The sequence below is a fragment of the Streptococcus pseudoporcinus LQ 940-04 genome, assembly GCF_000188035.1.
In the GTDB taxonomy this organism is placed as follows: domain Bacteria; phylum Bacillota; class Bacilli; order Lactobacillales; family Streptococcaceae; genus Streptococcus; species Streptococcus pseudoporcinus.
This window is the reverse complement of the sequence record NZ_AEUY02000005.1, coordinates 115,343-346,028: the sequence shown is the minus strand read 5'-3', so window position 1 is coordinate 346,028 and position 230,686 is coordinate 115,343. Positions and strand designations below refer to the sequence as shown.

The following is a 230,686-nucleotide window of genomic DNA, read 5'->3' as shown; positions in this document are numbered from 1 at the left end:
TCGTTATAGATGTCCATAAAGAACCAAAGCGAACGTCCAAAATGTCAATAACACCACGCACGATATCCTCACTGATTACAGTGCTGACAACTGGAACTTCAACGATAGCATCAACGGATAACTCTGGTCCAACTTCTTCAAAAGCAATATGTCCAGAGGCAAGTTTAGCCCCTGTATAAGCATAGACATCTCTACCATGGAAAGTATAGGAAAATTCAGTATTTTTACGTCTGTTTTTAACTTCCGAAATTTCCCTAATGGCTTCAATGCCAATATGTTTTTTTATGTAAGAAAGAGTGCCATTATCAGGTGTAACAATATATTGATTATTTTTGGTTAAAGCGACAACGCTTTTACGTTTTGATCCTACCCCAGGGTCAACCACGGAAACAAAAGTAGTGCCTTCAGGCCAGTAATTAATAGTTTGAAAGAGACGATAAGAAGCTTCAAAAATATTATAGGGTGAAATATCATGAGTTAGGTGATGAACTTGGAGACCCTGGTCTTCTTGTAAGGCTACACCAACCATGGCAGACACAGCCCCGTCAACTAAGCCAAAGTCAGATTGTAAAACCAGTAAAGTATTAGACATGGTTAATCACACCTCCGTTATCATAATACCTCTATTCTATCATAAAGACTTGCTTAAAAGAATAAGAAATTGCAGTATGGTCTTATAGCTAAGAACTATAAAAAAGTTCTACAATGAAACCAACACACAAGCAGCTCTAATAGTATAGAGGAGTGCTGTAAAGGCCTCGCAATTAAAAAACTTTTTAAAATTGAAATAATCATCTTGACAAAGATGAAAAAGGTAGTTATACTAATAAAGTTGCTAAAAGGGCAACAAGGATCCCAACGAGGCCGAAATAAAAGAAAAAGTTATTGACAAAGGCAGAAATAGTTGGTAGAATGAAATAGTTGTCTCGTAAGAGACAAAGACCTTTGAGAACTGAATAAGACAAGAATAACCAAACGTGAGGGTGATATGTTAGCGCATATTACCCGTCAAAGCAAAAGACAATTAAATCTGTTCAGCGACAGAAAAGAACGAGTGAGTTCAAACTAAAAAGAGAGTTTGATCCTGGCTCAGGACGAACGCTGGCGGCGTGCCTAATACATGCAAGTAGAACGCTGAGGTCTGGTGCTTGCACTAGACCAAGGAGTTGCGAACGGGTGAGTAACGCGTAGGTAACCTACCTCATAGCGGGGGATAACTATTGGAAACGATAGCTAATACCGCATGAGACTGGGGTTCACATGAACCCGAGTTAAAAGGAGCAAAAGCTTCACTATGAGATGGACCTGCGTTGTATTAGCTAGTTGGTGAGGTAAAGGCTCACCAAGGCGACGATACATAGCCGACCTGAGAGGGTGATCGGCCACACTGGGACTGAGACACGGCCCAGACTCCTACGGGAGGCAGCAGTAGGGAATCTTCGGCAATGGGGGGAACCCTGACCGAGCAACGCCGCGTGAGTGAAGAAGGTTTTCGGATCGTAAAGCTCTGTTGTTAGAGAAGAACGGTAATGGGAGTGGAAAATCCATTATGTGACGGTAACTAACCAGAAAGGGACGGCTAACTACGTGCCAGCAGCCGCGGTAATACGTAGGTCCCGAGCGTTGTCCGGATTTATTGGGCGTAAAGCGAGCGCAGGCGGTTTGATAAGTCTGAAGTTAAAGGCTGTGGCTTAACCATAGTATGCTTTGGAAACTGTCAAACTTGAGTGCAGAAGGGGAGAGTGGAATTCCATGTGTAGCGGTGAAATGCGTAGATATATGGAGGAACACCGGTGGCGAAAGCGGCTCTCTGGTCTGTAACTGACGCTGAGGCTCGAAAGCGTGGGGAGCAAACAGGATTAGATACCCTGGTAGTCCACGCCGTAAACGATGAGTGCTAGGTGTTAGGCCCTTTCCGGGGCTTAGTGCCGGAGCTAACGCATTAAGCACTCCGCCTGGGGAGTACGACCGCAAGGTTGAAACTCAAAGGAATTGACGGGGGCCCGCACAAGCGGTGGAGCATGTGGTTTAATTCGAAGCAACGCGAAGAACCTTACCAGGTCTTGGACATCCTTCTGACCGGCCTAGAGATAGGCTTTCTCTTAGGAGCAGAAGAGACAGGTGGTGCATGGTTGTCGTCAGCTCGTGTCGTGAGATGTTGGGTTAAGTCCCGCAACGAGCGCAACCCCTATTGTTAGTTGCCATCATTAAGTTGGGCACTCTAGCGAGACTGCCGGTAATAAACCGGAGGAAGGTGGGGATGACGTCAAATCATCATGCCCCTTATGACCTGGGCTACACACGTGCTACAATGGTTGGTACAACGAGTCGCAAGCCGGTGACGGCAAGCTAATCTCTTAAAGCCAATCTCAGTTCGGATTGTAGGCTGCAACTCGCCTACATGAAGTCGGAATCGCTAGTAATCGCGGATCAGCACGCCGCGGTGAATACGTTCCCGGGCCTTGTACACACCGCCCGTCACACCACGAGAGTTTGTAACACCCGAAGTCGGTGAGGTAACCTTTTAGGAGCCAGCCGCCTAAGGTGGGATAGATGATTGGGGTGAAGTCGTAACAAGGTAGCCGTATCGGAAGGTGCGGCTGGATCACCTCCTTTCTAAGGAAATGGAAGACGTTTGTCTTGTCTTATTTAGTTTTGAGAGGTCTTATATAAGCTTCATGATAAGATAGCACACCACTAATAATGCAAAACCAGTTTATTAGTCGGGGCCTTAGCTCAGCTGGGAGAGCGCCTGCTTTGCACGCAGGAGGTCAGCGGTTCGATCCCGCTAGGCTCCATAGGATATAAGTCCACCTAAACTTAATAATAAGTGAAGTTGAACACGCAACTAACTTCCTAGGAAAATAGATAATCTTCCTTGTGTGCAAGCACACTGTGTCAGATTCCTAATTTTCTACAGAAGTTTCGCTAAAGCGACCGTTGCTTTGTATCCTAGTATAGTCCATTGAAAATTGAATAACTATATCAAATTCCACGATCATGAAAATGATTGTAGAAAAGTAACAAGAAATAAACCGAAAAAAGATAAACGCGAACATATTAAAAAAATCAAGAAGGTCGCAAGACTGGAAATAAGGTTAAGTTAATAAGGGCGCACGGTGGATGCCTTGGCACTAGAAGCCGAAGAAGGACGTGACTAACGACGAAATGCTTTGGGGAGCTGTAAGTAAGCGCTGATCCAGAGATGTCCGAATGGGGGAACCCACTAACTAATGGTTAGTATCCATGACTGTAAAGGTTGTGAGAAGGAAGACGCAGTGAACTGAAACATCTAAGTAGCTGCAGGAAGAGAAAGCAAACGCGATTGCCTTAGTAGCGGCGAGCGAAACGGCAGGAGGGCAAACCGAGGAGTTTACTCCTCGGGGTTGTAGGACTGCGATGTGGGACTTAAATTTAATAGAAGAATTACCTGGGAAGGTAAGCCAAAGAGAGTAACAGCCTCGTATTTAAAATTGAATTAAGCCCTAGCAGAATCCTGAGTACGGCGAGACACGCGAAATCTCGTCGGAATCTGGGAGGACCATCTCCCAACCCTAAATACTCTCTAGTGACCGATAGTGAACCAGTACCGTGAGGGAAAGGTGAAAAGCACCCCGGGAGGGGAGTGAAATAGAACCTGAAACCGTGTGCCTACAACAAGTTCGAGCCCGTTAATGGGTGAGAGCGTGCCTTTTGTAGAATGAACCGGCGAGTTACGTTATGATGCGAGGTTAAGTTGAAGAGACGGAGCCGTAGGGAAACCGAGTCTTAAAAGGGCGCTTTAGTATCATGATGTAGACCCGAAACCATGTGACCTACCCATGAGCAGGTTGAAGGTGCGGTAAAACGCACTGGAGGACCGAACCAGGGCACGTTGAAAAGTGCTTGGATGACTTGTGGGTAGCGGAGAAATTCCAAACGAACTTGGAGATAGCTGGTTCTCTCCGAAATAGCTTTAGGGCTAGCGTCGATGTTAAGTCTCTTGGAGGTAGAGCACTGTTTGGGTGAGGGGTCCATCCCGGATTACCAATCTCAGATAAACTCCGAATGCCAAGTAGATATAATCGGCAGTCAGACTGCGAGTGCTAAGATCCGTAGTCGAAAGGGAAACAGCCCAGACCACCAGCTAAGGTCCCCAAATAATTGTTAAGTGGAAAAGGATGTGGGGTTGCACAGACAACTAGGATGTTAGCTTAGAAGCAGCTATTCATTCAAAGAGTGCGTAATAGCTCACTAGTCGAGTGACCCTGCGCCGAAAATGTACCGGGGCTAAAACAATTTACCGAAGCTGTGGATTACTAGTAATAGTAATGGTAGGAGAGCGTTCTATGTGTGAAGAAGGTATACCGTGAGGAGTGCTGGAACGCATAGAAGTGAGAATGCCGGTATGAGTAGCGCAAGACAGGTGAGAATCCTGTCCACCGTAAGACTAAGGTTTCCAGGGGAAGGCTCGTCCGCCCTGGGTTAGTCGGGACCTAAGGAGAGACCGAAAGGTGTATTCGATGGGCAACAGGTTGATATTCCTGTACTAGAGTATGAAGTGATGGAGGGACGCAGTAGGCTAACTAAAGCGGGCGATTGGAAGAGCCCGTCTAAGCAGTGAGGTGTGATATGAGTCAAATGCTTATATCTCTAACATTGAGCTGTGATGGGGAGCGAAGTTTAGTAGCGAAGTTAGTGATGTCACACTGCCAAGAAAATCTTCTAGCGTAGTATCATACTCTACCCGTACCGCAAACCGACACAGGTAGTCGAGGCGAGTAGCCTCAGGTGATCGAGAGAACTCTCGTTAAGGAACTCGGCAAAATGACCCCGTAACTTAGGGAGAAGGGGTGCTGTCAGCGATGACAGCCGCAGTGAATAGGCCCAAGCAACTGTTTATCAAAAACACAGCTCTCTGCTAAATCGTAAGATGATGTATAGGGGGTGACGCCTGCCCGGTGCTGGAAGGTTAAGAGGAGGGTTTAGCGCAAGCGAAGATCTGAATTGAAGCCCCAGTAAACGGCGGCCGTAACTATAACGGTCCTAAGGTAGCGAAATTCCTTGTCGGGTAAGTTCCGACCCGCACGAAAGGCGTAATGATTTGGGCACTGTCTCAACGAGAGACTCGGTGAAATTTTAGTACCTGTGAAGATGCAGGTTACCCGCGACAGGACGGAAAGACCCCATGGAGCTTTACTGCAGTTTGATATTGAGTATCTGTACCACATGTACAGGATAGGTAGGAGCCATAGAGAACGGGACGCCAGTTTCGTTAGAGGCGCTGTTGGGATACTACCCTTGTGTTATGGCTACTCTAACCCAGATAGGAAATCCCTATCGGAGACAGTGTCTGACGGGCAGTTTGACTGGGGCGGTCGCCTCCTAAAAGGTAACGGAGGCGCCCAAAGGTTCCCTCAGATTGGTTGGAAATCAATCGCAGAGTGTAAAGGTATAAGGGAGCTTGACTGCGAGAGCAACAACTCGAGCAGGGACGAAAGTCGGGCTTAGTGATCCGGTGGTTCCGCATGGAAGGGCCATCGCTCAACGGATAAAAGCTACCCTGGGGATAACAGGCTTATCTCCCCCAAGAGTTCACATCGACGGGGAGGTTTGGCACCTCGATGTCGGCTCGTCGCATCCTGGGGCTGTAGTCGGTCCCAAGGGTTGGGCTGTTCGCCCATTAAAGCGGCACGCGAGCTGGGTTCAGAACGTCGTGAGACAGTTCGGTCCCTATCCGTCGCGGGCGTAGGAAATTTGAGAGGATCTGCTCCTAGTACGAGAGGACCAGAGTGGACTTACCGCTGGTGTACCAGTTGTCTTGCCAAAGGCATCGCTGGGTAGCTATGTAGGGAAGGGATAAGCGCTGAAAGCATCTAAGTGCGAAGCCCCCCTCAAGATGAGATTTCCCATGATTAGATATCAGTAAGAGCCCTGAGAGATGATCAGGTAGATAGGTTAGAAGTGGAAGTAGTGTGAGCTATGAAGCGGACTAATACTAATAGCTCGAGGACTTATCCAAAGATAAAAAAGTTTATTGACAATGAGGTAGAGTTCTTGGTAAGATATAGTTATTCAATTTTGAGTGGACTAAATGAAGTAATGAGAACGTAAAAAAATCTGTATGAAAATAGGAAAGTGACGCTGTGTGCTTGCACAAGGAAGTTTATCTTTTTGACTAAGATTTTAGTTCGACTACAATTCATTCATAAGTTAAGTGACGATAGCCTAGGAGATACACCTGTACCCATGCCGAACACAGCAGTTAAGCCCTAGAACGCCTGAAGTAGTTGGGGGTTGCCCCCTGTTAGATAAGGAAGTCGCTTAGCCTTGATCCGCCATAGCTCAGTTGGTAGTAGCGCATGACTGTTAATCATGATGTCGTAGGTTCGAGTCCTACTGGCGGAGTCTTTAGAGATAGGAAATTCCTATCTTTTTTGGTTTAAAGTTATCAAAAAAGTGGATACTGTTTTTAAGAGGTAAAGTATAGCACCCTTAGCTCAACTGGATAGAGTACCTGACTACGAATCAGGCGGTTAGAGGTTCGACTCCTCTAGGGTGCATTATGAAATAAAAAACAAAAGAACATGGGTGCTTTTCTATGATACCCATGTTCTTTTTATTATGTGTTTTAGTTAAAAAAGGCCTGATAGAGAGCTTTGATAGCCTTTTTTTCATCTTTAGAGTCAACTACAAACATAACAGAAACCTCACTTGATCCCTGAGAAATCATGGTGATATTGATTTTATTTTCTGATAGTGCTTTAGTTGCCGCGGCAGTTACACCGACATGACTCTTCATGTTTTCACCTACAATCATGATGATAGAAAGGTTTTTGGTCACAGATACCTCGTCAACTTCTAAATTATGAGTTAAATAGGTTAAAATTTCTTTTTCCTTGATTGGGGTCATTTCCCTTTCTCGGATGACGATAGAGAGGTCATCAATGCCAGTTGGCATGTGCTCCCACCGGATATGCAAGTCTTCTAGAATTTGCAAGACTTTGCGACCAAAACCGACTTCTCTATTCATGAGATATTTGGACATGTTAATACTGATAAATCGGTCATCACCTGAAATGCCCACTACTGGATTTTTGTCGGTGCTGCGATCAAGAACAATTTTTGTTCCGGGGTGGTCTGGGTTGTTGGTATTCTTAATAACAAGTGGAACTCGTCCTCTGTAAGCTGGTATTAGGGCTTCGTCATGGAGAACGGTAAATCCTGCATAGGCGAGCTCTCGCATTTCCTTATAGGTCAATTTTTTGATGGAGTGAGGTTTTTTGACAACTCCTGGGTGTGCAGCAAATATACCATCAACATCTGTAAAGTTCTCATAGAGGTCTGCGCTAATGGCTGCAGCAATTAAGGAACCGGTAATATCTGATCCGCCCCGTGAAAAGGTACAAATTTGGCCATCTTTGGTAATTCCAAAAAAACCAGGGATAACTAAGATACCATCATACTCTTTTAGTTTTTCCATCTTATCATAGCTTGCTGGAAGGATACGAGCATTTTGGGGTTCGCTAGAAACCATTAAACCAGCGACTCCTGGGTTAAGGTACCTTGCTTTTATACCATTATTACGAAAATACTCAGCAATTAGTTTGGCATTATTATCTTCACCACTAGCTAAGAATGCATCATATAAGAAGGGATTGTTTTCAATGGGTAAGTGTGCTAATCCCTTGATATTATTTATAATAGTATCAAGGAGTTTCTGACTGAGCTCTAATGACTCAATAATCGTTTTAAAACGGTTGATGATACTGTCTTGGATATCATTGAGTGGAGCTCCAGTAACGTAAGCGTCATGATAGGCAATCAAGATATCTGTTAGCTTTTGATCATCTGAATGTTCTTTACCGGGTGCAGAGACGACAATAAATTTTCTGTTGGCATCAGTTTTTACAATGTTTAATACTTTTTTTAATTGCTCTGCATTGGCTAGAGAACTTCCGCCAAATTTTGTGACCTTCATCAATATTTCCCCTTTGGTACTTGAATATTAGCACTAATTATATCAGAATTGATGGTATTTGTCAGTATACCTATCAAGAGTAAGGCTTGCTAAAACAAGGTGAAACTGTATGGGTACAGATTAAGGATAAAATTATCTGATTGATAAAAAAAATGCTAGAATAGTATCATGATAAGATATAAAGCTATTATTTCCTACGATGGAAGCCAATTTTCTGGTTTTCAACGTCAAACTAATGCTAGAACAATCCAAGAAGAGATTGAAAAAACATTAATGCGTTTAAATAAAGGAAAAACTATAACTATTCAAGGTGCAGGTCGTACTGATGCTGGTGTACATGCTTATGGACAAGTTATCCATTTTGATTTAGCTGAAAGACGTGATCTTGAAAAATTAAGATTTGCCTTAGATACCCAGACACCTGAAGATATTGATGTCATAAGCGTTGAAGAAGTTTCTAATGATTTCCACGCGAGGTATTCGAAACACCTTAAAACCTATGAATTTATCGTTGATATCGGACGCCCTAAAAATCCTATGATGCGCCAATACGCCACTCATTACCCTTATCCACTAGACTTCTCATTGATCAAGCTAGCTATTAAAGATTTGGTTGGAACTCATGATTTTACTGGATTTACTGCAGCTGGAACAAGTGTTGAAAATAAGGTTCGCACACTCTATCAAGCGGATTGTAACTTTGATTCTCATCGGCAATTCCTCATTTTTACCTTTACTGGAAATGGTTTCCTCTATAAGCAAGTTCGCAATATGGTTGGTACCCTATTGAAGATTGGAAACCAAAGGATGCCAGTTGAGCAGGTCAGAATTATCCTTGAGCAAAAAAATAGGCAGTTAGCAGGTCCCACAATAGCTGGGAACGGACTCTATTTAAAGGAGATTATATATGAAAACTAACTATATTTTAGCTATTTCTGGAAATGATATTTTTAGCGGTGGTGGTCTCTATGCTGATTTAGCAACCTTTAACTATCATCAGCTTCATGGTTTTTTAGCGGTAACCTGTCTTACTGCTATGACGGAATCTGGGTTTGAAGTCTATGGAACAGAAGAAACTATATTTGAAAAACAATTACAAAGTCTTGATGCAGTTCCTTTTTCAGCCATTAAACTAGGACTTTTACCAAATCCTAACATTGCTGAGCTGGCTCTTAGCTTTGTCAAAGCCCATTCTGACATCCCAATTATTCTTGATCCGGTCTTGGTTTGTAAGGAAAACCATGATGTAGAGGTCTCTGCCTTAAGAGAAGAAATGTTAAAATTCTTCCCTTATGCGACTATCGTTACGCCAAACTTGGTAGAAGCTGAGCTATTGGCACAAAGGCCTATAAAAACTCTAAATGATATGAAAGCTGTAGCTGAACTGTTGCATCAATTAGGGGCCGAAAATGTAGTGATCAAAGGCGGAAACCGTTTTAGTCAAGAAATGGCTTTCGATCTTTTTTATGACGGGGAAGAGTTTCATATTTTAGAATTTCCTATTTTAAGTCAAAATAACACCGGTGCTGGCTGTACTTTTGCCTCTAGTATTGCTAGTTATTTGATGAAAGGTCAAAGTCCACTCGAAGCCGTTCAAAAGGCTAAGAGCTTTGTTTATGAGGCTATTAAACATGCAGATGATTATGGAGTAAAACAAAATTATGACTAATAGGAAACTTAAAATGATGGTTCTATTATCCATCCTAACAGCTCTAACTACTATACTGGGTAAATTCGTTAGCATTGCTACTCCATCAGGCTTTCTAACGTTGCTTGATGCGGGTATTTATTTCACGGCTTTTTATCTAGGAAAGCGTGAAGGCATGATTGTTGGCGCCCTCTCAGGTTTTTTAATTGATTTAATTTCTGGTTATCCCAACTGGATGTTCTTTAGCTTAATTGCCCATGGCTCTCAAGGTTATTTTGCAGGTCTAACAGGTCGAAGTCGCATTTTAGGACTTGTCTTAGCATCGCTAGCGATGGTTGGTATCTATTTCCTAGCGACTATCCCTATGTATGGATTGGGAGCTGCTGCCGCAGGAATAATTGGCAATATTGGTCAAAACTTTTTGGGAATGTTAGTTGGTTATCTGGTTTATCTGAGTTTTTCTAGAGTTAGGAAAGTAGCTTAGGAGGGGACTTACTGATGATTGATTATAAGGAATTGGCTAAGGAAACCCTAGAAATATTGAATGATGTTTTAGATAAAAGTAAGATTAAAGCAGGGCAGGTCTTTGTTTTAGGCTTATCGTCAAGTGAGGTTAAAGGTGGCTTGATTGGTAAGGAGTCAAGTCTTGAAATTGGAGAGGTTATCGTCAAAACCCTATTAGATGAACTCTCGGCTAGAGGAATTTATCTAGCCGTCCAAGGATGTGAACACTTGAATCGTGCTCTGGTTGTTGAAGAGAGTCTTGCTGAAGCTAAAGATTATGAAATTGTAAATGTTTTGCCTAGCCTTCATGCTGGGGGTAGCGGTCAGTTGGCTGCTTTTAAATACATGTCCCGTCCTGTTGAAGTTGAAGCTATTGTAGCTCATGCTGGACTTGATATCGGCGATACCTCAATAGGTATGCATGTCAAAAGGGTTCAAGTTCCAATTGTTCCAATCAGGAGGGAATTAGGTGGAGCTCATGTAACAGCTTTAGCTAGTAGACCTAAATTGATTGGGGGGGCACGTGCACTCTACAAAACAGATGTCATTCGAAAAAATTAAAAACCTGATGAACAGGGAGCGCTAAAATTGAGAAAAGAATCAATCTAGCCTAACTGTTCATTAGGTTTTTATTTGGTAGGTATTTGAAGTGTGTTAGAGGTTGGTAAAATAATACCTTCTTTTAGAAGAGCTGCTTGATATTTTTGATAAAAAGTATGATAAATAAGGTATTGTTGCCCATTTTCTGTGAAGATTGCCACCTTAAATGAAAATTGACCGTTAGCAGTAATCTGAGGTCCTAAAATAGTTGGTTTATCAACAATTTGCGGATAGTTTACTAATTCTTTTTGATTCACAGCTTCAATAATTGTGGTCACCTGATTTAAATCTGTTGTTGAATATAAGGGGATTTCAATTAATGCCCGCATATTGCCACGAGATTTGTTGCTCACAACTGTTATATTGCGATTGGGGATGAAATGGAGTGTTCCATCAAATCCCCTCACTTGTGTTGTCCGAATCCCTACACTCGAAATATTACCATCAATACCAGCGATTGAAACAGTATCCCCTACTTCAAATTGATTTTCAAATAGGATAAAGAAACCATTGACAACATCTGATAGAAAGCCTTGAGCACCTAAACCAATTGCTACCCCAGCAATTCCAGCCCCTGCAAGTAAACTGGAGACAGGAATGTTTAAGAGGCTGAGACACCAATATAGTAGCAGAAAATAGAGGAGGTAATTGATTAAGTTATGCATTAATTTGGTTAAGGTCCGTTTGCGAGCTTGGCTTTGTCTAGATAGACTTAAAGATTTAAAAATAGCTTTTTCTAAAAAAGAGTTAGCTAATTGTTTAGCGAGAGCAAAAAAGAGCAATAGCAGGCTTAATGATATCAATTTTGAAATTAAGGAAAATAAGAGTCCTTCAAGATTAAGATGATTAATATAATTGATTAAAAAAGTCATAGACAATCCTTTCTCATGTTGTTAGTTTATCAAAAATCAGGTTAAATGAAAATGTCTAGCTTTAAAAAGTAGAAGTAAAAGGGGATAGCTCTACTTTCATATATAAAAAAACTTTAAAACAGCGTTAATTTATGATAAAATGAAGAGTATCTAAATTATTTTAAGGAGAAATGACTTAATGTCTACATCATTTGAAAACAAAGCTACTAACCGTGGCGTAATTACTTTTACAATTAATCAAGAAAAAATCAAACCAGCTCTTGATCAGGCTTTTAATAAAATAAAAAAAGATTTAAATGTACCAGGTTTTCGTAAAGGTCATGTGCCTCGCCCTATTTTTAATAAAAAATTTGGTGAAGAGGTTCTTTACGAAGATGCTTTAAATATCATCTTGCCAGGTGCTTATCAAGAAGCCTTATCAGAACTTGATTTAGACGTTGTAGCACAACCTAAAATTGATGTTGTTTCAATGGAAAAAGGACAAGACTGGGAGATTTCTGCTGAGGTTGTTACAAAACCAGAAGTAAAACTTGGTGATTATAAAGATTTAACCGTTGAAGTTGAGCTTTCAAAAGAAGTTACAGATGAAGAAGTAGACGAAAAGATTGAACGTGAACGCAAAAACCTAGCAGAGCTTATTGTTAAAGAAGACGCTGCTGTAGAAGGTGATACTGTTGTTATTGACTTTGTTGGCTCTGTTGACGGAGTTGAGTTTGACGGTGGAAAAGGTGACAACTTCTCACTTGAACTTGGTTCAGGTCAATTTATTCCTGGCTTTGAAGAACAATTGGTTGGTGCTAAAGCCGGTGAAACAAAAGATGTAAATGTTACTTTCCCTGAAAATTACCAAGCAGAAGATCTTGCAGGTAAAGATGCAAAATTCGTGACAACTATTCATGAAGTGAAAGCTAAAGAAGTTCCTGAACTTGATGATGAATTAGCTAAAGATATTGATGAAGAAGTTGAAACACTTGATGAATTAAAAGCAAAATACCGTAAAGAGCTTGAAGTAGCTAAAGAAATCGCTTATGATGACGCTGTTGAAGGCGCAGCAATTGAGTTAGCTGTTGACAATGCTGAAATTGTTGAATTACCAGAAGAAATGATTCACGACGAAGTTCACCGTTCTATGAACGAATTCATGGGCAATATGCAACGTCAAGGAATCTCTCCAGAAATGTACTTCCAATTAACAGGTACATCTGAAGACGATTTGCATAAGCAATACGAAGCAGAAGCAGATAAACGCGTTAAAACAAATCTTGTTATTGAAGCTATTGCTAAAGCAGAAGGTTTTGAAGCTACAGACGAAGAGATTGAAAAAGAAATCAAGGAGCTTGCAACAGAATACAATATGCCAGTTGAACAAGTTCGCTCCCTTCTTTCTGCTGATATGTTGAAGCATGATATCGCAATGAAAAAAGCAGTTGAAGTCATTACTGAGTCTGCTAAAGTAAAATAAAAGCTACCTAAAGAGGTAATTGACAAGAGAGTCTGAAATACTTATTTCAGGCTTTTTCTTAATTGAAAGGAGAGATATGAGATATGTTAGAAGCTATCATTTTTGACATGGATGGCGTCATTGTAGATACAGAATATCTGGATTTTCAGTTACAAAGTGACTATATTAGGTCAATTTCCGTTGCACCTCATTCTTTAAATCATGAGAATTTTTCAGAACTGGTAGGGCGCTCTGGCCAAGATCTCTTAAGGCGTATTCGCCATTTGAGTCAAACTCAAGCTACAGATCAAGATATATCGATTGCTTTAGAGAAGATTTCAGAAGAAAAATATAAAGCAGAAACTGCTAAGGGTTTATTCCGAAAGGATGTTCTTAAAATTATCCTATTTGCAAAAGAAAACCAAATGAAGTTAGCTGTCGCTTCTTCAAGTTCTAAAAAGCATATTAAGAAAGTGCTAGAAGCTTGTGGTATCCTGAAAGACTTTGATCTCATTGTCTCTGGAGAAGATTTTCAGGAAAGTAAGCCAAATCCGGCCATTTATCATTATGTTCTGAAAGAATTAGAGTTAGAAGCAGAAAAGGCTATTGTGATTGAAGATTCCCCATCTGGGATAATCGCAGCAAAAGCCGCCGGTATGCAAGTCATAGCTTTTGAAGAGAAACGTCTACAGATTGATCAAAGGGTAGCAGACTATGTGCTTAAAGATATGGATGCTATCTTTAAGCACATAGTCAATCTAACTAAATCTAGTCCTTAAATAACCAATAAAAGCTTTGACGAATGACTAAATTTAGCGTAGAATAGTAAGGAATGATAAAATAAGGAGAATTGCCTTGAAATTAGACATATTTGCGGGACAAGAAAAAAGTGAATTATCAATGATTGAAGTAGCCCGTGCTATTTTAGAAGAACGTGGTCGCGACAATGAAGTGTATTTTAGTGATTTAGTCAATGATATTCAAACTTTTTTAGGAAAATCTGATGCCGATATTCGTCATGCGTTGCCATTTTTCTACACGGATTTAAATACAGACGGATCATTCATTCCGCTTGGGGACAACAAATGGGGTCTACGCTCATGGTATGCCATTGATGAGATTGATGAAGAAATTATCACGCTAGAAGATGAAGAAGATGGTTCACCAAAACGTAAGAAAAAACGTGTTAATGCCTTTATGGATGGTGATGAAGATGCGATTGATTATAGCGATGATGACCCAGAAGATGAGGACTTTACAGAAGAAACTGAAGACGTTGAATATGATGAAGAAGATCCAGATGATGAAAAATCAGAAGTGGAATCTTATGATTCAGAATTAAATGAAATTATCCCAGAAGATGATATCGAAGAAGTCGAAATCAATGAAGAGGTTGATGAAGAAGAGGACGATGAAGAGGAAGACGACGAAGAAGAGTAAACTTCTAGTCGCTTAGGACAGTTTATCTTTTTGCTCTCATTAAATTGAGATTTTATTTGACAAATATGACGATATAGTTTATATTATTACTCGGGCACCTCTTTAAGAGGTCGATTAAGGCTCCCTATCATTAGGGGGCTATTTTTGTTTTTTCATCATGAAAAATTCAGGCTTTTGACCATTCTCAATTAAGAGTGCTATTCCCCTTGTCAAGGGCCTTGGAAATGAACATGATTCAAAAAATTTTATAAGGAGTATTAATGACGAAGTATATTTTTGTAACTGGTGGTGTGGTTTCATCAATTGGTAAAGGGATTGTGGCAGCAAGTTTAGGACGTTTATTAAAGAACCGCGGGTTAAAAGTAACCATTCAGAAATTCGATCCTTACATCAATATTGATCCAGGGACAATGAGCCCATATCAACATGGGGAAGTTTATGTAACGGATGATGGTGCTGAGACGGACCTTGATTTAGGACACTATGAACGTTTTATCGATATTAATTTAAATAAATATTCGAATGTTACAACAGGTAAAATATACAGTGAAGTATTACGTAAAGAACGAAAAGGCGAGTACCTAGGCGCAACAGTTCAAGTTATCCCACATATCACAGATGCCTTAAAAGAAAAAATTAAAAGAGCAGCTACAACAACCGACTCCGATGTTATTATCACAGAAGTTGGTGGAACAGTTGGTGACATTGAAAGTTTGCCATTCTTAGAAGCTCTTCGTCAAATGAAAGCTGATGTAGGTTCTGATAACGTTATGTATATCCACACGACCTTGTTACCTTATCTCAAGGCTGCTGGCGAGATGAAAACAAAACCAACACAACACTCAGTAAAAGAGTTACGCGGCTTAGGTATCCAGCCTAACATGCTTGTCATTCGTACGGAAGAAGAAGTAGAAGATGGTATTAAAAATAAATTAGCACAGTTTTGTGATGTTGAACCAGAAGCTGTTATTGAATCACGTGACGTTGAACACCTCTATCAAATTCCCCTGAATTTACAAGCTCAGGGTATGGATCAAATTGTTTGTGATCACTTGAAGTTGGATGTTCCAAAAGCAGACATGACTGAGTGGACTGCTATGGTTAATAAGGTTATGAATCTTAAAAAAACAACTAAGATTGCACTTGTTGGAAAATACGTTGAGTTACCGGATGCTTATCTATCTGTTGTTGAAGCTTTGAAGCACTCAGGTTACGAAAATGATACAGCTATTGATCTAAAATGGGTAAATGCTAACGACCTAACAGCTGATAATGTAGCATCTTTACTTGAAGATGCTGATGGTATAATTGTACCTGGCGGCTTTGGTCAACGTGGTACAGAAGGCAAAATTCAAGCTATTCGTTATGCTCGTGAACAGGACGTTCCAATGTTAGGTATTTGTTTAGGCATGCAACTAACTTGTGTTGAATATGCTCGAAATGTTTTACATTTAGAAAATGCTAATTCTGCCGAACTTGATCCAGAAACACCTTACCCAATCATTGATATTATGCGTGATCAAGTTAATATTGAGGATATGGGTGGAACCCTACGTTTAGGTTTATACCCATGTAAGTTGAAATCTGGTTCAAAAGCTGCAGCTGCCTATCATAACCAAGAAGTTGTTCAACGACGTCACCGTCACCGTTATGAGTTTAACACCAAATTCCGTTCCGAGTTTGAAGCAGCAGGTTTTGTTTTCTCAGGTGTTTCACCAGATAACCGCTTGATGGAGATTGTCGAGTTGCCAGAGAAAAAATTCTTTGTAGCAGCCCAGTATCACCCAGAACTTCAGAGTCGTCCAAACCATGCTGAAGAACTCTATACAGCCTTTATTACCGCAGCTGTCGAAAACAGCAAGTAAGGAGAGACCATTATAAACTTGAAAGTCATTTCAAAACAGTGTTATAATAACCCAAAGAGGTTATGCTATGATTACACTATTTTTACCCCTGCTTGAAAGAGTTGGGCTGATCATTCTACTGGCTAATCTGTTAATGATTAGCCCTTTTTATAAGCGCATGATGTATCACCGTGATTCTTTACGGGTACGTTGGCTCCTGATTATGACCTTTAGCGTTTTTGCCATCATTAGTAATTTTACCGGGGTTCTTGTTAATGCTCCTTATGATATTGGGAATGGTGGCTTGGTCAGTCTGTCCTCTCATACTTCCATTGCTAATACAAGGACTTTAACTATTGGGATGTCGGGGTTAATTGGCGGTCCCTTTGTCGGATTTTTTGTTGGCTTGATCTCAGGAAGTGTTCGCTGGCTCCAGGGAGGAAATGCACCTCAGACATACTTTGTTTCTTCGGTTTTAATTGGGATTTTTTCTGGTTTACTAGGGCGTATGAGCTTACGCAGAAAAAGCTATCCAGCTGTCTGGCAAGGAAGTTTGTGTGGCGCACTAATGGAAGTTATCCAGATGCTTTGTATCTATCTTTTCTCACCTGACAAGTCACAAGCGGTAGAATTAATTCAAATTATAGCTATTCCGATGGTCTTTGTTAATGCTTTAGGAACAGGTCTTTTCTTATCAATCATTCTTGGAACATTGAGGCAAGAAGAGAGCATGAAAGCTATTCAAACACATGATGTTTTAGCTTTGACCAATACAACCTTACCCTATTTTCGTCAAGGACTTACCCCAGAATCAGCCCAAAAAGCAGCCTTAGAAATTAAAAAGTTTATGCGGGTTTCTGCCGTAAGTGTCACCAATAAAACCTCTATTTTAGCTCATGTGGGTGCTGCTAGTGACCACCATATCCCAGCTAAGAAAATTATTACTGATTTATCTAAAGAGGTTATTGAAACAGGACAGATCCATGTAGCTAAGCATAAGTCAGAAATAGGTTGTCATGTGCCAGACTGTCCCTTGGCTGCCGCTATCGTTGTTCCCTTATATGTGAGAGGGCAAGTTGCGGGAACCTTTAAACTCTACTTTACTGATGCAGATCGTCTCACCTACGTTGAAGAAGAATTAGCTGAGGGTTTAGGAAATATTTTCTCTTCACAGTTAGAACTGGGACAAATGGCTATAGAACAAGGCTTGCTTAAGGATGCAGAAATTAAATCCTTGCAAGCTCAAGTTAACCCTCATTTTCTTTTCAATGCTATCAATACCATATCTGCTTTGATGCGCATTGATGGGGAGAAGGCACGTCACTTGCTTCTTCAGTTGGGGAATTATTTCCGTGCTAACATCACTAGCACACGTCATAATCTTATTTCTGTGGCGGAAGAATTAAAACACTTAAAGGCCTATCTCGCTATAGAACAGGCCCGATTTCCAGATCGTTTTGACATTCAGATGCTAATCCCTGAAAGTTTGCATCAAGCAGCTATTCCGCCATTTGTTATTCAAATTCTCGTTGAAAATGCCTTAAAGCATGCTTTTGCAGGACGAAAAAAAGATAATCATGTTGGTATAAAGATTTCTACTGATGACCAAGCATTACACTTACAAGTTAAGGATAATGGGAAAGGGATTGCTAAGGATCTGCTTCCTAAGCTAGGAAAAGAAGTTATCCCATCATCGCAAGGGACAGGGTCCGCGCTTGAAAATCTCAACCGTCGACTTATTAATCTATATGGTGATGCTTCACAATTAGTTATCAGCTCCAATGAACAAGGTTCTTGTTTTGACATTTATTTACCATTGCAATGGATTGAAGGAGATAAAGTATGAAAGTTGCCCTTATTGATGATGAGCCATTAGCACGCATGGAACTGTCTTATCTACTGCAACAGACCCAAGAGGTAGAGGCTATTTTTGAAGGGGAATCTATCGAAGATGCTTTTCAGATTATTCTGACAGACCAACCAGATTTACTTTTTTTAGATATTCATTTGACGGATGAAAGTGGCCTAGATTTGGCCAAACGCTTAAGTAAGGTTCCTCAGGCACCGCTTATTATTTTCGCGACAGCTTATGATAATCATGCTGTGGAGGCTTTTGAAGTCAATGCATTGGATTATATTCTAAAACCTTTTGAGGAAACACGAATCAAGAAAGCTATTGAGAAAGCAAAGTCGGCCTTAGAAGTTCAAAATACTAATTATTTGACTCAGGCTAAAACGGATAAAACGATTGAACGTTTAACAATTGAAACAGACGAGCGCATTTACTTGCTCCCATTCACCGATATTATCTATTGTGAGGTTCAAGGAAAAGAAACGACAATTCATACAAAAAAAGGATCTTATACGAGTCATACGAGTTTATCAGCTCTTGAAAAAAATTTGACATCAGATCGTTTTTTAAAGGTTCATCGTGCTTACATTATTAATCAAGAAGAAATCAAAGAAATTCAGCCTTGGTTTAATCAGACCTATCAAGTCACCATGTCTAATAGGGGGAAAGTTCCAGTTTCACGTTCTTATATTAAGTCTTTTAAACAACAGCTAGGTCTCTAGTCTGTAACTTAAGCCGACGCAGATGTATTTCATACCAAGGTGGAAGCCTTCTATTCTTAAAAGAGCTCGTAGGGCTCTTTTTTTGTCTATAATAAAGACAATCAAACAAGTTAGTTCAAGAGTGAAAAGGAGTCATATCATGAAAAAAACATATTCAGTGATTTATCAAAGTGTATTAATTGGAACAATCGTTTTAATCTCCAAATTTATTGAAAGTCTCCTTCCAATGCCGATGCCTGCTTCTGTTATAGGTCTGGTCCTGATGTTTTTGGCTCTAAACTTTAATGTTATCAAGTTAGAACAGGTAGAAACAGTAGGAGATGCTTTGGTTAATAATATCGGCCTCTTCTTTGTTCCAGCAGGTATCTCGGTGATTAAGTCACTTGGTTTATTGCAAGCTCACTTTGTTTTAGATATGATCTTGATCTTTGCTTCAACCCTAATCTTACTAGTAGCAACAGGCTGGATGACCCAACTAATCCTCCAACTTAATACAGGTTCGGTATTCAAAAAGAGCCCTACTTTTACACAAACACAGGAAAGACAGAGTAAGGTTTTGGCAGATAATAAGGTATTTGCAAAATAAGGAAAAGGAGTTGGGAAAATGGAAGCATTTATTCAGTTATTAAAAGTGTCGCCAATCTTTGGTGTGCTATTATCAGTAGGAACATTTTTCATTGGTCAGATATTGTTTAAGAAGACTAAAGGATTCTTCCTATTTGCCCCACTCTTTGTGGCCATGATTCTGGGAATTGCTACTTTGAAAGCCACTGGCATTAGCTTTGACCAATACAATAAAGGTGGGCAGATCATTGCTTTCTTCCTTGAGCCTGCTACAATCTGCTTTGCTATTCCCCTCTACCGTAAAAGAGATGTTTTAAAAAAATATTGGGTTCAAATTTTAGGGGGTATCACTTTGGGAAGTATCGTTGCTGTCTATGGGATTTATGTCATTTCAACTCTTCTCCAATTAGGTAGACTTGTTACAGCTTCAATGTTACCTCAAGCGGCAACGACAGCCATTGCGATGCCGACTTCAATAGCTATAGGGGGATCAGCAGAGTTGACATCATTAGCTTGTATTTTAAATGGTGTTATTATTTATGCATTGGCGAAGCCCTTAATTAGGCTATTCAAAATTGATGATCCGATTGCGCGTGGACTAGCTTTAGGCACAGCAGGGCATGCACTTGGTGTTTCAGCAGCAAAAGATTTTGGACAGGTGGAAGAATCAATGGGGTCCATTGCCCTAGTCATTGTGGGAGTTATTGTGACTGTAGTTGTTCCTATCCTAAGTAGTGTACTTCTCTAAATGTTAAAAAAGAAAGTTAGCCCCTTTCTTTTTTGACTAAAATGAGGTAAACTATTTGGTATGAAAGTAATTCGATTATCAAAGTATTTAATGATTATCCTCCTACTATTAACAATGATTAGTGTAGGAGCTAGTTCCTATTTTTTCCATGTTGCCCAAATTCGGGAGGAAAAATCCTTTATTAGTAAAGCTAAACGTGGTAAGGAAAATCCTTTGTATGCCAGCGAGCAGGTCTTTGATACTCTAAAAGTTGAAAGGCGTTATTTAACTAATAGAGGAAAAAAACAAGTTGCTTGGTATCTACCTGCAGAAAAACCGTCTCAGAAAACAGCTATAGTGGTTCATGGCTTTTTAAGTAGCAAAGCAGGGATGAAGCCCTATGCGATGTTGTTTCATGATTTAGGCTATAATGTCTTAGTTCCTGATAATGAAGCACATGGTGAAAGTGAGGGTCATATCATAGGATATGGTTGGAATGACCGCCATAATCTCATTGCGTGGACTAAGCAGTTAGTCAAGGTAGATCCAAAAAGCCAAATTACTTACTTCGGTTTATCTATGGGGGCTGCTACAGTGATGATGGCTAGTGGTGAGGAATTACCAAAACAAGTTGTCAATATTATTGAAGATTGTGGCTACAACAGTGTTTGGGATGAATTAAAGTTCCAAGCTAAAAAAATGTATAAGCTCCCAGCATTTCCTCTCCTATATGAAGTTTCTGCTATTTCAAAGATTAGGGCTGGTTTTACTTATGGAGAAGCAAGTGCTCAAGAACAACTGAAAAAAAATCACTTACCAATTCTATTTATTCATGGGGACAAAGATGACTTTGTGCCTACATCTATGGTTTATAGTAATTATAAGGCGACAGCAGGACCAAAAGAAATATACATTGCCAAGGGTGCTAAACATGCACGGGCATATGAAACTAATAAAAAGCAATATGAAAAGGAAATTACAAACTTTTTGAAAAAATATCAAAAGTAAGGATTGACAGAAAAGCTCCCAGCTGATATAATAATTGATGTTGCTGATGAGTAGCGGGGATGGCGGAATTGGCAGACGCGCAGGACTAAGGATCCTGTGACCGCTTTAGGTCGTGAGGGTTCAAGTCCCTCTCTCCGCATCATTTTGAGTGAGTCTATGACTCACTTTTTTTGTTTTTGAAAAAGTTAGAATTATAGAAAATTGAGGAGGGAAAACGTTTTACCCTTTAGCAAGTACTAGAAATTTAATGTTAATTATGCTAGAATGGACAATGTAAACGGGATAACCCGAAAAATTAGAGGAGGCCTAACAAATGGCAATCGTTTCAGCAGAAAAATTTGTACAAGCAGCTCGTGAAAACGGATATGCTGTTGGTGGATTCAACACTAACAACTTAGAATGGACACAAGCAATTTTGCGTGCAGCAGAAGCTAAAAAAGCTCCAGTTCTTATCCAAACTTCAATGGGTGCTGCTAAATACATGGGTGGTTATAAAGTATGTCAATCACTTATTTCTAACCTTGTAGAATCAATGGGTATTACAGTTCCTGTAGCTATTCACCTTGACCATGGTCATTATGAAGATGCTTTGGAATGTATCGAAGTTGGTTACTCTTCAATCATGTTTGATGGTTCTCATCTTCCTGTTGAAGAAAACCTTGCTAAAACTAAAGAAGTTGTTGAGTTAGCACACGCTAAAGGTGTTTCTGTAGAAGCTGAAGTTGGAACAATCGGTGGTGAAGAAGATGGTATCATCGGTAAAGGTGAACTTGCACCAATCGAAGATGCTAAAGCAATGGTTGAAACTGGAATTGATTTCCTTGCTGCAGGTATCGGTAACATTCATGGTCCATACCCAGCTAACTGGGAAGGTCTTGCTCTTGACCACTTAGAAAAATTAGCGGCGGCTGTACCAGGCTTCCCAATCGTTTTACACGGTGGTTCAGGTATTCCTGACGATCAAATCAAAGCAGCTATCAAACTTGGTGTTGCTAAAATTAACGTTAATACTGAAAGCCAAATTGCATTCTCTAACGCAACTCGCGAATTTGCTCGTAACTACGATGCAAACGAAGCAGAATACGATGGTAAAAAATTATTTGACCCACGTAAATTCTTGGCTCCAGGTATGAAAGCTGTCCAAGCAGCCGTTGAAGAACGTATTGACGTTTTCGGATCAGCAAACAAAGCATAAGTTTAACTAAAGCATAACTAACAAGTTTTTGTGAAACAATCTTTGATTATGAACAAACAAAGCATAAGTTTGAGTCATAAAACTGTTAAAAGCCCTTGTGGGCTTTTTTATAACCCCGGCCTGATAGCATAATTTTAGTTATTGCCAGCAAGCTATGATTGAAAGGGACTCATACTGTCTAGACCTCCAGCGAGAGGTCTTTTTTTTTATAAAATCATTTCAGTTCAGTTCAGTTTTTTTACGAGAGATAAGTTGTTGGTTAAAGAGAAAACCTTCTTCACTAAGAATAACTTAAGGGGATCATAACTTGAACTATTACTTATAGCACTATAAGAAATAGGAAGTTTACTCCCGATAAAGAAAGCGCTATCATTTATTTGAAAGGAAGGAAGACAACATGAAGATTAGTGAACTCAATTTTACGGAACTTGTGTCATCTTATGACGAGAAATTTCCAATTTATCATATCCTAAATGAAGAAGGAAAAGTGGATGATCAAGAAGCAATGGATCAACTTAGTAATGAGGAATTGCTTGCATTAATGGAGGCAATTACTTGGGGACGTGCCATTGATGAGCGTGTTATTCTTTTAAATAGGCAAGGAGCGCTAAGTAATTATGCACCTGGCGGTGGCCAAGAAGCTAGTCAATATGGCGCTGTTTTAGCCTTAGATAAGAAGGATGTTTTTGCGCCAACTTATCGTGATGTTTTTGCAGGTGTTAAATTTGGTTTGAAGCTCTCACAAGCTTTCTTGTGGTATAAAGGGCACTATGTTGCAAATCAATACCCTAAAGACTTAAATATGTATTCTCCCAATGTTATCGTTGGTGGAACCACTATTCAGGCATTAGGGAATGGTATCGCAAAACGGATGAAAGGTGAGAAACAAGTTGCCTTGTCATTATGTGGAGATTCTGCTACATCACAAGGTGATTTCTATGAAGCCTTAAATTTTGCAGGTGTTTTTAAAGCTAATCTCATAGCAGTGGTTCAAAATAATGGTTATGGTATCTCGGTTCCGACCTCACATCAAACCAAGGCAGCTACTCTTGCCCAAAAAGCAGTCGCAGCAGGAATTCCTGCCATAAGGATTGATGGTATGGATCCTGTAGCAGTATATTACACTGTAAAAAAAGCGCGTGAATATGCTATCGAAAACGGTCCAGTACTTATTGAGAATATGACTTATCGTTTTGGTCCGCATACCATGTCTGATGATCCTAAACGTTATCGTGCTGATGAAGAAGTTGAAGAATGGCGTCAAAAAGATCCTCTTATCCGGCTTGGAAATTATCTGACTGAAAAAGGCTTATGGAGTCAGGAAAAAGCGGACGCTATTTATGAAGAAGTAAAGGTAGAAGCGAAAAATGCCTTAGCAGAAATGGCGAAAACAGAGTCCCAACATATTACAGAGTTTTTAGAATTTATGTATAAAGATAAGCCACAGAATATTAGAGAACAAATTGCTTATTATCAAGCAAAGGAGGAAAACTAAGATGCCAGTTTTAACATTAGCACAAGCCGTTACAGAGGGATTGCGTGAAGTGATGAAAAAACATGACAATGCCTTAATTTTTGGTGAAGATGTCGGCAAAAATGGTGGAGTTTTCCGTATAACTGCGGGAATGCAAGAAGAATTTGGTGAAAATCGTGTTTTTGATACCCCTCTAGCTGAATCTGGAATTCTTCAAATGTCTGTGGGGCTTGCTCAAGAAGGTTTCTTACCTATTCCGGAAATGCAGTTTTCAGGTTTCATTGTAGAAGCTATGGATGCTTTAATTGCGCAAATCCCTCGTCAACGCTACCGTTCCGGTGGTACTCGTAGTGCTCAAATTACGATCCGTGCCCCTTACGGCGGTGGTGTTCATACGCCGGAATTGCATTCTGATAGTTTAGAAGGCTTTTTATCTCAAATTCCGGGATTACGTGTAGTTATCCCTTCCTCAGCCTATGATGCCAAAGGTTTAATCATTTCTGCAATTGAATCTGAAGACCCAGTCTTTTTCCTAGAACATTTACGTCTTTACCGTACAGTTAAAGATGACGTTCCAGAAGGTTACTATACTGTTCCTCTTGATAAAGCAAATGTTGTTCGTGAGGGATCAGACGTGACATTAATTGGTTATGGATTAATGGTTCAATTAGCTCTTCAAGCAGCTGAAGAACTAGAAAAAGAAGGCATCAGTGCAGAAGTCGTGGATCTCAGAACAGTTTCGCCAGTTGATTATGAAACACTTTGTGCTTCGGTTGCTAAGACGCATCGAGCTATTATTCTTCAAGAGGCGCAACGCCAAGCTGGTACTGCAGGTCAAATCATGTCTGAACTAAGTGAACGTAATTTTATGGATTTGGATGCGCCACTGGCACGTGTAACTGCTCCAGATACCATTTTCCCATTTGGTTTAGCTGAAGAGGATTGGATGCCAAGTGTCGAAGATATCATCGTAAAAGCTAAAGAAACTGTAGAATTCTAGGGAGGAGACAGAATGTATCAATATATATTACCTGATGCTGGTGAAGGCACTCATGAAAGTGTCATCATGGCATGGACTGCAAATGTAGGTGATAAGGTTACTGAAGATGAGACATTATTAGAAATTGAGAGTGATAAGGCTGTTGTTGAATTACCTAGTCCAATATCTGGTTACTTAGCAAAAATCTACGTTGAAGCAGGAGATACTGGAATCGTTGGCGAACCAATTGCTGACATCGTTGAAACGGAAGCTGAATTAAAAGAGTATTTAGCTACTAATAATGGTGAAGCAAGCAATAAAGTTCCAGTTGAAACGTCATCATCAAAAGAAACGCCACAAGTTGAAGAAAAAGCAGCTACTACAAGTCAGACTGTGGTCGCTCAAGTAGATTCCTCAACAGATATTCGTCTATTAGCAGTACCACGTGTTCGTAAATATGCACGCTCAAAACATGTTGATTTGCATGCTGTGAACGGCACTGGCAATAATGGCAAAATCACTATGGAAGATATTGATAATTTCTTGGCAAATGGCGGAGCAAGACAGGTAGCTCAAGCCAAAGAAGAAATATCAGAAAGGCATGAAGAGGTTCCTGAAGAAAAAGCAGTAGCTGCATCAGTAGCGACAAAAGAAGAATTTGCAGAAGTGGTAGAAAAAATACCGGCAATCCGTCGCACTATTGCTGACGCTTTGGCAAAAAGCTCCAGTGAAGTCGCTCAAGTTACGGTCTTTGATCAAGCAGAAGTTGATGCCCTTGTTGCTCACCGCAACAAGATGAAAGTCATCGCGGCTGAAAAAGGTATTAAATTAACGTTCACACCATACCTGGTTAAAGCATTAGTTGCGATGTTGAAACACTTCCCAGATTTAAACGTTTCTATCAATATGGCTAAAAACGAAATCAGTCATCATCAATATTACAACATTGGTGTGGCAACTGACACACCTCGTGGCTTAATGGTACCAATGATTCGTAATGCTGAGCGTAAGAGTCTCTTTGATATTGCGAAAGAAATTACTGAAATTTCACAAAAAGCGCGTGATGGCAAGCTTGGAACAGCAGATATGGGCAAAGGGTCAATATCAGTAACCAATGTAGGTGCTGCAGCAACTGCGGGTGTTTGGTCAACACCAATCATTAACTTACCAGAGATTGCTATCTTAAATGTAGGTCGTATTGATAAAGTTTTTATGCCTGATGAAGAAGGCAATCCAGTATTGAAGAATGTCATGAAAATATCATTCGCTTTCGACCATCGTGCCATTGACGGTGTTTATGCACAAGAAGCTATCAATTTGCTTAAGTCTTATCTAAGCGATCCAGATTTGTTGTTGGCAGAGGGGTAATAGCATGGTAGTAGGTGGATATACAAATGAAGTAGAAACTATTGTAATTGGCTCAGGACCTGGTGGCTATGTAGCAGCTATTCGTGCTGCTCAACTAGGTCAAAAAGTTGTTATCGTCGAGAAAGACAATATTGGAGGTGCCTGTCTAAACGTTGGTTGTATTCCTTCGAAAGCCTTAATCCAGGTGGGACATGATTATGCCCATAGCAAAATGGTATCTCCATATGGCTTAAGTTTTGGTGAAACCAGTCTAGATTTTGCCAAAGCGCAAGCTTGGAAAGACAGTCAAGTTGTTTCTAAATTAACAATGGGTGTTGAAACCTTATTGAAAAAGAATAAGGTGACCATTGTTAAAGGTGAAGCGCACTTTGTTTCCAAAGATACCATTTTTGTAACACCAGAAGATGGTCTAGGTGAAGGCTACCGCTTTAAAAACGTGATTCTGGCTTTAGGCAGTCGTCCCATTGAATTAAAAGCTTTCCCATTTGGAGGAGATATTCTTGATTCAACTGGTCTTCTAAACTTGCAAGAAGTCCCTAAAGAATTAGCCATCATCGGTGGTGGTTATATTGGTATGGAATTAGCTATGGCTTATGCTAACCTTGGAAGTCATGTGACTATTCTGGAAGGTATGGATCGTGTATTAGGTGGGTTCGAGCCAGACTTGGTGAAACCAGTTCTTGATCAAGCAGCACAGCTTGGAATGACCATTATTACGGGTGCTAAAGCCTCTCGTTATGAAAAAACAGCTCAAGGGATTGATCTATTCTACCAAAATGGGGAAAAAGAGGAGAAAATCCAAGCTGATAAAGTTGCTGTCCTTGTTGGCCGTCGTCCAAATACTGACAATGTTTCCATTGAACTTGCTGGACTTGATTTAGATGAGAAGGGTCTTATTCCTGTTAATGACCAAATGCAAACAAAAGTGGAACATATTTATGCTATTGGTGACATTACAGCTGGTCCAGCTTTGGCTCATAAAGCTTCTTTTGAAGCTAAGGTAGCTGCTGAGGCTATTGCTCAAGTTGAAGGTGTCGCAGCTGATTATCTTGTCATTCCAACCGTTGCTTATACGGAGCCTGAGATTGCTACTGTTGGTTTAACCAAAGCGGCTGCTAAAGAAGCGGGTATTGATGCAAAAGTAGCAAGCTTTAGATTTGCTAGCAACGGCCGTGCCCTTTCAATGGGCAATTCAGAAGGTTTTGTTCGTTTAATTTCAGATAAAAAAGACAATAGAATGATTGGTGCCCAATTAGTAGGACCTGGTGTGAGTGAGTTAATCGCTGAAATAACTTTAGCCATTGAAAATTTATTAACAGCTGAAGATGTGACATTAACTATTCATAATCACCCAAGTTTAGCTGAAACCATTATGGACGCAAGTGAAATCCTACTAGGACATGGAATTCACCAGTAGAGGGATAGAAAATGGAAAATAAATTAACAGCAAAAGCATTCACTATGAATGTTTTAAACGGTATTGCACTTGGAGCCGTGGTCGTGCTCATTCCTGGAGCCTTACTGTCCGAATTAGTGAAATCACTAGTAACTTCATTACCCTTTTTAAAGCCTTTAGTCTGGGGACTGGGGATGTCAAACTCAGTCATGGGCTTGGTTTGTGGTGTCATGGTTGGTATGAATTTCAAATTCAACCCAATACAATCAGCATCTCTTGGTTTGGCAACGCTTTTTGCCTCAGGTGCTATTTCGGCCAAAAACGGCATGATTATGATGCAGGGTACTGGAGATATCATTAATATGATGATTACTGCTGCTATTGGAGCGGGTTTGATTTTGTTAGTAGGAAATAGTTTGAAAGCTTATACTATTCTAGTTATTCCGCCCCTCATGATGCTAGTGGTCGGATTGATTGGACGCTTTCTCCTTCCTTATGTCTCTATGATTACGAAGCTGATTGGTATAGGAGTTGCTCAGTTGCTCACCTTACAACCACTTATGATGTGTATTTTGTTGGCAATTGTTTTTGGTCTCTTAATTGTTTCTCCCATCACAACAGTGGGGATTGCCCTTGCTATATCGCTAACTGGAATAGGTTCAGGAGCTGCAAATGTGGGTATTTGTGCAACAGGATTTGGTTTTGCTATTCTTGGTTGGAGTGTTAATACCCACGGCACAGCAATTGCCCATTTCATTGGCTCTCCAAAGATTTCAATGCCTGTTTGGGTTAAGAATCCTAAAACTTTGTTGCCTATTGTATGTTCGGCAGCTGCTTGTGGAATGCTAGCTTATTTCTTTAATATCCAAGGTACCCCGATGAGTGCTGGTTTTGGTTTTAGTGGTTTAGTAGGCCCAATTAACCATTTAAATCTTGTAAAGGGTGGCTGGTCAGCGATGAATCTTTTGAGTACCTTATTAGTCTTTATTGGTGGACCAGTAGCATTTGGTTTTTTCTTTAAGCATCTCTTTATGAATGTCTTACATCTAATAAAACCGGAAGACTATAAACTTGATATTTAGTAGTCAATTGGGATGCTAGCGTTTACCCCCTATCACCTAAATGTGAACATCCCATTTTTAGTTAGGAGAATAACATGTCATTATTAATTGAGAAACTATTTGAAGCTAGACCTGAAATAAAAAAGGTTGATAAACCTATTAATCTTGTGGCAATTAAGGCAGCCGATGAAGAAGTGTTAGCTTGTATTGAACGCGCCGTTAGCGAAAAAAGAATTTTTGCGTATTTAATTGATGATCACGTTAAATTAGAAGAAAAATTACAAGGTTTCGCTATTCCAAAAGAGGCCTACGAGATTATTGCTGTCAACGACGATCAAGAAGCAGCTTTCAAAGGTGTTGAGCTCGTTAGAAATGGTAAAGGGGATGCTATTTTAAAGGGCCACATTTCAACAGGTAAGGTTCTAAAAGAAGTTGTTAACAAGGAGACAGGTATTCGTAAAGCGGCCACCTTGTCACATGTTGCTGTGTTATCAATGCCTACTTTGAACAGATTGATTGCGATAACAGATGGGGGACTTGTTTTACAGCCCGATAAAGAAACAGCTAAAACGGTTATTGAAAATGCTGTTGAAGTTATGACTTCGCTTAAGCTTCCTCATGTGAAAGTTGCACTCTTATCAGCAGCTGAAAATCTGATTCCTAAATTACCTTCCTCACTATTGGAGTCTGAATTAGCCAAGGAGTATAGTAGACAAACAGATTTTACAGTAGAAGGGCCACTCTCGATTGATTTATCACTTTCACCAGAAAGTGTAAAGGAAAAAAATTATTCAGGTAAGATCCAAGGAGATGCTGATATTTTATTTGCACCAGACATTGTGACAGGGAATATTGCGTCTAAATCCCTAACACTTTTCGGTGGATCTGAGATGGCAGGTTTAATTATAGGGGCTAAGGTACCCGTAATCATAACCTCTCGTAGTTCTAGCTTTGAGGAAAAATATGCATCGCTTTTATTATCACAAATCATGATGACGATGAATGGAGAGTAGAGGAAGTTTATGACAAAAATAATTGCTATTAACCCAGGGGCAACATCAACCAAGGTGGCCATGTATGAAGATAAAGAGCTCATATGGAAAGAAGAAGTGACCTATAATAGTCAGGAGCTAGAAGCTTTTAACAAAGTATTTGATCAGTTTGAGATGCGCTTGCAAGATATCGAAGAATTACTTGATAAGCATGGTGTGACTGAGATTGACGTAGCTGTTGGCCGTGGTGGTTTAATTGGACCGGTTAAGCCAGGTGCCATTCTTGTCAATGATGCTCTGGTTAATCATTTAGAACATCATCCTATTCTAGAACATCCATCAAATATGGGAGCAAAATTGGCTAAAGCATTAATGGAAAAATATGGTCAACATAAACCTGCCTATATCTATGACCCAGTAACGGTAGATTCTATGCGAGACGTTGCTCGTATAACAGGACTGAAAGGCGTTGAGAGGACATCAACTGGCCATCATTTAAATATGAGAGCTGTGGCTCGGAAAGTAGCGGAGGATTTAGGAAAATCCTATGAAGAGCTTAATCTCGTGATTGCTCATGTTGGGGGGTGGTGCCAGTGCAAGTGGGCATGAACATGGGCAGATTGTTGACTTTATCTCTGATGATGAAATGATGTTTTCGGCAGAACGTTCAGGAGGTTTGCCAATTAAAGCTATGGTTGAAGTGATTAAAAAGACTGGGCTTGATCAATTTAACCATTTAGTTAGAAAAAAGGCTGGCTTACAATCATTATGTCATACAACTGATTTAAGGGAAGTTGAAGAACGAATTGAAGCAGGAGACAGCGAAGCAGCACTAGTCTTTGATGCTTTAGCGCTAGGGATTGCTAAAACCTTAGCTGCTTTAGCGGTGAGTGTTGATGGACCGATTGATAGGGTCTGTCTAACGGGAGGTATGGCTTATTCAAAAGCCTTATGTCAAAAAGTTGCCGATAAAACGGCCTTTATTGGTCCTTTTAAGGCTTATCCTGGTGAATTCGAGCTTGAAGCTTTAGCCCTAGGCGGCCTTCGCGTTGTTAATAAGGAAGAAGACTATCATGTGTTAGAATTTACCGCTGAAGGTTAGTGTCTAATAGCCTCAATAAATTTACTAATAACATCCGTATTAGTTGACATATTTTTACGATATGCCAATCCTTGTTTATATAAACTATTGACGTCATGGATTGGAATCCAAACAAGATCTTCAACAGGGCTGAGATCTTCTAATTCCCTAGGTAGTATAGTAATGGCATCTAGTTTATCTAAGCTGTGTAACAGAATTTCAAAATCATCATGTGTGAGAATGACCTGATTACTAAAACCAAATTCGCGACAACGTTTTTTGGTAAATTCACCTAATGCAAAATGATCACTTAAACTTGCGATATTAAAACCTTGTAAATCTTTGAAAGTAACTTTTTCTCTATTAGCTAAAGGATGCTCTTTTGGGACAACCAAGCATGCTGAATAGGAAGAGTGGTTAACAGCAACAGGATCAATGATAATATCATGTTCGATTTGGGGGAACGATAAGATGCCAATGTCAATTTTTTCTTGAACAAGTAGTTCTTGTAATTTCATGGATCCCTCTTGGATAATCCTTAGATCAATGTTAGGGTTTTTCCTGATGAAACGGGAAATTTGATCCATATATTGCAACATGGTTAAAAATGTGACTCCCACCCTAATTTCTTGACGCTTAGGCTCGTTAGCATTTTGTAAATCAAAAATCAGTTCGTTAAAAGCTTTGACAATGGGTTCACCACGTTCAACTAAAAGGCGACCTGTATCTGTTAAATTCAACCTGTGATTCTTATAAACGAATAAGGGTGTATTAAATTCCTCCTCTATTTTAGAGACAGACTGTTTTAAAGCTGGTTGTGATACAAACAAGATTTTTGATGCATGTGAGTAATTTTGTGTTTTAGCAATTGTCAAAAAATAGGAAAGTTGTCTAATGTCCATAAGGTGTCCTTTATTTATATAGTGATTAGTTTATGACTTGTCTTGAGAGGAGTTATCAGTGAATACCGAAAATTTAAAGCATCTTTTTCAAAATTTTGTTGTAAGGCATAAATTACCAAGAGCTATTATATTACTTCAAAAAGGGAGTGGCGAAGAAATCGTTCAATGTCAACATGGAGACATGACTAAAGATAGTATGTTTCTATTGGCTAGTGTTACCAAGCTTTGGGTAACGACGCTAGTTTTACAACTCATTGATTCTAAGAAACTAGATTATGACAATATTGTAACCGATCTCATATCAAAAGAAAAGCTTGTTAATCTTCACCACATCTTAGGGACCGACCAGACTGAATTTATTACTATCAAAGATCTTCTCTTTCAACGAAGTGGTTTAGCTAATATATTTTATGAGGAACCAATTTCACTTAGAAAACGGATTGCAACTGAGGATTTCTCTTACGATTTCCAAGATATGATAACTTGGGTAGGAGAATTGGAGGCTCATTTTGTACCGGGAAGCCAGCAAGCCTACTATGCAGATATTAATTTTATGTTGTTAGGTGCCATTATTGAATCTATTTACAAGCTCTCTTTAGATGACTGTGTGGACCGTTATATTATGGAACCCTTAGGATTAAATCGTAGTTATATTGTGAGTAGTGAATATGGAAAGATTCCTCCCCTTTTTACAGGAAAAGAATACATAGAAAGGCCCAAAATTGTAGCAAGTGGACAGGGTGCTGGGGGAGGTGTTTCAACTACAGCAGACTTGATGGTTTTTATTAGAGCCTTTATAGAAGGAAAATTATTTAGCAAAAAGCATTGGCAAGACATTCAAAACTATTTCCCACTTCAGGGTGATTACGCACCCGTTGAATATGGTGGCGGTCACATGAAACTATCTATGGGACAATTCAATAAAGAAAATCGCTTGAGTTTCATAGGGCATTCAGGTATTTCCGGAGCTTTCGCATTTTATTGCCCTCAATTGGATATTTATTTAACTGGGACAACGGATAATGTCGGAAAATCAGAGTTATGTATTCAATTAATCTATTTAATGTTGTTTGAGCTAGAAAAAACATATAGGAAGCTAAGGTGATGGAGGTGTGGTTTGAGTGAGCAAGAATTAGAAGAATTGGCAGAGCGCTTCTTTCAATTAGGTTATTTAATTGGTAAAGTTAGCCAGCGTGATATGATGTTTAAATATACGGTTCCCATTGATGTTGAAAGAACATTATCATTTTCTGTAACCCATCCGCAAACGGAGAATAAACGTATTGGTGTCGTTAATCCTAGTGGTGTAGCTTATACTTATGAGTTTAGAGAGGGGATAGAGGATAAAATATCTGAAGTATTATATGATGGCTCTATCAACGGCCTCTTTCATTCTTTAGTTAAAGCTCTTTCTGACTAATCTCAAACTTTCAGACACAGACACTAGAGAAAAAAGTCTTGCTAATTGATGACTCGTATGATAGAATAGTTTGGTATGTGGTGCTAGCACATCGTAAACATATTCTACCTAGGAGGAGACTGATAAAATGGCAAAAGTATGTTATTTCACAGGTCGTAAGACTGTATCTGGTAATAACCGTTCACACGCTATGAATCAAACAAAACGTACAGTTAAACCAAATCTTCAAAAAGTTACTATTATGGTTAATGGTAAACCTAAAAAAGTTTGGGCTTCAGCTCGTGCGCTTAAGTCAGGTCAAGTTGAACGTGTATAGTTGAAATAAGCCTTAGGGCTTTTTTCATTTTCATCGTCTAATAGCATTGTTATACTTAAATTTTTTTACATTAGGGCTAATATGTGATAAAATAAACTGATAAAAACTTTTTGAGGTAGTAAATATGACTGTAAAAATTAATACAAATGATGGTCTGATTGAACTATCTGACGATGTTATTGCAACTGTCGTTGGTGGTTCTGCAACGGAAATTTTTGGCGTTGTAGGTATGGCAAGTAAAAGTGCTATAAAAGACAATTTTCAATCACTACTTCGCAAGGAAAACTATGCTAAAGGCGTAGTTGTAAAATCTACAGATTTGGGTATTTCTGTTGATGTCTACACTGTGATGAGTTACGGTGTAAAGATTAGTGAAGTTTCTAAGAATATCCAAGAACGCGTTAAATTTAATCTTGAAAGCCAACTTGGTTTAACAGCCGATATGGTTAACGTGTACGTGCAGAATATTAAGGTTGTAGGAGAAAACTAGTGTCAAATATTACAGCAAGCTTGTTCCAAGAAATGGTTCAAGCAGCGGCAACGCGTCTAGGCAAACAAGCAGAATATGTTAATTCTTTAAATGTCTTTCCTGTTCCAGATGGAGATACCGGAACAAACATGGGAATGACCATGGATAATGGGGCAAAAGAAGTTGCTAGCAAGCCAGCAGAAACTGTAGGTGAAGTTGGCCAGATTCTTTCCAAAGGTTTATTAATGGGAGCTCGTGGTAATTCTGGGGTTATTACATCGCAAATTTTCCGTGGTTTTGGTCAGAACATTAAAGGCAAGGTTGAATTGGATGGGCAAGATTTAGCACAGGCTTTTCAAGCGGGTGTTGAAGTAGCATATAAGGCGGTGATGAAGCCAGTTGAAGGAACAATTTTGACTGTTTCACGGGGTGCTGCAAGTGCTGCTTTGAAAAAAGCTGAATCTACTAACGATGCCATTGAAGTTATGAGCTCTGCTCTTAAAGGAGCTAAAAAAGCATTAGCAAAGACACCTGACCTACTGCCAGTTTTAAAAGAAGTTGGTGTTGTCGATTCGGGTGGTCAAGGCTTAGTTTTCATATATGAAGGTTTCTTGTCTGCCTTAAATGGTGATTATATAGCTTCTGAGGACTTTAAAGCAACACCAGCAAACATGTCTGAAATGATTAATGCTGAGCACCATAAGGCAGTTGTTGGCCATGTTGCCACAGAAGATATTACTTATGGCTATTGTACTGAAATCATGGTTGCTTTACGACAAGGGCCAACTTACGTTAAAGAATTCAATTATGAAGAATTCCAAGGCTACTTAAGCAATCTTGGTGATTCTTTGATGGTTGTTAATGATGATGAGATTGTTAAAGTTCACGTCCATACTGAAGATCCAGGGCTTGTGATGCAAGAAGGACTAAAATATGGCTCTTTAATCAAAATTAAAGTCGACAATATGCGTAATCAGCATGATGCTCAAGTTGAGAAAACCAATACAGTACAACCCAAAGCTGAGATGAAAGAGTTTGGTTTGATTGCTGTTGTGGCGGGACAAGGCTTGGCAGATATCTTTACTGCACAGGGAGTTGATTATATTATTTCCGGTGGACAAACGATGAATCCATCCACTGAGGATATTGTGAAAGCTATTGAAGCGGTCAATGCCAAACAAGTTATTCTTTTACCAAACAACAAGAATATCTTTATGGCTGCTCAATCTGCGGCAGATGTGGTTGACATTCCAGCAGTAGTCATTGAAAGCAAGACAGTTCCACAAGGCTTAACGAGCTTACTAGCCTTTGACGCTTCTAAATCATTAGATGAGAATTTTGCAGCAATGTCAGCTAGCTTAAGTGATGTGACAAGCGGAAGCTTGACCTTAGCCGTCAGAGATACAAGGATTGATGGCTTAGAGATTCATGAAAACGATTATCTAGGTATGGTTAATGGTAAGATTGTAGTATCTGATGCTAACCTTGAGTCAGCCATGAAGTTAACCTTTGATCAGATGATTGAAGAAGATAGTGAGATTGTGACCATCTTCGTTGGTGAAGAAGGTAATAGGGCGCTTGCCGAAGGTTTAGCAGATTATTTAGAAGAGAAATATGACGATATTGAAGTTGAAATCCACCAAGGTGATCAGCCAGTTTATCCTTATATAATGAGTGTTGAATAATGATTAAGTAAGGTTTATGACCTTACTTTTTTGTATAATACCTTTTTATTGATGTTTCATTTGACAAAAATAAGAAAAGCATTATAATTATATATTAATAATAAGTCAAGATGCAGCAACCACATTAAGATGTGCCCATAGCTAGCTCTACTTAAAAAGGAGTATTTATGTTAGTTTCAGTTGTGTTTATAATTATCTGTATTGTTGTCATTCTATCTATTCTTGCCAGCACCTTGTACGTTGTCAAACAACAGACAGTAGCCATTATTGAACGTTTTGGGAAATATCAAACCACTTCACAAAGTGGTATTCATCTTAGAATGCCTTTTGGTATTGATAAGATTGCTGCACGTATCCAGTTAAGGTTATTACAAACTGAGATTATAGTTGAAACCAAAACAAAAGATAATGTTTTCGTTACATTGAATATTGCTACACAATATCGTGTTAATGAAAATAATGTCACTGATGCTTACTACAAATTGATGAGACCTGAAGCACAAATTAAATCATATATTGAGGATGCTTTGCGTTCATCTGTTCCTAAATTAACCCTTGATGAACTATTTGAGAAAAAGGATGAAATTGCACTTGAGGTTCAACACCAAGTAGCAGAAGAAATGTCAACTTATGGTTATATTATTGTTAAAACTTTAATTACTAAAGTGGAACCTGATGCTGAAGTTAAACAATCAATGAATGAGATTAACGCAGCCCAACGGAAACGCGTTGCTGCTCAAGAATTAGCAGAAGCTGATAAGATTAAGATTGTTACAGCAGCATCTGCAGAAGCTGAGAAAGATCGCTTACACGGTGTGGGTATCGCACAACAACGAAAAGCAATCGTAGATGGTTTAGCAGAATCTATTCAGGAACTAAAAGAAGCCAATATTAGTTTAAATGAGGAACAAATTATGTCAATTTTACTGACAAATCAATACCTTGATACCCTAAATACCTTTGCTTCTAGAGGCAATCAAACCTTATTTTTACCTAATACCCCTAACGGAGTTGATGATATCCGAGCACAAATTTTATCAGCTCTAAAAGTTAAATAATATTAAAAAGCAACTAAGACGGAGGGATGTGTCTTAGTTGCTTTTTTGTCTGACTTTATTTTAGAGATCCTTATTATTTTTTACCAGATCTCTTGTACTCATGAATAATTTTCAAAGCACGTTTTTTTGTTTTAATATTAGGACTTTTTAGTCTGCGGTAAGCTGACGCCAAGTCAGTTTTTTCGGCCATAGTTACCTCCTATTGCAAGATTATTAACGTTAACAAGGATAGTATATCATAAAAAACTTAACTGGTAAAGTATATTTTTAAAAATAGTAGTCTTTTGATTGATTCTGAAATAAAGGCACTGCTCGGAATCACTAATCGCTGTTCTTCATTGGTTTTTTCTCAATCTCCATCTTTGCTTTCGAAACTTAAGGTTATGTTTTCCGATAGAATATCTTATTAAAAGATTAGAGCTTTAGTCTGGTTAATACTTATTAAAAATTGTTTGAAGGACCATAAGATAACTGTCATTTATTTTACCTTTCCCACCGGACAACTATCTTGTAAAAAGGTTCTATAAGCTTTGTCGTGACTTTGCTGACTACAAAAATTATGGAGCTATGAAAAAGACCTCAAGAGTTAGCATGATTTCTAACTTTCGAGGTATTATTTTATTTTAGGAAACGTTGTAAGAATTCTTTTGTACGATCCTGTTTAGGATTTTCAAAAATATCTTGAGGGGTTCCTTCTTCAGCGATGACACCTTTGTCCATAAAAATAACGCGGTTTGAAACTTCTTGCGCAAAATCCATTTCATGGGTTACGATGATCATTGTAAGACCTGATTTTGCAAGATCTTGCATAGTTTTTAAAACTTCACCGACCATTTCTGGATCTAAGGCAGAAGTAGGTTCGTCAAATAGCATAGCTTCAGGATTTACTGAGAGGGCACGAGCGATAGCGACACGTTGCTTTTGACCCCCAGAAAGTTGTTTTGGTTTTGCCTTCCAGTATTGCTCCGTCATGCCGACTGAATTAAGGTTTTCTTTCGCTATCTTTTCAGCCTCTGACCGACTTCTTTTAAGGACGGTGGTTTGAGCAACAATAGCATTTTCTAGGACATTAAGGTTTTCAAAAAGGTTAAAAGATTGGAAGACCATACCCAGTTTTTCACGATAATGAGTCAAATTATAATTATCAGCTAGGACATTTTTTCCATGGAATAAGACTTCCCCATCAGTTGGTTCTTCAAGGAGATTTATTGATCGTAATAAAGTTGATTTACCTGAGCCTGATGAGCCAATAATTGAGATGACCTCGCCTTTGTTTACAGAAAGAGAGATATCTTTTAAGACTTGGTGATTCCCGTATGATTTTTTTAAATGTTTGATTTCAATAATAGGATTAGACATTAGTAGACTCCTCCAATGGCAGTTCTCTTGCTACAGTTGTATAGGTATCATCATCCAATCGGCGTTCTACATAGCGAAGGATTCTTGTTACAGTGAAAGTTAAGATAAAGTAAATCAATGCGATAACTGAGAAGGTTTGGAAATATTGATAATTTTGAGTAGCAACCGTATTACCTGAGAAGTAAAGCTCAACAACAGAGATAACGTTCAGTACAGATGTATCCTTAATGTTGATAACGAACTCATTACCTGTTGCGGGTAGAATGTTACGAATAACCTGAGGTAAAACAATTTTTCGCATGGTTTGTCCGTGTGAAAATCCAAGGGCGGTTGCCGCTTCAAATTGTCCTTGATCAACGGCAAATATCCCGCCACGGACAATTTCTGTCATGTAGGCACCCGTATTAATAGATACGATGAAAATGGCAGCTAAAGTCCGATCTATTGAAATACCAAATGCTTGAGCAGTACCATAATAAATAACCATGGATTGAACAATCATCGGTGTTCCTCGGAAAATCTCAATATAAATGTTTAAGAACCATCCAAAAAGTTTTTGGAATAAAGCGACCACTGTATTCTTTGATTTAGTTGCAGTTCTATAGATACCAATCAATAAGCCAATGATCAAACCAACAAGAGTACCGATTGTTGAGATAAGTAACGTAAGTCCTGTACCGCGTAAAAATTGTTTCCAGTTGCTTCTTAAAATAGTCCACATTTGGTTAAAGAAAGAAGGTTTGGTCGTATTTGATGATTGCTCTTCTTTAGGTTGCAAGGTCACCATTTTATCCATTAAACTTAGGCGGTCATTAGGAGATAGTTCAGTGAGGACTTGGTTAATCTGATTAATACGGCTGTCACCTTTGCGCATTCCCACCGCGATAGCAGCATCGGAGGAATTGACAGTGAAACCATTTGTTAGGGTTACCATTTTGAAAGTGCTATTAGCTTGTTGAGCAGTCATAGCTTCGGGCCGCTCTGAAATATAACCATCAATGACACCAGAAGATAAGGCTTGACGCATTTGTGAAAAGTCGCCCATAGGTGTCTGCGCTTTAACTCCTTTAATTTGAGGAATGAGGTTGACATGCCAAACACCTTGTTGAGCAGTGATTTTAGCACCTGCAAAATCGGCTAAGCTTTTTGCTTTGGCAAATTTACTATCAGCTTTCACAACAATAACCGGTTCGCTAGTATAGTAGCTATCAGAAAAAGTAATTTCCTTTTTACGTTCTTCTGTGGGACTCATACCAGCAGCAATCATATCTATTTTTTTAGAGGTTAGTGCTGGGATCAGGCCAGTCCATGATGTTTTAACAACTAATAATTTCTTATCAAGTGATTTAGCAACTTTTTTAGCAATTTGAACATCGTAGCCGTTAGCATATTGATCAGTCCCTTCAATGGGAACAGCACCATTTGCATTGGTATCTTGTGTCCAGTTGAAAGGAGCGTAGGCAGCTTCCATACCAACGCGTAAATAATTATCAGCTTGTGCTAGATTACTTCCTCCAAAGAGGAAAAGTAGAGCAAAAAAGCAGGTCAGTAATAGCTTTTTCATAGAAAAACTCCATCTATTATAATATATCCAACTATTTTACAGCAAATAAGCTTTGATTTCAATCATTTTTATTTTAAAAATGGAAAAATATACAATTGTTTGTTTAAAAATAAATAGATTAGCTCTTCCTCTTTATTTTATTAGGATCGCTTTTATGGTAAAATATGAGTTGGAAAGTAGGGGAGGTTTATGGTTTTGAAACGACTTTTGATTAGTTTTATAGTTATTCTGAGTTTCTTTGGAACTTCAGTTTTTGCGAGTGAGGTTGAGTATCGGATTCCTCTCTACGAGGGTCATCTCCATATTAATGATGATAATAGCGCTCAATTTACCCAAGAAATAACCTATTTGTTTAGTACTAGTTACCAAGGGCAGTACGTTAGTCTGGGAAAAGCAGGTAAAATGCCGGGGAATTTTGATATCGACTCGGATCCCCAAATTGAAGCCTATCGAAATGGGGAAAAGGTTAAGGTTTCTAGATATATTGAGGACCTTGGTGATGGTTACCGTTTGAAAATTTATAATGCCGGTCATGCAAAAGATAAAGTTAAAATTATTGTGAAATGGAAGCTTTCAAATATCCTCTACAAATATAAGGATATTGCTGTATTAAATTGGAAGCCCATATCAGACTGGGATAAAACCCTTGAAAGAGTACATTTCACTATCGACACTAAAGTACCTAGTAAAAAGCAGGAGCTCTATTTACATCGAGGTTATTTTAAGCCAAATGCTAACACAGATCGTCTAGGTCAGTTGGAAACATGGGCAAATGATGTTGATGGTGTTAGTGAATTTCATGCCTATTGGGATAGTCAGATTATCTCTGGTCAGGCGATTTCACGTAACTATCTGCCAACTTTTAAGGCAACCGAAAGACGGATAGCTGAGCGGGTAAGATGGGTTCGTCAGTTTGTCGATTATTATGTTTATGTTATTATCGCTGCCTTTTTTGCAGGTGCGATTCTTTGCTGGTTAACTTTTAAGAAAACTGTTTTTCAATTTAAGAATAGAGGTAAAGGCCAATTATATGCATTACCAGATGATTTACCTCCGTTAGTGATAGCAGAAAAAATATTTCATTTAAATTTACAGAAGTTGAATCCTGCTCAAACACATTTGAAAGATGACAATATTTCCTTTGAAAATCTTGTTCAGGCAACTCTTTTAGACCTCATTGACCGTAAAGTCATTGAGATTGAAAAGGAAGCTGATGGCTACTTTTTAACCCTTAAGGATAAGAGCAAGTTGGCTGATTTTGAAGTCTCCTTTGTACATATGGCCTTTGGAGATGCTGAGAAGTTAAAGACGGAACAACTGTTTGCGGATTATTTCTTTGACTCCAATATTTCCAAGAAATTGGAAGCGCAATATTCTGGTAAAGAGTTACAACGTCAAGTAAATGCGTGTGGGAAAAAACATTTGAATAAATTAAATCAAGCTCTTAAGGATTTATCCGTCAAGGTTACTCGAAGTATCGGTAGTGAATCAGACTCCTTCTATCGTCCAATGAGTGCTAGAGAGAGAGTCTTGTTTGGTTTTGCTAACTTCTTGCTAGTTATCCCTATTCTGATACTTATTGCACATGGTGTCTACACGATTTTTGTTGCGGATAGTAGTCGTCTAATGCTTGATATTATCTTAGTTTTTATAGCTATTTTGATAATGATTTATATATCTAAAAAGGTTTCGGTTGATCGTCTCCAAGGTGTCTTAACCCAAGAAGGACAACAAGCTCGGCAGCCTTGGGATAGTTTTATTCTGATGCTAAAAGATATTAAGCACTTTGAGCGGGCTGAGATTGAAAGTTTGATTGTTTGGAATAGGGTTTTAGTATATGCTAGTCTGTTTGGTTTTGCTGATCAAGTGGAAAAATATATGGCATTACATGGGATTGAGTTGGCAGATCAAGACTTGGTACACACTTATTCGACCATTTCACCCATTATGTATGGAATGACAACTCATTTCATGGATTCTGCTCAAGCGGCAACTCAAGCTAGCCACTTTAGCGTCTCATCTGGAAGTAGTGGTGGATTTTCAGGGGGAGGTTTCTCTGGTGGCGGCGGAGGTGGCGGAGGCGGAGCTTTCTAAAATAGCTTCGCTACTCCTATAAATTGTATAAATATTCTATTTTAAAAACGCATTTATCTGATTCTTAGCTTATCATTTTTGCCAAATTCTGATACAATGGTTTTATCTAAAACGAGGAGTTAATATGTTATTTTTTGAGATTTTAAAAGCCATCTTTTTTGGTATTATTGAGGGAATTACGGAATGGTTACCCATTTCTAGTACCGGTCATTTGATTTTAGTGGAAGAATTTGTTAAATTACGTGAAAATGCCGCCTTTTTGGAAATGTTTAACGTAGTTATCCAGTTAGGAGCGATTATTGCTGTCGTTGTCATTTATTTCAAACGCCTAAATCCATTTCAACCTGGGAAAAGTGCTACGGAAATTCGCTTAACATGGCAACTTTGGTTGAAAGTAGTGATTGCTATTTTACCAGTAGTAATTATTGGAATGCCTCTTGATAATTGGTTTAATAAACATTTTTATAATTTTATTACTGTGGCCCTTATGCTCATTATTTACGGTATTGCCTTTATATGGATTGAAAAACGTCATAAGACAGTTGAACCACAAGTGACAAGTTTGGCCAGAATGTCTTACAAAACAGCTCTATTTATTGGACTTTTCCAAGTATTAAGCATTATTCCTGGGACAAGCCGTTCAGGAGCAACTATTTTAGGTGGTATTTTAATGGGGACAAGCCGTACAGTTGCTACCGAATTTACCTTTTTCTTAGGGATTCCTGTTATGTTTGGTGCCAGCTTATTAAAAGTTGTAAAGTTCTTTTTAAAAGGAAATGTACTTGGCTTTGGCCAGTTATTAATTTTACTGGTAGCTAGTTTAACTGCTTTTGTGGTGAGTTTATATGTCATTAAATTTTTAACAGACTACGTTAAGAAACATGATTTTACTGTCTTTGGTAAGTATCGGATTATTTTGGGAAGTTTGTTAATAGTCTATTTCTTTGTGAGTCTTTTTATTTAAAAATCTGTCCCGATAGGGATGGTTTTTTAGTAAAACCTCTGAGTCGACCGCAAAATTGCGAAAAAGACTATTTTCGAGTATAATAAAATGACTACGCGTGCGAGGTATATACTATGGAAATGAAACAAATTAGTGAAACGACACTAAAGATAACAATCAGTATGGATGATTTGGAAGAAAGAGGCATGGAATTAAAGGATTTTTTAATTCCTCAGGAAAAAACAGAAGAATTTTTCTATACTGTTATGGATGAACTGGATTTACCTGAAAACTTTAAAGATAGTGGGATGTTAAGTTTTAGGGTTACCCCACGTAAAGATCGTTTAGATGTTTTTGTTACGAAGTCAGAGTTATCTAAAGAGATTGATTTTGAGGACTTGACTGATCTAGGAGATGTTTCTCAGATGACGCCCGAAGATTTTTTTAAAACAATTGAAAAAAATATGATCGAAAAAGGCGATGTCAACGCTCATGAAAAATTAGAAAAAATTGAAGAAATGTTAGAAGAGGCAGTTGAGGCAAATCAAACTCAAACGACAGTGAGTGATGAAACTACCCAGACTGTTGAACCGATGGACTACGTCCATTATGTTTTTGATTTTTTAACTATAGAAGAAGTCATTAGCTTTTCTAAAATAGTCAACTTTCCAATTGAAGCTTCAGAGCTTTACAAGGAAACGAATCGTTATCACCTGACAATCTTACTTGATATTCAAAATCAGCCAGCCTACTTTGCTAATATTATGTACGCCCGTCTAATTGAACATGCATTACCTGGTTCAAGGACACGTGCATATTTGCAGGAGCATGCAACCTTACTGATCGAAGATCAAGCAGTAGAACAGCTGAAAAAGATTGAATTGGTGTGATAAACTATGTTCCCATTTACCTTTGATTATGTCTTAATCCTGATTGCGGCCTTGTTAATTTCTTTGTTCTTAACTCCTATTGTGCGATTGTTAGCGTTTAAAACAGGGACTGTTGATGAACCTAATGCAAGACGAGTGAATAAAGTTACCATGCCCAGTAGCGGTGGACTAGCCATCTTTATATCCTTTTTTGTAACGACATTAATTCTGATGCCTAAGGTATCTGAAAGCATCTTGATTGACAAGCAAAGTTACTTTTCCTATATCTTTCCTGTCGTCATGGGAGCTTTAATCGTAACAGTTACGGGTTATATTGATGATCTTTTTGAAATTAGTCCAAAGTTGAAAATGTTTGGTATCTTTTTGGGAGCCTATGTTATCTGGGCTTTTACAGAATTTAGATTTAATAGTTTCAAAGTGCCTTTTGGTGGACCACTCTTGCATTTTGGTCCTTTGGTAACCTTTGTTTTAACCGTTTTATGGATTGTTTCTATTACCAATGCTATTAATCTCATTGATGGTTTAGATGGCTTAGTTAGTGGCGTCTCCATCATTAGTCTAGTAACAATGGCTATTGTTTCTTATTTCTTTTTACCGCAACTAGATTTTTTCTTGACAGTCACAATTTTGATTTTGATTGCTTCAATTGCAGGATTTTTCCCTTATAATTATCATCCAGCTATCATTTATATGGGAGATACAGGAGCACTTTTTATTGGATTTATGATTGGTGTCCTATCCTTGCAAGGACTTAAGAATGCAACGGCAGTTGTGGTTGTGACACCGGTTATTATACTTGGAGTCCCTATCATGGATACCGCGGTAGCTATTATCCGTAGAAGCTTATCAGGTAAGAAATTTTATGAACCGGATAAAATGCATCTGCATCATCGCCTTTTATCAATGGGCTTCACACATCGAGGAGCTGTTTTAGTGGTTTATGGTATCGCAATGCTCTTCTCTTTGATTTCTCTGCTCTTGAATGTATCAAGTAGAATCGGGGGACTCTTGCTGATGTTTGGTCTTCTTTTTGGTTTGGAAGTTTTGATTGAAAGCTTAGAAATATGGGGAGAGAAACGAACGCCACTCTTCAAACTTTTGAAGTTTATTGGTAATAGTGACTTTCGTCATCGTCAAATGGAAAAGTGGAAGAAGCATTAGACTCTTCCAAACACAAAGAAGGCCTTAACCGCCTTTTTTTGTTATAATTTAATTGATTATTAAAAAGTATTCTTGAGTCTGCTGATTATCGTCTGACAGATGAGAAATAGAAAAAGAGGTATGCGATGTCTGTGTTAGAAATTAAAAATCTACACGTCTCAATCGAAGATAAGGAGATTTTAAAGGGTGTCAATTTGACCCTCAAAACTGGTGAAATTGCCGCTATTATGGGACCAAACGGAACAGGTAAATCGACACTGTCTGCTGCTATTATGGGGAATCCTAACTATGAAGTAACTGAAGGTCAGATTCTTTTTGATGGGGTTAACATTTTAGAGTTAGAAGTTGATGAACGAGCACGGATGGGCTTGTTTCTAGCAATGCAATACCCATCTGAAATTCCAGGAATTACAAATGCCGAATTTATGCGAGCTGCAATGAACGCTGGAAAAGAAGATGATCAAAAAATATCAGTTCGTGATTTCATTACTAAGTTAGATCAAAAAATGGAATTATTAGGCATGAAAGAAGAGATGGCTGAACGCTACCTAAATGAAGGCTTCTCAGGCGGTGAAAAAAAACGTAACGAAATTCTTCAACTCTTAATGTTGGAACCTAAATTTGCTCTTTTGGATGAAATTGATTCTGGTTTAGATATTGACGCTTTAAAAGTCGTGTCAAAAGGAGTTAATGAGATGCGGCAAAAAGATTTTGGGGCAATGATTATTACGCACTATCAACGTCTTTTAAATTATATTACACCGGATTTAGTCCATGTTATGATGGATGGACGAATTGTTCTTTCTGGAGATGCTGCTTTAGCAGCTAGACTGGAAAAAGAAGGCTATGCTGGCATTGCAGAAGAACTAGGCATTGACTATAAAGAAGAAGTTTAATGATGAATCTTAAAAGTCTTGACTTCTGCTGTGTAGACATTTTCTTGTTTCACAGCTTTGTCTTATCACTATTAGAGAAAGAGGAAACATCATTATGACTTTAGAAAATATTATGGCTTTTTCTCAAGGAAAAGCGGAGCCGGTATGGTTACAGGAACGACGTCAAAAAGCATTCCATCTTATTGATCATTTAGAACTACCAATAATCGAACGGGTTAAATTTCATCGATGGAACTTGGGAGATGGCCGCATTGAAGATAGTCCGTTTGAAGCAACAGTTCCGGATTTTATAGCACTTGGTGATAATCCTATTTTAGTACAAAATGGAACACGCACCGTTATGGAACAGTTACCAATGGAACTTCATGAGCAAGGTGTCCTTTTTACAGATTTTTATTCTGCCTTAGAAGAAATTCCTGATATTATCCATGCTTATTTTGGGACTGCTATTGAGGATAATCAAGATAAGCTAAGTGCTTATCATACGGCTTATTTTAACAGTGCTGCGGTTTTGTATGTGCCAGATTTTGTTGAAATTAAACAACCACTTGAGGCTATTTTCTTACAAAATAGTGACAGTGAGGTGCCATTTAATAAACATGTCTTGATTATTGCAGGTAGAGAAAGTCAGTTTTCTTACTTGGAACGATTTGAAAGTTATGGTCAGAATTCAGCTAAAGCGAGCGCTAATATTAGTGTCGAGGTTATTGCACAGGCAGGGAGCAGAATTAAGTTTTCAGCAATTGATCGTTTAGGGAAATCTGTAACGACTTATATTAGTAGACGGGGTCGCCTAGCTGAGAATGCGACTATTGATTGGTCACTAAGCATCATGAATGAAGGGAATGTTATCGCTGATTTTGACAGTGATTTGCTTGGTGATGGTAGTCACGCCGATTTGAAAGTGGTTGCAGCTTCAAGTGGCCGTCAAATTCAAGGAATTGATACACGTGTAACCAATTATGGCAAAAATTCTATCGGGCATATTTTGCAACACGGTGTGATTTTGGAAAAAGGAACACTAACCTTTAATGGTATTGGACATATTATTAAAGGGGCTAAGGGTGCCGATGCCCAGCAAGAAAGCCGTGTTTTGATGCTTTCAGATAAAGCAAGAAGTGATGCTAACCCTATTTTATTAATTGATGAAAATGAAGTTACAGCGGGACATGCAGCCTCTATTGGTCAAGTTGATCCGGAAGATATGTACTATTTAATGAGCCGTGGGTTAGATAAAGATACGGCTGAACGGCTAGTTATTCGCGGATTTTTAGGAGCTGTTATTACAGAGATTCCTGTTAAGGAAGTGAGAGATAACATCATTGCGGTGCTTGATCAAAAGTTGGCATCACGCGCCTAAGGCAAGGAGATTGGTATGTTAGATAGTATTGAAATCAAGAAAGCATTTCCCATTTTAAGCCAAAGGGTTAATGATGAACAATTGATCTATCTGGATAATGCGGCAACTACGCAAAAACCTCAAATTGTCTTAGATTGTCTGATGCATTACTACCATGAAGATAATGCCAATGTTCATCGTGGTGTTCATACATTGGCGGAAAGGGCGACACGAGAATATGAAGCGAGTCGCGAATTAGTCAGACAGTTTATTAATGCAAAAAGTACCAAAGAAGTACTTTTTACAAGAGGAACGACCACTGGTTTGAATTGGATAGCGCAATTTGCCAAGACTATTCTCCAGAAAGGAGATCAAGTCCTTATTTCAGTTATGGAACATCATGCTAATTTAGTCCCTTGGCAAGAAGTTTGTCGTAAGACGGGAGCAGAATTGGTTTATGTCTATCTAAAAGATGGTCAAATTGATAGGGATGACTTGCAGGCCAAATTATCATCTAAAACAAAATTTGTTAGTTTGGCGCATGTTTCAAATGTCCTAGGCTCTATTACACCTATTAAAGAGATCACTGCGTTAGCTCATGAACAAGGAGCTTATATGGTTGTTGATGGAGCTCAGGCTGTTCCACATATGTCGGTAGATGTCCAAGAGTTGGATTGTGATTTTTATGTTTTTTCTGGCCATAAAATGATGGGTCCGACAGGTATTGGTGTCTTGTATGGCAAAGAAGCTGTACTCAAGCAAATGGAACCAATTGAATTTGGTGGTGAAATGATTGATTTTGTCTATGAGCAAGATGCTTCTTGGAAGGAGCTTCCTTGGAAATTTGAAGCAGGGACTCCAAATATTGCTGGAGCTATCGGACTTGGGCAAGCCATTCGTTATCTTGAAGGTTTGGGTATGGATCATGTTCATCAACACGCGCAAGCTCTTGTTGATTATACCTTACCGAAATTGCTTGCGATTGATGGTTTAACCCTATATGGTCCGCACCAGCCAAACGCACATACTGCGGTCTTTACATTTAATTTAGAGGGCTTACATCCACACGACGTTGCAACAGCTTTAGATTATGAAGGTATAGCTGTAAGGGCGGGTCACCATTGTGCTCAACCTTTGTTGAGGTATTTAGGAATTTCATCTGCTGTTAGAGCTAGTTTTTATATTTACAATTCGGAAGAGGATTGCGATCGTTTGGTTGAGGCAATTCTGAAAACAAAGGAGTTTTTTAATGGCACTCTCTAAGCTCAGCAGTCTCTATATGGCTGTCGTTGCCGATCATTCAAAAAATCCTCATCACAGAGGTCGTATAGATGGAGTCGAAGCGGTAGTGCTTAATAATCCAACTTGTGGTGATGTTATTTCTTTAAGCGTTAAATTTGAGGATGATCGGATTGCTGATATTGCTTTTGTGGGAGATGGTTGCACTATTTCAATTGCTTCTTCAAGTATGATGACGGATGCTGTTAAGGGTAAGACTAAAGCTGAAGCTTTGGAACTGATTCAGGTTTTTTCTGAGATGGTACAAGGTCAAGAAAATCCAAAGCAGAAAGAGCTGGGCGAAGCGGAGCTTCTAGCGGGTGTTGCCAAATTTCCACAACGTATTAAATGTTCCACTCTAGCTTGGCATGCCTTAGAAAAAGCTATTTTACGTAGTCAAGCAGATAGTGAGTGAAATAGAAAGAAAAGGAAAAGATATGTCTGAAACAAATGATATGGTCGAACCAAACCCAATTGATTTGGGAGATTATCAGTTTGGTTTCCATGATGACGTTCAACCATTATATTCAACTGGTAAAGGATTAAGTGAGGCCGTTGTTCGGGAGCTCTCCGCTGCTAAAGGAGAACCGCAATGGATGCTTGATTTTCGCCTGAAGTCACTTGAGACTTTTAATAAGATGCCTATGCAAACATGGGGTGCTGATTTATCAGATATTAATTTTGATGATATTATTTATTATCAAAAAGCGTCCGATAAGCCTGCTCGTTCCTGGGATGATGTTCCAGAAAAAATTAAAGAGACCTTTGAAAGAATTGGAATCCCTCAGGCTGAACGTGCCTATTTAGCTGGCGCGTCTGCTCAATATGAATCAGAAGTGGTTTACCACAACATGAAAGATGAATTTGAAAAACTAGGCATTATCTTTACAGATACTGATTCTGCCTTAAAAGAATATCCAGATTTGTTCAAACGTTATTTTGCAAAATTAGTGCCTCCCACAGATAATAAATTGGCTGCCTTAAATTCAGCTGTGTGGTCAGGGGGAACCTTTATTTATGTTCCTAAAGGGGTTAAGGTAGATATTCCTTTGCAAACTTATTTCCGCATCAACAATGAAAATACTGGTCAATTTGAAAGAACGTTAATTATTGTTGATGAGGGCGCAAGTGTTCACTATGTTGAGGGATGTACGGCGCCTACTTATTCTAGTAACAGCCTGCATGCAGCGATTGTCGAGATTTTTGCTTTAGATGGCGCTTATATGCGTTACACAACCATTCAAAATTGGTCAGATAATGTTTATAATTTAGTAACAAAACGGGCTCGTGCTTTGCAAGATGCGACAGTTGAGTGGATTGATGGTAACCTTGGTGCTAAAACGACCATGAAATACCCATCTGTTTACTTGGATGGTCCCGGTGCGCGTGGAACAATGTTATCAATCGCCTTTGCTAATGCTGGCCAACACCAAGATACCGGCGCTAAGATGATCCATAATGCGCCACATACTTCATCATCAATCGTTTCAAAATCTATTGCTAAAGGTGGAGGAAAAGTGGATTATCGGGGTCAGGTAACCTTTAATTCTAATTCAAAAAAATCCGTTTCCCATATTGAGTGTGATACTATCTTAATGGATGATATTTCAAAATCAGATACCATTCCTTTTAATGAAATCCATAATTCTCAAGTTGCTTTAGAACATGAAGCAAAGGTTTCTAAAATTTCAGAAGAGCAACTTTATTATCTAATGAGTCGCGGTCTGACCGAAAATGAAGCAACAGAAATGATTGTTATGGGATTCGTTGAACCCTTTACGAAAGAATTACCAATGGAATACGCTGTTGAGTTGAATCGATTGATTGCTTACGAAATGGAAGGCTCTGTAGGATAGGTAGAAACTAAGCTTAGGTAGTTATGTCGTCAATTGTGACGGCTTTTTTTGATGAAAAAATGCTAGAAAATGAGATGGTGACTTTTAGCAAAAAATCTGATTCAAAAAGTGATTTCTGGTTAAAAAGATCAAACAATGTTGTCGCTTTATGCTACAATAGAGGCGTAAATATAAAAAATCAAAAAATTAGAATTGGGGTTCTAATATGCAGGCCAATCGGCAAATGGTTAAGTCACCTTTGAAGAAAAAGGCGATAGCAAGCTTACTTATCATATTAGTTTATTTAATCGGGAGACATATTCCGCTTCCCTTGGTTGATGTTGATGCATCAGCTTTTGGCGGCTTAAATGGTGATTTAATGACTATTGCAAGTCTGGTATCCGGAGGTGATTTTTCTCAGGTTTCATTATTCACCTTAGGTTTAGGTCCTTGGATGTCCACAATGATTCTTTGGGGATTTCTCAGTACAAGTAAAAAATTGAATGTACAGAAAATGTCCTTAGTTGTTGCAGACAGATGGCGTAAAACCATTATGATTATAATCAGTGTCATTCAATCACTAGGTCTTTTGAGTTTCATGGCCTTTCAAACCTGGTTGCTCCCTTTTGATCGTCTTGGTTTTCTAATTATTGTAGCATTTCTATCAATTGCTGGTTGCTTTGTTATCATGTGGCTAGCTCATTTAAATATGATATTTGGTTTGGGAAGCTCTAGTCTTCTTATTTTAGTAGGATTAATATCAAGCATGCCTGCTCGTTTGTCTCAGGCTTTTGCCAAAGATTCTCATTTTAATGCTCATATATGGGTTTACGGGCTAATCCTCACCTTTGCTATGATTGCCTTAGTCGTCACCATCTTTTTAGAGAGGGCTGAGTATCGCATTCCTCTCGAACGTGTCATGATTCATAATGATTTTGTTCATAAATCTTACATTCCTATAAAAATGAATGTAGCAGGTGGTATGGCGATTATGTATGGGATGACCTTGCTAGTTTTACCACAATACCTTTTATCTGGACTTCAAATGATAGCCCCTCATAATCAAACCATAGCCTATGTCATTTCTAATTTAACATTATCAAAATCATTTGGTTTAACTGTTTATTTAATAATACTTTTCTTACTAACCGTTGGCTTTGCTCTGGTAAATGTTAAGCCAGATAAGGTAACGGAGGGTTTGCAGGAGATGGGTGATTATATCCATGGCGTTAAACCGGGTCATCCAACTTTTACATTTTTAAACAGGCTTGTGAAACAAGTTGGCTTCTTGGGGGGAGCTTATACCTGTTTTATTATTGGTTTTCCACTCGTTTTAGGACATTATTATAAGATTGATACAACCATATCAACATTTCCAGGAACTATTTTGATTTTAGCAACCTTACTTTTTGCGATTTTTGATCAAGTTGAGATGCTTCAACTGAATAAACAATACCGCAGCATTTTATAATTGAGAGAGAAATTATGTACCATTTTATTCCAGCTTGGTATCAAAAAGATCGACTTTGGTACGATGATACCAATGAATGGACACATATCAATCACTATTTACAATTTGATGATAGTGTCAATCACATTAAGGTCTTTCATGAGAACCAAGAAAAGGTTCGGATCATGATCCTGAACTATTCCCCTCATTTGAGGTCTTTTTTACACCAAAAAGGTTTACTTGAGGTTGAAACATGGTCTTTATTTGATCACCTGCAAAACTGTCAAGAGAGTAAGTTCTCTCCATTAGATTGGCGCAGCCTAAATTGGCCAGCAGAAGCAACCTTTTTATATTCTCCGTTCACAGTCAGTGTTCTTGTTCATGATTGTCTCTACGCGCGCTTGCAGTTTGTAACTAACGGCAACCTTTTTCAAATCATTCGTTTCGAAAAGGATGGTAAAAGAGTAAAAGAGCAACTAGTTTTTGATGATCGAGGCTTTCTTTCTAGTATTCTTTATTTTAAAAATGGCCAAGCTAACTATCAAGATTATGTGAATCAGGCAGGCTTATGGTGCCTTAGAGAATATTTAGATCAAGCTGTCGCTGATAGAATTGTCATCAATCCTAAACGAGTCCCATTTCTGAAGCAAAAAAGCTATAAGAATTGGGAAAATTTGATTAGCGAGATGCTTGAAGAGGAAATAGCAACAACACATCCTACCGATGTCTTTGTTATTGCTAGTCATCAGCAACATAATACTTTCTTCAAAAGTATTGCTAGACCAACTGTCTTTTCCTTTTACCAAAACCGGCAAAAGTTAGATTCTTTAAGCTCTGCTGAGAAGGAGGCTTTTGCAGATGCCCAATTTTTAGTATCTGATACTGAAAAAAATGTAGCTGCTCTGCAATCTTTGGCAAAAGAGAAAAGCTTACCACCTATTATTCAACTCTCCCCTTTTGACAGTCGCTTTGACTTAGGCCTAAGTATCCGCCAAAAAGTATTGGAAATCTATTTTTTGGTAGATACCGTTGGGGAAGAAGATATGAAAGCTATCTTGACCTTGCTTTTTAAAGAGATGGCTAAAAATGAACTCCTTACCTTAAAGCTTGCTACCTATCAACGTTATGGTGAACGGGTTACAAAGCTACAGGATTTGCTCGAGACTTATCTCGAGAATTATATTCCAAACCAATTGTCAACTAAAGAGGACAGCTTGCCTGACAAAAATGCAGAAGAAGCAGCTTCAAGGGCTGATATTCTAATGATTACAGAAGAGAATGATATTATTTCTGCTTTTAAAAGAAGTCGTATTGTACTTGATTTTGGACTGGAACCTGATTTGTACCATCAAATAGCTGCCATTAGTTCGGGGATCCCTCAAATTAATAACGTGCAAACAGCCTATGTGAGCCATAAGGAAAATGGATACATAGCTAGTCAAATAGATGAGATTAGCAAAGGTTTGGACTATTATTTAAAGGGCTTGTCACATTGGAATCAGTCCTTGGTCTATTCCATTGAGAAAATTGCTGAAAATACAGGCCAAGCCTTAATGACTAAATGGAAAGCTCAATTGGAGGACAAAAATGACTAAAGAAAAAATGAGAGTCCTTCAGATAGGTCATCACAATTGGAGTGACTTGTTCACTATACCTGAGGCTATTGATTGGTCATATGGTTTACCAACCGACTATCAGCTATCACTCATTGACCAAAAAGGGAAACCTGTTGCTCCTTTCTCGCTGATTTTATTTACTGACCCAGTCAATTATCAGCAAAGTTATGAAGACTTGCTTGACTTCGCTATCCCTTATTCTGTCTTTTACAATAATCAGATTACTGATACTAAACCACAAGTGCATTTATTTAGATCAAAACTAGCTGAGGCGATGGATATGACTGCACCAGAAGAATTGGTGAAGCAATTATCACAAAACTTTTTCCCTGGTCAAGAGGGATCCAAAGCTGACATGCGCTATATTGATGTCTCACAAAACTTTTCTGGACAAGTCTCTTATGAGGGTAATGCCTTTACCGTTTTTGAAGGTGACTTTGGCCAAGAATTTCAGTCCTTACTAACATGGCGTTATAATAGTTTACAACTTTCGGGGCAAGCCTTAAATTTTTGGTTGGAATATGTTAAAGAAGGCGATCTTACTCTTAATTTGAAGGTTTATAGCTTGGCAGAAAGCACTTCTAATATTGTTGAGGTCAATAGTTTTTCAGAATCAGATTTAATGGAACAAGTTACTCTTGGAGCAAGAGCTAAAAATCACTATTTATCCTTTGTTTTACATGTTAAAGGGCGAGGTAAGTTAAAGATTGGGTCTTTACACCAAAGAAGAAGTCGGGAACGATTTGGGCAGTTTATAGCTGGGGGACAACGACTAGTTGATGATCATCGTCAAGAGCTAATTGCTTACTTTAGTCCTGGTGATTTGAAACCTCCGCTTAATGTTTATTTTTCAGGTTACCGATCTGCGGAAGGATTTGAAGGCTACTGGATGATGTCCCAATTAAAAGCACCTTTTATCTTGATAGGAGATCCAAGACTAGAAGGTGGCTCTTTCTATCTAGCTAGTGACCAACTGGAGAAACAGGTAACAGATTTCATCACAGAGAAATTAGACTATCTAGGATTTAATCCTCAGGAAATGATTATGTCTGGCTTATCCATGGGAACTTTAGGAGCTGCTTATTATGCTAGTCAGTTACAACCACATGCTGTTATTCTAGGGAAACCCTTATTTTCACTAGGGAATGTTGCTTACAATGGTTATCAGATTCGTCCTGATGATTTTGGAACAGCTTTTGATATTCTTCACTTCCTAACAGGAGCTCTAAATCAGGAAACTATAGAGCGACTTAACCTGAGATTTTGGCAAGCTATTGATCAAGCTGATTTAAGCAAAACCCTTTTTGCCATAGCTTATATGAAAGATGATGACTATGACCCGACAGCTTATCTAGATTTTCTGGACAGGGTTCAAGGGAAAAATGTTAAGGTTATTTCTAAAGGGATTGAAGGTCGCCACAATGACAATAGTGCATCCATTAACCAATGGTTTTTGAATCAATACGTAAGGATTATGACTTTAGATTTCGGGAGGAAACCTTAATGCAGACTCAAGAATTAGAGGTATTTTTGATTAACTGGGGACTTTTGCATCAAGGCACTTATATGTATGGTGTGGACCTATCTTATTTAAGGGATGGTCGCATTTCCTATCGCCAAGATTATTTGCCAATTGGTACAGTTATTCATTCCTGGTATTCACAAACCAATTTTCAAGCCAACCGTGATGTTCCTAGATTACCAATTTTAAAACGTGGTATCGACTATCGTCTGAAGTTAAACATTGAAACAAATAAAGGCCATGTCCCTTATCTTAGATTAACTTTCTTTAATCGTCGTAAAGAAATCGTTGCTTATAAAATTATCAAGGAAGATAGTGCTGACTTTTCCTTGCCAGAAGAGACTTTTTCTTACCAAATTGATCTGATTAATGCGGGTTGTCAAGACTTCATTTTTGACAGTATCTTGCTTTATAATAAGGCTTCACAAGCCTTTATGGCTGATGCTTATGTGGCTATCAATGCTTTGAATCACGAAAGTCTGGCAGTGGCTTCAGAATTAATTGTTTTCTTATTAGAAAATAAAGATGGGCAACTAATGCCGCAGTCCTTAAAGTCCCTTAACCAATTAGGAAATGTCTTAGTTATGGGAGTAACCCAGCTCAATCATTTGTCCTATTTAGGGGATAAGTTTGTGAATTTTGTAGCGCAAACTATTTACAAAGAGGCACCTGACTTTTTGGATAAGGGGATTCATTTTATTGGAACGGGACCTAAGTCTGATTGTGTCGTAATCCTCATGGAAGATGCTTTTGAACAAGGGAAGGCCACGTGTAGTGGTTACCCTGACTTTGATAAGGAATTAATGAGCGATATTGAAAGCCTGTCGAATGACTTAGAACGTGTGAAAGAATTGCTTGAAGTTAACAATCATTTTAAGGCTAAGCCTTTTATAAAATCAGAACAACAAGATGATAGCTTTGCCTTGGTTGAAGGCTTGTTACGGCCTCATCATTATTTAGCAAAATTATCAGAAAAAAATTAAAAGGAGCTTACTTTGGGGAGCTTAAGCGAGAAACTTAGTATTAATAGCTTACGTTTAAGGGCTATTAAAAAAATGTTAAACAGGGTCAATAGCTATCAAGACAGTATGGCTAAACTCAATGACAGTGATTTACAGGCCAAAACGCAAGAATTTAAAAATCGTCTGATGGCTGGAGAGACTTTAGATGATTTATTGCCTGAGGCTTTTGCTGCGGTTAGAGAAGCAGATCGACGTGTCCTTGGCATGTTTCCTTATGATGTTCAGGTCATGGGAGCTATTGCTCTCCACGGTGGCAACATTGCAGAGATGCGAACGGGTGAAGGGAAGACCTTAACGGCAACGATGCCTCTTTACTTAAATGCTTTGACTGGTAAGGGGGTCATGCTTGTGACAACGAATGCTTACCTTTCGAGACGCGATGGAACAGAGATGGGAGCAGTTTACCGTTGGATGGGCTTAACAGTCGCCTTGGCTGTTCCAGAAAGTCCTTCTAAACAATTATCAGTTCCAGAAAAAAGAGCAATCTACGGAGCTGATATCGTCTATACCACTCACTCTACCTTGGGCTTTGACTATTTAATTCAGAATTTAGCAGACTCGGTAGACAATCAATTTTTACGAGGTTTCTATTATGCTATTGTTGACGAAGTAGATTCCGTTTTGCTAGACAGTGCACAGACACCCTTAATCATATCAGGTTCGCCACGTGTTCAATCCAACTATTACCAAGTTGCTAATACATTTGTGACAACCTTGGAAGAAGAGAAAGACTATAAATTTAATGATGAACGGACAAATGTTTGGTTAACCAGCAAAGGAATCACCGAAGCAGAGACTTTTTTTGGGCTCACTAATCTCTTTGATGCTAAACATACTGAAATTGTTAGACATATTATTCTAGCTCTGAAAGCGCATCACCTCTACGAGCGTGAGGAAGAATATATCGTTGACAAAGATGAAATAGTGCTTTTAGATGCTATAAGTGGCCGCGTTTTGGAAGGTACTAAATTACAAGCGGGACAACATCAAGCTCTTGAAACGAAAGAATCTGTTGAAAAAACACCCGAAACACGGGCGATGGCAAGTGTGACCTATCAAAATCTTTTTAAACTCTTTGAACGACTAAGTGGAATGACAGGGACTGGTCGAGTTGCTGATGATGAATTCATTACAACCTATAACATGCCTGTTATTACCATTCCGACAAACCGTCCTATTCAGCGTATTGATTATCCTGATATGATCTATATGAGTCTTCCGGAAAAGATCCTTGCTTCGATGACTTTCTTGAAGAAAATCCACGCTACTGGCCAACCCGTCTTACTGGTAACAGCAAGCGTAGAAATGTCAGAGATTTATTCCCATTTGCTCTTAAAAGAGGGTATTGCTCATAGTGTTTTAAATGCTTATAATACAGCCAAAGAAGCTGAGATGATTGCTGAAGCAGGACAATTGGGAAATGTAACAGTTGTTACGGCTATTGCTGGTCGCGGAACTGATATTAAATTGGGTAAAGGGGTTGCTGAACTGGGAGGGTTGGCAGTGATTGGTACTGAAAGAATGCCTTCAAAACGGATTGATTTACAGATGCGAGGACGTTCAGGTCGGCAAGGAGATCCTGGCATGAGCCAATTTTTCGCATCACTTGAAGACTCATTGCTTATTAAATGGGGACCAGCATGGCTTTTAGATTATTTGCGTAAGCAATTACCCAAAACAAACCCCCAGCAACCAAAATTATTAAGTTCAAATCGTTATCAGCGGCTTTTGAATCAGGCCCAAGAATCTAGTGATAGTCAGGGTAGACAAGCGCGACAGAGTGCGGTCGAGATGGACGAAAGCATACAAGTTCAACGTGAAATGATTTATAACTTACGCAACCAATTGATTGCCCAAGAAAAGCTGGAATCAGTAGATTTCTTGTCAATACTAGAAGATGTATTAAGCAGCTATCTAGAGAGTCAAGATGACATTACGGAAGAAAGCTTAAGTCGCTATGTTTTTGATAATCTATCTTATCAATTTTCAGGTCAAGGTGTTGACTACACTAGTCATAGCTCTATCAAAAAAACTTTACAAGAAATCTTTTTAAAGGAAATGGAAACTAAAAAAGCTCAGTTCCACAATGAAAAAGATTATATTAATTTTCAGAGAACTGCTATTCTAAAAGCTATTGATCAGGCTTGGATTGAACAAGTAGACTATCTCCAACAATTTAGGGTTCTAGTTGCCAGCAGACAGTCAGCACAAAGAAATACCATTTATGAATTTCATCGCGAAGCCCTGTCTAGTTTTAAAGAGTTGGAACATCGGGTTAAGCAAAGTATCATCAGAAACCTTGCTTTAAGCATGCTAGCTTACAATCCAAAGGGGGAATTGGTAGCTTATTTTGCATAGTAAGGTTGATCAATAGGAGAGAAAAATGACACTTTATAATATTAATATGGGGATTGGTTGGGCTAGCAGTGGTGTGGAGTATGCTCAAAGTTATCGTGCTAAACTCCTACGCATGATTGGTGCAAAAGGGATTTTTATTTTTACAGATTTAATCTTAAATGAAAATGTCCAACACTTAACTAAAAACATTGGTTTTGAAGATGATGAAGTGATATGGATGTACCATTATTTTACAGATATTAAATTGGCACCGACAACCTATACCCTCAAAGATGTTCTCGAATCAATTCCCTTTCATATTGAAAAAGAAGAAGCAAGTGGCAAAATTCGCCGTTATTTTTATGACAACAACCAGCAATTTGTGACCTGTTATTTAAGCAAGGAAACCGCTGATTTTGTTGATCGTGCCGAGTTTGTGTCTAAAGGCTGCCTGATTCGTAAGGATTATTATAATTATACCCGCTACTGCAGTGAATATTTCACGCCAAAAAACAACAAGGCGCATCTTTATCAACGTCGCTTCTTTAACGAAGATGGGAGCACAGCTTTTGATGAAATCTTAGATGAAGAGAGTCATCTCTATCGTTTCAAAGATCATATGTTTTTATCCACTCGAGAATTATTGACTTATTTTATCAACTCGTTACAATTGACAGAAAAAGACATTGTGATTTTAGACCGCTCTAGTGAGATTGGCCAGGCTGTTATGGAGGGAAAAGGCAGAGCAAAAACTGGATGTGTCGTCCATGCTGAGCATTATAGTAAAAATGCAAAGGATAATGATTATATCCTCTGGAATAATTATTATGAGTATGAGTTCACACATGCAGACCAAGTTGATTTTTTCATTTGTTCGACAGAAGCCCAGTCGGAAACGCTAAGATATCACTTTAAAAAGTATCAAGGCATCTCACCACGAGTAGTGACAATTCCTGTTGGTTCTTTAGAACAACTGAAAAGACCAGCTCAAGAACGAAACCCCTTCTCGCTAGTAACAGCTTCAAGACTGGCTAGTGAAAAACATATTGATTGGTTAATTCTAGCTGTTATTGAGGCTAAAAAAGTTTTGCCAGAATTAACCTTTGATATTTATGGTAAAGGTAGCGAAGAGAATAAGTTACAGGAATTAATTAAGGAACATGCAGCTCAAGATTATATTCGCTTAATGGGACATGTGGACTTGGAAACTATTTATCCTGAATACGAAGCCTACTTAGCAGGGTCAACCAGTGAGGGCTTCGGTTTAACTTTGATGGAAGCTGTCGGCTCAGGCTTACCAATTATTGGCTTTGACGTACCATACGGTAATGTGACTTTTGTTGAGCATGAAAAAAATGGCTTACTGATTCCAAAGGAGGAATCAGATCAGCTTGATTTAATTGTTAGTCAATTTAGCGAAGCAATCATTGCTATGTATCAAGACTATCAGATTGAAGAATGGCAAGAACACTCTTATACCATTGCTGAAAAATTCTTAAGCCAAACTGTTGCTAATGACTGGAAAGAATTTTTAAAGGAGTTTGATAATGCTTAATATATTTGAAAACTATGACCAAGCTGCTCAAGATTTACATTATTCTTTAGTGATGTCGGGTTACAAACATTCCACTGTTATTCTAAATGAGACAGGTTTTTTACCCACTTCAGTAACCACTCCTTATGCCTTTTTTATGGGTGAAGAGCAAGTGGTTGAAGGAAAAGCGCGCTATTTCAATCAAATCAAAACTCCAAATTTTTGGGAAATTCAGTCTAACAACAATAATGGTGAAATTCTCGACCACGATATTAAGAAAGCAAATATTTTTTATGCCGAGCCAACCCATAAACGTTTAGTCCGAGCTGTTGAATGGCTGGATCGTGAAGGCAAGGTGCGTTTGGTTGAACATTATAACAAAAATGGACGCCTCTATGCACAGAGTGTTTACAACAAGGAACAGTCGGAGGTCCTGAAAACTTACTATGACCAAGAAGGAAAGGAAAAAATTGTTGAAAACTTTGTGACCAATGACCTTATTTTAAATGATCGAGATAAGATTAAGATTTTCAAAAGTAAATTGGAATTTATGATTTATTATCTTCAGAAAGCATCTTTTGACCTCGATCAGATTATTTATAATTCCTTGGCTTTGCCATTTCAAATCAGTATTCATTTACCTGAACCCGGTCATGATATTTTGGTTTGGCAAGAAGAATTTAGAGGAGCTATTCCTGGCAATATGCAAGCTATTTTAAATGGAACTGTTGCTAGAAGTTGCCAAGTTATTATTCCTGACCCGTTGACTTACCAAACTTTTGTTCAATTGCATCAGGGGGAAAATGAAAAGGTTAATTCTTTGGGATATTTGTATCCTTTGGCTCAGGAAAAAAACTGGTCAGCGAATGCTCTAATTTTTACCAATAGTGATCAACTTGAACAAATTGAATCGTTAGTCACTGGCTTACCTGATCTTCAATTCCATATAGGAGCTTTGACAGAGATGTCACCTAAATTACAAGCTTTGGGACAAAAGGACAATGTTTTCTTATATCCTAATCTTTCACCAAAAACAATTACTGCTTTATGGACCTTGTGCTCTGTTTATTTAGATATCAACCATGGTAATGAGATACTCAATGCTAATCGGGTGGCTTTTGAGCAGAGGATGCCGATCTATGCTTTTGACAATACCCAGCATACCCGTCACTACATTTTACCGAAAAATACCTTTAGACCCAATCGAGTTGACGATATGATAAAAGCTATAGCTTTGCTAGCTCATCCTAGTAGGTTTAAAGAAGTTATTGAACAACAGTTAGTCTTTGCTAACCATACCTCGCAAGAAGCTTATCGGGAGGTGCTTGGATAATGCCTGAAAAAAAGAAGTTGTCATTTCTAGACGAAGCCATCGAAGAAAGATTAGAGAAAAATAGGCAAAAGTTACCCCCAAAGAAGAAGTCTGGTGCTAGCAACGTTACTTACGTTTTATTAGGCTCTATTATTGTCATCAGTGTTATTATGGGCCTACTCAATACTATTTACAGATTATTTTAAGAAGAAAGAGATTGCAGAAATAGGGCAATCTTTTTTTATAGGGATTCAACCTGACTTTCCTTGACAATTAGCCTTTAGAGGTATCTGTAGTAATCTCTGAAAATAATGCAAAGGATAGGTAGTTATAATCGTCGTTTTTTACTTATCCGGGCTTAAGAGAATAGGGAAAATTACTCTAATCTAAAGTTGTAATATTATGTTAATTTAATTAAAAACTAATTTATTGAGAGGGATAGTTGTTGTTATATCTGTTCTTGTTTTTTGGAAAAAGGAGTTAATAAAGCATAAAATAAGGTTTTTGAAAAGTGTCTATCAGATTTAAGAAGAAACAATAAAATTTTCTGAAAGTTTCTATTGCTTTTTTGAAAAATAAAATGTAGAATAGAGTGTCCGTTTTTAAAAAATGGGGAATTACAAATTGTGAGTTTTTAAGATTGGAGACTTGAAAACTTGCTCTATTCTCTACTTGGCAAGGAATTGTTAGTGGGGAATTTAAAAAAAGAGAGAGAGAAACACATGTTACAAAAATTGAATAAGAGTAGTTTTGTGGAGACTGAGTCAAAGTCTCGTGTAAAACTGCACAAGTCGGGTAAGAGCTGGGTAAAAACGACCTTGGCTTCTTTTGGGTTGATCCAATTATTTAAAGGCAGCCAGGCAGAGGAACGCATTTCTGAAGGGGATGTGAATTTTGTTGTGTCTAAAAACCAATTGTTAAAAGGGGCGTTGGGAATTGGAGCAGTTCTTGGTGGTACAAGTTTAGCTACTACTGCATTTGCAGCAGAAACGACAAGTACCTTACCTGTGACTTCTGAAACGGGAGTGACTTCAGCAGGGACTGATTCGACTGTCCTTGTGGCGTCAACAACAACTTCAAATACCACTAGCGTATTGGATCAAAGCTCCGCTTCACAAAGCGTAAGTTCCTCAGTATCAATGAGTCAGTCGCTTTTAAATAGTCAGGCAGCACAAAGCACTTCAGAACAAGAGTCGCTATCCTTATCACAATCAACCAGTCAGTCAAGTGCTTCTCAAACGACAAACTCTGCAAATGTGACGCCGACTGCTTCAGATAGCACACCAGTATCAGTTACAACAGCTGTTTCTGCATCTACAGCATCATCAACCAGTCTAGCTCCAAAAGTTAACATGTTATCAAGTCGTACAAGTTTAGCAGCTACTGGAAAGGTCAATAATGATCTTGTAACAGTTACCTCGTCTTATCTTAAGGATGAAGTGAATAATGATGGTATTGTATATCCTTTACGCGGTGAAACGATTGAATATTATTCAAAATTCACAGTAGATAATGCGGCAACCGCTGGTGATCAATTTACAATGACCTATAGTCCCTATGCAACACCATCAGATTTTGATATGGCCAACTGGGCACCGATTGATATCACAGATAATTCAGGCGAAGTTATTGCAACTGGCGTCTATGATGCTACAACTAAGACAGTAACCTATACCTTCACGTCTTATGTCGATAAATACCAAAATGTTGTGGCTTCATTAGATGCTTACTCATATATTGATCGCTCTAAGGTACCTAATGCTGCTACCTTAACCATGACCTATTCTATGGGTGGTGAAACAACTTCAAAAGTGGAGGCTGTTAAATACGAGTCCCCTTATGTTCAAGGAACGTCAAGTATTGAATCGGTGATAAATGAACTTGATACCACCAAACATACGGTTGAACAGATTTTCTATGTAAATCCCAAGCAGTACAATGCCTACTCAACGATCTTTTCAGTCTTTGGTTATATTGTTGATCCAAATACTGGCGCTATAAGGCAACAAGGTAGTAATATCATTGATAAATCTACAGTTATTGATGTTTATAAGGCTGGGACTAGATCAATGCTACCAGACAGTATGAATATTACTGACTTTAGTGGCTTAACTAAAGTTACTCCAACGATTACTTATGGTTCGGACACTGCGAATATTTATTTAAATAATATTTCAGATGTCTATGTTATAAAAGTCGTTTCAAGTTATGATCCTAATTCTAAGGATGACATTGTCCAAAGTGGGACAATGAGTTCTTATGACTCCTCCCTTAGATATTATTCAATCGTTGAATCTGATAATAATATCGTGGTCAACAGTGACGTCTCAGGTGGTACAGGGACAGAAGTAACTTATAGCGTTGGCGATTACGTATGGTTTGATACGAATAAGGACGGTTTGCAAACGAATGGTGAAAAGCCGGCTGCAAATGTTTTGGTAACCTTGACTTATTCAGACGGAACAACAAAATCAGTCTATACCGATGCAAGTGGACACTATCAGTTTAATGGACTATTTGATAAGGAAACCTATACCATTTCATTTACGCCACCTGCTGGTTACGTATTAACAACCTCTAACACTGGTAGTAACGATGCTATTGACTCAGATGGTTCATCTGTTACTGTTACCATTAAAGCTGCTAACGACATGACAATTGATGCTGGTTTAATCCCAGATCCTGTTAGTCAAAGTACTTCAACAAGTCTATCAGACTCAGTGCGTAACTCAACGTCAGTATCAACTTCAACAAGTCTATCAAACTCAGTAAGTCACTCGACATCGGTATCAACTTCAACAAGCTTGTCAGACTCAGTAAGTCACTCGACATCGGTATCAGCATCAACAAGCTTGTCAGACTCAGTGCGTAACTCAACGTCAGTATCAACTTCAACAAGTCTATCAGACTCAGTAAGTCACTCGACATCGGTATCAGCATCAACAAGTCTATCAAACTCAGTAAGTCACTCGACATCGGTATCAGCATCAGCATCAACAAGTCTATCAAACTCAGTGCGTAACTCAACGTCAGTATCAGCATCAACAAATCTGTCAGACTCAGTAAGTCACTCGGCATCGGTATCAGCATCAACAAGTCTATCAAACTCAGTAAGTCACTCGACATCGGTATCAGCATCAACAAGTCTATCAGACTCAGTAAGTCACTCGACATCAGTATCAACTTCAACAAGCTTGTCAAACTCAGTAAGTCACTCGACATCAGAAAGTTTAAGCACATCTGAGAGTCAGTCGGCATCACATGCTGGTTCAGAAGTTGCTAAAGTACATACTATTGGTGACACAGTTTGGGAAGACACTAACCATAATGGGATTCAAGATCCAGGAGAGCCTGGTATTTCAGGTGTTACGGTTACCCTAACAAATCCAGATGGTTCAACTAAAACGACAAGTACAGACAGCAATGGTCACTATGGCTTCACTGATTTAGTCGATGGAGATTATACTGTAACTTTCGAAACACCAAAAGGCTACAAGCCAACAGTAGCCAATACAGGTGATGATACCAAAGATTCAGATGGTCAAGTTGTTAAAGTAACAGTTGCAGGGAACGATAATCCAACAATTGATAGTGGCTTTGTTAAAGAAGAGACACCAGAGTCACCTCAAACACCTAATTCTGAAACTACAAGCCATTCGGAATCGCAATCAACAACTACAAGTCAGTCAGCGTCAGCTACTCCAAAATCAAGTACAAGTAACGAAGTGCTTCCACATACAGGTACAGAAGAAAGTACAGGTTTATACGGATCTGCAGCTTTAGCGATACTTGGAGCAATGGGACTTGTTAAAAGAAACTCTAAAGAACAAGAATAATCTTTTATAAGACTAAGATTATTTACATCAAAATAAAAGACCGAAGGGAAACTTAGCCCTTTGGTCTTTTGTACTTTTCTAAGTTAGTACTGATTTTCTGATACTAGTATTCAAGATCATACGATCGCAATGACAGCAAGCAATATAACGATAAAGATGAAGAGCCCTAGGCAAAGGAATAAAATACTGTGATGATGATCAACAAATGATTCAAATTGATCAATAAGAGTAGCAACTTTTTTATTTTCTTTATAAGAGTAAGAGCTTCCTTTAGTATGTATCTTATTATTCGGGAAAAGGTTAGCTTGTTTCTGGGTTTTGCCGTTTTTTAGGATTTTGAAGCCTTCTTCAGTTAGAGCATTAGCAAAAGGATGTCTATAAAATTCTCCATCTTGGTCAGTCCAGTCCCCAACTCCCATAACGATTGTAATTACTCTAGCTTTCCCTCTTTTGGCGGTGACCATTGCATTAAAAGCTGCGCTTGGACTTGATCCTGTTTTCAAACCGTCTACGCCTTTTAGCCCATACTTATCACCAGGCAAGGAATAATTGTAACTGTGGAATGTTTCTTCGTATGGTGTCCCAACCATTGTTTTGACGATGGATTTGTTGGTATATGTTACGATATCTGGGTACTTTTTAAGGAAATGGTAGACTAAAATAGCTAAATCATGGGCGCTGGTTAGATTTGGAGCACTTTTATCATAATTTTTAGGGTTATAATAACCATTGAAAGCTTCAGCAACAGCACCACCAGCATTATTAAAGTGAGTATCTAACATACCTAGTCTTTTAGCGGTATTGTTGATACGATCTAGAAATGCAGACGAATTATTTTGGGAAAGGTAGTTAGCAACCATGACAGTAGCGGCATTAGAAGAAGGAACTGCAATCATTGTGATTAAATCTCTAATGGGGTAGTCCACTCCAGCAACAATTTTATTATTGCTAATCTCATAGATTTTACTGATAGATTGATCAGTGTCAGAAGCTGTAATTTTAGTATCAAGTGTTATTTTTCCTTTAGCCAGATCTTCAAAAAGTAGGTAAAGTGTAAATACTTTAGACATACTTGCGGGATCTCGCACAGTTAAAGCGTTATCTTGCCAAAGGATATCTCCGTTTGAAGCGTCAACAACGATGGAAGATTTAGGTTTATTAATAGGATTAACTTGATATCCGGCTTCTCGCGTAATGTTCAAAATATCATTGTGCTCGTCAGCTTGTACGAGATGTGATACAAAAAAAGTAAAAATCAGAAATACAGAAAATACATATTTTTTTAACACAAAAAGCTCCTTGTAAAAAAGATAAGCTTATTATACCATTAAGCTAATACAAAACAAAGAGCTTTTTTAATAATATTATTTAATTTTTAATTTGAATGAGTAAAAAAGGACTTAAATTTTTCCCAAATGCTCAGAGCTTTTATAGATTTTGTGGCAAATATTGGACTACTAGGTTTTTCCCATAAATAGCTTGATTGATCATTTAGGGTAATCTTACCGAGTTGTTCGCCCTTTGTAATAGGAGCTGTAGTATGCTCCTTATTAGGAACAATTTTATAATGGATAGTCTGAACATTAATAGGTTGAATAACTGTAAAATCACGGTTACTTTTGAATGTGATCATTTTTTGTTTGGCATTAGAAATGCTTAATTTTGTTGAGAATGGCTTCCCTTTAGGAATTGTTATTTTTTGATAATTTTGGAAGCTATAATCAAATAATTTATTAGCTTCAACAAAGCGTGCATTGCTATCTTTTGGAGCATCAGTTGCATTAAGAATGACAACGATGACTCGCATCTTATCTTGGACAGCGGTTCCAATATAGGTTTGTCCAGCTTTGGTAGTAGTACCCGTTTTTAAACCATCTACACCATTTCTAGCCATGGTATTACCAGGTAAGAGATGATTGGAGTTGGTCAAGATATCATTCCCCCAGTAAATCTGATTCTGAGAAGAAATGGTTAGAATTTCTGGGAAATCCTTGATTAAGTGTCGCGACACAATAGCAAGACTCTTAGCACTTAATCTATTTTCAGATGTTTTACTTGAACCAGGATAGATATGGCCATTCAGCATACTATTGTTTAAGCCTGATGCATTAACTAATTGATAATCTGTGATACCCCATGTTTTTAATTGATCTTTCATTTTATCAACAAACTTAGCTTCGGAACCAGAGATTTTTTCAGCTAGGGCAATAGCAGAGCTATTTGAGCTGACAACCATACTGGAGTCAACAAGTTCCTTAACAGAGTAAGAATTTTTATAGAGAGGAGGATTACTGATATCAGGGTTATTGGCTAAGTCAGTTGCATATTTAGACATTTCAACTGAATCATCCCATTTTAACCTGCCAGAATTAATTTCTTTCAAGGTCAAATAAATAGTCATAATCTTTGTGAGTGAAGCGATTGGGACTTTACGATCGCTGTTTTTTTGATAAAGAATCTTACCGGTGCTGTATTCAACAGCAATAGCCTCTTTTGCCCGGAGATTTAATGCCTGATCTGCGAAAACAGGATGACTTAAAGGAAATAAAGTAAGGATGCAGATTAGCATTAAATAGATTTGTTTTTTCATAATTATTATTTTAACAATCTACTGAACAAAGGTCAAAGAGAGGCCATCATAAATTTTCGTTGACATAAGTAACCAGGTGATTCCACCAAACTTTTAAAAAGAAGCTTCTAGGAGCGCGCTGTTGAGCACTTAGAGAGACCTGAGGACTATCACCTAAATAGCCTATCCCGATCCTATCGGAATCCTTATAACTTGCAGTAGCAAGCTTTTGATTTTGTTTAATTGGTGCTCGAAATTCTTTTTGAAGTGGTCTGATAACTAAATCGGTAGTCGTAGTCGTTCCACGCTTTTGAATGATGGTTAAGGTTTTATCTGAAATTAGAGAAATGTGTTTCATGGGGCTATCGGTTACAGGGAAATCCTTATTTTTCAGGTGTTGCCCTTTTTCAAGAAGAGTAACTGGCTCATATTTTTGGGCAATATTATCTAGGAGGGTATTGGCAGTAGTGAAATGCGCTAGCTTGTCGTCCTTGCTCTTTTCAGTATTTATAATGATAGAAACAACCGACATCTTATTTTCGGTAGAACTTGTAATAAGAGAGGCTCCATTATTTTCTGAAAAAGCAACGAACAGTCCATTAGCGCCCTTCCTATGGTTTGGCATACCTTCTAGTAAAAAATTGTAGGAGAAGATTTGATCGCCTCGAAAAGTTGCAGCAGGTTTTTTGGTGAGTTCTAAGACTTGGGGATAGTCTAGGAGCAGGTGTCTTGTAACGATAGCTAGATCAAGGGCGCTCATTTTATTCTCGGCATCTTTTTGAGAGTTAGGGTAGATATGATTTCCCAGTTGCTCATTAGATAAACCACTAGCATTGACTAGGTCAGCCTTATGAATTTTCCACTCCTGTAATTGCTTCTTCATTTTATCGACAAAGAGCGGCTCAGTTCCCGCTATTTTTTCAGCTAAAGCAATAGCAGGACTATTTGCATTTGTGACTAGCATGGCTGTTAATAACTCTTCAACGGTGTACTGGCGAGCATCAAGCGGAACATTACTTATAGAATAATTAGTAGTCAGTTCATAAGGATAGTTGGAAATTTTAACAGGAGTGTCCCAGCTCAGATTTCCAGATTGGACTTCCTTATAGACAAGATAAGTAGTTAGGATCTTACTTAAAGAAGCGATAGGAAGTGTTTTTTTTGCATTTTTCTCATAGAGAATTTTACCAGTAGATACCTCAAAGGCAATACCGCTTTTGGCTGGTAACTTATAATCATCAGCTAGAATAGTTTTGGGTAAAAAACAGAAAAGAAGAGGCAGAATCAAAAATACTAGTTTTTTCATAAGAGATAGTTTTCCTTATTAGGAGGTTTTTCTTTTTGATTATACCATAAAATTCAGTTTTTTTGAGTTGTTTCGAGGATTTACTAAAGCGCTAGCATGAGAAATGGCAGGGGTTTCATTAAAATTTTAGAAGGTTGACAGGATTGTTAAAATACCTAAATGACAGCATTTCTAATGATTTTTCCGAATAAGCTAATAAAAATGATTTGAAATAGTCAGATAATTTTGCAGGAAATATTTTGATAGCGAAAAAATTATGATATAATGTTTTTAATTAGCACAATCTTTTGACCAAGATTGGAGAAAAAATTAGGAGTGAATCTTATGAAAAATGGCAAGTGGTTGGCTGCTATTGGGATAGCGATTTTATCAGTCTCTACCTTAGCAGCTTGTAGCAATGGATCAGGCAAAGACAGTAAGTCAAAAAACTATAGTTACGTCTATGCAACAGATCCAGATACTTTAGATTATTTAGTTTCAGGTCGTTCAACAACAAGTGAAATCATTCAAAATAGTGTCGATGGCTTAATGGAATATGATAACATGGGGAATTTGGTTCCCTCAGTTGCTAAAAGCTGGACAGTATCTAAAGATGGCTTAACATACACCTATAAAATTCGTAAGGATTCAAAATGGTACACTGCTGATGGTGAAGAGTATGCAAACGTTACAGCAAATGATTTTGTAACTGGTTTGAAACATGCTGCTGACAAGGGTTCAGATGCTCTTTACCTTGTACAAGATTCTATAAAAGGTTTGGGAGATTACGTTGAAGGAAAAACCAAAGACTTCTCGACTGTAGGCGTGAAAGCTATTGACAAAAATACTCTTCAATATACGCTTAATAAACCTGAAAGCTTCTGGAATTCAAAATTAACATATGGGATTCTATCTCCTGTTAATGCTGACTTCTTAAAATCTAAAGGTAAGGATTTTGGTAAAGCATCAGATCCATCTTCTATCTTATATAATGGGCCATTCTTGATTTCATCATTGACAAGCAAGTCATCTATTGAATTTGTCAAAAATGAAAATTATTGGGATAAAAAAGATGTGCATGTTGATGGTGTACAGTTAACCTATTATGATGGTCAAGATCAAGAATCACTATTTAGAAATTTTGATAAAGGTGCCTATTCTGCAGCACGTCTTTTCCCGACAACACCTTCTTATAAAAAAGTTAAGAAAAACTATGGCGACAATATTATCTATGCGCCACAAAAATCAAATACCTATTATGCTACATTTAATTTGAATCGCACAGCTTATGACCATACTAAAAAAACAAGTGATAAACAAAAAGATGATACCCGTAAGGCTGTTTTAAATAAAGATTTCCGTCAAGCATTAACATTTGGATTTAATAGAAAATCATATACTGCTCAGACTGCTGGTGAAGATGGAGCAGGTAAATCTCTTCGGAATACTCTAGTTCCACCTGCATTTGTTCAAATTGATGGTCACGATTTTGGCAAAACGGTTGAAAAAGAGCTAGCTAATTATGGGGAACAGTGGAAAGATGTTAATCTTGCTGATGCGCAAGATGGCCTCTATAATCCAGAGAAAGCTAAAAAGCAAATGGACAAAGCTAAAAAAGCTTTGGAAGCTCAAGGAGTACAATTCCCAATCCACCTTGATATGCCACAAGATCAAACTGCATCTGGCTTAATGCAACAAGCTCAATCAATGAAACAATCTATTGAAAAGTCTCTTGGGAAAGAAAACGTTGTGATTGATATTATTGAGCTCAATACTGATACATATAACAATATCACTTATATGGCTGAAACAACAAATCAACAAGACTGGGATCTCTCAACTGCCTCAGGTTGGAGCCCAGACTATGCAGATCCGTCTTCTTATCTTGATATATTCAACCCAACAATGGCAAGTGCTCAAACAAAATTCATTGGCCTTAATCCAATCAAAGACGTGGCTATTGCTAATGAGGCAGGTCTAGAAGAATTTACAAGACTAGATGGTGACGCAGGTCACATTACGGATAATCAGGATGAACGATTTAAAAAATATGCCCAAGCCCAAGCTGCTTTAACGGATTCAGCCGTTTATATTCCAACTTACTCACTAGGTGGAACCCCTTCAATCACTAAAGTGGTACCATTTACAGGAGCATTTGGCTGGTCTGGTAATAAATCTGATGCATCTACATTTTATAAATATATGAAACTTCAAGATAAACCCGTAACGTCAAAAGATTATAATAAAGCTTTGAAAAAATGGAAAAAAGATAAAGAAAAATCTAATGAAAAATATGCTGAGTCGCTAGAAAAGCATATTGAAAAATAAAAGTTTGTTCAAAGTAAGAACTTTCTCTTAGAGTGAGGAAGTTCTTTTGAACTTATTATGAGGAATGGAATGAAAAAGTATATTATTGAGCGCATCTTGAGGTCCTTAATATCAATTTTGTTGGTAACTACACTGACTTATGTCATCGTTTTTACACTTGTTCCAACAAATTTGATTTTTAAACAAGATCCTAATTATAACAAGATGGTGACGACACCAGATAAAAAAGAAAATTATCGAAATACGATTTTCGAGCGTATGGGCTATATTTCTTACTACAATAGTAAAGAATTAGAAGCTAAGGCTGAGAAAATAGATAAATCTGTTAGCGTTGAACCATCAAAGGCTAATCAAAAAATTTATCAGGCCTATATCAAATCCATCGGAAATGGTTGGAAATTGAAACGTTTTGAAGAAAGTAAAAAATTCTATGCAGTCCGTAACATACCAATTTATGAGCGAGTGTGGAATTTTTTCAGTCACTTGATAGTAATTGATCACCCGTGGGTAATTAAAGATAAATCAAATCCGAACCTTGCTCGCTATATTCGCCCAGAAATAGATCCAGCAGTAGGCCCAGCTTTGGTTGGTTCAGGGACTAAACATAAGTATATGTTATACTTCAATAAACAATTTCCCTTTGTTCACCAAAACTTTATTGGCTTTAATTTGGGGATTTCCTATCCAACTTACGCTAATATTCCTGTTATTCAAGTTATTACACAAGAACAAGGGCGCACGTTATCTAAAGAAGTAACCTTCCCAAATGGGACTAAGAAGTTTTCACCAATTAATATCTACTCTCGCACTTACAAGTCACCTAGTAAGGCAGATGTCAGGGATCGAATGAACTTTGGAAAAGATGACCCATACACTGCAACTGAAAACAACCATGCAGAGCCATCTATGATAAGTAATTCATTCATTATTGGTATGATTGGTGTTTTACTATCGTATATCTTTGGCCTTCCGATTGGTATGTTGATGGCTTATTATAAAGACGGCATATTTGATCGTTTCTCTACTGGTGCCACAACATTTATGTTAGCTCTTCCAAGCATTGCCTTGATATATATTGTTCGTTTCATAGGCTCAATGGTTGGCCTTCCTGATACGTTTCCATTGTTAGGTGCAAGCGATCCTAAATCTTACGTCTTGCCAGCTCTAATTTTGGGAATTCTAGGAACACCAGGAAATGTCGTCTGGTTCCGTCGCTACTTGGTAGACTTACAAGGTAGTGATTTTGTTCGATTTGCGCGTGCTAAAGGATTAACGGAAGCTGAAATATCAAAAAATCACTTATTTAAACAAGCTATGGTTCCCATTGTCAATGGAATTCCACAGGCAGTAGTTGCAACTATCGCAGGAGCTACCTTAACTGAAACTGTTTTTGCTTTTCCAGGAATGGGTAAAATGCTGATTGATGCTATTAAAGTAGCTAATAATGCAATGGTTGTTGGCCTTGTCTTTATCTTCGCAGTTCTTTCCATTTTAGCATTGCTAGCTGGTGACATCCTAATGACCATACTTGATCCACGTATCAAATTATCTAGTAAAGGAGGAAAGTAATGGCAACAATTGACAAAAGTAAATTTGAGTTTGTTGAACTCGACAGTTATGCATCAGAAGTCATTGATGCCCCAGCTTACTCATACTGGAAATCGGTTTTTCGTCAGTTCTTTTCACGTAAATCAACGGTGTTTATGTTGATTATTCTTATTGCGATTATTTTAATGAGTTTTATCTACCCTATATTTGCAAATTATGATTTTGGTGATGTGAGTAACATTAATGATTTTTCAAAACGTTATATCTCACCAAGTGCTGAATATTGGTTTGGAACTGATCAAAATGGACAATCATTATTTGATGGTGTTTGGTATGGTGCCAGAAATTCTATTTTGATTTCTGTCATTGCGACTGTGATTAATATGCTTTTGGGTGTGGTTATTGGTGCTTTGTGGGGTGTTTCCAAGGCAGTTGATAAAGTGATGATTGAAGTCTATAACGTTATTTCGAATTTGCCTCAAATGTTGATTATTATCGTTTTAACCTACTCTATTGGAGCAGGATTTTGGAATTTGATATTCGCCTTCTGTGTGACAGGCTGGATTGGAATTGCCTACTCTGTGAGGGTTCAAGTACTCCGCTACCGCGATTTAGAATATAACCTGGCAAGCCAAACATTAGGAACGCCAACACATAAAATTGCAACTAAGAACTTATTGCCACAGTTGGTTTCTGTTATCGTATCAATGGTATCCTTGTTGCTTCCGGCCTATATTTCTTCAGAAGCCTTCCTTTCTTTCTTTGGTTTAGGTTTACCACTTTCAGAACCAAGTCTTGGACGTTTAATTTCTAATTATTCTTCAAATTTAACAACTAATGCATATTTATTCTGGATTCCTCTAACCACTCTTATTTTGGTGTCTTTACCTCTTTATATTGTAGGGCAAAACTTAGCTGATGCTAGTGATCCAAGAACGCATAGATAGGAGTTGTTATGGAAGAAAATAAAGAAATAATATTAAGTGCAAAAAATGTCGTTGTTGAATTTGATGTTCGTGATCGCACCTTAACTGCTATTCGTGATATTTCAATTGATCTGTATGAAGGCGATGTCCTAGCAGTTGTTGGGGAATCTGGAAGTGGAAAGTCAGTTTTGACAAAAACATTTACGGGAATGTTAGAATCTAATGGTAGAGTGGCCTCTGGAAGTATTGATTACCGTGGGCAAGAGCTAACGAAACTCAAAAATCATAAAGACTGGGAAGGTATCCGCGGAGCAAAAATAGCGACAATTTTCCAAGATCCTATGACAAGTCTTGACCCGATTCAAACAATCGGAAGTCAAATCACTGAAGTGATTATCAAACATCAGAAGAAATCTCATTCTGAAGCTAAAAAAATGGCTATTGATTATATGACTAAGGTTGGTATTCCTAATCCTGATAAACGTTTTAAAGAGTACCCATTTCAATATTCTGGAGGTATGAGGCAACGGATTGTTATAGCAATTGCGTTAGCCTGTCGCCCAGATATTCTGATTTGTGATGAGCCAACTACAGCTTTAGATGTTACTATTCAAGCTCAGATTATTGAATTGTTAAAGTCACTTCAAAAGGAATATCAATTTACCATTATTTTTATTACTCACGATCTTGGTGTCGTTGCAAGTATAGCGACTAATGTGGCGGTCATGTATGCAGGAGAAATCATTGAGTATGGAAGGGTAGAAGATATCTTCTATGACCCAAGGCACCCTTATACATGGAGTCTCCTATCAAGCTTGCCACAATTAGCTGATGATAAAGGTGTTTTATTCTCTATTCCAGGGACACCACCGTCACTGTACAAGCCGATTGTTGGCGACGCTTTTGCGCCTCGTTCACGCTATGCCATGAAAATTGATTTTGAAGAAAGCTCTCCGCGTTTTAACGTGAGTGAAACGCATTGGGCCAAAACATGGTTACTCCACCCGGATGCACCGAAGGTTCAAAAACCTGAGGTCATTCAAGACATTCATGGAAAAATTTTAAAGAAGCAAATCTATCGGGAGGAAGGAAATGTCTGAGAAATTAGTTGAAGTCAAAGACTTAGAAATTTCCTTCGGTGAAGGAAAGAAAAAATTTGTAGCCGTCAAAAATGCTAACTTCTTTATTAACAAAGGAGAGACTTTTTCACTTGTTGGAGAATCAGGATCTGGTAAAACCACAATTGGGCGTGCTATCATTGGTTTGAATGAGACAAGCAAAGGGGATATTCTTTATGACGGAAAAATTATAAATGGAAAAAAATCAAAATCTGAAGCCAACGCATTAATTCGTAAGATTCAGATGATTTTCCAAGACCCAGCTGCTAGTTTAAATGAGCGAGCAACAGTTGATTATATCATTTCAGAAGGTCTTTATAACTTTAATCTCTTTAAAACTGAAGAGGAACGACAAGAAAAGATAAAAAATATGATGTCAGAAGTCGGTCTGTTATCGGAACATCTGACGCGGTATCCCCATGAATTTTCTGGTGGGCAACGCCAGCGTATTGGGATCGCACGTGCCTTAGTTATGGACCCTGAGTTTGTCATTGCAGATGAACCTATATCGGCTCTTGATGTCTCTGTTCGGGCTCAAGTTTTAAACCTTTTGAAAAAGATGCAAAAAGAAAAAGGACTAACCTATCTCTTTATTGCTCATGACTTATCCGTTGTACGTTTTATATCTGACCGAATAGCAGTTATTCATAAAGGGGTCATTGTGGAAGTTGCTGAAACAGAAGAACTCTTCATTAATCCGATTCACCCTTATACCAAGTCTCTTTTATCAGCGGTACCAATCCCTGATCCGATATTGGAGAGAAAGAAAAAATTAATTGTCTACTCAGTTGACCAGCACGACTATTCAGTTGACAAACCTAAGATGGTTGAAATAAAACCAGGGCATTTTGTATGGGCTAATAAAGCTGAAGTTGCTGAATATCAAAAAGAACTATAAGAAGGATATACCTTCTTATTTTTTTGTCAGAAAAGTAAGGGACTTTTAGTGACTTACTGAGTCAGCAGAGGTAAGCCAAGAGCTGTAAAAACCTAATTGAAAATAAAAAGAAAAAAGTTATTGACAAAGGCAGAAATAGTTGGTAGAATGAAATAGTTGTCTCGTAAGAGACAAAGACCTTTGAGAACTGAATAAGACAAGAATAACCAAACGTGAGGGTGATATGTTAGCGCATATTACCCGTCAAAGCAAAAGACAATAAATCTGTCAGCGACAGAAAAGAACGAGTGAGTTCAAACTAAAAAGAGAGTTTGATCCTGGCTCAGGACGAACGCTGGCGGCGTGCCTAATACATGCAAGTAGAACGCTGAGGTCTGGTGCTTGCACTAGACCAAGGAGTTGCGAACGGGTGAGTAACGCGTAGGTAACCTACCTCATAGCGGGGGATAACTATTGGAAACGATAGCTAATACCGCATGAGACTGGGGTTCACATGAACCCGAGTTAAAAGGAGCAAAAGCTTCACTATGAGATGGACCTGCGTTGTATTAGCTAGTTGGTGAGGTAAAGGCTCACCAAGGCGACGATACATAGCCGACCTGAGAGGGTGATCGGCCACACTGGGACTGAGACACGGCCCAGACTCCTACGGGAGGCAGCAGTAGGGAATCTTCGGCAATGGGGGGAACCCTGACCGAGCAACGCCGCGTGAGTGAAGAAGGTTTTCGGATCGTAAAGCTCTGTTGTTAGAGAAGAACGGTAATGGGAGTGGAAAATCCATTATGTGACGGTAACTAACCAGAAAGGGACGGCTAACTACGTGCCAGCAGCCGCGGTAATACGTAGGTCCCGAGCGTTGTCCGGATTTATTGGGCGTAAAGCGAGCGCAGGCGGTTTGATAAGTCTGAAGTTAAAGGCTGTGGCTTAACCATAGTATGCTTTGGAAACTGTCAAACTTGAGTGCAGAAGGGGAGAGTGGAATTCCATGTGTAGCGGTGAAATGCGTAGATATATGGAGGAACACCGGTGGCGAAAGCGGCTCTCTGGTCTGTAACTGACGCTGAGGCTCGAAAGCGTGGGGAGCAAACAGGATTAGATACCCTGGTAGTCCACGCCGTAAACGATGAGTGCTAGGTGTTAGGCCCTTTCCGGGGCTTAGTGCCGGAGCTAACGCATTAAGCACTCCGCCTGGGGAGTACGACCGCAAGGTTGAAACTCAAAGGAATTGACGGGGGCCCGCACAAGCGGTGGAGCATGTGGTTTAATTCGAAGCAACGCGAAGAACCTTACCAGGTCTTGACATCCTTCTGACCGGCCTAGAGATAGGCTTTCTCTTAGGAGCAGAAGAGACAGGTGGTGCATGGTTGTCGTCAGCTCGTGTCGTGAGATGTTGGGTTAAGTCCCGCAACGAGCGCAACCCCTATTGTTAGTTGCCATCATTAAGTTGGGCACTCTAGCGAGACTGCCGGTAATAAACCGGAGGAAGGTGGGGATGACGTCAAATCATCATGCCCCTTATGACCTGGGCTACACACGTGCTACAATGGTTGGTACAACGAGTCGCAAGCCGGTGACGGCAAGCTAATCTCTTAAAGCCAATCTCAGTTCGGATTGTAGGCTGCAACTCGCCTACATGAAGTCGGAATCGCTAGTAATCGCGGATCAGCACGCCGCGGTGAATACGTTCCCGGGCCTTGTACACACCGCCCGTCACACCACGAGAGTTTGTAACACCCGAAGTCGGTGAGGTAACCTTTTAGGAGCCAGCCGCCTAAGGTGGGATAGATGATTGGGGTGAAGTCGTAACAAGGTAGCCGTATCGGAAGGTGCGGCTGGATCACCTCCTTTCTAAGGAAATGGAAGACGTTTGTCTTGTCTTATTTAGTTTTGAGAGGTCTTATATAAGCTTCATGATAAGATAGCACACCACTAATAATGCAAAACCAGTTTATTAGTCGGGGCCTTAGCTCAGCTGGGAGAGCGCCTGCTTTGCACGCAGGAGGTCAGCGGTTCGATCCCGCTAGGCTCCATAGGATATAAGTCCACCTAAACTTAATAATAAGTGAAGTTGAACACGCAACTAACTTCCTAGGAAAATAGATAATCTTCCTTGTGTGCAAGCACACTGTGTCAGATTCCTAATTTTCTACAGAAGTTTCGCTAAAGCGACCGTTGCTTTGTATCCTAGTATAGTCCATTGAAAATTGAATAACTATATCAAATTCCACGATCATGAAAATGATTGTAGAAAAGTAACAAGAAATAAACCGAAAAAAAGATAAACGCGAACATATTAAAAAAATCAAGAAGGTCGCAAGACTGGAAATAAGGTTAAGTTAATAAGGGCGCACGGTGGATGCCTTGGCACTAGAAGCCGAAGAAGGACGTGACTAACGACGAAATGCTTTGGGGAGCTGTAAGTAAGCGCTGATCCAGAGATGTCCGAATGGGGGAACCCACTAACTAATGGTTAGTATCCATGACTGTAAAGGTTGTGAGAAGGAAGACGCAGTGAACTGAAACATCTAAGTAGCTGCAGGAAGAGAAAGCAAACGCGATTGCCTTAGTAGCGGCGAGCGAAACGGCAGGAGGGCAAACCGAGGAGTTTACTCCTCGGGGTTGTAGGACTGCGATGTGGGACTTAAATTTAATAGAAGAATTACCTGGGAAGGTAAGCCAAAGAGAGTAACAGCCTCGTATTTAAAATTGAATTAAGCCCTAGCAGAATCCTGAGTACGGCGAGACACGCGAAATCTCGTCGGAATCTGGGAGGACCATCTCCCAACCCTAAATACTCTCTAGTGACCGATAGTGAACCAGTACCGTGAGGGAAAGGTGAAAAGCACCCCGGGAGGGGAGTGAAATAGAACCTGAAACCGTGTGCCTACAACAAGTTCGAGCCCGTTAATGGGTGAGAGTCGTGCCTTTTGTAGAATGAACCGGCGAGTTACGTTATGATGCGAGGTTAAGTTGAAGAGACGGAGCCGTAGGGAAACCGAGTCTTAAAAGGGCGCTTTAGTATCATGATGTAGACCCGAAACCATGTGACCTACCCATGAGCAGGTTGAAGGTGCGGTAAAACGCACTGGAGGACCGAACCAGGGCACGTTGAAAAGTGCTTGGATGACTTGTGGGTAGCGGAGAAATTCCAAACGAACTTGGAGATAGCTGGTTCTCTCCGAAATAGCTTTAGGGCTAGCGTCGATGTTAAGTCTCTTGGAGGTAGAGCACTGTTTGGGTGAGGGGTCCATCCCGGATTACCAATCTCAGATAAACTCCGAATGCCAAGTAGATATAATCGGCAGTCAGACTGCGAGTGCTAAGATCCGTAGTCGAAAGGGAAACAGCCCAGACCACCAGCTAAGGTCCCCAAATAATTGTTAAGTGGAAAAGGATGTGGGGTTGCACAGACAACTAGGATGTTAGCTTAGAAGCAGCTATTCATTCAAAGAGTGCGTAATAGCTCACTAGTCGAGTGACCCTGCGCCGAAAATGTACCGGGGCTAAAACAATTTACCGAAGCTGTGGATTACTAGTAATAGTAATGGTAGGAGAGCGTTCTATGTGTGAAGAAGGTATACCGTGAGGAGTGCTGGAACGCATAGAAGTGAGAATGCCGGTATGAGTAGCGCAAGACAGGTGAGAATCCTGTCCACCGTAAGACTAAGGTTTCCAGGGGAAGGCTCGTCCGCCCTGGGTTAGTCGGGACCTAAGGAGAGACCGAAAGGTGTATTCGATGGGCAACAGGTTGATATTCCTGTACTAGAGTATGAAGTGATGGAGGGACGCAGTAGGCTAACTAAAGCGGGCGATTGGAAGAGCCCGTCTAAGCAGTGAGGTGTGATATGAGTCAAATGCTTATATCTCTAACATTGAGCTGTGATGGGGAGCGAAGTTTAGTAGCGAAGTTAGTGATGTCACACTGCCAAGAAAATCTTCTAGCGTAGTATCATACTCTACCCGTACCGCAAACCGACACAGGTAGTCGAGGCGAGTAGCCTCAGGTGATCGAGAGAACTCTCGTTAAGGAACTCGGCAAAATGACCCCGTAACTTAGGGAGAAGGGGTGCTGTCAGCGATGACAGCCGCAGTGAATAGGCCCAAGCAACTGTTTATCAAAAACACAGCTCTCTGCTAAATCGTAAGATGATGTATAGGGGGTGACGCCTGCCCGGTGCTGGAAGGTTAAGAGGAGGGTTTAGCGCAAGCGAAGATCTGAATTGAAGCCCCAGTAAACGGCGGCCGTAACTATAACGGTCCTAAGGTAGCGAAATTCCTTGTCGGGTAAGTTCCGACCCGCACGAAAGGCGTAATGATTTGGGCACTGTCTCAACGAGAGACTCGGTGAAATTTTAGTACCTGTGAAGATGCAGGTTACCCGCGACAGGACGGAAAGACCCCATGGAGCTTTACTGCAGTTTGATATTGAGTATCTGTACCACATGTACAGGATAGGTAGGAGCCATAGAGAACGGGACGCCAGTTTCGTTAGAGGCGCTGTTGGGATACTACCCTTGTGTTATGGCTACTCTAACCCAGATAGGAAATCCCTATCGGAGACAGTGTCTGACGGGCAGTTTGACTGGGGCGGTCGCCTCCTAAAAGGTAACGGAGGCGCCCAAAGGTTCCCTCAGATTGGTTGGAAATCAATCGCAGAGTGTAAAGGTATAAGGGAGCTTGACTGCGAGAGCAACAACTCGAGCAGGGACGAAAGTCGGGCTTAGTGATCCGGTGGTTCCGCATGGAAGGGCCATCGCTCAACGGATAAAAGCTACCCTGGGGATAACAGGCTTATCTCCCCCAAGAGTTCACATCGACGGGGAGGTTTGGCACCTCGATGTCGGCTCGTCGCATCCTGGGGCTGTAGTCGGTCCCAAGGGTTGGGCTGTTCGCCCATTAAAGCGGCACGCGAGCTGGGTTCAGAACGTCGTGAGACAGTTCGGTCCCTATCCGTCGCGGGCGTAGGAAATTTGAGAGGATCTGCTCCTAGTACGAGAGGACCAGAGTGGACTTACCGCTGGTGTACCAGTTGTCTTGCCAAAGGCATCGCTGGGTAGCTATGTAGGGAAGGGATAAGCGCTGAAAGCATCTAAGTGCGAAGCCCCCCTCAAGATGAGATTTCCCATGATTAGATATCAGTAAGAGCCCTGAGAGATGATCAGGTAGATAGGTTAGAAGTGGAAGTAGTGTGAGCTATGAAGCGGACTAATACTAATAGCTCGAGGACTTATCCAAAGATAAAAAAGTTTATTGACAATGAGGTAGAGTTCTTGGTAAGATATAGTTATTCAATTTCGAGTGGACTAAATGAAGTAATGAGAACGTAAAAAAATCTGTATGAAAATAGGAAAGTGACGCTGTGTGCTTGCACAAGGAAGTTTATCTTTTTGACTAAGATTTTAGTTCGACTACAATTCATTCATAAGTTAAGTGACGATAGCCTAGGAGATACACCTGTACCCATGCCGAACACAGCAGTTAAGCCCTAGAACGCCTGAAGTAGTTGGGGGTTGCCCCCTGTTAGATAAGGAAGTCGCTTAGCTTAGGAACACTCAAAGGGAGTTTAGCTCAGCTGGGAGAGCATCTGCCTTACAAGCAGAGGGTCAGCGGTTCGAACCCGTTAACTCCCATAGTATTAAAAAAGATACGAGGTCCCGTAGTGTAGCGGTTATCACGTCGCCCTGTCACGGCGAAGATCGCGGGTTCGATTCCCGTCGGGACCGTTTAAGAAGTCTAGTAGACTTTTTAAAGTTGCGGATAAATTAAGCGAAGCTTATGTCATTCGTTACTAAATGATAAAAAAGATGATATGAGACTCGTTAGCTCAGTTGGTAGAGCAATTGACTTTTAATCAATGGGTCACTGGTTCGAGCCCAGTACGGGTCATCAAGCGGGTTTGGCGGAATTGGCAGACGCACCAGATTTAGGATCTGGCGCTTAACGGCGTGGGGGTTCAAGTCCCTTAACCCGCATAACCTTTAGGCCGGCTTAGCTCAGTTGGTAGAGCATCTGATTTGTAATCAGAGGGTCGCGTGTTCAAATCATGTAGCCGGCATTGTTTTTTTAAAACATATTTTACCCAAGCTTATGCTTGGGCGCGTAGCTCAGGTGGTTAGAGCGCACGCCTGATAAGCGTGAGGTCGGTGGTTCGAGTCCACTCGTGCCCATTAAAGATATGGTCCGTTGGTCAAGGGGTTAAGACACCGCCTTTTCACGGCGGTAACACGGGTTCGAATCCCGTACGGACTATAGGTTAAACTCTTCGGTATGAAGAGTTTTTTTATATTATTGAGGTAACTACTAAAACTGAGTAGCCTAGACTACTCAGTTTATCTTCTCGTAGCAAACTTAGATGTAAGATTGTTACTTAGTCTTATGTTGTTATGTTTATTAGTGGTTGAGATGGGCTGTGGGACTTATTCTCAACTGATTTCATGTTTTAAGAGGATTGTTTCAATACCATCATTGTCAATAGCATAGACATACTGTGGTAGAAAAGGATCAAAAGGATAAGCATAGTCAAAAACGATGAGTAAGTTTTTCTTTTTATCATGGTATTCAATAGAAAGGTTGTTCTTGTTATTTTTGACTAATGCAAAAAGCAGGATATCTTCTAAGGAGAAGACCCCTTTTAAATTTTCGTCAATAATTTGCCAGAATGTATCAATAATTTCTGGAGGTATTGAGGTGGCTACGCCAAAGCTTGCATATCTTTCTCGAGTGTTTTGAAATGCCATAGCTATTTCCTTTCTAAATGATAAGCAAAGCACTCCGGTGGGAGTGCCTGACTTTTATTAACGATTCTTCAGTTCAAGATAACGTTTGTACCAAATTTTAATATATGCTTTCGAGAAAGGTCCTTTTTCTTGATTAATCCAATCAACTAGGACTTTTACATTTTCTTTCAAAATGAAGTCAATATCAGGAGAATACTGCATTTTTTCTTTATGCAGTTCATATTCATCCACATCTAATAATCTTTTCTCACCATCTGCAAATACTTTAACATCTAGGTCATAGTCAATATATTTTAATGCTTCACCATCTAAAATAAAAGGACTAGCTAGATTACAATAATAAGAAATCCCATTATCTCTAATCATTGCAACAATGTTAAACCAGTATTTCTTATGAAAGTAAACAATGGCTGGTTCTCTAGTGACCCAGCGTCGACCATCGCTTTCTGTGACAAGTGTATGATCATTTACCCCAATCAGAGCATTTTCAGTTGTCTTTAGTACCATAGTATCCCGCCAGGTGCGGTGCAAACTACCATCATGCTTATAACTTTGAATTGTAATAAAGTCGCCTTCCTTAGGTAATTTCATGCCTTACCAACTTTCTACAATTAAACTTATCTGCTATATTTTATCACAAAAAAAGAATAAAATCACTCATTTTGAGTGACTTATAGGTATTCTCTTAAGGCTTGATTAATCGCATCAGCCTCAAAGCCTTTTCGATAAAGTGCTTGAAAAAGCCTTTGTTGAAGTTCATAACCGTCACACTTTTTGCTGAATTTACGGTGCTGTTTAGCCAATTCTTTTGTTAATAGGTGGTTATTTAGCTCTTGATCTTGTTCCAGCTGGAGCTCTCCTACGACAGATTTGGCCAAATCATAAGAGAATCCCTTAGTAAGAATGGACTGAATGATTTTATCTTTCAAAGCTTTTTCCGGTAGTTTCCCTTGGTATTTAGAAAGCAATTTTGTGGCTAACTTTTCCACAAGAGGAGAGTAATCATAATGGGTGAGATGCCGGTCAATTAGAGATGGTGAGATGCCTTTTTGTAAAAGTTTTTGCTTCAGAACATGGGGACCTTTATCTCCAGATAAAATATTTTGTCTGAGATAAGTCTCGATATACTTAGTATCGTCAATCCAGTGATTGGCTTCTAAATCATTAACAATATGGTCGATTGTGGTTTTATCGATGTCATTTTTGTGGAGGTAATCAATGACCTGCTTTTTAGTTCTAACTTGGAAGGAAATGTAATAAAGAGCAAGGTTTTTACCATGTGAAAACTGAGCGAATACTTTTATCTCATTGAGTAGTTCTGGGCTGATCTCCATATCTTTGGACAGCATAAATGTAACGATAGTATCTTCAGTAACATATAGTTTTTCAGTATAATCTAATTCAAGCAGATAGAGTCGTTTTTTCTTTTCAATTTTGCTTATTTTCATATTAATCATTATAACAAATAAATGGTAAAATAGTAGAAAAGGTTTTGTACGAACATGTTGAGAATTTCTAAGCAGATGAGAAAAGGGTTTATATGCAGGGTATCAGAAACAAACAAGAAATTAAACTAAAAATAAAGAGGATGGGGATTAACGGTGAAGGTATCGGCTTTTATAAAAAGACCTTAGTTTTTATACCAGGTGCTTTAAAGGGAGAGGAAGTTCTTTGCCAAGTGACCTCAGTCAATAAGCGATTTCTTTATGCTAGGCTAGTAACGATTCTTAAAGCCTCCAAAGATAGGGTCCAACCTCAATGTCCTATTTATGAAGACTGTGGAGGCTGTCAGATTATGCATTTAGCCTATCCTAAGCAGTTAGACTTTAAAGATGATCTTATTCGTCAGAGCCTTAAAAAATTTCAGCCTCAAGGATTTGAAAACTTTCCCATCAAGCATACTATTGGTATGGTAGAACCATGGCGTTACCGTGCTAAATTGCAGTTTCAGACCAGGTCATTTGGTGGGAAGGTGCATGCAGGTTTATTTGCTGAAGGCAGCCATCACTTGATTAGCATCGAAAACTGTTTGGTACAGGATAGTACCACTCAAACAATCATTAATGGTATTGTGAGCCTGTTAGAAGGGCATAAGATCCCCATTTATAATGAACGTCGCATTGCTGGTTTACGCACTGTCATGATTCGAAAAGGTCAATCAAGTGGCCAAGTTCAAGTGATTTTTGTGACAAGTAAAGAATTGCATCTTGCTCCCTTGGTTAAAGAGTTAGTAACTAACTTTGAAGAGATAAAGACAGTAGCTGTTAATTATAACAGATCAAAAACAAGTAGTCTCTATGGTGAACAAACAGAAATTATTTGGGGCAAAGATACAATCGATGAAGATGTTTTAGACTATAGCTTTGCTTTATCACCAAGAGCCTTTTATCAATTAAATCCTCAACAAACAGAAACCTTATATTCAGAAGTTGTAAAAGCTTTGGAAGTGTCTGAAGAGGATCAAATAATAGATGCTTACTGTGGTGTTGGTACAATTGGTTTTGCTTTTGCTAAGCATGTTAAAGGTATCCGTGGAATGGACATTATTCCAGAAGCAATTGCTGATGCGAAAAAGAATGCTAAAGCAATGGGATTTACGAATACCTACTATGAAACTGGGAAAGCAGAAGACTTGATTCCAAAATGGTACCAGGAAGGCTATCGGGCTGATGCTATTATTGTCGATCCACCAAGGACAGGTTTGGATGAAAAATTACTAGAAACCATCATAAAATTTCAGCCTGCAAAAATGGTGTATGTCTCGTGTAATACGTCAACTTTGGCACGTGATTTGGTTACTTTAGCCAAGGTTTATCAGATAGAATATATTCAATCAGTGGATATGTTCCCTCATACGGCAAGGACTGAAGCAGTCGTAAAACTACGAAAGAAATAAGTAAGGTAATCTAGAGCACAATTGTGCTCTTTTTCGAATTCTTATTAAGAATAACTATTCTTAAGTAGGAATAATATTTCAAGGAAATAAGCAAATATAAACAATGACATTATTAAAAAAAGAGATGCTTAATAGATAATTATCCATAATTAGCTAAAAAGATCTCATAAATATTAGGAACTAAATAAAATATAAGTTATTATCAATACACTTGTAAATTGATAGTATTGTGATTAACATAAAATGATAATAGTATCACTCTTTAGAATAGTTAAAACAAAATGGAAGCGCTTGCAAAAAATGTTTTAAAATGATAAAATGATGGCAAAATAAGAACAATGCGTAACGATTCTAATTTAGGAGGCCTATATGACTAAAATTAATTCTAGTCATTCAACTGCTGCTAATCGAGTTATTAAGGGTTTGTCAGCATCATGCTTAATACTTTGTAGTCTTGCCTTAGCTCAGCAAGCTAAAGCAAGTGATATTTCCTTGAAGGAAACCATTGCCCCAACAAGTAGTCAAATTACTCCTGTAAATACAGTTGTAGCTGCCCCCTCGTCGGAAAGTAAATCAGTAGGAACAGAGATAGTAGCTCCGGCACCTTCGACAGCTATAGAAGATGAGGCTTTGGTAAATTCTGAGGTTACTACTGAATCAAGAGCAGCAGAAGCTAGCACAAGCCAGACAACTGAGGCTACTGCCAAGGCTCAAGTTCCCCCGACTCCAACTACTCAAGTTGAAGAACCTCAGACTATCTATATGGATAAGTCTAATCAGCTTGCGATTAATGTGGCAACGGAGAGTCCCATGGCTTGGACAATTCCCAATTTACCTGCTAATACCTATGATATCAAAACGGGTCAATTTTCTGGTCAACCAACAGTAACCGTGCAAAGCACAATGACAGCAGGTGGAACTACTTACCAAATTAAAATTGAACCGCTCTTTGGCCCAGATCTCAGCCTTCGTTGGCCTAATAATATTCGACGGACTTACCGTGATTATATGGGAACTTATAGCCTTCAAGGTATTAGTCAAGACGGCTTAACAATTGTTACAAAAGAACTAAGGTTACGGCCTTATGAAAGTTACCAAACACATGAAGAGTTACTTAATACACTCAAGGACATTCAAACGAATCATGCTGCTAATCGTCTAGTGAAAGTAGATACTATTGGTAAAAGTGCTCTTGGTAATGATATTAAGATGGGAATCGTTGCGAAAGATCAAGCCACTCTTGATAAGTATCTTAACCGGACAAGCCCAGTGATGCTCATGCAACCTAATCAAGCCTTAGCATTATTAGCTCAAGGTAAATATGATTACCAATTGCCTATTCTTATCAATAATACTCACGCAGATGAACAACCAGGGATTGATATTGTTAGAGGTCTTTTTGAAGCTTTTGCAAGACAAACAAGTATCCATTATCAAACGCTTGATGCGGATAAAAATCCCATATCAGTTAACATTGATATCCCAGCACTATTAGAAAAAGTTATTTTATTATTTGATTTTACGGAAAATCCGGACGGTGATATTGCCAATACCCGCGCCCTTAATAATGGTTTGGATCCTAACCGAGATACAGGTTATCAGACAAATCCTGAAACACGCGCCATTGTTGAACAGATCAACAAATGGAATCCCATTGCTATTTTTGATCTGCATGGCTTTGTTAAGGAATTCTTAATAGAACCATGTACCCCACCGCATGATCCTAACTTTGAATATGATTTATTTGATCATAGCTTAGTTGAGGGAGCACGTGCCATGGGAAATGCAGGCATTACAAATTCCAACTATGCTAGTTATATTATTCCTAAATTTGATTATGGCTCAGGATGGGATGATTCTTTCTCTGGATATACAGCAGTATATGGTCTCTATCATGGTATTTTAGGTCACACCATAGAAGTTCCTGAAACTAATGAAGAATCCTATAAAGCAGGCTACTATGCTGTTCTGGCAGGTATTCATTATGATTTGCAAAATAGTGACCAGTTGATGAAGAATCGTTTAGTCTTTTACTCACGTGGCATTCATAAAGCAGAGGTGGCTGCTGCTAACGATGCATTAGTTACAGTTGATGGTAGCGTTAAAGGGAGAATTAAAGATGGACATACTAACTTTTTCCCAGATTACTACGTTATCCCAATGGGACTTTCAAGGGAAAGTGATACCGATCAAGCCTTTAAGATGATTGACTATTTCCGCCGTAATGGAGTGATCTTGAGTCAATTAAATCAAGATGTAGCTGGTTACCATAAAGGGGATCTAGTGATTGATATGGCGCAAGCCAAGAGAGGCTATGCTAACCATGTCATGTATAAAGGGGCAAACGAATCCGAGTGGCCAGCAATGTATGCTGAACTCGTTATGAATTTCCCAGCAATGCGCGGCTTTAAAGCAGATGCTATTTACCAAGCAGGGCTATTTGCTGGTAAAATAGGGCACGTGACCTTAACAAGTGCCCCTAGAACCGTTCCAACTGAGAAAGACTATTACATTGTTTCTAATAATTCCTTAGCAGCTGTTCAGGCCGTTAATGCAGCATTAAAAGCTGGTAAAAAAGTTTATCTAACAGATGACGGCTACGTCATGGATAAACTGACTTATGAAAGTGTTATTGCGACCTATCCATTATATGCTCAACCAAGCTGCTTGAAGCCAATTGGTCAAAGTTTAAAAGCCTTAAGTGTCTATGCACCAGGCAATCCCAACGCTTCCTTAGGCTTCACATCACCTTCAGAAGTCAGCTTGGCCTTAAGCCAGATGGGCTTCAATGTTGTTAACTCAGCAGACCAAGCAGATGTTATCGTTCTAGACAATGATCAGTTTGATGCTAGTATTCTAGGTAAGAAACCAATCATTGTACTTGGCGGTGTGGCAATGGCTAAGTTGGAAAGTTTAGGTATTTTGCCCGGATTTGATGCAGCTATGACCGATGAAAAAAATGGGGGCAGTTATGAAGGCTTAATGAAGATTAACCTTGATGCAAGTAGTCCTTATACAAGTGGTTATGGAGCACAGTCACTTTATTATGCTAATTCTGGTTCTTGGATTCAAGGGATTCCTGCCGGTTTTATAAGCTTAGCAAAGATTTCATCAAGTGATTTTTATGTTTCAGGTTGGTGGCCACAACACGAAGGCCTGGCCAATAAAACGGTAGCCGTAAGTGGTATATTCCAAGGGCAACCAATGTTTATCTTTGCAGGTAATCCTGTCAATAAAACGCACACGATCAATTTTTACCGTTGGGTAAGTAATGCCATCTTTGGAACAAACCTAACAGCATTTGTTGAGGGTGACTGTCATAGACTAGCTACAGATAATAATGTGGTAGTTCCTGTTGACCATAAAAGTCACACAGTTCTTATTTACCAAGGGTCACAAACAGCTTTAGCAATAGATGCTAAGCTAGCAAGTTCTACTGCAAAAACCTTACCAAGCTTAGCTGATAGTACTAGTAGTAAAAAAGAAAGTCAGCTTTTTTGGATTACTGGTTTACTAGTCGCCAGTGGTGGGTTATTTGCAGCAGTCAAACGTCGTCATGACGATGAGTAAAATCAGAAAAAAAGAAGGGTAATCATAAAAAAACAAAGTCTATCCATTTTCAAATAGGCTTTGTTTTTTTATATACCTCTAAAGAAGCTACAAGAGTAAGAGGACTAAGCCTCGGTTAACTGTATCTGTTGCTTCAAAAAATTGGAAAATTGCTCTGCTTTTAATCTGGCAATAGTATCTTGTAATTGCCTAGTATTTGTTTCAAGATTATTATGCGAAAAATCAAGTATTGGGATTCCTGAGATGATTTCGTGTTCAATAAAAGGGATAAGTTGATGACTGGTCACCATTAAATGAGGCTTAATATCAGCAATCTGATAAATATCATCTGTTAGAAGATAATAGGAATGGAACTGAACATAATCTGACGAAAAACGATTGGCGATAAAATCAGTAAGTGTCATGGAACTGGTAAAATCGGTAGACAAAAAAACAAGCTGTAGGGGAGGTTGGTAACTCTTTAAAAAAAGTTCCAAATGGTTACAAAAGAGGTTGAGATGACGGGCATTCACTTGCGCAGATTGTTTAATCTCTTTTTTCCATTTCTTGACAATCTTAAAAATAGCTTCCTTTAGAAGACTATTCTCTGAGCAATAATTTGAAAGGAAATAATTCTTTTCGGGAATAAATGGCTCTAATTGATAAATATGATCTTTAGCGAAAGCTAAAACGATTCTGACAAACTCTTTTTCTTTTTGTTGAGGAATATCAAATAGTTTTTTTAAGGGGTTAAGTAGCAGTTGGAAATGATAGTTCTTTTCAAAAATAGAGATATAAAAATCTACTTCTTCTACTGTCCAATCTTGACTGGCAAAGGAATTATTAGCAAGAATATAGATGAGAAAAAGGTAGTCAATATCGGATGTGTTAAAAGAGAGATGTAGCTGTCTTTCAATAGTGGCAGTAGCAGTTTCCGATATCTTTTGATAGATGAAGATTTGTTTTAGCTCATTGAAAATATCTGATTTGGGAAGGCTTACTCGGTAATCAAATCGTTTCCAAGATAAGGCTAATAAGGTATTGTAAAATTGAAAGGAATGTTCCAGTAAATTTGAAAATTTTAAACTAGAAGCACTATTAGCAATAAATTGATCAATGACATGAAAATCCTCTTGACTAAATTCATAAATGATAATACCAAATTTAGACTGTAGAAGTGCAATTAGAAAACGAATACGATATTCATCTCCTCTAATGACATTTTTGTGTAATGCCAAACCAATCTCTTTTAAATAAGGTCGAATTGCTTCTCGCATACGATAAGCAGAAGCATTTGAGATAAAAGAGCGTTCTGCAAAATAAGTTAGGGGTTTTTGACTGTCCTCATTCAAAAGCAGAAAACGCAAGAGTTGCAAGAGATTAGATTGAGCATAGAGGTCAAAGAAATAGTGATCTTTTAATTGTTCATTATAAGTAGTTGTAATGATTTGGGGACTAACCTCAATTTTGAGGCTTTGGGAGAATTGTTCATTCAATTCCTGACAATATTGTTTAATGAGATTGTAAGATAATTCAGTCTCAGAAATAAGTTCTGAGACTAAAATCTGTCTCTTATCCAAAAAAAAAGTTAGGAGTACTTTTTTATCTACAATCGGTTTTTCTAAATAATGTTCTAACACAGAATTTCCTCACAAGTCGTTAACAGCAAAAAATGCTCACGATTCCTAAATAAAGCCATTATAAATCATTCACTTTGAGAAATCAACTATTCACTGTATACAAGGGAGTAAGCGTTTTTTTCTCATTTAGCCAATAAGGACATGTTTTTTTTGAGAAAAAAATCAAGAACAATTACTAGAAAAAAGAAGAAAGACTTGTTATGATTAGAGACATTGTTAGTGAAAAATCACTAACTATTAGAAAATTTGAACGGGTATATTTTTGGGGAAAAATATATTTTCTATTATTTGTAAAATTCTTTTAATTTTCTAATGAATGATAAAAAAATAAGACGATTGATTGAGAGAGAGAAAACGATGACCTTTTTTAAAAATAATTATCACTATGCTTTACGAAAAACCTCACTTGGGCTGTTATCAGTTGCTTGGTTAAGTTTTTCCCTAGTAGCACATCACGTTTCTGCTGATGAAGTGACTTCAGGTGCAGGAGGTAATGCCACTTCTAGTCAAGTGCTTGCCAACGACCCAAGCAAAGACTTAGAAACAGCCCTTAACCGGTCAAATCAAGTTAAGAGTTTAGAAGAAAAATACCAATCAGAAGGTTTCCAAGTTGACCTTACTGAAGATGTGATTTCTTATCCAGGTGCGCATGAGGCTGAAAAAATTGCTAATGAGGTTAATCAGGCTTATGATCAACAGCAGAAACAAGTAGAAGCAGAAGTAGCTAGTTACAATGCAAAAGTAGCTGCTGAAGAAGCTAAGCAAAAACAGTATCAGGAAGAACTTGCCCTTTATCAGCAACAGGTAAAGGAAAAAGAGCGCATTGAAGCAGCTAATCAAGAGAAAAAGACTAATTACGAAACTGCACAAAAAAAATATGAAGAAGCCGAAAAAAGTCTTGGTCAAGAATACCAATTTACCGACGAAGATAAGAAAACAGTTGGCAATGGTAATAGTGATACTTTAAAACTTTACGGGACACTAGATCAAAATAAAACAAATAGTATTGACTACTATAAGGGCTTAAAAGTTAAGGCTGATTTAGATGCCTTAAAGGCCCATTATTTAAAAGAATCACTTACTTGGAATAAAAATACTACTTTTGAAAAAGGTAAGGGTAATTATCAGGTCAGCATAGGAAAAGACCTGGCTAATGAAACAAGTCGTATTGGTCATACCACTAAACTAACAGGTTATCAGGTCAATGATTCCTTTATCTTAAAAAATGTTGGGAAGATTGAAACAGGAGAGGATCTTGATTTAAAGGTTACGATTACTCATCTTGGAGACGGGTTTGGTCAGAAAAAGAATGACGGGACCTTCAAAGTTGAACAAGCTCTTTATATAGGTAAAGAATTTGAAGCAAAAGATAACAATTCTGGTTCTATCGAATTTGTTTATCGGAATCACAGAGATATGGGCTTCAAATTTGAATTTTTAGTTAAAGGTCAGCCAACGAAAATTCTTTTGACTCAAGTGATCGGCGATATCGATTTAGGGCAAAAAATCACATTTGATTTTGGTCAAGGGGGAAGTAAACTTTTTTCTGTACCTCAGGATTCAAAAATTACAAATACTAATGAGACCTTTAGCTCAGCTAATAACTTCAATGTTCAAAATTTTGATAAAACACCAGAAGGAACCATGTTAGCTATTGGTGTCGGAACTGAGATGAACTATCGACATTTCACTGAGGAAAGCTATTACCAGATTACTGATACTAACTATAAAGTAAAATCACAGTTAACCGAAGCACAATTTGATACGGAAAAACTTACTCTAATGGCTGGAACAAACACAGCAGCTAAGGGAGAAAAACGGGTTGGAGGAATCCTCTTCTCTTTATTTGGTAATTCAGTTAAGTTAAATGAAGTTGTCAAGCCAGAACCCCCAGTTTATGAGACTGTCATTGAACCCAAAGTCCCAACACCACCTCAGACGATAGTCATTGAAAAACCAAAACTTAGCCTTAAAACTTTTAATATAGTTCCTGTGACAGAGCCAGGGCTTACTTTTGATCTTGATACTGCTGATTGGCCAAAAGAAAGCTTGACTGATCCAGTCCTTCCAGAAAATTCTGTAAGAAATGACAGCCAACCTCAACCTGACGATATAGGACAAGACAATGATGTCATTGAAATCAGTTTTGGTACTAGTGACTTTGTTGACATTTTTGAAGATTCAGCAACCGAAATGATAGGTGGCAGCAATACAGGCGCCCTTTCAATCCAAGAAAATAGTGACCCTATTTATGAGGAAACCTACGATTCGGAGCCAGCTCGTGAATTTGGACAAAGTTTCTTAATTGAAGAATCAGAAGACACCCAGTTTGGTAGAACCGGCTTCTCAGGAGATGAAATCATTGAAGAAGATAGCCAAACGCCAGTCTATCAAGTTGGACAGCAATCAGAAGTTGTAGAGTTCAGCGAAGTAACACAGCCAAATGTGACTGGCTTCTCAGGAGATGAAACCATTGAAGAAGATAGCCAAACGCCAGTCTACCATTTCGGTATGCAGTCAGAACCAGTTGAACTTATTGAAGACACGCAGTTTGGTAGGACCGGCTTCTCAGGAGCTGAAACCATTGAAGAAGATAGCCAAACTCCAGTCTATCATTTCGGTATGCAGTCAGAACCAGTTGAACTTATTGAAGACACGCAGTTTGGCATGACTGGCTTCTCAGGAGCTGATACTTTTGAAGAAGATAGCGAAACCCCAGTCTACCATTTCGGTATGCAGCTAGCCTCAGTTGAACTTGTTGAAGACACGCAGTTTGGCATGACTGGTTTCTCGGGAGCTGATACTTTTGAAGAGGATAGCGAAACCCCAGTCCATCATTTCGGTATGCAGTCAGAACCAGTTGAAGTCAGTGAAGAAACACAGCCAAATGTGACTGGTTTCTCAGATCATGAGGAGACTGAAGAAAAAACTGTTGTTAGCCAAACATCTCCTTCTGTAGAGCAGCTGTCAGATGAAGAAAAGCCCCACTTTAATGAGCTAGAAGAAGCAGTTGCGCCAGTTGCTAGTTCAGAAAAGACTGTTTTACCAATGACTGGAGAAAAAGAAAAGTCTCCATTACTTGCTATTATTTTTATCATTCTGAGTTTATTAGGTATTTTTAGCCAAACAACTAAGGGTCGTCGCTCTTAAGAGACCTGCCTGAGGTTGTCAATAGTCATATTCTAGATGAACTAGCTAATGAACCGCACGATAATAGTAAGGTGTAAAATCAGATAGATTATATGAAAAGAGAAGTCCTACTCACTGAGTAGGCTTCTTTTTTATAAGGCCTAGGGGTAGGGGGTGCGGAAGTCAGATTAAAATTAAGACTAAATTTTGGTATAATAGAAAAAATAAACAAAAAAGAGGAACAATAGTGTCTTTACACATGTTTTATTGTTCTATTTAAAATAAAAGGGACTGGCAGACAAACAAAGTTCCGTGAAACAGCGGGCTATCAATCTAATTGTAATGATCGAGCCTGCAGAATCTTGTCAGCACCCCCCACTGAGCAACACTATAATGGATTAGCCCTATCCAGACTTAAAGGAAGGCAATAAGGCCTAAGGTAGTCTGTTTGTAGAAGGGTTTGGTACAATCCTAATAAAGGACCTAGCGTGTGGCCTAGGGGATTTGAGAAGGTTAAACCTTTTCTTGGGAATAGCAAAGCCCTAACTTCGCTTAGATTGGGGTTTGTCCACTGAGAGATTTTAGACACTTATTTTGACAATAATAAGGAGAAACAAATTAATGAATCCAGAAAAACAAGCCCCTATTATGCGTCTTTTTGAACTAGAACCTATTCCGTCAACAATGGAAAGGTTCCAAAAGATTGGAAAAGAGAACCTTTTGCAGTCAATTAATCACGAAGAGGGAACTCTGGTCATGGCTTCTTGCCACTATGATAATCCTGAACAACAAGTGGTCTTTGAAGTCTACAAAGATGAAGCGTCCTATCGTGAACACATTCAATCTGACCATTTTAAAACATTCTTAGATTATGCTAGTGATGGTTTGAAGAGTAGCAGGGTTATTATTCTACAGGCGGAGCTTCTTTTTGAAAAAGCAGAAAGAAAAATCTTTGAAAATGCCTCTACATTAGCTATTCATCTAGCTAAGATAAGTTTAGCACCGGAGAATGCTGCCAGCTTTAAGGCAATCTTAAATGAAGAAATGGCTACTTCTATTGCAAAAGAGAGCGGTGTCTTGGCCCTTTTTTGTGGTCGTTCTCTGGAAGATTTGAGTCAGTGGTATTTCTTTGAAGTTTATCAAAACCAAGAGGCTTACCAGCAACATATTGAGAGTGCCCATTTTAAGAAGTATGTTCAGGATTCAGCAGACATTGTTTTAAATAAGGAAATTGTAACTTTAACTGGTCATATCTTGGTTAGTCAGGGTAAGGCGCAGTATTTATCATGAGAAGACCGGTTTTTAGCTAAGGCTAGAAGGTCAGTAATCGTAAGGGCTATCGTTTCCTTTTAGCTATTAGTAGCCGTTTTGTTTTATACTAGAAAAGATGGAGTCGGGCTATGATTCGTTTTGCACACCCCTCAGATGCCAAGCAATTAGTGGCAATCTATCAACCATATGTTGAAAAAGCAGCTATTACGTTTGACCATGTCAGTCCGACAGTAGGTCAATTTCAGCAGAGAATGCAGCATATCCAAGCCTTCTATCCCTATCTAGTATATGAAGAAGAAGGCCGACTATTGGCCTATGCTTATGCTAGTCATCTCAACACTCGCGCAGCTTATGCTTGGTCCTGCGAAGTCAGTATTTACGTTGACCAACATTCTCGTGGTAAGGGGATTGGTCGATGCCTCTATCAGGCTTTGGAGAGATACTTGGCAGCAATGGGCATTATCAATTGTAATGCCTGTATCGCCACAAGTAAGATTCCAAGTTCTTACCTTCCATTAGCTAGTCATATGTTTCATCAAAAGTTGGGCTATCAGCTTGTTGGGACATTCCACAAGGTAGGTTACAAGTTTGATCAGTGGTTTGATGTCACTTGGATGGAGAAAGCTCTCGGTCATCACACACGAGGGCAAAAACCTCCTAGATCAATTCATGAGGTACTAAAGGATGGAAAAAAAGATTAACCATTTAAAACCGAGCCAATTTTACCTGTCGGCTAGTAAGTTAGCAGCGATTGAGGTTTGGTTGAACGAGGAGACAAGTAGAAGTATGGACCCAATCATTATCCGGAAGATAAATGGAGTTGATCTTATTTTGGATGGACATAGCCGAGCTTTTATAGCTTTTCGACTGGGAATAAAGCAGGTTCCAGTTCAATATGATGAGGAAGATCAGTGGCCTTTTTATCAGAAGTGTTATGAAGAAGCGAGTAAGAGAGGAATCATTAGCATAGCTGATTTAGCAGAGCATATCTTAGAGGAACAGGATTATCAAAAAAGATGGCTTGGTTATTGCCAAAGCTTGGGAGAATTAGGAGATAAATAGCTAATAAAAACTAGGAGATTCATAGGATTATCTTTGAAAAGAGGAACTTATGTTTAAAAACAACAACTACAATTTTACTGCATTTTTGCTTTGGATGACCTATTTTTGTCATGGCATTCAAGCTATTATCATTTCACAAAATGCTCTTTTTTTTGCAACTAAATGGCAAGTAGAAGCTGCCGCAGTTTTTGCGGTTATTGCTTGGACTGGTTTAGGAAAAATAACCTTCTTAGCTTTTGCTGGGGCTCTTTCGGATAAGATAGGTCGTAAGCCATTAATCGTTTTAGGCCTATGTGGTTATGTGATGATGTTTGGTTCATTGTTAGTAGCAACACAGCTTTGGGTAGCTAATATTCTTGCCTTTATCGGTGGCGCAATGACCTCCCTTTATGATGATGCTATTAATCCAGCCTTATTTGAAATGTACCCCCAAAATAAGGCGACAGCTTCCATTTTTAGTAAGGCCTTCATTTCGATTTCTTCAATGCTTTACCCACTATTTGTAGCTTATTTAGTTAGTCACCAGCTGGCAATTGAGATTGGCATTATTGTCCCTTTTATTCTTAGTATCCTTGTTTTAATAGGGGTTCTATTAGCAAGATTTCCTGATGGTGACATCCGTAACGAAAAAAATGTTTCTGCTAGCGAAGCAATCAAGATATTAGAAACTCAACAAGGTATAGATCACCTCGTTACAAGTGCTAAAGTGACTCCAGGTAAACAATCGGCAAATTTTGCCATAGACGGTCTTATCCTATCTGCTTTTGCCTTTACCATTTACTCAACTTTTTACTTGTTTCAACAAGCTTCTAAATTGTATGCTCAGCATGTTATTCATATGTCAGAAACGGGCGCTGCCACTGTCACTTCCTATTATCAATTTGGTAGTTTACTGGCGACAATTGTCTTTGCTTTCCTGATGGGCCGAGGTATTCGTGACATTGCTTTATTAGTTATTAGTCCGATTTTTGCAGGTCTTGCAGGTCTTTTGGTTTACCTTATTCCAACTGCTGCTACCTTAAGTTTAGCTGGAATCCTTATAGGTTTCTTTGCCGCTGGGGGGCTCTTGCAAATGGGTAATGCAGTTTTAAACCAATTTTTTGATAAAAACAAAGGCCGTAATACAAGTATTTATTATTTTGTAATGGCTCTTGGTTCTTTTATTGTTCCAACGCTAGCTTCCAGATTAATTACGGTAAACCGTTCAGATTTGATTATGTTATTTGTATCAATTTGTGGCTTCGCGTCAGCAGCTCTCATGGTGCTAGCTGGCAACCGTTATCATCATATTTTTGGAGTCTCAATTTTTTCTAAGTCAACAAAGATGGAGAGTCAGTAGCTAAAGGAGGGAAAATTATTTTAAAAATGAAAAACACAAGGAGTACCATTTAATGAAAAATAAGTATGTGCCAACCATGGGAGCACTTTATATCAACTATATTTTTCAAGGAATTGCCACAATTCTTATTTCACAGAACATGACTATATTGGAAGGTAAATGGCAGGCTTCCCTTAGTCAAATAACCTTAGTTATTAGTGCTATCGGTTTAGGTCGTGTTTTAAGTGTTACGATTGCCGGTTTAATTTCGGATGCCCTAGGTCGCCGCAATGCGGTGCTTCTAGGAGTTTTAGCCTATATTATTTTTTATCTCGGTTTAGTCTTTGCTGATAACTATATGATTGCATTTGTTTTTGCTATCTTTGCTGGGATAGGTAATTCTTTTTTAGATACAGCGACCTATCCTGTAGTTGTGGAAGCATTTGAGGAGTATGCTAGTAATAGTGCATTGAGTGTATTGAATAAAGCTTTTATCTCAATGGGTCAGTTTTTATTACCCCTTATCACTAGTTTTTTACTGCGTAACCATTTCTATTTTGGGTGGTCATTTATAGCTTCTGCATTATTTTTAGCCATCAATGCTTTTTTTATCTTAACGTTGCCATTTCCTAAAACCCAAAAGAATCAGGTGAATGAGGTTAATGTAGAAAACGAATTGTCAACAGAAAGGAAGCTCTCATGGAGGCGCCCTAACTTTGCGATTGAAGGCAGTTGTTTATTAATTTTTTCTCTGGTTTCTGTCTCCTTATTTAATATTTTTATTATTTGGATTCCTAGTTTTGCGGAGAGCGTTGTGGGAATAGCCAAAACAGATAGTCTCATGTTTGTCAGTCTATACAGTATTTTTTCCTTTGTTTCTGTTTTTGTGACATCTGTTATCATTAAGCATGGTGTTCATGTGATACCATTTATGATTTTCTGTACTAGCATATCGGCACTTGCAATTATAGGAATGTTAGTGATGCCAAATATCTATAGCCTCGTTTTTGCAACATTTTGTATTGGATTCTTTGCAGCTGGTGGCATATGGCAATTAGGACTAGCAACCTTGTTAGATTTTTTCCCTCAAAGAAGGGGACTTGTAACTAGTTACTATTCCTTAGCTACATCGGTATCTGTAATGGGCTCTCCCTATATAACCGGTATTCTTGCAGAGAAAAGAATTGCCTTAGTATTTTATTTAGTAGCAGCATTAGCAGTGTTAGGAAGTATTGTGCTATTAATTGTTGCTTATCGTTATAAAAAAGTTTTCTTATCAGAAACGAACCTTATTAGTATTCATTAAAAAGAGAGGTACTACGATGTCAGAACGTTTATCAGGTCACACCTTACTTATTTCTTTAATGGCAACACCCATACGCCATAGTTTATCCCCTAAAATGCATAATGAGGCATTTGCTAAATTGGGTTTAGATTATGCCTATCTTGCTTTTGAGGTTGGTAATGAGGAATTAGCAGATGCGGTTCAAGGGATTCGGGCTTTAGGAATCCGTGGTTCGAATGTTTCAATGCCAAATAAACAAGCCATTATTCCTTACCTTGATGAGATTTCTCCAGCTGCAGAACTTGTAGGAGCAGTTAATACGGTAGTTAACAAAGATGGTAAAGGCCACTTGATAGGCCATATCACAGATGGCACAGGGGCAGTTCGTGCATTGGCAGAAGAGGGCGTGGATATTAAAGGTCAAATCATTACGTTAGCAGGAGCCGGTGGCGCAGGGACTGCCATTGCTGTTCAACTCGGCTTAGATGGTGCTAAAGAGGTTCGGATTTTTAATCCTAAAGATGCTGCCTACACTAATGCGGAAAAGACTGTAGAAAAACTTAATAGCAGAACACATACCAAAGCTACAGTGACTGATTTGGCAGATGATGAGGCTTTCAAAAAGTCAATTGCTGAATCGTCAATTTACATTGATGCAACAGCTGTTGGCATGAAACCGCTTGAAAATCTTAGTTTAATAGTTGATCCAGAAGTTATCCGTCCTGACTTAGTTGTCTTTGATGTGGTTTATAGCCCAGCTGAAACAAAATTATTGAAGTTTGCCAAAGAACATGGCGCTAAAAAAGTTATTAACGGTTTGGGCATGATGCTTTACCAAGGAGCCGAAGCTTTTAAATTATTCACAGGGGAAGAAATGCCGGTAGAACACATTAAGGACCTTCTTTTTAATGGAGGAAAATAACTAAAAAAGACTCCTAATCCGTCCAACAGCAAGTCTAAGCTTGCTGTTTTTGCCTGATGACATCTCTTGTTTGTTCCCCTATTTACATAAATTGGGTTAATTGTCTTTATGCTTCTATCAAGTAGCTATAATTTAAGGAATTAAAGAGTGATAAAGAATAAGGGGAGTTGAAGGAACTTATTATGAAGAAGATGTGCGAATCAATGATGAGACTTAGGGATGTTTATTCTGGTTAATTCTGTTTGCGATACTAGAAATAGGAGTGGTTTTGCTTTATCGTTTATCTTCTTCTGTGATTGGGTAGGAAAGTAGTGGTAACAAGTCATACTTAGCTACTATGACCCTAGTACCAGTTCTTACTTATTGTCTGCGACATACCTTTTTCTTGCTGGTTGGGGGCTAATTCTGTCAGCAAAGCTTAAGGAAAGCTTAATTCAAGTTATTTTTAGAAAACTTTTCTGGTAATAGGTTGGTTTTTTTGCTATGCTATGACATAGAGAAAAATTTTACAGATAAAAAGGAAAGCCATGTTTACTGATTTTATTAATACTATTTTGACCAATTATGGTCTCTACGCTTTTGCCATCATTTTTGTGATTATTTTTATTGAGACAGGTTTAGTCTTTTTTCCTTTTTTACCTGGGGACTCCCTTTTATTTATGACAGGGGCTTCTATTGCTAAGAGTGGTTACAATCCTGTCCCTTTTATTATGTTGCTGGCTAGTGCGGCGATAATTGGGGATTATGTTAACTATAGCCTTGGGAAAAAATATGGTTTATCCTTACGTAAAGTACCCTTTTTGGGGAAATTTATCAAGGACACCCATATTGTTGAAACGGAACAATTTTTTGCTAAATATGGCAGTCTGGCGATTTCATTAGGCCGTTTTGTTCCTATTGTGCGCACCTTTATTCCCTTTATCTCAGGAATTGGTCGCATGGATCAGAAGCAATTCGTAATCTATAACTGTATTGGAGGGCTGTCATGGGTACTTATCGGGATTTTAGCAGGCTTTTTCTTTGGTAGTATCCCATTCGTTCAATCTCATTTTGAAATGATTATGTTAGCTATTATCGTTATATCTGTTCTACCTATTGTTTTTGTGGCTATAAAACGTCATCTTAATCATAAATAAAAAGAAGCTTAGTACAGCCTCAGATTGAAGGAAAAGTCCAATTTGGACCATTTCCTTCAATCTTTTTTTGTTGAACTCGACAATAAAAAACTGCTTGTTGGTATGACGAAAATAATTTACTATTTTTGGAGTTATTATTATGTTATGGTTTGAAAAAAATGAGAATAATTAATATAATAAAATAAAAGAAAAAATTTATGGCATTAGGAATAGTTAGAGATTGAGACTCTTGTAATATTGTGACGTTTTAAAATAACTAAAATTCCTAATGAATAGGTTTAATATTGGAAATTAGAAAGTGGGAAAATAGGAATGAAGCCTAGGAAAAAATCAATTTATCTCTCATTGACAGCTCTATTACTAACAGGTGCTGTATTGACAGCCTGTACAGAGGTTTCTAAAAACAAAGGAACGGGTACAAAAACAGAGCAACAAGTAGCTAAAAAACAAAATTTTAGTACCTATGTAGATCAGGTTAGTGAATTAGTTAAACTAAATTGGCCGTCTATGGATAAGGTGTGGCCTACTTATAATTATAAGAAACATAATTTTTTAATCTTTTACCTTAACAAAGAAGGAAATGTAAAAGAAGCGCGATTGTTAAATGTCAAGGAGAATAGAAAACTCAAAAAAGAGGAATATGAACAAATTCCTGCTCCGACCCCAGAGGGCTATATTAGCGTAAAGTTTCAGGATAAGCAGTCTATCGCCATGAGTGTGGATGATAGAGTGATGGAGGCTAAGGATTCCGTTCAAGAATTATATAAAACAGCAACACATGAAATGGTTCATTTCTATTATCAAGGGGGTATCAAACTATCAAACAATGCAGGTAGAAACCAGTTATATCCTATTGAAATCGAACCAAGGGTTGTCAGAAGTATGCTCTATAACCGTTTAATACAAGCCTTCGAAAATCCTGAGAAACAAAAAGATTACCTAGCAAAAGCTAAATATTGGCTAGAGAAGTACCATGCTGAATTTAAGAAGGAAGCTGATAGTATAAGAATAACAGATATTGCTGAAGGAACTGCAAAATATACAGAAAGCCTAGGTAGTTTTATTGGTAAGAATTTATCTAAAGCAGATTCTCGTAACGAAGCAGGGAAGCTTATTCAAAAAGATAAGATTTTCATAGGTGCAGATCGGGAAAGCTATGAAATTGGATATGTTGCTGCCCTTATTCTAGATGATAAGGATCCAAAGTGGAAAGATAATTTCTATTCTAAAAACAAAGGGATAGACGAAGTGTTATTGGAAGATGTTACTGCCGTCCCTGACAGACCAGACGAAAAAATTGAGAAAAGAATCACCAAAAAAATTGAAAAGACTAATAAAAATATTAAAGTTAAATTGAAGGATATTATCGCAGCTAGCAAAGATAAAACTATTCCCTTCCTCCATTTGGATGTTTCTAAAGGTTCAAAAAGTTTTATTGCTGAACAGATGTTTAGCTATAAAAATATGCCCGTTATGTCAGGATATACTAACAGGTTTAATGTGAATAATAAAGTTATAGAAATTAAAAATGTAACTATTCTCAGTGGCTATAATCAGGTAAAACAATACATTAGGATACCTTTAACTGGAAAATATGAAGTCAAAAATGGGAAAATGACTGTCAAATCAGCTTCTCTTGATATTCCTGGTATTCCTGTTAAGGTCTCTACAGAAAATGGCCGAACTATCTACAGTGCAGAAACACAAGATTAGTTAGACTATTGAAATAGTCATTGTTTATCAACAGCGGTTTAAAGAAATTTGAAATTTTGATCTTGTTTTCCAACAAAAACGGACATAGAAGAGGTATACTTGTTTTAGCTTATACCACCAGATTTTCAAGGAAGTCAAAGGCCGAGCAGGTCTCAGAAGTTTATTTGAGTTAGGGAAAGTCTATGGTGTAGATCGAGGTTACGCATATTTTATAGAAAGCTCATTCAGTGGGAAACCTAAAAGGAAAACGTTATGTAACCCCTGTGCGTCATGAGCTAAGAAGGTATAGGTAGCATGTTAATACAGAAAGTCTCCAGAGTCACAAGGCTTTGGAGACTTTCCATATATATCTTTATTAGGTATTTACAAATTTCTAAACGAGAGTTGACAGTGAATCAGTCACATGCATCTGATCACTAGAGATTGTTTGATCATAAAAAAGATCTTTTTTAAGCTTACTTTATAAAAGTATTAAAAGAATGATATACTATTATTATATAAAAGGTTAAAATGTTGAATAGGTGGTAATTCATGATATTTAAGAAAGAAGCTTTTTCGTTTTATTTTAGATTCTTTTGGTCGTTAATAAAATTTCAAATAGTAACTAAGGGCATATTGTTTTTAGCGATTTTTCCAATAGCTAAAGGGATTTTACAGCTACTTCTAACCTCAAGTGGAAAATCTAGTCTCTCAAGTGGTGATTTTTTACCAACCTTTCTAAGTTTACAGGGAGCTGGCATTTTTATTTTAGTTCTTGTACTTTTGGTTATTTTAGTTGCCTTTGATATTAATGCTTTTATTATTATCAGTGCTTTAGCGAGAAAGGGTAATCCTAATCTTCCTCTTATAGAGATGTTAGGCATTAGTTTGAAATCAGTCAAAAATTTTTTAAAGCCGCAAGGTCTGTTAATTTTGATTTATGTGGCTATTATTATTCCTCTAATAGGTATAGGGGTTACTATCTCGCCTATGAGCAATTTTAAAATTCCTAATTTTATTACGGATGTTATTTACAATAACCCCGTCTACTTAATCGCTTACGGTACTCTCCTTTTAGTTCTTACTCTTATTACCTTAAGATATTTTTTCTTCTTTCACTACTGTTTATTAGAAGGAGAATCTATTAAAGAGGCTCTAAAAAAGTCTGCAAGCTTGATGAAAGGACATTGGAAAGCCTTTATAAAAGACTTTTTAGTAAAAATAGGTCTTAAAGTCATAGGGATTTCGGTCCTTTATTGTTTTCTTATTTTAGGCCTTATTTTAATCTTGGAAAAACTTAAGATTGGTCCGGGATTGGCCATGTTTGTCTTATTGACTATTGCTGAGATTATTTCTATTTTAGGGTTATTGGCAGTTCCTATCATTATTTATTCGGTTACAGACCTTTTTTATAGGTATAACGAAAGGGATGGCTATCCTTTAAAGAATAAGGTTTATAAGATTAAAGGATACCCAAAAGAAAATAAGCAAACAAAAAAAGGAAAAGCTAAGAAGCTAGGCGTGTTTCTCATTCTTGCAAGTGTCTTTATGATCAATGCTTCAATCAGTGTTGTCTATGGCCTTTTTTTCGATGAAATCGCAAAGGGTAATCATAAAATAGCCCTCGTTGCTCACAGGGGTGGGGGAAATTTAGCCGCTGAAAATACGATAGCTGGTATGAGAAAAGCTATCAAAGCGGGAGCAACTTGGACTGAAATAGATATTCAAAGAACTAAAGATGGTTATTATGTTATCAATCACGATCCTACATTTAAGAGATTGACAGGAATTGATAAGGCTTCAGATGAAATGACATTAGAAGAAATAAAATCACTTAAAGTAAAGGATTTTTTTGACCAAGAGAGGCCGGCCCAACCAGTAGCTACACTGGAGCAGTTTCTGAAAGCAGGACAGGGAAAAATTGGTTTTTATCTTGAACTAAAAGGGGATACCGCAGATAAAAAAATGGCGGATGATATAGTGAAACTGATTAAGGCTAAAAAGTTGGAAAAAAGCACAGCTTTATTATCTTTGGATTTAAATCTGATAAACTATATAGAAAAGAAGTATCCTGAAATAACTACTGGCTATCTCTATTATTTTTCTCTCGGTGAAATTAGTGATATAAATGCTGACATTCTCATTATGGAAGAAGGAGAGGCGACAACGCTTAATATTCTAAAGGCTCATGAAGCAGGTAAGAAAGTGGTTGTATGGACAATAAATAGCTCTGATTCAATAAGTAAATTTGTGAAAAGTGATGTAGATGCTGTCATCACTGACTTTGTTTTAGATGTGAAGAAGGGCATGAGAGAAAGAGACGCTAGAAGTGATCTTCAAATTGTTGTAGATGATATTTTAAACTGATGCTTAAGATTAGCTTGACGGAATGGTAGCTTAATCTTAATGGAAGCAATTTAACAGATATTGATTCTCTTTGACTCATCTTTGTTGTCATAAACATTATCTTGAAAGAATGAATCAGGTATGGACGGTACTTAGCAATTGTAAATGTTAAGGATAAAAAGAATCATTAATTGTTTCAGCGCGCATAAGTTTACAAAAAGAATGGAAAGCCTTATTATCAAGACTTTCCATTCTTTTTTGCCATCACTGGGAAAAAAGAAGTTCATTAGTGGCAATAAGGGAGATTTAGTATGATCTCTAATAGGAGGGTGATGGCTCAATTAAATGCTTTGCAAATTGATACAAAAATGACATCGACTGGTGCTTGACATACCTATGGAAGTTATCTATTAACAAAAGGTGTAGATATTTGGCCGGTTTCAAAATTAATGGGACATAAAGGCATTAAACAATTAATAGAAGCAAATGACCAGCTTTTAAAAAGTCTTAATGATAAAGGTGGTTTTTAAAAAGATTATCAAGACCAACATAAGAACAAAAATAAAAGAAACCCTATTACAATAAGGTTTCTTTAGTGTTATTGATGCCACCACCGAGAATCGAACTCGGAACGAAGCATTACCATTGCTTTATTATACCATTTAACTATAGCGGCTACTCTATCTATGATACTATAAAATAAGTTTTGGTGCAAGACTATTTTTTGAGAAAAATCTCTTCAAATAGCCCCATTTGGAATTGTTTTTCACTAGTTAGAGAGAGGGAGCTCGCAAGGAAACCAATACCTATCCAAAAGCTGATTTACTGACAATTCACTGGGGAGTTGGTGACGCCCCAAATGGAAATTCTCAGCAACTTCGCAACGATATCATTAATTTTGGCCTGCTTCACATCTTGAAGATTGGTGAAAGGCTGGAGTTAGAAAATAAAAAAGGAACCCTCTATGTGATTTGCGAGTTTTCGACCAAGAAATCTAATAAGGAGGTATAGACAGAGTTTTTTTTTCTAATCTTTATAATCTTTCGCCTCTAAGCTCCTGAGGCATGCGCTTAAATTCTCTTCTGAGAAAATAGAAGGCTGAGAGAAAAGCAATTAAATCGGAGATTGGGCCAGCGTACATGACACCTTCGACACCCATGTAATGTGGGAGAATAATAAGAAGGGGTAATAGGAAGATAACTTGCTTCATTAATGATAGAAAAGCACCTATTCTTGCCTTCCCTATGGCTTGGAAGAAAGTTGTAGAGGCAATTTGGATACCATTTATAAAAACAAAGAAAAGAAAAACCCGAACATATTGTATTCCAAATTGAAAATAAAGCTTGGAACCTGTTCCGAAGATTTCAAGGAAGGGTTTAGTGAAGATTTCAAAGCTTAAAAAAGCAATAATGGAGATAATAGTAGCAGTTTTAAGCAGTAGCTTAGTTGTCTCTTTTACTCGTTTTAAATTTCTAGCTCCGTAGTTATAGCCTATAATAGGCTGTGCCCCTTGGACGAGTCCAATAATCACCGCAATAAACAAGGAGTTGATTTTCATGACAATCCCTGCTATTGCAATAACAATATCACTGCCATAAACGGAATCAGCTCCATATCTCCGAAGCATATTATTGGTAACGATTTGGATAAGTAAGGTAGAGAATTGAAAAATAAATGAGGAAGAGCCGACTGATAAAATAGCTTTGACAATCTCTTTGTCAATTTTAAAATCATTTGTGACGAGCTTCACTGATTTAAATTTACGGAAATAGAGTGCCATATAGATGGCTGATAAAATTTGACTAATCAAAGTAGCTGTAGCAGCACCTTTTATCCCCCAACCAAAAGAAAAGATAAAGATGGGAACCAAAATAGTATTTAAGACTGCTCCAAAGATAATAGCCATCATAGAATAATTAGGGCTACCATCTGCTCTAACTAAGGGATTGACGCTCATAGTAAATAATAAAAATGGAATTCCAAAGGCAGAGATAGAGGTGTAGTCTTGAGCATAGACCATTGTGGCCTCCGTAGCACCAAAAATTAGAAGTAAAGGCTTCAAGAAAATAATAATGACTACTCCAAGTGCTATCCCTACAAGAAGTGATAAGGAAATAGCATTTCCTACAACCTTACTTGCACGATCAATTTTTCCTCGTCCTAAAGAGAGGTTGAAGTTTGAAGCGCCCCCAAGTCCAAAGGTCAGTCCAAAAGCTAAGCAGACAATGGTTAGAGGGAAAGCAATACTTGTAGCAGCGTTACCAAGGTAGCCCACGCTGTGCCCTATGAAAATTTGGTCTACAATATTGTAGAGAGAATTGACTAAATTAGCTAAAATAGCCGGCATTGCCATAGTGAACAGCAGTTTAGGAATAGGTTTAGTTTGAAAATGATTGGCTTGCATGAATCCTCCTTTTATTTCATAATATCTTTGCTGTTAAGCAATTTTAAGAGTAGTCGGCGTAAGGTATTTTTTTCAGCATCTGTGAGTTTTTCGGTAAAATTGGCCTCAATTTGGTCGCTAGTTTCTAAAATAAAGCCTCTAGCATTTTTTGCTTTATCAGTTAGCCTAATGATTTTAGAGCGTTTATCCTTGGGGTGTGCTTGGCGATAAATCAATTCTTTTTTTTCGAGATTTTGTAAAATTCCTGTGACAGTTGGATTGGACATACAAAAATAGGCTTCAATATCAATTTGTCGGACACTGGCTTCTGGCTTTAAAATAACATACTTTAGAATTTTAAACTGACTGGGAGTTAAACTATGCGGGGCTAAGATATGTCCAGCCGCCTTATCAAAGGTTTGACTATTTTTTTTTATTAAAATACCAATATGATCTTTTTCCATCATGATCCTTTCATAGCTTCCTATGTAATGTATCCATTATAACATAGCTTCCTATCTTTTTTGATAAAAAGAAGCAGAAAATGTTTCATAGCTTCTTATTTGGAACACTAGAACCGTAAAAGTAAGTCTTTTTTAGATTTAAGGTTAAAATAGGGGGAAATGGCGCTAGCTAGCTACTTATGGTATAATTGACTTATCAATTTAGGAAGTAGTCAGGTTATATGTCTTTCGAAAAAGAATTTATCAAAGATTTTGAGGCTTGGGTCCAAACACAAATTCAGGTTAACCAAGTAGCAATGGCAACCAGTCAACAGGTTGCCCAAGAAGATGGCGATGAGCGTGCTAGAGATGCCTTTATCCGGTATGAAAGTAAATTGGACGCCTATCAATTTCTTTTAGGGAAATTTGCTAATTATCATAATGGCAAAGGTTTCCACGATATGCCCGATGACTTATTTGGCAAACGAAGCTATTAATCCTTTAACGCGTTTTTAGCCTTAGAAATGAAGATCTAGGATTGCCTTATAGGAGTTAATCTGTTAGAATAAATGTAATCAGAGTCCTGACGAGTTTATCTGTTACAGAAAGCGGTGGTGTTGAGAAATCCGCACAGATGTCAAATGGTGTTGCTGAGGCTAATCCTTATGAATAACAAAGTTGTAAATATCTCAGGATATTTGAATTTGGGTGGTACCGCGGATACATTAATTCGTCCCTGTCTAGCATTGTACTAGATGGGGCTTTTTGTCTAGTAGAAAATGATGCTTGAACACTGATATACTTGCTTTAAAAATCCTACTTTTTAATTGGTTCTACTACCAGTGACCGATCTAGAGAGACGATCAGTGGTTAGGTAGCTATCAGAGTTAGCCCTGTCGATACTGTAGCTCTTTCGCCCTACATTGTAGCTAGTGACAGTTCAGTCAAGGTCATCAAAGCAGATACCCAGAAAGTTCGAGGTTTGCCAATGATAAGAATCCTAGGAGAAATGGGAAATAACCAACTACCAGTAATCGAAACTGAGCGGCTAATTCTTCGGGAGCCTTGCCTGTCAAATTCGGAAGCTATCTTTGCCTTTGCAAAGCCGGCAGAGGTCTCATATCCCGCTGGTTTTCCACCCGTCACAAGTAGTGAGGACGAGATCCATTATTTGGACACCATTTACCCAGAAAACCTCAAAAAAGAAAAGCTGTCGTCTGGCTATGGGATTACTTTGAAAGGACAAGATAAGGTCATCGCCTCTGTTGATTTTAATCATCGCCATGCAGACGACGTTTTTGAAATAGGCTACCTCTTGCACCCAGACTATTGAGAACAGGGAATTGTGCCTGAAGCTGCTGGGGCTTTTATTGAATATGGTTTCACTGTCTTAGACCTGCATAAAATTGAATTGGCCTGCTACAGCTCTAACAAGCGAAGTCAGGCTGTCGCTACTAAATTGGGCTTCACCCTAGAAGCAAGAGTAGGTGACAGAAAAGACGCCCAAAATCAGCGTTGCGACGGTCTACGCTAGGGATTATTAAAAAATGAGTGGGAGGCTAGGTACTTATGAACCTAATCTTTATAGGAGCGCAAGCTTCCGGCAAAATGACCATTGGCCAAGAGGTCGCCAAACTGACTGAGATGACCCTTTTTCATAATCATGAAACCATCGACTTTGTCCTCAGGTTTATGCCTTGGTCCAAGGACGCTACGGATTTGATTACTAAGATTCGTTTTGATTTTTTTGAGACTTTTGCAAAAATAGGACGACCAATGATTTTTACCATTGTTATTGATTTCGGTGACCCCAATGAAGTGGCATTCTTAGATGCTCTTCAAAGCACTTTTGAAGGCAATGACCAAGAAGTCCTTTTTGTAGAATTAGAAACGAGTTTGGAAGAGCGACTTGTCCGCAATAAAACGGAAAACCGCCTCAAACACAAACCCTTGAAAAGAGATATTGCCTGGTCGGAAAAAGATATCCTCAGCACCATGGGGTATGTCACTTTTAACAGTAAAGAGGCACCGGAAAAAATGCATCATTACTGTAAAATTAATAATACTCACAAAAGTGCTAAAGAAGTAGCAAAAGAAATAGTGGCAGTTATGAAGCAAATAGAGAAAGAGAAATGATTCTTATTTTCTAAATGATTTATCTTAGATGGAATCAAAAAATTATATTAAGCATTAAGAAAGGACAATTATGTCAAAAGAACTATCACCAAAATATAACCCAACCGAAGTAGAAGCGGGTCGCTACCAAAAATGGTTAGACCAAGAGGTCTTCAAACCTTCAGGTGACAAAAAAGCCAAACCTTACTCTATCGTTATCCCACCACCAAACGTAACTGGTAAACTCCACCTTGGTCATGCTTGGGATACAACCCTTCAAGATATTATTATTCGTCAAAAACGGATGCAAGGTTTTGATACCCTTTGGCTTCCTGGTATGGACCATGCGGGGATTGCTACTCAGGCAAAGGTTGAAGAGCGCCTGCGTGAACAAGGCATCACCCGTTATGACCTTGGCCGTGAAAAATTCTTAGAAAAAGTCTGGGAATGGAAAGACGAATATGCAGCTACTATTAAAGAGCAATGGGGTAAGATGGGTATCTCCGTGGATTATTCACGTGAGCGCTTCACTCTAGATGAAGGTCTCTCTAAAGCGGTACGCAAGGTTTTCGTCGATCTTTACAAAAAAGGCTGGATTTACCGTGGTGAGTTCATCATCAACTGGGATCCGGCTGCCCGCACAGCCTTGTCCGACATTGAAGTTATCCATAAAGATGTGGAAGGTGCCTTTTATCATATGACCTATATGTTGGAAGATGGCTCGCGCGGCTTACAAGTGGCAACTACTCGACCAGAAACCATGTTTGGTGACGTGGCTGTTGCTGTTAATCCGGAAGATCCTCGTTATAAGGACTTAATCGGTGAAAATGTTGTTTTACCAATCGTGAATAAGCTTATCCCTATCGTGGCCGATGAGCATGCTGATCCTGAGTTTGGTACTGGAGTGGTTAAAATCACACCTGCCCATGATCCTAACGACTTCTTAGTAGGTCAACGCCATAACTTACCTCAAGTTAATGTCATGAATGACGATGGGACAATGAACGAGCTAGCGGGTGAATTTGCTGGTATGGATCGTTTTGAAGCCCGTAAAGCAACAGTTGCTAAGTTAAAAGAACTTGGTGCTCTTGTTAACATTGAAGAACGTGTTCACTCTGTAGGCCATTCAGAACGTTCTGGCGCAGTCGTTGAACCACGCTTATCAACACAGTGGTTCGTTAAAATGGACGAACTCGCTAAACAAGCCATGGCAAACCAAGATACTGAAAACCGTGTGGATTTCTACCCACCACGTTTCAACGATACTTTCATGAGCTGGATGGAAAATGTCCATGACTGGGTTATCTCTCGCCAATTATGGTGGGGACATCAAATCCCAGCTTGGTACAACGCTGAAGGCGATATCTACGTTGGCGAAGAGGCACCAGAAGGTGACGGTTGGAAACAGGACGAAGATGTCCTTGATACCTGGTTCTCATCTGCTTTATGGCCATTTTCAACTATGGGCTGGCCTGATACAGAAGCAGAAGACTTTAAACGTTATTTCCCAACATCAACACTTGTAACAGGTTATGACATTATTTTCTTCTGGGTATCTCGAATGATTTTCCAATCATTGGAATTTACCAATGAACGCCCATTCCAAAATGTACTGATTCACGGTTTAATTCGTGACGAAGAAGGCCGTAAAATGTCTAAATCATTGGGCAATGGGATTGATCCAATGGATGTGGTTGAAAAATATGGGGCAGATGCCCTTCGTTGGTTCCTTTCAAACGGCTCTGCCCCAGGACAAGACGTTCGTTTCTCTTACGAAAAAATGGACGCTGCTTGGAACTTTATTAATAAGATTTGGAACATTTCCCGTTATATTCTTATGAACAATGAAGGTTTGACTTTAGCAGAAGCAGAAAGCAATGTGGCTAAAGTAGCTGCCTCAGAAGCTGGAAATGTGACCGATAGATGGATTCTTCACAACCTTAATGAGACTATCGTCAAAGTTACGGAGAACTTTGACAAGTTCGAGTTTGGTGTTGCAGGCCACATCTTGTACAACTTCATTTGGGAAGAGTTTGCTAACTGGTATGTTGAGCTCACTAAAGAGGTACTTTATTCCAACAATGAAGAGGAAAAAGTCATGACGCGTTCAGTCCTCCTTTATACTTTGGACAAAATTTTGCGTCTTCTCCACCCAATCATGCCTTTTGTGACGGAAGAAATCTATGCTCAATATGCAGATGGCTCAATTGTAACAGCTGTATATCCTGTTGCTGATGCTGCTTTTGAAAATGAGACTGCCCACCGTGGGGTTGAGAGCTTAAAAGACCTAATCCGAGCTGTCCGCAATGCGCGTGCAGAGGTGAATGTCGCACCAAGCAAGGTTATCACCATCTTGATTAAAACGTCAGACAAAGAGCTAGAGGGCTTTTTCAAAACCAACGAAAACTACATCCGACGTTTTACAAACCCTGAAAAATTAGAGATTTCAGCTGATTTGCAAGTCCCAGAAATGGCTATGACCTCAATCATCACAGGCGCAGAAATCTACTTGCCACTTGCAGACCTACTCAACGTGGACGAAGAATTAGCTCGCCTTGATAAAGAGCTTGCTAAATGGCAAAAAGAACTAGACATGGTCGGCAAAAAACTCAGCAATGAACGCTTCGTCGCCAATGCTAAACCAGACGTTGTTCAAAAAGAACGCGACAAACAAGCCGATTATCAAGCTAAATTCGACGCGACGGAAGAGCGAATTACTGAAATGAAAAAGTTGGTTAAATAAAAATCTTGGAATATAGGCTTAGCTCGGCGGGCCCTACCATTGGTACGGTCCTGTCTCAGTGTGATTTTAGGAAAGTACAGAATAGGTATTTAAAAACACGGTTTTGACCGTGTTTTTTGTGTATTATGTGGCTTTTAGCCCGTTTCACTCCGAAGGTGTGAAATAAGAACCACCCGCTATGGCGCATCAAAGGTTATACCTAAAAAAACTCCTAAGGCGATACAATATAGGTGTTCAGGCCAATTGTAAAGCGAAAGGAGTAAAAATATGGCGCAAAAGGCACATAGTTTATCACACACAAAGTGGATGTGTAAATATCACATTGTGTTCACCCCTAAGTATAGACGAAAAGTAATCTATAATTAATATCGAGGCAGTTTGGGAGAAATTTTTCAAAGATTATGTAGCTATAAAGGAGTGGAAATAATAGAAGGACATCTGATGCCAGATTACGTACACATGTTAGTAAGCATTCCCCCCAGAATAAGTGTTTCAAGTTTTATAGGCTATTTAAAAGGTAAGAGTGCACTTATGATGTTCGACAAACACGCCAATCTGAAATACAAATTTGGTAATCGACACTTTTGGGCAGAAGGTTATTATGTTAGTAAGGTTGGATTAAATGAAGCTACAATAAAGAAATAGATACAAGTCTAGGAGAAACATAATATCATCCTAGATAAATTAAGTGTAAAAGAATATGACAGGGATAGTGACAAGTCATACAAAGGCCTCTTTGAGAGGTAAGTTACGAGTCAAGAGCAATGAGGCTTGAACAAAGTGAAAGCCAGCGCCTTTAGACGCTGGCTAGTTGTCTGGGCTTATAGCCCTGGACCAAACCACCCGTTTGACGGGTGGTTATGATTACTGATAGATAAAAAAGGTAATGTTTTATTGTATTAATTCCAAAATGTCAACCCTATTATTTTAAGTAAATGATAGACTTATCAAGAAAAAGGATACATGTTTATGGGCTGGGTGGAATAAATGGATGCTTTCTTATTTTATACAGATGGCATTCTTTTTTTACTTGAGTTCTTTTCTTTATAAGAATGGGTTTGATAACATATCGTTTGAACGACTTATCCAATACTTTTCTTGGTTTGATGATTTTTCTCGTTTTCCCTTGGTCATGGGTTCACTTTAGTATACCAAATTCACCCTAACCCTGATATAGTAAAGCAATTACAAAAACGATTAATTATAATATAATAACTTTAAGGATTTAAATTGAAAGTATCCATGTGAGACTATTTGTACTTATAGAATTCAGGAGGTAGTATTATGATTATGGGACATTATGATGCAAATACGGGGAGAAAGCAGCCTTTAGAAGAACACCTATTTAATGTTGCAGTTGATGCTAGTAGACGATCAAGTGCAATTAAGCAAAATGATGTTCTTTTTTTGTTGGGTTTGTTTCATGATTTAGGTAAGGCCCATCCAGATTTTCAAGATAAACTTTTGAATCATCCTAATCACCATGTAGATCACTCATCGGCGGGAGCTTATTATCTTTTATTGAAAATTCAACAGTATTTAATCCCCAAAGGTATTCCTAAAAAAAGTTGTCAACTTTTCTCAGAAGTTGTAGGATATGTTATCTCATCTCATCATGGGATGTATGATTTATATGATAAAGAGGCTAACCGCTCGCAGTTTAATCGTCTGATGGAGAGACTGACAAAGTTCTTAGAAAAGGTAGAATTTGATAAAACGATTCAGCCTTTTGCAGCTAATTTAGAGTTAAAATTGTCAGTGTATGGTTATGAACATTTAGAGGATTTGATTGTTAAATCCTATGCTAATTTTAAAAATGCTTTAGATAAATTGCCATGTAAAGATGACACAGAAAGGGACTTTTATATAGGTGCTTTTGTCCGTCTCTATTTGTCATTTTTGAAAAATGCTGATATTTTAGATACTGTTAACGCCTATGAAGAAGTTATTATACCTTCTAACGAGGAAAAAAATCAAGAACGTCGTGATAACTATCTTCAATCAGTTGAGGATCTTTATCGAAAGTTTGAAAAAGCAAATAACGACTTAAATCAAGTCAGGACAATGATTGCTGAGAGAGTCAAAGAACGAGGTCAGAAAGATACTGCAGGTATTTATCGTCTGAATTTGCCAACCGGTGCTGGGAAAACCAAAGCAAGTCTTCGCTATGCGGTTCAACAGATGGCTTGTCAAGATAGAAAACGGTTTTATTATGTTACCGCCTTTCTATCTGTTTTAGAGCAGAATGCCAAAGATATCAAAGCTATTATAGGCGAGGATGGTGTCTTGGAGCACCATTCAAATGTTGTCAGAGAGAAAGAGTTTCAAGACTTTAATGAAGAAACATACGATGAAGTTATGCAAGAGTATTTGCTAGATAGTTGGGATAGTCCTGTCGTTTTAACGACAATGGTGCAATTTTTTCAAACGTTATTTAAAATCAAATCGGCCAATATCAGACGGTTTTCGAATCTTGCTAACAGTGTTATGGTTCTAGATGAAGTTCAGTCTCTGCCTATAGAGGTGACAAGTCTCTTTAATTTAACCATGAATTTTATGAGTCGAGTTATGAATACCACGATTATATTATGTACGGCAACTCAACCGGCTTACGATTATGATAGTTTGGTCCATCAGCTGGTTTATGGAGGGGAAGTAACAGAGCAGGCAGACATTGTTTCTTTAATGGAAGAAGAGAGGGTTATCTTTGAACGGACAGAGCTTAAAAAGCTAAAGGAAGACAACAGTAAAGTAACTTTGTCAGAGGTAGCAGAATTTGTTTTAGAACAAGAAGAATCTGTCCTGGTGATATTAAATACCAAGCCTTCTGTCTATCAACTGCATCAATTATTAAGTGAACAAACAAACCGCCCCCTTTACCAATTATCTACCAATATGTGTCCACAACATCGTCTAGATACTATTTCAGAAATCAAGAAGCTACTCAAAGAAGATATACCACTAATCTGTGTCAGTACACAGTTAATTGAAGCAGGAGTAGATGTTGACTTCGCTCGAGTTATAAGATCATACGCCGGTTTAGATTCTATCGTTCAAGCAAGCGGTCGTTGTAATCGTGAAGGAAAACGTGATTTAGGTCAAGTGATACTGGTTAATATAAGTAATGAGGACGAGAATATTTCTAGACTAACCGAGATTAAGAAGAAAAAGTCCGTAACTGAAGATATCCTCTGTCGCCAATCGTCTCCCATTGATGTTTCAGTTTTGAATGACGAGTTCTTCAAGCGCTATTATGAAAACAACACCAAAGATATGGATTATCCATTAGGGGATAATCAAACGGCTTATGATTTTTTGAGTTATAATCATTATGCAGGCTTTCAATTAAAAGGAATGCTTCGTCAAGCCTTCAAAACAGCCGGTCAGAAGATTGATTTAATCAAGGATGAAAGTATTGGTGTTTTTGTTCCCTATGGTAATTCAATAGCAATGCTAGAAGACTTTGAGACATTTTTAACAGATCATCCTTATCCCAATTTTGAAGACTACACTTACATTAAAGAAAGGATGAAAAACTTACAACTTTACACTGTCAACGCCAGAGAAGACTCATCATTTTTAAAACAAGCTAAATCTTACTTAGGTGGGCAAATTTGGATTCTACCTCAGAAATTCTATGATGATAAAATGGGCATAAAAAAAGAAGCAGATGCCTTACTCATTTTTTAGAGTAAAAAATCTACTTTCTATAAAAAACAAACTAATTTCAATCCACGCACTCGTGAGGAGTGCGACACGTGCACCAATTTGACTACCCAGTCTCAATCTACGCACTTGTGAAGGGTGCGTAGATTGAGGAAAATAAGTTGTAAAAATGGGACGAAATTTCAAGTCACATTGATGGTTCCACACTATATCTTGAATTCTATCATATATACATGATAAAATTCAAGGTATAAGTATAAATTCTAGTTAGTTTTAAATAGAAAGTTAAATAAGGATTGACAAATAAAAAGAAAACGATTACAATAAAGTTGTTAACAGCATAAATGGGATATTCATTGTATCAGCTTATTTTCATTTTATAGAAACTATTATCATTCAGTTGCCAGCAATTTTACTTGCTTTGGTTAGTCTGGTAAAAGTGGTCTCTGAGAAAAAATAATCCTAAAAAAGAGGGCCTTTTTAGGATTAAGAAATATAGTATGCAATAGTATCCTAACTGATAGAAAGGAGTAAATTAGTGTTTCGATCTCGAAATTTTTACTTTAGGTTAAGAGGAAATCTAGCTCTTTTTACCAATCCGGCAACTAAGGGGGGAGGGGAACGTAGTTCTTACTCAGTTCCCACTCGTCAAGCTCTTCAAGGAATTGTGGATGCTATTTATTTTAAGCCAACTATTACCAATGTGGTGACTGAAGTCAAAGTTTGTAACCAAATTCAGACTGAATTACACGGTGTTAGGGCATTATTAGCGAATTACAGATCAGATTTGAGTTATGTTTCCTATCTTAGTGATGTTGAATACCTTGTGAAATTTCATTTTATTTGGAATGAAGATAGACCGGATTTATTGTATGATCGACTTCCAAATAAGCATGAGGCCATTATGGAGCGTTCTATCCGAAAAGGAGGGCGCAGAGATATTTTTTTGGGGACAAGAGAATGTCTAGGGCTAGTTGACGATATTTGTCAGGAAGACTATGAGCAAGCAGAAGTTGCTTATGCTGGTCAAACTATTGATTTTGGTATGATGTTTCATTCATTCAAATATCCAAAAGATAAATCTGAGTCTTTAAAGTCTTACTTTGCGCATATAGTTATGGAAAATGGTTGTATTCGTTTTAAAGAACAAAAGGACTGCGAGATTATGAATACTTTATCTAGTTATGCCTTTAAAGCTCCAAATCAGATTAAATCAGCAGATGAAGAATTTGCAATTTATCAAGCAGATGAGGAAAGTGAGAAAGGTGGGAACTGATGGACTTTTTTACATCATTATTAAAAGCTTATGAAGGTGCAGAGAAAGAAGATTATGTCGATAATCCTGCAAAAAGTGGCCCGGTTTTATTACCAATTTATCATACCAGTTTAAAGTCTAACGGTAAAAATGTTATTACAGTAAAGCTTGATTGTTATGGGCAATTGCTATCAGCTGACTTTTTAGGTGATAAGGAAGTTATTGTCTTTCCTATTACCTCAGATTCTGTAGCACGGGCAGGAAAAAATCCTACTCCCCATCCACTTGTTGATAAGTTCTCCTACTTCGTTTCAAAAGTCAATCAAGACCAGTATAATACCTATCATAAGCAGTTGGACAATTGGGTAACTGCTTGTGAAGATGGGCAAGTTAAGGATTATCTAAAACTTATTCAACATGCTATTTTACAAGAAGATTTTTCAGAGAAAATCATTAACTCTTTGATGAGTGAGCCTTATCAACGTAATGGATTGGTATTGACTTATGACTTAGAAGCTAAAAAGTCTAAAACAATGGATTTGTCGGCGTGTTTCTTGGAATTTTCAATAGTTGATTTTATTGGCTATAAAACTATTTCAGTCACAAACTTTACAGAACTCCATCAGGCATATATTGACTATATAGAATCTCATCAAGAGAATTTAATTTTATGTAATATTAGCGGTCGAAAAGAAGTGTTGGCAACTAAGCATCGAGGTTTGATTGGAAATGCTAAATTGATTTCTGTCAGTAATAATAACGAGGCCTATAAAGGACGTTTTAAGGAGCGTAATGATGTTTTCAGTGTGGGAAATCAAACGTCAGAGAAAATCCATCTGATGGCTAAATATTTTTTGGAAAATGAGAATACCCATACTTGGCTTGGTAGTGGACAACATTTAATTAACTGGTTTAGTGATGATTTAATCAATGAGAGCCAGTTAACAGTTACTAATCCGGTTACTAGTCTCTTTAATTATGAAGATGATGCAAATAATAAAACGGAATTTACAGTTTCTCAAAAGGATAACGACATTAGTAATTCCTTTATTCGAGGAGTAAAAAAATTTAGTGATGCTTCAAGTTATTATGCTGCTATTCTAAACAAAACCAATGACGGTCGTATTGCCTTGAAATATTTTAGACAATTGCAGGCCTCTCAATTGCTAAAAAATTTGGAACAGTGGCAAGCCTGCTATTCTTGGGAGCGGCGTCGTAAGGATGGCACTTACAATGATTATACACCGAGTTTAATGCAGATCATTCTAGCGGCTTATGGTGTTGATCGTGAGCGTTTTATAGAACTAGATAATGATCATTTTAAGAGTGAACAATTTCAAAAATTACTCACTAACTTAATTGATGGCAAACCGCTACCATCTTCAATTGTTAAAAAACTTGAAGAAAATATTAAACAACGTCAAAAATACTCTAAACATTGGTACCAAGTACAGCAAGTTAGTCTCGGTATTTTACACAAACAAAATGGGGAGGAATTGTCACCAATGCTAGACCATACCAATCAAAATCGTTCTTATCTCTTTGGACGATTATTAGCCATATTTGAGTTGATTGAAACTTTACGGTATAAGTTAGATAATAGCGATAGTGGGCGTATTACCAACGCTGAGCGTTATTGGACGGCTTATACTGGACAGCCAACTAAACTCATGATGTTATTAGAAAATAAAATTAAACCTTATGAAGAAACCTTGAAACTTAATAGCAGAGGCCCTTGGAGTAAACTAAACAAAGAAAAAGAAGAAATTATGCAACTTCTAACGCCTTTGTTGGAAACAGAATCCATGGAAAAACCTTTGGATTATCAGTTTATATTTGGTTATTACGCTGAGAAAAAATTCTACTACACAAAACAAGAAATTGTGACAAATGAAGGTGAGGAGTAAATCATGTTAGAACAAAAAATTGATTTTATGGTAACGCTTGAAGTGAAAGAAGCTAATGCGAATGGAGATCCGTTGAATGGAAACATGCCTCGTACAGATGCGAAAGGCTATGGAGTTATGAGTGATGTCTCAATCAAAAGAAAATTACGTAATCGATTGCAAGATATGGGGCAGCCTATCTTTGTTCAAGCTAGTGAACGTATTGAAGATGAGTTTCATTCTCTTGAGAAGCGTTTTTCTAATCAATTTACCGCTAAAGATAAAGATGAGGATATTGCAGAAAAAGCAAATGAACTATGGTTTGATGTTCGTAGTTTTGGGCAAGTCTTTACTTATCTGAAAAAATCAATTGGTGTGCGTGGACCTGTATCAATTAGTATGGCAAAGACGTTTGATCCTATTGTGATTTCAAGCCTTCAAATCACACGCAGTACTAATGGTATGGAGCCTAAAGGAGATAGTAGCCGTTCTTCTGACACTATGGGAACCAAGCATTTTGTGGATTATGGTGTTTACCTTGTGAAAGGATCAATTAACGCTCACTTTGCTGAAAAAACAGGTTTTAGTGAAGAAGATGCGGAATTGATTAAACAGGCATTAATGAGTTTATTTGAAAATGATACTTCATCAGCACGTCCTGAGGGATCAATGCGTGTACGCCAACTGTTCTGGTTTAAACACTCAAGTAAACTTGGGAACGTCTCAAGTGCACGTATTTACGATTTGTTAGTTGTTGATAAATCTAAGAAAGATAAGACTTCTTATGAAGATTACCATATTCGTTTGGATGAAGAAAAATTAGCCGAATATCAAGCTAAAGGGTTAGAGGTAGAAATCCTAGAAGGGTTATAATATGGTTTATGCAGAAGAAGATTATTTGATGCTATCAGGGATTCAGCACTTTCAATTCTGCAAGCGTCAATGGGCGTTGATTCATATTGAACAGCAATGGTCGGATAATGAAGCGACAGCTCATGGTCAAACGTTACACCAAAAGGCTGACAACCCCTTTATTAAGGAAAAACGTAAGGATACCATTATTTCACGAGCTATCCATATTTCATCTAAAAACTTAGGATTGTATGGAATTTTAGATGTTTTGGAATTTCACAGAGATAGCTCTGGAATCCCTTTGGAAGGTAGGAATGGGCTTTGGATTCCACTGGTTGTTGAATATAAACGTGGTAAGCCAAAGAAGGATACGCGAGATATTGTCCAGTTAGTCGCGCAGGTAATTTGTTTAGAAGAAACCTTGGGATGTTATATTGATAAAGGCTACCTCTATTATCATAGTGTTAATCAAAAGGTTGAAGTAGATATTACGGAGGACTTGAGGCGGGAAGTCCATCAATTGGCTGATCAGATGCATGACTATTATAATCATAAAGTAGTAGAGAAAGCAGCTTATTTCAAAAATTGTACCCTATGTTCTTTAGTGGATATCTGTATGCCAAGACTGAGTAAGAAAACACCAAGTGTTAATAACTATATCAATAATTCTATAATCAGTGAGGTAATTTAATGAAAAAGCTGCTCAATACGCTCTATTTGACACAAGATAATTTTTACCTGACAAGGGAAAGAGATAATATTGTGATCAAGCAAGATAGTAAGGTTATCAGCCGGTTCCCATACCGTATTATTGATGGTATTGTGTGCTTTTCCTATCTTGGAGCATCGCCATCCCTTATTGAACTTTGCTCAGAGAATAATATTAATTTATCATTTCATACGCCTCAAGGTCGATTTTGTGGTCGTTTTGTAGGTTCAACTAATGGGAATGTCTTACTGAGGCGAGAGCATTATCGTATTGCTGATAACGATGCGTCTTTGGAATATGCTAAGCGGTTTATGTTGGCTAAAATTTCGAATGCAAGAAAATATTTAGTTAGATTTCGTAGAGATCATCGTGATAGAGTGAATTCTCAGCTGTTTGAAGAAATTAATACAGAACTAATTTGGGCACTAGAGCATATTCCACTAGCATCTGATAAAGGCACTTTGTTAGGGATTGAAGGACAAGCAGCCAATCACTATTTTAGAGCTTTTAATGATTTAGTTTTGTCGGATAAAGATACTTTTTATTTTTATGGACGAACGCGCAGACCACCACAAGATTGTATTAATGCCCTATTATCATTTGGCTATAGCTTATTGACTTACGAATGTCAATCGGCCCTTGAAGCTGTTGGTTTAGACAGTTATGTTGGTTTTTATCATACTGACAGACCAGGAAGAGCCAGCCTAGCGCTTGATTTAGTGGAAGAATTTCGCTCCTTTATCGTTGATCGTTTTATCTTTTCACTGATTAATAAAGGACGATTGACAAAGAAGCATTTCGAAATAAAGGAGACAGGTAGTGTCTTATTAACTGAAAAAGGTCGTGCTATTTTTCTTGAAGCCTGGCAGAAGCGCAAGCATGTAGAAGTAGTGCATCCATTTACCAAAGAAAAGGTGAAGATGATGCTACTTCCTTATATTCAGGCACAGCTATTAGCGAAATCTATTAGGGGAGAATTAGATTCTTACCCACCATTTCTAATTTAGGTGATTGTTATGATGGTTTTAATTACTTATGATGTTAATACGGAGACCCCAGCAGGACGTAAACGATTGCGACATGTTGCTAAATTATGTGTAGACTATGGACAACGGGTTCAAAATTCTGTTTTTGAGTGTTCAGTGAGCCCAGCAGATTTTGTAGAAATTAAAGATAAATTAACTAAAATAATTGATATGGAGTCTGATAGTGTTCGATTTTATCGTTTAGGTAAACATTGGCAAAAGAGAGTTGAAATTCTTGGCCGTGATGTTTCCTATGATCCTGATATGGGACTTTTACTTCTTTAAAAATCTTTTCGCGAACCGGGGTTACACATTAAATCCTGCGAGATTCGCGCATGAAATGATAACCATTAAGTAAAATTGAGATAACTTTACGAGTAAAAGAGATATCGTAAAAATTTAATTTTACTTTAAATAGTGTTTTTATGTGCTGTCGCACCCCTCACGGGTGCGTGGATTGAAATTTTACCGACCTGATATGCTACCAAATTTCCAAATGTCGCACCCCTCACGGGTGCGTGGATTGAAATCGAAGATTTAGATGATTGTTCCACTTCATCATCGTCGCACCCCTCACGGGTGCGTGGATTGAAATAAAAGCAATCAGAGAAAAATACAACAATAAAAATGTCGCACCCCTCACGGGTGCGTGGATTGAAATCCATCATGTCTTTTGATATAATCAAGCACTCTTGTCGCACCCCTCACGGGTGCGTGGATTGAAATTGTATAAATATTTTTGTCAGACTTTTTGTAAGTTGTCGCACCCCTCACGGGTGCGTGGATTGAAATCAAAAACATTGCAAGCAACAACACCAAGCGGTGGAGTCGCACCCCTCACGGGTGCGTGGATTGAAATCCTGAGACAGAGTTAAGCAAAGCTTTATGAATCATGTCGCACCCCTCACGGGTGCGTGGATTGAAATCCAAATCGAGCAGAGGACGAACGCTTTAACTTGCGTCGCACCCCTCACGGGTGCGTGGATTGAAATACGTCTAATAAAGCAAAAGATCAAGAACGTATTGAGTCGCACCCCTCACGGGTGCGTGGATTGAAATTCATTTTGTAATTTAACATGTAGAGTAGTCAAACGTCGCACCCCTCACGGGTGCGTGGATTGAAATTGATTTTCCGTATCCTTCAAACGATACATCATTTGTCGCACCCCTCACGGGTGTGTGGATTGAAATATAGTATCTTCATCATTAGTCCCAAGATAAAGAAGTCGCACCCCTCACGGTGTGTTTGGTAATAATATGATAGATATATATAGAAGTTTAATCATTTTATACAAATATGAGAGAAATTTTAAATTGTTCAGCTAATGACACCGTTTACATATGCTCCTCATCTTGCTATAATCATTTCATAATTAAAAAGCATGGTAACATGCTTTTTTATGTGAGGGTGTACTTGGGTATGGTAAATATGGAAAGAGAAGTTGGTCTTACCTTTAGGGAGAAATTGCGGCTTGAGGTTTTTGCTGGTTTTAAGAAAACAGCTTTGGTTATTGGTTTGAGTTATGTGGTGGTGCTGACCTTGTTTATTGTTTCGGTTCAGTATAGTCAATTGGCTGGCGGGACAAATGATATTGTCTCATATTTCAATACAGTCCACTGGAAGAGCGACCGGCTTTTTGCCAAACTTGAAGAAAAGGGTCTAAACCAATTCTTGTCAGGGCACCTGAGTGAGCGTGAGATGTTCAGAAAAGTCTATCAAGAGTCGACTCGTCTACCGTTTCGCTCGGCTATTTCCATCTATAACCCTAGGGGAACTTTGCTTTTGAGCACACGTCTTCCTAATCGAAATGGACTCCAAGATGATGCTTTTGTTAAAATTGCTCTGCCCAATATCAATCGAGAAACAGAAGATCGGCTTATGAAAGATTATCAAGGGAATCCCTTTCTCTTAAAAATGAAAGCTATCTGGTCAAAAGGGGTTAAGATAGGTTATTTGGTCCTTTACATTGACGGTAATGATTTTGAGTCTGGTTTAAAGATTGGTGCAACTCAGTACGTGATTGCTGACCGTTTTAACCATCTTTTTACGTCAAATAGTTTACAAGATAGAACCCTTTCTTGGCAAAAAATTAATGCGAATCAGCTTAAAAAATGGATGACTATAAGTGAGGGAAATCTGATCTTACATCAGTGGAAATCCTTGAGTCAAGAGCTTTTTTTGTATACGTCTATAGTAGTGCTTCCTTTGTCCTATCTTTTGATTTTTACGGGCTTCTTTGTTCTTGGGATTATGTCGCTTTTGATTGCTTTAGCAAGAGGGCTTTCTGAGCGCATTGCAAGCCATAGTAGCGATAGTATTGCCTTATTGGTGCAAGATTTGGAGAAGATTGTTAACGGCTACCAAGACAAAGTAGTCGTTAGGACTGAGGATGAGTTTGGCTATTTAGCCCAAAAAATAAATAGTTTACTTAACACTTTACAGCGCCTCTTTCATCAAACTCTGGCTTTGGAGCAAGAAAAAACGACTGTTGAGCGTAAACTATTGGAAGCTCAATTTAACCCACACTTTCTCTATAATTCCTTAGAATCTATTAAAATTTTAATTGATTTTAATCCTCATAAGGCACAGGCAATAATTCTAGCCCTTAACCGTGTTTTGCGTTACAGCATAACTTCTCAGGAGGAATACGCCACTTTAGCTTCTGACTTTGATATATTAGAGGATTTTTTAGCTGTCAATCAGGTACGTTTTGAGGATTTTAGTTTTCTTCTCTCTTATCCGGAGGATTTGCAAGGACTGCGTGTTCCTAAACTCTTTTTATTGCCCTTAGTTGAAAATGCCCTCAAATACGGCATGCAGTCTCGGCATGACTTAGCTATTAAAGTAGAGCTCCAAATGACAGATCGATATGTTCATATCTATGTCTTGGATAATGGACCTGGTTTTAGTCAATCCTTTAAAGATGACTTTGCTCGTTACTTCAAAGCTGGTCAAACCGAACATGGTTTAGTTAATTCTTACAGTCGCTTAGTCATGCTCTATCCCAGTGCGACCATTGAGCTCTGCCAAGTTGATACTTTGAATGGTGTTTTATTACAATTTGAAAGGAAGCAAGCATGTTACGGATGATCATTGTCGAAGACGAACATTTAATTAGAAATTGGTTGAGTCAGGTTATAGATTACAAGCAAATGGGAATTGAATTACTTGCTTGTGCCCGTGATGGTCAGGAGGGGATAGAGGTGATAGAAGGTTATCGTCCTGATATTGTCTTAACAGATATCATGATGCCTAGAAAGACGGCTTTTGATATGTTTGAAGCGACCAGAAGGATTCCTTATCAAAAAATAATCTTATCGTCTTTTAGTGATTTTCAAAATGCTAAGAAAGCGATGCGATATGGGGTTTATAACTTTTTGGAAAAACCTTTAGATAAGGAAGAACTCCGGGACTGTCTTTGGCAGATTTGTCTGGACCTTAAAACGGAGGCGACTTCCTTAGCTAGTGAGGAAGGTCTGAGTAAGCAATTTCCGACCATTGATTTGCCTGTTATTGATGGTAACTATTTATCTGCTCAGGTTATAAGCTATTTGCATCATCATTATAATCAGACCCTATCGACTGAAAGAATTGCTCACCATTTTGGTTACAGTGAAAGTTATCTTTATAAAAAGGTTAAGGAAGAGTTGGGAATTACCATCAAAGATTATCTCAATAGGTATCGCATGAGGCGAGCTATCAAACTGATATTAGAAGAGCCTCATCTCCTGGTTTATCAGGTTTCAGAAGCTGTGGGATATTCGGATTATAACTATTTTGGGAAGGTTTTTCGTCGTTATACGGGGCTCACTTTCACGGAATTTAAAGAGAATTTTACGCATTGAGGATAGAATTGTCCTATAATTAAAGCGCTTTCTTTTGTAGAATTGAGGTATTAAAACATGAAAAGGAGCATGATTATGCGCAAAAAAACCTTAACAGTCTTAATGGCATCAGTTGCACTGCTAGGCCTGGCTGCCTGTGGTTCAAAAGCTGGAAACAAGAAGGAGGCTAAAGGAAGTGACAAGTTAGTTGTTTATTCACCAAATTCTGAAGGTTTAATTAATGCGACCATTCCAGCTTTTGAAGAAAAGTATGGTATCAAGGTAGAATTAATTCAAGCAGGAACAGGTGAGCTCTTTAAAAAAGTTGAGAGTGAAGCCAGTAAACCTGTTGCCGATGTTGTTTTTGGTGGTTCCTATACTCAGTATGCGCAACACCCTGAACTTTTTGAAAAATACACGGCAAAAGATAATGACAAAGTTATCAAGGATTATCAAAACACAACGGGTTATTCAACACCCTATACCCTAGATGGTTCCGTTTTGATTGTCAATCCAGATTTAACGAAAGGCATGAAAATTAAAGGTTACAAAGACCTGCTCAACCCTGAACTTAAAGGAAAAATTGCTACAGCGGATCCAGCTAATTCTTCTAGCGCCTTCGCCCAGTTAACCAATATGCTGAAAGCCACTGGCGGCTATGACAAAAAAGCAGCTTGGGATTATGTCAAAGATCTCTTTACATTGGTGGATGGTAAAATCAATTCTAGCTCATCCAATGTTTATAAGTCCGTTGCTGATGGTGAGATGGCTGTTGGTCTTTCCTATGAAGATCCAAGTGTAAAATTGCTAAATGATGGCGCAAATATTAAGGTTATCTACCCGGAAGAAGGATCTGTTTTCTTACCAGCTAGTGCTGCTATTATTAAAAATGCACCAAATAAATCAAATGCCAAAAAATTCATTGATTTTATCGTGTCTAAAGAGGCTCAAAATGCTCTTGGTACAGAGACAACTAACCGTCCTGTTCGCAACGATGTTAAGGTTAGCAAAAATATGAAATCACTAAAAGACATTAAAACCATCACTGAAGATTATGACTACGTTATCAAACATAAAGCTGAAATTGTTAAACATTACAATGACATTTTTGTTGATATTCAGTCTAAGTAGGAGTAACCTATGAGTCAGATTACCATTAAAAATGCTAAGAAAGTTTACCATGACACGCCAGTTATTGAAGATCTTAATGTTGTGATCCCAGATGGTTCCCTCTTTACGCTGCTAGGGCCTTCAGGTTGCGGAAAAACGACATTGTTACGAATGATTGCAGGCTTTAATTCGATTGAAGGCGGTGACTTCTACTTTGGAGAAGATCGTATCAATCAAATGGAACCGAGTCATCGCAATATTGGTATGGTTTTTCAAAATTATGCGATCTTCCCTCACCTTTCTGTAAAAGATAATGTAGCTTTTGGATTAAAACAACGGAAGTTATCAAAAACCGAAATTGAGCGTAGGGTTGATAAATATCTTAAATTGATGCAAATTGATCAGTTTAAGGACCGGAAGCCAGAAAATTTGAGTGGTGGTCAACAACAGCGGGTTGCTTTAGCTCGTGCTTTGGCTATTAGTCCTGATGTTTTGCTAATGGATGAGCCGCTCAGTAATCTTGATGCTAAGTTACGGATTGATATGCGTCAGGCAATCAAAGAAATTCAAAAAGAAGTTGGTATTACAACAGTCTATGTTACTCATGATCAGGAAGAAGCTATGGCCATTTCCGATCAGATTGCAGTAATGTACTTGGGTGAGATTCAACAAATTGGTAAACCCAAAGAACTTTATCATCGCCCAAGTAACGAATTTGTTGCTACCTTTATCGGCCGCACTAATATGCTAGACGCTGAGTTAATCCATCAAGATGCTCAAGCTTACTTACAGTTTAAAGATGGCTATACAATCTCCTTTCCCTCTTTAAATCATCTGCGGGATCAAGCTGTACGGGTAAGTATTCGTCCAGAAGAGTTTATTAGACAAAGTGATGGACCTATTGAGGCTACTATCAAAGATAGCACCTACTTAGGTTTGAATACAGAATATATCGTTGAGACACCCTTTGCTAGTCGTTTACAAGTGACAGAAGAATCAACCTTGGAGGAAGATTTTGGTGCGGGCAATAGGATTCGTTTGACAATCAATGCTCAGAAAATCAATGTCTTTTCCGCTGATGGTAAGGTGAATCTATTGGGGGTGGAGTAAATGATTAAAAACCTTCAAAAAATGAACATTTGGATTCTATCCTCAATCATCATTTTTATATCTTACTTGCTCTTTTTGATTTACCCTATTGTTACTATCCTTAAGCAGGCCTTATTTGTTGATGGGCAACTCTCTATTCAGCATTTTCTGACATTCTTTTCAAAGGACTATTATTTTGAAACCCTTTTAAACAGTTTTAAAGTCTCTGTTATGGCCACTCTATTGTCATTAGTTGTCGGGACTTTACTTGCTTACTGTTTTGCTATGTTCCGCTTTAAAGGTAAAAAATACTTACAAATATTAGTGATTATCGCTTCCATGTCTGCTCCTTTTGTCGGAGCCTACTCATGGATTCTTTTACTAGGTCGAAACGGAGTCATTACTAAGTGGTTACAAACAAGCTTTGGTTTTCCAAAAATTGATATATATGGCTTTGCTGGGATTGTTTTAGTCTTTACCCTTCAGCTATTTCCCTTAGTTTTCTTGTATGTTAGTGGTGCGTTGAAGAGTATGGATAATTCCTTACTTGAAGCAGCAGAAAGTATGGGAGTCAAAGGGAGTAAACGTTTGACAAAAATTGTTTTACCTCTTTTAGTACCAACTCTTTTAGCTGCGGCTCTCCTAGTCTTTATGCGTGCTTTTTCTGACTTTGGTACTCCTATGCTCATTGGAGAAGGCTACCGCACTTTCCCAGTTCTTGTTTATTCTCAATTTATTAGTGAGGTCGGAGGTAATTCAGCTTTTGCGTCAGCCTTGGCCATAATTGCTATTACCATTGCTTTGATTATTTTCTTAGTGCAAAAATACTTGGCGCAAAAACACAGTTTTAGCATGAGTTCCTTGCATCCCATAGAAGCAAAATCAGTTAAAGGTTGGCAGAAACTTTTGGTTTATGTTTGGGTATATGGTGTTATTGGGCTTTCAGTCTTACCACAGACTTATTTAATCTATACATCTTTCCTCAAAACTTCAGGAATGATTTTTGTACCAGGTTATTCTTTCAATAGTTATGTGCAAGCTTTTAATAGAATGGGAACCAGTATTTTAAATACACTACGTATCCCTCTTATGGCACTGGGTCTAGTTCTTGTATTTGCAACGTTTATTTCTTACCTTAGTGTTCGAAAGCGCAATGCCTTTACCTCTTTAATTGATAGCATGAGTATGGTGCCATATATCGTTCCTGGTACTGTAATGGGGATTGCTTTTATTACGGCCTTTAATACTGGAATTGCTGGGAGTGGTTTCCTAGCCATTATTGGAACATCGCTGGTTATGGTCATCTCATTAGCTGTCAGAAGGTTACCTTATACCATTCGTTCTTCAGTTGCTGCACTACACCAAATATCTCCAAGTATTGAAGAAGCCGCCTCTAGTCTAGGAAGCTCACGCTTAAATACCTTTGTTAAGATAACAATTCCAATGATGTTGTCAGGTATTGTATCAGGTGCCATCCTGTCTTGGATTACCATGATTTCAGAATTATCAACCTCTATTCTCTTGTATAATATCAATACGAAAACAATGACGGTTGCTATCTATACTGAAGTTCTTAGGGGGAATTATGGGATTGCAGCAGCCTTATCAACAATTCTAACAACATTCACTGTCTTATCACTTTTACTCTTTATGAAAGTTGCTAAGAGTGATAGCATAACCATGTAGAGCTTAAACTTAGTCTTTATAAAGAAGACTAAGTTTTTTTGGTAAATAAATGGATTCTACATCGTATAAAGTGACATTAGGTGATGATAAGTTTAGACGATAAGATTTATTTTTTGAAATTATTTTCGAATATCTAGATGGGGAATAATGAAAAATAGTGAGTTATGGGAAAGAATCCCTTCATTATAATATTGTGGTAATAAAGGAGTTTTGTATGTCAGAATTAACCTCAATCTGCCTGTCAGATGACTTAAATGAACAATTGAACTTTTGGACAAATACATATCATATCAGTAAGGCAGAGTTCATTAATCAGATTATCGCTGAAAAACTAGATTCACTCTATGCAATTCAAGAAGCTGATTTAGCTATGCGGGACTGGATTAAAGAACATCAAAACACGTATTTTTAGCCCGATACAATGAAACATGCCAATAAATCGTAAGGGACAGCAATTGTATTTTTTAGTTTAGAAAAGATAGTTAGAAGCTAAGTGTTAAAAAAGAACTTGAAAAAAGGCCTAAAACTACTCGTATAATGGGGATAGATTCTTTAAAGCTTAGCTTCGTTCCTGCCAATTTTTCTCCTTCGTGTTATAATAATCTTATAATATAGGAATGGGGATTTGAAATGGTGATAGTGAGGTATGGTGTGGTGTCTACGGCTCAAGTAGCACCAAGATTTATTGAAGGTGTCCGCTTAGCCGGGAATGGTGAAATAGTGGCTGTTTCTAGTCGCTCTTTTGAAAAAGCTAGAACTTTTGCGGCACAGTATCATATTCCTAAAGCTTATGGTAGTCTTTCTGAAATGATTGCAGATCCGGACATTGACATCATTTATGTGCCTACAATTAACAAAGATCACTATAATTGTGCAAAAAAAGCTCTACAGGCCGGTAAGCATGTTTTAGTTGAAAAACCCTTTACCCTTACTTATGCAGAAGCGCGGGAGCTTTTTAATTTGGCATACCGCAAGAAGCTTTTCTTAATGGAGGCTCAAAAATCAGTTTTTATTCCTCTCACGGATATAATCAAAAAGACCATTCAATCTGGAGAACTGGGAGATATTCTTTCTGTCAGTTCAACCACTGCTTATCCTAATATAGATCATATTGCCTGGTTTAGGGATTTAGAAGCGGGTGGTGGAACGGCTCATTTCATGGCGCCGTATGCTTTTTCATACCTTCAGTATCTTTTTGACTGCCCTATTGAAAAGGCTGGTGGTATCGCTAACTTTTTAGAAGGGGAGAGTGATAGTCAGTCTAAGATTCTCTTACAAATGGGAAATGGTGTCATGGTTGATATTTTTCTGACGACTAAGCTTAAGTTGAAGCATCAGATGACGATTCGAGGAACCAAAGGAACATTAGAAATTCCTAGCTTCTGGAAGTCAACCATGGCAACGTTAACTTACGAAGATGGCAGTCGCAGATTGTTGGAAGCCCCTATGGATAGTGATTTTGCCTCTGAGGCCTATCATGTTAGCCAAATGGTTCAAGAAGGTGCAACAACAAGTCCAATTATGAAACCAGAAATTACTCTCCTCACTATTAAAATTATCGAGGAACTTTATAAATCTTGGGGGAAATAAAAAGGTACAAGGAGTGCCTTTTTTGATTAATAATATATAAAAGGGTCTGGAAGGAGTGGAGCTATGCCTGGTGAAACAAAGACGCAGGACTTATTTAAGGTTATCAATGTGGATCATTTATCTACTGATGACAAACAGTTACTAATGAGTCTAGGTGATCTTGGTCAAGATGTTTTAGATTATGCTCAAGATAGCAATGAGACGGCTTTCGTCAAAGAACAAGATGGCTGGTTAGTTTTAGTATATCAGTTATTGGAGGATAAAATTGTATCCCTAAAAGCTGGCAATATTCCTAAGATTATGCCCATGACCTTTGTAGTCAGTAGCCAGTCATTATTGATTTTAGAAACGGATGAAACGACGCAACTGTTGGCTAAAGTTATAGACCGAGTCAATTTGAGTCAAGAACCTAAAGAAATCATGTTCCAGTTACTAACCTTGTTTACGAAGTCCTACTTTACAGAAGTAGAGGCGATGGGAAAAGAGCGTGATTATCTGATGAATCAGCTACGCCAACGAGCGACCAAGAAGAATCTAACAGAATTGGCCAATTTGCAGAGTGGCTCTGTGTATGTCATGATGGGATCCCAACAGAATGGAGACATGTTAGCAGACTTTCAGGAACTGGCTAGCTATGATAGCTTTAGTGAGCGGGTCAAAGCTAAGTTGCGAGACACCGTGATTGAGGTTAAGCAATTGTCTAATATGTGTTCTTTACACACGCGGATTTTAGAACAATTGGCAAGCTCTTATAATAATGTTTTAAGCAATCGACTCAATGATAATGTTACTTCCTTAACTATTTTTACGATTGGTCTAACAGTTATTACTACAGTGACTAGTTTTTATGGAATGAATGTTAAACTCCCCTTTGCTGAGGTGGACATTGTGTGGTTGCTTATTCTGATTATTACGACAATTATTGCATTGATTCTCATGCATTTCTTACGACGATTTGTGAATGATGGTCACCGTCATCTTTAGAAAGTAGGTTTATGACGATAGAAGAAAATGTCTTTAGGAAAAGGCAAATTCAACTGGATAGACTAGTGCCCTTTGGCTTTAATCAAGACCAGGACGGCTCATTTAGTTACCATGCTGATATTATGGGCGGGGCTTTTACTGTTCAGGTAGTAGTTGAGGCAGAAGGCCAATTATCTAGTCGGGTTATTGATAACGATATGAAGGAGGACTATCTAGCAATTCATGTGGAGAAGATGGTTCCTAGCTATGTGGGACAAGTGCAAACTGCCTATCAGGCGGTTTTAGAAGAAATCTCGGAGGCTTGCTGTATCCTTTTTCCTTTCCAGTCAGATCAGATGAATCGGCTTAATCAGCGACTAGTCGATAACTTTAGTGATTCTCTAGACCAACCTTTTGATAATCATTTTGATACCTATTCCTATAGGGTTGGGGGTAAGTGGTATGCTGTAATTTTTCCTCTTGCTCTGAACAAATTGGAAGGTATTGCTGAGGATTATAAAAACCAAACTGCTGAAGTGATTAATCTCAAAGTTAAGCCCCGGGAATTGGATACCTTACTTTCTCAAAATGGGATTTACCCAGCTTATCATATGTCTAAGAAATCTTGGATTTCAATTATTCTGGATGATAGTCTGTCTGATGAAGTTATCTGGAAACTTATTCTTGCAAGTAGGGCTTTAGTAGAATCACCACTTTTAAAAAGATTCAAAGGACCGGATTTTTGGATTATTCCGGCTAATCTTAACTATTATGACATTGATAGTGAGTTTGCGGCTAGTACAGATATTTTGTGGACACAGAAGGCTTCAATAAAAATTGGTGATTACGTCTTTATTTACATAACAGCTCCAACTAAAGCTATTCGTTATGTCTGTCGCGTTTTAGAGGTTAATATTCCTAATGAGGATTTTCGTCCTCGCAAGGATATTAAGACCTTGATGCATTTGCAGTTAATAGAAAAATTTGCAGATGATCAGTTACCTCTTGAGGTCCTACAAGAACATGGTGTTAAGTCAGTTCGTGGACCTAGGCGTTTAACCCCACAATTTATTGCATTTTTGCAAGAAAAAGGGTATCTTAAAGAGGATTAGATTTATGGTATTGGGAGGAGATTGGAGATGTCACGGTTTATCGTTGATCAGAGTTTTTGGGATTTGTTTCCAGAAGCACAATTGGGAGTTGTTCTCTTACACAATTATCAGTCCTCAGGTGAATCGTCCAAGGAGATAAAAATGATCCTGAGAGAAAGTCAGTCTCTTGCAGAGCAGTACCTAACGGAAAGTAACTTTGCAGATAATGAGGTAATTCGGACCTATCGCAATGCCTATCAACAATTTAAAACAAAAAAAGGAGCTCGGTCCAGCATTGAAGCTTTGCTGAAGCGCGTTTCAAAGGGAAATCAAATTCCCTCAATTAATCCTCTAGTTGATATTTATAATGCTGCTAGTTTACGTTTTGCTCTACCAGTTGGAGCTGAAGATTTGGATAGTTTTGTTGGTGATTTGCGCTTGACTATTACAGATGGCAATGATTCTTTCTATTTGATTGGTGACGAAAATGATTCACCAACTTTGCCGAATGAACTTTGTTACAAAGATGATATTGGTGCTGTTTGTCGTTGCTTAAATTGGCGTGATGGCGCACGAACGATGATTACTGCTAATACTAAAAACGCTTTTTTAGTCATTGAACTATTAGATAGAGGTAGGCTTGATCAATTGATAGAGGCACTGAATTTTATTGAAGGTCATGCCAAATTACAACTTGGTGCAGAAGCAGAAAAGTACATTTTAACGAAAGAAAATACTTGCGTTGACCTAGGAAAAAAGATTTAATAAAAGGTTAGAAATTTTTGTGAATTAATACAAAGAATGAGGAAGTCATTTTAGATTTTGAGAGATTCACTATACTGCCTAATTTGCTAGCTTAGTTTATAAGGAGTGAATTATTTTTGACAGTCATTAATTCAATAGTGCAGAAGTAGTTTAAAGGAAAAAAATGAAGACAAGTGGTGCTTGTCTTCATGGTGTGTAGTTGAAGGAAAGTTGAGGCTTACTTGTTACTAAAGAAAAATGGTGGAGTATAATTACTCAAGGTTTCAAAGCAAGTTTTTGCTCCATCGTTATCTTCGCAGATAATCAGACAGGTGTCATCTCCACAAACAGTAGCAACGATCTCCGTGATCTGCATAGCATCTAAGATCGAGCCAAACGACTGAGCTAGTCCAGGGAGGGTTTTTAAAACTATTTGGTTCTGCACAATTTTTAACATGACTAAGGCATCTTCCATATAAAAACGCAAGCGATGCTCCCATCGACTTTGAGAGATGGATAAGGTTTCATAGTGTGTAGACTCACCATTTGATACTTTAACCAAATTTAACTCTTTCATATCACGAGAAAGAGTTGCCTGAGTAATATGAATCCCGTTTTTTTTCAAGCGACTCTGCAATTCTTGCTGGGTATGGATAGTTGTTTCTGAAATTAATGAACGAATGAGTTGGTGTCGAATTTCTTTTTTATTCATATTCGTCTCTTCCTTTAATTTTCTGCAATCAACCCGAGTATACCAGAAAGCTAATCTTCTGTAAAGAATTTTATAGAAACGCTTACAATAGGCTAATCTTTGTGGTAAAATGAGAGTAATATAGGGAAGTTGGAGGTTTCATTTGATTAGACGTGAAGATTATCAGTATTTAAGAAAATTAAATGATTTTAAATTTTTCTCCATTGAAGAATTTGATAAAATTGTTGGCCAGATGGAATGTCGCAAAGTACAAAAGGGTCATATTTTGTTTTTTGAGGGAGATAGACGTGATAAATTATTTTTAGTAACATCGGGCTATTTTAAAGTTGAACAAACCGACCAATCGGGTTCTTTTATATATACTGACTTTATAAGACATGACACCATTTTCCCCTACGGAGGGATGTTTACAGATGAGGCCTATCATTTTTCAGTTGTAGCCATAACAGATGTCACTTACTATTATTTGCCCGTAGATTTATTTGAAAAATTTTCTGCAGATAATCCTAAACAAATGGTTCATCTTTATAGTAAATTGTCTCGTCTTTTAGAGTTGCACGAATTACGAGTGCGTAATCTCATTACTTCCAGCGCTAGCGAACGGGTTATTCAATCTTTAGCTATTCTTTTAATTGAGATGGGCGATGACGAAAATAAATTACCATTTCAGTTAACCTCAACAGATATTGCCAACATGAGTGGTACAACCCGTGAAACAGTCAGTCATGTCCTAAGTAAGCTTAAACGAGAAAAATTATTAGTGAGAAAAAATAAATATTTAACATTTTTGAATAGAGATTTTTTCTTAAAACACACCTAAGGATAAAAAACTTAATTTTAAGTTTTATCACTTTTTTTAAATTTATAACTATAAATATTTTCGCAAAAATGTAAAAAACATACAAGAAACCGGATACATTTCAATAAAGTTTCATTTTTTGAATAAAATCAGTAAGCGATTTCACAATGAGAGAGTGAAATTTACCGCATTTATTCCTTTGTTAAAAGGTAAACTATGTATGTAAGCAAGATTTACCAAATCTTGAAAGGTGAATTCACAAAACTTATCATTTAGAAAGAGGTTAAAAGTTATGACTGCTAAATCACCGATTCATGTTTATTCTGAGATTGGCAAACTTAAAAAAGTTATGCTGCACAGACCTGGTAAAGAAATTGAAAATTTGATGCCAGACTATCTAGAAAGATTATTATTTGATGATATTCCTTTTCTAGAAAATGCTCAAAAAGAGCATGATGCTTTTGCACAAGCTCTTAGAGAAGAAGGCATTGAAGTTCTTTACCTTGAAAAATTAGCAGCTGAATCATTGATTAACGATGAGGTTCGCAAAGCTTTTATTGACGAATACATTGAAGAAGCTAATATTCGAGGTCGTTCTACTAAAGAAGCCATTCGCGAGTTACTCTTGTCAATTAAAGATAACCAAGAGTTGATTGATAAAACAATGGCTGGGGTTCAAAAATCTGAACTTCCAGAAATCTCTGATGATGAAAAAGGATTGACAGACCTTGTAGAATCTGACTATCCATTTGCTATTGATCCTATGCCAAACCTATACTTCACTCGTGATCCATTCGCAACTATTGGTGAAGGGGTTTCCCTAAATCATATGTTCTCTGAAACTCGTAACCGTGAAACACTTTATGGTAAATATATTTTCACTCACCATCCAGAGTACGGCGGTAAAGTGCCAATGGTATACGATCGTAGCGAAAATACTCGTATTGAAGGAGGAGATGAACTCGTTCTTTCTAAAGATGTTTTAGCGGTAGGTATTTCACAACGTACTGATGCAGCATCTATTGAAAAACTTTTGATTAATATCTTCAAAGAAAACCTAGGATTCAAAAAAGTATTGGCCTTTGAATTTGCTAACAACCGTAAATTTATGCATTTAGATACAGTTTTCACTATGGTTGACTATGATAAATTCACAATTCATCCAGAAATTGAAGGTGACTTGCGTGTTTATTCTGTCACTTATGAAAACGATAAACTTAAAATTGTTGAAGAAAATGGCGATTTAGCAGAACTTCTTGCTGATAATCTAGGTGTTGATAAAGTTGAATTGATTCGTTGTGGTGGTGATAATATTGTTGCTGCTGGACGTGAACAATGGAATGATGGCTCCAACACTCTAACAATTGCACCAGGTGTTGTAGTGGTTTATAATCGTAATACTATTACAAATGCTATCCTAGAATCTAAAGGTCTAAGACTTATTAAGATTGAAGGAAGTGAACTTGTTCGTGGTCGTGGTGGACCTCGTTGTATGTCAATGCCATTTGAACGTGAAGACCTATAATATTGCCTTTCAATAGAATGAAACGAGTCAGAGGCTCGGGTTAATTTATACGCTACTGACGACAGTTAGTATCTTTCATATACAAAGTAGTAGTGGATTAACTAAAGACTATTGTCCCCTTACTATATAGTAAAAACACATAGTGTCTGGGGAAGTCAAGTCTAGCCATTAGGGCGCTTCCTTGTCCGTTAGAACTTGATTTTCCTAACGCTATATGTCTAAAATAGCGAGATAGTAACATCTCAACAAAACCTAAATTTTATATTTTGAAGGAGAAAGAAAATGACTCAAGTATTTCAAGGACGTAGCTTCTTAGCTGAAAAAGATTTTACACGTGAAGAGTTTGAATACCTTATTGATTTAGCAGCTCACTTAAAAGATCTCAAAAAACGTGGTATTCCACATCATTATTTAGAAGGAAAAAATATTGCCCTTTTATTTGAAAAAACATCTACACGTACTCGTGCAGCATTTACAACTGCAGCAATCGATTTAGGAGCACACCCTGAATACCTCGGTGCAAATGATATCCAACTTGGTAAAAAAGAATCAACAGAAGATACAGCAAAAGTTCTTGGACGTATGTTCGACGGTATTGAATTCCGTGGATTCAGCCAAAGAATGGTTGAAGAATTAGCTGAGTTCGCAGGAGTTCCAGTATGGAATGGCCTTACTGACGAATGGCATCCAACTCAAATGCTTGCTGACTACCTCACTATCAAAGAAAACTTTGGTAAACTTGAAGGAATCACACTTGTCTACTGTGGTGATGGACGTAACAATGTTGCTAACTCACTCTTAGTTGCAGGTACCATGATGGGGGTTAACGTACACATCTTCTCACCAAAAGAATTATTCCCTGATGAAGAAATTGTTAAGCTAGCTGAGGGCTATGCTAAAGAATCAGGAGCACACATTCTAGTTACTGATAATGCAGATGAAGCTGTCAAAGGTGCAGATGTCTTCTACACTGACGTATGGGTTTCTATGGGTGAAGAAGATAAATTTAAAGAACGTGTTGAATTACTTCAACCTTATCAAGTTAATATGGAACTTGTTAAAAAAGCTAATAATGACAAACTTATCTTCTTACATTGCTTACCAGCATTCCATGATACAAAAACTGTCTATGGTAAAGATGTTGAAGAAAAATATGGTGTATCTGAAATGGAAGTTACCGATGAAGTCTTCCGTAGCGACTTTGCGAAACATTTTGACCAAGCAGAAAACCGTATGCATACTATTAAGGCTGTTATGGCAGCAACTCTTGGAAATCTTTTCATTCCAAAAGTATAATAGCTACCTGGTACTTCCCTAATTAATTAATACTTAACTTTACTAATTTAACAAATTCTATTAGGTAACTCCTTATAACTACAGTAATGAAAGACTTTATTTAACTCCTTATAATTAAAGTAACAAATAAATGTAATTATTAAATACAGTCGTTCTGGTTCTGGCGGCCTTGACCGGAACTAGGACGACTGATTTTTATTGAAAAAGAGGTAAATTCTTATGGAAGAAAAAAAACGGGGTTTTAAAATTCCTTCTTCTTACACTGTCCTTTTCCTTATTATTGCCATTATGGCAGTTTTAACTTGGTTTATTCCAGCGGGTGCCTATGATACTGCCAAAGATGGAAGTGTTATTTCAGGCACATACCATGCTGTTAAATCAAATCCTCAAGGAATTTATGATGTTTTTATGGCTCCTGTTCGTGGGATGCTAGGGACTGGTAAAACAGAAGGTGCCATCCAAGTTTCCTTCTTCATCTTAATGGTAGGTGGTTTTCTGGGTGTTGTAAATAAGACTGGTGCTCTTGATCAGGGGATAGCATCAATTGTTAAAAATAATAAAGGTAGAGAGAAAATGCTAATTGCTATTTTGATTCCTATCTTTGCACTTGGTGGAACGACTTATGGTATGGGTGAAGAAACAATGGCTTTCTATCCATTACTTATCCCAGTAATGATTGCTGTTGGCTTTGATACTCTTGTGGCTGTTGCCATTATTTTAATTGGTTCACAAATCGGTTGTTTGGCTTCAACCATTAATCCCTTTGCAACCGGTGTTGCCGCTGATGCTGCCCATGTAAGTATTGCTGATGGTATGATTTGGCGCTTTATTCAATGGCTTGTCTTGGTTGCCATTTCAATTTGGTTTGTTTACAGTTATGCAAGCAAAATTGAAAAAGATCCAAGTAAATCATTAGTTGCCGATAAAATGGCAGAACATAAAGAGTTTTTCAAACTGGAAAATACTGACATGGATATGTCTAAAAAACAAAAACATGTTATCTGGGTTTTTATTTCTGCTTTTGTCATCATGATATTAAGTTTAATCCCTTGGGAAAAATTTGGTGTGCAACTTTTTGCAGATATTAATACGTGGCTTACTGGGCTACCTGGCTTTGGGGTATTCTTTGGTAAAAGTGTTGCTCCCTTAGGGACTTGGTATTTCCCAGAAATCACCATGCTCTTTATTATGATGGGGATCTTAGTAGCAATGGTTTATAAAATGTCTGAAGAAGATTTCATTTCTTCATTTATAGCAGGTGCTGCAGATCTCCTAAGTGTTGCCATTATTTGTGCTGTTGCCCGTGGTATTCAAGTTATTATGAATGATGGTATGATTACATCTACTATCCTTTCATGGGGTGAAAAAGGACTGTCAGGCCTTTCTTCTCAAGTTTTTGTCTTGTTAACCTATCTCTTCTACCTACCAATGTCATTTTTAATCCCATCTACTTCAGGTCTTGCAGGAGCAACAATGGGTATTATGGCTCCTCTAGGTCATTTTTCAAATGTGCCAGCTCATCTTGTTATTACAGCTTTCCAATCAGCTTCTGGTGTCCTTAATATGATTTCACCAACATCAGCTATCTGTATGGGTGCCCTTGCTATCGGGAAAATCGACCTAACAACTTGGTGGAAATTTGTTGCCAAATATATGGCAATTGTTATTATTGCAAGTGTGGCAATCCTTATGTTAGCTTCGTTTTTTAGCTAAGAGAAGTTAACTGCTATATGGAGGTATAAAAATGGAAACGTATATTACTAAAAGCCATCAAGAGGCTTGTGTTAAAGCTATCAAAGACATCGTTTCCTTCCCGTCTGTTCGTCAGGAAGGGGAGAACGGAACCCCCTTTGGACAGGCAATTTTAGATGTTCTTAAGCATACTCTTGCCCTATGTGAAGAGCTTGGTTTTCATACAGTGATTGACCCTGAAGGTTACTATGGTTATGCAGAATTAGGTGATCAAAAAGACATGCTTGCTATCCTCTGTCATCTTGATGTTGTTCCTGAAGGAGACCGTTCTTTGTGGCATACTGATCCCTTTGAGTGTATTGAAAAAGACGGCCACTTATATGGGCGTGGCACTCAGGACGACAAAGGTCCAACAATGATGGCCTTATATGCCGTTAAGGCTCTAATGGATGCAGGCGTTACGTTTAACAAACGCATTCGCTTTATCTTTGGAACTGACGAGGAAACTTTATGGCGTTGTATGGATCGTTACAATGAACGTGAAGAACAAGCAACTTTTGGCTTTGCTCCTGATTCCAAATTTCCTTTGATTTACGCAGAAAAAGGTCTGTTGCAGGCAAAATTAACGGGTTCTGGAAGCGACGCTCTAAGTCTTGAGGTTGGTAATGCTTATAATGTGGTCCCTGCTAGGGCTAACTATAGTGGAAACCTATTTCAAGAAGTTAAATCAGAACTCGATAAACTGGGATTTGAGTATGTCACAAATGATGATCAATTAACGGTTTATGGACTAGCTCAACATGCTAAAGACGCACCACATGGTATTAATGCTTTAGTACGCTTGGCAAAAGCTCTCTTCCCATACACAGATAATCAAACCATAGACTTTTTGGCCAATGTCGTTGATGAAGATGGCAAAGGTTTAAATATTTTTGGAAATATCGAAGACGAACCGTCGGGCATTTTATCTTTTAATGCTGCTGGTTTAACTATAAATAAGGAAAAGACTGAAATTAGGCTTGATATTCGTATTCCTGTTCTGGCTGATAAGGAAGAACTCGTAGCAACCTTGAGTAAGAAAGCCAAAACTTATGGTTTAACTTATGAAGAGTTCGACTATCTTGCACCACTCTATGTTCCAATTGATAGTGAATTGGTGACAACTTTGATGTCTGTCTATCAGCAAAAAACGGGAGATACTAGCCCAGCTATTTCTTCAGGAGGGGCTACCTTTGCTCGAACTATGCCAAATTGTGTGGCCTTTGGAGCAATGTTCCCAGACTCAATTCAAACGGAACATCAAGAAAATGAAAATATTGTATTAGAAGATGCTTATCGGGCAATGGATATCTATGCCGAAGCTATCTATCGACTAACAAGATAATAAGGAGAAATTTCGTATGACTAAACAAAAAATTGTTGTTGCTTTAGGTGGGAATGCCATTCTTTCAACTGATGCTTCAGCTAAAGCTCAACAAGAAGCTTTGATTTCAACATCAAAATCACTAGTTAAACTCATTCAGGACGGTAATGAAGTCATTGTAACGCATGGTAATGGACCACAAGTTGGGAACTTACTGTTGCAACAAGCAGCTGCTGATTCTGAAAAGAATCCAGCTATGCCTTTGGATACTTGTGTTGCCATGACTGAAGGAAGTATTGGTTTCTGGCTTGTTAATGCCCTTGATAATGAGTTAAAAGAACAAGGTATCGAAAAAGAGGTGGCAGCAGTTGTAACACAGGTTATTGTTGATAAGAACGATAGAGCCTTTACCAACCCAACTAAGCCAATTGGCCCCTTCCTTTCAGAAGAAGATGCTAAAAAACAAATTGAAGAAACTGGTGCAAGCTTTAAAGAAGATGCCGGACGTGGCTGGCGTAAAGTTGTTCCGTCTCCAAAACCAGTTGGAATTAAAGAGGCTAATGTCATCCGTAGTCTAGTTGATTCAGGTGTTGTGGTTGTCAGCGCTGGTGGCGGAGGTGTCCCAGTAGTAGAAGATCCGACAACTAAAGTTCTTACAGGTGTTGAAGCTGTTATTGACAAAGACTTTGCTTCTCAGACCCTTTCTGAGCTTGTGGATGCTGATCTCTTCATCGTCTTAACAGGTGTTGATAATGTGTATGTAAACTTTAACAAACCTGATCAAGAAAAATTAGAAGAAGTGACTGTTTCACAAATGAAAGAATATATTGGTCAAGATCAATTTGCACCAGGAAGTATGTTGCCAAAAGTTGAGGCAGCAATTGCTTTTGTAGAAAATAAACCAGAAGCTAAAGCAATCATTACTTCACTTGAGAACATTGATAAAGTCCTTTCTGAAAATGCTGGAACACATATTGTCGCAGGTTAAATGAGCAAAAAAATAAAAATGATTAAAGGTGTCAATAAAGAGTCTGGGACAAAAAGAGTTCTCAGCTATAAAAACAGAGATTCACATTTAGAGTGAGTCTCTGTTTTTAATTTTTGTCATTCTCCTATTGTATTTCAGTAGATTATTGGCCATGAGGACCAATCCCATATCAATCTTAACCTGACGTTTCCCTCTCAGGTTACACCGTTTGTAACCCAAACAAGCCTTTATCTGACCAAAGACAGGTTCCACATCAACTTTCCGTTGTGCGAAGATTCGCCCTCCTTCTTCAGATAAAAGCGCTTGACTCTCTTTTCTTTTCAACTCTTGGTATCTCTGGTTTACATAGAGACACTTTTGAGGGGCTAAATCAGGATAATCCGCCTGATAAACCCTGATGTCTTGTTGGAATCCAGTGGCTGTTCTGCTATGTTTGATAGATTCAAAATGATAATCCCAACCATCAGGATGTGTGTAGGTATCACTGACGTCATCGTAGAGCCAATTATCGAGATGCTTTGGAGAGTGTTTCTGCTTTCTTTTCTGCTCCTTATCAAACATACTGTATTTAATCAGGTGCTCAACTCCAAATTTGTCTAGTGTGGTTAAGTTTTCTTCACTCCCATACCCCGCATCTGCAACAACCCTCTTAAGATTATGTGGGTAACTATCTAATAGTGGGATCAATGTTTTAGTATCGGTTGGGTTTGGAAAGATATCATAATGAAGGACAAACTGATTTTCCGTAGCGATTTGAAGATTGTAGCCTGCTTTAAGCTGCCCATTCCTCATATGGTCATCTTTCATCCGCATAAAGGTAGCGTCTGTATCTGTTTTGGAAAAACTATTGCGACCATCGAAGATAGAATGATAGGTCTCATATTTCTCAGCTCGCACTGAAAAATCATCCTTAACCTTTCGTAGGACCTTCTTGAGTTTTCGACGTTTAACTTTGCGTGTATCCTGACCTTTAACAGGTTCCTCCTCAATGTCTTGAGTTAAGTCTGCCAATTCTTCCTCGATGATTTGAGCAAATGCGGTTAACTGCTCAGCAGTTACTGGTTCTTGTTCATCCAGAACAATGGCCTCGTGAATCAGAGGGCTGACTTCTTCTTGAAAATAGCGGCGTAGGTCAGTTTGAAGCTTGGCAGAGAATTTAGCTGTTGCTTTCTTCCAGACAAAGCTATATTTATTGGCATTGGCTTCAATCTTGGTACCGTCAATATAGAGACAGTCCAGAGAGACTAGGTCCTCCATCTTGAGACGAAGGTTTAGTTCAATGAATAAATCTCTAATTAAGTTTTCCATGCCTTTGGCCACACGGAAACGATTAATGGTTCGATAACTGACCACCAGCTGACCAGTCAGATACTGCATAGCTATATTTTCTATCATTAATTTCTCGATTTTGCGACCAGAGAAGACTCCTCGAGTATAAGCAAATAAGAGGGCAGATAATAAGAGTTTAGGGTGATAAGAAGGACGACCAAAGGTAGAGTAGAAGCCAGCGAAACAGTTTCTTCCAATTCATTTACCACTTTTTCAATGGTGAAGACAATGTGGTCTTGTGGTAAGCAAGAGGTAAGTTCAAGTGGCAATGTGGTTTGATTTGTGTTATAGTGAATATGCATGGGGATAGCCTTTCTAAAGTGTTTCTGGACAATTCTATTTTATCAAGACTATCGCAACCATGCAAAAAGCAACGGCAAAAACCGTTGCTTTTTTGTTTTAGTCAAGAAGACTTTTGTCCCAGACTCTTTTATTTTAAGTTTTTTCAGTGTATAATTAGCTTTATATTTTTCAGTTTAGGACATTGACCACGCTCAGAAGAACGAATCCTGACAATGTCAGAAAAAATTCTATAAGGAGGAGCTATGAAAAAAAGCTTTATTCATCAACAAGAGGAAATTTCCTTTGTTAAAAATACGTTCACGCAATATTTAATTGATAAGCTTGATGTTGTTGAAGTGCAAGGACCTATCTTAAGTCGGGTCGGAGACGGTATGCAAGATAATCTAAGTGGTATTGAAAATCCCGTTTCTGTCAATGTACTTAATATCCCGGAAGCTCAATTTGAAGTTGTCCATTCTTTAGCCAAATGGAAACGTCATACTTTGGCACGCTTTGGATTCAATGAAGGAGAAGGCCTTGTTGTTAATATGAAAGCCCTCCGCCCTGATGAGGATTCTTTAGATGCGACTCACTCTGTCTATGTTGACCAATGGGATTGGGAGAAGGTTATTCCTGATGGAAAACGTAATTTGGCCTATTTAAAAGAGACGGTGGAGACAATTTATAAAGTCATCCGTTTAACGGAATTGGCTGTTGAAGCGCGTTATGATATTGAGGCAATTTTACCTAAAAAAATAACATTTATTCACACTGAAGATTTGGTTAAAAAGTATCCTAACCTCACGCCAAAGGAACGTGAAAATGCTATTACCAAGGAATTTGGCGCTGTTTTTTTGATTGGTATCGGTGGTGTATTGTCTGATGGTAAGCCCCATGATGGCCGTGCTCCAGATTATGATGACTGGACTACTGAGTCTGAAAATGGTTATCGGGGATTAAATGGTGATATTCTAGTTTGGAATGACCAACTACAATCTGCATTTGAACTCTCTTCGATGGGTATCCGTGTCGATCAAGAAGCCTTAAAGCGACAAGTAGCTATTACTGGTGATACTGATCGTCTAGCATTTGATTGGCATAAAGCTTTATTAAACGGCCTCTTTCCCTTATCAATTGGTGGTGGCATTGGCCAATCACGTATGGCGATGTTTCTGTTACGTAAGAAGCATATTGGTGAAGTACAAACTTCTGTATGGCCAGAAAAAGTAGGTGAAATTTACGAAAATATTCTATAAAAAAGCAGTTTTTAACTGCTTTTTTTACTGTTAACAGGCCTATCCTCATTTTGTTAAGGATAAAAACTTGGCTACTTCTATATTTTTGATATAATAAGGGGTATGAGAATTGTATCTGGTGAATTTGGTGGACGGCCACTTAAGACCCTCCCTGGAAAAACAACAAGACCCACTTCGGACAAAGTTCGAGGTGCGATGTTTAATATGATTGGTCCTTATTTTGGGGGAGGGCGCGTCTTAGATTTATTTGCTGGCTCAGGAGGCCTAGCTATTGAAGCTGTATCGCGTGGCATGTCTCAGGCTGTATTAGTCGAAAGAGATCGTGGAGCGCAAGCTATTATCCAAGAGAATATCAAAATGACAAAGTCAGAAGGACAATTTCAACTTTTGAAGATGGATGCTGGACAAGCACTTTTGCAGTTAGATCAAGTCTTTGATCTGATTTTTTTAGACCCTCCTTATGCTAAGGAGGAAATTGTGGCTATGATAGAGCTTATAGATCAAAAAGGTTTACTAGGTCCTGAGGTAATGATTGTTTGTGAGACAGAAAAGTCGGTTCAGCTACCTGAGGAAATAGGATCAGTTGGAATTTGGAAAGAAAAAATTTATGGAATTAGTAAGGTAACCGTTTATGTCAGATAAAATTGGACTTTATTCAGGTTCATTTGATCCAGTGACCAATGGTCATATGGATATTATTGAACGTGCTAGCCATCTTTTTGACCGCTTATATGTGGGCGTCTTTTTTAATCCAGATAAAAAAGGTTTCTTTTCTTTAGAGACGCGGGTTCGTGTGTTAGAAGAAGCCCTTGCTCACTTAGATAATGTTTTTGTAGTATCGACACAAGATAGTTTAGCTGTTGATTTAGCAAAAGAGCTAGATGTGACACATTTGGTTCGTGGTCTGCGAAATCCAACCGATTTTGAGTATGAATCTAATCTGGAGTACTTTAATCATCGCTTAGAACCAAGTATTGATACCCTTTACTTTATTTCACGGAATATCATGAGTCCTATCAGTTCAAGTCGTGTCAAAGAGCTAGTTCACTTTAAATCCTCGATTGAAGGCTTAGTCCCTCAACCTGTTATTGATCAATTGGAGCGTATGAATGAAGATAATTAAAAAAGTCAAATGGTGGTTAATTAGTATTCTGGCAGTAGTTGCCCTCTTGTTTGCCCTCTTTTTCCCTTTACCTTATTATATTGAGATGCCTGGTGGAGCCTACGATATCCGTTCAGTGCTTAAGGTAAACGATAAAAGGGATAAGGAGAAAGGCTCTTATAATTTTGTGGCGGTCAGTTTGAGTCGAGCCACTTTTGCTCAAATTCTTTATGCTTGGGTAACGCCATTCACAGAGATTTCATCTTTGGAAAATACAACTGGTGGCTATAGTGCGGCAGATTATATGCGCATCAATCAATATTACATGGAGACCTCTCAAAACGGAGCTATCTATCAAGCCTTACAATTAGCTGGGAAACCTGTTTCTTTAGACTACCTAGGTGTTTATGTTTTGGATGTCAATAAAGAGTCTACTTTTCGTGGTATTCTAAATATTGCTGATACTGTTACAGGAGTCAATCAAAAAGAATTTAAGAGTTCAACTGAACTTATTAAATACGTTTCAAGTTTGAAACGGGGTGAAACAGTGACGGTGCAATATACCAGCGGTAATGAGAAAAAATCTAAAAGTGGTAAGCTTATTAAGCTAAAAAATGGAAAGAATGGTATTGGAATTGGCTTAACGGACCACACAAAAGTCCATACAGATGAAAAGATTGAGTTTTCGACAGAAGGTGTAGGTGGACCAAGTGCTGGGCTTATGTTTACACTGGATATTTATGATCAACTAAATCAAGAAAACCTGCGTAAAGGTCGTCGTATTGCTGGTACTGGAACGATTGATCAAGATGGCAAAGTTGGTGATATTGGTGGTGCAGGATTAAAAGTTGTTGCTGCAGCTAACGAAGGGGCTGATATTTTCTTTGTACCCAACAATCCAGTTGATAAACGGATCAAAAAAGTAAAACCAAATGCAAAGACCAATTATAAAGAAGCCTTGGAAGTCGCTAAAAAAATAAAAACCAAGATGAAAATTGTTCCCGTTAGAAATGTCAAAGAAGCTATTGCTTACTTGCAAAAGACAAAATAATGGCTATCTTAGTAAAGGCCTCATATGTTTAAACAAAAACTTCTAGATTATTCTGGAAGTTTTTTCCAGTTATAATAGGCGTTTGGTAAGTTCAAGGTGAGATTGGACAGAATAATTAGTCAGTTTAATCAGATAAATTAATAAAAGGAGTTGACACAAGCTAAGAAAACGATTACAATATCCGTGTGAGAACGTTTCCATAATTAAGAAAGGAAGGAGTATTTGATGCCAACCATTAAAGAAGTTGCTGAGGAAGCGAGTGTTTCAAAATCAACAGTATCGCGCTATATTTCTAAAAATGGGTATGTCTCAGATGATGCTAGAGAAAAAATCAAAGAAGCCATTACTAAATTGCATTATAGCCCTAATGTCATTGCCCAGTCCTTAAAAACCAACAGGAACCAGTTAGTCGGTTTGTTATTACCAGATATTTCAAATCCTTTTTTTCCCCGCTTAGCACGAGGGGCTGAGGTTTATTTAAAAGAAAAGGGCTATCGTGTGATGTTAGGTAATATTTCGGATAGCAAAACATTAGAAGAGGAATATCTGAATGTTTTATTACAAAATAGAGCAGCTGGTATTATTACCACACACGATTTTACTAAAGACCACCCTGAAATTGACATTCCTGTTGTCGTTGTGGACCGTGTCGACAAAGACAGTCGCTATGGGGTTTTTTCTGATAGCCAAGCTGGGGGGCATTTAGCTGCTGAGGTTATCTGGAAGGCCGGTACTAACAAAGTTTTACTAATAAGAGGGCCGCTGGATTTAGCCGATAATATAAATGAACGATTCAAAGCTAGTTTAACGTTCTTGACCAACAAGAATGTTGACCTTTATATTGGTGATAGTAAAAGTTTTGACTTCGATGATATCCAATCAGAAGCAAAATATTATTTAGATCAGTTTATAGGTATTGATAGCATTATCGCACCATCAGATATTCATGCGATTGCTTACATTCATGAATTACATTCGCGTGGCATAGGCATTCCCGATGAAGTGCAAGTTATAGGATATGATGACATTTTAATGAGTCAATTTATTTACCCCTCATTATCAACGATTCATCAAGCTTCTTACCGAATGGGTTACAATGCCGCAGAACTAGTTTATAAAATTGCCAATCATTTACCCATAGAAGAAGAGCGTATTAAATTACCGGTTCATTACGTTGAACGAGAAACCGTTAGGAGGAAATATGAGTAATATTGTCATAATTGGAAGTATTTCAATGGATTTAGTCATGGTGACAAATCGCATTGCAGAAGAAGGCGAAACCGTCTTTGGAGAATCTTTCTTTATGGTTCCTGGTGGAAAAGGAGCTAATCAAGCGGTAGCTGTGGGTCGGCTTTCGTCACCGAAGGATCACATTTCAGTACTAGGAGCGGTAGGAGAGGATTCCTTTGGTCCAATTCTTTTAGAAAATCTCAAAGCAAATCATTTACATGTAAATCATGTGGGAACGGTCCCATCCTCTTCTGGAATTGCTCAAATTACGCTTTTTAATCAGGATAATCGAATCATTTATTGTCCAGGGGCAAATGGTCTAGTGACGACTTCAAACTGGTCTGAGGAATGGCAAGTGATAGCAGAAGCCGATCTGGTTATCTTACAAAATGAGATTCCGCATCAAGAAAATATGGCAATTGTTCGTTACTGCCACCAAAAGGGAATAAAAGTCCTTTATAATCCGGCGCCAGCTAGAGAAACTGATTCAGAAATGATACCTTTTGTTGATTTTGTAACCCCAAATCAACATGAATGTCAGGCCTTGTTTCCAAATCAAGAACTAGCAGAGACTTTGCGAAACTATCCAAACAAATTAATTGTTACCTTGGGCAAAAAAGGGGTAACGTATTTTGATGGTCAAGAAGTTCAGGTAATTCCAGCTATTAAAACGGAGGCTAAAGATACAACTGGAGCAGGAGATACCTTTAATGGTGCTTTTGGATTAGCCTTAACAAAACAACTTAGTATCACAGAGGCTTTGAAATTTGCTATCTTAGCCTCACATCTTTCTGTTCAAAAATTTGGAGCGCAAGGTGGTATGCCAACGATAGATGAAATGAAAGGACATCCAGAATATGTTAAAAGATGGGATTTTGAATAGTGATTTAGCCAAGTTAGCAGCAGATTTAGGGCATACGGATCGCGTTTGTATTGGTGATTTGGGGCTACCCGTTCCACAAACTGTCGCTAAAATTGATTTAGCCCTTAAACCGGGTTATCCGAATTTTCAAGACGTGTTGGACGTCTATTTGGATCATATTAAGGTTGAAAAAGTTATTTTAGCAGAAGAAATTAAAAGGATTAATCCAGAACAGTTGGATGCTGTGTTAGCAAAGCTAGATGATAGTATAGAAGTTGAGTATGTTAGTCATGAGGAGCTAAAGGGGTTGAATAAAGACGTTAAAGCGATTATCCGAACTGGAGAAAACACACCTTATTCTAATATTATTTTGCAGTCAGGTGTAACCATTTAGAAAGGAACTCTCATCATGAAAATTGAAATGAGGGATATTTCCAAATCATTTGGAAATAATAAGGTTTTAGAAAAAATCAATTTAGTTATTGAATCGGGTCAGATTCATGCTCTAATGGGTGAAAACGGGGCTGGGAAATCAACTTTAATGAATATTTTGACCGGGTTATTTCCTGCAACATCAGGTCACATTTTAATTGATCATCACGAAAAAACCTTTGCTAACCCACAGGAGGCAGAAAAGTTTGGAATTTCCTTTATTCATCAAGAAATGAATACTTGGTCAGAAATGACAGTTTTAGAAAACCTTTTTCTTGGTCGAGAGTTAAAAACAAAACTGGGCCTTTTAGACCAAAAAGCCATGCGGAAAAAAGCAAATGAAGCGTTTGGACGTCTAGGTGTCAAGGTTCCGCTGAACAAGGCTATTGGTCAATTATCTGTTGGCCAACAACAAATGATTGAAATTGCCAAATGTTTATTGACAAAAGCATCAATTCTTATTATGGATGAGCCGACGGCTGCTTTGACAGACCATGAAACGGAAAATCTCTTCCGAGTTATTAGAAGTCTAAAGCAAGAAGGTGTAGGTATTATTTACATCTCTCACCGAATGGAAGAAATTTTTAAAATTACAGATTTAGTAACTGTTATGCGAGATGGTATCGTCGTTGATACAGTGGAAACAGTTAAAACCAATCCCCATGAGCTCGTACGTAAGATGGTTGGACGCGAACTTAATGATTTTTATCCAGAAAAAAATGCTGAAATTGGAGACATTGCCTTTGAAGTTAAAAATCTAAATAGTCAAACCTTTAAAAATATTTCCTTTGCTGTTAGAAAAGGAGAGATTCTTGGCTTCTCAGGTTTGATGGGAGCAGGACGAACAGAGGTTATGCGTAGCATCTTTGGCTTGGATAAAAAAGAATCAGGTACTCTCTGGATTGACGGTCAAGAAGTGACGATCAATAATCCAGCCCAAGCCATTGCAAAAGGAATTGGATTTCTGACAGAGGATCGTAAAGATGAAGGCTTAATCCTTGATTTTTCGATAAAAGATAACATGACTTTGCCAAGTTCTAAGGAATTTGTTAAAAATGGGTTATTTGATGAAAAAACAAGTCGCACCTTCAGTCAACAATTGATTGACCGTTTCCGAATTAAATCTGGTAGTCCACAATTACCAGTTGGAAACTTATCAGGTGGAAATCAGCAAAAGGTTGTCCTAGCTAAGTGGATTGGAATTGCTCCTAAAGTCTTGATTTTAGATGAGCCAACACGAGGTGTTGATGTGGGCGCTAAAAGAGAAATCTATCAACTCATGAATGAACTTGCTGAAAGAGGCGTTCCTATTATCATGGTGTCTTCTGATTTACCAGAAGTTTTAGGAGTCAGTGATCGCATTATCGTCATGCATGAGGGTCGTATCACTGGGGAACTAACCAAAGAAGAGGCAAGTCAAGAAAAAGTCATGCAACTAGCAACAGGAGGAGAATAAGGGTGAAAAAAGTAATGAATTATATATCAGAGTTGACGACTCTGGTAGCGCTAGTAGGATTAATGATTGTGATTACGGTGATTAATCCCAACTTTTTAACAACAAATAATTTGCTTAACTTATTGTTGCAAGTCACTGCCAATGGCTTTATTGCCTTTGGGATGACCTTTGTCATCTTAACAGGGGGTATTGATTTGTCAGTTGGGTCAATATTAGCCCTTTCGAGTGCTCTGACTGCAGGTATGATAGCAAAAGGGATTCCCGTTGGGATAGCTGTTCTTATGGCTCTCTTACTGGGTGGAATCTTTGGCATGTTGAATGGTATATTCATCTCTTATGGGAAATTAGCCCCCTTTATTGTAAGTCTAGCAACAATGACCATTTTTAGGGGAGCAACGCTCGTTTATACTAACGGGAATCCAATTACAGGTGGCTTATCAGATAGCTTTCTCTTCCAGTTTATTGGTCAAGGTTACCTCTTTGGGATACCATTTCCCGTAGTACTGATGTTTCTAATTTTTCTTATCTTGTATGTTCTTTTACATAAAACTGCTTTTGGGAAATCTGTATACGCGCTGGGAGGGAATGAAAAAGCAGCGTATATCTCAGGCGTTAAGCTCAATAAAGTAAAACTTATTATTTATACCATTTCGGGTATGATGGCTGCTATGTCAGGTTTAATTATTACGTCACGTTTAAGTTCTGCTCAACCTACCGCAGGAACCAGTTATGAGATGGATGCCATTGCGGCTGTTGTCTTGGGGGGAACGTCATTGTCAGGCGGTAAGGGTCGCCTTATTGGAACCTTAATTGGGGCACTAATTATCGGGGTACTTAATAATGGTTTAAATATTATTGGTGTTTCAGCCTTTTGGCAGCAGGTAGTAAAAGGTGTTGTTATTCTGATAGCAGTCTTACTTGACCGCTTCAAAGTAGCAAAGGCTTAGCTATTATAAAAAAGAACAAAAAAATAAAAAGGAGTTTCACATGAAATTTGGAAAAAAACTTGGCTTTTTAGTCCTATTATTATCAATGGTTCTCGTATTAGGAGCTTGTGGAAAAACAGGGTTAGGGACTTCTTCCGACTCAAGTTCAAAAGCAGTTACAAAAAAAGCAGCTAAAGATTTAAAACTAGGTGTCTCCATCTCTACAACTAATAATCCCTACTTTGTTGCTATGAAAGATGGTATTGATAAGTATGCGGGAAGTAAAAAAGTTAGCATTAAAGTAGCGGATGCTCAAGATGATGCGGCTCGCCAAGCAGATGATATTCAAAACTTTATTAGCCAAAATGTTGATGCAATTCTGATTAACCCAGTTGATTCAAAAGCTGTTGTTACCTCAATTAAAGCTGCTAACTCTGCGAATATCCCTGTTATTTTAATTGACCGCGGCAGTGAAGGTGGCAAAGTTCTCACCACGGTTGCTTCTGATAACGTAGAAGCTGGGAAAATGGCTGCTGAATTTATTGTTAAAGAGTTAGGCGAAAAAGCAAAAGCCTTCGAACTTTCAGGTGTGCCGGGTGCTTCAGCAACTGTAGACCGTGGTAATGGTTTCAATAAAGTTGCTAAAGAAAAATTAGATATTTTATCTAGTCAATCAGCAAATTTTGACCGCGCTAAAGCATTGAATACAGCCCAAAATATGATTCAAGGTCATAAGGATGTTCAAGTTATTTTTGCACAAAATGATGAAATGGCTCTAGGTGCGGCACAAGCCGTTAAATCTGCTAACTTAAAAAATGTGGTCATTGTGGGAATTGATGGTCAGCCGGATGCCCATGAAGCCATTAAAAAAGGTGATTTAACAGCGACAATTGCCCAGCAACCCGCAAAAATGGGTGAAATTGCAATCCAAGCAGCTATTGATCACTACCAAGGCAAAAAAGTTGCAGCAAAAACAGTATCACCAATCTATTTAGTAACTAAAGATAAGGTTGATAAATACAACTGGTAATTTTTGGAAAGGAGCATTGGAGTGCTCCTTTTTACTTTAGCTCTTAAAAAAGGCAAAGCCTTAGAGGAAATCAAAAGTCAGAAAACAAAGAAGAAACATGCTATACTAGGATTAGTTTAAGACGAAAGGTCTGCAAAACGGATTAGAAGAGACAAAAAGGTATTTCTATGGTAGAATCCATTCGAATCTTACATCTGAATGATTTACACTCTCATTTTGAAGCCTACCCTAAAATAGAGCATTTTTTTGCTGAGGCATCAAAAACAAGCGACGAAGTCATCAAGGTTGATATTGGTGATAATATTGACTTAAGTCATCCTTTAACAGAAGCTACACAAGGTAAAGCAAATGTCCAGTTAATGAATCGACTGGGGATACAATATGCTACTATTGGAAATAACGAAGGGATTGGCTTAAGTAAAGATTCACTTAATCAGGTTTATGATGAGGCGAATTTCACGATTATTCTGGGTAATGTGACAGATGAGCAAGGCATACCCAGCTGGGCTAAGCCTTATCATATTTATCAAACAAAGGCAGGGACCAAACTGGCATTCTTAGCTTATACTTTTCCCTATTATAAAACCTATCAACCCAATGGTTGGCAGGTTGAAGATCCTATTGAGAGCCTAAAAAGAGATTTAGAGATTCCGGAAGTAGCATCAGCGGATATTCGTATTTTGCTTAGTCACTTGGGGATTCGGACTGATGAGACTATTACCAAAGAAGTGACTGGTCTTGATTTAATAATTGGAGCTCATACGCATCACGTTTTTGAAGAGGGAGTCTGTTTGAATGGCACTTACATGGCGGCAGCTGGTAAATATGGACAGTATGTAGGTGACATTAATCTTAGTATTGATAATCGCAAGATCTCTGCTATTGAAATGATTGCCCATGAAACCAGTCATTTTGCTAGTCAGAAAAAAGATCAAGGCTTTATTAAGGGCCTCAGCAAGGAGGGTAAGAGGCTTCTGGAACAAAGGCAAATTTGCAAAATGAGCCACCATTTGAATTATGAAGAGTCCCTTGCCTTGGTCATGTCGGCGATGAAAGATTATGCTAAGGCAGAAGCTTGCATTATCAATTCAGGTCTCGTGTTGCAAGCCTTTGATAGCTCTCTAACAGCAGAGCAGCTACATGCAGCCTTGCCTCATCAAATGCGCTTAATTAGACTACAATTAAATGGTGAAAGCTTCCAAAGAATTTGCCATGATATTTACAGCAAAGAAGCATTATTGAAAAATCAGGAAATAAGAGGTATGGGCTTTCGAGGGGAATGCTTTGGGCGACTATATAGTGATGGCTTTACTTACAAAAATGAAAAAATAGTGTATAATGGTAAAGTTATGGGTAAGTCGGACAATATTAGTCTGGTCCTAGTGGATCACTATTATTTTGCTTCTTATTTTCCAACTGTAAAGGAATCAGAAGTAGAATTATTGTTTCCAGATTTACTGAGAGAAGTTGTTGAAAAGTACCTCATAAAAAATGAGAGATATAGGAAAGGAGCCCGATGAAAAAAGAGATTTCCCCTGAAATGTACAATTACAACAAATTTCCAGGGCCAGAATTCATTGCTTTTGACAAAATAGTCAAAAGCGATCAGTTGGAATTTTTCCTCATAGAGAATGAGAAAGATGCCTTTAATGCAACAGCATTTAGTCAGCGTTTTACAGAGATTTTACTTAAATATGACTATATTGTTGGTGATTGGGGTAATGAACAGTTGCGGTTGAAAGGTTTTTATAAGGATTCCAATGAGGTAAAAAAATCTAATCGGATTTCACGACTAGAAGATTACATTAAAGAATTTTGTAATTTTGGTTGTGCTTATTTTGTTTTGGAAAACAGTCAACCAGTTGAGATTAAGTTTGAGGAGGAAAGAAGCCCTCGTCGTCGAAAAAATCATCGTTCAAATAATCGGAAAAGAAGGCAAGTGAAAGAAAATGTCAACGCTAGACCGAAACCTAAAGAAAAAGGTCTTGAAAAAGAAAAAACGTTTCAAAAAGTATCAGGCCGAAAACGTAAAGACTCTGCTAAAAAACCTTCAAAGAAAAATGATTCTAAACAGACCAGAGTGCGCGAAGCTTCTAATGACCATTTTATTATCAGAAAGAAGGATAAGTAATCCATGAAACCATCAATTTATAGCTTAACCCGTGATGAACTCATAGATTGGGCAATTGCAAATGGGCAAAAGAAATTTAGAGCGACTCAAATTTGGGATTGGCTCTATAAGAAGCGTGTTCAATCTTTTGAAGAGATGACCAATATCTCTAAAGATTTTATTGCACTCTTAAATGAAAAATTCTGCCTCAATCCTCTAAAACAACGGATTGTTCAAGAGTCTGCTGATGGGACTGTCAAATACCTCTTTGAGTTACCAGATGGCATGCTAATTGAAACTGTTCTTATGCGTCAACACTACGGACATTCAGTTTGTGTGACAACTCAGGTTGGCTGTAATATTGGCTGTACTTTCTGCGCTAGTGGCTTGATAAAGAAACAAAGAGATCTGAATAGTGGTGAAATTACAGCACAAATTATGCTCGTTCAAAAATACTTTGACGAGCGTGGACAAGATGAGCGTGTCAGCCATGTCGTTGTTATGGGTATCGGGGAACCTTTTGACAACTATAAGAATGTCATGACCTTCCTAAGGACCATAAATGATGATAACGGCCTAGCAATTGGTGCGCGTCATATCACAGTATCAACTTCTGGTTTGGCGCACAAGATTCGGGACTTCGCGAATGAAGGTGTTCAAGTTAACCTAGCAGTATCATTACATGCACCAAATAATGAGTTACGCTCAAGCATCATGCGTATCAATCGTTCATTTCCGCTGGAAAAACTTTTTACTGCTATTGAATACTATATTGAAACCACCAACCGTCGGGTTACTTTCGAATACATTATGTTAAATGAGGTAAATGATGGCGTTGAACAAGCAAAAGAACTAGCTGATTTAACGAAGAATATCCGTAAATTATCCTATGTCAATCTTATTCCATATAATCCAGTGTCAGAGCATGATCAGTATAGTCGAAGTCCAAAGGAACGTGTTGAAGCTTTTTATGATATCTTAAAAAAGAATGGTGTCAACTGTGTTGTTAGGCAAGAACACGGTACTGATATTGATGCTGCATGTGGGCAACTACGGTCAAATACAATGAAAAAGGATCGCCAAAAAGCAGCGGCGAAAGTAGAAAAATAGATGCCTTGGATTAACAACCCTCTTCGGTTATCTAAACCATTGCTTTATACTATTGAGACACTTCTAATACTCTACGCCATTGCAGTTGCTATCATGTGCTTCACCCCTAGCCCAGGACTATTTAGTGGAATGGAGACACCTAATATGTTATATATTGGTCGCTTACGTCTCCTTTTGGTGCCTTTTAATTCTATTGTTGGATTAAACCAAGTAACCTCTCTTAACCAAGCCATCTGGATTTTTTGTCAAAATGCTTTAAACATTTTATTACTTTACCCTTTGGTTCTTTTTATCCATCTTCTTTCAAGTAAATGGCATAGTTATGGAAAAAGCCTTCTGTTGGGATTTAGTATAAGTTTGTTTATTGAAAGCAGTCAATTGTTCTTGGACCTGCTCATTAATGCTAATCGTGTTTTCGAGATTGATGATTTATGGACAAATACATTAGGAGCCTTACTGGCTTACCTCACCTACCTTTTGATATGTAAACAAATGATCAAAAGAGGTTGAAATCTCTCCGGCTGGGAGAGACTTTTTTTAACTAATCATTATGAAATTGAGTGACAATTTAAATTTGAAAGGAAAGATATGTCAATTATCAAGCATTTATGGTGGTTCTTTAAACAAGAAAAGTTGCCCTATCTTATGGGGGTTCTTGCCCTGAGTGTGGTAGCTTTTCTAAATTTGATACCACCTAAAATAATGGGACTCGTTATTGATGGGATTACAAGTGGGCATCTGACCAAAAACCAATTGCTATGGCAACTCTTGTGGTTAATTCTTTCAGCGCTAGCCATGTATTTTTTGCGTTATATATGGCGCATCTGCATTTTTGGGACTTCTTATCGACTTGGACGCATTATGCGATTTCGACTCTTTGAACATTTTACTCAAATGTCCCCATCATTCTATCAAAAATACCGAACTGGTGATCTCATGGCTCATGCTACTAATGACATTAATTCCTTGACTCGCCTTGCAGGTGGAGGAGTAATGTCAGCTGTAGATGCATCAATTACAGCCATTGTAACCTTGATGACTATGTTTTTAAGTATTTCTTGGCAGATGACCCTAATTGCTGTACTCCCTTTACCATTAATGGCTTATGCTACTAGTCGTTTAGGACGCAAAACGCATAAAGCTTTCGGCGAATCGCAAGCCGCCTTCTCTGATCTTAATAATAAAGTTCAAGAAAGTGTATCAGGAATAAAGGTCACCAAATCTTTTGGCTACCAGAACCAGGAGCTAGCAGCTTTTCAAGCCATTAATCAAAAGACTTTCCAAAAAAATATTAAAACAATGACTTATGATGTCATGTTTGATCCTTTGGTATTGTTATTCATAGGTGCTTCCTATGTCCTTACTCTTTTAGTTGGGGCTTATATGATAAAAGGAAATCAAGTCACCATAGGGAGTCTGGTCACATTTATCACCTATTTAGATATGCTAGTTTGGCCACTGATGGCCGTTGGCTTTTTATTTAATATGATTCAAAGAGGGTCGGTTTCTTATGATAGAATTAGCACTCTATTGGATCAAAAATCTGATGTTCAAAATCCTAAACACCCAGTAAAGGAAATTGCTAACGGGACTTTAATCTATAATATTGAGGCCTTTCAGTATGAGAATGAAACAACCCTGAAAGATATTCACTTTGTCCTTGAAAAAGGTCAAACTCTAGGGCTTGTTGGCCAAACAGGGTCAGGTAAAACAAGCCTAATCAAGTTATTGTTGAGAGAATACAATGTAACTGAGGGTTCAATCTCATTGAATGGCCATAACATAGAAGATTATCGCCTAGAAGATATGCGTCGTTTGATTGGCTATGTCCCTCAAGATCAGTTCCTTTTTGCTACGACGATCTTAGAGAATGTTCGTTTTGGCAACACGGGTTTATCAAAAGAGCAAGTAGTTGCAGCAACTAGGCTATCTCAAGTTTATGACGATGTTATGGACATGCCAGAGGGCTTTGATACTCTTATTGGAGAAAAGGGAGTTTCTCTTTCTGGTGGACAAAAGCAACGCTTAGCCATGAGTCGAGCCATGGTTTTAGATCCAGAAATTCTAATTTTAGATGATTCCCTATCGGCAGTTGATGCTAGAACTGAGCATGCCATTATTGAAAACTTGAAAGAAACAAGACGTCATAAGACAACTATTATAACGGCTCATCGTTTGAGTGCAGTAGTTCATGCAGATCTCATTTTAGTTATGAAAAATGGCCGTATTATAGAGCGTGGTAGGCATGAGGAGTTAATCCAAAAAAATGGCTGGTATGCTAAGACCTACATTTCGCAACAAATGGAAATGGAGGGTCAAGACAATGTCTAATGATAATCAATGGCAGGTTTTTAAAAGGTTGTTATCTTATTTAAAACCCTATAAATGGATTACTGTACTGGCTCTTGGACTCTTACTTTTAACAACAGTGATTAAAAGTCTTATCCCATTGGTGGCCTCTTATTTTATTGATCATTATTTAGAGGCTATTAATCAGTCGGCTTTTGTGATATTGATTGGTTACTACGGCCTTTACCTCCTTCAAAGTTTCATTCAATATTTTGGGAACCTCTTTTTTGCTAAAGTTTCTTACAGTATTGTCCGTGATATTCGTCGAGATGCTTTTGCAAATATGGAAAAACTTGGGATGGCTTATTTTGATAAGACCCCAGCAGGCTCAATTGTTTCCCGTATCACAAATGATACTGAGGCGGTAAGCGATATGTTTTCAGGATTATTGTCTAGCTTTGTTTCAGCTATTTTTATCTTTACTGTTACTCTCTACACAATGTTGATGCTTGATGCTAAGTTAACAGCTTTAGTTGCAATTTTTTTACCCTTTATCTTTATTCTTGTGAATTTATACCGGAAAAAATCGGTCAAGGTAATTGCGAAAACGAGGAGTTTACTTTCAGATATTAATACGAAGCTGGCAGAAAGTATCGAAGGTATTCGTATTATTCAAGCTTTTGGTCAGGAAGAGCGTTTGAAAGCTGAATTTGAGTTGATTAATGAAGAACATGTCGCCTATGCTAATAAATCAGTTGCCTTGGATAGTATTTTCTTGCGACCTGCTATGTCACTGTTGAAATTATTGGCCTATGCAGTTCTAATGACTTATTTTGGCTTTAAAGGGCTAAATGGAGGGCTAACAGCTGGTATTATGTATGCTTTTATCCAGTATGTTAATAGGCTTTTTGATCCTTTAATTGAGGTTACACAAAACTTTTCCACCCTTCAAACTTCTATGGTATCGGCAGCAAGGGTTTTTAAGCTTATTGATGAGATCGCTTATGAACCATCACAAGAGACAAGTCTTGAAAAAGTTGAGCAAGGTAATATCGAATTTAAACAGGTCTCATTTTCTTATGATGGTCAACATAAGGTTTTAAATAAGATTTCCTTTAAAGTTAACAAGGGAGAAACCATTGCTTTTGTTGGAGCAACAGGGTCAGGGAAATCTTCTATTATTAACATTTTTATGCGCTTTTATGAATTTTTTGAAGGACAAATTTTAATTGATGGGCAGGATATTAGAAAATATAGTCCCAGCGCATTACGGAAAGCTGTAGGACTAGTTCTCCAAGAGCCATTTCTTTATCATGGAACCATTGCCTCGAATATCAGAATGTATCAAGATATTAGTGATCAAGCTGTTCAAGAAGCTGCTGAGTTTGTTGATGCTGATGATTTCATTGATAAATTGCCAGAAAAATATCAAGCTCCCGTTACAGAACGTGGTTCTAGCTTTTCTACGGGGCAGCGACAACTTTTAGCATTTGCACGTACCGTCGCTAGTCAGCCTAAAATATTGATTCTTGATGAGGCAACAGCAAATATTGATTCTGCTACGGAGCAAATTGTTCAGAATTCCTTGGCAAAAATGCGTAAAGGTCGAACAACTATTGCTATTGCGCATCGCTTGTCAACCGTTCAAGATGCTAATTGCATCTACGTGCTTGATAAAGGAACTATCATTGAAAATGGTAGTCACGAGGAACTCTTGAGTAAAAAGGGGGCTTACTATAGAATGTATCAATTACAAGCTGGGATGATGACCAATAACTAAACGAAAATTGAGTCTAGGATATAAATCCTAGGCTTTTAAGTTATCAGTGTAATCATCAACAAAGCTATAGTCAAAAAAGGAATAAAGGGAATTGATTTCTGAGATGTGAAATGACAATGAAGCATTCCAAGGAGACTAGCTCCCTGAATAATCCATAAAAGAGTTGATAAAGGGTAAGCTAAGGCTAAAAGGGAGAGATAAAAGAGGTCTCCACTACCAATGGACTGGGGGAAGAGGATTGCCAATAGGGCTAAAGTGAGAAAAATACAGGATAAAAGATTAAACCCCAAAATCATTACTGTCGTGGTATAAGCTATCAGCCAAAAGAGCATTGGGTAGGATCTTGATTTGATATCAAAAAGGGAAAGAAGAATAGAAAAAGAAATAAGGGTTAAATCTGTCAGGCTGAAGATACCTTTTAAGGCATAAAAGACAAATAAGAGTCCATATAGGACTTCAAGAATGATGTAAAGGGGATTGATAGGGACTTTACAAAAACGACAGCGACAGGCGCTAACTATAAAGGATAAAACTGGTACCAAGTCTTTAAAGCCAAGTTGATTCTGACAGTTCGAACAATGGCTCGGTGGCCAAAGAATAGACTTTTCAGGAAACCTATCGAGCACTAGTCCAGCAAAGGAGCCTAAACTTGCTCCAAGGAAAAAATAAAGTAATATGGTCATACCTATTTATTCGAAAAAATAGTGAAAAATTGAAAAGAAAAAGAGGAAAGCGATTGCTTAATCTTCTTGAAAAAAATCTGTTAATTTGCTAGAATCTACTTATATGAAAACCTTATACGATGTGCAACAGTTATTGAAAAATTTTGGTATTTATATTTATATTGGTAAGCGACTTTATGATATCGAAATGATGAAAATTGAACTAAAACGACTTTATGATAATGGTTTAATGGACAAAAAGGATTACCTAAATGCTGAACTGATTTTGCGACGTGAGCATAGACTAGAATTAGAAAAAGAAGGACAGGAAAAATGAGTCAAAAATTAATTGGTATTGATCTAGGTGGAACAACAATCAAATTTGGAATTTTAACCCTAGAAGGTGAAGTTCAAGAAAAGTGGGCTATTGAGACAAACACTTTAGAAGATGGAAAACATATTGTCCCTGATATCGTTGCCTCTTTAAAGCATCGTCTTGCCCTTTATGGTCTAAGTAAAGACGATTTTGTTGGGATTGGCATGGGCTCTCCTGGAGCAGTTGATCGTGATCACAATACGGTTACTGGCGCTTTTAATCTTAACTGGAAAGACCGACAAGAAGTAGGGTCCATTATTGAAAAAGAGCTAGGCATTCCTTTTGCTATTGACAATGATGCCAACGTTGCTGCCCTTGGTGAACGCTGGGTGGGTGCAGGTGATAATAATCCTGATGTTGTTTTTGTGACTCTGGGAACTGGTGTCGGAGGAGGAATCATTGCTGATGGCAATCTTATTCACGGTGTTGCTGGTGCTGGAGGTGAAATTGGTCACATGATTGTAGAACCTGAAAATGGTTTCGCGTGCACTTGTGGTTCATATGGCTGTTTAGAGACAGTGGCTTCAGCAACAGGTGTTGTTAAGGTAGCACGCTTACTAGCTGAGTCTTACGAAGGTGATTCAGCGATTAAAGCTGCTATTGATAATGGTGAAGTGGTAACAAGTAAAGACATTTTCATGGCGGCAGAAGCTAGTGATTCCTTTGCCGATTCAGTTGTTGAAAAAGTCAGCTTTTACCTAGGACTTGCCACTGCAAATATTTCCAATATTCTTAATCCTGATTCAGTTGTTATTGGTGGGGGAGTATCGGCAGCAGGTGAGTTTTTACGCTCACGTATTGAGAAGTATTTCTTAACTTTTGCTTTTCCACAAGTTAAAACGTCAACAAAAATTAAAATTGCTGAATTGGGCAATGATGCTGGTATCATTGGAGCTGCAAGCTTAGCTAACCAATTAGCTAGTAAATAGGAGGAGAAGATGTCGTTAGTTACAATTTTAGGATGGTTAATATTAGTTGGAACGGTTCTTTATTTTACTTGGAATTATTTTACTTTTAAGCGAATGGCTAAGCAGATTGATAATGACACCTTTAGAGAGATGATGTATTATAGCCAAATTATTGACTTGCGAGATCCAGTAACTTTTAGAAAACGCCATATTTTAGGGGCACGTAATTTTCCTAGACAGCAATTTGACGCTTCCATTAAATCATTGCGACATGATAAACCGATTTTAATTTACGAAAATGTCACAAACCGTTTTGCTCCAAGTGCTATTCGTAAGCTGAAAAAAGCAGGATACACTAATCTTTATCTTTTAAAAGATGGTTTTGATTACTGGGATGGAAAAACAAAATAAGGGAGAAAGTGAGTAGGTTGTCTACTTACTTTTTTGGTATTTTGGCACTTGAGCTTTTTCATGGAAAAATCAAAAGCTGAACTGAAAACATTTACAACAAGACAATTTCTGTTTTTTCACTTAATTTGTGTTATACTTGTTTAGTTAAAAAATATTATGCTACAAGAGGAAAAAATGACAGAACTAAGAAACGATATCCGTAACGTTGCTATCATCGCTCACGTTGACCACGGAAAAACAACACTTGTTGATGAATTGCTGAAACAATCACACACACTTGATGAACGTAAAGAACTTCAAGAGCGTGCAATGGATTCAAACGATATTGAAAAAGAACGCGGTATCACCATTCTGGCTAAAAATACAGCTGTTGCCTATAATGATGTTCGTATTAATATTATGGACACCCCTGGTCACGCGGACTTCGGTGGTGAAGTTGAACGTATCATGAAAATGGTTGACGGAGTCGTTCTTGTCGTTGATGCCTATGAAGGAACAATGCCTCAAACGCGTTTTGTTTTGAAAAAAGCCTTAGAACAAGATTTGGTTCCTATTGTAGTTGTTAATAAAATTGATAAACCTTCTGCTCGACCAGCGGAAGTTGTAGATGAAGTATTGGAACTTTTCATTGAACTTGGTGCAGATGATGAACAGTTGGAATTTCCAGTTGTTTATGCATCAGCAATTAATGGAACATCGTCACTTTCTGATGACCCTGCTGATCAAGAACACACTATGGCACCAATCTTTGATACAATTATTGATCATATTCCAGCGCCAGTTGATAATTCTGACGAGCCCCTACAATTCCAAGTATCATTGTTAGACTATAATGATTTTGTTGGTCGTATTGGTATTGGTCGTGTTTTCCGTGGTACTATCAAAGTTGGTGATAACGTTACCCTATCTAAATTAGATGGCTCTACGAAGAATTTCCGTGTTACAAAACTCTTTGGATTCTTTGGTTTAGAGCGTCGTGAAATTGAAGAAGCAAAAGCTGGTGATCTGATTGCTGTTTCAGGTATGGAAGATATCTTTGTTGGAGAAACAATTACTCCTACAAATGCTATTGAACCATTACCAATTCTCCGTATCGACGAACCAACTCTTCAAATGACTTTCTTGGTTAACAATTCACCTTTTGCTGGTCGCGAAGGTAAATGGGTGACGTCACGTAAGATTGAAGAACGTTTACAAGCAGAATTACAAACTGACGTTTCACTCCGTATCGATCCAACTGATTCACCTGATAAATGGACAGTTTCTGGTCGTGGTGAGCTTCATTTGGCTATTCTTATTGAAACAATGCGCCGTGAAGGCTATGAATTACAAGTATCCCGTCCGGAAGTTATTATTAAAGAAATTGATGGCGTTAAATGTGAACCATTTGAGCGTGTGCAAATTGATACACCAGAAGAATACCAAGGGGCAATTATTCAATCACTCTCAGAACGTAAAGGTGATATGTTAGATATGCAAATGGTTGGAAACGGTCAAACACGCTTGATCTTCTTAATTCCTGCACGGGGTTTGATTGGTTATTCTACTGAGTTTCTTTCAATGACTCGTGGTTATGGGATTATGAACCATACTTTTGACCAGTATTTACCAGTCGTGGGTGGTGAAATTGGAGGACGTCATCGTGGTGCCCTTGTTTCGATTGATCAAGGAAAAGCAACTACCTACTCTATTATGCGGGTGGAAGAACGTGGAACAATCTTTGTTAATCCTGGAACCGAAGTTTATGAAGGAATGATTATCGGAGAACATTCTCGTGATAATGACCTAGGTGTCAATATTACCACTGCAAAACAGATGACCAATGTTCGTTCAGCTAATAAAGACCAAACATCTGTTATTAAAACACCTCGTATCTTGACTTTAGAAGAATCATTAGAATTTCTTAACGATGATGAGTATATGGAAGTCACTCCAGAGTCTATTCGTCTTCGTAAGCAAATTCTTAATAAAGCAGCGCGTGACAAAGCAAATAAAAAGAAAAAGTCTGCTGAATAAATATGGCCATTAACATTATTAAAGATTTTTAAAAAGTCAATCTTTTTAAAAGTCTTTTTCTATCCCAGATACCATTAGATATTAATTAGAAAAGAGGATAGCCTTGTTCTACTTAATTATTGCTATATTAATTGTTTCCTATTATATTTTTATGGCACCAAAAAGTATCAAAAACACCTTGTCAATGATAGGTTTGGTCGCCTTGGTAGCACTTTTAATTGTATTAGCTGGAATGAGCTTGATTAAAATACTAGAATCGCCCCCTGAAATATTCGTTGTAATAGCTATGATTGCAGTAAGTTTTTTTGCATTACGTGATATTTTACGGATGCCAACTAAGAATAAAAATGATTAAAGGAGGCTGGGACAAAAGTCTAAGCTCAAATATAAAAAGCGAACAAGACAGTATTCTGAGTATCAGAAAATGAGTTTTGTTCGCTTTTTGGGTTTCATTTATCAATTGGAAAAATTAATGGCAGGGAATCTCAAAAATTAATATCTTTTTGTCCCAGACTCTTTTTTAGCAAGATAACAATACTTTAGTCACTGGCTTTTACCCATTATCGGACGGGCTGTGCCTTGAAAAAGCTAGAAAATAAAGGTAAAATGATAAAGTGTTAGAATGGATAGAGTGTGAAAAAATGAAAAAAATAACAAATTTCGAAAATAAAAAAGTACTTGTTCTTGGATTAGCTAAATCAGGTGAAGCGGCAGCACGTTTGTTGACGAAACTGGGTGCTTTAGTGACCGTTAATGACGGAAAAGCATTTGAAGAAAACCCTGCTGCTCAAGCCCTTTTGGAGCTTGGAATTAAGGTGGTTTGTGGTAGCCACCCGCTAGCCTTATTAGATGAAGACTTCGAGTTGATGATTAAGAATCCAGGGATACCTTATTCAAATCCTATGGTTGAAAAGGCTCTTGCTAAGGGAATTCCTGTCTTAACTGAAGTTGAATTAGCTTACTTAGTATCTGAAGCACCTATTATTGCTATTACAGGTTCTAATGGCAAAACTACGACCACCACAATGATTGCAGATGTCTTAAACCATGGCGGTCAATCAGCTCTTTTATCTGGGAATATTGGCTATCCTGCTTCTGAAGTTGTGCTAAAGGCTGAGCCTAAGGATAGACTTGTGATGGAATTATCTTCATTTCAATTGATGGGGGTTGATGCCTTCCATCCGCATATAGCTTTAATCACTAATCTAATACCCACACACATTGACTACCATGGAAGTTTAGAAAATTATGTGGCAGCTAAATGGAATATCCAACAACGGATGACTAATGAAGACTATGTCATTTTAAATGCTGATCAAGAATTAACACGTGTACTAGCCTCAAAAACCCAAGCAAAGGTCCTTTATTTCTCGACTAAAAAAGAAGTTGAGGGTGCTTATTTACAAGGCGATAAACTCTATTATAACGGTGAATTTATTATGGAGGCTTCAAGTATTGGAGTGCCAGGACTACATAACGTAGAAAATGCTTTAGCAACAATTGTGGTGGCTAAGCTGTCTAATATCGCAAATCACGTTATTGTGGATACTTTGAAGCATTTTGGTGGGGTTAAACACCGTCTTCAATATGCGGGACAATTACACGATATTACCTTTTACAATGACAGTAAATCAACAAATATATTAGCTTGTCAGAAGGCACTTTCAGGTTTTGACAAAGAAAATCTTATCTTAATTGCTGGTGGGCTTGACCGTGGAAACAGCTTTGATGAACTGGTACCAGATATCAAAGGAATCAAAAAGATGATTCTTATAGGTGAAACTGCTGGGAAAATGGAGCTAGCAGCGGACACGGCGGGAGTTTCTCATAGCAATGCTAAAGATGTGGCTGAAGCGACAAGAATTGCCTTTAAGGAAGCTCTTGCTGGGGATATTATTTTACTTAGCCCTGCTAATGCAAGCTGGGATATGTATCCTAATTTCGAAGTCCGTGGGGATGAGTTTTTGAAGACCATTGAAGATCTAAAAGGAGAGTTCTAATGGTTAAAAGAATTATTTTTACAGGTGGGGGAACGGTTGGTCACGTCACCCTAAACCTTATCTTAATGCCTTATTTTATTCAAGATGGTTGGGAAGTTCATTATATTGGGGATAAAAAGGGGATTGAATACAAAGAGCTGCAAAAGTCGGGCTTAGAGGTCACTTTTCACGGGATTAAAACTGGAAAATTACGACGTTATTTTTCTTGGCAGAATCTCATTGACGTTTTCAAAGTTGCTATTGGGCTCTTACAATCACTTGCAATCATCTTAAAGGTGAGGCCAAAAGCTCTCTTTTCAAAAGGTGGCTTTGTCTCTGTACCACCCGTTATCGCTGCTAAGTTATTAGGACGTCCTGTTTACATACATGAGTCAGATATTTCTATGGGGCTAGCCAATAAAATTGCTTCAAAGTTTGCAACAAGGATGTACACAACCTTTGAACCAGAAAATCATCTTAAGAACGCTAAACAAATTGGAGCTGTCACAAAAGTTAGTGAGCTTCAGGCGTGTTACTCTGACGAATGTGAAAAAATTAAAGCGCATTTTGATCCGTCGCTTAAAACACTCTTGTTTGTAGGTGGTTCTGCTGGAGCTAAGGTCTTTAATCAGATGATTAGTCAGACATCAGCTTTGACCGACTATTTCAATGTTATCAATATTAGTGGTGATGCCTCTTTGAACACAATTGAAAAGAATCTTTATCGAATAGACTACGTCACAGATTTTTATCAACCTTTAATGTCATTAGCAGATGTTGTCATTACACGGGGTGGCTCCAATACACTTTTTGAACTCCTAGCGATGCGAAAACTTCACTTGATTGTACCTTTGGGGAAAGAAGCAAGTCGTGGAGACCAAATAGAGAATGCTGACTATTTTGTTAAAAAGGGATATTCTCGTCAAATCAAGGAAAGCGACCTCAGTTTAGAAAAATTAAGACAGGAGGTTGCTTACTTGGTGTCGCATCGAGACTCTTTTATGAAGGCCATGTCAACATCGCAAGAAATCACACCTCCCGATAGATTTTATGAGATGTTAGTGACTGACCTTAGCTCAAAAATTAAGGAAGACTAAATGGTGAAAAAGAAAAAAACGAATCCTGAAAAAGAGCCTCTTGTTTTGACGGAATGGCAAAAGCGAAATATTGAATTTTTAGAAAAAAAGAAAAGTCAAGCTGAGGAGGAACGTAAGCTTAAAGAAAAGTTAGCTAGTGAAAAAAAAGCCCGATTACAATCAAAAAATAGTGACGAAGAAATAGACGCTGATGACAAGTCAGATACTGATAGCGAAATCGGTACTGATAGTGAGGTAGATGAAGAGAAGGTCAAAGAAGAAGTAAAACCCAAAGTAAAAAAGGAAAAAACCAAAAGACAAAAAGCATTAATTAAGGCACTACCTGTTCTTTTAACGAGTTTTTTGATTTTGATTGCTTCAATTTTTTTCTTGTCGCCTTATAGCAAATTAAAAACATTCGCTTCAAAGGGTAACGACCATACTAGCTTAGTAGAACTTGTCAGTCAAAGTCAAATTAAACCATCAGAATATTTTTTATCGGTATTCTTTTCATCGGCAAAGCACGCTAATGCTATTAAGACTAGCAATCCTTGGGTTAAAGATGTTGCTATTCATTATCAGCTTCCAAACCATTTTGTATTTGATGTTAAAGAATATCGTATTATTGCTTATGCTCAAGTTGACAATGGATTTCAGCCGATTCTTGAAAATGGCCGTCGTGTTACAATTGTTAATAAAAGTCAGTTACCTAAAAATTTTTTAATTATCAACTTAACTCAGGAAAAAGATATTCAACATTTAGTTGCAACTTTGGCAAAATTACCAGAAGGTTTAGTTAAAATGATTAAATCTGTTTCCTTAGCCAACTCCACTTCAACAGCGGACTTACTAACCATTGAAATGCAGGACGGAAATACAATCAGAGTCCCACAATCCCAATTATTGAAAAAAATGCCTTACTATCTTAAAATTCAGAAAAATTTAGAGGCTAAATCTATTGTTGACATGGAAGTAGGTATCTATTCGACAACGAGTGACATTGAGGCTAAAGAGACAGAAGTTAAGGAAGAGAAAAAGGATAATCCTAAACAAAAAACAGAACCTTCTGATGGGACAAATACTAATGATCAAACAAGTTCGTCAACAGACCAAACAGTTAACTCTACAAATACATCCCAACCTTCTGAAACTCAGCCTACGGCAAGTTCCAGTTCGGAGGCAGTAGCTCATGTGCCAGCTCAGTAAAATACAGTTTGTATTTACTTTCGGAAGGAGCATAGAAATCACCTGTAAATTGTCATGAAAACAGCCATGAAAGCAGATTTTCAGTAATCTGATTAAATTGACAAAAAAGATTAAGTTTATATAACAAAATGCGTAAAATAATAACATTTTACGTTTTTTTATGGTATAATATCCACTGAATAATTCTGTTTTTAACAGATTTTAGAATAGTAAAAGTTTGGAAAGATAGCGAGGTCAAGTGAATGGCTAGAAATGGCTTTTTTACTGGTTTGGATATAGGAACTAGCTCGATTAAAGTACTTGTTGCAGAGTTTATTTCAGGTGAAATGAATGTTATCGGTGTTAGCAATGTCCCTAGTACAGGCGTAAAAGATGGAATAATTATTGATATTGAAGCTGCTGCAGTAGCCATTAAAACAGCAGTTGAACAAGCAGAAGAAAAAGCAGGAATGGCTATTGATAAGATTAATGTCGGTCTTCCGGCAAATCTTCTACAAATTGAACCTACGCAAGGTATGATCCCAGTACCAAGCGAATCAAAAGAAATAAAAGATGAAGATGTCGATAGTGTTGTTAAATCTGCTTTAACTAAAAGTATTACGCCTGAACGTGAAGTCATTTCTCTAGTTCCAGAGGAATTCATTGTAGATGGTTTCCAAGGAATTCGTGATCCACGTGGCATGATGGGGATTCGCTTAGAGATGCGCGGGTTAATTTATACAGGTCCAAGTACGATCTTGCACAATTTGCGTAAAACAGTTGAACGTGCGGGGATTAAAGTTGAAAATATCATTATCACTCCTCTTGCAATGGCTAGATCAGTTTTAAATGAAGGTGAACGTGAATTTGGTGCGACTGTTATTGATATGGGTGGTGGTCAAACTACGGTTGCCTCAATGCGCGCTCAAGAATTGCAATATACTAATATCTACTCTGAGGGTGGAGACTATATTACTAAGGATATCTCAAAAGTCTTAAAAACCTCTATGTCTATTGCTGAAGCTTTGAAATTCAACTTCGGTCAAGCGAATGTTAACGAAGCCAGTTTGACTGAAACGGTTAATGTGGACGTTGTAGGCAGTGATGAGCCTGTGGAGGTCACTGAACGTTATCTATCTGAAATTATCTCAGCGCGTATCCGTCACATTTTAGATCGCGTTAAACAAGATTTAGACCGTGGCCGTCTTTTAGAATTGCCTGGTGGGATTGTGCTAATTGGTGGCGGAGCAATTGTTCCAGGAGTTGTTGACATCGCTCAAGAAATCTTTGGGACTAATGTTAAGCTATACGTTCCTAATCAAGTTGGTATTCGTAATCCAATGTTTGCTAATGTCATTAGTTTAGTCGAATATGTTGGTAAAATGTCAGAAGTTGATGTTTTAGCACAAGGCGCCGTTACTGGCGAAGAATTGTTGCGTAGAAAACCAATTGATTTTAATGGTCAAGAGCCTTATATACCACCTTATAATGAGTCTAGAAATGCGCAGACAGCTCATTATAGTAGTTCGCAACAAGATGCACCCGTTGATTTTGACAAACAAGCATCAGCTGAGTCCAAACCTGGCTTAGGGGAACGGGTTCGTGGTATTTTTGGAAGTATGTTTGACTAGTTATTTTATAAAATAACGGTGTTTAAAAGATAGTAATAAAGTGAGGATAAAAAATGGCATTTTCATTCGATACAGCATCAATTCAAGGTGCTATCATTAAAGTAATCGGTGTTGGAGGCGGCGGCGGTAACGCTATCAATCGTATGATTGATGAAGGTGTTGCTGGTGTTGAATTCATCGCTGCTAATACTGATATTCAGGCCTTAAGCTCATCTAAGGCTGAAACAGTAATCCAGTTAGGACCTAAGTTAACGCGCGGTCTAGGTGCGGGAGGACAACCCGAGGTAGGTCGTAAGGCTGCAGAAGAAAGTGAAGAGACACTGACAGAAGCACTGACTGGTGCTGATATGGTTTTCATCACAGCCGGTATGGGAGGTGGATCTGGTACGGGTGCTGCACCAGTAATTGCTCGAATTGCTAAAAGTCTAGGTGCTTTAACCGTAGCAGTTGTTACTCGTCCATTCGGATTTGAAGGAAATAAACGTGGCAATTTTGCTATTGAAGGTATTCAGGAATTGCGTGAGCAAGTTGATACACTACTCATTATTTCCAACAATAATTTGCTTGAAATTGTTGATAAGAAAACGCCATTATTAGAGGCTCTTAGTGAAGCTGATAATGTTTTACGACAAGGTGTTCAAGGTATTACAGATTTAATTACTAGTCCAGGGTTAATCAATTTAGACTTTGCTGATGTTAAAACAGTGATGGCTAACAAAGGAAATGCTTTGATGGGAATTGGTATTGGAACTGGGGAAGAACGCATTGTTGAAGCGGCTCGCAAAGCCATCTACTCACCGTTATTGGAAACAACAATAGATGGTGCTGAGGATGTTATTGTTAATGTTACTGGTGGCCTTGATATGACCTTGACAGAAGCTGAGGAAGCTTCCGAGATTGTCGGACAAGCTGCTGGGAATGGTGTTAACATTTGGTTAGGAACATCTATTGATGACAGCATGAATGACGAGATTAGAGTGACAGTAGTTGCTACAGGCGTCCGTCAGGATAAAGCCGAACAGGTTTCTGGTTTCCGCTCTCAACCTCGCACTTTTAATCAAGGAAGTGCTCAAAAAGCTGGCGCTCAATATGCAAGTGACCAAACACATCAAGCTGCTCAGCCAAGTTTTGAACGTCAGACAAATTTTGATATGGCAGAAACGCGCGATATGCCAAGATCACATTCTAATAGCCCCAAAGTAAATCAAAACCAAAATCAAGGTTCAGCCTTTGGGAACTGGGACTTGAGACGTGATAATATTGAGCGACCTACTGAAAGTGAGCTTGATAAACAGTTAAATATGTCAACGTTCGCAGTTAATGAGTCCGATGATGATGAATTGGAAACACCACCATTCTTTAAAAATCGTTAAACTAATCAATGAATCTCGAAAAAAATAAAAAAAGTATTTTTGAACAGGTCCATAAAGCATGTGTTGCAGCTAATCGTTTAGAGGAAAATGTAAAGGTAGTAGCTGTTACCAAACATGTAGATATTTCTACTGCCAGTGCTTTACTTGATATTGGAATAAAGCATCTCGCAGAAAATCGTGTGGATAAATTTTTAGAAAAATACGAGGCTCTAAAGGATAGAGATGTCACCTGGCATCTCATTGGCAGTCTTCAAAGACGTAAAGTAAAAGATGTGATTAATCATGTTGACTACTTTCATGCTTTGGACTCCCTAAACTTGGCTAAAGAAATTCAAAAGCGAGCTGCTCATCCTATTAATTGCTTTTTGCAAGTTAATATTTCTGGTGAAGAGAGTAAACATGGTTTCTCTCCTGATGAAGTGAATTTAGTTCTTCCACAGATTGCTGAGTTGGACAAGATTCGTTTAGTGGGTTTGATGACTATAGCTCCACTAGATGCAGACTCAGAAACCATTCATAACATTTTTGAACAAGCCGCACAGTTAAGACAAGAATTGCAACGACAGGACAGAAAGAATATGCCCTTTACGGAGTTAAGCATGGGGATGAGTAATGATTATGAAATCGCTATTCAGCACGGTGCAACTTTTGTGCGTATTGGAACTTCTTTCTTTAAGTAATGGAGAAAAAGATGGCATTTAAGGATACAATTAATAAAGTGGTATCTTATTTTGATACTGATGACGTCAGTGAAGTGGAAGAAGATGCTCCAGTTCAGCAAGTAGAGGAGCAACAGAGTCAAAGACCACCGCAAACTGCTCGTCAGAGCTCGCAACAGCAGGTAGTTAATAAAAGCAACCAGTCTGTCAATCGACCAGTTCAACCTAGTCGCAATTATAAGGTAGAGCAACAACAGCCTCTTCCAAACTACCAACCACAAGCACGGCCCAATTCCTCAGATATATCAGAACGCAGACAAACTCAATATGGTTCGGGATCACATGTAAAAAAACAAGATGACTTATCAGAGGGCTCAAGAGTTGAACAAGCAAGAATTGCTTTGAAGTATCCCAAAAAGTATGAAGATGCTCAAGAAATTGTTGATTTACTGATTGGAAATGAATGTGTCTTGATAGATTTTCAATATATGTTGGATGCGCAAGCAAGACGTTGCTTAGATTTTATTGATGGTGCTAGTAAAGTTTTATATGGTTCACTACAAAAAGTTGGTTCGTCAATGTATCTATTGACCCCTTCTAATGTATCTGTTAATATTGAAGATATGAATATTCCAAATAGTAACCAAGATTTTGGTTATGATTTTGATATGAAGAGACGTTAATGATGATAGTCATTCTAGTTATCGTTCTCAATTTGATTAAGGTTTATTCATACCTTTTGCTTGGTTATGCCTTACTATCTTGGTTCCCAGGCGCTTATGATACTTGGTTAGGCCGTTTCGTTTGTCAACTAGTTGAACCTATTTTACAGCCATTTCGAAAATTACCACTACAGTTTGCGGGTATTGATTTTACAGTTTTCGTGGTTATGATTGCGCTCAATTTTTTAAGTAATTTTTTAATAAGACTATTGGTAGGATGACAACAAAAGATTTTAAACAACATTTTCATCCAAGTGAGACCCCCTTTATTGAAAAAATACAAGATATTATTCAGCGAGTTGAAGATTCTTATTCTTTTTATCTAACTGAATTTTTGAATCCAAGGCAAGTTGAAATACTTAAAATAGTAGTTGCAAGTTCCGATTGCCATTGCTTTTCATCAAGTGATTTTTATCATACCGAATATGGACGTGTCATTATTGCACCAGATTATTATCAGTTAAATGAAGGTGATTTTGAACTTGCAGTTGTTGATATAAGCTATAATGCTAAATTTAACACTATAAAGCATGCTCAAATATTGGGAACTTTTATTCATGAATTAGGTATCCAAAGGAGTTTATTAGGTGATATTTTAGTAGCACCTGGACATGCTCAAGTAATGACAACAAAATCAATGCTTTCTTATGCCATAACAAATATTTCAAAAATTGCTAGGGCTAGTGTGACTTTGAAAGAGGTTTCGTTAGAAAACCTTATTCAGACTAATGTTGGTGAGGAACACTTGGAATTGCTTTTTTCGAGTTTAAGACTGGATGTCTTGATTGCTAACGTCTTTAAGTTATCAAGAAGTCAAGCCATCAAATTAGTCGAGTCTGAAAAAGTAAAAATCAATTACCGAATTTCAAGGAAAGCTTCTGACTTACTTGGAATTGGTGACTTGATTAGTGTGAGAGGCTTTGGAAGATTTCAACTTTTAGAGGATAATGGTTTAACCAAAAAGGGAAAGTACAAACTTACAATAAGCAAAACAATGCAAAAATAAGGAGATACAATGGCACTTACAGCACTTGAAATTAAAGATAAAACATTTAAAACAAAATTACGCGGTTATAGTGAAGAAGAAGTAAATGAATTTTTAGACATCGTTGTTGATGATTATGAAGCTCTTGTTAAGAAAAATCGTGAGCAAGAAGCGAAAATCAAAACACTTGAAGAAAAATTAGCTTATTTCGATGAAATGAAAGAATCACTAAGTCAGTCAGTTATTCTTGCCCAAGAAACTGCTGAAAAAGTAAAGGCTTCTGCTAACGCTGAGGCAAGTAACTTGGTAAGTAAGGCTAATTATGATGCACAGCATCTCTTAGATGAGTCCAAAGCAAAAGCTAATCAGATGCTGCGTGATGCTACTGATGAAGCAAAACGAGTTGCAGTTGAAACTGAAGAATTGAAACGTCAGACACGTGTTTTCCACCAGCGTTTAATTTCATCTATTGAGTCTCAATTAAGTTTATCAAATTCCCCAGAATGGGATGAGTTATTGCAACCCACAGCTATTTACCTTCAAAATTCAGATGCCGCTTTCAAAGAAGTTGTTAAAGAAGTTCTTGACGAAGATATTCCAGAAACAAATGATAGTGCGTCCTTTGATGCAACTCGTCAATTTTCTCCAGAAGAAATGGCTGAACTCCAACGACGAGTTGATGAAAGTAATAAAGAGCTTGAATCTTCTGAGTTTGCAAAAAATGATCATTCTGATTATTCAGATTCAGTCATCAACCTTAATGAAACACAAACTTTTAAATTAAATATTGAAGATTAAGAAAGACACGATTATTTAGTCAATAGTTACAGCAAGCAGATGATGATGAGAGATCTGCATTCCCTTGATTAATAATTATCATTTTCGATCTTTCTAACTGAAATCTAGTAAGTTAGGAGGTGGGCTCACCTTACGAGTAAAGAGGGAATGGTGCTTTGCACTATTCTGAACTAAGGTGGTACCACGAGCTTTCGTCCTTTGGATAGATGAAGGCTTTTTTATTTTTACGAATAAGCAGAAACAAAAGGAGACGCTTTATATGAAACTAAAAGAAACACTCAATCTTGGGAAAACAGGTTTTCCAATGCGAGCTGGCTTACCAAATAAAGAACCGCAGTGGCAAAAAGCTTGGGATGAAGCTGACATTTACAGAAAACGCCAGGAGCTTAATGAAGGAAAACCTTCATTTCACTTGCATGATGGTCCTCCCTACGCCAATGGTAATATACACGTTGGCCATGCCTTAAATAAGATTTCTAAAGATATTATTGTAAGGGCTAAATCAATGTCTGGTTATCAAGCTCCTTATGTGCCAGGTTGGGATACTCATGGGCTACCAATTGAGCAAGTCTTGGCTAAAAAAGGTGTTAAACGTAAAGAAATGGATCTGGCTCAATACCTTGAAATGTGCCGTGATTATGCTATGTCACAGGTTGAAAAACAAAGAGAAGACTTCAAACGTCTAGGCGTTTCTGCTGATTGGGATAAGCCTTATATTACCCTGATGCCAGAATATGAAGCAAATCAAATTCGTGTTTTTGGGGCAATGGCTGACAAGGGCTACATCTACCGTGGAGCAAAGCCAGTTTACTGGTCTTGGTCATCTGAGTCTGCTTTAGCTGAAGCTGAAATTGAATATCATGATATAGATTCAACTTCTATTTATTATGCTAATAAAGTTAAAAACGGTAAAGGTATACTGGATACAGATACTTATATCGTCGTTTGGACAACCACTCCCTTCACTGTAACAGCTTCGCGTGGATTGACGGTTGGCCCAGATTTGGATTATGTTCTTGTTCGTCCAGCAGGAAAAGTACAAAACTATTTAGTTGCAGAAGGCTTACTAGATAGTCTAGCAGACAAGTTTGGTTGGGTAGAATTTGAGATATTAGCACATTATAAAGGAAAAGATTTAGAATTTATCGAAACAGAGCATCCTTGGGATACAGATGTTACAGAATATGTCATTCTTGGTGATCATGTTACCCTGGATTCAGGTACAGGAATTGTTCATACTGCTCCTGGTTTTGGTGAGGATGACTATAATGTCGGTGTTAAGTATAAACTAGAAGTAGCAGTAACAGTTGATGAACGTGGGATCATGATGGAGAATGCTGGTCCTGATTTCCAAGGGAAATTCTATGATAAAGTCACACCAATTGTTCAAGAAAAATTAGGTGATCTTCTATTAGCTAGTGAGGTTATAAATCACTCCTATCCATTTGATTGGCGTACTAAGAAACCGATTATTTGGCGTGCTGTTCCACAATGGTTTGCCTCAGTATCACGCTTCCGCCAGGAAATATTAGAAGAAATCGAAAAGACAACCTTCCACCCATCATGGGGGAAAACACGTCTCTACAATATGATTCGTGATCGTGGCGATTGGGTGATTTCTCGTCAGAGAGCTTGGGGCGTTCCCTTACCTATCTTTTATGCAGAAGATGGCACAGCAATCATGTCTAAAGAAGTTACGGACCATGTAGCTAACCTCTTTGAAAAAGAAGGGTCTATCATTTGGTGGAAAAAGGATGCCAAAGATCTCTTACCAGAGGGCTTTTCACACCCAGGTTCACCCAATGGAGAGTTTACAAAAGAAACTGATATCATGGATGTATGGTTTGACTCTGGTTCATCTTGGAATGGTGTTATGAATGCCCGCGACAACCTATCCTATCCTGCTGACCTTTACTTGGAAGGATCAGACCAATACCGAGGATGGTTTAATTCATCATTGATTACTTCCGTTGCAGTGAATGGTCATGCTCCATATAAAGCTATTTTATCTCAAGGATTTGTACTTGATGGAAAAGGCGAAAAAATGTCTAAATCCAAAGGTAATACCATTTTACCAAGTGATGTTACCAAGCAATATGGTGCGGAAATTCTTCGTCTCTGGGTAACTTCTGTGGATACTGATAACGATGTCCGTGTATCTATGGACATCTTAGGACAGGTTTCTGAAACTTACCGTAAAATCAGAAATACTCTCCGTTTCTTAATTGCCAATACTTCAGATTTTAATCCTAATCTTGATACTGTTGCTTTTGAAGACTTATCTGCAGCTGATAAGTATATGACAATCAAATTTAATCAATTAGTAGAAGTTTTCCATAAAGCCTATAACTCATATGACTTTATGACTATTTATAAAGCTGTAGTAAACTTTGTTACAGTTGATTTATCGGCTTTCTATTTGGATTTTGCAAAAGACGTTGTCTATATTGAGGCTGCTAATAGCCAACAACGTCGTGCCATGCAAACTGTCTTTTATGACATTTTAGTTAAGATTACTAAACTGTTAACACCAATTCTACCGCATACTGCTGAGGAGATTTGGTCTTACTTAGAGTTTGAAGAAGAAGAATTTGTACAGCTAAGTGAGTTACCAGTTGCGGAATCTTTCACCGGTCAAGCTGATATTTTAGAAGCTTGGGAAGCCTTTATGTCATTGCGAAACCAAGCTCAAAAAGCTTTAGAAGAAGCTCGTAATGCCAAAGTTATTGGTAAGTCACTTGAAGCGCACTTAACAATCTATGCTAACACTGAAATAAAAACACTTTTAAAGGCTTTGGATAGTGATATAGCACTTCTATTAATTGTTTCACAATTGACGGTTAGTGACTTAGAAGAAGCGCCAGCGAGTGCAGTAGCATTTGAAGGAGTTGCTTTCACTGTTGAGCGTGCTATTGGTGAGGTTTGCGAGCGCTCTCGTCGTATTGATCCAACAACAAGAATGCGTTCATACAATGCCTTTGTTTGTGATGCAAGTGCCAAAATTATCGAAGAAAACTTCCCGGAAGCAGTTGCTGAAGGCTTTGAAATTTCTGATAAATAAGCAAAACCACTAATTAAGTTAGTAAGATTAATCAATATGTAGGCAAATAAAGCACCTCACTGATGAGGTGCTTTTTGTTTACTACTGGATTAGATGTTTGAATAAGTCCTTTAGTTTACAGTTATCCTTATGTGATGCAAAAAGTAAAAGAAGGACCAAATAGTTTTCTCAGCATTGAGCTAGTAGCAGATATGTAAGAATGACTTCTTGAAAGGCGGTACCCATCAATTAGACACAGCATTGTTTTATTCTGGATGTTGATGACTGATCTATTGGTGATAACTTCATAGCGGTTAGTCAGTATAGGTAGCTATGGCATCATATGATAAAGATCTCAAAAAGTCAGATAAACTAAACTTTTTGAGGTCTTTATAGGTATGAGAGTTTTATTTTATTCTTTAATTTGGAAAGATATTTCAATCAGGTTGTTAGTATGCAATGTTTTTGATTGACCAGGAATAACCAATTTGGGATTTATTTTTCGTTTGAGGAAAAAATGACGAATAGTATTTAATTCCTCATCTTTGATGGCACGATATTTATTAGAAATTAAAAGTTCATAATGTTTGGGTGCCTTTGTGAAGACGACGTCAGTATTTCCTGCTGAGTAGACCTCAACCAACTGTGCATCAGTATTTCGTAGTTGATTCTGAACAAGCTCAGGATGGCTACTTGTTGTATTGATTAATCTCATATTATCCTCCAAACTGATTTTGTAATGTATGGTATATTTAGTACAAGGACTAGTGGTGGTGTTTTTGCCACTCTAGGACACCCCATTTATGACTTCCTCTTTTGAGAAGACCGATAGCTTCTTCAACTGGAAACCAGGCTAGATTATTAAAATCCTCTAGGGGATTACCAACTCTATGATAGGCAATGACTTCATAGAGAAAGGCTGGATTATAGTAGTAGGTATCACGATGACGAGAGTAAAAGTACTCATCTGCTTGCCCATAATAATAGCCTATTTCTGCTGAAAAGCCAAGCTCCTCCAGTAGCTCCCGCTTAAGAGCTGTATCATGATTTTCACCATTTTCTATTTCACCACCAGGTAAGAACCATGAGCCATTTGGAGCTTGTACTAAAATAATTTTTTCAGCTTCCTGGTTAGGGATAATCGCATAAACCCCATAACGCGTCTGATAGTCTTTATGATTACTTTTTTCACCGAAAACTGGAACTGTCATAAGCCCCTCCTTTTTTCTATTATACTAAAAAATTAGTAATTTAACTTATTAAAATGTGCATTTTTGATTAAAAAATTAATAAAAAGAGTGCTATTTTTAGCACTCTAAGGTATTAGTCTTTTTGCTGAGAAACAGATTGCGCTTTATCGAGTTTTTTGGCGCTTTTAATCACTATATTACCATTACTTGACAACATGGCCTTTAAGTTCTTCTCAGTCGGATTTTCAAGATAATAGTCTGTAATGGCATCTTCGATATGATCTTGAATCGTTCTTCTAAGTGGACGGGCCCCCATCTTAGCGTCATAGCCGAGATCAACTAATTTTTCCTTCACCTTGTCTGTGACGTCAAGGTGAATATTGTTATAGGCTAAACGGCTATTGACATCAGTCAACATTAGATCAACAATCTGTAATAAATGTTCTTTGCTTAATGCTTGGAACTCAATAATACCATCAAAACGATTCATAAATTCTGGGCTAAAGTAATTGCTTAATTCTCCCATAACAGAATTGGTACGTCCTTCGCGTGCAGCCCCAAAACCAACGGAGGCTTCAACTTTGCCAGTACCTGCATTTGATGTCATGATAATAATAGTATCTTTAAAGCTGACTGTCCGCCCTTGTCCATCAGTTAGCCGACCATCATCTAAAACTTGAAGGAACATATGCATAACGTCAGGGTGAGCTTTTTCAACTTCGTCCAATAATATCAGTGAATAAGGATTTCGTCTAACTTTTTCTGTTAATTGACCGGCTTCTTCATAACCGACATATCCTGGAGGGGCTCCCACTAACTTAGCAACAGCGTGCTTTTCCATATATTCAGACATATCAAAACGAATCATATTATCAGCTGAACCGAAGAGTTCAATAGCTAATTGTTTAGAGAGTTCCGTCTTCCCTACCCCAGTCGGGCCCACAAAGAGGAAAGATCCAATCGGTCGATTTGGGCTACCTAAACCAACACGATTGCGACGAATAGCCTTAGCAATTTTATCAACAGCAGCATCTTGACCAATTACATGAGCTTTCAAATCATCTGAAAGATTGACTAACTGAGATTGCTCTTTTTCTTTGAGATCACCAACAGGAATATTGGTTTTTTGCTCAACAATTGCTTCAATAGTCTTTTCAGTAATAATAGGAGTATCTTGATCGTCTACCTTTTGAGTTTGGAGCTCCTTGTATTTAGCAATTTGATCGCGGAAATAGGCTGCGCGTTCAAAGTCTTCATCACGAGTGGCTTGCGCTTTTAAATTTTCAGCTTCCACTAATCGTTTATCAATTTCTTTAGGGTCAACAAAGTTAAGCGTTAAATTCAGCTTTGATCCAGCTTCATCAAGCAAGTCAATAGCTTTATCCGGTAAGAATCGATCTTGAATATAACGATTCGATAAGTTAGCAGCTGCTTCGATAGCATCTTGGCTGTATTTAACATGATGATAGTCTTCGTATTTGGCTTGAATACCTTTAAGAATAGTAATGGTTTCTTCCACAGAAGGCTCATCGACCTTAACAGGTTGCATCCGACGCTCTAAGGCAGCATCTTTTTCAATGATCCGGTATTCGTTGAGTGTTGTTGCACCAACCAGCTGTAATTCCCCACGAGCTAAGGCTGGTTTTAAGATATTTCCAGCATCCATATTGCCATCCCCAGCAGTACCGGCACCAACAATTTCATGAATCTCATCAATGAAGAGAATAACATCTTGACGATTACGAATTTCTTCCATCAATTTTTGCATACGTTCTTCAAATTGTCCGCGAATACCAGTCCCCTGAACTAGACTAACCACGTCCAAACGAATCACCTCTTTATGTTGCAGTTTATGAGGAACACTACCATCAACGATTTTTTGGGCTAAACCTTCTACGACTGCCGTTTTACCGACACCCGGTTCACCAATTAAGACAGGATTATTCTTGGTTCGTCGATTTAAAATCTCAATGACACGAATGATTTCCTCATCGCGACCAATGACAGGATCAATATCACCATTTCTTGCTATATCAGTCACGTTAATACCAAACTCTTCAAGGAGACCGGGTTCTCTTTTGGTATTTTGCCCAGATACTGCTCCTTGGCCGTTACGGTTGTTGCCTCCGCCGGATCCTCCACCATTTTGTCTACCAGTCTGAGTTGGGGGTGTATTTGGCAAGTTCCCAAAAGCTCTGAAGTTGTTGAGGTCACCAAAGAAATCGTCAAATAAAGGATTCAAAGAATCATTTTGATTTTGGGATTTAGAACGCATCCCACCCAGAATCGAGTTATTTGCGTCAGTCTTCATAATTTGATAACAGTTTTGACAAAGATCAATCTGCTTTTGTGTCCCATTCACGTTAGCGTATAGGTGAATAGAGGCTTCATTTAATTTACAGTTTTGACAAAGCATAAAATACCTCCTGAGGCTTTTGTTCAAAAGGAAACCATTTAGTCAACAATGGTCAAACTTTATAGTCCTATTATAGCACCCTTACCTTGAAAATCAAGCAAAAAGTTCCGTAATTAGCACTTGTGTTGGAAGAGTGCTAATGTCTTGTTGTAAGAAAGAAAGTGAGCTAATTCAAGCCCAAAGTTTGTGAAAAAACCGATAAAATTAGTTCTTTTTGTGTTGGTTTATTTATTTTTATGATAAAATAAAGGGGATAATAAACGAATAGGAGAAAAGACATGGAATCACATTTAGTGAGAATCATTAACCGTCTCAAATTGATGGTCAATGATGGTGGTAATTTAAAAAGAAATTTTGAACGTGATGGTGTTGTAGTTGCTGAAGTCTCTTTTGCAAATGATCCAGAAAATGGTCCCGTTTTTACATTACGTGATGTAGAAGCGCGTGAATCATATTCATTTGATAGTATCGATTTGATTGCAATGGAAATTTACGATTTATTATATTGATGTGCTTCGGGAGCATGGATAGAAAGCTTATTTTTCAATAAGTTTTTTATTTTTGTTTGTGATGTATTTTTATTGTAACAAGGTGTGATTATTCTCATTTTTTCGTTTAGATATTATATGAATGTTGACTTTCTTAAGTCAGAAGTCTTACTAATAAAAACAACGAATCTTTATTAATCTTTTTGGTATAATAGAGGGAAAATAGAAAAAGGAAGTAAGTAATGGTTACAATCATTGATGGTAAAGCATTGGGACAAAAAATGCAAGGTAAACTAGCCAAAAAAGTAAAAGACTTAAAAAGAGAATTTGGAATTGTTCCAGGTTTAGCCGTAATTCTTGTAGGTGATAATCCGGCAAGTCAAGTGTATGTCCGAAATAAGGAGAAATCAGCAATTGCAGCAGGTTTTAAGAGTGAGACAGTTCGCTTGTCAGAATCAATTTGTCAAGAAGAGTTAATTGCAATTATTCACCAATTTAATCAAGATGAGTCTATCCACGGCATATTAGTCCAACTGCCATTACCAAGCCATATCAATGACAAAAAGATTATTCTGGAAATTGATCCTAAAAAAGACGTGGACGGTTTTCACCCTATGAATACAGGGCACCTTTGGTCAGGTCGCCCTCTAATGGTTCCCTGTACCCCAGCTGGTATTATGGAGATGTTTAGCGACTATGGCATTGACTTGGAAGGAAAACATGCAGTCATTATTGGACGTTCAAATATCGTTGGTAAGCCGATGGCGCAGTTATTACTTGATAAAAATGCAACAGTAACCTTAACTCATTCACGGACACGGCATTTAGCAGAATTTGCAAGACAGGCGGATATTCTGATTGTAGCTATTGGTCAAGGTCACTTTGTGACAGAAGAGTTTGTCAAAGAAGGTGCTGTCGTTATTGATGTTGGTATGAATCGTGATGATAATGGTAAATTAATTGGTGATGTCGCTTTTGAACAAGTATCCCAAAAAGCCAGTTACATCACACCGGTGCCAGGAGGAGTAGGACCAATGACTATTACGATGTTGTTAGAACAAACATATCAGTCCGCTCTAAGAAGTGTGAGCAAATGATAATAACGCAGGAATTTTTAAGGCAAGTGATTACCGAAAGGAAAAGAGCAAGCCATAAAGGAGACTACGGACGTTTACTCTTGATTGGGGGTCTCTATCCTTATGGTGGAGCTATCATCATGGCAGCAAAAGCGGCTGTTTATAGTGGCGCTGGCTTAGTAACTGTTGCTACTGAAAAGGATAACATCGGTCCACTTCACGCCCAATTACCAGAAGCAATGGCTTTTTCAGTTGATGACCACGACCTATTCTTACACCATATCCGAGCTGCGGAGATTATTCTTATCGGTTCGGGTCTTTCGGAAAATAGCAAAGCAGAGACCTTATTTGATACAGTTATGAAAGAAGTATCAGAAGAGCAAGTTCTAATTCTAGATGGCTCGGCACTAAACCTAATGGCAAAAGGGAAAAAACAAGTTAAGAAAGGTCAGAATCTCGTTTTAACCCCACACCAAAAAGAGTGGGAACGTTTATCAGGACTAGCAATTGAAAATCAGAACCTTCAGACTAACCGGGAAGCTTTAGGCCGTTTTCCTGATAGTACCCTACTAGTTGCAAAGAGTCATGCGACGAATATTTTCTATCAAGATCAGATCTTTCAAATAGATGCTGGAGGACCATACCAAGCTACAGGAGGTATGGGTGACACACTTGCAGGTATCATAGCTGGCTTTTCAGGTCAATTTCCAGATGTTACACTAGCTCAAAGAGTAGTCGCAGCAACTTATTTACACTCTTATATTGCTGACCAACTAGCTAGAGATAACTATGTGGTTTTACCAAGTGTCATTTGTGAGCAGATCCCTTATTGGATGAAAAAATGGTGCTAGAGATACCTACTTTTTGTAAGGACTAATGAGATGGAGCTTTAAGCTCCTTTTTTCGTGCTCAAGGCAGACTTTTTAAGTAAAAAAATGGTATAATTGCTTTTATATGGTGGCGTTTTCGCCTTTAACATAAAAGAAAGGGAACCTGATGTCTGATTATTTAAGTGTAAGTCAATTAACTAAATACCTTAAATTGAAATTTGACCGTGATCCCTATTTAGAACGGGTTTATCTGACAGGTCAGGTTTCAAATTTTAGAAAAAGACCCAATCATCAATATTTTTCCTTAAAAGATGAGGGTGCTGTCATTCAAGCAACTATCTGGGGTGGAATCTATAAGAAACTGGGTTTTGATCTAGAAGAAGGGATGAAAGTAAATATTGTTGGCCGAGTGCAACTTTATGAACCTTCGGGTAGTTATTCCATTATCATTGAAAAGGTAGAGCCAGATGGCGTAGGTGCTCTAGCCCTTCAGTTTGAACAATTAAAAGCCAAATTAAGTAAAGAAGGTTACTTTAATGATAACCACAAGCAGGCTCTACCTCAATTTTCTAGAAAAATAGGAGTTGTCACGAGTCCAAGTGGAGCAGTTATTAAAGATATTATTACCACGGTATCCAGGCGCTTTCCTGGTGTTGACATCCTTTTATTTCCAACTAAAGTTCAAGGAAATGGAGCAGCGGAGGAAGTAGCGGCTAACATTGCTCTTGCAAATCAAAGAACAGATTTGGATCTGTTAATTGTCGGTCGTGGAGGAGGCTCAATTGAGGATCTTTGGGCTTTCAATGAAGAAATAGTTGTTCAAGCTATTTTTGAATCACACTTACCTATCATCTCAAGTGTTGGTCATGAGACAGATATCACCTTGGCCGATTTTGTTGCTGATCGTCGAGCAGCAACACCGACAGCAGCAGCTGAACTTGCAACTCCTGTCACGAAAGCTGATATCATTTCTTGGATAAGTGAACAACAAAATAGAGCCTATCAAGCTAATCTACGCTTATTGAAACAAAAAGGAGATCGGTTAGCCAAGCTGTCACAATCTGTTATATTTAGGCAGCCTGAGCGTCTTTATGATGGCTTTTTACAAAAGATTGATCGTCTCCAATCCCAATTGACCTATCAGGCTAAACAAAAACTGTCTGAAAGTCAGCACCTTGAGGTCTCTTTGAGGCATCGTTTACAGTCCTTGGATATAGTAACCAAATTGAGTCGTTATCAAGAAAAAATGAACTATATTAACCAGCGCTTACAAATCAATATGCAAAAACGTTATGATCACGCTTTGGCCCGATTTGAAAAAGCTCAAGATACTCTCTTAGCCCTAGATACAGAAAGAATCATTGCCAGGGGCTATGGTATTCTACGAAAAGATGAAGAGGTTATATCATCAGTTACAAGTATTGCAGTCGGTGATGCTTTAGACCTTGAACTACAAGATGGACAAATAGAAGTAGAGGTAAAAAATGTCAAGCAAAAAACAAACATTTGAAGAAGGCTTACAAGAACTAGAAGCCATTGTTACAAAACTTGAAAATGGGGATGTCCCCCTAGAAGAGGCCTTAGCGGAATTTCAGAAAGGAATGATTCTTTCAAAAGGTCTACAAAAAACTTTGCAAGATGCTGAGAAAACCTTGGTTAAAGTCATGCAAAATGATGGAACAGAAGTTGAGATTGATGCCTAATGGATAAAGTAGATAAGATTAATCAGGCCATTACCCGTTTTTATCAAGGTAAGCAAGCTGTGTCTGAGCATCTCATAGCAGCGATTCGTTATTCTGCAGAAGCTGGCGGTAAAAGGATTAGACCCCTTCTCCTATTAGAGTTGTTAGAGGCTTTTTCAGTGACTTTAACAGACAGCCATTATGATGTGGCAGCCGCTCTTGAAATGATTCACACGGGGAGTTTGATCCATGATGATCTCCCTGCCATGGACAATGATGATTATCGACGTGGTCGCCTTACCAATCATAAAAAATTTGATGAAGCTACGGCTATATTAGCTGGTGATAGTCTCTTTTTGGATGCCTTTGCTTTAATTGCTGAGACAAATTTGTCGGCAAATATAAAGGTTGATTTAATGCATTGTCTGTCTCATTCATCAGGGACTTTTGGCATGGTTGGTGGGCAAATGCTGGATATGAAAGCGGAAGGTCAAGAACTAGCTTTAACTGATTTACAAGAGATTCATCGCCATAAAACAGGTTGTTTGCTGGCCTACCCTTTTTGGGCAGCGGCCAAGATAGCAGACGTTGACGAAGAAATTCTGCTAGACCTTTATCAAGCTGGTTTGAAGGTTGGTCATGCTTTTCAAGTTCGTGATGATATCTTAGATGTGACAGCTGATTTTACGAATTTGGGTAAAACACCTCAGAAAGATTTAACAGCAGAAAAAATGACCTATCCTCGTCTACTAGGCTTAGACGAATCTTATCGTGTCTTGAATGAGGATATCGATCAAAGTATTGCAATTTTAGAAGCTTTACGAAATAAGCTTATTTTAAAGCCTGATAACATTATTTGCTTGATAGAAAGGTTGCGCTTGAATGCCTAAAGAGAGAGTTGATGTTCTAGCCTACAGACAAGGCCTATTTGATACTAGAGAGCAGGCCAAACGAGGGGTTATGGCGGGCTTAGTTGTAGCGGTATTGAATGGTCAACGTTATGATAAGCCAGGTGAGAAGATTGATGAAACAACTGAGCTTAAATTAAAAGGTGAAAAACTAAAATATGTCAGCCGTGGTGGCTTGAAACTTGAAAAAGCATTGAAAGTTTTTGCTATTTCCGTGGTTGATAGAATTACAATTGATATTGGCGCTTCTACTGGAGGTTTTACTGATGTCATGCTGCAAGCTGGTGCTCAATTAGTTTATGCTGTTGATGTCGGCACCAATCAATTAGTTTGGAAGCTCAGACAAGACCCTCGTGTCAGAAGTATGGAGCAGTATAATTTTCGTTATGCACAGCTTGCTGATTTTCAAGAGGGACAACCTACTTTTGCAAGTATTGATGTTTCCTTTATCTCCTTAAGTTTGATCTTACCAGCTCTTCATGATATTTTAGCTGATAGTGGTCATGTTGTTGCCTTAATCAAACCACAATTTGAGGCAGGTCGTGATTGGGTTGGTAAAAATGGGATTGTTAAGGACAAAAATGTCCATCAAAAAGTCATTCAAGAAGTCATCGCATTTGCTACAAAATTCGGATTTATAGTTAAAGGATTAGATTATTCACCGATTCAAGGTGGTCATGGTAATATTGAATTTTTGATACATTTACAAAAGGGCTCACAGGAGGGGGCTGTTAGCGAAACAGCTATTTCGTCTCTTGTTGAAAAAGCACATAAGGAATTTGACAGACATGAAGAAAAGTGAACGTTTAGATTTAATTAAAAAGATTGTTCTATCGCATGATATTGAAACCCAACATGAGTTACTAGCCTTACTTAAAGAACAAGGCCTAGAGCTGACACAAGCGACTATTTCTAGAGATATGAACGAGATTGGAATTGTGAAAATACCTTCTGGTTCCGGCCCATATATCTATGGTCTCTCTCAAGATAGTGGCAAAAAGATTACACAGCGTCCTTTATCTATTCGAAGTAGTATTTTATCCATTTCAGAAAAAAATCAGGGCTTAAAACAACACCTGTATTTAAAAGTGGTCCCAGGAAATGCTATGGTAATGAAACGCTATCTCTATACGGATTTTGCCGAACGTATTTTTGGTGTTATTGAAGATGATGACAGCATTCTTTTGTTGGCAAAAACAGAGGCGGATGCGGATTATATCAGAGATGAAGTGTCAAGATGGGTGACTAATAAATCATCGTAAAGAGAGGGCTGATAAATGCTTTTAGAAATTTCGATTAAAAATTTTGCCATTATTGAGGAAATTTCCCTAAGTTTTGACAATGGAATGACTGTTCTTACAGGTGAAACAGGAGCAGGTAAGTCTATCATTATTGATGCTATGAATATGATGCTAGGGGCGCGTGCTAGTATTGATGTGATTAGGCATGGTGCTCAAAAGGCTGAAATTGAAGGTTTTTTTTCCATTGATCATAAAGCTGAGTTGATGACTTTACTAGAAGCAAATGGTATTGACGTTCAGGATGAATTAATCATTCGTCGAGATATTTTTGCTAACGGACGTAGTGTGAGTCGTATTAATGGCCAGATGGTTAATCTCTCGACATTAAAAGAAGTCGGTCAATTTCTAGTTGATATCCATGGCCAACACGATCAAGAAGAATTGATGAGATCTGCTCATCATTTAGCGATCTTAGATGCCTTTGGCGATTCCTCATTTCAAAACCAAAAAGTAACTTATCAAGAGACTTTTGAAGCTTACAAGAGCTTACGCAAAAAGGTCATTGAAAAACAAAAAAATGCGCGTGATCATAAAGAACGCATCGATATGCTAGCTTTTCAAATGGCTGAAATTGAGGCAGTTGACTTACAAAAAGGTGAGGATATTTCCATTCAATCGGAGCGGCAACGACTCTTGAATCATAAACAAATTGCTGATACTCTGGCAAATGCAGCAGTTCTTATAGATAACGAGGAACTATCTAGTCTCTCCAATATTCGTTCTGCCATGAATGATCTCTTAACAATTGAGAATTTTGACCCAGACTATCAATTAATGGCACGTAATATTACAGAAGCTTACTATATTTTAGAAGATGTTAATAAAATGCTATCAGATACTGTAGATAACCTGGATTTTGATGCTGGTCGTCTTTTAGAACTAGACAGTCGTTTGGATCAGATTAACAGTTTAACTCGAAAATATGGTGGGAATGTTGATGACCTTTTAGATTATTACAGCAATATTGAAAAAGAATATCAACTTTTAACAGGTAGTGAAAGTTCAGATGAAGAACTAGAATCACAGCTTAAAAGAGTAGAAAAAGATTTAATAGCTCAGGCTAAACTTCTAAGTCATAGCCGACATAAGCTTGCTAATCAATTAGAATTGGATATCAAACACCAACTAAATGATTTATATATGGCAAAAGCTAATTTTGAAGTGCGTTTGACACCTTCAAAGTTTAACCGTAACGGTAATGAGACTGTTGAATTTTATATCTCAACAAACCCTGGTGAAGGCTTTAAACCTTTAGTTAAAGTGGCCTCAGGTGGCGAATTGTCACGGTTGATGCTAGCTATTAAGGCAGCTATTTCAAGTAAGGAAGACAAAACGAGTATTGTCTTTGACGAGGTTGATACTGGCGTGTCTGGACGTGTTGCTCAGGCTATCGCTCAAAAGATTTATAAAATCGGGAAGAACAGCCAGGTGCTTGCCATCTCACATTTACCACAAGTCATTGCTATTGCAGATTATCAGTATTATATTTCCAAGGAAAGTAAGGCTGATACGACCATATCAAGAGCAAGCTTGCTGGAATATAACCAACGTGTGGAGGAAATTGCTAAGATGATTGCAGGCAATGACATAACAGAAACAGCACGCCAACAAGCACGGGATTTATTACAGAAAAAGTGATTCTAAAATTAAAATGAGAAGAAAAGACTAGCTATTCTTATTTTCTTTTTTTTACCTAACCTTAAGCAGAAGAAGCTTTGATTTATTTGCCAATCAATGCTAAAATATTAAGAAATAGACTAGTAATAGAATGGAAACAACTATGGGAAATATTAAGATTGTTACAGATTCATCAATTACAATAGAACAAGATCTAATTGATAAATATGATATAACTGTCGTGCCTCTCTCTGTGATGATTGATGGGAAGCTTTATTCTGATAATGATTTAAAGGAAGAAGGACAATTCCTTAAGTTAATGAAAGCTAGCAAACATTTACCCAAGACCAGCCAACCACCGGTAGGATTGTTTGCAGATTATTATGAGAAATTAGTTGCACAAGGGGCTAGTGAGATTGTTGCTATTCATTTAAATCCAATCCTATCAGGAACTATTGAAGCATCACGACAAGGAGCTGAGATTGCCGGTGCCTCAGTTCATGTCTTAGATTCCTCTTTTACGGATCAAGCTCTAAAATTCCAAGTACTTGCTGCTGCTAAGTTAGCCCGAGCTGGAGCTTCCTTGTCTGAAATATTAGCCAAGGTTAAAGAAGTTAAAGAAAAAACGAGACTCTATATTGGGGTGTCTACATTAGAGAATCTAGTAAAAGGTGGCAGAATTGGTCGCGTTACTGGAGCCATTAGCAGTTTATTGAATATTCGTCTCTTGATGGAGTTGGTGCCTGATCAATTGCAGCCAATTGCTAAGGGACGAGGAAATAAAACCTTCTTTAAGTGGCTGGAAAACCATATGCATGAGATAGCTCAAAATCCAATTGCAGAGCTTGCTATTTCTTATGCTGGTGACAGGGAACTAGCAGATCAGCTTTTAGAGAGGATTAGACCTTTTTACAAGGGAGAGGTATCTGTGCAAGAAACTGGTTCTATCATTCAAACGCATACAGGAGAAGGCGCCTTCGCCGTTATGATTAGATATGAATAAAAAAGGTTTGTTAAAAGGAAGTCTCTGTTTTGTCCTAGCCTTCCTAGCATTTTCCCTTGTTTTACATCTACTTATACCAAGATCACGGCCACAATTAAAGGCCAGTGATTTTTTTAATCAAGAAAAAATTCAGATCAATTATATTGCCATTGGTGATTCTTTGACTGAAGGTGTGGGAGATTCAACCAATCAAGGTGGTTTTATTCCTCTACTGTCCAAAGATTTAGAGTCTCATTATCATGTTACTATCAATGCCCAAAATTACGGTATTTCTGGCAATACAAGCCAGCAAATACTAAACCGTATGTTGAGTGATGAGGCTCTTAAATCCGACCTCAAAAAAGCTCAAATCATGACCCTTACAGTGGGTGGGAATGATGTATTAGCTGTTATTCGAAAATACTTATCTCACCTTGAAATAGCAACTTTTGACCAGCCGATGACAGAGTATCAGGAAAGGTTAAGCAAGATTATTACATTAGCTAAAAAAGCTAATAAAGATATTCGTATCTATGTTTTAGGTATTTATAATCCCTTTTATTTAAATTTTCCGGAAATAACAAAAATGCAAGATGTAGTGGATAATTGGAATCATAAAACAAAGATAACCTTATCCCAGTTTAATCATGTTCATTTTGTTCCTATCAATGATCAACTCTACAAGGGTATTGACGGAAAAGAAGGGATTGTTCACTCAGAAGGTGATAAGAAAAGTGTCTTAAATGATGTATTATATGCAGGTGATCATTTTCATCCTAATAACATTGGCTATCAGATAATGTCCGACGCTGTATTGGAGGCAATCAAAAAACATGAAAAAAAACTCAAATATTAATTGGTGGAAATGGGGTTTTCTTCTTTTATTAGCCCTAAATTTAGCTTTTTGTTTTGTAATAGGCAGTCGCTTAATTCAAATTCGAGAACCAGAAACAGAACAAATAAAGGTTCAAAAACAGAAAGCAATCAAAGTTGGAACCATTAACTCTAACCGTCAGCAATTAAATCAAACTGTGGCTAGTTTTTTAAAAGACAATCAAACTAAGGATTTGACATACAATATTTATGCTGGGTCATCTTCAATTATTTTTGAAGGTAAGTATAAACTTTTAGGTTATGAAGTTCCTCTTTATGTCTATTTTCAGCCGATTGCTCTAGCTAATGGTAACGTACAATTGCACGTTTCGTCGATTTCTGCCGGAACCTTACCTTTGCCGGAGTCAGAAGTATTGCAATATGTAAAATCAAGTTACGATTTACCAAAATTTGTTACTGTGAATGCTAAAAAATCATCTTTAATGATTGACCTTGGTAAAATTAGAAGTGATACCCCTCTTTTTCTAAAGGCTAAAAAGCTTGACTTAATCAATGATAAAATAAGCTTTGATATTTACAAGAAATCGTCAAAATAACGTTAAATACTTGACCTATAAGCTTTTTTTAGATATTATGGTAACTGTTAAAGCATATTGCTTATTAATTAATTGGAGGATTTGTTAAATGGCTAACAAACAAGATTTAATCGCAAAAGTTGCAGAAGCAACTGACCTTACTAAAAAAGATTCAGCGGCAGCTGTTGATGCAGTATTTGCTGCAATTGAAGGCTTCCTTGCTGAAGGTGAAAAAGTTCAATTAATCGGTTTTGGTAACTTTGAAGTACGTGAACGTGCAGCTCGTAAAGGCCGTAACCCACAAACTGGTGCAGAAATTGAAATCGCTGCATCAAAAGTACCAGCTTTCAAAGCAGGTAAAGCACTTAAAGACGCAGTTAAATAATATTACTTAAATATCCTTATCAGCTCAGGTATCCTTGATGATGATAAGGATATTTTTGTTGAGAGAATTAAAGAGTCATTTGCTATAATCTTAGTTCTAGCTGGCGTCATTACTGGCTAGGCTGGTGAGGCTAGGAATTTAGTGTCTTTTCTGGTCGTTAGTAGCCCTGTTTTTTCTTGGCTGATTAACACATTATAAAGTCTGTTTCACCTAGCGTTATACGCGACTTTATCCTCTTGCCTAACTAGCAAGCATAGATGCTAGAATTAATGAGGAATTAACAAGAGAATGGTAGCGCTTGCAGAAAAAGCTTTATTTTGCTATATTAGCTAAGGGAGTAATGCCCTTAGAGTTATCTTATAATATTTTGGAGGTTTTTATGAAGAGACGATTAATGAGTAGTCTTTTGGTTTTAGGAATTATTGCAACTTCTTCCACCATAGTTGAAGCAAGTGGACCAAAAGTAGCTTATACACAAAAGGGTGTGACTGCCCTTTCGAAAAATGATGAGGCTAAAGTGAAGACTCTTTCTATTGAAGCTATTGAAAAAAGCTTAGATGGTAAGAAACAAATAACTGTAAGCTTTGATATTGATGACACCTTGCTTTTTAGTAGTCAATATTTCCAGTATGGAAAGGAGTATATAACGCCAGGCTCTTTTGATTTTCTTCATAAGCAAAAGTTCTGGGATCTTGTGGCTAAACGAGGAGATCAAGATTCTATTCCTAAAGAATATGCAAAGAAATTAATTGCAATGCATCAAAAACGAGGAGATAAAATCGTCTTTATTACAGGAAGAACAAGGGGTTCCATGTATAAAGAAGGTGAGATTGACAAAACAGCTAAAACCTTAGCTAAAGATTTTAAATTAGACAAACCGATTGCTGTTCATTATACCGGAGATAAGGCTATTAAACCTTATAAGTATGACAAGTCATATTACATTAAGAAATATGGTTCAGAAATTCATTATGGAGATAGTAATGAAGATATTCATGCAGCAAGAGAAGTGGGTGCCAGACCTATTAGAATTTTAAGGGCTCCTAATTCTACTAACTTACCATTGCCGCAAGCTGGAGGATATGGGGAAGAGGTTTTAGAGAATTCGGCTTATTAATAGTAGTATCCTCTAATAGAGTAAAGTCACCCAGCTGAAACGGTTATGCTTCAAAGGGGAAGCTCAATGCTTACTTAGTAGGCTTTTACATGGATAGGGATTCCACTAGGTAATGTGTTAATTGTGCGAGCTTGGAAAGCTGTATTTAAACCATTTAAAGGATCTTACCAAATTTGAGTAATGATAAGGTCCCTTTTTAATAAGAATTGATCAGTCACCTTAGCTGCTCTTAATAGTCTTATGAACGAGCCGATTTGGTTATGATTAAGAAGAAAACCCCGCTCTATCGGTCTGAGAGCGGGGCTTGTCTTATTTAAGGAGTCTTAATTAGTTAAAATATACTTGTTTTGGGGCAAGTTCATCGAAGAAGGTATTAATTTGTTTTTTTACTTCATCTTCTGTTTGAGATTTGAATTTTTCTAAAAGTCCTGCAAAATCTTCTTCATTAAGATCTAAATACAACTCAGCATCTTCTTCCTCAATATTTTTTTGTTTTAAGAAGTCTACCAAGGCTTGACGGCTGTTGTCTTTAGCTTCTGAACGAACTTCAGTGTTGATATTTCCAACTTGATCTGCGTTGACAATTTGAATTGAAGCAGTGAGACATGCTGCAGCTAATGCTAGAGCAGCAATTGTAGACAATGCAAATTTTTTGCACATTAGTTTCATAAAAAAGTTTCCTCCATTTTCGGTTAGCTATACCTATTTTCTGTGATAGAAAGCTATCACAATATTATTTTAAGCCATCATTCTCTTTTTTGTCAAATGTTTTTATAATGTATTTTTAACCACATTATTTTTAAATTAAAAATAATTGACCTAAAATAGATCTGACACCTTACTAATCAACCATACTTACTAGTCTCCTTACTATAACCTTAGAGAAGCAGGAAGAATCTAATGTAGAGTAGCTCTTATTTTTATCTCGAAAATGAGATATTAGGGTATAAAAAGAAATAGCTGATTGGCTAGTATAAGAGCTAATTTATGACACTAAAGGTGTTTAATTTTAGCGCAGGGAGAAATTAAGATTATTTGCTACTGAATGAGAAGTTTTTGACTTCAAATCTGTGCTTATTTTTCAATAATAATATGCTATCACAATAAGTTATCCGGTCAAGTTATTTAGAATTATTCTAAATAACTTGACTTTTTTATTTAGAATTATTATAATTAAGATATGTTAAATAGTTAGAAAATTTCTAACCTGGAGGGAAAAGAGATGACTTGGATTAAAGGCCATATTCGGTTAATGGAAACACTTATCTGCTTATTATTGATTTTAGTAGGCCTCCTACTTTTAAAAGGAAATGCTAGCTTAGCCTCAGTCTTTTTTATAATAGCTTTTTTGATTGGTGGCTATGAATCCGCAAAAGAGGGTCTTCATGAGTTATTTGCTGAGAAGCATCTGACTGTTGATGTTTTAATGATTCTAGCAGCAGTAGGTGCAGGCATTATCGGTTATTGGTTAGAAGGGGCTTTATTGATTTTCATTTTCTCTCTTTCCAGTACATTGGAAGAAATGGCCATGGAAAAAAGCAAGAACGCTATTTCAGCACTGATGAACCTTACTCCAGACACTGCTCGTAGATTTAGAGAAGATGGTAGCATTGAAGAGATAGAGACTAAAGCTTTAAAAATTGGTGATAAACTGCAAGTACGTAAAGGTGAATCCGTCCCAATTGACGGGAAATTACAAAGTGATTTTGGCCAATTTGACGAATCAATGGTTACAGGTGAGTCTGTCACAGTTGAGAAAGCTTATGAGGATTCCTTAATTGGGGGGACTATTAATGAAGGGCAGGCTATTGAAATGATAGTAACTGTGGAGAATGGGGACACTTTATTTGCTAAAATTGTCAATTTAGTGGCGTCTGCTCAAACTCAAAAAAGCCGCACAACAACTTTCATTGAAAACTTGGAAGACCATTATGTTAAGGCCGTCCTTCTCTTAGTACCAATCTTTATCCTATTCTGTCACTTGGCTCTTGCTTGGCCTTGGCTGGATGCTTTTTATCGGGGAATGGTTCTACTGACAGTAGCCTCTCCCTGTGCTTTGATAGCTTCCTCAACACCAGCGAGTCTATCAGCTATTAGCCGAGCTGCTAGAAAAGGCTTAGTCATCAAGGGTGGTGATATTGTTGACAAAATGGGTGATATAAAAGCAGTTGTTATGGATAAAACGGGGACCCTGACTCAAGGTAAACCTTCAGTTGTAGATAGCTATTATCTTGGTGACAAATCAGATATTGATGCAATCGTGAAGACCGCAGAGGAAATGTCCACCCACCCTATTTCACAGGCTTTATTGGACTACGTTACTGAAGGGAAACAACTTAGTACTATTCAAGCAGAGGAAATTTCTGGTAAAGGTTTTATAGTGACAAGTAATGGTCAAGAATGGCGTATCGGGAAGAAATCTTTTATTCTAGAAAGAGTGACTCACATTGAGCCTATTGAATCTGAGATTGAAACATTAGAGAGTCAGGGGAAAACCCTTATCTTTGTGAGTCGAGAAGATGACTTAATGGCTTTTTATGCCTTGCTTGATGACATTAAGGAAGAGTCTCTTAAAGCCATTAAGATGCTGCATGCTTTAGATATTAAGACTGTCATGTTAACAGGTGATCAAGAAAGAACAGCTTATTATGTGGCCAAAAAATTAGGTATTGATGAAGTTGTTGCTAATTGTATGCCACAAGATAAAGTTACTAACCTTGCTAAAATTAAAGAAAGATATGGCTTTGTGGCGATGGTCGGTGATGGTATTAATGATGCGCCAGCCTTAGCTCAAGCAGATGTATCTTATGCTATTGGTTCAGGGACAGATATTGCAATGGAAAGTGCGGATAGCGTGATTATGGAAGATTTAACAAGAATCCCATTTTCCATCAAATTATCGAAAAAAATGAAAAGAATAGTCAAACAAAATATTATTTTTGCCCTTTCTGTTATTAGTCTGCTGATACTGGCCAATGTTTTTCAGGTTGTCAATTTACCACTGGGTGTCGTTGGCCATGAGGGGTCTACGATCCTTGTTATCCTGAATGGTTTACGCCTATTGTCTTTTAAATAAATTAAGGAAACTTGATTCTTATTTTAAAAGTGTTTATACTAGTAGTAGGAGATTTTATAGAAAGTAGACCACATGATAAAATTAGGAATCGAAGCTGTTGTAATAGGGTTAGCAATATTTTCAATTGTAAAAGTCATTGTTTTTATTGTCCTGTCAGAGAAATTTTTACCTAAAAATAAAGTAAGAAAAAATAGCAAAAAGGCCAAGACCTATTATTTGAAAAAAGGGAGCAAAAAAAACAGTTCTGCTGAAAAATATAAAAGAGACTATTTTAGATAAGAGAGTCTTTTAAGACAAGGGCGAGCATCATATCTGAGGCTTGTCTTTTTCTGTCTATGAAAATACTATTGGTTTTGAAAAGCAGATTCTGTTCATATTTGAAACGCTTTCATAGTTTGCATCTTCTATTTTCAATTTTATCTGGAATAGACTAGCTTTTTTACGTCATTTTTTGTAAAATAGATGTTGTAAAAAGGTGATAAACCTTAAATAAAAGGAGAATTAACTAATGGTTAAATTGGTTTTCGCTCGCCACGGTGAGTCAGAATGGAATAAAGCTAACCTTTTCACGGGTTGGGCTGATGTTGATCTTTCAGAAAAAGGAACACAACAGGCAATTGATGCTGGTAAATTGATTAAAGAAGCTGGAATCGAATTTGATCTTGCTTTTACTTCAGTTCTTAAACGTGCTATCAAAACAACTAATCTTGCCCTTGAACACTCAGATCAACTATGGGTACCAACTGAAAAATCTTGGCGTTTAAATGAGCGTCATTACGGTGGTTTAACTGGTAAAAACAAAGCCGAAGCAGCGGAACAGTTTGGTGATGAGCAAGTTCATATTTGGCGTCGTTCTTACGATGTATTGCCTCCAGACATGGCAAAAGATGATGAACATTCAGCACATACAGATCGTCGTTATGCTCATCTTGATAACTCAGTTATCCCTGACGCTGAAAACTTAAAAGTAACCTTAGAACGTGCACTTCCTTTTTGGGAAGATAAAATTGCGCCAGCTTTAGTAGACGGTAAAAATGTTTTCATTGGTGCACACGGTAACTCTATCCGTGCCTTGGTTAAACACATCAAACAATTGAGTGATGATGAAATTATGGATGTTGAAATTCCTAATTTCCCACCACTAGTTTTTGAATTTGATGAGAAATTAAACTTGACTGCTGAATACTATCTTGGTGGTCAGTAATCCCTTAGCCCTCACCTTTGAGGGCTTTTTTGCTAAACAGATCAGGTTATTTCTATTTTTGGGAAATGGAGAAAACTCTTCTCAGCCTTCTTTTCTTAGCTGAAAGTCTCCTTTTATATTGCATTTTGCTATAGCCGTGCTATAAGATAAAGCATAGGCCGGGTCACTATTTTATGGTAAGATAGAATTTAATAAGTAACGGAGAGGTGTCTTTATGAAAGCAGACGAGCGTCGAAAAACCATTTTAGAAATCCTTGAAGCAAATCAAGAGCCTTGTTCAGCCAGTCAGCTAGCTAAGAAGTTAGAGGTTAGCAGGCAGGTTATTGTGGGTGATATTGCCTTACTGCGAGCTTTACAAAATGATATTATTTCAACTCCTAAGGGCTATATTATGCGCCAATCTTTATATTCAAGTGACTATACGGCGAGACTTGTTTGTCGGCACCAAAATGACCAGACCTTTCAAGAATTATCAATTATTGTAGCTCACGGTGGTATTGTTTCAACGGTGGAAGTGGAACATCCCCTCTATGGTATGCTAACTGCCCCTCTCAATATCAAAAGTCAGCAAGATATCCTTGATTTTATGGCTAAGGTTGACCATTCGCATGCAGAGCTGTTGTCATCACTAACCAACGGGCTACATAGCCATTTAGTATCTTGTCCAGACCAAAGAAGCTTTGAAAAAATCAAAGAAGAACTGTCAGCAGTTGGCATTCTTTATCACGATTAATAATTTTACAGGTGTCTTGACACCTGTAAAATTTTATTTTATAATTACTTTTAAATAAAAGGAGATGATTATGATAAAGAAACCTACTCAAACTATTGCTTACGCATCAATATTAGTTGCGTTTGGAATACTGATTCCTATGATTATGCCTGTTAAGGTTGTGATTGGTCCAGCTTCTTACACCCTAGCTAGCCATGTTCCTCTCTTTCTTGCTACATTTATTTCTCTACCAGTGGGTTTATTTGTTGCACTTGGAACAACACTAGGATTCTTTTTAGCCGGTTTCCCAATTGTTATTGTTATGAGAGCACTCTCGCACCTTATTTTTGTAGCGATAGCAGCTCTCTATCTAAGTAAGAAACCAACAGTCTTACAGAGCCCCATTAAGGCTTTACCCTTTGCAATAGTGATTAATATTATTCATGGGGCTGCAGAATTTTTTGTTGTTCTTTTAATGACAATGACCGCCCACACAGAACTTTCTTATGTCTGGTCCATGTTAGGACTTGTTGGCCTAGGAACTGTTATTCATGGTTTGGTTGATTTTTACTTAGCTTATTGGATTTGGAATCGCTTAACCCATAAATAAGCCTTAAAGCTAGCCTTTTAATAGTAATCGTCAAGTCCTTATTGCAAGGGCTTGCATTTTTTTTAGAAATTGGTATACTAGAAAATGAATTGTGAAAACTATAACAAAAGAGGTAACCATGAAGAATCCAGAAGAGATTATCCAAGCTACGATTGCTATTGGCCAGCGCAAAGTTGAGAAGCCTTTCCTTGCAAAAGCTATCTTAGGTTTTATAGGGGGAGCTATGATTAGTCTTGGCTACCTCTTATATGTTCGAATTGCTGCCAGTGGCCTAGAAACTTTCGGTGCTTTTTCAAGTATTTTAGGGGCATGTGCCTTTCCTATAGGGTTGATTATCATCTTGATGGCCGGTGGTGAATTAATTACTGGAAATATGATGGCTGTATCAGCTAGTTTTTTTGCCAAAAAAATACCTTTGACAAAGCTTCTGAAAAATTGGCTAGTCATAACTCTTTTTAATGTCATTGGTGCTATTTTCGTTGCCTACGTTTTTGGTCATTTTCTGGGCTTGACCTCAAGTGGAGTCTTTAAAGAAGAGGTTATTCACGTTGCACAGGCAAAAATAGTGGCTAGTCCCTTACAAGCCTTTGTATCTGGTATTGGCTGTAACTGGTTTGTTGGACTTGCTCTATGGTTAAACTATGGTGCTAGTGATGCTAGTGGTAAATTGCTAGGTATTTGGTTCCCAGTTATGACCTTTGTTGCTTTAGGTTTTCAGCATAGTGTGGCTAATGCCTTTATTATACCTGCGGCGATATTTGAAAATGGGGCAACCTGGTTAGCGTTTGTACAAAACTTCGCCTTAGTTTATGCTGGTAATATTGTAGGTGGCGCAGTCTTTGTTAGTCTCTTCTATTACAAAGCATTTTACCATGACTAATGTCATACGATATAAAAAATTCTGACTGAGAACCTTCTTCTCGGTCTTCTTTTTATAATTTATGATAAAATAGAATGCGAAGTTTAAAAGGGGGTATTGTCATCAAAAAAGAATCACAATTAGTTGTTAAGAAAAAAGCAAGTATACCTCGTCGAATCAACCTTTTATTTTCTATTATCGTCTTTCTTTTTGTTGCTTTAATCTTGCGTCTAGCACAAATGCAAATTCAAGATAAGGCTTTTTATGATGCAAAGCTCAAGTCCTCCACCGTTTACAAAGTTAAAAGTTCAACTCCACGGGGGATGATTTTTGACCAAAAAGGGAAACTACTGGTTGGTAATGATGTAAAAGAAGTTATTTCCTTTACAAGAAATCCTGATGCTTCCGCAAATGACCTAAGAACGTTAGCTAAAAAATTAGCTGCTTATGTCAGGTATAATGATGTCAAAATTAGCCTACGTGCTAAGAAGGATTACTATCTAGCGGATCCTAAGGTTTATGCTAAGGTGGTAAAAAAATTACCCAAGAATAAAAAAGTTGATGCCTATGGTAACAGCTTGACTGAAGAAAAAATCTACCGAAATGCTGTAGCTTCTGTCACCAAAGATGACCTTAATTATTCTTCTGAGGAAGAAAAAGTTATCTCTATTTTTAACCAAATGAATGCGGCAGCTAATTTTAATACCATAACCCTAAGAACCGCAGACTTAACGGATCAAGAAATAGCTTATCTGGTAGCCAATAAATCAAAACTACCCGGAATTTCCGTGACAACTGATTGGAACCGTAAAGTGGAAGATGTCAGCCTGAATTCAATTATTGGGAAGGTATCCAGTCGAGAAGCAGGTCTGCCTCAAGAAGAAGTGGCAGAATATATTAAAAAAGGCTATGCTCTGAATGATCGAGTAGGGACCTCCTATCTTGAACGACAATATGAGAATCAGTTACAAGGTCAACACGAAGTTCGAGAAATAAAAACAAATAAATCGGGAAAAATCGTCTCAGATAAAATCACTCATAAAGGTGAAATTGGGAAAAACTTGAAATTGACTATTGCAACGGATTTTCAGGATGGTGTTGATAAGATTATAAGAAAATACTTTGAATCAGAAGTTGCTTTAGGCAAAGCCAAGTACTCAGAAGGAGCTTATGCTGTTGCCATGAATCCAAAGACTGGTGCTATTTTGGCAATGTCAGGACTGTCTCAAGATTTGGAAACAGGTCAATTAGAAAAAAATGCCCTAGGAACGATTACGAATGTCTTTACTCCAGGTTCTGTTGTCAAAGGTGCTACCTTAGCAGCTGGTTGGCAAACAGGCGCGATTACTGGGAATCAAGTATTAACAGATCAGCCAATTCAATTTGGAAATTCTAAGCCTATAAATTCTTGGTTTACTTTTGGTCAACAAAATATTTCAGCTATTCAGGCTTTGGAATATTCTTCAAATACTTACATGGTGCAGGTTGCTCTAAAAATGATGGGACAAGATTATCATGTTGGGATGTCCCTAACGAGTGATGGTATGAAAAAAACAATGGAGGAACTACGCCAAACTTATGCTAGTTTTGGCTTAGGTGCGCCTACCGGGATTGATTTACCTGGGGAATCTACCGGTTATGTAGCCAGTAAATATACTGTTTCAAATGTTATTACAGAAGCATTTGGACAGTTTGACAACTATACAGCTATGCAACTAGCGCAGTATGTCTCAACTATTGCAAATGGTGGTATAAGACTAGCTCCTCATTTAGTTGAAGGGGTTTATCGCAATGATGGCAGTAAGGGACTTGGGCAACTTGAGAAAACAATTGCAAGGAAAGAGTTAAATCAGGTTCAGCTAAACAAGGAGCAGCTGTCAATTATTCAAGATGGTTTTTATCAAGTTGTTAATAGTGGTAGTCCCTATGCTACTGGTAAAGACATGGCAGGCTCAGCTGTTACTATTAGCGGTAAGACCGGAACTGCTGAAACCTATGCTAAAGATAAAAGTGGCAATACTGTAGCGACTTTTAATTTAAATGTTGTTGCTTATGGACCTAGTCAGGATCCACAGATTGCAGTAGCTATTATGTATCCACATGCTAGTGATGCTTTAGCTAAAGCCCATCAATACATGGCAAAAGATATTATTAATTTATACCTATCAATGAATGCAAAACCATAAAGGAGATCAGTGTGTTATACCCAACGCCTATTGCGAAATTAATTGAGTCCTATTCAAAATTACCCGGTATTGGAGTTAAAACGGCTACGAGACTAGCTTTTTACACTATTAGTATGAGTGATGATGATGTTAATGACTTCGCTAAAAATCTATTAGCAGCCAAACGTGAATTAACCTACTGTTCTATTTGTGGTAATTTAACAGATGAAGACCCATGTTCTATTTGTATGGATCCAAGCCGCGACAAGAGTCAAATTTTAGTTGTTGAAGAGTCTAAAGATGTTTCGGCAATGGAGAAAATCCAAGAATATCATGGCTATTATCATGTTTTACATGGTTTGATTTCCCCTATGAATGGAGTCGGCCCAGATGATATCAATCTGAAAGCACTTATCACTCGTCTGATGGATAGCGATGTTCAGGAGGTGATTATTGCCACCAGTGCCACTGCAGACGGTGAAGCAACTTCAATGTATATTTCGAGAATTCTAAAGCCAGCAGGTATTAAGGTGACTAGGTTAGCTAGGGGCTTGGCAGTAGGCTCAGATATTGAATATGCAGATGAGGTAACTCTTTTGAGAGCTATTGAAAATCGTACAGAGTTATAAAATGTAAAAGAAAGGGTAGTTCAATGGGGACGGCCTTTCTTTTTATTTGGAACAATTTGCTTTTGAAATGCTTTCCAATTTTTGTTATAATTAATAGAAATTTAATTCAGATAGGAAAAAGAAAATGTCCAAACAAACACTTGTCTTGTTATACGGTGGCCGTTCTGCAGAGCGTGAAGTTTCAGTTTTGTCAGCAGAAAGTGTGATGAGAGCCATTAATTATGACCGCTTCTTGGTCAAAACTTACTTCATTTCACAAGCTGGTGATTTTTATAAAACTCAAGAATGGAGTCAAAAACCGGCTGAAACTGAAAAATTAATGACCAATCAAACGATTGTTGCAGCTTCTCAAGTTAAAGCAAGTGACATTTATGAAGAAGGAGCCGTTGTCTTTCCTATATTGCATGGGCCAATGGGAGAAGATGGATCGATCCAAGGTTTCTTAGAAGTTCTTAAAATGCCTTACATTGGAACAAGTATCTTAGGTTCAAGTGTTGCCATGGATAAAATTACAACTAAGCGAGTTTTAGAATCAGCGGGAGTGCCTCAAGTGGCTTACAAGGTTTTTGTTGAAGGCAATTCCTTAGAAGAATGTCTTAAAGAAGCATTGACTAACTTAAGTTTTCCCATTTTTGTTAAACCGGCAAACATGGGTTCATCAGTGGGAATTTCAAAAGCTGAGTCTGAAAGTGAGTTGAGGGAGGCTATCCAATTAGCCTTGCAATATGATAGTCGCATTTTAATTGAACAAGGAGTTAATGCGCGTGAGATTGAAGTTGGTCTTTTAGGCAATACCGATGTTACGTCAACACTTCCTGGTGAAGTGGTTAAAGAGGTAGCTTTTTACGATTATCAGGCCAAATATATTGATAATAACATTACAATGGCAATTCCAGCAGAACTTGAGACTGAGCTTGCTAATAAAATGCGAGCTTATGCAGAAAATGCCTTTAAAGCACTAGGATGCTGTGGTTTATCTCGTTGTGATTTCTTTTTAACCAGAGATGGCTCCATCTATTTAAATGAGCTAAATACCATGCCAGGCTTTACACAATGGTCCATGTATCCTTTGTTATGGGAGAATATGGGACTTTCCTATTCTGATCTTATTGAAAAATTGGTTGCTCTAGCAATTGAGATGTTTGAAAAACGTGAAAAGCATTTAATCTAATAGGTGAAAGGACAAAGTGGTGATGACACTCTGTTCTTTTATTTTGTTTTAACACTCTTTTTGTAAGATAGGTACTATAGTAGCATGGGAACTGTGATTCCTATCAGTCATTCAATGGCTTGTAACCGCAGCTCTGCATCCCAAATAGTAGCTGAAAACAACATTGGGGCAAGGGTAGGTGAAAAATAAGTTCTAATGCGGGTCAAGACAATTAGTTACTCTGTCAGAAAGTTTCATTTAACCTTCTAGGAAAAATCTTAGGACATGTTTTAGCTCTTTAAAATGTCATTATTTTCTTTTTAAAAAGTGGTATAATGAGTGTGAGAATTTTTTTGTTACTGTAAAGAAGAAGGAAATATTATGAAATTATCATTGTATGAAGTTGCAAAAGTAGTGGAGGCTCAGAATATTATTTCTGAATTTGATGACGTCCCCCTGAAACAAATCGAATTTGATAGCCGTAGAATTGAAAAAGGAGATCTTTTTCTACCTTTAAAAGGAGAGCGAGATGGTCATGATTTTATCGAAAAAGCTTTTGAGAATGGAGCTGTTGCCACATTTTCTGAAAAAGAGATTAGCGGTCACCCCTATATTCTAGTTAAAGATTGCTTGAAAGCCTTTCAAGAGCTTGCTAAGTACTATATCGAGAAAATGCGTCTAGATGTTATTGCTGTTACGGGTTCAAATGGAAAAACCTCTACCAAGGATATGATTGAGGCTGTGCTAGCAACAACTTACAAAACCTATAAGACTCAAGGAAACTACAATAACGAAATTGGTTTGCCTTATACGGTTCTTCACATGCCTGATGATACTGAAAAGATTGTTCTGGAAATGGGTCAAGATCATATGGGAGATATTCATCTTCTTTCAGAAATTGTCCAGCCACATATTGCTGTTGTAACCTTGATTGGCGAAGCTCATTTAGAATTCTTTGGTAGCCGAGAAAAAATAGCTCAAGGGAAAATGCAAATTACTGATGGCATGAATTCTCATGGTATTCTGATTGCACCGGGAGATCCTATTATTGATCCTTATTTACCTGAAAACCAAATGGTTATCCGTTTTGGTGAAAATCAGGAAATTTTTGTCAACTCAATTGAGGAAAGCAAAAACAGCTTAAGATTCACAACAAATGTTTTGGAACAAGCCTTGACATTACCCTTATCAGGTAAGTATAACGCGATAAATGCTATGCTTGCTGCTTACGTTGGAAAACTCTTAGCTGTCGCAGAGGAAGATATTCTTGAAGCTTTAGAACATATCCAATTGACAGGCAACAGAACAGAGTGGAAGAAAGCCAGTAATGGAGCGGATATATTATCAGACGTCTATAATGCAAATCCTACAGCCATGCGCCTTATCTTAGAAACTTTTGCACAGATTGTACCAAATCAAGGGGGACAAAAAATAGCCTTATTGGCAGATATGAAGGAATTGGGTCCAAGTTCAGTTGATTTACATTGTCAGCTAATACAGGCTTTGAATCCAGATGACATTGATCATTTAATTTTTTATGGTCAGGATATTGAACCTTTAGCACAATTAGCTAGCCAAATGTATCCTATTGGAAAAGTCTTTTTCTTTAAAAAGACCGAAGCTGAAGACCAGTTTGAAGATTTATATCATCATGTTCAAGAAATACTTGGTTCTAATGATCAGATTCTAATAAAGGGAAGTCATTCAATGCATTTAGAAGAAATTGTGAATCGGCTTTTAGCATAGTGGAGATTCTTAATAACTTTTTTATTTTTTAATTGCTAATCTAACTTGTCCAAAAGTTATGATTAAGGTATAATTAAAAAATCGAGAAAGGATTTCTTATGAATTTTTTTGCTTTAACTCCCACAGAACTCCCACGTATTAGTCTGCAATTTTATCTTTTGTGTTTGCTTTTGCTTCCTGTTTTAATTTATTTGACATTAAACTATTATCACAAGAAGAGCTTCCGTTATTTTTTTCTAGGGCTTCAACTATTTCAACTCATAACATTTTATGGGTGGTATATCCTTAAAGGTTTTCCTGCCTCCGAAGCTTTGCCTCTTTACCATTGTCGCATTGGAATGCTAGCTATTTTTCTCTTCCCCAACAAAAGTAAGCTTAAGCAATTGATGATGTTATTAGGGATAGGAGGATCAATTCTGGCCTTATTTTCCCCTGATTTATATCCCTATCCTCTGATTCATGTGACTAACTTTGCATTTTATCTAGGGCATTACGCTTTGTTAGTTAATGCCCTTATCTATCTCCTTTATTATTATGATAAAGAGTTATCGTCATCAGTCTTTTCGCTGACATTTCTAGCGACTCTCCATTTTTCTTTAATGATTGTCAATATCTTAACAGGCGGTAATTATGGCTTTGTTATGGAATTGCCCCTGCTTCACAGTCGTCATCTAGTAGGTAATTTTTGCTTGTTAACCCTAGGCTTATGGCTGTTAGCGAAGCTAGTAGAATCAGTCTATATCCGTTACTGTCTAAAAGAAGAAGCATTTGTACCTGTGGCGAAAGGATAGTCATTGCTAAAGCACTTAAAATCCGATATAATAAAGAAGTTGTCGATCATTCGACGCTTTTTTACTTTAAAATACCGAGGAGAGACCCATGTAGTATCACTTGGAAATAACAAATTAGTTTCAATATAACTAATAAGTATAGTAGAATTAATAAGAACTGTAATTACCTAAGGAAGACCTATGTCAATACAAGAAGAAATAAAAAAAAGACGAACTTTTGCCATCATCAGTCACCCAGATGCTGGTAAAACAACAATCACTGAACAATTGCTCTATTTTGGCGGTGAAATCCGTGAAGCAGGGACTGTAAAAGGGAAAAAAACGGGAACATTTGCTAAATCAGACTGGATGGATATTGAAAAGCAAAGAGGAATCTCAGTAACATCATCTGTTATGCAGTTTGATTATGCAGGTAAGCGTGTTAATATTTTAGATACGCCAGGGCATGAAGACTTTTCTGAAGATACCTATAGAACCTTGATGGCTGTCGATGCTGCAGTAATGGTGGTTGATTCTGCCAAAGGTATTGAAGCACAAACTAAGAAACTGTTTGAAGTTGTTAAACATCGTGGTATCCCTGTCTTTACATTTATAAATAAGCTGGACCGTGATGGTCGCGAACCCCTGGAGCTCTTAGAAGAACTAGAAGAGGTTCTTGGAATTGCTTCTTACCCTATGAATTGGCCAATTGGGATGGGAAGAGCTTTTGAAGGTCTTTATGATCTTCATAACCAACGTTTAGAACTTTATAAAGGAGAACAACGGTTTGCAGATTTAGAAGAAGGAACAGAACTTTTTGTTAACAATCCCTTCTATGAACAAGCTCTTGAGGATATCGAGTTACTCCAGGAAGCTGGAAATGAATTTTCGGCAGAGGCTATTTTGGCTGGTGAATTAACCCCTGTTTTCTTTGGCTCAGCCCTAACAAATTTTGGTGTCCAAACTTTTCTTGATACCTTCTTGGAGTTTGCTCCAGAGCCGCATGGCCATAAAACGACAGACGAAAAAGTCATTGATCCTCTAGACAAAGATTTTTCTGGTTTTGTCTTTAAAATCCAGGCCAATATGGATCCTCGCCATCGTGACCGTATTGCTTTTGTTCGTATCGTTTCAGGTGAATTTAGTAAAGGTATGAGTGTTAATTTGAGTCGTACTGGGAAAGGTGTCAAACTGTCGAACGTGACACAATTTATGGCTGAGTCGCGTGAAAATGTGCAAAATGCTGTTGCTGGTGATATTATTGGCGTTTATGATACAGGGACTTATCAGGTAGGTGATACCTTAACAGTTGGTAAAAATAAATTTGAATTTGAACCTCTACCAACCTTTACTCCAGAAATCTTTATGAAGGTTTCCGCTAAAAATGTCATGAAACAAAAATCCTTCCACAAAGGAATGGAACAATTGGTGCAAGAGGGAGCTATCCAACTCTACAAAAATTACCAGACTGGTGACTACATGCTTGGTGCTGTAGGCCAGCTCCAATTTGAAGTTTTTAAACACCGAATGGAAGGTGAATATAATGCTGAGGTCCTTATGACCCCAATGGGCAAAAAAACCGTTCGTTGGATTAAAGAAGAAGATTTAGATCAACGCATGTCATCAAGCCGAAATATTTTGGCTAAGGACCGTTTCGATCAACCGGTTTTCCTCTTTGAAAATGATTTTGCCCTTCGCTGGTTTGCAGACAAATATCCAGATGTTCAATTGGAAGAAAAAATGTAATAGCACTGCAGATCTAAACAAGGTGTTTAGCTTCAAGGACTTCTATAGAAGTCCTTTTTAAATAAGGTCAGACTTCTTTAGAGCAAATATAAGACCAGCTTTAGTATCTGTATAGAGAAACTAAGTTAATTCTTTTAGGCATGGAAAGGTATTTTTATGGTATTGAGTGCTTGTCTTAAGCAAACGAGAGATTATTGCTAGTCTTAGTGAGGTGAAAGTTGGAACCTCTTCAAAATTTTAGGGCTGTCTCATAGAGCTAGTCATAATTTTTAAAGCCTACTAATGAAAGAGGAGAAGTTTTTTATTAGAGTATTGCTAAAAAATTTAGTAAATAATAGTTATTTTTCATAAAAACCTTTTCATAACTTCTTTCCTATCTTTTTAGATATAATTATGTTACACTAGTCTAGTTGTTAATTGAACGACAGAACTATAAAGGCTTATAAGGCAGCTTCGCACTGCCTTTTTAGAAAAGAGAAACATTTGAAATTTACAGAATTAAACTTATCTGAAGACATCCAATCAGCTGTTGTAACAGCAGGTTTTGAGAAAGCATCTCCTATCCAAGAGATGACTATACCACTAGCTTTAGAAGGAAAAGATGTCATTGGTCAAGCACAAACAGGAACTGGTAAAACAGCTGCTTTTGGTCTTCCAACCTTGAATAAGATCCGTACGGATGAAAATATTATCCAAGCACTTGTTATTGCTCCAACGCGTGAACTTGCTGTTCAAAGTCAGGAAGAACTCTTCCGTTTTGGTCGTGATAAGGGTGTTAAAGTTCGCTCCGTCTATGGTGGTGCAAGTATTGATAAACAAATTAAAGCTCTAAAATCAGGAGCACACATTGTTGTTGGTACACCAGGTCGTTTACTTGACTTAATTAAACGTAAAGCATTAAAACTTGATCATGTTGAAACTCTTATTTTAGATGAAGCTGATGAAATGCTTAATATGGGCTTCTTAGAGGATATCGAAGCTATTATTAGTCGTGTTCCTGAAGAACGCCAAACCCTGCTTTTTTCAGCAACTATGCCAGCACCTATAAAACAAATTGGTGTTAAGTTTATGAAAAATCCAGAGCATGTTCAAATAAAAAATAAAGAACTGACAAACGTTAATGTTGAACAATACTATGTTCGTGTTAAAGAACAAGAAAAGTTTGATACCATGACACGTTTGATGGACGTTGACCAACCAGAATTATCAATTGTTTTTGGCCGGACAAAGCGTCGCGTCGATGAAATCACACGTGGTTTGAAATTGCGAGGTTTTCGTGCCGAAGGTATCCATGGTGACCTTGATCAGAATAAACGGTTACGTGTTATTCGCGATTTTAAAGGGGACCAAGTTGATATCTTAGTAGCAACAGACGTTGCTGCGCGTGGTCTTGACATTTCAAACGTAACCCATGTTTATAACTACGATATTACACAAGATCCAGAATCTTATGTTCACCGTATCGGTCGTACAGGCCGTGCTGGTAAATCTGGAGAATCAATTACTTTCGTTTCACCAAATGAGATGGGTTACTTAAGTATGATTGAAAACTTGACTAAGAAACAAATGAAACCGCTGAAACCAGCAACGGCTGAAGAAGCCTTTCAAGCAAAGAAAAAAGTGGCACTCAAGAAAATTGAACGTGATTTTGCAGATGAAACAATTCGTTCAAACTTTGAGAAATTTAAAGGTGACGCTATCCAATTAGCCTCTGAATTTACACCTGAAGAGTTAGCACTTTATATTTTGAGTTTAACCGTTCAAGACCCAGCAGACCAACCAGAGGTTGAAATTGCACGTGAAAAACCATTACCATTCAAATATGTTGGTGGTGGTCACGGCGGTGGTAAGAAATCTGCTAAAGGAGGTCGTGGTCGAGGAGGTCGTGATGGTGAACGCCGTGGTGGTTATCGTGGAAAACGTGACGACCGTCGTGGTGGAGAAAAACGAGATGACCGTCGTAAAGACAAACGTGATGAGAATGGCGGAAGTCGTGACTTTAAGCGTAAGCCTAAACGACATGCAAAAGAATTCTTTAATAAAGACAAAAAATCTTCAAGTAAGGAATCTGGATTTGTTATCCGTCATAAAGGTGAATAAACAAAAGAGAGCTGACTACGTTTTCAGCTCTTTTTTGTTTATCTTTCATATCTTTTTATATCATAATTTGTTATAATGAGTTCAGCCATTTTTGGTATTTTTAATGAATATTAGGAGGACGATTGGATGTCTAATGCCAATCACCCAGCTTTTGATAAAGCTACAAAGGCTGGATTTATTATTGCACTTGGAATTGTCTATGGTGATATTGGAACTAGCCCCCTCTATACCATGCAATCCTTAGTTGAGAATCAAGATGGTTTATCGCAAATATCTGAACAGTTTATCTTAGGTTCAGTATCATTAATTTTTTGGACTTTAACCCTAATCACTACTGTTAAATATGTTTGGATAGCTTTAAAGGCGGATAACCATCATGAGGGTGGTATTTTTTCTCTCTACACTTTAGTTAGAAGAATGTCGAAGTGGCTCATTGTTCCAGCCATGATTGGTGGCGCAACCCTGTTATCAGATGGGGCTTTGACTCCAGCAGTAACAGTTACTTCAGCTATTGAAGGATTGAAGGCTGTACCAGGTATTGACCACATCTATGCCAATCAAACAAATGTTATCATTACTACTTTGTTGATTCTACTAACATTGTTTAGTATCCAAAGGTTTGGGACAAGCATGATTGGTAAATTGTTTGGTCCTGTTATGTTTATTTGGTTTAGCTTTCTTGGTTTGACGGGGTTAATGAACACCCTTGGCCATTTAGAGATCTTTAAAGCCATTAATCCTTACTATGCTATCCATTTATTATTGAGCCCGGAAAATCATCGTGGTATTTTCATCTTAGGTTCTATTTTCCTTGCAACTACCGGTGCTGAAGCTCTTTATTCAGATTTGGGGCACGTTGGTCGTGGGAATATTTATGTTAGCTGGCCATTTGTTAAGGTTTGTATACTCTTATCCTATTGTGGTCAAGGAGCTTGGATTTTAGCAAACAAAAATAGTGGAATAGAGTTAAATCCATTCTTTGCTAGTGTGCCTGAAGGTTTTCGCGTCTATGCTGTTATTTTGGCAACCATGGCTGCTATTATTGCCTCACAGGCTTTAATAACAGGTTCATTTACCTTAGTAGCAGAAGCCATGCGCTTGAAAATTTTTCCGCTCTTTAGAGTTACCTACCCGGGTGAAAATTTAGGACAACTGTATATTCCTGTAATTAACTGGGTTTTGTTTATCATTACATCAAGCACAGTGTTATATTTTAGAAATTCCGCTCATATGGAATCAGCCTATGGCTTAGCCATTACCATTACCATGTTAATGACTACTATTTTGCTTAATTACTATCTTATTAAGCGCGGGATGAAATCAATCCTTGCTCACTTGGTGATGTCATTTTTTGCAGCTATTGAATTTATTTTCTTTTGGGCTTCAGCTGTTAAGTTCTTCCATGGGGGATATGTCGTTGTTATCCTTGCATTGACGATTGTTTCTTTAATGTTTATTTGGCATCGTGGTACTAAGATTGTTTTCAAATATGTTAAGTCTCTTAATCTACTAGATTACCGTGAACAGATCAAGGCTCTTCGAGATGATACCTCTATTGATTTGTATCAAACAAATGTTGTGTACTTGACAAATAGAATCAGTGATAATATGATTGATAAATCAATTCTATATTCCATCTTGGATAAACGTCCAAAGCGGGCCAAAGTATATTGGTTTGTAAATGTAAAGGTAACAGATGAACCTTACACAGCTAAGTATAAGGTTGACATGATGGGAACTGACTATATGGTTAAAGTGGAGCTCTACCTAGGTTTCAGAATGCCTCAAACTGTTCCGCGTTATTTAAGAACTATTGTTCAAGATTTAATGGAAAGTGGCCGTTTACCGAAACAAGTTCAGGAGTATTCAATTTCTCGTGGACGAGAAGTGGGAGATTTCCGTTTTGTTATTATTGAAGAACGTGTTTCCCAAGCTAGACAGTTAAGTGGTTTTGAACGTTTTATCATGCAAACAAAAGCAAGTATCAAGCATTTCACAGCAACGCCTACGCGTTGGTTTGGTTTGCAATATTCAGAGGTAAAAGTAGAGCTGGTTCCCTTAATGCTCTCTGATATCTTGAAATTACCAATAAAAGAAATAAAGGAAGTTGAATCAAAAGCTGAAACGGTTTAGAAAAAACCGTAAAAGCGCTCCAGGTGACTTCAAAAAGTTGACTCTTGTATTTTAAAAATGGACTTAGTTCTCTAGTGAAGAGAGCTAAGTCCATTTCATTTTACTTTGGTTACTCGTCTAATAAGTAGGTGGGTTTCTTTTACCTATTACTGGTGATGAAAAGCCGTTTTTGACTAATTTTATAGTTGCAGTTGCTTAGTTTTAAGGATTTTTGATGATTTAAAGACTATTTTAACCCTTTTTCTTTAAAGAAACCTGATGTTCTCTTATATAAATTAATTTTTCCTGACGGCTTTTTCGTTTCTTAAAAAGAGCTTCTGCGCTCATAGCTTCTTGTTTACTCGAAAAAGTTTCCGTATAGAGTAGTTTAACTGGCAAGCGAGAACGCGTGTATTTAGCACCCTTACCGGCATTATGCGTTTTGAGCCTTCTATCAATATCAGTTGTATATCCTGTATAAAGCGTTTTGTCAGCACATTCTAAAACATACATATATGCTTTCTTATTTATCATGAATTATTGCCTTTTTTATGAGAATGAAGAGCATCTGTAATGCTAGTATTAAGAGATAAAAAGCACCCCAAACAAGTTCTGTAAACAGACGAGAATGGTTTGTTTGTATTACACCAGTTCCATCAGTTTCTAGAGTTCATAGAAGGAATGCAACAATAAGAAATAAAACAAACACTATGAGGTTAGAGATAAATAGTTTTTTTATCTGTAAACTTATCCTCCTAACCTTATTCTGTGCCGAAATAAATAGTATTGATATCTTCTGTGTAGTCGCCGTTTTCTTCATGAACGATGAGCGGTGGCAAGATTTTCATGCCTTCAATAGAGCCATCTTTAATAGCCTCAATTAATAGCATGTTGGCTTCTTTCCCAGCTTTAGGATAGACGAATTGAATCCGCTTGGGAGCTAGGCCATATTTTCGTAAAGAATCCACTATTTCAATAAAACGGTCTGGCCGATGAACCATGGCTAAACGTCCGTTAGATTTTAAACCATGTCGACTGATGCTACAGATTTCTTCTAGATTTGTAGTGATTTCATGGCGAGCCAAGAGGTAGTGCTCGGACATGTTTTTCTTTGAACTTTCAGTTGATTTAAAGTAAGGCGGGTTACAGAGAATAAGATCAACGCCAGACCTAGGGACATGATTTAACAGATGCTTTAAATCATCGCAGATCATTGAAACTTGTTCTTCTAGTTGATTGAGCTTAATAGAACGTTGGGCCATTTCTGCCAATCGTTCTTGAATTTCAATTTCCACGATTTGTGCATTAGTATTGCGACTAGCAAAAAGTCCAACAGCCCCATTACCAGAGCACAAGTCAACAATTAATCCTCGAGACGGCAATCTTGGAAATCGGGATAGTAGAACACTATCAATTGAATAAGAAAAGACATCCCTATTTTGAATAATTTTAATATCATTTGCGAATAATTGGTCAATGCGTTCCCCAGTTTTTAAAAGCTCTTCTGTCATAAAAATATTATAACAGAAAAGTATCTATTGAGAAATAACTACTTACTAACGGTAGCGTGATATAAGTGGCTATTTTGACATAGAATTTGACAAAGATGGTATTCATGATACAATAAATGAAGTTAAGATGATTGGAGGAGGATAGGGTGTTTTACGCATATTTACGTGGGCTTGTTGTCTTTATTTTATGGGTTGTTAACGGTAATTCACATTACCACAATGAGGAAAATATTTTGCCAGCTGATGAAAATTATATTTTAGTGGCTCCTCACCGAACTTTTTGGGATCCGGTTTATATGGCGTTTGCCGCGAGACCAAAACAGTTTGTATTTATGGCGAAAAAGGAATTATTTGCCAATCGAATCTTTGCATGGTGGATAAAAATGTGTGGTGCTTTTCCAATTGATAGGGATAAACCTTCACCGGAGGCTATCCGTTACCCTGTAAATGTTTTAAAAAAGAAAAATCGTTCCTTGGTAATGTTTCCTAGCGGAAGTCGCCACTCACAAGATGTAAAGGGTGGTGTTGCTGTTATTGCCAAGATGGCAAAGGTCAAAATTTTACCAGCTGCTTATGCTGGACCAATGACGCTAAAAGGTCTTATTTTAGGCGATCGTGTTGATATGAACTTTGGTCATCCTATTGATATCTCAGATATAAAACGGATGAACGACGAAGGGATGAAAGAAGTCGCCAGTCGTATTCAAGCAGAGTTTGATCGGATTGATGAAGAAAATGCTCAGTTTCAGCCTGGAAAAAGACGCAATCCTTTAACTTATATTTATCGCCTCCCGCTGGTTTTGATTGTAGTAGTTGTCTTACTCTTAACACTACTCTTTTCTTTGTTGGCTAGCTTTGTTTGGGATCCAGATAAACATACTCATTAAAATATCTTTCGGGATATTTTTTTTTATGTTTTTCATCATATTTTCGAATAAATTATTGAGGTGATATGAATGATAAAACAGTTAATATCGTGTAAGGACAAAGTGTGCTATCTTATATCGAAAATACATTTACTGACATTACTGCTAGTTATAGGACTTTTTTGCCTATTAATGATTTTCTTAGGTGGTAGAAAAGAGATACCTGAAACCACTGCTTCAACTGTAAAACTTGAGAATATCCAGGAAAAGCAGGAAACAAAAGCTAGTGCTATAGAATCAGCATCAGCTCAAGAACAAACTAATAAAGAAATTGTCGTAGATGTCAAAGGAGCAGTTAAGCAAGAAGGTGTTTATCGTCTTAGCAGGGAAAGTCGTGTGACAGATCTTATCAAAATGGCGGGTGGGCTTACGGTTTCAGCTGATAGGAGAGCTGTTAACTTAGCTCAAAAATTAAGTGATGGTAGTGTAGTGTACATTGCAAAAATTGGTGAGAACAGATCAGTTATTCCTAAGGAAGAAAATAGTGCTCACTCTAGTGCGATAGATAAAGAGAGTATTGATTCAAAAATTAATATCAACACTGCAAAGGTTGAAGACTTAACAAAGATTCCGGGAATTGGAGCTAAAAGAGCTAAGGAAATTATTGATGTTCGAGAGAGTCAGGGTGGCTTTAAGAAACTGGAAGACCTTCTAAAGATTTCTGGAATTGGGCAAAAGACATTAGAGAAACTCAAAGATGATATTAGTGTTGATTAGGCAAATGCCTATGCCTTTAATTCAAATTGTCTACCTTATCATCTTTTCTTATTACACAGTTCGTTTCCCCAGTACTCCTATTATAATTGTAGACATTTTGCTAATCTGTCTAGCCATCAAACATTATAAAAGACGAATTGTCCCTTGGTTGTTGTGTCTTTTAGTCTCAACAGTGTGTCTATTTAGCTATTGGCAGTGGCAAGAAAATAAAGATTATAAGCAACAACCAGAGACTATTAGTCAAGTTAGACTCATTCCAGATACAGTCGCCATTAATGGAGACTCCTTAACCTTCATTGGGGAGCATAAGCATCATAAGTATAAGCTTTTTTATAAAATGAAAAGTGAGAGGGAATTGGTCTTTTTTAGGGAAAACAGAGACTATCTAGACATTCTTTCTGAAATACCATTGGAAGAGGCTGAGAGCGTTCGCAATTTTTCAGGGTTTGATTACCGAGCATTTCTAAAATATCAAGGGATATATCGTACGGGCTATATAAAAGGATTAAGTCACTTATCAAAAAGTCCAGCTAGGAATCTAATAGAAATAATGCGAACCTGGCGACGTCAGGCTATCATAATATGTCAAAAAGAATTTCCAAAACCAATGTCGGATTATATGACAGGACTTTTATTTGGCTATTTAGATAAATCTTTTGGTGAAATGACCCAGATTTATAGTCAACTAGGGATTATTCATCTTTTTGCCTTATCGGGAATGCAAGTTACTTTTTTCCTTAACTATTTTCGTAAGCTATTGGTCATTGTAGGTGTTCCTAGAGACTACTTTCCTTGTTTAGACATTCTGTTTTCTTTGTTTTATGCTCTTATGACAGGTTTTAGCATTTCTGTTTTACGAAGTTTGTGTCAAAGTAATCTAAGAAATTTTGGTGTTAAGGGGCTTGACAATTTTGCTCTGGCTTTCTTGCTTATCTTTATTTGCGATCGTCAGTTTCTGCTGAGCATTGGTGGCGTTCTATCCTTTGCCTATGCTTTTTTTATTACAATTCTTCATTTTGAAAATTTTGAAGGGATTAGGAGAAAAGTTTACGAAACTTTCGCTTTAAATCTTTGTCTCCTACCATTTTTAATTAGTTATTTTTCACAATTTAATGCAGTAGCTATTTTCCTAACCATTCTTTTTTCTTTTCTATTTGATAATATTATCCTGCCTATCTTATGCGTAACCTTTCTTTTATCGCCATTGATAAAATGCAGTATCTTTAATAGTTTGTTTTTGCTTATGGAAAAACTAGTTCATCTTATTGGAAGCTATACTAGTAAACCGATTACTTTTGGGAATCCAAATTTAATGCAATTTTTCTTACTTATCCTAGTTATTGCTCTTTTTGTCAATCAACTCTCTAAAAAGAAAGCTATTTTCTTACCGGCTTCTATAATTGTCTTACTCTTATTGAGTGTGAGAACCCCCTTCCTTAATGAAATTACTCTTGTAGATGTTGGACAAGGAGATAGTATTTTAATTCGAGATATGGATAACAAAACCCTTTTAATTGATGTCGGCGGTGTACACCATTTTGACGGGAAAAAGGCTTGGCAAAAAAAGTATAGACAAGCAAATGCTGAGAAAACTTTGATTCCCTATCTTAAGTCAAGGGGAGTTACAAAAATTGATTATTTATTACTGACTCATACCGATAATGATCATGTCGGAGATATGGAGGAAGTTGCCAAAAACTTTGAAGTTAAAGAGATTTTAACGAGTCAGGGAAGCTTAAAAAATATGAGTTTTGTCAACCGGCTTAGAGCTATGCAAATTAAAACAAAAATAGTTAAGGCTGGTGACCGACTTTCTATCATGGGGAGTTATTTACAGGTTCTTTATCCATGGTCTATAGGAGATGGTAAAAATAATGACTCTTTAATTTTATATGGCCATTTATTAGGGAAAAATTTTCTTTTTACAGGTGATATTGAAGCAGACGGTGAAAAAGCTTTAATTCAAAGGTATCCAAACTTAAAAGTTGATATTTTAAAAGTAGGCCATCATGGTTCAAAAGGATCCTCTACTGAAGATTTTCTAAATACAGTATCAACGAAGATTGCTTTGATTTCCGCTGGTAAAAATAATGCTTTTAGGCATCCTAATCCCGAAACTTTAGAACGCTTTCGGGAGCGACATGTCAAGGTCTATCGAACAGATCAACAAGGTGCCATACGATTTACCGGACGGAGCCAGTGGAAAATTGAGACTTGCCGCTAAAGAAAATGCTTTTCTTATAGTAGAAATCCCAGAGCTTTTCTTCAATATTTAAGATAAGATGGTATAATAAGTACATGATTGCAATCGAAAAAGTAAAGAAATTGTCAAAAGATAAACTAGGCCCTGTAACCCTGATTACAGGTGATGATTTAGGGCAATTCAGCCAGATCAAAGAAGAAGTCCTGAAAATAATTGCTTATGATAAAGATGACTTAACCTACTCCTATTTTGATTTGTCAGAAGGAGGATACCTCGAAGCAGAAATGGATTTATTAAGTCTTCCTTTTTTCGCTGACACCAAAGTTGTCATTTTTGACCATTTTCTCGATATTACAACACAGAAAAAGAATTACCTTAAAGAAAATGAGCTCAAATCCTTCGAAAGTTACTTGGAAAAGCCTCTAGCAACTACAAAATTAATTATCTTTGCACCAGGAAAGCTGGACGGAAAGCGGCGTATCGTCAAATTATTAAAGCGTGATGCCGAAGTTATTGAAGCACTCCCTTTGAAGGAAGCAGAACTAAGGCAGTATTTTCAGTCAAAGGGAAAAGAAATTGGGTTGGTGTTTGATAGTGGTGTTTTTGATAAGATTCTTTTAAAATCAAATGGTGACTTTAGCCAAATGGCGAAAAATTTGTTATTTTTAAAAACATATAAGGGACAAGGTAATATCACTTTAGAAGATGTTGATGAGGCAATTCCTAAAACCCTTCATGATAATATTTTTGACTTGTCGCGCTTTATTCTGCAAGGGAGTAGTGATCAAGTAACTGAATTGGTCCACGACCTCAGACTGGCTGGTGAAGATGAAATCAAATTAATTGCTATTTTATTAGGACAATTTCGCTTATATTTGCAAATTAAGTTGTTGATGCAAGATGGTAAAAATGAGCAGCAAATCGTCTTAACTCTTTCTGATTTAATGGCACGAAGAGTTAATCCCTATCAAGTGAAATTTGCTATTCGTGATTCGCAACATTTAAGTGTTGCCTATTTAGAAAGAATAGTGAAAGTATTGATTGAAACTGATTATCAGATTAAAAGAGGGGTCAATGATAAAACCTATTTATTTGATTTAGCCCTCCTTAAATTGATGATTGGTTGAGGTCTAATAAGGAAATAATTCTACGAGTTCTGCCTTATTTAGAATGAATCAAAATAGTTGAAAGCTCTATCAAATTAGGTTACTATAGTCTTATCAACAATGGAAAAGAGGAATACAAATGGCTATTATTTTACCTGAACTTCCCTATGCATATGATGCCTTAGAGCCCCAATTTGATAAAGAAACAATGATACTTCATCATGATAAGCATCATGCAACCTACGTTGCTAATGCTAATGCGGCACTTGAAAAACATCCAGAGATTGGTGAAAATCTTGAAGAACTTTTAGCAGATGTTTCAACTATTCCTGAAGATATCCGTCAAGCCTTGATTAATAACGGTGGAGGACACCTCAATCACGCACTTTTCTGGGAATTATTATCTCCAGAAAAGACTGAAGTGACTAGTGATGTGGCAAGTGCAATTGATGAGGCATTTGGTTCCTTTGAGGCCTTTAAAGATGCCTTTACTACTGCAGCAACTAGCCGTTTTGGCTCAGGCTGGGCCTGGTTAGTCGTTAACAAAGAAGGTAAGCTAGAAGTTATGTCCACTGCAAACCAAGATACTCCAATATCTGAAGGTAAGCAACCTATTTTAGCACTTGATGTTTGGGAACATGCTTATTATTTAAATTATCGTAATGTTCGTCCAAACTATATTAAAGCATTCTTTGAAATTATTAACTGGAATAAAGTTGATGAATTGTACAAAGCTGCTAAAGCTTAAACTAATCATGATTTATGAAGAACTGGCCAAAAGGCCAGCTTTTTTGTTTACAAAGAGGTCTCTTTTTTACATCAGAAGAATTTAAAGTTCTTATCAATGAAGGAACTTATTTAAGCGGCTTAATTAATCTTGGTCAGGTGTCTAGCACATGATTTTTTTGATAAATATAGTCCTTAAAAAACCTATCACTTTTCTTGTAACACTATTGAAATAAATTGTCTAAAAAACGCAACATTTCCTTGATTTTTGATTAAAATGATATAAAATATAATTGAGAGGAGATAGGAATTGCGTAAGAGAAGTTTTTTTGAGAGGTCTCAAACACTTAACCTCGTTATTTTAGTTATTTTGGTCATTACTTTAGCTTTAGTAGTGACAGTATCAGCTTGGGAAAAAGCTAATATGCATCAAAAGGTACAAGAAGTAAACAAAATAGTAAAGAAAAAGGAAAAAGGCAGAGAAAAATCAGCAGAAGCTAAGAAGGCTGTAATGGATGCTGACTTAGCTAGAATGAATGCTTTAGGCTTATATTATGAGTATGATAAGCTGAGTTTAGTAGATACTGTCAAAGCTTATTTGGACGAATTTGGTATTAATCATTCTCAAGTTGCTTTTACGTATAAAGATTTAGAATCTGGGGAGACCTTCTCAATGAATGATAGGCAACCGATGACTGCTGGTTCAACCTATAAACTTCCTCTCAATATGTTAGTTGTTGATGAAGTGGAGAAGGGGAAATATAATCTCGAACAGCGTTTTGATATAACAGATACAACCTATGAGTATGACAGGGAACACATGGCATATGTTAATCAATTTGCTGGGGCAATGTCTATCTCAGAAATGCAAGAATATTCTTTATTATATTCTGAAAATACCCCGGCCTATGCCTTGGCTGATCGTCTTGGCGGTATGGACAAGGCATATAAAAAATTCAGGAGATATGGTAAGTCCAAATCAGAGATAAAAACGATACTTGAAAAGGGGAATAAGACAACAACCGATTATTATATCCAAGTTCTAGATTACCTTTGGAAACATAAAAACAAGTATAAAGATATCCTCTACTATATTCGTGAGTCCTTTCCAGGAGACTATTATAAAACATATCTACCAGATATCACTATCTACCAAAAGCCTGGTTATGTCAGAGAAGCCTTGAATGTAGGAGCTATTGTTTGTGAAAAGAGCCCATATTTAATTAGTCTTTACACTAAAAACCTAGGAGGCAGCACAGAAGAATCTTTTGAAATTTCAGGAGAAGGCTATAATCAATTGGTTGGTTTAACCTATGTCATAAACGAGTGGCATCGTGTTAATCAAAATAAAGACTGACTACTGATATATCGAAAGTCCAATTTCTAGATTGAAATTGAAAGGTTTGAGACAAAAAGAGGTTCATTTTTAAATTTTTTGTTATCAATCCAATTTTTCAATTTGAAAAATGAGACACAAAAAGCGAACAAGACAGCATTCTGAGTATTAGAAAACTAGTTTTGTTCGCTTTTTATATTTGAGCGGAGACTCATCATTTTTGTTATTTAACAAACATGGCATCACCAAAGCTAAAGAAACGGTAGTGTTCATTGATAGCATGTTTGTAAGCTTCCAAAACAAACTCACGTCCTGCAAAAGCTGAAACTAACATGACAAGTGTTGATTTTGGTAGGTGGAAGTTAGTTGAAAAAGCATCTACCACAGTGAAACGATAACCAGGCTTGATGAATATATTCGTCCAACCAGAATCTGCTTGAATATCACCATTGAATTTGTTACCGATCGTTTCAAGTGTCCTAATAGAGGTAGTACCGACAGCAACAACACGTCCGCCGGCTTTTTTGACTTGACGCAAAGTATCAGCTGCTTCCTCAGAAAGTTGGTAAAACTCAGAGTGCATCTCATGCTCATCAACATTATCAACTGAAACAGGTCGAAATGTTCCTAGACCAACATGAAGCGTTAAGTAAACTAAATGAACCCCTTTTTCTTGGATTTTTTGGAGTAATGCTTGTGTGAAGTGCAAGCCTGCGGTTGGTGCAGCTGCAGACCCATTTTCTTTAGCATAAACTGTTTGGTAGCGCTCAGAATCATCTAATTTTTCATGGATATAGGGAGGAAGAGGCATTTCACCAAGGCTTTCTAAGACCTCTAGAAAAATTCCTTGGTAAGAAAAGGAAACTATCCTACCGCCATGTTCAAGTTCCTTAATGACAGTTGCTGTTAGGCGGCCATCGCCAAAACTAATGGAACTGCCTACTTTGAGACGTTTAGCTGGTTTAGCCAAAACTTCCCAGTCATCACCTTGGATATTTTTGAGAAGAAGGAGTTCAACATGACCATGAGTATCTGGTTTTTCTCCATGAAGGCGTGCTGGTAAGACACGAGTATTGTTCATAACTAGGGCGTCTCCAGGATTAAGTTGGTCAATGATATGATCAAAGTGACTATCCACCATCGTTTTTGCCTTGTGATCAATAATAAGTAATTTTGAACTATCTCTTTGTTCAAGTGGCGTTTGGGCAATTAATTCTTCGGGTAATTCAAAGTCAAAATCGTTTGTGTTCATTATAGCTCCTTTAAGGGCCTTGTCTCCTAGTGGATACAAGCCCAATCTCAACTATTATATCATGTGAGAATGTCTAAGTCATTATAGAAAGTTTAAAAATAATGAGCTTGACAAAAATTGGTATATACCATATAATTAAACTATAAAAGGTCTATACCAATAAAGGAGATAAAATGAAAGTAATTCATGTAAAGAACCAAGTTGAAGGTGGCCAAGTCGCCTTCTCACTATTAAAAGAGGCTATAGCTAATGGAGCAAAAACTTTAGGGTTAGCAACGGGTAGCACGCCACTTGCTTTTTATAATGAGGTTGTGGCAAGTGATCTAGATTTTTCTGAGATGACAAGTATCAATTTAGATGAATATGTTGGTTTGCCAAAGGATCATTCTCAAAGCTATAACTATTTTATGAAAGAGCATTTATTCAATGACAAACCATTCAAGGAAAGTTTCTTACCTAATGGCCTAGCAACTAACTTAGCAGAAGAAACTAAGGCTTATGACAAGATTATTGCGAATCATCCTATTGACTTCCAAATCTTAGGAATTGGACGTAATGGGCATATTGGATTTAATGAACCTGGTACTTCTTTTGAGATGACAACTCATGTTGTGAACCTTGAAGAATCGACAATTGAAGCTAATAGTCGCTTTTTTGAGACTATCAATGATGTCCCAAAACAAGCCATCTCTATGGGGATTGCCTCTATTATGTTATCCAAAACAATTGTGCTGATGGCTTTTGGCAAAGATAAGGCAGAAGCTATCAAAAAAATGGTTTCTGGTCCAGTTAGTGAAGACCTACCAGCTTCAATTTTGCAAAAACACAAGGATGTGGTTGTAATCGTTGATGAAGAAGCGGCTTCGGCATTAGTCAAATCTTAACCTTTAGCTACGTCAACGAAAGAAGGCTTTTGCCTTTCTTTCGTTTTTTTGTGTTAAACTAGGAGTATGCGTTTAGACAAATTGTTAGAGACTTGTCAGATTGGTTCTAGGGGACAAGTGAAAAAATTGATTAATGCTAAAAGAATCACTATTGATGATAAGGTCGCTATTGATGGTCGACAAAATGTCGATCCAGGACTCCAAAGAATCGGAGTAGATGGTAATATATTGCAAGCAAAAGGCCATCATTATTTTATTCTTAATAAACCCAGAGGGGTGGTCTCTGCCTTAAAAGATAAGGAACATCCAACTGTTATTGATTGTTTAATAGAAGCGGATCGATTTCCCAATCTCTATCCTGTAGGTCGTTTGGACAGAGATACTGAAGGCCTAGTCCTGCTAACGGATAATGGCCCTCTGGGTTTTCGGATGTTACATCCAAACCATCATGTTGACAAAAGTTATTATGTTGTCGTCAATGGTTTTTTAGATGATGATCTCCCATCTTTCTTCAGGGCGGGGGTTGTCTTTTTCGATGGAACGGTCTGTAAAGCAGCTGCTGTTGAGATTTTGTCAGCTGGGGAAAAACAATCAGTAGCCAAGGTAACACTCTCTGAAGGGAAATTTCACCAAATTAAAAAAATGTTTTTAGCATATGGGGTCAAGGTCATCTATCTGAAACGAATGACTTTTGCTGAATTTACTCTTGGGAATTTAGCAGAAGGTGAGTATAGAACCTTAACGGATCAGGAAAAAACTATTGTGAAGCAGTACTTAGATTGAGGTGAGAAATAATAACAGGAAATAATTCACAATCCTTGAAAATTATCGAATGTGTCTATATACTGAGTAAGTAATAGTTTTAAGGAGAATAGTGATGCCAAATAAATTATCAACTAAGTGGGCAATTCTGTCCATTTCCCTTTTTTTGATGTCTCATTTAGCCATAGCGCCAGCTATTCCTAAATTATATCAATTATACCACCAGTCAAATCCTCATATTGGGTTAGCTTCAGTAGAAACCTTGGTGACAATTCCTGCAATGATGATTACTATATTTGTTATCCTAAGTAATTTTGTTGTTGCGAAAATTGGTAAAAAGAATACTATTAAATTAGGCTTAATGCTTATCTTACTTTCAGGACTTGGCTCTTTTTTAACAAGACAATTTGTTATTGTTTTGATGTGTCGCTTGCTTTTAGGGATTGGGATTGGACTTTATAATTCCCTTTCGATAAGTATTATCAGTGATTTTTATGAGGGCGATGAGCGCGCTAATATGATTGGTTTTAGGACAGCAACTTTAAATATTGGTAAAGCCTTGACGACCTTTATTGTTGGTTTGGCTTTGCTGATTGGTGTAAATTACACTTATCTTATCTATTTGTTAGTTATTCCTGTTTATTTCTTTTTCAATGCAAAGGTTCCTAAGCTTGAGAATGAATTAGTTTCTGTAAGGGTTGCCCGCCTGTTTAATCGTCAAATAGCAATATTAATGTCAATCACCTTCTTAGTTGGTATTGCCTATATTGGAGCAACTGTTAAAATCCCAACTCTCTTGGTCACTAAGTATCATTATTCTAGTTTTTTTGCTAGCAATATTTTGACTCTACTAGCTTTCTCGGGTATCTTTAGTGGTTTTCTCTTTGGTCAACTAGCAAAAGTGTTACAGGAAAAAACATTATTAGTGATGTTAAGTATGATGGCAATTGGAAATCTGATTTTCACCTTTGGAAATGTGACAATTCTCTTTTTCCTCGCTGCTTTTCTGATAGGAGCTAGCTTTGTAGGAACGATGTCGTCAGTCTTCTATTTTATTGCTAAGCATTTTGGTAAGGAGCACAATCATTTTATTACCAGCTTGGCTATTACCGCAGGCAACATTGGTGTTATCTTAACGCCAATCATTTTAACCAAACTACCGTCAACTCTACATCTGGAATCTTTTGTGACACCTTTTATGATTAGCTTTGGTTTGATGGTCCTTAGCTTGTTGCTGTATCCTCTTTTGAAAAAAGACTAAAATTGTTGAGCTATCTTAGGATGGCTCATTTTTTTCGAATAAAAAGGTAAGAGGAGGATTTGATGTTAAAAGCTGTTGATAGTTGTGGAAATATGATCTCCTTATTAGAGGAAGTTCCAAATAGAGGAGATTTTTATTGTCCACTATGCGGAGGGAAGCTTTGCTTAAAAAAGGGAAATGTGATAAGACCTCACTTTGCTCATCTGAATTTACGAGATTGTCAGTTTTCTCAGGAAAACGAGTCGGTTGAACATCTCACGCTGAAGTCCTTAGTTTATCATTCCTTACGCCCGTTTCAAAAAGTAGAAATTGAAAAATATATTGAGGCATGTGGTCAGGTTTCAGATATTATGGTCAATCATCAGTTAGCTCTTGAAATTCAATGTAGCCCCTTACCAATAGAACGTTTAATTGTGAGGACTAGGTCGTATCAAGAAAAGGGCATTTCTGTTCGGTGGCTCTTAGGACAAAAGCTTTGGTTGAGAAATAAATTAACTGCTTTGCAAAAGCAATTTTTATATTATTCCAAAACTCACGGTTTTCATCTCTGGGAGCTAGATGTCAAAAGGAGGGAAATCCGACTCCAATACATGATCCACCTTAATCTTTTTGGGAAAGTTTATTTCCAGACAGACACTTATTCGTTAACTAATGATTTATTAGCTATTCTGAGATTGCCATATAGGGGATTTCCTGCTAGCAAAATGAAGATTTCCATGCAAGATAAGATAGGACTAAGCATTCAAAAGGCCCTTCTAAAGAAAAATACTTATTGGATGAAAGAACAGGAAAAAGCTTATTTAAAGGGGGACAACTTACTAGCGCGACAAGCAGAAGAATTCTATCCTCAATTATACCCTCCACAGTCAGAAATTGGTTTTTGCCAGATTAAGATGGATTATCTATCAGATTATAAGCGTTTTTGTCGTTATTATAATAATATTAAGAATAAGAAGGTGCAAACGCTTCATCCTCCAATCTTTTATGATAAAATAGGAGAAAAGAAAAATTAGGAGGTTATGATGGCAGATAATAGAAGTCATTTAGAAGAAAAATACACATGGGATTTGACTACTATCTTTGACAGTGATCAAAAATGGGAAACGGAAGTTAATGACTTAAAAATAGATCTAGAAAAAGCTCAGACTTTAGCTGGACACCTTTTAGATTCAGCAAAAAATTTATTGGAAACAACGGAAATCCAGTTGGATTTATCAAGACGTATTGAAAAGGTCTATGTCTACGCTCACATGAAAAATGACCAAGATACGACTGTTGCAAAATACCAGGAATACCAATCAAAAGCATCCGCTTTATATGCGAGGTTTAGTGAAGTTTTTTCATTTTATGAGCCAGAATTTATGACTATTCTTCCAAGCCAATTTGACGATTTTCTTAAGGAAGAACCTAGGTTGGAAGATTATCATCATTTCTTTGAAAAGCTTCTTAAAAATAAAGAACATGTTCTTAGTCAAGCTGAGGAGGAATTATTAGCTGGTGCTCAAGAAATTTTTAATGGTGCTGAAGAGACCTTTGGCCTCTTAGACAATGCTGATATTCAATTTCCAATTATCAAAGATGAAAAAGGACGAGAGATTGAAATTACGCACGGTAATTTTATCCATTTGATGGAATCTAAAGATCGTCAAGTGCGTCAAGCTGCTTATGAAGCCTTATACAGTACTTATGAGCAATTTCAACATACTTATGCTAAAACACTTCAAACCAATGTTAAAGTAAACAATTATAAGGCGCGTGTTCATCATTATACGTCTGCTCGTCAAGCAGCTATGGCCGCAAACTTTATTCCTGAAACAGTTTACGATACTCTTTTAGAAGTTGTTAACCGTAAGCTCCCATTACTGCATCGGTATTTAGAGTTAAGAAAAAAAATATTAGGTCTAGAGACCTTAAAAATGTATGATGTCTATACACCCTTATCTCAAACCGACCTATCTGTCAATTATGATCAAGCTTTGGAAAAAGCCGAGGAAGTCTTATCTATTTTTGGAAAAGAGTATAGTGATTATGTTCATCAAGCTTTTTCGGAAAGATGGATTGATGTCCATGTTAATAAAGGAAAAAGATCTGGTGCTTATTCAGGTGGGGCTTACGATACCAAAGCCTTTATGCTATTAAATTGGCAGGATAATTTAGATAACCTCTATACTTTGGTGCATGAAACGGGCCATAGTTTACATTCAACTTTAACACGTAAGAACCAACCTTATGTTTATGGAGATTACAGTATATTTTTGGCAGAGATTGCTTCAACGACGAATGAAAACATTTTAACTGAGGCATTATTGAAAGATGTTACAGATGAAAAAGAACGCTTTGCTATTCTAAATAATTATTTAGATGGCTTTAGAGGAACTATTTTCCGCCAAAGTCAATTTGCTGAATTTGAGCATGCTATTTATCAGGCTGACCAAGCTGGTGACGTCTTAACAAGTGATTATTTAAATAACTTGTATGGACAATTGAATGAAAAATATTATGGTTTAGCCAAGGAAGACAACTACTATATTCAATATGAATGGGCGCGGATTCCTCACTTCTATTACAATTACTACGTTTATCAATATGCAACAGGTTTTGCGGCGGCAAGCTATCTAGCAAACAAAATTGTTCATGGGCAACAAAAGGATATTGATAACTATCTGTCTTATCTTAAAGCCGGCAATTCTGATTACCCATTGAATGTTATAGCAAAAGCCGGAGTGGATATGACTAACGAAGTTTATTTAGAAGATGCCTTTACTATTTTTGAAGAACGTCTTACAGAATTAGAGGCTCTAGTTGAGAAGGGGGTCCATCTCTAGAAAATGAGTGTTATGATTTTTTCGTTGAGGAAGTGTTTGTAGTATAGCCTATTTGTTTAGGAACAAGGAGTTATTAATGGGGAAATGGGTCATTTTTGATATGGACGGTGTCATCGTAGACTCGGAGTATGTTTTCTTATCAACTAAAACAAACATGCTATTAGATCGAGGAATTGATACAAATGAGACATATCAATATCAGTTTATGGGGACAACTTTTAATGACATGTGGCGTGTGATGAAAGAAGAATGCCAACTTTCTGATTCTGTAGAAGAATTAATTGCGGAGATGAATGATAGACGAGAAGAAATTATAGCTAGAGATGGTATCAGAGCTATTAAGGGTATTAAAGAATTGCTAAATTACTTGGTCGATTTGGGCTACCAGCTAGCAGTAGCATCTTCTTCGCCGAAAGCTGATATTGATCATAATCTGTTGGAATTAGGACTTTCACAGTATTTTGCGGTTACTGTGAGTGGTGAAGAAGTGGCTCATTCAAAACCAGCACCAGACGTTTTTCTTAAAGCAGCAGAATTACTGGGTGCGACTCCGGAAGAAACTTTTGTCTTTGAAGATACTAAAAATGGTAGTTTAGCAGCTAAAGCAGCAGGAATGATTTGTCTTGGCTTTGTTAACCCAGATTATCCTAAACAAGATATGACAGCCTGTGATTATGTATTTGAAAAGTTTGAAGATTCCTATTGTTTCTTTCGCTGACTAGTGAATGTTTTTAGTGGCTTGGCTATTTAGCCAAAAAATAGATACCGATCCTTCGCTAAACTATTGTTTATTGACATTAGAGTTTTCTTTGATACTGTAAATAATGAAAGCCAAGTACTTCGCTATTCTTGACACTGCTTGATAGACTGTGATATGCTAAATTTATGGTTGAATCGTATAGTAAAAATGCAAATCACAATATGCGCCGTCCGGTTGTGAAAGAAGAGATTGTTGACTTTTTAAGACATAAGCAAGAACCTAGTACAGGCTTTTTGGCAGAGATTGAGGCTTTTGCGCATCAAGAAAATATTCCCATCATTCAGCACGAAGTGGTGGTGTATTTTCGTGTTTTATTGCAAGCATTACAGCCTAAGGAAATCCTTGAAATTGGGACCGCAATAGGTTTTTCGACCTTATTAATGGCTGATATACTCCCCCATGCAAAGATAAAAACAATTGATCGAAACCCAGAGATGATTAGCCTAGCACAAGAGAATTTCGCTAAGTATGACTATCGCAAGCAAATTACTCTTTTAGAGGGAGATGCAGCAGATATTCTGGGACAGATCGATCAGCAATTTGACTTTGTTTTTATGGATTCTGCAAAATCTAAATACATTGTCTTTTTACCAGAAATCTTAAAACGTTTAAAAAAAGGTGGCATCATTATCTTTGACGATGTTTTTCAGGGCGGAGATATTGCTAAACCGATTGAAGAGGTTAGACGGGGTCAGAGAACAATTTATCGGGGCCTTCATAGATTATTTGAAGCCACTCTAAACCACCCTGATCTAAGTTCAAGTTTGGTTCCACTTAGTGATGGTCTTTTGATCGTTCGCAAAAATCAGGAATATGTTGATTTAGTTGATTAAGTAATATTTAAGAAATTATGTTATAATGGTTTGGTTAAAGATAAAGAAGGAGCACATTAAAAATGAAAAAATCAAATAAGTTAGTTACAGGATTTGTAACTTTGGCTTCTGTAGTGACCTTGGCTGCATGTAGTTCAACTAATGATAGTACCAAAGTTGTTACGATGAAAGGTGACACCATTACTGTTACTGACTTTTATAAGGAAGCTAAAACATCAACTGCTGCTCAACAATCAATGTTAAGTTTGATTATGTCTCGTGTTTTTGAACAAGAATATGGTAAGAAAGTTTCTGATAAAAAAGTAGAAGAATCATATAATAAGACAGCTCAGCAATATGGTTCATCATTCTCAGAGGCTCTTGGTCAAGCTGGATTGACAACTGAAACTTATAAAAAACAGATTCGTACGACAATGTTAGTAGAATATGCTGTTAAGCAAGAAGCTAAAAAAGAACTAACAGAAGCTAATTATAAGAAAGCTTTTGAGTCTTACAGTCCAGAAATGACAACTCAGGTTATTATTATGGATGATGAAGCTAAAGCTAAAAAAGTCTTAGAAGAAGTTAAAGCTGAAGGTGCTGATTTTTCTAAAATAGCAAAAGAGAATACTGTTGAATCAGGTAAAAAGATTGATTTTACCTTTGACTCAGCGGGAACTGATTTGCCATCAGATGTTATTTCTGCTGCAGGTAAGTTAAATGAAGGTGCTAAGTCTGAATTGCTTACTGTTATGGACCCTTCAACTTATCAGAAAAAATACTATATTGTAAATATGGTTAAGAAAGCTGATAAAAAAGCAGATTGGAAAGAATACAAAAAACGCTTGACAGAAATCATCATGAAGTCAAAAGAAAATGATACGGCTTTCCAAAACAAAGTTATCTCTAAATCATTGGACAAAGCCAATGTCAAAATTAAAGATAAAGCCTTTGCTAATATCTTGTCACAATTTGCTTCTAACAAAGGTAAAGGTGGGATCCCTTCAACAGTGGGTAAAAAATAATTAGCGTTTGACCCGGCTGAAAAAAGAGGTTATAATAAGACTATTAAGAATTGTTAATAATTAGAATTTTCACCAGAAAAGTGACGGTTGATGCGAGTCATGATTATTCTTATTAGCATGCTACTTAATAAATACAATTGCATACAACAATAAAGATAATGACAAGTTCATTGAATGGAGGTGGTACCGCGGTTTTCGCCCTCTAGACAGTGCACTTGTCTTTTATTTTGATTAGGAAAAGGAAGGAAAGAAAGTTCTAAGACAAAAGATGAGTTTAAATCGCATCATTTAAAATGTGGTAAGTCAACCTTCTTATAACCATTATTCCTTGTTGAGGAACTTTCTAACACGTAACAATGAAAACTTTAACATCTGCAGAAATTCGTCAAATGTGGTTAGACTTTTGGAAATCAAAAGGTCATGCTATTGAACCTTCAGCTAACCTTGTTCCGGTAAATGATC

At 37.7% G+C, this 230,686-nt stretch carries 187 protein-coding genes, 13 tRNA genes, 6 rRNA genes, 5 pseudogenes, 1 CRISPR repeat array and 1 other annotated feature (2 of these 213 cut by a window edge); of the genes and pseudogenes, 183 read left to right on the top strand and 28 right to left on the bottom strand.

Going from position 1 to position 230,686, the window contains the following annotated elements:
* A protein-coding gene (locus STRPS_RS03010; protein ID WP_007892046.1) for an SAM hydrolase/SAM-dependent halogenase family protein crosses the window boundary here: on the bottom strand, positions 1-592 show its 5' portion. Its footprint begins 254 nt before the window's first position; only the first 592 of its 846 coding nucleotides appear in the window; the start codon lies at positions 590-592; the stop codon falls past the left edge of the window.
* 474 nt (positions 593-1,066) lie between these two features.
* Between STRPS_RS03010 and STRPS_RS03005 the strand changes: the two genes are divergently transcribed.
* The 6 genes from STRPS_RS03005 to STRPS_RS02980 all read left to right on the top strand — a co-directional run bounded on the left by STRPS_RS03005 (position 1,067) and on the right by STRPS_RS02980 (position 6,542).
* Positions 1,067-2,616, top strand: a 16S ribosomal RNA gene (locus STRPS_RS03005).
* Between the two features lie 109 nt (positions 2,617-2,725).
* A tRNA-Ala gene (locus tag STRPS_RS03000) sits at positions 2,726-2,798 on the top strand.
* Positions 2,799-3,096: 298 nt separating this feature from the next.
* Positions 3,097-6,001: ribosomal RNA gene (locus tag STRPS_RS02995) — 23S ribosomal RNA — on the top strand.
* A 191-nt stretch (positions 6,002-6,192) separates the two neighbouring features.
* Positions 6,193-6,308 (top strand): 5S ribosomal RNA (gene rrf / locus STRPS_RS02990).
* The 16S, 23S and 5S rRNA genes sit together here with 3 tRNA genes alongside, the layout of an rRNA operon.
* Before the next feature lie 5 nt (positions 6,309-6,313).
* Positions 6,314-6,387 (top strand) — tRNA-Asn (locus STRPS_RS02985).
* An 81-nt stretch (positions 6,388-6,468) separates the two neighbouring features.
* A tRNA-Arg gene (locus tag STRPS_RS02980) sits at positions 6,469-6,542 on the top strand.
* Between the two features lie 68 nt (positions 6,543-6,610).
* Here the strand turns inward: STRPS_RS02980 and STRPS_RS02975 are convergent.
* A complete protein-coding gene (locus STRPS_RS02975; protein WP_007896272.1) occupies positions 6,611-7,960 on the bottom strand; it encodes an aspartate kinase in 1,350 nt (449 codons plus the stop codon).
* A gap of 168 nt (positions 7,961-8,128) precedes the next feature.
* Between STRPS_RS02975 and truA the strand changes: the two genes are divergently transcribed.
* Genes truA through STRPS_RS02955 form a run of 4 tightly spaced genes read left to right on the top strand, consistent with a single transcriptional unit; the run spans position 8,129 to position 10,673 of the window.
* Positions 8,129-8,878, top strand: coding sequence for a tRNA pseudouridine(38-40) synthase TruA (gene truA, locus STRPS_RS02970; protein WP_007893597.1), 750 nt, complete (start codon positions 8,129-8,131; stop codon positions 8,876-8,878).
* On the top strand, positions 8,868-9,629 hold the full coding sequence (locus STRPS_RS02965; RefSeq protein ID WP_007893581.1) for a bifunctional hydroxymethylpyrimidine kinase/phosphomethylpyrimidine kinase: 762 nt from the start codon (positions 8,868-8,870) through the stop codon (positions 9,627-9,629). The genes truA and STRPS_RS02965 overlap by 11 nt, the downstream gene beginning before the upstream one ends.
* Complete coding sequence (locus STRPS_RS02960; RefSeq protein WP_007893656.1) at positions 9,622-10,092, top strand: ECF transporter S component; 471 nt, start codon at positions 9,622-9,624, stop codon at positions 10,090-10,092. The genes STRPS_RS02965 and STRPS_RS02960 overlap by 8 nt, the downstream gene beginning before the upstream one ends.
* Before the next feature lie 14 nt (positions 10,093-10,106).
* Complete coding sequence (locus STRPS_RS02955) at positions 10,107-10,673, top strand: TIGR01440 family protein (protein ID WP_007893660.1); 567 nt, start codon at positions 10,107-10,109, stop codon at positions 10,671-10,673.
* A gap of 68 nt (positions 10,674-10,741) precedes the next feature.
* Here the strand turns inward: STRPS_RS02955 and STRPS_RS02950 are convergent, their stop codons facing one another.
* Positions 10,742-11,584, bottom strand: a complete 843-nt coding sequence (locus STRPS_RS02950) for a mechanosensitive ion channel family protein (RefSeq protein WP_007893595.1) — start codon at positions 11,582-11,584, stop codon at positions 10,742-10,744.
* Positions 11,585-11,762: 178 nt separating this feature from the next.
* Between STRPS_RS02950 and tig the strand changes: the two genes are divergently transcribed.
* The 18 genes and pseudogenes from tig (at position 11,763) to buk (ending at position 30,749) form a co-directional block, all read left to right on the top strand.
* Positions 11,763-13,046 (top strand): trigger factor, encoded by a 1,284-nt coding sequence (gene tig / locus STRPS_RS02945; protein WP_007893641.1) that lies wholly within the window; start codon positions 11,763-11,765, stop codon positions 13,044-13,046.
* Between the two features lie 83 nt (positions 13,047-13,129).
* On the top strand, positions 13,130-13,804 hold the full coding sequence (locus tag STRPS_RS02940; protein WP_007893646.1) for an HAD family hydrolase: 675 nt from the start codon (positions 13,130-13,132) through the stop codon (positions 13,802-13,804).
* Positions 13,805-13,880: 76 nt separating this feature from the next.
* Positions 13,881-14,465 carry a DNA-directed RNA polymerase subunit delta gene (gene rpoE / locus STRPS_RS02935; protein WP_007893665.1) on the top strand — a complete coding sequence of 195 codons (585 nt, stop codon included), beginning with the start codon at positions 13,881-13,883 and terminating at the stop codon, positions 14,463-14,465.
* 260 nt (positions 14,466-14,725) lie between these two features.
* Positions 14,726-16,330 (top strand): CTP synthase, encoded by a 1,605-nt coding sequence (locus tag STRPS_RS02930; RefSeq protein WP_007893631.1) that lies wholly within the window; start codon positions 14,726-14,728, stop codon positions 16,328-16,330.
* A 67-nt stretch (positions 16,331-16,397) separates the two neighbouring features.
* Positions 16,398-18,155, top strand: a complete 1,758-nt coding sequence (locus STRPS_RS02925) for a sensor histidine kinase (RefSeq protein WP_007893578.1) — start codon at positions 16,398-16,400, stop codon at positions 18,153-18,155.
* Complete coding sequence (locus tag STRPS_RS02920; protein WP_007893658.1) at positions 18,152-18,883, top strand: LytR/AlgR family response regulator transcription factor; 732 nt, start codon at positions 18,152-18,154, stop codon at positions 18,881-18,883. Before STRPS_RS02925 ends, STRPS_RS02920 begins: the two co-directional genes overlap by 4 nt.
* Positions 18,884-19,022: 139 nt before the next feature.
* Positions 19,023-19,469 carry an antiholin-like murein hydrolase modulator LrgA gene (gene lrgA / locus STRPS_RS02915; protein ID WP_007893680.1) on the top strand — a complete coding sequence of 149 codons (447 nt, stop codon included), beginning with the start codon at positions 19,023-19,025 and terminating at the stop codon, positions 19,467-19,469.
* An 18-nt stretch (positions 19,470-19,487) separates the two neighbouring features.
* Positions 19,488-20,195 carry an antiholin-like protein LrgB gene (gene lrgB, locus STRPS_RS02910; RefSeq protein WP_007893590.1) on the top strand — a complete coding sequence of 236 codons (708 nt, stop codon included), beginning with the start codon at positions 19,488-19,490 and terminating at the stop codon, positions 20,193-20,195.
* 60 nt (positions 20,196-20,255) lie between these two features.
* A complete protein-coding gene (locus STRPS_RS02905; RefSeq protein WP_007893685.1) occupies positions 20,256-21,182 on the top strand; it encodes an alpha/beta hydrolase in 927 nt (308 codons plus the stop codon).
* A gap of 53 nt (positions 21,183-21,235) precedes the next feature.
* Positions 21,236-21,321: transfer RNA gene (locus STRPS_RS02900), tRNA-Leu, on the top strand.
* Positions 21,322-21,495: 174 nt separating this feature from the next.
* Positions 21,496-22,377, top strand: a complete 882-nt coding sequence (locus STRPS_RS02895) for a class II fructose-bisphosphate aldolase (protein WP_007893592.1) — start codon at positions 21,496-21,498, stop codon at positions 22,375-22,377.
* Positions 22,378-22,774: 397 nt separating this feature from the next.
* Positions 22,775-23,872: a thiamine pyrophosphate-dependent dehydrogenase E1 component subunit alpha gene (locus tag STRPS_RS02890; protein WP_007893682.1), complete on the top strand. Its 1,098-nt coding sequence runs from the start codon at positions 22,775-22,777 to the stop codon at positions 23,870-23,872.
* 1 nt (position 23,873) lies between these two features.
* Positions 23,874-24,851: an alpha-ketoacid dehydrogenase subunit beta gene (locus STRPS_RS02885; protein WP_007893634.1), complete on the top strand. Its 978-nt coding sequence runs from the start codon at positions 23,874-23,876 to the stop codon at positions 24,849-24,851.
* A gap of 12 nt (positions 24,852-24,863) precedes the next feature.
* Positions 24,864-26,198: a dihydrolipoamide acetyltransferase family protein gene (locus tag STRPS_RS02880; protein ID WP_007893694.1), complete on the top strand. Its 1,335-nt coding sequence runs from the start codon at positions 24,864-24,866 to the stop codon at positions 26,196-26,198.
* A 4-nt stretch (positions 26,199-26,202) separates the two neighbouring features.
* Entirely contained in the window at positions 26,203-27,615 is a 1,413-nt protein-coding gene (gene lpdA / locus STRPS_RS02875; RefSeq protein WP_007893673.1) for a dihydrolipoyl dehydrogenase, read from the top strand.
* Positions 27,616-27,626: 11 nt separating this feature from the next.
* The gene (locus STRPS_RS02870) at positions 27,627-28,676 is read left to right on the top strand and encodes a PTS transporter subunit IIC (protein ID WP_007893579.1); all 1,050 of its coding nucleotides are present in this window, start codon (positions 27,627-27,629) and stop codon (positions 28,674-28,676) included.
* 74 nt (positions 28,677-28,750) lie between these two features.
* A complete protein-coding gene (locus STRPS_RS02865; protein WP_007893582.1) occupies positions 28,751-29,668 on the top strand; it encodes a phosphate acyltransferase in 918 nt (305 codons plus the stop codon).
* Positions 29,669-29,677: 9 nt separating this feature from the next.
* A pseudogene (buk, locus tag STRPS_RS02860) lies at positions 29,678-30,749 on the top strand (butyrate kinase).
* Here the strand turns inward: buk and STRPS_RS02855 are convergent.
* Positions 30,746-31,630 carry a LysR family transcriptional regulator gene (locus STRPS_RS02855; RefSeq protein WP_007893675.1) on the bottom strand — a complete coding sequence of 295 codons (885 nt, stop codon included), beginning with the start codon at positions 31,628-31,630 and terminating at the stop codon, positions 30,746-30,748. The pseudogene buk and the gene STRPS_RS02855 sit on opposite strands and share 4 nt — an antisense overlap.
* A 58-nt stretch (positions 31,631-31,688) precedes the next feature.
* Between STRPS_RS02855 and STRPS_RS02850 the strand changes: the two genes are divergently transcribed.
* From STRPS_RS02850 to STRPS_RS02825, 6 genes are all read left to right on the top strand, one after another.
* Positions 31,689-32,735, top strand: coding sequence for a serine hydrolase domain-containing protein (locus tag STRPS_RS02850; RefSeq protein ID WP_007893645.1), 1,047 nt, complete (start codon positions 31,689-31,691; stop codon positions 32,733-32,735).
* A 12-nt stretch (positions 32,736-32,747) separates the two neighbouring features.
* Entirely contained in the window at positions 32,748-33,050 is a 303-nt protein-coding gene (locus STRPS_RS02845) for a hypothetical protein (RefSeq protein ID WP_007893580.1), read from the top strand.
* Between the two features lie 127 nt (positions 33,051-33,177).
* Complete coding sequence (gene rpmB / locus STRPS_RS02840; RefSeq protein WP_003084306.1) at positions 33,178-33,366, top strand: 50S ribosomal protein L28; 189 nt, start codon at positions 33,178-33,180, stop codon at positions 33,364-33,366.
* Positions 33,367-33,490: 124 nt separating this feature from the next.
* Positions 33,491-33,856 (top strand): Asp23/Gls24 family envelope stress response protein, encoded by a 366-nt coding sequence (locus STRPS_RS02835; RefSeq protein ID WP_003084618.1) that lies wholly within the window; start codon positions 33,491-33,493, stop codon positions 33,854-33,856.
* A complete protein-coding gene (locus STRPS_RS02830; RefSeq protein ID WP_007893651.1) occupies positions 33,856-35,520 on the top strand; it encodes a DAK2 domain-containing protein in 1,665 nt (554 codons plus the stop codon). Before STRPS_RS02835 ends, STRPS_RS02830 begins: the two co-directional genes overlap by 1 nt.
* 167 nt (positions 35,521-35,687) lie before the next feature.
* Complete coding sequence (locus STRPS_RS02825) at positions 35,688-36,578, top strand: SPFH domain-containing protein (RefSeq protein WP_007893637.1); 891 nt, start codon at positions 35,688-35,690, stop codon at positions 36,576-36,578.
* A gap of 73 nt (positions 36,579-36,651) precedes the next feature.
* Here STRPS_RS02825 and STRPS_RS10595 read toward each other — a convergent pair whose 3' ends face one another.
* The 3 genes from STRPS_RS10595 to STRPS_RS02815 form a co-directional block, all read right to left on the bottom strand.
* Complete coding sequence (locus tag STRPS_RS10595; RefSeq protein ID WP_003085004.1) at positions 36,652-36,768, bottom strand: putative metal homeostasis protein; 117 nt, start codon at positions 36,766-36,768, stop codon at positions 36,652-36,654.
* A gap of 428 nt (positions 36,769-37,196) precedes the next feature.
* Positions 37,197-37,937, bottom strand: coding sequence for an amino acid ABC transporter ATP-binding protein (locus tag STRPS_RS02820; protein WP_007893652.1), 741 nt, complete (start codon positions 37,935-37,937; stop codon positions 37,197-37,199).
* Complete coding sequence (locus STRPS_RS02815; protein ID WP_007893662.1) at positions 37,930-39,501, bottom strand: ABC transporter substrate-binding protein/permease; 1,572 nt, start codon at positions 39,499-39,501, stop codon at positions 37,930-37,932. The genes STRPS_RS02820 and STRPS_RS02815 overlap by 8 nt, the downstream gene beginning before the upstream one ends.
* A gap of 189 nt (positions 39,502-39,690) precedes the next feature.
* On the opposite strand from STRPS_RS02815, the gene STRPS_RS02810 reads away from it, so the two are divergent.
* From STRPS_RS02810 to STRPS_RS02725, 18 genes are all read left to right on the top strand, one after another.
* On the top strand, positions 39,691-41,595 hold the full coding sequence (locus STRPS_RS02810) for a DUF2207 domain-containing protein (protein WP_007893696.1): 1,905 nt from the start codon (positions 39,691-39,693) through the stop codon (positions 41,593-41,595).
* Between the two features lie 124 nt (positions 41,596-41,719).
* On the top strand, positions 41,720-42,559 hold the full coding sequence (locus tag STRPS_RS02805) for an undecaprenyl-diphosphate phosphatase (protein WP_007893599.1): 840 nt from the start codon (positions 41,720-41,722) through the stop codon (positions 42,557-42,559).
* A gap of 113 nt (positions 42,560-42,672) precedes the next feature.
* Positions 42,673-43,428 (top strand): adaptor protein MecA, encoded by a 756-nt coding sequence (mecA, locus tag STRPS_RS02800; protein ID WP_007893572.1) that lies wholly within the window; start codon positions 42,673-42,675, stop codon positions 43,426-43,428.
* Positions 43,429-43,434: 6 nt separating this feature from the next.
* Entirely contained in the window at positions 43,435-44,589 is a 1,155-nt protein-coding gene (locus STRPS_RS02795; protein WP_007893653.1) for a glycosyltransferase family 4 protein, read from the top strand.
* Between the two features lie 125 nt (positions 44,590-44,714).
* A complete protein-coding gene (sufC, locus tag STRPS_RS02790) occupies positions 44,715-45,485 on the top strand; it encodes a Fe-S cluster assembly ATPase SufC (protein WP_007893650.1) in 771 nt (256 codons plus the stop codon).
* A gap of 94 nt (positions 45,486-45,579) precedes the next feature.
* Entirely contained in the window at positions 45,580-46,845 is a 1,266-nt protein-coding gene (gene sufD / locus STRPS_RS02785; RefSeq protein ID WP_007893628.1) for a Fe-S cluster assembly protein SufD, read from the top strand.
* Between the two features lie 15 nt (positions 46,846-46,860).
* Complete coding sequence (locus tag STRPS_RS02780; protein ID WP_007893655.1) at positions 46,861-48,087, top strand: cysteine desulfurase; 1,227 nt, start codon at positions 46,861-46,863, stop codon at positions 48,085-48,087.
* On the top strand, positions 48,074-48,517 hold the full coding sequence (sufU, locus tag STRPS_RS02775) for a Fe-S cluster assembly sulfur transfer protein SufU (RefSeq protein WP_007893689.1): 444 nt from the start codon (positions 48,074-48,076) through the stop codon (positions 48,515-48,517). Before STRPS_RS02780 ends, sufU begins: the two co-directional genes overlap by 14 nt.
* Before the next feature lie 22 nt (positions 48,518-48,539).
* Positions 48,540-49,958 carry a Fe-S cluster assembly protein SufB gene (sufB, locus tag STRPS_RS02770; RefSeq protein WP_007893702.1) on the top strand — a complete coding sequence of 473 codons (1,419 nt, stop codon included), beginning with the start codon at positions 48,540-48,542 and terminating at the stop codon, positions 49,956-49,958.
* Between the two features lie 205 nt (positions 49,959-50,163).
* On the top strand, positions 50,164-51,408 hold the full coding sequence (gene secY2, locus STRPS_RS02765; protein WP_007893678.1) for an accessory Sec system protein translocase subunit SecY2: 1,245 nt from the start codon (positions 50,164-50,166) through the stop codon (positions 51,406-51,408).
* A gap of 14 nt (positions 51,409-51,422) precedes the next feature.
* Positions 51,423-52,982: an accessory Sec system protein Asp1 gene (gene asp1 / locus STRPS_RS02760; protein ID WP_007893671.1), complete on the top strand. Its 1,560-nt coding sequence runs from the start codon at positions 51,423-51,425 to the stop codon at positions 52,980-52,982.
* Positions 52,975-54,507 (top strand): accessory Sec system protein Asp2, encoded by a 1,533-nt coding sequence (gene asp2, locus STRPS_RS02755; protein ID WP_007893699.1) that lies wholly within the window; start codon positions 52,975-52,977, stop codon positions 54,505-54,507. Before asp1 ends, asp2 begins: the two co-directional genes overlap by 8 nt.
* On the top strand, positions 54,507-55,508 hold the full coding sequence (gene asp3, locus STRPS_RS02750) for an accessory Sec system protein Asp3 (protein ID WP_007893593.1): 1,002 nt from the start codon (positions 54,507-54,509) through the stop codon (positions 55,506-55,508). Before asp2 ends, asp3 begins: the two co-directional genes overlap by 1 nt.
* Before the next feature lie 12 nt (positions 55,509-55,520).
* The gene (gene secA2 / locus STRPS_RS02745; RefSeq protein ID WP_007893625.1) at positions 55,521-57,905 is read left to right on the top strand and encodes an accessory Sec system translocase SecA2; all 2,385 of its coding nucleotides are present in this window, start codon (positions 55,521-55,523) and stop codon (positions 57,903-57,905) included.
* 25 nt (positions 57,906-57,930) lie between these two features.
* A complete protein-coding gene (gene gtfA, locus STRPS_RS02740; protein WP_007893657.1) occupies positions 57,931-59,439 on the top strand; it encodes an accessory Sec system glycosyltransferase GtfA in 1,509 nt (502 codons plus the stop codon).
* The gene (gtfB, locus tag STRPS_RS02735) at positions 59,432-60,751 is read left to right on the top strand and encodes an accessory Sec system glycosylation chaperone GtfB (protein ID WP_007893574.1); all 1,320 of its coding nucleotides are present in this window, start codon (positions 59,432-59,434) and stop codon (positions 60,749-60,751) included. Before gtfA ends, gtfB begins: the two co-directional genes overlap by 8 nt.
* A complete protein-coding gene (locus STRPS_RS02730; RefSeq protein ID WP_007893687.1) occupies positions 60,751-60,936 on the top strand; it encodes a hypothetical protein in 186 nt (61 codons plus the stop codon). The genes gtfB and STRPS_RS02730 overlap by 1 nt, the downstream gene beginning before the upstream one ends.
* 516 nt (positions 60,937-61,452) lie before the next feature.
* Complete coding sequence (locus STRPS_RS02725; RefSeq protein ID WP_232011003.1) at positions 61,453-64,566, top strand: accessory Sec-dependent serine-rich glycoprotein adhesin; 3,114 nt, start codon at positions 61,453-61,455, stop codon at positions 64,564-64,566.
* 116 nt (positions 64,567-64,682) lie between these two features.
* Here the strand turns inward: STRPS_RS02725 and STRPS_RS02720 are convergent, their stop codons facing one another.
* The 3 genes from STRPS_RS02720 to pbp3 (STRPS_RS02710) form a co-directional block, all read right to left on the bottom strand.
* Entirely contained in the window at positions 64,683-65,825 is a 1,143-nt protein-coding gene (locus STRPS_RS02720) for a D-alanyl-D-alanine carboxypeptidase family protein (RefSeq protein ID WP_408646531.1), read from the bottom strand.
* A 116-nt stretch (positions 65,826-65,941) separates the two neighbouring features.
* The gene (gene pbp3 / locus STRPS_RS02715) at positions 65,942-67,156 is read right to left on the bottom strand and encodes a D-alanyl-D-alanine carboxypeptidase PBP3 (RefSeq protein WP_007893621.1); all 1,215 of its coding nucleotides are present in this window, start codon (positions 67,154-67,156) and stop codon (positions 65,942-65,944) included.
* Between the two features lie 46 nt (positions 67,157-67,202).
* Positions 67,203-68,441: a D-alanyl-D-alanine carboxypeptidase PBP3 gene (gene pbp3, locus STRPS_RS02710; protein WP_007893667.1), complete on the bottom strand. Its 1,239-nt coding sequence runs from the start codon at positions 68,439-68,441 to the stop codon at positions 67,203-67,205.
* 324 nt (positions 68,442-68,765) lie between these two features.
* Here pbp3 (STRPS_RS02710) and STRPS_RS02705 point away from each other — a divergent pair, with 324 nt between their 5' ends.
* The 16 genes from STRPS_RS02705 to STRPS_RS02630 all read left to right on the top strand — a co-directional run bounded on the left by STRPS_RS02705 (position 68,766) and on the right by STRPS_RS02630 (position 81,487).
* Positions 68,766-70,748, top strand: coding sequence for a peptide ABC transporter substrate-binding protein (locus STRPS_RS02705; protein WP_007893619.1), 1,983 nt, complete (start codon positions 68,766-68,768; stop codon positions 70,746-70,748).
* A gap of 69 nt (positions 70,749-70,817) precedes the next feature.
* Entirely contained in the window at positions 70,818-72,317 is a 1,500-nt protein-coding gene (locus tag STRPS_RS02700) for an ABC transporter permease (protein WP_007893616.1), read from the top strand.
* Entirely contained in the window at positions 72,317-73,243 is a 927-nt protein-coding gene (gene oppC / locus STRPS_RS02695) for an oligopeptide ABC transporter permease OppC (protein ID WP_007893576.1), read from the top strand. Before STRPS_RS02700 ends, oppC begins: the two co-directional genes overlap by 1 nt.
* Before the next feature lie 8 nt (positions 73,244-73,251).
* Positions 73,252-74,322, top strand: coding sequence for an ABC transporter ATP-binding protein (locus STRPS_RS02690; RefSeq protein WP_007893602.1), 1,071 nt, complete (start codon positions 73,252-73,254; stop codon positions 74,320-74,322).
* Entirely contained in the window at positions 74,315-75,238 is a 924-nt protein-coding gene (locus STRPS_RS02685) for an ATP-binding cassette domain-containing protein (protein ID WP_007893669.1), read from the top strand. The genes STRPS_RS02690 and STRPS_RS02685 overlap by 8 nt, the downstream gene beginning before the upstream one ends.
* Before the next feature lie 299 nt (positions 75,239-75,537).
* Positions 75,538-77,086 (top strand): 16S ribosomal RNA (locus STRPS_RS02680).
* Positions 77,087-77,195: 109 nt separating this feature from the next.
* Positions 77,196-77,268 (top strand) — tRNA-Ala (locus STRPS_RS02675).
* Between the two features lie 299 nt (positions 77,269-77,567).
* Positions 77,568-80,473: ribosomal RNA gene (locus tag STRPS_RS02670) — 23S ribosomal RNA — on the top strand.
* A 191-nt stretch (positions 80,474-80,664) separates the two neighbouring features.
* Positions 80,665-80,780, top strand: a 5S ribosomal RNA gene (gene rrf / locus STRPS_RS02665).
* 15 nt (positions 80,781-80,795) lie between these two features.
* Positions 80,796-80,868, top strand: a tRNA-Val gene (locus STRPS_RS02660).
* Positions 80,869-80,888: 20 nt separating this feature from the next.
* Positions 80,889-80,961: transfer RNA gene (locus tag STRPS_RS02655), tRNA-Asp, on the top strand.
* Between the two features lie 90 nt (positions 80,962-81,051).
* Positions 81,052-81,124 (top strand) — tRNA-Lys (locus STRPS_RS02650).
* A 4-nt stretch (positions 81,125-81,128) separates the two neighbouring features.
* Positions 81,129-81,210 (top strand) — tRNA-Leu (locus STRPS_RS02645).
* A gap of 10 nt (positions 81,211-81,220) precedes the next feature.
* Positions 81,221-81,293: transfer RNA gene (locus STRPS_RS02640), tRNA-Thr, on the top strand.
* A 38-nt stretch (positions 81,294-81,331) separates the two neighbouring features.
* Positions 81,332-81,405 (top strand) — tRNA-Ile (locus tag STRPS_RS02635).
* 10 nt (positions 81,406-81,415) lie between these two features.
* Positions 81,416-81,487: transfer RNA gene (locus STRPS_RS02630), tRNA-Glu, on the top strand.
* Positions 81,488-81,660: 173 nt separating this feature from the next.
* On the opposite strand, the gene STRPS_RS02625 is transcribed toward STRPS_RS02630, so the two are convergent.
* The 3 genes from STRPS_RS02625 to recX all read right to left on the bottom strand — a co-directional run bounded on the left by STRPS_RS02625 (position 81,661) and on the right by recX (position 83,423).
* On the bottom strand, positions 81,661-81,975 hold the full coding sequence (locus STRPS_RS02625) for a DUF960 domain-containing protein (RefSeq protein ID WP_007892791.1): 315 nt from the start codon (positions 81,973-81,975) through the stop codon (positions 81,661-81,663).
* Between the two features lie 57 nt (positions 81,976-82,032).
* Positions 82,033-82,566: a nucleoside tri-diphosphate phosphatase gene (gene ntdP / locus STRPS_RS02620; RefSeq protein ID WP_007892798.1), complete on the bottom strand. Its 534-nt coding sequence runs from the start codon at positions 82,564-82,566 to the stop codon at positions 82,033-82,035.
* Between the two features lie 80 nt (positions 82,567-82,646).
* A complete protein-coding gene (recX, locus tag STRPS_RS02615; protein ID WP_037598892.1) occupies positions 82,647-83,423 on the bottom strand; it encodes a recombination regulator RecX in 777 nt (258 codons plus the stop codon).
* 92 nt (positions 83,424-83,515) lie between these two features.
* Here recX and rlmD point away from each other — a divergent pair, with 92 nt between their 5' ends.
* Both rlmD and STRPS_RS02605 read left to right on the top strand, forming a co-directional pair.
* Positions 83,516-84,871, top strand: coding sequence for a 23S rRNA (uracil(1939)-C(5))-methyltransferase RlmD (rlmD, locus tag STRPS_RS02610; RefSeq protein ID WP_007892785.1), 1,356 nt, complete (start codon positions 83,516-83,518; stop codon positions 84,869-84,871).
* 369 nt (positions 84,872-85,240) lie between these two features.
* Entirely contained in the window at positions 85,241-88,441 is a 3,201-nt protein-coding gene (locus STRPS_RS02605) for a M14 family metallopeptidase (RefSeq protein WP_007892786.1), read from the top strand.
* Between the two features lie 104 nt (positions 88,442-88,545).
* Here STRPS_RS02605 and STRPS_RS02600 read toward each other — a convergent pair whose 3' ends face one another.
* On the bottom strand, positions 88,546-90,060 hold the full coding sequence (locus tag STRPS_RS02600) for a helix-turn-helix domain-containing protein (protein WP_007896507.1): 1,515 nt from the start codon (positions 90,058-90,060) through the stop codon (positions 88,546-88,548).
* Positions 90,061-90,417: 357 nt separating this feature from the next.
* Here STRPS_RS02600 and STRPS_RS02595 point away from each other — a divergent pair, with 357 nt between their 5' ends.
* The 10 genes from STRPS_RS02595 (at position 90,418) to STRPS_RS02550 (ending at position 104,243) form a co-directional block, all read left to right on the top strand.
* Complete coding sequence (locus STRPS_RS02595; protein WP_126476000.1) at positions 90,418-93,210, top strand: fibronectin binding protein; 2,793 nt, start codon at positions 90,418-90,420, stop codon at positions 93,208-93,210.
* A gap of 600 nt (positions 93,211-93,810) precedes the next feature.
* A complete protein-coding gene (locus STRPS_RS02590) occupies positions 93,811-94,479 on the top strand; it encodes a putative quinol monooxygenase (RefSeq protein ID WP_007892667.1) in 669 nt (222 codons plus the stop codon).
* A gap of 110 nt (positions 94,480-94,589) precedes the next feature.
* The gene (locus STRPS_RS02585; RefSeq protein ID WP_007892666.1) at positions 94,590-95,162 is read left to right on the top strand and encodes a GNAT family N-acetyltransferase; all 573 of its coding nucleotides are present in this window, start codon (positions 94,590-94,592) and stop codon (positions 95,160-95,162) included.
* Positions 95,146-95,523, top strand: a complete 378-nt coding sequence (locus STRPS_RS02580) for a hypothetical protein (protein ID WP_007892641.1) — start codon at positions 95,146-95,148, stop codon at positions 95,521-95,523. The genes STRPS_RS02585 and STRPS_RS02580 overlap by 17 nt, the downstream gene beginning before the upstream one ends.
* 49 nt (positions 95,524-95,572) lie before the next feature.
* On the top strand, positions 95,573-96,862 hold the full coding sequence (locus tag STRPS_RS02575; protein ID WP_007892672.1) for an MFS transporter: 1,290 nt from the start codon (positions 95,573-95,575) through the stop codon (positions 96,860-96,862).
* A 52-nt stretch (positions 96,863-96,914) separates the two neighbouring features.
* On the top strand, positions 96,915-98,147 hold the full coding sequence (locus STRPS_RS02570; protein ID WP_007892663.1) for an MFS transporter: 1,233 nt from the start codon (positions 96,915-96,917) through the stop codon (positions 98,145-98,147).
* A gap of 16 nt (positions 98,148-98,163) precedes the next feature.
* Positions 98,164-99,048, top strand: a complete 885-nt coding sequence (locus STRPS_RS02565) for a shikimate dehydrogenase (protein WP_007892696.1) — start codon at positions 98,164-98,166, stop codon at positions 99,046-99,048.
* 527 nt (positions 99,049-99,575) lie between these two features.
* The gene (locus tag STRPS_RS02560; protein WP_007892668.1) at positions 99,576-100,184 is read left to right on the top strand and encodes a VTT domain-containing protein; all 609 of its coding nucleotides are present in this window, start codon (positions 99,576-99,578) and stop codon (positions 100,182-100,184) included.
* A 312-nt stretch (positions 100,185-100,496) separates the two neighbouring features.
* Entirely contained in the window at positions 100,497-101,897 is a 1,401-nt protein-coding gene (locus tag STRPS_RS02555; protein ID WP_007892702.1) for a hypothetical protein, read from the top strand.
* Between the two features lie 531 nt (positions 101,898-102,428).
* Entirely contained in the window at positions 102,429-104,243 is a 1,815-nt protein-coding gene (locus STRPS_RS02550; protein WP_007896498.1) for a glycerophosphoryl diester phosphodiesterase membrane domain-containing protein, read from the top strand.
* Between the two features lie 584 nt (positions 104,244-104,827).
* On the opposite strand, the gene STRPS_RS02545 is transcribed toward STRPS_RS02550, so the two are convergent.
* The 3 genes from STRPS_RS02545 to STRPS_RS02535 form a co-directional block, all read right to left on the bottom strand.
* A tRNA-Thr gene (locus tag STRPS_RS02545) sits at positions 104,828-104,898 on the bottom strand.
* 357 nt (positions 104,899-105,255) lie between these two features.
* The gene (locus STRPS_RS02540) at positions 105,256-106,626 is read right to left on the bottom strand and encodes an MATE family efflux transporter (protein ID WP_007892690.1); all 1,371 of its coding nucleotides are present in this window, start codon (positions 106,624-106,626) and stop codon (positions 105,256-105,258) included.
* Positions 106,627-106,637: 11 nt separating this feature from the next.
* Positions 106,638-107,069: a MarR family winged helix-turn-helix transcriptional regulator gene (locus STRPS_RS02535; protein WP_176602244.1), complete on the bottom strand. Its 432-nt coding sequence runs from the start codon at positions 107,067-107,069 to the stop codon at positions 106,638-106,640.
* A 221-nt stretch (positions 107,070-107,290) separates the two neighbouring features.
* On the opposite strand from STRPS_RS02535, the gene STRPS_RS02530 reads away from it, so the two are divergent.
* The 22 genes and pseudogenes from STRPS_RS02530 to STRPS_RS02425 all read left to right on the top strand — a co-directional run bounded on the left by STRPS_RS02530 (position 107,291) and on the right by STRPS_RS02425 (position 133,418).
* Positions 107,291-107,545, top strand: coding sequence for a DUF1912 family protein (locus STRPS_RS02530; protein ID WP_007892674.1), 255 nt, complete (start codon positions 107,291-107,293; stop codon positions 107,543-107,545).
* Between the two features lie 491 nt (positions 107,546-108,036).
* A pseudogene (locus STRPS_RS02525) lies at positions 108,037-108,582 on the top strand (GNAT family N-acetyltransferase).
* A gap of 35 nt (positions 108,583-108,617) precedes the next feature.
* Positions 108,618-109,184 (top strand): hypothetical protein, encoded by a 567-nt coding sequence (locus tag STRPS_RS02520; protein ID WP_007892688.1) that lies wholly within the window; start codon positions 108,618-108,620, stop codon positions 109,182-109,184.
* Positions 109,185-109,254: 70 nt separating this feature from the next.
* A complete protein-coding gene (locus tag STRPS_RS02515) occupies positions 109,255-111,906 on the top strand; it encodes a valine--tRNA ligase (protein ID WP_007892684.1) in 2,652 nt (883 codons plus the stop codon).
* 267 nt (positions 111,907-112,173) lie between these two features.
* A pseudogene (gene tnpA / locus STRPS_RS02510) lies at positions 112,174-112,653 on the top strand (IS200/IS605 family transposase).
* A gap of 537 nt (positions 112,654-113,190) precedes the next feature.
* Positions 113,191-115,596, top strand: coding sequence for a CRISPR-associated helicase/endonuclease Cas3 (locus STRPS_RS02505; protein WP_007892651.1), 2,406 nt, complete (start codon positions 113,191-113,193; stop codon positions 115,594-115,596).
* A 514-nt stretch (positions 115,597-116,110) separates the two neighbouring features.
* Positions 116,111-116,848 (top strand): type I-C CRISPR-associated protein Cas5c, encoded by a 738-nt coding sequence (cas5c, locus tag STRPS_RS02500; RefSeq protein WP_007892704.1) that lies wholly within the window; start codon positions 116,111-116,113, stop codon positions 116,846-116,848.
* On the top strand, positions 116,848-118,734 hold the full coding sequence (cas8c, locus tag STRPS_RS02495; RefSeq protein ID WP_007892671.1) for a type I-C CRISPR-associated protein Cas8c/Csd1: 1,887 nt from the start codon (positions 116,848-116,850) through the stop codon (positions 118,732-118,734). The genes cas5c and cas8c overlap by 1 nt, the downstream gene beginning before the upstream one ends.
* 3 nt (positions 118,735-118,737) lie before the next feature.
* A complete protein-coding gene (gene cas7c / locus STRPS_RS02490) occupies positions 118,738-119,586 on the top strand; it encodes a type I-C CRISPR-associated protein Cas7/Csd2 (RefSeq protein ID WP_007892658.1) in 849 nt (282 codons plus the stop codon).
* Between the two features lies 1 nt (position 119,587).
* Positions 119,588-120,256 (top strand): CRISPR-associated protein Cas4, encoded by a 669-nt coding sequence (gene cas4, locus STRPS_RS02485; protein WP_007892679.1) that lies wholly within the window; start codon positions 119,588-119,590, stop codon positions 120,254-120,256.
* The gene (cas1c, locus tag STRPS_RS02480) at positions 120,256-121,281 is read left to right on the top strand and encodes a type I-C CRISPR-associated endonuclease Cas1c (RefSeq protein ID WP_007892627.1); all 1,026 of its coding nucleotides are present in this window, start codon (positions 120,256-120,258) and stop codon (positions 121,279-121,281) included. The genes cas4 and cas1c overlap by 1 nt, the downstream gene beginning before the upstream one ends.
* Before the next feature lie 9 nt (positions 121,282-121,290).
* Positions 121,291-121,584: a CRISPR-associated endonuclease Cas2 gene (cas2, locus tag STRPS_RS02475; protein ID WP_007892660.1), complete on the top strand. Its 294-nt coding sequence runs from the start codon at positions 121,291-121,293 to the stop codon at positions 121,582-121,584.
* Positions 121,585-121,731: 147 nt separating this feature from the next.
* Positions 121,732-122,490: a CRISPR direct-repeat array (repeat unit 32 nt; unit sequence GTCGCACCCCTCACGGGTGCGTGGATTGAAAT).
* Positions 122,491-122,719: 229 nt separating this feature from the next.
* Positions 122,720-124,390: a sensor histidine kinase gene (locus STRPS_RS02470; protein WP_007892669.1), complete on the top strand. Its 1,671-nt coding sequence runs from the start codon at positions 122,720-122,722 to the stop codon at positions 124,388-124,390.
* Positions 124,378-125,145, top strand: coding sequence for a response regulator transcription factor (locus tag STRPS_RS02465; RefSeq protein WP_007892631.1), 768 nt, complete (start codon positions 124,378-124,380; stop codon positions 125,143-125,145). Before STRPS_RS02470 ends, STRPS_RS02465 begins: the two co-directional genes overlap by 13 nt.
* Positions 125,146-125,220: 75 nt before the next feature.
* Positions 125,221-126,255 (top strand): ABC transporter substrate-binding protein, encoded by a 1,035-nt coding sequence (locus STRPS_RS02460; RefSeq protein WP_007892676.1) that lies wholly within the window; start codon positions 125,221-125,223, stop codon positions 126,253-126,255.
* Between the two features lie 9 nt (positions 126,256-126,264).
* Positions 126,265-127,344: an ABC transporter ATP-binding protein gene (locus STRPS_RS02455; RefSeq protein ID WP_007892694.1), complete on the top strand. Its 1,080-nt coding sequence runs from the start codon at positions 126,265-126,267 to the stop codon at positions 127,342-127,344.
* A complete protein-coding gene (locus STRPS_RS02450; protein WP_007892683.1) occupies positions 127,345-129,009 on the top strand; it encodes an ABC transporter permease in 1,665 nt (554 codons plus the stop codon).
* 214 nt (positions 129,010-129,223) lie between these two features.
* Complete coding sequence (locus STRPS_RS02445; protein WP_007892692.1) at positions 129,224-129,421, top strand: hypothetical protein; 198 nt, start codon at positions 129,224-129,226, stop codon at positions 129,419-129,421.
* Between the two features lie 218 nt (positions 129,422-129,639).
* A complete protein-coding gene (locus STRPS_RS02440) occupies positions 129,640-130,599 on the top strand; it encodes a Gfo/Idh/MocA family protein (protein ID WP_007892670.1) in 960 nt (319 codons plus the stop codon).
* A gap of 63 nt (positions 130,600-130,662) precedes the next feature.
* The gene (locus tag STRPS_RS02435) at positions 130,663-131,583 is read left to right on the top strand and encodes a magnesium transporter CorA family protein (protein WP_007892645.1); all 921 of its coding nucleotides are present in this window, start codon (positions 130,663-130,665) and stop codon (positions 131,581-131,583) included.
* 11 nt (positions 131,584-131,594) lie between these two features.
* A complete protein-coding gene (locus tag STRPS_RS02430) occupies positions 131,595-132,674 on the top strand; it encodes an MmcQ/YjbR family DNA-binding protein (RefSeq protein ID WP_007892656.1) in 1,080 nt (359 codons plus the stop codon).
* 27 nt (positions 132,675-132,701) lie between these two features.
* Complete coding sequence (locus STRPS_RS02425) at positions 132,702-133,418, top strand: B3/B4 domain-containing protein (protein ID WP_007892686.1); 717 nt, start codon at positions 132,702-132,704, stop codon at positions 133,416-133,418.
* Positions 133,419-133,635: 217 nt separating this feature from the next.
* Here STRPS_RS02425 and STRPS_RS02420 read toward each other — a convergent pair whose 3' ends face one another.
* A complete protein-coding gene (locus STRPS_RS02420) occupies positions 133,636-134,109 on the bottom strand; it encodes an arginine repressor (RefSeq protein ID WP_007892654.1) in 474 nt (157 codons plus the stop codon).
* 142 nt (positions 134,110-134,251) lie between these two features.
* On the opposite strand from STRPS_RS02420, the gene STRPS_RS02415 reads away from it, so the two are divergent.
* The 6 genes from STRPS_RS02415 (at position 134,252) to arcC (ending at position 141,772) form a co-directional block, all read left to right on the top strand.
* Entirely contained in the window at positions 134,252-134,929 is a 678-nt protein-coding gene (locus STRPS_RS02415; protein WP_007892700.1) for a Crp/Fnr family transcriptional regulator, read from the top strand.
* 271 nt (positions 134,930-135,200) lie between these two features.
* Complete coding sequence (gene arcA, locus STRPS_RS02410; RefSeq protein WP_007892646.1) at positions 135,201-136,433, top strand: arginine deiminase; 1,233 nt, start codon at positions 135,201-135,203, stop codon at positions 136,431-136,433.
* Positions 136,434-136,715: 282 nt separating this feature from the next.
* Positions 136,716-137,729 carry an ornithine carbamoyltransferase gene (gene argF / locus STRPS_RS02405; RefSeq protein ID WP_007892634.1) on the top strand — a complete coding sequence of 338 codons (1,014 nt, stop codon included), beginning with the start codon at positions 136,716-136,718 and terminating at the stop codon, positions 137,727-137,729.
* A gap of 219 nt (positions 137,730-137,948) precedes the next feature.
* On the top strand, positions 137,949-139,442 hold the full coding sequence (locus STRPS_RS02400; RefSeq protein WP_007892628.1) for a YfcC family protein: 1,494 nt from the start codon (positions 137,949-137,951) through the stop codon (positions 139,440-139,442).
* A 31-nt stretch (positions 139,443-139,473) separates the two neighbouring features.
* Positions 139,474-140,805 carry a dipeptidase gene (locus STRPS_RS02395; protein WP_007892681.1) on the top strand — a complete coding sequence of 444 codons (1,332 nt, stop codon included), beginning with the start codon at positions 139,474-139,476 and terminating at the stop codon, positions 140,803-140,805.
* A gap of 16 nt (positions 140,806-140,821) precedes the next feature.
* On the top strand, positions 140,822-141,772 hold the full coding sequence (arcC, locus tag STRPS_RS02390) for a carbamate kinase (protein WP_007892664.1): 951 nt from the start codon (positions 140,822-140,824) through the stop codon (positions 141,770-141,772).
* 87 nt (positions 141,773-141,859) lie between these two features.
* Here the strand turns inward: arcC and STRPS_RS02385 are convergent.
* Positions 141,860-143,403: pseudogene (locus STRPS_RS02385) on the bottom strand (IS1182 family transposase).
* Positions 143,404-143,646: 243 nt separating this feature from the next.
* On the opposite strand from STRPS_RS02385, the gene asnA reads away from it, so the two are divergent.
* From asnA to STRPS_RS02305, 16 genes are all read left to right on the top strand, one after another.
* On the top strand, positions 143,647-144,639 hold the full coding sequence (gene asnA, locus STRPS_RS02380) for an aspartate--ammonia ligase (RefSeq protein ID WP_007894038.1): 993 nt from the start codon (positions 143,647-143,649) through the stop codon (positions 144,637-144,639).
* Positions 144,640-144,741: 102 nt separating this feature from the next.
* Positions 144,742-145,281, top strand: a complete 540-nt coding sequence (gene rsmD / locus STRPS_RS02375) for a 16S rRNA (guanine(966)-N(2))-methyltransferase RsmD (protein WP_007894025.1) — start codon at positions 144,742-144,744, stop codon at positions 145,279-145,281.
* Complete coding sequence (gene coaD, locus STRPS_RS02370; RefSeq protein ID WP_007893991.1) at positions 145,271-145,762, top strand: pantetheine-phosphate adenylyltransferase; 492 nt, start codon at positions 145,271-145,273, stop codon at positions 145,760-145,762. The genes rsmD and coaD overlap by 11 nt, the downstream gene beginning before the upstream one ends.
* The gene (locus STRPS_RS02365) at positions 145,749-146,792 is read left to right on the top strand and encodes a SepM family pheromone-processing serine protease (protein ID WP_007894008.1); all 1,044 of its coding nucleotides are present in this window, start codon (positions 145,749-145,751) and stop codon (positions 146,790-146,792) included. The genes coaD and STRPS_RS02365 overlap by 14 nt, the downstream gene beginning before the upstream one ends.
* A 225-nt stretch (positions 146,793-147,017) precedes the next feature.
* A complete protein-coding gene (locus tag STRPS_RS02360; RefSeq protein WP_007894011.1) occupies positions 147,018-148,001 on the top strand; it encodes a LacI family DNA-binding transcriptional regulator in 984 nt (327 codons plus the stop codon).
* The gene (locus STRPS_RS02355) at positions 147,994-148,905 is read left to right on the top strand and encodes a ribokinase (protein ID WP_007893981.1); all 912 of its coding nucleotides are present in this window, start codon (positions 147,994-147,996) and stop codon (positions 148,903-148,905) included. Before STRPS_RS02360 ends, STRPS_RS02355 begins: the two co-directional genes overlap by 8 nt.
* The gene (rbsD, locus tag STRPS_RS02350) at positions 148,880-149,278 is read left to right on the top strand and encodes a D-ribose pyranase (RefSeq protein ID WP_007894040.1); all 399 of its coding nucleotides are present in this window, start codon (positions 148,880-148,882) and stop codon (positions 149,276-149,278) included. The genes STRPS_RS02355 and rbsD overlap by 26 nt, the downstream gene beginning before the upstream one ends.
* Positions 149,279-149,293: 15 nt before the next feature.
* Positions 149,294-150,772 carry a sugar ABC transporter ATP-binding protein gene (locus STRPS_RS02345; RefSeq protein WP_007894029.1) on the top strand — a complete coding sequence of 493 codons (1,479 nt, stop codon included), beginning with the start codon at positions 149,294-149,296 and terminating at the stop codon, positions 150,770-150,772.
* Between the two features lie 2 nt (positions 150,773-150,774).
* Positions 150,775-151,719, top strand: a complete 945-nt coding sequence (locus STRPS_RS02340; protein WP_007893994.1) for an ABC transporter permease subunit — start codon at positions 150,775-150,777, stop codon at positions 151,717-151,719.
* Positions 151,720-151,759: 40 nt separating this feature from the next.
* Positions 151,760-152,728 (top strand): substrate-binding domain-containing protein, encoded by a 969-nt coding sequence (locus STRPS_RS02335; RefSeq protein ID WP_007893986.1) that lies wholly within the window; start codon positions 151,760-151,762, stop codon positions 152,726-152,728.
* Positions 152,729-152,895: 167 nt separating this feature from the next.
* A complete protein-coding gene (locus tag STRPS_RS02330) occupies positions 152,896-154,248 on the top strand; it encodes a bifunctional metallophosphatase/5'-nucleotidase (RefSeq protein WP_007893983.1) in 1,353 nt (450 codons plus the stop codon).
* Positions 154,245-154,859: a YutD family protein gene (locus STRPS_RS02325; RefSeq protein ID WP_007893989.1), complete on the top strand. Its 615-nt coding sequence runs from the start codon at positions 154,245-154,247 to the stop codon at positions 154,857-154,859. Before STRPS_RS02330 ends, STRPS_RS02325 begins: the two co-directional genes overlap by 4 nt.
* Before the next feature lie 3 nt (positions 154,860-154,862).
* Positions 154,863-155,948, top strand: a complete 1,086-nt coding sequence (gene rlmN / locus STRPS_RS02320) for a dual-specificity RNA methyltransferase RlmN (RefSeq protein WP_007894005.1) — start codon at positions 154,863-154,865, stop codon at positions 155,946-155,948.
* Positions 155,949-156,458 (top strand): VanZ family protein, encoded by a 510-nt coding sequence (locus STRPS_RS02315; protein ID WP_037598890.1) that lies wholly within the window; start codon positions 155,949-155,951, stop codon positions 156,456-156,458.
* Positions 156,459-156,536: 78 nt separating this feature from the next.
* A complete protein-coding gene (locus STRPS_RS02310; RefSeq protein WP_007894002.1) occupies positions 156,537-158,279 on the top strand; it encodes an ABC transporter ATP-binding protein in 1,743 nt (580 codons plus the stop codon).
* Positions 158,272-160,017, top strand: a complete 1,746-nt coding sequence (locus STRPS_RS02305) for an ABC transporter ATP-binding protein (protein WP_007894020.1) — start codon at positions 158,272-158,274, stop codon at positions 160,015-160,017. Before STRPS_RS02310 ends, STRPS_RS02305 begins: the two co-directional genes overlap by 8 nt.
* 35 nt (positions 160,018-160,052) lie before the next feature.
* Here the strand turns inward: STRPS_RS02305 and STRPS_RS02300 are convergent, their stop codons facing one another.
* Entirely contained in the window at positions 160,053-160,700 is a 648-nt protein-coding gene (locus STRPS_RS02300) for a prepilin peptidase (RefSeq protein WP_007894031.1), read from the bottom strand.
* Between the two features lie 103 nt (positions 160,701-160,803).
* Between STRPS_RS02300 and STRPS_RS02295 the strand changes: the two genes are divergently transcribed.
* The 16 genes from STRPS_RS02295 (at position 160,804) to ileS (ending at position 177,859) form a co-directional block, all read left to right on the top strand.
* Entirely contained in the window at positions 160,804-161,016 is a 213-nt protein-coding gene (locus STRPS_RS02295) for a YqgQ family protein (RefSeq protein WP_007894027.1), read from the top strand.
* A complete protein-coding gene (locus STRPS_RS02290) occupies positions 161,013-161,984 on the top strand; it encodes an ROK family glucokinase (RefSeq protein WP_007893999.1) in 972 nt (323 codons plus the stop codon). The genes STRPS_RS02295 and STRPS_RS02290 overlap by 4 nt, the downstream gene beginning before the upstream one ends.
* A gap of 9 nt (positions 161,985-161,993) precedes the next feature.
* Entirely contained in the window at positions 161,994-162,374 is a 381-nt protein-coding gene (locus STRPS_RS02285; RefSeq protein ID WP_007893997.1) for a rhodanese-like domain-containing protein, read from the top strand.
* 174 nt (positions 162,375-162,548) lie between these two features.
* A complete protein-coding gene (gene typA / locus STRPS_RS02280) occupies positions 162,549-164,390 on the top strand; it encodes a translational GTPase TypA (RefSeq protein ID WP_037598889.1) in 1,842 nt (613 codons plus the stop codon).
* Positions 164,391-164,493: 103 nt separating this feature from the next.
* Complete coding sequence (locus tag STRPS_RS02275) at positions 164,494-164,745, top strand: DUF3165 family protein (protein WP_007894016.1); 252 nt, start codon at positions 164,494-164,496, stop codon at positions 164,743-164,745.
* A gap of 286 nt (positions 164,746-165,031) precedes the next feature.
* Entirely contained in the window at positions 165,032-166,390 is a 1,359-nt protein-coding gene (gene murD / locus STRPS_RS02270) for a UDP-N-acetylmuramoyl-L-alanine--D-glutamate ligase (protein ID WP_037598888.1), read from the top strand.
* A complete protein-coding gene (locus tag STRPS_RS02265; RefSeq protein WP_007894664.1) occupies positions 166,390-167,466 on the top strand; it encodes a UDP-N-acetylglucosamine--N-acetylmuramyl-(pentapeptide) pyrophosphoryl-undecaprenol N-acetylglucosamine transferase in 1,077 nt (358 codons plus the stop codon). Before murD ends, STRPS_RS02265 begins: the two co-directional genes overlap by 1 nt.
* Positions 167,467-168,651, top strand: coding sequence for a cell division protein FtsQ/DivIB (locus STRPS_RS02260; protein WP_007894747.1), 1,185 nt, complete (start codon positions 167,467-167,469; stop codon positions 168,649-168,651).
* Positions 168,652-168,893: 242 nt separating this feature from the next.
* A complete protein-coding gene (ftsA, locus tag STRPS_RS02255; protein WP_007894677.1) occupies positions 168,894-170,261 on the top strand; it encodes a cell division protein FtsA in 1,368 nt (455 codons plus the stop codon).
* A 53-nt stretch (positions 170,262-170,314) separates the two neighbouring features.
* Complete coding sequence (ftsZ, locus tag STRPS_RS02250; RefSeq protein WP_007894790.1) at positions 170,315-171,634, top strand: cell division protein FtsZ; 1,320 nt, start codon at positions 170,315-170,317, stop codon at positions 171,632-171,634.
* Between the two features lie 8 nt (positions 171,635-171,642).
* A complete protein-coding gene (locus STRPS_RS02245; RefSeq protein ID WP_007894652.1) occupies positions 171,643-172,314 on the top strand; it encodes a YggS family pyridoxal phosphate-dependent enzyme in 672 nt (223 codons plus the stop codon).
* A gap of 11 nt (positions 172,315-172,325) precedes the next feature.
* Positions 172,326-172,976, top strand: a complete 651-nt coding sequence (locus STRPS_RS02240; protein ID WP_007894738.1) for a cell division protein SepF — start codon at positions 172,326-172,328, stop codon at positions 172,974-172,976.
* 2 nt (positions 172,977-172,978) lie between these two features.
* Positions 172,979-173,236: a YggT family protein gene (locus tag STRPS_RS02235; RefSeq protein WP_037598986.1), complete on the top strand. Its 258-nt coding sequence runs from the start codon at positions 172,979-172,981 to the stop codon at positions 173,234-173,236.
* Positions 173,233-174,021: a YlmH family RNA-binding protein gene (locus STRPS_RS02230; RefSeq protein WP_007894731.1), complete on the top strand. Its 789-nt coding sequence runs from the start codon at positions 173,233-173,235 to the stop codon at positions 174,019-174,021. The genes STRPS_RS02235 and STRPS_RS02230 overlap by 4 nt, the downstream gene beginning before the upstream one ends.
* A gap of 9 nt (positions 174,022-174,030) precedes the next feature.
* Positions 174,031-174,798 carry a DivIVA domain-containing protein gene (locus tag STRPS_RS02225; RefSeq protein WP_037598887.1) on the top strand — a complete coding sequence of 256 codons (768 nt, stop codon included), beginning with the start codon at positions 174,031-174,033 and terminating at the stop codon, positions 174,796-174,798.
* Positions 174,785-175,000, top strand: a binding site (T-box leader). (Overlaps the previous gene by 14 nt.)
* Positions 175,001-175,057: 57 nt before the next feature.
* The gene (gene ileS, locus STRPS_RS02220; protein ID WP_007894816.1) at positions 175,058-177,859 is read left to right on the top strand and encodes an isoleucine--tRNA ligase; all 2,802 of its coding nucleotides are present in this window, start codon (positions 175,058-175,060) and stop codon (positions 177,857-177,859) included.
* Between the two features lie 391 nt (positions 177,860-178,250).
* On the opposite strand, the gene STRPS_RS02215 is transcribed toward ileS, so the two are convergent.
* From STRPS_RS02215 to STRPS_RS02205, 3 genes are all read right to left on the bottom strand, one after another.
* Positions 178,251-178,553 (bottom strand): DUF1827 family protein, encoded by a 303-nt coding sequence (locus STRPS_RS02215; protein ID WP_007894725.1) that lies wholly within the window; start codon positions 178,551-178,553, stop codon positions 178,251-178,253.
* 49 nt (positions 178,554-178,602) lie between these two features.
* Complete coding sequence (locus STRPS_RS02210; RefSeq protein WP_007894611.1) at positions 178,603-179,049, bottom strand: NUDIX hydrolase; 447 nt, start codon at positions 179,047-179,049, stop codon at positions 178,603-178,605.
* A 112-nt stretch (positions 179,050-179,161) separates the two neighbouring features.
* Positions 179,162-181,444, bottom strand: coding sequence for an ATP-dependent Clp protease ATP-binding subunit (locus STRPS_RS02205; protein ID WP_007894778.1), 2,283 nt, complete (start codon positions 181,442-181,444; stop codon positions 179,162-179,164).
* A gap of 278 nt (positions 181,445-181,722) precedes the next feature.
* Between STRPS_RS02205 and STRPS_RS02200 the strand changes: the two genes are divergently transcribed.
* The 14 genes from STRPS_RS02200 (at position 181,723) to aphA (ending at position 193,239) form a co-directional block, all read left to right on the top strand.
* Positions 181,723-181,953: a DUF1797 family protein gene (locus STRPS_RS02200; protein WP_007894792.1), complete on the top strand. Its 231-nt coding sequence runs from the start codon at positions 181,723-181,725 to the stop codon at positions 181,951-181,953.
* A 221-nt stretch (positions 181,954-182,174) separates the two neighbouring features.
* Positions 182,175-183,029 (top strand): bifunctional methylenetetrahydrofolate dehydrogenase/methenyltetrahydrofolate cyclohydrolase, encoded by an 855-nt coding sequence (locus STRPS_RS02195; protein WP_007894634.1) that lies wholly within the window; start codon positions 182,175-182,177, stop codon positions 183,027-183,029.
* The gene (locus STRPS_RS02190; RefSeq protein WP_007894637.1) at positions 183,026-183,859 is read left to right on the top strand and encodes an NAD(P)H-hydrate dehydratase; all 834 of its coding nucleotides are present in this window, start codon (positions 183,026-183,028) and stop codon (positions 183,857-183,859) included. Before STRPS_RS02195 ends, STRPS_RS02190 begins: the two co-directional genes overlap by 4 nt.
* 145 nt (positions 183,860-184,004) lie before the next feature.
* A complete protein-coding gene (gene xseA / locus STRPS_RS02185) occupies positions 184,005-185,348 on the top strand; it encodes an exodeoxyribonuclease VII large subunit (RefSeq protein WP_007894708.1) in 1,344 nt (447 codons plus the stop codon).
* Entirely contained in the window at positions 185,323-185,541 is a 219-nt protein-coding gene (locus tag STRPS_RS02180; RefSeq protein WP_003084065.1) for an exodeoxyribonuclease VII small subunit, read from the top strand. The genes xseA and STRPS_RS02180 overlap by 26 nt, the downstream gene beginning before the upstream one ends.
* Positions 185,541-186,410 carry a polyprenyl synthetase family protein gene (locus tag STRPS_RS02175; protein WP_007894665.1) on the top strand — a complete coding sequence of 290 codons (870 nt, stop codon included), beginning with the start codon at positions 185,541-185,543 and terminating at the stop codon, positions 186,408-186,410. The genes STRPS_RS02180 and STRPS_RS02175 overlap by 1 nt, the downstream gene beginning before the upstream one ends.
* Complete coding sequence (locus tag STRPS_RS02170; protein ID WP_007894804.1) at positions 186,403-187,230, top strand: TlyA family RNA methyltransferase; 828 nt, start codon at positions 186,403-186,405, stop codon at positions 187,228-187,230. The genes STRPS_RS02175 and STRPS_RS02170 overlap by 8 nt, the downstream gene beginning before the upstream one ends.
* Complete coding sequence (locus STRPS_RS02165) at positions 187,217-187,690, top strand: arginine repressor (protein ID WP_007894711.1); 474 nt, start codon at positions 187,217-187,219, stop codon at positions 187,688-187,690. Before STRPS_RS02170 ends, STRPS_RS02165 begins: the two co-directional genes overlap by 14 nt.
* Positions 187,691-187,705: 15 nt before the next feature.
* Complete coding sequence (gene recN, locus STRPS_RS02160; RefSeq protein ID WP_007894806.1) at positions 187,706-189,367, top strand: DNA repair protein RecN; 1,662 nt, start codon at positions 187,706-187,708, stop codon at positions 189,365-189,367.
* A gap of 142 nt (positions 189,368-189,509) precedes the next feature.
* On the top strand, positions 189,510-190,349 hold the full coding sequence (locus STRPS_RS02155) for a DegV family protein (RefSeq protein ID WP_007894685.1): 840 nt from the start codon (positions 189,510-189,512) through the stop codon (positions 190,347-190,349).
* Positions 190,342-191,184, top strand: coding sequence for an SGNH/GDSL hydrolase family protein (locus STRPS_RS02150; protein ID WP_007894839.1), 843 nt, complete (start codon positions 190,342-190,344; stop codon positions 191,182-191,184). The genes STRPS_RS02155 and STRPS_RS02150 overlap by 8 nt, the downstream gene beginning before the upstream one ends.
* On the top strand, positions 191,162-191,758 hold the full coding sequence (locus tag STRPS_RS02145; protein ID WP_007894697.1) for a YpmS family protein: 597 nt from the start codon (positions 191,162-191,164) through the stop codon (positions 191,756-191,758). The genes STRPS_RS02150 and STRPS_RS02145 overlap by 23 nt, the downstream gene beginning before the upstream one ends.
* Positions 191,759-191,846: 88 nt before the next feature.
* Complete coding sequence (locus STRPS_RS02140; protein ID WP_007894832.1) at positions 191,847-192,122, top strand: HU family DNA-binding protein; 276 nt, start codon at positions 191,847-191,849, stop codon at positions 192,120-192,122.
* A 379-nt stretch (positions 192,123-192,501) separates the two neighbouring features.
* A complete protein-coding gene (gene aphA / locus STRPS_RS02135) occupies positions 192,502-193,239 on the top strand; it encodes an acid phosphatase AphA (RefSeq protein ID WP_037598984.1) in 738 nt (245 codons plus the stop codon).
* A gap of 327 nt (positions 193,240-193,566) precedes the next feature.
* Here aphA and STRPS_RS02130 read toward each other — a convergent pair whose 3' ends face one another.
* Entirely contained in the window at positions 193,567-193,908 is a 342-nt protein-coding gene (locus STRPS_RS02130) for a hypothetical protein (protein ID WP_007894750.1), read from the bottom strand.
* 553 nt (positions 193,909-194,461) lie between these two features.
* Here STRPS_RS02130 and STRPS_RS02125 point away from each other — a divergent pair.
* From STRPS_RS02125 to STRPS_RS02060, 14 genes are all read left to right on the top strand, one after another.
* Positions 194,462-196,315 (top strand): heavy metal translocating P-type ATPase, encoded by a 1,854-nt coding sequence (locus tag STRPS_RS02125; RefSeq protein WP_007894715.1) that lies wholly within the window; start codon positions 194,462-194,464, stop codon positions 196,313-196,315.
* A gap of 72 nt (positions 196,316-196,387) precedes the next feature.
* Positions 196,388-196,594, top strand: a complete 207-nt coding sequence (locus STRPS_RS02120; RefSeq protein WP_007894648.1) for a hypothetical protein — start codon at positions 196,388-196,390, stop codon at positions 196,592-196,594.
* A 229-nt stretch (positions 196,595-196,823) separates the two neighbouring features.
* Complete coding sequence (locus STRPS_RS02115) at positions 196,824-197,519, top strand: phosphoglycerate mutase (protein ID WP_007894825.1); 696 nt, start codon at positions 196,824-196,826, stop codon at positions 197,517-197,519.
* Between the two features lie 214 nt (positions 197,520-197,733).
* Positions 197,734-198,252, top strand: coding sequence for a transcription repressor NadR (locus STRPS_RS02110; RefSeq protein WP_007894830.1), 519 nt, complete (start codon positions 197,734-197,736; stop codon positions 198,250-198,252).
* Between the two features lie 70 nt (positions 198,253-198,322).
* The gene (locus STRPS_RS02105; protein ID WP_007894706.1) at positions 198,323-198,841 is read left to right on the top strand and encodes a hypothetical protein; all 519 of its coding nucleotides are present in this window, start codon (positions 198,323-198,325) and stop codon (positions 198,839-198,841) included.
* A 118-nt stretch (positions 198,842-198,959) separates the two neighbouring features.
* Complete coding sequence (locus STRPS_RS02100; RefSeq protein ID WP_007894822.1) at positions 198,960-199,721, top strand: formate/nitrite transporter family protein; 762 nt, start codon at positions 198,960-198,962, stop codon at positions 199,719-199,721.
* Between the two features lie 74 nt (positions 199,722-199,795).
* Entirely contained in the window at positions 199,796-201,886 is a 2,091-nt protein-coding gene (gene pbp2b, locus STRPS_RS02095; RefSeq protein WP_007894704.1) for a penicillin-binding protein PBP2B, read from the top strand.
* Positions 201,887-201,897: 11 nt separating this feature from the next.
* Positions 201,898-202,494 carry a recombination mediator RecR gene (gene recR / locus STRPS_RS02090; protein WP_003085002.1) on the top strand — a complete coding sequence of 199 codons (597 nt, stop codon included), beginning with the start codon at positions 201,898-201,900 and terminating at the stop codon, positions 202,492-202,494.
* A gap of 124 nt (positions 202,495-202,618) precedes the next feature.
* Complete coding sequence (locus tag STRPS_RS02085) at positions 202,619-203,665, top strand: D-alanine--D-alanine ligase (protein ID WP_007894766.1); 1,047 nt, start codon at positions 202,619-202,621, stop codon at positions 203,663-203,665.
* Positions 203,666-204,025: 360 nt separating this feature from the next.
* Positions 204,026-205,390: a UDP-N-acetylmuramoyl-tripeptide--D-alanyl-D-alanine ligase gene (locus STRPS_RS02080; protein WP_007894793.1), complete on the top strand. Its 1,365-nt coding sequence runs from the start codon at positions 204,026-204,028 to the stop codon at positions 205,388-205,390.
* Between the two features lie 98 nt (positions 205,391-205,488).
* A complete protein-coding gene (locus STRPS_RS02075; RefSeq protein ID WP_007894686.1) occupies positions 205,489-206,181 on the top strand; it encodes a TMEM164-related integral membrane acyltransferase in 693 nt (230 codons plus the stop codon).
* 180 nt (positions 206,182-206,361) lie between these two features.
* Complete coding sequence (locus STRPS_RS02070) at positions 206,362-207,906, top strand: peptide chain release factor 3 (RefSeq protein ID WP_007894781.1); 1,545 nt, start codon at positions 206,362-206,364, stop codon at positions 207,904-207,906.
* A gap of 483 nt (positions 207,907-208,389) precedes the next feature.
* Complete coding sequence (locus STRPS_RS02065; protein WP_007894650.1) at positions 208,390-210,006, top strand: DEAD/DEAH box helicase; 1,617 nt, start codon at positions 208,390-208,392, stop codon at positions 210,004-210,006.
* A gap of 126 nt (positions 210,007-210,132) precedes the next feature.
* Positions 210,133-212,139 carry a KUP/HAK/KT family potassium transporter gene (locus STRPS_RS02060; protein ID WP_007894631.1) on the top strand — a complete coding sequence of 669 codons (2,007 nt, stop codon included), beginning with the start codon at positions 210,133-210,135 and terminating at the stop codon, positions 212,137-212,139.
* Between the two features lie 231 nt (positions 212,140-212,370).
* Here the strand turns inward: STRPS_RS02060 and STRPS_RS02055 are convergent, their stop codons facing one another.
* From STRPS_RS02055 to STRPS_RS02050, 3 genes and pseudogenes are all read right to left on the bottom strand, one after another.
* Entirely contained in the window at positions 212,371-212,652 is a 282-nt protein-coding gene (locus STRPS_RS02055) for a GIY-YIG nuclease family protein (RefSeq protein WP_176602249.1), read from the bottom strand.
* Positions 212,642-212,770: pseudogene (locus STRPS_RS10935) on the bottom strand (hypothetical protein); the annotation flags it as partial. The gene STRPS_RS02055 and the pseudogene STRPS_RS10935, both read right to left, overlap by 11 nt.
* A 109-nt stretch (positions 212,771-212,879) precedes the next feature.
* Positions 212,880-213,629 (bottom strand): tRNA1(Val) (adenine(37)-N6)-methyltransferase, encoded by a 750-nt coding sequence (locus STRPS_RS02050; protein ID WP_007894698.1) that lies wholly within the window; start codon positions 213,627-213,629, stop codon positions 212,880-212,882.
* 146 nt (positions 213,630-213,775) lie between these two features.
* On the opposite strand from STRPS_RS02050, the gene STRPS_RS02045 reads away from it, so the two are divergent.
* The 6 genes from STRPS_RS02045 (at position 213,776) to STRPS_RS02020 (ending at position 220,664) form a co-directional block, all read left to right on the top strand.
* On the top strand, positions 213,776-214,516 hold the full coding sequence (locus STRPS_RS02045; RefSeq protein WP_007894801.1) for a lysophospholipid acyltransferase family protein: 741 nt from the start codon (positions 213,776-213,778) through the stop codon (positions 214,514-214,516).
* Between the two features lie 69 nt (positions 214,517-214,585).
* Complete coding sequence (locus STRPS_RS02040) at positions 214,586-215,272, top strand: helix-hairpin-helix domain-containing protein (protein WP_007896467.1); 687 nt, start codon at positions 214,586-214,588, stop codon at positions 215,270-215,272.
* Between the two features lie 10 nt (positions 215,273-215,282).
* Positions 215,283-217,496, top strand: coding sequence for a DNA internalization-related competence protein ComEC/Rec2 (locus tag STRPS_RS02035; RefSeq protein WP_007894727.1), 2,214 nt, complete (start codon positions 215,283-215,285; stop codon positions 217,494-217,496).
* 74 nt (positions 217,497-217,570) lie between these two features.
* Positions 217,571-218,602 (top strand): DNA polymerase III subunit delta, encoded by a 1,032-nt coding sequence (gene holA, locus STRPS_RS02030; RefSeq protein WP_007894707.1) that lies wholly within the window; start codon positions 217,571-217,573, stop codon positions 218,600-218,602.
* A 118-nt stretch (positions 218,603-218,720) separates the two neighbouring features.
* Entirely contained in the window at positions 218,721-219,329 is a 609-nt protein-coding gene (sodA, locus tag STRPS_RS02025) for a superoxide dismutase SodA (protein ID WP_007894843.1), read from the top strand.
* Positions 219,330-219,617: 288 nt separating this feature from the next.
* Positions 219,618-220,664 carry a serine hydrolase gene (locus STRPS_RS02020; RefSeq protein WP_007894768.1) on the top strand — a complete coding sequence of 349 codons (1,047 nt, stop codon included), beginning with the start codon at positions 219,618-219,620 and terminating at the stop codon, positions 220,662-220,664.
* A 202-nt stretch (positions 220,665-220,866) separates the two neighbouring features.
* Here STRPS_RS02020 and queA read toward each other — a convergent pair whose 3' ends face one another.
* Positions 220,867-221,895, bottom strand: coding sequence for a tRNA preQ1(34) S-adenosylmethionine ribosyltransferase-isomerase QueA (queA, locus tag STRPS_RS02015; RefSeq protein ID WP_007894820.1), 1,029 nt, complete (start codon positions 221,893-221,895; stop codon positions 220,867-220,869).
* Between the two features lie 173 nt (positions 221,896-222,068).
* Between queA and nagB the strand changes: the two genes are divergently transcribed.
* The 9 genes from nagB to alaS all read left to right on the top strand — a co-directional run.
* Positions 222,069-222,779, top strand: coding sequence for a glucosamine-6-phosphate deaminase (nagB, locus tag STRPS_RS02010; protein ID WP_007894732.1), 711 nt, complete (start codon positions 222,069-222,071; stop codon positions 222,777-222,779).
* A gap of 66 nt (positions 222,780-222,845) precedes the next feature.
* Complete coding sequence (locus STRPS_RS02005; protein ID WP_007894613.1) at positions 222,846-223,562, top strand: pseudouridine synthase; 717 nt, start codon at positions 222,846-222,848, stop codon at positions 223,560-223,562.
* Positions 223,563-223,656: 94 nt separating this feature from the next.
* Complete coding sequence (locus tag STRPS_RS02000) at positions 223,657-224,802, top strand: MFS transporter (RefSeq protein WP_007894728.1); 1,146 nt, start codon at positions 223,657-223,659, stop codon at positions 224,800-224,802.
* 62 nt (positions 224,803-224,864) lie between these two features.
* Positions 224,865-225,815 (top strand): competence protein CoiA, encoded by a 951-nt coding sequence (locus tag STRPS_RS01995; RefSeq protein WP_007894679.1) that lies wholly within the window; start codon positions 224,865-224,867, stop codon positions 225,813-225,815.
* 9 nt (positions 225,816-225,824) lie between these two features.
* Positions 225,825-227,627: an oligoendopeptidase F gene (gene pepF / locus STRPS_RS01990; protein WP_007894828.1), complete on the top strand. Its 1,803-nt coding sequence runs from the start codon at positions 225,825-225,827 to the stop codon at positions 227,625-227,627.
* Between the two features lie 76 nt (positions 227,628-227,703).
* Complete coding sequence (locus tag STRPS_RS01985) at positions 227,704-228,345, top strand: HAD family hydrolase (protein ID WP_007894733.1); 642 nt, start codon at positions 227,704-227,706, stop codon at positions 228,343-228,345.
* A gap of 167 nt (positions 228,346-228,512) precedes the next feature.
* On the top strand, positions 228,513-229,220 hold the full coding sequence (locus STRPS_RS01980) for an O-methyltransferase (RefSeq protein WP_176602248.1): 708 nt from the start codon (positions 228,513-228,515) through the stop codon (positions 229,218-229,220).
* 62 nt (positions 229,221-229,282) lie between these two features.
* Complete coding sequence (prsA, locus tag STRPS_RS01975; protein ID WP_007894784.1) at positions 229,283-230,224, top strand: peptidylprolyl isomerase PrsA; 942 nt, start codon at positions 229,283-229,285, stop codon at positions 230,222-230,224.
* Between the two features lie 356 nt (positions 230,225-230,580).
* A protein-coding gene (gene alaS / locus STRPS_RS01970; RefSeq protein WP_007894615.1) for an alanine--tRNA ligase crosses the window boundary here: on the top strand, positions 230,581-230,686 show its start. Its footprint extends 2,516 nt past the window's final position; only the first 106 of its 2,622 coding nucleotides appear in the window; its start codon is at positions 230,581-230,583; its stop codon lies off the right edge, out of view.

Excerpts from the sequence above, each read along its gene's own strand:
- sodA (WP_007894843.1), top strand. The coding sequence starts at position 218,721 with ATGGCTATTATTTTACCTGAACTTCCCTATGCATATGATGCCTTAGAG.
- STRPS_RS02555 (WP_007892702.1), top strand. The coding sequence starts at position 100,497 with ATGAAGCCTAGGAAAAAATCAATTTATCTCTCATTGACAGCTCTATTA.
- STRPS_RS02085 (WP_007894766.1), top strand. The coding sequence starts at position 202,619 with ATGTCCAAACAAACACTTGTCTTGTTATACGGTGGCCGTTCTGCAGAG.
- recN (WP_007894806.1), top strand. The coding sequence starts at position 187,706 with ATGCTTTTAGAAATTTCGATTAAAAATTTTGCCATTATTGAGGAAATT.
- STRPS_RS02570 (WP_007892663.1), top strand. The coding sequence starts at position 96,915 with ATGAAAAATAAGTATGTGCCAACCATGGGAGCACTTTATATCAACTAT.
- STRPS_RS02810 (WP_007893696.1), top strand. The coding sequence starts at position 39,691 with ATGGTTTTGAAACGACTTTTGATTAGTTTTATAGTTATTCTGAGTTTC.
- asp3 (WP_007893593.1), top strand. The coding sequence starts at position 54,507 with ATGCAGACTCAAGAATTAGAGGTATTTTTGATTAACTGGGGACTTTTG.
- STRPS_RS02395 (WP_007892681.1), top strand. The coding sequence starts at position 139,474 with ATGGAAACGTATATTACTAAAAGCCATCAAGAGGCTTGTGTTAAAGCT.
- STRPS_RS02420 (WP_007892654.1), bottom strand. The coding sequence starts at position 134,109 with ATGAATAAAAAAGAAATTCGACACCAACTCATTCGTTCATTAATTTCA.
- STRPS_RS02180 (WP_003084065.1), top strand. The coding sequence starts at position 185,323 with ATGTCAAGCAAAAAACAAACATTTGAAGAAGGCTTACAAGAACTAGAA.
- STRPS_RS02505 (WP_007892651.1), top strand. The coding sequence starts at position 113,191 with ATGATTATGGGACATTATGATGCAAATACGGGGAGAAAGCAGCCTTTA.
- STRPS_RS02120 (WP_007894648.1), top strand. The coding sequence starts at position 196,388 with ATGATAAAATTAGGAATCGAAGCTGTTGTAATAGGGTTAGCAATATTT.
- STRPS_RS02140 (WP_007894832.1), top strand. The coding sequence starts at position 191,847 with ATGGCTAACAAACAAGATTTAATCGCAAAAGTTGCAGAAGCAACTGAC.
- STRPS_RS02825 (WP_007893637.1), top strand. The coding sequence starts at position 35,688 with ATGTTAGTTTCAGTTGTGTTTATAATTATCTGTATTGTTGTCATTCTA.
- STRPS_RS02730 (WP_007893687.1), top strand. The coding sequence starts at position 60,751 with ATGCCTGAAAAAAAGAAGTTGTCATTTCTAGACGAAGCCATCGAAGAA.
- coaD (WP_007893991.1), top strand. The coding sequence starts at position 145,271 with ATGTCAGATAAAATTGGACTTTATTCAGGTTCATTTGATCCAGTGACC.
- STRPS_RS02265 (WP_007894664.1), top strand. The coding sequence starts at position 166,390 with ATGGTTAAAAGAATTATTTTTACAGGTGGGGGAACGGTTGGTCACGTC.
- recX (WP_037598892.1), bottom strand. The coding sequence starts at position 83,423 with ATGAAAATAAGCAAAATTGAAAAGAAAAAACGACTCTATCTGCTTGAA.
- STRPS_RS02575 (WP_007892672.1), top strand. The coding sequence starts at position 95,573 with ATGTTTAAAAACAACAACTACAATTTTACTGCATTTTTGCTTTGGATG.
- STRPS_RS02040 (WP_007896467.1), top strand. The coding sequence starts at position 214,586 with ATGATAAAACAGTTAATATCGTGTAAGGACAAAGTGTGCTATCTTATA.
- STRPS_RS02725 (WP_232011003.1), top strand. The coding sequence starts at position 61,453 with ATGTTACAAAAATTGAATAAGAGTAGTTTTGTGGAGACTGAGTCAAAG.
- sufC (WP_007893650.1), top strand. The coding sequence starts at position 44,715 with ATGTCTGTGTTAGAAATTAAAAATCTACACGTCTCAATCGAAGATAAG.
- STRPS_RS02230 (WP_007894731.1), top strand. The coding sequence starts at position 173,233 with ATGACAACAAAAGATTTTAAACAACATTTTCATCCAAGTGAGACCCCC.
- STRPS_RS02560 (WP_007892668.1), top strand. The coding sequence starts at position 99,576 with ATGTTTACTGATTTTATTAATACTATTTTGACCAATTATGGTCTCTAC.
- pbp2b (WP_007894704.1), top strand. The coding sequence starts at position 199,796 with ATGCGAAGTTTAAAAGGGGGTATTGTCATCAAAAAAGAATCACAATTA.
- STRPS_RS02580 (WP_007892641.1), top strand. The coding sequence starts at position 95,146 with ATGGAAAAAAAGATTAACCATTTAAAACCGAGCCAATTTTACCTGTCG.
- STRPS_RS02210 (WP_007894611.1), bottom strand. The coding sequence starts at position 179,049 with ATGACAGTTCCAGTTTTCGGTGAAAAAAGTAATCATAAAGACTATCAG.
- STRPS_RS02585 (WP_007892666.1), top strand. The coding sequence starts at position 94,590 with ATGATTCGTTTTGCACACCCCTCAGATGCCAAGCAATTAGTGGCAATC.
- STRPS_RS02355 (WP_007893981.1), top strand. The coding sequence starts at position 147,994 with ATGAGTAATATTGTCATAATTGGAAGTATTTCAATGGATTTAGTCATG.
- STRPS_RS02530 (WP_007892674.1), top strand. The coding sequence starts at position 107,291 with ATGTCTTTCGAAAAAGAATTTATCAAAGATTTTGAGGCTTGGGTCCAA.
- rlmD (WP_007892785.1), top strand. The coding sequence starts at position 83,516 with ATGCAGGGTATCAGAAACAAACAAGAAATTAAACTAAAAATAAAGAGG.
- STRPS_RS02205 (WP_007894778.1), bottom strand. The coding sequence starts at position 181,444 with ATGCTTTGTCAAAACTGTAAATTAAATGAAGCCTCTATTCACCTATAC.
- STRPS_RS02005 (WP_007894613.1), top strand. The coding sequence starts at position 222,846 with ATGCGTTTAGACAAATTGTTAGAGACTTGTCAGATTGGTTCTAGGGGA.
- STRPS_RS02940 (WP_007893646.1), top strand. The coding sequence starts at position 13,130 with ATGTTAGAAGCTATCATTTTTGACATGGATGGCGTCATTGTAGATACA.
- cas2 (WP_007892660.1), top strand. The coding sequence starts at position 121,291 with ATGATGGTTTTAATTACTTATGATGTTAATACGGAGACCCCAGCAGGA.
- rsmD (WP_007894025.1), top strand. The coding sequence starts at position 144,742 with ATGAGAATTGTATCTGGTGAATTTGGTGGACGGCCACTTAAGACCCTC.
- STRPS_RS02975 (WP_007896272.1), bottom strand. The coding sequence starts at position 7,960 with ATGAAGGTCACAAAATTTGGCGGAAGTTCTCTAGCCAATGCAGAGCAA.
- nagB (WP_007894732.1), top strand. The coding sequence starts at position 222,069 with ATGAAAGTAATTCATGTAAAGAACCAAGTTGAAGGTGGCCAAGTCGCC.
- STRPS_RS02605 (WP_007892786.1), top strand. The coding sequence starts at position 85,241 with ATGACTAAAATTAATTCTAGTCATTCAACTGCTGCTAATCGAGTTATT.
- STRPS_RS02155 (WP_007894685.1), top strand. The coding sequence starts at position 189,510 with ATGGGAAATATTAAGATTGTTACAGATTCATCAATTACAATAGAACAA.
- STRPS_RS02690 (WP_007893602.1), top strand. The coding sequence starts at position 73,252 with ATGGAAGAAAATAAAGAAATAATATTAAGTGCAAAAAATGTCGTTGTT.
- queA (WP_007894820.1), bottom strand. The coding sequence starts at position 221,895 with ATGAACACAAACGATTTTGACTTTGAATTACCCGAAGAATTAATTGCC.
- tig (WP_007893641.1), top strand. The coding sequence starts at position 11,763 with ATGTCTACATCATTTGAAAACAAAGCTACTAACCGTGGCGTAATTACT.
- cas7c (WP_007892658.1), top strand. The coding sequence starts at position 118,738 with ATGTTAGAACAAAAAATTGATTTTATGGTAACGCTTGAAGTGAAAGAA.
- STRPS_RS02110 (WP_007894830.1), top strand. The coding sequence starts at position 197,734 with ATGAAAGCAGACGAGCGTCGAAAAACCATTTTAGAAATCCTTGAAGCA.
- STRPS_RS02455 (WP_007892694.1), top strand. The coding sequence starts at position 126,265 with ATGAGTCAGATTACCATTAAAAATGCTAAGAAAGTTTACCATGACACG.
- STRPS_RS02240 (WP_007894738.1), top strand. The coding sequence starts at position 172,326 with ATGGCATTTAAGGATACAATTAATAAAGTGGTATCTTATTTTGATACT.
- cas8c (WP_007892671.1), top strand. The coding sequence starts at position 116,848 with ATGGACTTTTTTACATCATTATTAAAAGCTTATGAAGGTGCAGAGAAA.
- STRPS_RS02400 (WP_007892628.1), top strand. The coding sequence starts at position 137,949 with ATGGAAGAAAAAAAACGGGGTTTTAAAATTCCTTCTTCTTACACTGTC.
- ftsZ (WP_007894790.1), top strand. The coding sequence starts at position 170,315 with ATGGCATTTTCATTCGATACAGCATCAATTCAAGGTGCTATCATTAAA.
- STRPS_RS02075 (WP_007894686.1), top strand. The coding sequence starts at position 205,489 with ATGAATTTTTTTGCTTTAACTCCCACAGAACTCCCACGTATTAGTCTG.
- STRPS_RS02115 (WP_007894825.1), top strand. The coding sequence starts at position 196,824 with ATGGTTAAATTGGTTTTCGCTCGCCACGGTGAGTCAGAATGGAATAAA.
- STRPS_RS02960 (WP_007893656.1), top strand. The coding sequence starts at position 9,622 with ATGACTAATAGGAAACTTAAAATGATGGTTCTATTATCCATCCTAACA.
- STRPS_RS02225 (WP_037598887.1), top strand. The coding sequence starts at position 174,031 with ATGGCACTTACAGCACTTGAAATTAAAGATAAAACATTTAAAACAAAA.
- holA (WP_007894707.1), top strand. The coding sequence starts at position 217,571 with ATGATTGCAATCGAAAAAGTAAAGAAATTGTCAAAAGATAAACTAGGC.
- murD (WP_037598888.1), top strand. The coding sequence starts at position 165,032 with ATGAAAAAAATAACAAATTTCGAAAATAAAAAAGTACTTGTTCTTGGA.
- STRPS_RS02820 (WP_007893652.1), bottom strand. The coding sequence starts at position 37,937 with ATGTCTAATCCTATTATTGAAATCAAACATTTAAAAAAATCATACGGG.
- STRPS_RS02245 (WP_007894652.1), top strand. The coding sequence starts at position 171,643 with ATGAATCTCGAAAAAAATAAAAAAAGTATTTTTGAACAGGTCCATAAA.
- STRPS_RS02465 (WP_007892631.1), top strand. The coding sequence starts at position 124,378 with ATGTTACGGATGATCATTGTCGAAGACGAACATTTAATTAGAAATTGG.
- asp2 (WP_007893699.1), top strand. The coding sequence starts at position 52,975 with ATGACTAAAGAAAAAATGAGAGTCCTTCAGATAGGTCATCACAATTGG.
- STRPS_RS02295 (WP_007894027.1), top strand. The coding sequence starts at position 160,804 with ATGAAAACCTTATACGATGTGCAACAGTTATTGAAAAATTTTGGTATT.
- STRPS_RS02535 (WP_176602244.1), bottom strand. The coding sequence starts at position 107,069 with ATGGAAAAAGATCATATTGGTATTTTAATAAAAAAAAATAGTCAAACC.
- STRPS_RS02460 (WP_007892676.1), top strand. The coding sequence starts at position 125,221 with ATGCGCAAAAAAACCTTAACAGTCTTAATGGCATCAGTTGCACTGCTA.
- arcA (WP_007892646.1), top strand. The coding sequence starts at position 135,201 with ATGACTGCTAAATCACCGATTCATGTTTATTCTGAGATTGGCAAACTT.
- secY2 (WP_007893678.1), top strand. The coding sequence starts at position 50,164 with ATGCAGGCCAATCGGCAAATGGTTAAGTCACCTTTGAAGAAAAAGGCG.
- STRPS_RS02930 (WP_007893631.1), top strand. The coding sequence starts at position 14,726 with ATGACGAAGTATATTTTTGTAACTGGTGGTGTGGTTTCATCAATTGGT.
- STRPS_RS02195 (WP_007894634.1), top strand. The coding sequence starts at position 182,175 with ATGGTTACAATCATTGATGGTAAAGCATTGGGACAAAAAATGCAAGGT.
- STRPS_RS02215 (WP_007894725.1), bottom strand. The coding sequence starts at position 178,553 with ATGAGATTAATCAATACAACAAGTAGCCATCCTGAGCTTGTTCAGAAT.
- STRPS_RS02815 (WP_007893662.1), bottom strand. The coding sequence starts at position 39,501 with ATGAAAAAGCTATTACTGACCTGCTTTTTTGCTCTACTTTTCCTCTTT.
- STRPS_RS02925 (WP_007893578.1), top strand. The coding sequence starts at position 16,398 with ATGATTACACTATTTTTACCCCTGCTTGAAAGAGTTGGGCTGATCATT.
- STRPS_RS02805 (WP_007893599.1), top strand. The coding sequence starts at position 41,720 with ATGTTATTTTTTGAGATTTTAAAAGCCATCTTTTTTGGTATTATTGAG.
- STRPS_RS02170 (WP_007894804.1), top strand. The coding sequence starts at position 186,403 with ATGCCTAAAGAGAGAGTTGATGTTCTAGCCTACAGACAAGGCCTATTT.
- STRPS_RS02365 (WP_007894008.1), top strand. The coding sequence starts at position 145,749 with ATGAAGATAATTAAAAAAGTCAAATGGTGGTTAATTAGTATTCTGGCA.
- STRPS_RS02445 (WP_007892692.1), top strand. The coding sequence starts at position 129,224 with ATGTCAGAATTAACCTCAATCTGCCTGTCAGATGACTTAAATGAACAA.
- aphA (WP_037598984.1), top strand. The coding sequence starts at position 192,502 with ATGAAGAGACGATTAATGAGTAGTCTTTTGGTTTTAGGAATTATTGCA.
- STRPS_RS02165 (WP_007894711.1), top strand. The coding sequence starts at position 187,217 with ATGAAGAAAAGTGAACGTTTAGATTTAATTAAAAAGATTGTTCTATCG.
- mecA (WP_007893572.1), top strand. The coding sequence starts at position 42,673 with ATGGAAATGAAACAAATTAGTGAAACGACACTAAAGATAACAATCAGT.
- STRPS_RS02700 (WP_007893616.1), top strand. The coding sequence starts at position 70,818 with ATGAAAAAGTATATTATTGAGCGCATCTTGAGGTCCTTAATATCAATT.
- STRPS_RS02285 (WP_007893997.1), top strand. The coding sequence starts at position 161,994 with ATGTCGTTAGTTACAATTTTAGGATGGTTAATATTAGTTGGAACGGTT.
- STRPS_RS02305 (WP_007894020.1), top strand. The coding sequence starts at position 158,272 with ATGTCTAATGATAATCAATGGCAGGTTTTTAAAAGGTTGTTATCTTAT.
- STRPS_RS02290 (WP_007893999.1), top strand. The coding sequence starts at position 161,013 with ATGAGTCAAAAATTAATTGGTATTGATCTAGGTGGAACAACAATCAAA.
- STRPS_RS02550 (WP_007896498.1), top strand. The coding sequence starts at position 102,429 with ATGATATTTAAGAAAGAAGCTTTTTCGTTTTATTTTAGATTCTTTTGG.
- STRPS_RS02950 (WP_007893595.1), bottom strand. The coding sequence starts at position 11,584 with ATGACTTTTTTAATCAATTATATTAATCATCTTAATCTTGAAGGACTC.
- STRPS_RS02125 (WP_007894715.1), top strand. The coding sequence starts at position 194,462 with ATGACTTGGATTAAAGGCCATATTCGGTTAATGGAAACACTTATCTGC.
- STRPS_RS02855 (WP_007893675.1), bottom strand. The coding sequence starts at position 31,630 with ATGGACATTAGACAACTTTCCTATTTTTTGACAATTGCTAAAACACAA.
- STRPS_RS02595 (WP_126476000.1), top strand. The coding sequence starts at position 90,418 with ATGACCTTTTTTAAAAATAATTATCACTATGCTTTACGAAAAACCTCA.
- gtfB (WP_007893574.1), top strand. The coding sequence starts at position 59,432 with ATGCTTAATATATTTGAAAACTATGACCAAGCTGCTCAAGATTTACAT.
- STRPS_RS02260 (WP_007894747.1), top strand. The coding sequence starts at position 167,467 with ATGGTGAAAAAGAAAAAAACGAATCCTGAAAAAGAGCCTCTTGTTTTG.
- pbp3 (WP_007893667.1), bottom strand. The coding sequence starts at position 68,441 with ATGAAAAAACTAGTATTTTTGATTCTGCCTCTTCTTTTCTGTTTTTTA.
- sufB (WP_007893702.1), top strand. The coding sequence starts at position 48,540 with ATGTCTGAAACAAATGATATGGTCGAACCAAACCCAATTGATTTGGGA.
- STRPS_RS02685 (WP_007893669.1), top strand. The coding sequence starts at position 74,315 with ATGTCTGAGAAATTAGTTGAAGTCAAAGACTTAGAAATTTCCTTCGGT.
- STRPS_RS02235 (WP_037598986.1), top strand. The coding sequence starts at position 172,979 with ATGATAGTCATTCTAGTTATCGTTCTCAATTTGATTAAGGTTTATTCA.
- rlmN (WP_007894005.1), top strand. The coding sequence starts at position 154,863 with ATGAAACCATCAATTTATAGCTTAACCCGTGATGAACTCATAGATTGG.
- asnA (WP_007894038.1), top strand. The coding sequence starts at position 143,647 with ATGAAAAAAAGCTTTATTCATCAACAAGAGGAAATTTCCTTTGTTAAA.
- STRPS_RS02515 (WP_007892684.1), top strand. The coding sequence starts at position 109,255 with ATGTCAAAAGAACTATCACCAAAATATAACCCAACCGAAGTAGAAGCG.
- lrgA (WP_007893680.1), top strand. The coding sequence starts at position 19,023 with ATGAAAAAAACATATTCAGTGATTTATCAAAGTGTATTAATTGGAACA.
- sufU (WP_007893689.1), top strand. The coding sequence starts at position 48,074 with ATGGCACTCTCTAAGCTCAGCAGTCTCTATATGGCTGTCGTTGCCGAT.
- prsA (WP_007894784.1), top strand. The coding sequence starts at position 229,283 with ATGAAAAAATCAAATAAGTTAGTTACAGGATTTGTAACTTTGGCTTCT.
- STRPS_RS10595 (WP_003085004.1), bottom strand. The coding sequence starts at position 36,768 with ATGGCCGAAAAAACTGACTTGGCGTCAGCTTACCGCAGACTAAAAAGT.
- STRPS_RS02835 (WP_003084618.1), top strand. The coding sequence starts at position 33,491 with ATGACTGTAAAAATTAATACAAATGATGGTCTGATTGAACTATCTGAC.
- STRPS_RS02300 (WP_007894031.1), bottom strand. The coding sequence starts at position 160,700 with ATGACCATATTACTTTATTTTTTCCTTGGAGCAAGTTTAGGCTCCTTT.
- STRPS_RS02440 (WP_007892670.1), top strand. The coding sequence starts at position 129,640 with ATGGTGATAGTGAGGTATGGTGTGGTGTCTACGGCTCAAGTAGCACCA.
- STRPS_RS02060 (WP_007894631.1), top strand. The coding sequence starts at position 210,133 with ATGTCTAATGCCAATCACCCAGCTTTTGATAAAGCTACAAAGGCTGGA.
- STRPS_RS02035 (WP_007894727.1), top strand. The coding sequence starts at position 215,283 with ATGCCTTTAATTCAAATTGTCTACCTTATCATCTTTTCTTATTACACA.
- STRPS_RS02130 (WP_007894750.1), bottom strand. The coding sequence starts at position 193,908 with ATGAAACTAATGTGCAAAAAATTTGCATTGTCTACAATTGCTGCTCTA.
- STRPS_RS02430 (WP_007892656.1), top strand. The coding sequence starts at position 131,595 with ATGACGATAGAAGAAAATGTCTTTAGGAAAAGGCAAATTCAACTGGAT.
- pbp3 (WP_007893621.1), bottom strand. The coding sequence starts at position 67,156 with ATGAAAAAACAAATCTATTTAATGCTAATCTGCATCCTTACTTTATTT.
- STRPS_RS02565 (WP_007892696.1), top strand. The coding sequence starts at position 98,164 with ATGTCAGAACGTTTATCAGGTCACACCTTACTTATTTCTTTAATGGCA.
- rpmB (WP_003084306.1), top strand. The coding sequence starts at position 33,178 with ATGGCAAAAGTATGTTATTTCACAGGTCGTAAGACTGTATCTGGTAAT.
- STRPS_RS02880 (WP_007893694.1), top strand. The coding sequence starts at position 24,864 with ATGTATCAATATATATTACCTGATGCTGGTGAAGGCACTCATGAAAGT.
- cas1c (WP_007892627.1), top strand. The coding sequence starts at position 120,256 with ATGAAAAAGCTGCTCAATACGCTCTATTTGACACAAGATAATTTTTAC.
- STRPS_RS02105 (WP_007894706.1), top strand. The coding sequence starts at position 198,323 with ATGATAAAGAAACCTACTCAAACTATTGCTTACGCATCAATATTAGTT.
- STRPS_RS02050 (WP_007894698.1), bottom strand. The coding sequence starts at position 213,629 with ATGACAGAAGAGCTTTTAAAAACTGGGGAACGCATTGACCAATTATTC.
- STRPS_RS02625 (WP_007892791.1), bottom strand. The coding sequence starts at position 81,975 with ATGGCATTTCAAAACACTCGAGAAAGATATGCAAGCTTTGGCGTAGCC.
- STRPS_RS02055 (WP_176602249.1), bottom strand. The coding sequence starts at position 212,652 with ATGATAAATAAGAAAGCATATATGTATGTTTTAGAATGTGCTGACAAA.
- STRPS_RS02360 (WP_007894011.1), top strand. The coding sequence starts at position 147,018 with ATGCCAACCATTAAAGAAGTTGCTGAGGAAGCGAGTGTTTCAAAATCA.
- truA (WP_007893597.1), top strand. The coding sequence starts at position 8,129 with ATGATAAGATATAAAGCTATTATTTCCTACGATGGAAGCCAATTTTCT.
- STRPS_RS02315 (WP_037598890.1), top strand. The coding sequence starts at position 155,949 with ATGCCTTGGATTAACAACCCTCTTCGGTTATCTAAACCATTGCTTTAT.
- STRPS_RS02345 (WP_007894029.1), top strand. The coding sequence starts at position 149,294 with ATGAAAATTGAAATGAGGGATATTTCCAAATCATTTGGAAATAATAAG.
- STRPS_RS02895 (WP_007893592.1), top strand. The coding sequence starts at position 21,496 with ATGGCAATCGTTTCAGCAGAAAAATTTGTACAAGCAGCTCGTGAAAAC.
- STRPS_RS02705 (WP_007893619.1), top strand. The coding sequence starts at position 68,766 with ATGAAAAATGGCAAGTGGTTGGCTGCTATTGGGATAGCGATTTTATCA.
- STRPS_RS02080 (WP_007894793.1), top strand. The coding sequence starts at position 204,026 with ATGAAATTATCATTGTATGAAGTTGCAAAAGTAGTGGAGGCTCAGAAT.
- STRPS_RS02920 (WP_007893658.1), top strand. The coding sequence starts at position 18,152 with ATGAAAGTTGCCCTTATTGATGATGAGCCATTAGCACGCATGGAACTG.
- STRPS_RS02955 (WP_007893660.1), top strand. The coding sequence starts at position 10,107 with ATGATTGATTATAAGGAATTGGCTAAGGAAACCCTAGAAATATTGAAT.
- sufD (WP_007893628.1), top strand. The coding sequence starts at position 45,580 with ATGACTTTAGAAAATATTATGGCTTTTTCTCAAGGAAAAGCGGAGCCG.
- STRPS_RS02870 (WP_007893579.1), top strand. The coding sequence starts at position 27,627 with ATGGAAAATAAATTAACAGCAAAAGCATTCACTATGAATGTTTTAAAC.
- STRPS_RS02435 (WP_007892645.1), top strand. The coding sequence starts at position 130,663 with ATGCCTGGTGAAACAAAGACGCAGGACTTATTTAAGGTTATCAATGTG.
- STRPS_RS02190 (WP_007894637.1), top strand. The coding sequence starts at position 183,026 with ATGATAATAACGCAGGAATTTTTAAGGCAAGTGATTACCGAAAGGAAA.
- lrgB (WP_007893590.1), top strand. The coding sequence starts at position 19,488 with ATGGAAGCATTTATTCAGTTATTAAAAGTGTCGCCAATCTTTGGTGTG.
- STRPS_RS02335 (WP_007893986.1), top strand. The coding sequence starts at position 151,760 with ATGAAATTTGGAAAAAAACTTGGCTTTTTAGTCCTATTATTATCAATG.
- arcC (WP_007892664.1), top strand. The coding sequence starts at position 140,822 with ATGACTAAACAAAAAATTGTTGTTGCTTTAGGTGGGAATGCCATTCTT.
- STRPS_RS02590 (WP_007892667.1), top strand. The coding sequence starts at position 93,811 with ATGAATCCAGAAAAACAAGCCCCTATTATGCGTCTTTTTGAACTAGAA.
- STRPS_RS02145 (WP_007894697.1), top strand. The coding sequence starts at position 191,162 with ATGAAAAAAAACTCAAATATTAATTGGTGGAAATGGGGTTTTCTTCTT.
- STRPS_RS02000 (WP_007894728.1), top strand. The coding sequence starts at position 223,657 with ATGCCAAATAAATTATCAACTAAGTGGGCAATTCTGTCCATTTCCCTT.
- ileS (WP_007894816.1), top strand. The coding sequence starts at position 175,058 with ATGAAACTAAAAGAAACACTCAATCTTGGGAAAACAGGTTTTCCAATG.
- STRPS_RS02865 (WP_007893582.1), top strand. The coding sequence starts at position 28,751 with ATGTCATTATTAATTGAGAAACTATTTGAAGCTAGACCTGAAATAAAA.
- STRPS_RS02175 (WP_007894665.1), top strand. The coding sequence starts at position 185,541 with ATGGATAAAGTAGATAAGATTAATCAGGCCATTACCCGTTTTTATCAA.
- STRPS_RS02780 (WP_007893655.1), top strand. The coding sequence starts at position 46,861 with ATGTTAGATAGTATTGAAATCAAGAAAGCATTTCCCATTTTAAGCCAA.
- lpdA (WP_007893673.1), top strand. The coding sequence starts at position 26,203 with ATGGTAGTAGGTGGATATACAAATGAAGTAGAAACTATTGTAATTGGC.
- STRPS_RS02330 (WP_007893983.1), top strand. The coding sequence starts at position 152,896 with ATGGTAGAATCCATTCGAATCTTACATCTGAATGATTTACACTCTCAT.
- STRPS_RS02540 (WP_007892690.1), bottom strand. The coding sequence starts at position 106,626 with ATGCAAGCCAATCATTTTCAAACTAAACCTATTCCTAAACTGCTGTTC.
- argF (WP_007892634.1), top strand. The coding sequence starts at position 136,716 with ATGACTCAAGTATTTCAAGGACGTAGCTTCTTAGCTGAAAAAGATTTT.
- STRPS_RS01980 (WP_176602248.1), top strand. The coding sequence starts at position 228,513 with ATGGTTGAATCGTATAGTAAAAATGCAAATCACAATATGCGCCGTCCG.
- rbsD (WP_007894040.1), top strand. The coding sequence starts at position 148,880 with ATGTTAAAAGATGGGATTTTGAATAGTGATTTAGCCAAGTTAGCAGCA.
- STRPS_RS02905 (WP_007893685.1), top strand. The coding sequence starts at position 20,256 with ATGAAAGTAATTCGATTATCAAAGTATTTAATGATTATCCTCCTACTA.
- gtfA (WP_007893657.1), top strand. The coding sequence starts at position 57,931 with ATGACACTTTATAATATTAATATGGGGATTGGTTGGGCTAGCAGTGGT.
- STRPS_RS02200 (WP_007894792.1), top strand. The coding sequence starts at position 181,723 with ATGGAATCACATTTAGTGAGAATCATTAACCGTCTCAAATTGATGGTC.
- STRPS_RS02965 (WP_007893581.1), top strand. The coding sequence starts at position 8,868 with ATGAAAACTAACTATATTTTAGCTATTTCTGGAAATGATATTTTTAGC.
- STRPS_RS01985 (WP_007894733.1), top strand. The coding sequence starts at position 227,704 with ATGGGGAAATGGGTCATTTTTGATATGGACGGTGTCATCGTAGACTCG.
- STRPS_RS02885 (WP_007893634.1), top strand. The coding sequence starts at position 23,874 with ATGCCAGTTTTAACATTAGCACAAGCCGTTACAGAGGGATTGCGTGAA.
- STRPS_RS02310 (WP_007894002.1), top strand. The coding sequence starts at position 156,537 with ATGTCAATTATCAAGCATTTATGGTGGTTCTTTAAACAAGAAAAGTTG.
- oppC (WP_007893576.1), top strand. The coding sequence starts at position 72,317 with ATGGCAACAATTGACAAAAGTAAATTTGAGTTTGTTGAACTCGACAGT.
- STRPS_RS02070 (WP_007894781.1), top strand. The coding sequence starts at position 206,362 with ATGTCAATACAAGAAGAAATAAAAAAAAGACGAACTTTTGCCATCATC.
- STRPS_RS02425 (WP_007892686.1), top strand. The coding sequence starts at position 132,702 with ATGTCACGGTTTATCGTTGATCAGAGTTTTTGGGATTTGTTTCCAGAA.
- STRPS_RS02150 (WP_007894839.1), top strand. The coding sequence starts at position 190,342 with ATGAATAAAAAAGGTTTGTTAAAAGGAAGTCTCTGTTTTGTCCTAGCC.
- STRPS_RS02325 (WP_007893989.1), top strand. The coding sequence starts at position 154,245 with ATGAAAAAAGAGATTTCCCCTGAAATGTACAATTACAACAAATTTCCA.
- STRPS_RS02470 (WP_007892669.1), top strand. The coding sequence starts at position 122,720 with ATGGTAAATATGGAAAGAGAAGTTGGTCTTACCTTTAGGGAGAAATTG.
- STRPS_RS02795 (WP_007893653.1), top strand. The coding sequence starts at position 43,435 with ATGTTCCCATTTACCTTTGATTATGTCTTAATCCTGATTGCGGCCTTG.
- ntdP (WP_007892798.1), bottom strand. The coding sequence starts at position 82,566 with ATGAAATTACCTAAGGAAGGCGACTTTATTACAATTCAAAGTTATAAG.
- STRPS_RS01995 (WP_007894679.1), top strand. The coding sequence starts at position 224,865 with ATGTTAAAAGCTGTTGATAGTTGTGGAAATATGATCTCCTTATTAGAG.
- STRPS_RS02520 (WP_007892688.1), top strand. The coding sequence starts at position 108,618 with ATGAACCTAATCTTTATAGGAGCGCAAGCTTCCGGCAAAATGACCATT.
- asp1 (WP_007893671.1), top strand. The coding sequence starts at position 51,423 with ATGTACCATTTTATTCCAGCTTGGTATCAAAAAGATCGACTTTGGTAC.
- xseA (WP_007894708.1), top strand. The coding sequence starts at position 184,005 with ATGTCTGATTATTTAAGTGTAAGTCAATTAACTAAATACCTTAAATTG.
- typA (WP_037598889.1), top strand. The coding sequence starts at position 162,549 with ATGACAGAACTAAGAAACGATATCCGTAACGTTGCTATCATCGCTCAC.
- pepF (WP_007894828.1), top strand. The coding sequence starts at position 225,825 with ATGGCAGATAATAGAAGTCATTTAGAAGAAAAATACACATGGGATTTG.
- STRPS_RS02450 (WP_007892683.1), top strand. The coding sequence starts at position 127,345 with ATGATTAAAAACCTTCAAAAAATGAACATTTGGATTCTATCCTCAATC.
- ftsA (WP_007894677.1), top strand. The coding sequence starts at position 168,894 with ATGGCTAGAAATGGCTTTTTTACTGGTTTGGATATAGGAACTAGCTCG.
- cas4 (WP_007892679.1), top strand. The coding sequence starts at position 119,588 with ATGGTTTATGCAGAAGAAGATTATTTGATGCTATCAGGGATTCAGCAC.
- STRPS_RS02890 (WP_007893682.1), top strand. The coding sequence starts at position 22,775 with ATGAAGATTAGTGAACTCAATTTTACGGAACTTGTGTCATCTTATGAC.
- STRPS_RS02100 (WP_007894822.1), top strand. The coding sequence starts at position 198,960 with ATGAAGAATCCAGAAGAGATTATCCAAGCTACGATTGCTATTGGCCAG.